Source organism: Micromonospora sp. CA-248212 (assembly GCF_050948405.1).
GTDB lineage: Bacteria > Actinomycetota > Actinomycetes > Mycobacteriales > Micromonosporaceae > Micromonospora.
Window position 1 is genome coordinate 795,422 of the sequence record NZ_CP192023.1, and the last position, 229,684, is coordinate 1,025,105.

Consider the following 229,684-nt stretch of genomic DNA (forward strand, 5'->3'; position numbering starts at 1 on the left):
CGCCCATCCCCGGGCCACCCGACGTGGCCGGGTGGTGCCCGACGAGCTGATCGCCGAGCTGGCCGCCGCCGGGCTGGCCGGGCTGGAAGCCGACCACGAGGACCACAGCCCGGCCGAACGGGCGCACGTCCGGGCGCTCGCCGCCGAGTTGGACCTCCTGGTGACCGGCTCCTCCGACTTCCACGGCACCCACAAGACCGTCCGGCTCGGCGCGTTCACCACCGGTGTCGAGGCGTACGAGCGGATCGTCGCCGCCGGGGTGACCGAGGTCGCTTCGGTCTGATCCGCGTATTTCGCCCACCGTGACGCGGCTAGGTTGCTCACGTGGATCTGAAGCTGTTCGGCGAGGTTTTCGTGACCCTGCTGGTGATCACCGACCCCCCGGGCATGATGCCGATCTTCCTGGCGCTGACCGGGCCGCTGCCCGCGCGCGACCGTAACCGGGCGGCGTGGCAGGCCGTCGCGCTCGCTCTCGGTGTGATCGTGATCTTCGCGGTGGCCGGGCAGACGTTGCTCGACTACCTGCACGTGGACCTGCCCGCCTTGCAGGCCGCCGGTGGGCTGCTGCTCGTCCTGGTCGCCCTGGAGCTGCTGACCGGCAAGGCCGACGACCCCAGCCAGCAGGTCACCTCGAACATCGCGCTGGTGCCACTGGGTACCCCGCTGCTGGCTGGACCGGGCGCCATCGTGGCGACCATGCTCTTCGTCCAGCAGGCCGACGGGTTCGGCGACTACACCGCGATCGCCGCGGCGATCCTCGCCGTCATGGTCGCCGTGTGGATCGTGCTGCGCTTCTCCGGCGGCATCGTCAAGATCCTGCGCCCCGGCGGCATCGAGGTGCTGACCCGGATCGCCGGCCTGCTCCTTGCCGCGATCGCCGTCCAGCTCATCGCCGACGCGGTGGCCGCCTTCGTCACGCACTACGTGAACATGACCTGACCGGGACAGTCCGGATGTCGGGGGTGGATGGCAGGATCGCAGGCGTGCGACGAGCCTCTTCATCCGGACGATCCGCCGCTGGCGGTCGGACCCCTCAGCAGCGTCCCGGCGGCGCCGAGCAGCTCGGCTTCGAGGGGATGCCGGAGCGGCTGTTCGTCTGCACCCCGAGCAAACTCGGTACGTACGCCGACTGCCCCCGCCGCTACCGCTACTCCTACGTCGACCGTCCCGCACCGCAGAAGGGTCCGCCCTGGGCCCACAACTCACTCGGCGCCAGCGTGCACACCGCCCTGAAGAACTGGTACGCGTTGCCCGCCGACCGACGCCGCCCCGAAGCGTTGGCCACCCTGCTCAAGGGCACCTGGGTCCGTGAGGGCTACCGCGACGACGAGCAGGAGCGGGCCGCCTACCGGCGGGCGCTGAGCTGGCTGGAGGCGTACGTCGAGACGTTGGAGCCGGACTCCGACCCGCTCGGTGTCGAGCGGGTGGTGGCGGTCAAGACCGCCGTCCTGGCCTTCAACGGCCGCACCGACCGCATCGACTCCCGGCCGGGCCCGGAGGGTCCGGAGCTGGTCATCGTCGACTACAAGACGGGCCGCACCGGGCTGGACGCCGACGACGCCCGGGGCTCGCAGGCGTTGGCCCTCTACGCGTACGCGGCCGAGCGGGTGTTCCGCCGGCCGTGCCGCCGGGTCGAGCTGCACCACCTGCCGACCGGCACGGTCGCCGGTCACGACCACACGGTCGAGTCGCTGGCCCGCCAGTTGACCCGCGCGGAGGACACGGCCCGCGACATCATGGCCGCCGAGCGGGTCGTCGCCGACGGCGGTGACGCCGACGAGGCGTTCCCGGTCGCGCCCGGGCCGCGCTGCGGCTGGTGCGACTACCGGCGGCACTGTCCCACCGGGGCGCAGACCCCGGGCAAGGAGCCGTGGGCGGCCGTGGAACGAACCGTCGAGGGCTGATCGCGTCCGTCGGCCAGCTCGACGCGGCGCACGTGGGGTCGGTCAGCCGGCCAGCGCCGCTCGGTCCGCCGCCCGTTGCTTGGCGGCCTGAACCAACGGCCCCTCCAGGTAGCGACGCGGCACCGCGCCGAGCGCCAGTCGCAGCGCGCGAACGCTGAGATCCGCCGACAACTCGGTGGTGGGCAGCCCCAACCCGCCGTACATCCGCCGGGCCCACGGGGGGAGCAGCGCGAGCGCGGTTCCGGCGATCCCGAGGTACGCCCACCGTGGCGGACCGAGGTTGAGGCCCAGCCGGGCCGGCAGGCCGAGCTTCCACGGCAGCGGCGGGGCGGTGAGGAACAGCGCCGTCTCGGCGGCTTCCCGGGTCATCCGCAGCTCCGGCCGAACGGCACGGTAGTAATCCTGGACCTCGGCGGCGGTGCCCGGCACCGTGGCCGGGTCCAGCCCGACGAGGGCGGCTGACCGACGTTGCTCGGTGTAGTAGCCGTCCACCTCGTCATCGGTGAGCGGCAGACCGGCCCGGCGGGCGGTGCTGAGGAACGACTCGACCTCGGTGACGTGCACCCAGCACAGCAGGGCCGGGTCGTCGATCCGGAACTCCTCGCCGGTGGCGGGGTCGGTGGCCCGCAGCCGGGCGTGCAGTCGACGCAGCCGCGCGCCGGCCTGCTCCGCGTCCAGGGTCGTGCCGTAGACGGTGGTCTCCACGTAGGTGGCCGTGCGGACCAGCCGTCCCCACGCGTCGGTGCGGTAGTCGCTGTTCTGCGCGACGCCGGCCATGGCGCGCGGGTGCAACGCCTGGAGGTAGAGCGAGCGCAGGCCGGCGACGATCAGGATCGGCTCCTCGTGCACCTTCCACGTGACCGAACCCGGACCGAAGAGGCCGAGGTCATCGGAGTCCACCGACCAAGCGTGCCACGGCCGGCGCGTCGGTGCCGGCCAGCCCGGCCGGCCGGGGTCCCGGCGACGGGGAGGGGTCAGCCGTCGGCGGCGCGCCGCGACTGACAGCTCGGGCAGAGACCCCAGAAGGTCACCTCCGCCTCGTCCACCTCGAAGCCGTGCGCGACGCCCGGATCCAGGCAGGGCGCGCTGCCGACCGCGCAGTCGATGTCGGCGATCTCGCCGCAGCCCCGGCAGACCACGTGGTGGTGGTTGTCGCCGACGCGTGCCTCGTACCGGGCGGGGCTGCCGGCCGGCTCGATCCGGCGGGACAACCCGGCCCTGCTCAGCGCCCCCAGCACGTCGTAGACCGCCTGGGTGGAGACGGAGTCGAGGCGTTCCCGGACCCGCCGGGTGATCTCGTCGACCTCCAGGTGGCCACCGTCGGCGAGGACATCCAGCACCGCCAGGCGCGGTCGGGTGACGCGCAGCCCCCGCGATCGCAGCAGTTCCTCACCTCTGGACACGCGCCAATGACAGCACGCGCGACCAGCGACGACAACAGTCGGCCGAGGGCGGTGGTCACGAACACAGCTCGTAAAGATCGATCCGGACACTGAACCTCGTCAGCGCCGTGCGCGTGTCTTTCGGGGGAGAGCCCGGGGACGACCAGCGGTTCGTACGTACGCTGACGACCCCGGGACCGCGATCCGCCTGGAGGTGTCGATGTTCGAGAAGATTCTGGGTCTACCGACACACGTCTTCGTCGTGCACGCGATGGTGGTCTTCGTCCCCCTGCTGGCGGTGCTGGCCATCGCGTACGTGGGGCTGCCGCGCTGGCGGCACCGACTGGACTGGGCGCTGGGCATCCTCGCCGTGGTGACGCCGGTGACCGCCTTCGTGGCCGTCGAGTCGGGTGAGGCGCTCACCGATGCCCTGGTCGCCCGTGGTTACCAGGGGCAGATCCTCGACCAGATCTTCGAGCACTCGCGCTACGGCGACATCCTCTTCCGGATCGTGGTGCCGCTGGGGATCGTGGCCATCGCGCTGCTCGTGGCGACCAGCGGACACCCCCGGGTGCCACGGCTGCCGGCCCTGGTGACGCCGGTGCTCGCGGTGGCCGCCGTCGCGCTGTCGCTCGCTGCCCTGGTCTACGTCGCTCTGACCGGTCACTCCGGTGCCGAGGCCGTCTGGGGCACCACCCTATGACCAGCGCGGACCGACGGTCGCTGCCGGCCGCCGCCCAGTGGCGCGGTGGTCAGAAGAGGATCCGCGAGCAGAGCAGGCAGACGAGGGCCACCACCACCACGGCGGCGGCGGCACCGAAACCGTAGGTGACCCGCTGCGACCGCTGCTCCGCCGCGTCCAGGGCGGCCGTGTTCTGCGGTGGCAGGCGTCGTGGCGGCGCCGGCTCCAGGTGTACGGGAGGACGCCAGCCCGCCGGAGGCGTCACGCTTGGTGGTGGCCCCGCGTACCCGTCGGTGGGTGGTGTGGCGGGCGGCGGTTGGTCCGCCGTGGGACGGTCGTCGGTCCCGGGTCGACGCCAGTAGTCGTCGGGGGTGCTGCCACCGCTGGGGGTCGTCACGCCGTCCGAGGCTACCAACGGAGCGGGCGGCCTGCGCTAGTCTTGCCGCTCGTGAGCACCGAGGATCCCGGCGCCGCGGTCGCGCGCGGCGATGACGACCGCACCGTCGACCTGAGCGACGACTTCGTGGTGCTGCCCGAGCAGACCTCGGACGACACCGACCACGGCTGGGGCGAGCGCAGCGCAGGAAACGACGACTGGCTCCTCGCCCAACGCCCTCCGCACTGGGACTGAGCCCGGGCAGGGTTGACCCCGTCCAGGGCTCAGCGGCGCAGCGCCGACGTGGCGGTCTTAGGCCGAGCGGAATCAGGACGCCGAACTGGCCGCCGCCTTGCCGCCGCCCGACCCGCCGGACGACGAGGACGACCCGGACGAGGACGACCCGGACGTCGAGGACGTCGAGGACGACGAGCCGGAGTCTCCACCCGAGGACGAGGACGAGGACGACTCGGACTTGGCCGGCTTGGCCGCGCCGCCGGCCGACGTCTCCGAGCCGGACGCGCGGGAGTCGGTGCGGTAGAAGCCTGAGCCCTTGAAGACGACGCCGACGGAGTTGAAGACCTTGCGCAGCCGCCCCTGACACGCCGGGCACTCGGTCAGCGGCTCGTCAGAGAAGGACTGCACCGCCTCGAGCTGGTGACCGCACGCGGTGCAGGCGTACTGGTACGTAGGCACGTTCTCCTCCGGTATCTGGACTCGGCCAGTTGGCACTCGACGTATTCGAGTGCCAATGGTGCGTCATTCGGGCCGGGTTCGTCCAGCGGACGTGTGGGGCGCGACACCCTGCGCCGTACCCGGGCCGTCATCAAGCGTACGCATTCCGCCGGAGGGGGTGACCACCGCGCGGACCGGACGGTCGTGCGGCTCGGTGGGCAGCGCCTCGACCAGCTCACCGTCGTGCAACGGCACCACCGTCAGGCTCGCCGTGGGCACCCGTGCCAGCGCCCGGTCGTAGGAGCCGCCGCCGCGGCCCAGCCGCCGGCCGTGGTGGTCGACGGCGAGCGCCGGCACGACCACCAGTTCCGCGCCGGAGACGGCGGCCACGCCGAGGCGGGGGCCGACCGGCTCCCGGAGGCCCCGGCCGGCGGCGGCCAGCGCGTGCGGGCCGGTGTACGGCGCCCAGTCCAGGTCGAGATCCGCGCGAAGCACCGGAAGCAGCAACTCACCCTCGGCCGGTAACGCCCCGCGCAACACCTCCGCGAGGTCGGCCCCGCCCGGCTCGGAGCCGACCGGCACGTACGCCGTCAGCCGGCGCGGGCGCAGCCGGCGTACCAGGGCGACCAGCTCGGCCTGGACGCGCCGGGCGGCTGCGGCCCGCGCCGCGTCGTCCAGGGTCCGACGGTGGGCGAGCAGCCGTATCCGGGTGTCCCGCTTCGTCACACGGGTTACTTCCGCTTCATCAGAAAAATCTGACACGCAACACTCCTGACGCAACGCCACTCCCACGGTTGCTCTGTGTCAGCATCGCAAGCAACGGAGGCGGAACTTCCGGGGGGACCGAGTGACGCTACGCGGGCGGTTGACGGCAGCCTTCCTCGTGGTGGTGCTCGGCCCGGTCCTGCTCGGTGCGTTCTTCGTCGCCTCCACCGTCACGGCCGTCGACCGCACCCGGTCCACCGAACGCCTCGCCGTGGCGGCGTCCGCGGTGCGTACCTCGGTCGACGCGCTCTGCCAGCAGCTACGTGCCGCCGCCGACGCGGTCGCCCTCACCGGTGACCCGGCCATCGTCGCCGGCCAGCTCGTCGGCCGGGGGTTGGCCGCGGCGGTGCTGGTCAGCGACGTCAGCGGGCGGGCCACGTACGTCTCGCCGGGCGCGCCGTCGACACCCTGGCGGGACTGTTCCGAGCCGGTCGCCGCGACGTCCGGTCCGGTCCGCGCGCTGGCGGCCCACGTCGACCGGCGGGACGCGGCCGGCGCCCTGCTGGGCAGTGTGGCCGCCGCGCAGCTCGTCGACCCGGCCTTCGTGGCCCGGCTGGCGGCGGTGAGCGGAGTCGCGGTCACGCTGCTCGACGGCGGCGCGAGCGCCGCCCGGTTCACCCACACCACCGAGTCCCGCGAGGTACGCGACGGGGTGCTGGCCGCCGCCGGCCACAGCACCGGCGAGCGGGTCACCGAAACCACCAAGGGCCGGTACGTGCGCCGGGTCGGACCGTCCGTGGGCCAGCCGCTGCCGCTGGTGCTGTCGGTGCCGAGCACCAGGCCGCCGGGTCTGCACATCACGCTGGCCGGCGTGGTCGCCCTGGCCGGGCTGCTCGCCGTGCTGACCGCGTGGCGGCTGGCCCGGGTGACCACCCGGCCCCTGGTGGAGCTGGCCGGCGCGGTCGACCGGGTGGCGCACGGCGACCTGACCGCCCGGGTGCCGGTGCGCGGCCGGGACGAGCTGGGTCGGCTCGCCGAGGCGTTCAACCGGATGACCCGCGAGACCGGTTCGTACGTCGCGGCGCTCACCAGCAGCCGTGACCAGCTCCGCGGGCACCTCGCGGTGCTCGGCGACACCCTGGCCAGCACCCACGATCTGCAACGCATCCTGCGGGTGATCCTGCACAGCGCCATCGCGGCCACCGGCGCGCGGGCCGGCGCGGTGCTGCTGGTGGAGACCGGTGGGGTGCTGGTGGCACAGTGCAGTGAGGGTCTGGACGGGCGCTGGCCGGCCCCCGACCCGGACGGCCCGCAGACCCTGCGGGTGCCGGTCGGCGTCGGCGTGGTCGGCGCGGTGGCCGCGACCGGCGAGCCGCAGCGGGGACGCGTGGAACCGACCGAGCCGCCGACCGGCGAGCCGCGCTGCCGCACCTACGTGGCGGTCCCCTTCGCCGCACCGGGCACGACCGGGCTCGGCAGCGGCACGACGACCATCCCGGGCGGCGAGCGGACCATCCTGGGCGGCGAGCGGACCGCCGACGATGCGGTCTCTCCGGCGGTGGCCCTCGGCGTGCTGGCGCTCTACGACCGGGTGGGCGCGGCCGAGTTCGACGACGACGACCTGGTCACCCTGCGGACCTTCGCCGGGCACGCGGCCGTCGCGGTGGAGAACGTGCGGGTGCACGAGGAGGCCCAGCGGCTCTCCCTCACCGACCCGCTCACCGGGCTGTGGAACTACCGCTACCTGCGCGAGTCGATCCGCCGGGAGGTCGAGCGGGCCAGCCGGTTCGGCCGGATGCTCAGCGTCCTCGCCCTCGACCTGGACCGCTTCAAGGACGTCAACGACACGTACGGGCACGCGGCAGGGGACACCGTGCTGGCGGAGTTCGCCCGGCGGGTACGCGGCGAGATCCGCGAGGTGGACCTGGCGTTCCGGCAGGGCGGGGAGGAGTTCGTGCTGCTCCTGCCGGAGACCGACGCCCGGGGCGCGGCGATCGTCGCGGAACGGCTGGGCGCGGCGGTACGCGAGACGCCGATCGCCGTCGAGGCGTACGCGGGGCCGATCGTGGTGACCGTGTCGGTCGGCATCGCCGTCTACCCGGACCACGGCAGCACCGGGCGGGAGGTGCTGGAGGCCGCCGACGACGCCCTCTACGTGGCCAAGGCCGCCGGTCGGGACACCTACCGCGTCGCGGAGGTCCGCCCGGACGTGCCGATGCGGGAGATCCCGGTGCCGGCCGGCGCGGTCAGCCCACCCGACGGGCTGCCGAGAGCCGGCCGGCCCGCGCGGGTCCCGCGGGAGCCGGGCGGCCACGCCCGGTCGGAGTCGGCTGCGGGCGTACCCGAAGCGAACCGTCCGGGGCCCGCGCACGCGCGGCCGGAACCGGCGGACGGCCCGGTGGACGCCGCGCGAGCCGGTCCGGACGCGGCGCGGCCGGGGCCGGGCGGCGGCGCGTCTTCTGGGCCACACCCGCCGCGGCAGAGCCGTGGCCGATAGTCTCGCGGCATGTCGGAGCACTCAGCGAACCCCTCAGCGACGGTCGCCGCAACCGGCCGTCCCCTGGCGGTCAAGGCCGTCATCCCGGCCGCCGGACTCGCCACCCGCTTCCTGCCGGCCACCAAGGCGGTTCCCAAGGAGCTGCTGCCGGTCGTCGACCGGCCGGTGCTGCAGTACATCGTCGAGGAGGCCGCCCAGGCCGGCATCGGTGACGTGTTGCTGATCACCGGTCGGGGTAAGACGTCGATGGTGGACCACTTCGACCGTCGCCCCGACCTGGAGACCAGGCTGGAGGAGAAGGGCGACGCCGAGCGGCTGGCGGCCGTGCGTCGGCCCGGTGAGCTGGCCGAGATCTACACCGTCCGGCAGCCGGAGCAGCTGGGGCTCGGGCACGCGATCGGGTACGCCGAGGCCCACGTCGGCGACCAGCCCTTCGCGGTGCTGCTCGGCGACGAGTTCGTGAAGCCGTCCGAGCCGCTGCTGCCGGCCATGCTGGAGCTGCAGGCCCGCACCGGTGGCGTGGTGCTCGCCTTCTTCGAGGTCGACCCGGCCGACACCAAGCGGTACGGCATCGCCTCGGTCGAGCCCGCCGAGTCCGACCTGACCGACATCGGCGAGGTCGTCAAGGTGACCGGCATGGTGGAGAAGCCGCAGCCGGAGGACGCGCCGAGCAACCTGGCCGTGCTGGGCCGGTACGTGCTGCCCGGCACGATCTTCGACGCGATCCGGCGGACCAAGCCGGGCAGTGGTGGCGAGATCCAGTTGACCGACGCCATGGAGCTGCTCCGCACCGAGGGCACGCCGGTGCACGCGATCGTCTACCGGGGCACCCGCTACGACACCGGCATGCCGCTGGGCTACCTCCAGACGGTCGTGCAGATCGCCGCCGAGCGCGAGGACCTCGGCAGCGAGTTCCGCTCCTGGCTGGCCGAGTTCGTCAAGGCCGACGCGGCAGGCGGATCTGGTACATGACCGCGACGGCCGACGCCGAGGCGGCCGCGAACGAGTTGACGCCGCTCGCCGACTACCTGGGCAGCGTGCTGCGCAGGTTACGCGCGCTGCCGCCACTCGACCTCGACCTCACCCAGGCGCACGGCAACGTCCTCGCCGAGGACGTCGTCGCGCCGCACGCCTTCCCGGCCTTCGACCAGGCGGCCGTGGACGGGTACGCGGCCCGCTGGGAGGACATCTCCGGAGGGGGCCGGGGCCCGAGCTACGTCCCGGCCCCCTCCGGCACGCCCGGCGGCCGGAGCATCCGGCTCAACGTGGTCGGCGACCTGGGCGCGGCGAGCTGGCGACCGGTGCGGCTCACCCCGGGCGCGTGCTTCTCGGTGGCCGCCGGGGCGCCCCTGCCGGTCGCCGCGGACGTGGTGGTCCCGGTGGAGTGGACCGACCAGGGCATGGCCGCCGTCGAGATCTTCCGCACCCCCAAGCGGGGGTACGGCGTCCGCCGCGCCGGTGAGGAGCTACCCGCCGGCACCCTGCTCGCCCGCGCCGGCACGTACGTCTCCCCGGCCCTCGTCGCCGTGTTCGCGGCCACCGGCATCGGCCACGTGGTGGTCCGGCCGAGTCCACGGGTGGTCATCGTGGCCACCGGGGACGAGCTGGTCGACGTGGGCCGGGGCAGCCAGCCCGGTCAGGTGGTGGACGCCAACTCGCACGCGCTGACCGCCGCCGCGGCCGAGGTGGGCGCGCTGGCGTACCGGGTGGGCATCTGCGACGACGACCCGGAAGGGCTGCGTGGCCTGCTGGAGGACCAGACCCTGCGGGCCGATCTGATCATCACCACCGGCGGGACCGGCACCGGCCCCGGTGACATGGTCCGGCGGATCCTGTCCCGTCGCGAGGGCGGCCGGGCCGGACCGGTGGCCTTCACCGACGTGGCGCTCTATCCCGGCACCGCTCTCGGGTTCGGCACGGTCGGCGCCGAGGAGGTGCCGGTGGTCTGCCTGCCCGGCGACCCGGGCGCCGCGCTGATCGGCTTCGAGGTGCTGGCGCGGCCGGCGATCCAACTGCTCGCCGGCGCGGAGCCGGTGTTCCGTCCCAGCGTCCGGGCACACCTGCTGGAGACCGTGTCCTCACCCGGCGGGCTGCGCGAGTTCCGGCCCGCGCACGTCGCCGAGCGACGCGGCGGCGGTTACACCGTGCAACCGCTGCGTGGAGGGCCGTTCACCCTCTCCGGCCTGGCCGAGGCGAACGGGCTCCTGGTGCTCGGCGAGCGGGTGACCAGCGCCGCCGCCGGCTCCACCGTGGACGTCCTGCTGCTGGACCGCCGTCGGTGAGATCCCCCGGACGGGATGTCGGGAGTCCACTTGCGCGCGAACCGGTCCCGCGCGGGAGACTGTGCGGGTGAGTCTCTTCGGACCGGTCCGTGCGCCCGGCTGGCCTGCGGTGCTGGTCGACGGGCCGGTGCTGTTGCGCCCGTACCGGCGCTCCGACGCGGCGGCGTGGTCACAGGTACGCCGGGCCAACCAGGCCTGGCTGGCGCCCTGGGAGTCGTCGCTGCCGGGCGGTTGGGACGAGCTGAACTCGCCGGCCGCGTTCCGGTGGGTGCACCGTGACCAGCGGCGCTCGGCCCGTGAGGGCGAGGGAATGCCGTTCGCGGTCTGCCTGCGCGAGGCCGACCGGGATCGGCTGGTCGGGCACCTCAACGTCGGCAGCATCGTGCGCCGCGCCTTCTGCTCCGGTTACGTCGGCTACTGGGTGGACGCCCGGGTGGCCGGCCAGGGTGTGATCCCGACCGCGCTCGCGCTCGCCGTCGACCACGCGTTCGGCCCCGGTGGACTCCACCGGATCGAGGTCAACATCCGGCCGGAGAACCGCCCGTCGCGGCGGGTGGTGGAGAAGCTGGGCTTCCGCGAGGAGTCGTACCACGTGCGCTACATGCACATCGACGGCGCGTGGCGCGACCACATCGGATACGCGATGACGAGCGAGGAGGTCGCCGCCGAGGGCGGTCTGCTGGCCCGCTGGCACCGGATCCGCGCGACCGCGCGGTAACGACTGTCCCACGCACGGGATCGGCGCGGCGCTGCGGTATCCCGGTCGGTTCACCGTAACCTCAAGTAACTGCAAGCTGCGGCAAGCGCTCACCGCCCGGATGATCCACGCGCTCAGGCGTGATCGGTGGAAGATCCTGCGGTCGGGGAGCGGTTGCTCCGAATTCGGTGACGGGAGGGGTGAGGGTGCCGACCTCGGTGCTCCTCGCCGTCCTCGCCGCCGCCGGCCTGCTCGCCCTGGCCCCGGCGCTGGTTCGCCGGTACGACGCCACCGAGCGGCTGGTGGCGGAGCGGGCGCAGTCGACGGCGCGGGTGCTCCAACGCCGTCGGCGGCGTCGCACTGTGCCGGGACGGCAGCCCCTCCACCCGCCGCGCTCGCTTGTCGTCACGCTCAGTGAAGATGCGACTACGGGGAAGTTGGCCGTACCGGTCTCCGCGCCCCCGGCGGCCCGTCGCTCCGGCCGGTTGCGCGCCGTGCCGCCGGCTGCGAAGCGTCCCCGCCGCCGTCCGCCGCGCCGGCAGCACACCCCCGCCGTGTACCGGCGACGCCGCGTGCTCGCCGCGCTGCTGCTGCTCAACGTCGTCGAGCTGATCGGCGTGCTGTTCGTCAGCCCTGGCTTCTGGATCGGCTTCTCGGTCACCTTCATGCTGCTGGCCGTGTACGTCGTACACCTGCGCAGGCGAGCCCTCGCCGCTCGCCGCCGGCGTCGCGCCCGGGCCCGGGAGGCGGCGTGGTTGGCCGCCCGCCAGGCCGAGGTCCGCCGCGAGCAGGCCCGTCGCGCGGCGGCCCGCCGGGAGGCGCAGCGTCGTCTGGCGGCCCAACGCGAGGTGGTACGCCGAGCCGCCATGGGCCTCGACCGCCCTGCGGACCTGCCGGCGGCGGTCAACGGCGGCTCGGTCTCGTACCGCCGCTCGGGTGGCCTGCGCGGCCGCCCCTACGAGGCCGGCCGCGGCGCGTGACCGCGCTCGCCCGGGTGCTTGGCCCGCTCTCGCGGCCCTCGTCGGACGCTTGATCGACTCGATTTCCGGGAAGGGGTGGTGTCTGAGTGTCCGGGATGCCCCGGTTTCCAGGACGTCGAGTGGATCTCGGAACGGGCCGGTGCGGCGCACCGGGGGCGGATTCGCGGTGGAGGCGGCCGACCTGTTAGCCTTGCTGCCGGCCCGCCCGGTGCAAGCCGGGTGGGACCGAAGCCGGTTCGCCGGTGGGGGGCTGTGGCGCAGACTGGTAGCGCACCTCGTTCGCATCGAGGGGGTCAGGGGTTCAAATCCCCTCAGCTCCACCAGCGGATAGCACGTCGAGGGCGGGTTCTCGGGAGACCGAGAACCCGCCCTCGACGTCTGTGGTGGCTGTCGAGTCCTGCCGTCAGCTGACGGTGATGTCGCTGCACCACATGTACGTCTGGTCCATGTGCGACGCCTTCCAGATCACGAACAGGATGTGGTTCCCGCTGCGCGAGGACGGGATCGAGACGTTGAACGAGATGTTCTGCGCCGGCGCGTAGCGGCCGGTCGTCGCGATCAGGTCCAGGTTGCCCCACCCGAGTTTCTGGGTGGCCGGGTTGAACCCCTGCTTCGAGACGTAGACCTGGAAGTAGTCAGCGCCGTGGCTGGCCTGGTCGTACATCTGGACCGTCAGGTTGCGGCTGACGGGGGTCGACTTCCAGGCTCCCGGCTGGTTGAGCGAGTCGTTCCGGGAGAGGGCGTTGCTGCAGAGCTGCCCGTCCGGGGTGCGGGCCTGGAACTGGCCGCCGAGACCGTCGCGCAGCTGGCTCATCCAGTTCCACATGGTGTCGGGGTTGGCCTGGAACGCCCGGTAGCACATCGGGTCCTGCTGCTGCATGGCCGGGTTCGTGTGCTGGTTGCCCCAGGTCTTCCAGCACTGGTAGGCGCGAGTCGCCGGGTTGATGACGGTGCCGTGTGCCTGGGCCGCGCCGACCGAGGGCAGTGCGCCGGCCACCATGGCGAACAGCAGGACCAGCGCCTGGAGGGACCGACGGACGGTTGACCGGGGTCGCCCGCCGGATTGATCGGACTTGGTTGAACGCACGGTTCATCCTCCGTTCTCGGGGGTGATCGGGTGGGAACGCTCCCAAACCCACTGTTACATCCATGTGTCTAAATATCAATGCTGATCTATCTAAAATGGGATATGAGGTGGTCAGAGTGGTCACCACCGAGCGGGGGAACGTGCTCAGAGGCCGGCTGCGGCGTCGTACCGGCGACGCTGGTCGGCCATCTCGGACTGGGTCAACGCCTCCTTGAGCGCCAACTCCTCGTACTTGTCCGGGAACATCTGCCGAAGCCGGTCGACGAACATGACATCGGCGGTCGCCTCCACCACCTGGATGCCCGGAGGGTTTGTCGACATATCCATGATCACGGGCCCGGCCAGCTTGACCGCCACGTCCCAGGGGCGCTTCTTCTCGGCGACTCCGCACAGGTGGAAGCCGTAGACCGTGCGCACGTCGGCCAGCGCGGCGGCGTCGGTCGGCTCGTACCCGTAGACGCGGACCCCGCAGATCACCGGCGGCTTACCCTCGGTGGCCACCTGCTGGGCGCCGTGGCCGGCATGGTTGTGCTGCCCCGGGTCGGCCTGTTCGAGCGTCGTCCGCATCCGGGCGGTGATCTGGGCCTGCAGGTCCGCCGGCTTCGCGTCCTGATTCGCCTGCCTGACCAGTACGACCGCACCGGCCGACACCGCCAGCAGGATCACCGCCACCCACACCAGGCGGTTGCGGTACCACCTGGCGGCACTCTCTGGGGAACTCATCATTGCCTCTCACCTCGTCGCCGGTTCCGGCGTCCTCACGGACCGGACCGGACGCCCCGGCGGGCGCGTCGGCCATCGGGGGCATGTGTCGGGGGTGCGGACGACGGGAACGGCGAGCTGTCCGTCGTCACGGAGATGGCCCGGCTGTGCGACAGGCGAGCGTCTGCCCAATCGGCGCGCTGCCGGCACTGCGCTGCTCCCGCGCTGGCCGTTTCCAGCGCGGTTGCCCCCGCGCTGCGGCGATACGAGCCATTCCAACACGTCTGGCACCACTCTGGCAACATCGACGTACATCATTGCAAAATCGGCACGGCGGTTAGGCGAACCGTTCGGTCGTCACGGTGATCAGCCCCTGCTGCCGCAGCAGGTTCGTGAGGTTCATCAGGGTCTCGCGCACCGCCGGGGCCCCGCCTTCTCGCATCAGGACCGTCACGTCGAGGCCCCAGGCGAGTGTGTGGCCGACCCGTCTCAGGTCCCAGGTGAACCGGGCGCCGCCACTGTCGTGACGCCCGTCGGCGACCGATCCGGCGGTGCCACCGCCCGTCGTGCGCCAGCGGCTTCGCAGGGCCGTCACCTGCTCCGCCCGCAGGTCCTTCGCGAACAGGACGCGGTACACGCGTCGTTCGTGAAAGCCCTCCGGCGGCGGCTGGGTCGGGCCGAGTCGCAGGGGCGTGGCCGCCGCGATCGGTTGATGGTCGCGGAAGTACGTCCGCAGCACGACCTCGGACGGGAGTTCACCGCCGCCGAGGCGTCGGTAGGCGTCTGCCGCCTCGGCGCGTCCGACGGGAACGACCCGGGCGAGTACGGCGGGGTCCGCCCGCAGACCGCGGCTCAGCGAGGCGGAACTCCACCAGCCATCGCTCGGTGTCCAACTCGCGCTGTGCAGCCCGGTGGCGCAGAGGTCGTCCTGGCAGGTGAACTCCTCGACGAGAACGCTCTCCCCGTCGTGGCCGTCCGATGCGGGCAGGACCAGGTGGTAGTCCAGCGCGCGGCCCGGACGTGGGTCGATGATCACGCGTCCGATCCTGAGGCCACGACGGATACGGGGCAAGGGCTCTCCAGCCGTCCATAGCAGACCGCAAGCCGGCAGGACCGATCACGTCGCTCATCGGACAGGCCGCAACCGTGTGACGTCTTCCGGTGTGGATCTGGCATAAGTCGATGCCCGGGAACGCCGGGCTTCACACGGGGAGAAGAGATGACGTACACCGCTCGACGCAGGATGCTCGCCGGCACCGCCGCCGGACTGCTGGCCGCCTCCCTCGGGGTCGCCCTGTCCTCGACGGCGACCGCCGCGCCCGCGAGGACCACCGCCAGCGCCTGCGCCATCAGCACACTGCCCTACCCGACGGACACCTACCGCGCCGACGCGAGCGCGATCGACCCGTCGGGCCGCTTCGTCGCCGGCACGGCCCTGCGGGTCGGTGAGAGCGACAACCAGTATCTGCTGCTGGTCTGGGACAGGCAGCGGCTCACCGAGATCGTGGCGCCGGGCAACGGACTCCACCCGGTCGACGTCAACGAGAGCGGCACCGTGATCGCCAACGGCTGGGCGGAGAGCGGCATCGGACGGCCGTGGACGTACCGCGACGGCAAGCTCCAGCAGTTGCCGGTGCCGCCGTCCACCGGCATTTTCGTCACCGCCATCAACTCCGCGGGTGACATCGTCGGCTACGGCTCCGACATCGTGCCCGGCGAGTTCAGCGCCCTGCGCTGGCCGGCCGCCCGGCCGGGGACGGTCGAGGTGCTCGACGCCCCGGTCGACGCCCAGGCGACCGGCATCACGCCGAACGGAACCGTCGTCGGTCAGGCGGGACCCTTCGGCGACTGGACCGGATGGGTCCGCCGCCCGAACGGCAAGGTCAAGCCGCTCGCGGTCGCCGGTGGTGGGTCGACGGTGGTCAACGCCGCCGCGGGCCACTGGGCGATCGGCCAGGTCTGGCTCGGCGGTGACAACCCGGCGAAGGTCCGGTGGGACCTCCGCAACGGGTCGCACGTGATCCTCGACCCGGAGGCCGGGCTCGACGACGTGAACGCCAAGGGCGTCGTGGTGGGCGGTGCCCTGGTCACCCGTGGCGCCACCTCCCGGGTCCTGCCGGGCGGCGGCAACGTCGGCGCGAGGGCCATTGCCGACACCGGCGCCATCGTCGGCTTCCGGAACGCCGACCGGGTGACCCCGGTCCGGTGGACCGGCTGCTGACCTGTCGAACGCGTGGGGCCGGTCCGATCATCGGGCCGGCCCCACCAGCACGTCAGGGCCGCCAGGAGCCGGCGGTCGCGAACCGGTGCTGGTACTCCAGCACCCCCGACGTGTCGTGCACATCGAACACCACGCTGCCGGTACGTCTGCTGCCCGCGGCCAGGTCGTTGCCGGCCGGGATCGGCTTGCCGCAGCCGGAGAAGGCACCCGTCACCGCGTTGGTCTCGGTGCCGTCGGCGGCGACCCACTGGAAGAAGAGCGGGTTCGCCGAGCCGGTGCCCTTGGTCACCGTCACCGTCACGTCCGCGATCACGAACATGCCCTCGTCGGGCTTCAGGCCGTACGTCTTGCAGGGCTTCGTGGCGGTGTGGAACTTCGTCACGGTGATCTCGACGGTGCCGCCGTTGTCGTCGATGACGAGAGTGTCCCCGACGGACATGTTCCGGGCCCTGCCGGCGGCGACGGATGGTACGGGCGAGGGCATGGCCCCGGCCGCCGGCTGCCCGGCGTCGCTGCTGACGCCGGGGGTGGGCAGCGCCTCGGTCACCTCGTTGGCGGCGTGCTTCGCACCGATGACGACGGCCACGATGCCGCCGGCGCAGAACAACAGGGCGAGCACGGCCGTCGTCACCGCGACGGCGACCACGGTCCGCTGCGACGTCGTCGTCGGCGGGACGGGTGGCGGCATCGTGAGCCGATGGCCCGGCCCGTCGCCCTGCGGGTACGCGGCGCCGGAGTACGGCGGCGGGACCGGCTCGCTGCCCGCAGTCGACCAGGGGCTGGGCGTCGCCGGCAGAACCGTCGGGTCTGCGGCGGACTGCCGCGGTGTGGCCGGGAGCAGCGGCTCCGGACTCGGCTGCTGAAGGTCCTGCGGTCCGACGGGGGGTTGGGGGTGGGTCACCGTACTCCTTGACGCCTCGTACGTGCGGTTCGGGAACGCGCCGACGCTACCTCGCGACGCCGGGCGGCCGGTCGGCACGCCGGCCCGCGTCCCACGGCCTCCGCAGGCCGCCGCGGTGACCACCATGGATGGTGGCGGTCAGCGCGGTGCGAGGACGGCAGCGGTGCGGACCAGGCCGTCGGCGACCACGAACCGGCCGTGGACCGTGCTCGGCGGGTCCGCGACCTCGGCGGCCTCCGCCGCGTCCACCCGCGTCGGCGCGATCCGAGCGGTGAACGTGCCGGCGTCCGGGTCGATCTCCAGCCGGGCGTCGTGGAAGTCCAGCCAGGACCCGACGACCGGGTGCCAGACCTTGTAGACGGTCTCCTTGGCGCTGAAGAACACGATCGGCCACCGGATGCCGGAGGGAAGTCGCGCGTAGTGCTCCTCCTCCTCGGGCAGCAGCACGAGTCGGCGTACCCCCGCATCAATCTCGCGGTGCTGCTCGGCGTCCATACCGACGGACCGCACGTCGGTGGCGCGCGCCGCGGCGGCGGCGCAGTAGCCGGCGGTGTGGGTGATGGCGCCCACCACGCCCGCCGGCCAGACGGGCGCCCGGTTGGCGGCGCTGGGCACGGCCACCGCAGGCAGGCCGAGGTCGGCCATGGCCCGGCGGGCACAGACCCGGCCGGCGGTGAAGTCCCGTCGACGGGTCTGCACCGCCTGGTCGCCGAGACACGCCTGCTCCGCGTCGAGGAGGTCGCCGGTCCAGTCGTCGGGCGCGGCGACCGCCACGGCGACCGTTGGCGGTAGGAGATCACGCACGGCGGAGCCCTACCGATGGGTAGCGAGCAGGCGTTCTCTGGACCGTCAAATTTCCGACTCCCACGACCGCAGAACGTACCGCAAAGATGTAACACCGGAGGGACGCGTCGCGCTCTCCATGATGGCTCCGGGGGGACCACCATCAAGAGCTGCCAAGTCCCGTGAGCATCTGAAGGAGCTGCGATGAGCGATGGCGCCGAACGGCCAGGGGGTCGGGCCGACGACCACGCACCGACGACCCCGGGCTGGAACTGCGGCTCCTGCGGCGACGAGTGGCCGTGCACGACGAAGCGCGACCGGCTGCTGGCGGAGTACGGGGGGGACCGCGCGATGCTCAGCGTCTACCTGGGCTCCTGTCTCGCCGCCGCCGCCGAGGATTTGCGGGCAGCGCCGGTGATGTCGTTGCAGGACCGTTTCATCGGTTGGCTGCCGCGGGGGACGCGACGAGGCTGAACCGTCGGTGGCCCCGCCCGGGGCGGGCGGGGCCACCGACGGACACGGCCGACTCAGGGTCGCCGGGGCCGCCGGGTCAGAGCGAAGCCGACCACCCCGGCCACCGCGGCGAGCACGCCGCCGATGCCGGTCCAGATCCAGCGCGAGCCGAGATCCGGCAGCCAGTCCGTCAGCGAGCCGGTCTCGTCGTCGGCCGCCGGCTCCGGCGTCGGTACGGCGTTGAGCACCGTGCCCGCCTTCGTGTTCGGCACCAGCGGTGCGGCCAGCTCGCCGTCATCGGCTGAGGCGCCCCGGTCGGTGACGACGCCGACCAGCAGGTCCACGTCGACGGGTGCGCCCAGGTCCGGCTCGGGCAGGTCGGTGACCGAGAGCCGGACCACGTACGTGCCGGGCAGCGGATCGGCCGACCACGGTTCCGCCCAGGGACGGACCTCGCGCAGCGTGCAGCCCAGCGCCACGCTGGACGCCTTGCCGTCGACCGTCGGTGTCTGTGCCCCGGCGGTGCACGCCTGCCGCCGACGCAACCCGTCGAACACGTCGATCGTCCACGTGGAGGCGCCGCTGCGGGCCTTCGGGAAGGTGACGGTGGCGTTGATCTCGTGGACCTGCCCGGCCGTCGCGGTGAACGACCAGTACAGGTGGTCCCCGACGGAGGCGTCCACGCGTACCGGCTGACCGGCGGTGATCGGCGTGGCGGTGAGGAACGAGGTGCCGGCCCGGGTCACGGCAGTGGCGCCCGGCGACGGGGTGGGGGCGGCCACGGCCGCCGCGGGCAGTAACGCGACCCCGCCGACGGTGAGCAGCGCCGCCAGCGACCGGAACAGTGCGGTACGCATCAGTTCTCCCTCCAGGTGGCGACCCACCAGCGGGTGAGCAGGCCGGCGACCAGGCCGGTGAGCAGGCCCGCAACGGTGAGCAGGGCGAGCAGGACCCAGCCACGGCCGAGATCGGGGCCGTCCGGGGCGCCGGCGGCGGCGACCACGTCGATGGTCAGCTCCACCGGCAGGCCGGGCGTGGCCGCGGTCCCCGGGCGTGCGGCGAACGAGTTGCTGACCACCAGGCAGACGGTGGTGGGCTCGACGGTCGGCGTCGGGCTCGCCTCGGCGGCGTCCTCGTCGGCGGCGTCCTCCTCGTCCGCCGTGGCCGACCAGCGCAGACCGGCGGAGAGCACGTCGGCACGGCCGCTGCCGGCGTCCGCGCCCCGCACCAGTTCCCGTCCGTCCGCCGCGGTGGCCCGCAGCAGCACCCCGTAGTCCCGGTTCACCGGCCGGTCCAGCGCCATGCTTACCGACGCGCGCAGCTCCTGACCCGGGCGTACGGGCACCCGGTAGTAGCGGTGCTCGGAGAACGACTCCCGGTCGGCGTACACCCCGGGGGCGAGCAGCGGCGCGGACCCGCAGGCGTCGGTGCCGCCGACCACTGTCGGCGCCCGGGTGTGGGTGTCGCCGGCCCGCTCGACGAGCTGCTTGATCCGGCCCGTCAGCTCGTCGGCGCTCTGCGCCGCGGTGTACGTGCCGCCGGTCGCCCCGGCGATGCACAACAACTGCCGGCGTACCTTCTCGTCGGGTGCGAGGCCGAGCGTGTCGACGACCAGGCTGGTGCCCTGCGCGGCCAGTTCCCGGGCCACCTGGCACGGGTCCGGCGGGGCGCAGGTGTCCTCCCCGTCGGTGATCAGCACGATCCGCCGGGTGGTGGCCCCGGTGCCCAGGTCCTGTGCGGCGGAGCGCAGTGCCAGCCCGACCGGGGTGAACCCGGTCGGCCGGAGTGTCGCCACCGCTGCCTTGGCCGCGGTCCGGTCTACCGGACCGACCGGCACGATCTGTTGGGTGTCCTGGCAGCCGACCTTCTTGTCCTTGCCCTTGTAGGTCGCGCCGAGCACCCGGATGCCGAGCTGGGTCTCTTCGGGCAGCGCGTCCACCACGTCGTTGAAGGCCTGCTGGGCCACCGAGATCCGGCTGCGTCCGTCGATGTCCGCTGCCCGCATCGAGCCGCTGACGTCGAGCACCAGCTCAACCCGGGGTGGCTCGGCCACCTGCTCCTCGTCGGCCGCCGCCGGGACCGGCCCGGTCAGCGCGGTGGTCGCCAACAGTCCGAGAAGGACGGCCGCCGATCGTCTGAAGTTGATCACGGCCCGCAGTGTAGTGAGATCCACTTTGGATGGCCGTCGGGGTGGTTGGTCGTTCCGGACGGCCAAAGCGCCCCTTGAGGGCGCTGGGTCCACGTCAGGTCACCCTCGGTCAACGGCCGGAGGATAGTCCTCGGCCCGGCCGGAATCGGTCGGAAATCCGACCCAAGTTGACCCGTTGTGCCGGTGGCGCGCGGTGGTTAAGCTCTTCATGCGCGCCCCAATCGCCCGCTTCCCCCGTGGCAGGCGATCGGGGCGCGCGTCTTTGTCTGGAACGTCTTTGTCTGGAACTTCTTTGTCTGGAACTTCGCAGGCAAGCATCGGGCCCGCACGCGTCACGCGTGCGGGCCCGATGTCCTTCGCGCTGTGCGGCGCGTCGCCTGCCGGTGCTTATATCCAGCGACCGTCGAGCCACATCCGGGCCAGCCAGTCCGAGTACGGGATCAGTTTGCCCACGAAGATCGGGTAGAAGTAGGCGAAGCACAGCCCCACCAGCAGCACGTACGCCCCGGCCGCGATGCTGCCCACCAACCGTCGTTCGTAGCCGGCGTCGCCGGGCACCAGGGTTTTCGTCTCACCCACGTCACCCCCGGCCGGGGCGATCAACGCGCCCAGCACGTACACCACGGCGAGTACCAGGAAGGGCAGCGCCGGGGCCGCGTAGAACGAGAACATCGTCCGGCCGTCGAGGGCGAACCAGAACCAGGGCAGCAGACCCGCGGCCACGGTGAGCAGGATCGCGCCGGCCCGCCAGTCCCGACGGGCGATGCCCAACCAGACGAGCGCCACCAGAGCGGGCAGGAACGACCACCACAGCAGCGGAGTGCCCAGCAGCAGGATCTCCGAGGCGCAGGTCGGTGCGCCGCAGGCGCCGTCCCCCGACCAGTGGAAGGCGACCGGGCGGCCGAGCAGCAGCCACTGCCACGGCCACGACTGGTACTTGTGCGGGTCGTCGAGCTGGGCGTGGAAACCGTACGCGGCGCGGTGGTACTCGTAGAGGTTGACCAGCGGGCCGATGACAGGCGTGTCGCTGAGTGACCCCGTCGGGTACGCCGACGACGTCGCCAGCCGGTAGTAGCCGTCGTCGCTCAGCAACCACCCCGACCAGGTCGCCAGGTAGGTGCCGACCATCAGCACCCCCGCCAGCACCAGCCAGGGCACCTCGTCGAGCAGGGTGTCCCGCCAGGGCCGGCGGACGCCGGCCGACCGGCGGAGCCCGACCTCCCAGAGGACCACGAAGAGGGCGAACACCGGCACGAAGTAGAGCGCGCTCCACTTGACCGCGCAGGCGCAGCCGATCAGCACCCCGGCGGCCAGCCGCCACCACGGCCACGTCCGCCAACCGGTCGACGGTCGGCCCGCACGGCCGGGCAGGCTGGGGTCGAGGCCGTCGTCAAGCGCGCGTGCCCAGCGCCGACGCCGGGCGTCCCGGTCGAGCACCAGCGCGCCGAAGGCCGCCAGCACGAAGAACAGCAGGAAGATGTCGAGCAGCGCGGCGCGGGACAGCACCAGGTGGAAACCGTCCAACGCGAGCAGCAGGCCGGCCGCGCAGCCGAGCACCGTCGAGCGGAACAGTCGCCGGCCGATGCGGACCAGCAGCAGCACCGACAGCGTGCCGATCAGGGCCGCCGAGAACCGCCAGCCGAACTCCGGCGCGGCGGTGAACAGGTGCCCGCCGACAGACACCTTCGAATCCGCGTCCTGATAGCCGAAGGCCCACTCGCCGATGCCGATCAGCCACTTGCCCAGTGGCGGATGCACCACGTACGACGGGACGTTGTCCTTATAGTTCCATTCGACGCCCCGGCTGATCAGCCCGTACGCGTCCTTGGCGTAGTACGTTTCGTCGAAGATCTTGCCCTTGGGGCTGGACAGGCCGACGAAGCGCAGGATCGCCGCGATGGCCACCACCACGGCGGTGGCCAGCCACGAGTACGGGTCCATCCGGCTGTCGACGGTGGCGAACCGGCGACGGACCGCGGCGGACGCACCTCCGCTGTCGGCAGGCGGCGTCGCCGCTTCCTGATGGGGGCTGGGCTCGCCGGAAACCTCGACCGTTCCTGCCGGCTCGACGCTCGGGCTCTGCGCTGTCGACGCACTCGTCACCCGGCGATCGTAGGCTGCCAGGGTGTCCTGTGGCGCCCGTCGTCCCTGATACCGGTATCCGCTGTCAATGAAGGAGACGATGTCGTGGGTGAAATGTCCGAAGCTGGACGCCTGATCCTGCTCGGCGCCCCGCTCGGCAACCCCGCCGACGCCTCGGTCCGGTTCCGCGAGGTGCTGGCGAGCGCCGACGTGGTGGCCGCCGAGGACACCCGCCGCCTCACCCGGCTGGCCCGCGACCTCGACATCACCGTCGGAGGCCGCATCGTCTCCTACTTCGAGGGCAACGAGGAACGGCGTACACCCGAACTCGTCGAGGTCATCCTCGGTGGGTACGCGGTGGCGCTGGTGACCGACGGCGGCATGCCGAGCGTCTCCGACCCGGGATATCGACTGGTCCGGGCCGCGCTGGACGCTGGCGCGCCGGTCACCGTCGCCCCCGGGCCCAGCGCGGTGACCACCGCCCTCGCCGTCTCCGGGCTGCCCTGCGACCGGTTCTGCTTCGAGGGGTTCCTCCCCCGGGCCGGCGGCGCCCGCCGGTCCCGCCTGCGCGCGCTCGCCGCCGAGGAGCGCACCCTCGTCTTCTTCGAGGCGCCGCACCGGATCGGCGCGGCGCTCACCGACCTGGCCTACACGTTCGGCGCGGACCGGCCGGCCGCGCTCTGCCGGGAGCTGACCAAGACGTACGAGGAGGTCCTCCGTCGTCCGCTCGGTGAGCTGGCCCGCTGGGCCGCGGAGACCGAGCCGCGCGGGGAGATCACCCTGGTGGTGGCCGGCGCGCCGGTGACCGCCGCGGAACGCCCCGACGACGAGACCCTGCGCGCCGCGGTCGCCGAGCGGGAGGCCGCCGGACGGTCCCGCCGGGACGCCATCACCGATGTCGCCACCGAGTACGCCCTACGCCGCCGCGAGGTCTACACGATCGTGCACAGCTGACCCGCCGCCGCGCTCACCAGGCGGCGGCCAGGAAGCCGAGGGTGATCAGCGTCGGGCCGGCGAGCGCAGCGGCCACCGCCCACCGGCGGTGTCGCCGGCCGGGCAGCCGGGCCGACCCGGTCCACCGGACGATGCCGGCGGCGCAGCCGAGCACCACCACCAACCCGGGCAGCCAGCGCAGGTGCCGGCTCGCGCCGGTGTCGGCGTACGCGGTGCTGCCGGCCGGTCCGGTCATCCGGGCCCGGTGCGCGGTCCCGGGAGCGCCACCCCCGGCGGGTACGCCGCTGACGCGTACGCCGTGCGCCAGGAACCGTCCCCCGTCCGCCGTGAAGATCCCCCGGCAACGCTGGGTGAGCCCACCGCCGGCACAGGAGTCGATCACCACGGTGCCGTCGCGCGCGTGCCCGACGGCGAGCCAGAACGGTCCCGCGCTGACCCAGGCGAAGAAGGCGGTGACCAGGCTCAACAGCACCAGCACGGTCAATCCGACCAGTGGGTCGGGCGGTACCGCCGTCCGTGCGGTGGCGCGACGACCCGTCGCCGGGGTGCGGGGCCCGGGAGCGGGGTCCTCCCGGACCGGGGTGCCGTCCCAGTGCACCTCCTCGATCGGCGCCCAGAAGGCGCCGCCGTCGTCCGGCGGCTCCGTCCCGTCGGAGCGGTACGCGTCCCGGCCGCGGCTCTGCTGACGGACCGGCACCCGGCGCGGCACCGCGTCCACCGGCGCCCCGGTGGTCGGCTCCACCTCGGCCGTCGCCGCCTGACCCGGTTCGACAGCGGCGGGTGTCGCGCTCCCGGCCGCCGCCGTCTCGGCGGACGAGCCGGCCGGTGGCCGCTCGGCGGATGAGCCGGCCGGTGGCCGCTCTGCGGATGAGCCGGCCGGTGGCCGCTCTGCGGATGAGCCGGCCGGTGGCCGCTCGGCGGCCGGGCCCGGCGGGTGCGGCCGGGCCGGGCTGGGCGTGGGCGCCGTCGGGCTGGGGCGCGCCGGGGTCGGCGTCGGCGGCCGGGGTGGGGCTCGGCCGTGACCCGGCACCGGCGCGTGGCGCGGGACTCGGCGCGGCGCCCGGCTGTGGCACCGGGCTCGGCGCGGGGTCCTGACGGTGGTCGGCGGCCGGGTCGGCGGCGGGCACCGGGCGGGGTTGGGGCGCGACCGCGCCGCCCCGGGACGCCTCGGACGCCCTGCCGGGCTCGTCGTCGGCCGTCGGCCCAATGGGACGCTCGTCATGGTCCCGAGCCGCTCGTCTGCCAGTCACGAGGTTCATTGCACACCGGCAGTGGGGGCCGAACGGGCAGCTGGACCGCGTGTCGGCGACAAATCGGACCAAAGGCCGAGGGGCTCAGCCCGGTCCGTCGACCCGTCACCCCCTATTGGTTCGCGGGCCCGCCGGACGGGTCACTAGGCTTGCTGCTCATGAGTCACGTTCTCGCGGCAGTGGCCTGGCCGTACGCCAACGGCCCCCGCCACATCGGCCACGTCTCCGGTTTCGGCGTTCCCTCCGACGTCTTCGCCCGGTACATGCGGATGGCCGGCCACGACGTGCTCATGGTCTCCGGCACCGACGAGCACGGCACCCCCATCCAGGTGCAGGCCGACGCCGACGGAGTCACCCCGCGCGAACTGGCCGACCGGTACAACAGGGTGATCGTGGAGGACCTGCACGGCCTCGGCCTCTCCTACGACCTGTTCACCCGCACCACCACCCGCAACCACTACGCCGTGGTGCAGGAGTTGTTCGAGGGGATGTACCGCAACGGCTACATCGTGCCCAAGACGACCATGGGCGCGATCTCGCCGTCCACCGGGCGCACCCTGCCCGACCGGTACATCGAGGGCACCTGCCCGATCTGCGGCTACGACAGCGCCCGCGGCGACCAGTGCGACAACTGCGGCAACCAGCTCGACCCGATCGACCTGATCGACCCGAAGTCGCGGATCAACGGCGAGACCCCGAAGTTCGTCGAGACCGAGCACTTCTTCCTGGACCTGCCCGCCCTGGCCGACGTGCTGCGGCAGTGGCTGGACACCCGCCAGGGGTGGCGGCCCAACGTGCTGCGGTTCTCCCGCAACCTGCTCGACGACCTCCAGCCCCGGGCGATCACCCGCGACCTGGAGTGGGGTGTGCCGATCCCGCTCGACGACTGGCGCGACCGCCCCGACAAGCGGATCTACGTCTGGTTCGACGCGGTGATCGGCTACCTGTCGGCCTCGATCGAGTGGGCCCGCCGCTCCGGCGACCCGGAGGCGTGGCGGAAGTGGTGGTCCGCCGACGGCCAGGGGAAGGACTCCCAGTCCTACTACTTCATGGGCAAGGACAACATCGTCTTCCACTCGGTGATCTGGCCGGCGCTGCTCTCCGGCTACTCCGGTGCGGGCTCCCGCGACGGTGAGCCGGGCGAGCTGGGCCGGCTGAACCTGCCCACCGAGGTGGTCTCCAGCGAGTACCTGACCATGGAGGGGCGCAAGTTCTCCTCGTCCCGCAAGGTGGTCATCTACGTCCGGGACTTCCTGGAGCGCTACGACGCCGACGCGCTGCGCTACTTCATCGCCGCCGCCGGCCCGGAGAGTAACGACACCGACTTCACCTGGGCGGAGTTCCTGCGCCGCAACAACGACGAGCTGGTCGCCGGCTGGGGCAACCTGGTCAACCGGTGCGTCTCGATGGCGGCGAAGAACTTCGGGGCCATCCCGCCGGTCGACCCGGCCGGGCTCACGGAGGCCGACGAGGCGCTGCTCGCCGTCGCCCGGACCGGCTTCGACACGGTCGGTGACCTGATTGGCCGGCACCGGCAGAAGCAGGCCATCGGTGAGGCCATGCGGGTGGTCGCCGAGGCGAACAAGTACCTCTCCGAGCAGGCGCCGTGGAAGCTCAAGGCCGAGGCCGACAAGCCCCGCCAGGGCACCATCCTGCACGTCGCCCTCCAGGTGGTCAGCGACGCCAACACGCTGCTCACCCCGTTCCTGCCGCACTCCGCGCAGAAGGTGTACGAGCTGCTCGGCGGCACCGACGTACACGCGCCGATGCCCGTCATCGAGCAGGTCGACGACCTGGACGGGGGTCCGTCGTACCCGGTGCTCACCGGGGACTACACGGTGGGCGCGCGCTGGGAGTCGGTGCCGATCGAGACCGGCCGGCCGCTGACCGCGCCGACGCCGGTGTTCCGCAAGCTCGACCCGTCGATCGTCGACGAGGAACTGGCCCGCCTGGTCGGCTGAGCGTTTGGCGGCACGCGGCGGCACGTCCGGCCGCCGCGTGTCGTCAGAGCGCGTACCGGGTGTCCATGACCTGGTCCTCGGTGACCTCGACGCCCGGCGCCCAGGTCTCGTAGACGCCCCGGTCGTGGCACTGCGCGCCGGTGTTGACCACTGCCTCCGGGTCGGGGTGGCGCAGCCGTAACCGCAGCCAGCCGGCCTCCTCGCGCAGCACCAGGCACGGCACGCCCCGCCAGGTGGCGAACCGGAGCCGGCGGGCCACCGCCTCCACCGGGTAGCGGGCCGCCCGGGTCATCGCCAGCACCCGGAAACCTCCGGGCAGGTCGGCCACCGCCTCGTACTCCGTGTCGCCGTAGCGGCCGACGAGCTGGGTGGAGCGCGGGGCGTCGCCGGTCGGCACGAACTCCTGGTCGGGGGAGAGGCCCGGGACCGCGGCCAGCAGGTGCCGCCACTGCGGGCCGACCATCCGCAACCACGCGCGCTGCTCGGCCTGGTAGCTGTAGAGCACCACCTCCATCCCCTCGGCGGTGTACGCCAGCAGCGTCGCGTTCGCCGGCATCGGCAGGTCGGCGAAGTCCCGGGTCACGAACTCCGGGATGAGCTGGCCGTTGCTCGGCGCGAAACCGGTGCCCAGCACCGAGGGGCCCACCCGGTCCCGGGAGCTGAGCGCGGTCAGGCCCCGGTGCGCCTCGCCCACCGGCACGTCGTAGTCGCCCGGGTCGGCCGCCCGCCAGCGCAGCGCGTACGCCACGTCCGATCCGTCCCGCCCGACGTCCCCGTCGGTGCGCAGCACGGCGGTCGTCGCCGGCGTGCGCAGGTGCGCCACGTCGTGCTCCCGATAGCAGAAGCCGTGCGGCAGCCAGCCCCGCACGTACCCGGCGAGCTGCCGTGCGGAGAGCATCTTCACCATCCGGGTTCCGCGCCGCACCACCGCCGAGGCGCGCACCGCGGCCACCACCGGGTCACCCGCCGCGGACGGCTGCTGGCTGAGCTGGTGTACGTGCGACCAACCGTGCTCCCGGTGCGCCGGCAGCATCAGCGGCGTCTCCGGCTCCTCGGCCGCCTCGACTGCGCCGTGCACCGCGTTCACCTCGGTGACGTGCACGAACCGATGCCACGGCAGGGCGCTGCCCGGTCGGGGCGCCCGTTCGAAGCCGGCCACCTCCTCGGCGCTGAACAGCTCGTACGCGGCGCCCCGGGCGATCTCCTCGGCGGGGTACACGTCCCCGCCGAACGCCACCCGCAGGCCGATCCGCTCGCCGGCCGCGTCGCTCGCGTGAGGTGTGACCGTCATTGCCGCGACGGTAGAGTCGCGCGGCGTAGTCGAGGTGAACGCCGGGTGGCGGGCGGATGGACGACGCCGGTGTGTGATGCTGTCGCTGATGAGCGAGCCGACTGAAACCCGCCGCGAGCGTGCCGCCCGGCGGGCCGGAGAGTTCCCGCCCGCCCCCGAGCCGCTGCCCCGGCCGGTGCTGGACAGCCACACCCACCTGGACATCACCGTCAGTGAGGCCGGCGTACCGGGCGGCGGGCCGTCCGACGACCCGGTCGCCACGGCGATCACGGTGGCCGCCAAGGTGGGCGTGGACCGGCTGGTCCAGGTGGGCGTGGACGTCGCGTCCTCGCGCTGGGGCGCGGACATCGCCGACCGGCATCGGGCCGTGCTGGCCACCGTGGCGCTGCACCCCAACGAGGCGCCCCGGCTGGCGGACCTCGACGAGGCGCTGCGGGAGATCGAGTCGTTGGCCGCCCGCGACCGGGTCCGGGGGATCGGCGAGACCGGGATGGACTTCTTCCGCACCGGCGACGAGGGGCGGGCCGCGCAGGAGGAGAGCTTCCGGGCGCACATCGCCATCGCCAAGCGGTACGGCAAGACGCTCGTCATCCACGACCGGGACGCCCACGCGGACGTGCTGCGAATTCTCGACGACGCGGGCGCACCGGAGACGGTGGTGCTGCACTGCTTCTCCGGCGACGCCGAGTTCGCCCGCGAGTGTGTGCGCCGGGGCTACCTGCTCAGCTTCGCCGGCACCGTCACCTTCGGCAGCGCCACCGCCCTGCGCGAGGCCGCCGCGCTCACACCGCTGGACCAGATCCTGGTGGAGACCGACGCCCCCTACCTCACCCCGACGCCGCACCGGGGCCGGCCGAACGCGTCGTACCTGATCCCGCTGACCGTCCGCGCCCTCGCCGCGACCACCGGCAGCGACCTGGACGAGCTGTGCACGGCCATCTCCGCCAACGGCGACCGGGCCTTCGGCCCGTGGTGAGCCTGCTCGGCCCGGCGGAGATCCGGGAACTCGCCAGCCGGCTCGGCGTCGCGCCCACCAAGAAGCTGGGCCAGAACTTCGTGCACGACCCGAACACCGTCCGGCGGATCGTCACCGCCGCCGGCCTGACGCCCGACGATGTGGCGCTGGAGGTCGGCCCCGGCCTCGGCTCGCTCACCCTGGGACTGCTGCCGGTCGCCGGGCATGTGCACGCCGTGGAGATCGATCCCACGCTCGCGGTCGCGCTACCGGAGACCGCCGCGCGGCACGCCGGAGCGGACGCCGACCGACTCACCGTGCACCGCGCCGACGCGCTGCGCGTCACCGCCGCCGAGCTGGGCGGTCCGCCGCCGACGGCGCTGGTCGCGAACCTGCCGTACAACGTCGCCGTGCCCGTGGTGCTGCACCTGCTCGCCGAGCTGCCCAGCCTGCGGCACGGTCTGGTGATGGTGCAGAAGGAGGTCGCCGACCGGCTCGTCGCCGGTCCCGGCTCCAAGGTGTACGGCATCCCGTCGGTCAAGCTCGCCTGGTACGCCGACGCCCGCAGCGCCGGGCGGGTGCCGCCGAACGTGTTCTGGCCGGTCCCCAACGTCGACTCCGGTCTGGTCGCCTTCACCTGTCACGAGCCGCCCCGACCCGACGTACCCCGGAAGCGGGTCTTCGCCGTGGTGGACGCGGCGTTCGCGCAACGCCGCAAGACCCTGCGCGCGGCGCTCGCCGGCTGGGCCGGCGGCCCGGACCGGGCCGTGGCCGCCCTCACCGCCGCCGGCGTCGACCCGGGCGCCCGCGGCGAGTCGCTGACCGTGGAGCAGTTCGCGGCCATCGCCGCGTCGGCTCCGGCCGGTACGCCGGCCGCGAAGTAGGCTGGCGCCGTGCCCGCCCAGGACGCCGAGGAGCTGATCGTGGCCAAGCCGTTCGACATCCGCCTGCGCGTGCGGGACCTCGCCCCGTGACCGAGGCCTGGCGACCGGACGACGAGGACGAGCGGCGCGGGGCCATCGGCCCGGTACGGGTGCGGGTGCCCGCGAAGGTCAACCTGCACCTCGGGGTGGGGCCGCTGCGCCGCGACGGTTACCACGAGCTGAACACCGTCTACCACGCGATCTCCATCTACGACGAGCTGACCGCCCGCCGGGGCGACACCCTCGCCCTCACGATGGAGGGCGAGGGCACCGGTGAGCTTGCCCTGGACGACTCCAACCTGGTGATCCGGGCGGCACACGCCCTGGCCGGGTACGCCGGTGTCCTGCCGCACGCCCGTCTGCACCTGCGCAAGCAGATCCCCCTCGCCGGTGGGCTGGCCGGTGGCAGCGCCGACGCGGCCGCCGCGCTGGTGGCCTGCGACACGCTCTGGGGCACCGGGTTGTCCCGCGACGAGCTGGCCGGGATCGCCGCCGACCTCGGCTCGGACGTGCCGTTTCTCGTCTACGGGGGCACCGCGCTGGGCACCGGACGCGGCGAGGCGGTCAGCCCGGTACTGGTCCGGCCGACGTCCTGGCACTGGGTGGTGGCGATCGCCGACGGCGGTCTGTCCACGCCGGCCGCGTACCGTGAGCTGGACCGGCTGCGCGATTCCGGCACCGCCAGCACGCCGCTGGGCAGCACCGACGCCCTGCTCGGCGCGCTGCGCCAGCGCGACCCCCGGGTTCTCGCCCGTACGCTCGGCAACGACCTCCAGGACGCGGCGCTCGCGATGCGCCCCGCCCTGACCGACACCCTGAAGGCCGGCGAGGCTGCCGGCGCGCTCACCGGCATCGTCTCCGGCTCGGGCCCCACCTGCGTCTTCCTCGCCACCGACGCCGCCGACGCCGAACGGATCGCCGCCGAGCTGACCAGCGCCGGCGTGTGCCGGGAGGCGCGGGTCGCACACGGCCCGGTGGCGGGCGCGCGCGTCGTCTGACGGTGCTCCCCGGCCGGCGCGGCCGGCCGGGACGTCCGCGTACCCTTGGGTCAGGCGTCCCGAGGTGCCCGCCGGCACCCGGACGCCTTGATCTTGAAGGGTGGAACGTGGCCAACATCGTCAATCTGGACCGGGTGTCCAAGGGGTACGGCGCCGCCGGGCGGCTGCTCACGGACGTCTCGCTCGGCCTGGACGACGCCGACCGGATCGGTGTGGTCGGCCTCAACGGCGCCGGCAAGTCCACCCTGCTGCGGCTCCTCACCAAGCAGGAGGACCCCGACGACGGTCGGGTCACCCACCGTCGCGACCTGCGCGTGCTCTGGCTGCCGCAGCAGCTCACCCTCGCCCCCGAGGCCACCGTCCGGGACGTGGTGCTCGGCACCGCCTGGCTGGGCGAGGGCATGGGCGCCGAGCACGAGTGGGCCGGCGACGCCGGTGTCCGCAACATCCTGGACGGCCTCGGCATGCCGCACCTCGGCCTCGACCAGCCGGTCGGCCCGATGTCCGGTGGCGAACGGCGGCGGGTGGCGCTCGCCGCGCTGCTCGTGCGCGACTCGGACCTGCTGATCCTCGACGAGCCCACCAACCACCTCGACGTCGGCGGTGTCGACTGGCTGGCCCGGCACCTGGTCGGCCGCAAGGGCGCCCTCGTCGTGGTCACCCACGACCGGTGGTTCCTGGACGCAGTCTGCACCACCACCTGGGAGGTCGCCGACCAGACCGTCCGCGCATACGAGGGTGGCTTCGCCGCCTGGACCCTCGCCCGCGTGGAGCGGGAACGCGTCGCCGCCGCCGTGGAGGCCCGCCGGCAGAACCTGCTCCGTAAGGAGATCGCCTGGCTGCGGCGTGGCCCACCCGCCCGCACCTCCAAGCCGCAGTTCCGCATCGACGCGGCCAACGCGCTGATCGCCGACGTGCCGCCGGCCCGCGACACCATGTCGTTGCAGCGCATGGCCGTCTCCCGCCTCGGAAAGCAGGTGTACGAGCTCACGGACGTCGAGCTGCACGCCGGCCCGAAGGAGATTCTGCGTGACGCCACCTGGCTGATCGGCCCCGGTGACCGGATCGCCATCCTCGGCGCCAACGGCGCCGGTAAGACCACGCTGCTGCGAATGCTCGCCGGCATCACCCGGCCCGACGGCGGCCGCCTCACCACCGGCTCCACTGTCCGCCCGGCGTTCCTGTCCCAGGAACTCGTCGAGCTGCCCGGCCACCTGCGGGTGCTCGAAGCCGTCGAGGAGGTCGCCCGGCGCGTGCAGCTCGGCGACCGTGAGGTCTCCGCCGCACAGCTCGCCGAGGTCTTCGGCTTCGACGACCGCCGGCTCTGGACGCCCGTCAGCGACCTCTCCGGCGGTGAGCGTCGCCGTCTGCAGATGCTGCGGCTGCTCGCCGGCGAGCCCAACGTGCTGCTCTTCGACGAGCCGACGAACGACCTGGACACCGACACCCTGGCCGCGCTCGAAGACCTGCTCGACTCGTGGCCGGGCACGATCATCGTGGCCAGCCACGACCGCTACCTGATCGAACGCGTCACCGACACCGCGTACGGGATGTTCGGCGACGGCCGGCTGGTGCACCTGCCCGGTGGCGTCGACGAGTACCTCGCCCGGACCGCCGAGCGGGCCGGCTCCACCCGGGCGGGCGGCACCCCGACCGCCGCGCCCACCGGCCCGGCCACGAGCGGCATGTCCGCCGCCGAGGTACGCCAGGGCCGCAAGGAGCTCACCCGCCTCGAACGGCAACTCGGCAAGCTCGACCAGCGCGAGGTGACCCTGCTCGGCCAACTCGCCGCCGACGCCACCGACTACGCCCGGGTCGCCGAGCTGGACACCCAGCTCAAGGACCTGCGCGCCGAACGGGAACGGATCGAGGAGAGCTGGATGACGTTGGCCGAGGAGTTGCCCGAGGGCTGACCTGCCCCGGGCACGCCGGCGCGGGGGCCGTGTGCGGCGTCACACCGGCACATGCGGGACAATCATCGGCGACACCTCACCCCACGGCGTTGGAGACCCAGACATGGCGCACACCCCCATCAACCACCCCGCGCGGCCGATCTACCGGGCGATCGGCGGGCTGACCGGTCTGTACCTGGTGGTCTTCGGTGTGCTCGGCATCATCGCGAGCGCCGGCAACGAGGTCCTCGCGCAGGATGACACCCGAGTCCTCGGTCAGGGCACCAACCTCGGCTTCTCGCTGCTCAGCGTGCTGCTCGGGCTCGTCGTCCTGGTCGGCGCCGCGCTCGGCCGCAACATCGACGTGGCGGTCAACCAGTGGCTCGCGTACGCCCTGATGGTGATCGGCCTCGGCGGTCTCGCGTTCATCCGTACCGACGCCAACCTCTTCAACTTCAGCGTCGTCACGGTGATGGTGCTGCTGTCGGCCTCCCTGGTGCTGCTCATGGCCGGCATGTACGGCAAGGTCGGCACGGACGAGGAGGCGGAGGCGTTCCAGAAGGCTCGGCTCGTTCTCTGAGGCTTTCTGCTCGCTTTCGTGGTTGCGGCCGTGGGTTTTCGCCGGAGCCCGAGCTGCTCCGGGCGGTCAGGCTTGATCCCTGCGCAGCTCGGGCTCCGGCGAAAACCTGACCTGGTCCAGCCATTCGGCGGACCGTTCCGGCTTCCTGGTTCTTCGGACAGCCGGGTCTGCCCTGGGTGACAATCCTCCTGAAACGGTCGAACTCAGGTGGATGGGGTCTCGGGTATGCCGCACTTTCCGGTCAACCATCCGGCACGGCCGCTCTACCGGGTGCTCTCCGGGCTGATCGGCGTGTACATCCTGGTCTTCGGCGTCTGGGGGGTGGCCGAGACGATCGGTGACCCGCTCTTCGCCCGCAGCAGCACCTGGGCCCTCGGGCTACGGACCAACCTGGCCTTCTCGCTCGCCTCGGTGGTCTTCGGAGTCGTCTTGATCATCGGGGCGTCCCGGCGCACCAACCTCGGCCACTACATGAACCTCACCGCCGGGGTGGTGTTCCTGGTGACCAGCATCCTGATGATGTCCGTGCTGCAGACCGACGCGAACTTCCTCAACTTCTCGATGTCGACCGTGATCGTGTCGATGCTGTTCGGTCTGATCCTGCTCGGCACCGGCCTCTACGACAAGGTCGGCCCGTCGGAGCACGCCGAGGCGGAGTTGGAACGCCGCAAACACCCGGTGGCAGACGCGCACCGGAGCTGAGACCGGGGTCAGTGCCGGCGGGCGGTGATCAGCGTGGGTTTCGCCTCCAGGTGCGACAACCCGTTCCACGCCATGTTGACCAGGTGCGCCGCCACCGTCTCCTTGCGCGGCTTGCGCACCTCCAGCCACCAGCGGCCGGTCAACGCGACCATGCCCACCAGCGCCTGCGAGTAGAGCTCGGCCAGCTTCGGGTCGTACCCCCGGCTCTTGAACTCGGCGCCGAGGATGTGCTCGACCTGGTGGGCGACGTCGTTCATCACGCTGCTGAAGGTGGCCGTGCCGGACATCAGCGGCGACTCGCGGACCAGCACCCGGAACCCGCTCGTCTCCTCCTCGATGTAGCCCAGCAGGGCCATCGCCGCCTGCTCCAACAACTCCCGCGGATGCCCCGCCGTCAGCGCTGTGGTGATCCGGTCCAGCAGGGCCCGGACCTCCCGGTCGACCACGACCGCGTAGAGCCCTTCCTTGCCGCCGAAGTGCTCGTAGACCACCGGCTTGGAGACCTTGGCGCGGGCCGCCACCTCCTCGATCGAGGTGGCGTCGAAACCGCGCTCGGCGAACAGCTGCCTGCCGATCGCGATCAACTGCTCCCTACGCTGCGCCGCCGACATCCGTACCCGGGAGGTGGACTTGGGTTTCGCCGCCGCGGCCGGTGCCGGCCGCCGGCCGGCCGGCTCGTCAGTCACCTCGGGCATGTCGCCGCCTCGCTGGCGCTCCGTCACGCCCTGCCGTGGAATGGTGTCTCCGCTGTGCCCGTTCACGTCGTCGCCTCACTGGCGGGCGGCCCCGACCGCCCTGCCGTGCCGTGCGACCGTACCCGGATCGGGCGCGGCCCTCGTCCGCCGAGCCGTCCGGTCCCCCCGCGTCGCTCGGTCATCCGGCCATCCTGCCAGGCGACCCGCCGTGGCACCGCCCGGTTTACTGGGGTGCGACCGGCTTCACGAGCTTGGCCGCGAGGCGTTCGGGCTTCGGCCAGCGCACCTGCGACGCCGCGCCGACCTTCTCGAAGAACCAGATCACCCGCGCCGAGATGTCCACCTGACCCCGCAGCACACCGTGCCGCGCGCTGGTCGGGTCGGCGTGGTGCAGGTTGTGCCAGCTCTCACCGAACGACAGGATCGCCAGCGGCCAGAAGTTCGACGCGCGGTCGCCCTGACGCATCGCGAACGGACGCTCGCCGTACACGTGGCAGACCGAGTTGATCGCCCAGGTGACGTGGTGCAGAAGGCCTACCCGGACCAGCCCGGCCCAGAAGAACGCGGTGAGCGCGCCCTGCCACGACCAGGTCACCAGGCCCCCGATCAGCGCCGGGCCGAGCAGCGAGATGACCACCAGCGCGGGGAAGAGCCGGTCCACCCGGCTGATGTCCCGGTCGGCGATCAGGTCCGGAGCGAAACGCTCCCGGTTGGACAGCTCGCGGCGGAACAGCCAGCCCACGTGGGCGTGGAACAGGCCCCGGGTCAGCGCCCAGACGCTCGTGCCGAAACGCCACGGCGAGTGCGGGTCACCCTCCAGATCGGAGAACGCGTGGTGCCGCCGGTGGTCGGCCACCCACTGGATGATCTCGCCCTGCACCGCCAGCGAACCCGCGACCGCCAGGGTCACCCGCAGCCACCGCTTGGCCTTGAACGAGCCGTGCGTGAAGTAGCGGTGGAAACCCACCGTGATGCCGAGCCCGGAGACCACGTACCAGACCAGGCCGATGATCACGTCCGTCCAGCCCAGCCAGCCGCCCCAGGCGACGGGCACGGCGACCAGCAGCGCGACGAAGGGGATCACGACGAACGCCCACAGGGCAGCCAGGATCCCGGAGGACTGGGTGCCGTCGGTGAGCGGTTTCGGGCCGGGGCCGGTGGTGTTGGGTTCGAGCACGGTGGTGGACATGACACCTCGCAGGGGGGACGGGGAAAAGATCACTAACCTACGCCTACGTCACCGTAACTTACGGCCCGGTAGATCGCACGAGGAACTTTCGAAGAACCGTCGCACGCCCGTACCAAACTGCTGGTCATGACCGATCTGCTCGCCGTCGAGGTGCCTCGCGTACGCCCCGTTGAACAGCTTTCCGTCGCGCGGATTTTCAACCGCCGCGGCATCGGGCGCAACCGTCTCCAACGTCTTCTGAGCGGGGGCCGCCATCGCCGCGGACGGGGGCGCGGTGCCCGAACGTCGTGGATGATCGAGGGGATCATGAGGGATATGAGTGCTGGCGTCGACGAGGTCGGGCGTTAAGGTGTAGCGGCGGGATGCGCATCCTGCCGCGTCGTCCTTCTTGACGATGCGATCGGCCGTGGTGTAATTGGCAACACCCGGGTCTTTGGTACCCGTATTTCAGGTTCGAACCCTGGCGGCCGAGCTATCCCTGAAAGTCCGCTTTGGGTTCTCCTGGGGGTAAGAGGGAACCGTGCCGGGCCTCGTGGTTAGCATGGCCGCGAGAGTGTCCGCCGTCCCGACGGGAGCCACGTCGTGCCCCAGCCCCACCTTCGTACCGTCGTCGTACTTGCCGCCGGTGAGGGCAAGCGGATGAAGTCGACGCTGCCCAAGGTGCTGCACCCCCTGCTCGGTCGTACCCTGCTGGGCCACGTGTTGAGCGCGGCAGCGCCGCTGGCCGCCGACCGGACCGTCGTCGTGGTGGGTCACGGCGCCGACCAGGTTCGTGCGCATCTCACCGAGATCGCCCCCGACGCCACGCCCGTGCTGCAGGCCGAGCAGCTCGGCACCGGGCACGCCGTGCGGATCGCGTTGGACGCCGTGCCGGAGGGCGCCGGCACGGTCGTGGTGATCAACGGAGATGTGCCGTTGCTGCGCCCGGAGACGGTGGGCGCGTTGGTGACCGCGCACGAGGAGGCCGCCGCGGCGGCCACCGTGCTGGCCGCCGAGGTGCCCGACCCGACCGGGCTGGGGCGGATCGTCCGGGACGCCGACGGCCGGCTGGAGCAGATCGTCGAGGAGCGCGACGCCGACGCGGCGCAGCGTGCGATCCGCGAGATCAACGCCGGCATCTACGCCTTCGACGCGGTCCGGCTGCGTGACGCCCTGGGCAAGCTCTCCACGGACAACGACCAGGGCGAGGAGTACCTGACCGACGTGTTCGGCCTGCTCCGCTCGGCCGGCGAGCCGGTCGCGGTGCACGTGGCCGTCGACCATGTCGAGACGCTGGGCTGCAACGACCGGGTGGAGTTGGCGTCGCTGCGCCGGCTGCTGCGCGATCGGGTCAACGAGGCGTGGATGCGTACCGGAGTGAGTCTGCTCGACCCGGTGACCACCTGGATCGACGTGACGGTGGCTCTGGACCGCGACGCGGTGGTCGACCAGAACACCCAGCTGCGCGGTGCCACGGTGGTCGGCGCGGGCGCGCTGGTCGGGCCGGACGTCACGCTGGTCGACACCATCGTCGGCGAGGGCGCGTCGGTGGTGCGCAGCCACGCGGTCGGCGCCGAGGTGGGCGCGGGCGCGAGCGTCGGGCCCTACGCGTACCTGCGGCCTGCCGCGCGCCTCGCCGACAAGGCGAAGGTCGGCACGTTCGTCGAGGTGAAGAACTCCGAGATCGGGGCGGGCTCGAAGGTGCCGCACCTGACCTACGTGGGTGACGCGACGATCGGCGAGCAGAGCAACATCGGCGCCGCGTCGGTCTTCGTGAACTACGACGGGGTCAACAAGCACCGTACGGTGATCGGCAGCCACGCCCGGACCGGCGCGGACAACATGTTCGTGGCGCCGGTCGAGGTGGGCGACGGCGCGTACACGGCGGCCGGTTCGGTGATCGTGGACGACGTGCCGCCGGGCGCGATGGGTGTCGCCCGAGCGCGGCAGCGCAACATCGAGGGCTGGGTGGTGATGCGGCGGGCCGGTACGGCGGCGGCCGAGGCCGCGCAGCGTGCCCGCGACGCGAAGGGTGCGCAGCGATCCGGCGACGCGAAGGGTGCGTCGGAGGCGACCGGGACCGCAAGTGACAGTGAGGCAATGCACGGGCGGGCCGAGACGGTGGGCGGTGCGTCCGGCGCGGGAGATACTGCAACCGAATAGTCCCCGACCCACCACCACCGGGCCGGGAACCGCCGACAAACGGGAGCAGACGGGCCCATGGGCAGCATCGTCGCCGAAAACCGCAAGAGCCTGATGCTCTTCTCCGGACGGGGTTTCCCGGAGTTGGCCAAGGAGATCGGCGAGGTGCTCGGCGTGGCACCGACGCCGGCTGACGCGTACGAGTTCGCCAACGGCGAGATCTTCGTACGGTTCAAGGATTCGGTGCGTGGTTCGGACGCCTTCGTGGTGCAGTCCGTGACGCACGGAGTGAACACCTGGGTCATGGAGACCCTGATCATGGTCGACGCGTTGAAGCGCGGTTCGGCGAAGCGGATCACCGTGGTGCTGCCGTTCTACCCGTACGCGCGGCAGGACAAGAAGCACCGTGGTCGGGAGCCGATCTCGGCTCGCCTGGTGGCGGACCTGCTGAAGACCGCCGGTGCGAACCGGATCCTCACGGTCGACCTGCACACCGCGCAGATCCAGGGCTTCTTCGACGGGCCGGTGGATCACCTCTTCGCGATGGACGTGCTCGCCGAGTACGTGGAGCACAGGTACGCGGGTCGGCCGATGACCGTGGTGGCGCCGGATTCGGGCCGGGTGCGGGTGGCCGAGCGGTGGACCGACCGGCTGGGCGGCTGCCCGTTGGCGTTCATCCACAAGACCCGTGACCCGATGAAGCCGAACCAGGTGGTGGCTAACCGGGTGGTCGGTGAGGTGGAGGGTCGGGTCTGCCTGATCGTCGACGACATGATCGACACGGGTGGGACGATCACGAAGGCGGCGGACATCCTCAAGGAGTCGGGGGCGGCGGAGATCGTGGTGGCGTCCACCCACGCGCTCCTGTCCGACCCCGCCACGGAGCGGTTGAAGAACAGCCCGATCAGCGAGGTCGTGGTGACCAACACGCTGCCGTTGCCGCCCGAGAAGCAGCTCGACAAGTTGACCGTCCTGTCGATCGCGCCGCTGCTGGCGCGGGCGATCCGCGAGGTGTTCGACGACGGCTCGGTGACCACCCTGTTCGGTGGTCTGAGCTGAACCGGGCCAGGTCCGGCGGGCAAAGCTGACAAACTGGTCGAAACGGGCTGATCCGCCAGCGGGCAACACCGCCGGCGGATCAGTCCGGCGCCGTGACCGGGGACTGCCGGAAACCTGGGAATTGGCTCGGGTAGACTGGTGCGGTTGCCACGGCGAGGGTGCCCGGCGGGCCGCTGAAGAGCGCCGCACGGAGGCACCGTCATCGACGCGGTGCTCCGGGCAGTCGTTCATGACGCATGAGCCCCAGCGAGCCCCTCGCCCCAGCACCGCCAGACGACAAGCCGCCGCAGCGAAGCATCAGGAGTTTCCCCGTGTCCGAGGTAAAGATCAGCGCCGAGCCCCGCACCGAGTTCGGCAAGGGTGGTGCCCGTCGTACCCGCCGGGCCGGCAAGGTGCCCGCCGTGCTGTACGGCCACGGCGAGAAGCCCAAGCACATCGCGCTGCCGTCGCGGGAGTTCGCCGCCGCGATCCGCAAGGGTGGTGCCAACCAGCTCTTCGCGATCGACATCACCGACGGCACCCAGGTGCTGGCGCTGCCGAAGGCGATCCAGCGTGACCCGATCAAGGACACCTTCGAGCACGTGGACCTGCTGCTGGTCCGCCGCGGCGAGAAGGTCACCGTCGAGGTCCCGGTCCAGCTGACCGGTGAGGCCGCGAAGGACACCCTGATCGTGCACGACCACGACACCCTCTCGGTGACCGCCGACGCCACCAAGGTGCCGGACCACCTGGAGGCGTCGATCGAGGGCGCCGAGGCGGGCACCACGATCACCGCCGCCGACGTCGAGCTGCCCTCCGGCGTGGAGCTGGCCGCCGACTCGGAGCTGCCGGTCGCCTCGGTGACCGCCGCGCCGACGGCGGAGCAGCTCGAGGCGACGCTGCCCGAGGTCGAGACGGCCACCGACGAGGCCGAGGCCGAGGTCGGCGAGACCACCGAGGGCTCCGAGGGCGCGGACTCCGCCCCGGCCGCCGAGGGCGACGAGAACACCGAGGCGCGTACCGAGGCCTGATCGGTTCGTACTCTGCTGGCAGGCGTCCCCGAGCTTCGGGGGCGCCTGTCGGTGTATCGGGAGTCGGCGCAGACGTTTGAGGGGCGGATCGTGACGGACGAGGCGGGACCGTGGCTGGTGGTCGGCCTGGGCAACCCGGGGCGGGAGTACGCCGGGAACCGGCACAATGTCGGGTTCATGGTGGCCGAGCTGCTGGCGGGGCGTGTCGGCGCGCGGTTCGGTCGGCACAAGCGGGCGGTGGCCGAGGTCGCCGAGGGGCGGCTGGGGTTCGGTGGTCCGAAGCTGGTGCTGGTGAAGCCACTGACGTACATGAACCTCTCCGGTGGGCCGGTGGCGGCGCTGTCGCAGTTCTACAAGGTGCCCCCGGCGCAGGTGGTCGCGGTGCACGACGAGCTGGACATCGAGTTCGGCCAGGTGCGGATCAAGTTCGGTGGCGGCGAGGGCGGGCACAACGGCCTGCGGTCGATGTCCAAGTCGTTGGGCACCAAGGACTACGTCCGGGTGCGGTTCGGGGTGGGTCGCCCGCCGGGGCGGCAGGATCCGGCGGACTACGTGCTGTCGGATTTCGGCGCGGCGGAGCGCAAGGAGCTCGATTTCCTGGTGGACCGGGCTGCCGACGTGGTGGAGTCGGTGATCGTCAAGGGCGTGGAGCCGACCCAGAACCTGTATCACGGGGGTTGAGTCGGGCGGTGCGTACCGGATTGGAAACGCCGGGCCGGTAGTCTGCGCCTTTCGGCGTGCCGTGACCGGCGACGCGGGTCGCGGCCGATCGGTGCGTGCGGGCACGGCCGCGGCGAGGCGACGGGAGCGGGCAGATGGGCAGTCCTCCGATGATCGACGGGGCGTTCGCCCGGTGGTTGGCCTCCCGGGCCGGTCAGGCGCTGCTGGACCTGCGTACGGAGTTGGGCTTCTCGGACACCGGGGCGCTGAAGTCGGCCGGGGACAAGGTGTCGCACGACCTGATCCGCACGGAGTTGGCGCGGTGGCGGCCGGGGGACGCGGTGCTCTCCGAGGAGGACGAGGGCTCGCGGTTGGCCTGGGCGGCAGAGGTGAACGCGGGAGCGGTGTCCCGGCTGACCGCGGACCGGGTCTGGATCATCGATCCGCTGGACGGCACCCGGGAGTTCGCCGAGGAGGGCCGCTCGGACTGGGCGGTGCACGTGGCGCTCTGGGCGCGGAGCGCGCCGAGCCCGCACGGGCTGGTCGCCGGTGCGGTGGGGTTGCCGGCGCAGCACCGGGTGCTGGGCACCGACTATCCGCCGGCGTACCCGCCGATGACGGTCGAGGCGGCGACCGCCGGCGAGCGCAAGATCCGGCTGGCGGCGAGTCGGAGTCGACCGCCGGTGTTCCTCACCGACCTGGCCGAGGATGTGGGCGCGCACCTGGTGCCGATGGGTTCCGCCGGGGCGAAGATCGCCGCGGTGGTGACCGGCGAGGTGGACGCGTACATCCATGCCGGCGGGCAGTACGAGTGGGACTCGGCGGCGCCGGTCGCTGTGGCGACGGCCACCGGACTGCACGCTTCCCGGATCGACGGTTCTGCGCTTCGATACAACGAGGCGGATCCGCGCCTGCCGGACCTGCTGGTCTGTCGCAAGGATCTCGCCAGCCGGTTGCTTGCAGCGCTGCAGAGGCATTCCGGGTAGCCTGAGCGCACTTCTTGACATGTCCGACCGGAAAGGTCTGGAAATCGGATGAGCGAGCGAGTGTCATGACCTCCCCCGCGGCCTACCGCGTCTCCCACCTGGACGCTCTTGAGGCGGAGAGCATCTTCGTGATGCGTGAGGTTGTCGCCGAGATGGAACGTCCGGTGCTGCTCTTCTCCGGCGGCAAGGACTCGATCGTCATGCTGCGGTTGGCGCAGAAGGCGTTCGCTCCGGCCAACATCCCCTTCCCCGTCATGCACGTCGACACCGGCCACAACTTCCCCGAGGTGCTGGAGTACCGCGATCAGCGGGTCACCGAGCTGGGGTTGCAGCTCGTGGTGGCGAGCGTGCCGGAGGCCCTCGCCAGCGGCATGGTCCGGGAGTCCGGCGACGGCATGCGCAACCGGATCCAGACGCCCGTGCTGCTCGACGCGGTGGAGAAGCACCGCTTCGACGCGCTGTTCGGCGGCGCCCGCCGGGACGAGGAGAAGGCGCGGGCCAAGGAGCGGGTGTTCAGCTTCCGCGACGAGTTCGGCCAGTGGGACCCGAAGAACCAGCGCCCGGAGCTGTGGTCGCTCTACAACGGCCGGCACCACCCGGGCGAGTCGATCCGGGTCTTTCCGCTGTCCAACTGGACCGAGCTGGACGTCTGGCACTACATCGCCAGCGAGCGCATCCCGCTGCCGTCGATCTACTACGCCCACGAGCGTGAGGTGATCGAGCGCGACGGCATGCTCTACGCGGTCAACGAGTTCTTCCGGCCGCGCGCCGGCGAGGAGCGGTTCAAGGCCCAGGTGCGGTACCGCACCGTCGGCGACGCCTCCTGCACCGCGGCGGTCCGCTCGGACGCGGACACCGTGGAGAAGGTCATCGAGGAGGTGGCGGCCACCCGGATCACCGAGCGGGGCGCGACCCGTGGTGACGACCGGGTCAGCGAGGCCGCCATGGAGGACCGTAAGCGGGAGGGCTACTTCTGATGAGCACCGAGATCGTGGCCCCGGCCGCCGGCACCGAGACCGCGCCCGAGGCGCGGGCGATGGACCTGCTGCGGTTCGCGACCGCCGGCAGCGTGGACGACGGCAAGTCGACCCTGATCGGCCGGCTGCTGTACGACACCAAGTCGCTCTTCACCGACCAGTTGGAGGCGGTGGAGGCGGTCAGCGCGGCCCGGGGCGACGAGTACACCAACCTCGCGCTGCTCACCGACGGCCTGCGCGCCGAGCGGGAACAGGGCATCACCATCGACGTGGCGTACCGCTACTTCGCCACGCCCCGGCGCAAGTTCATCATCGCGGACACTCCCGGGCACATCCAGTACACCCGGAACATGGTCACCGGCGCCTCCACGGCCGACCTGGCGTTGATCCTGGTCGACGCCCGCAAGGGCCTGGTCGAGCAGTCCCGCCGGCACGCGTTCCTCTGCTCGCTGCTGCGGGTGCCGCACCTGGTGTTGTGCGTCAACAAGATGGACCTGGTCGACTGGTCGCAGGAGGTCTACGAGCGGATCGCCGACGAGTTCACCGCGTTCGCCGCGAAGCTCGACGTACCGGACCTGACCGTGGTGCCGATCTCCGCGCTGCGGGGCGACAACATCGTGGCCCGGTCGGAGAACATGCCGTGGTACGAGGGCCCGTCGCTGCTGCACCACCTGGAGCGGGTGCACATCGCCAGTGACCGTAACCTGGTCGACGTCCGGTTCCCGGTGCAGTACGTGATCCGTCCGCAGTCGACCACGGTCACCGACTACCGCGGCTACGCCGGTCAGGTCGCGTCGGGTGTGCTCAAACCGGGCGACGAGGTGATGGTGCTGCCGTCCGGCTTCACCAGCCGGATCGCCGCCGTCGAGACCGCCGACGGGCCGGTCGCGGAGGCGTTCCCGCCCATGTCGGTGACGGTACGGCTGGCCGACGAGATCGACATCTCCCGGGGCGACATGATCTGCCGGCCGAACAACGCGCCCGCCGTCGCCCAGGACATCGAGGCGATGGTCTGCTGGATGGACGAGACGGCCCCGCTGCGGGTCGGTGGCCGGTACGCCATCAAGCACACCACCCGTTCGGCACGGGCGATCGTGCGCGGGCTGCACTACCGGTTGGACATCAACTCGCTGCACCGGGATGAGTCGGCGGACGAGCTGCGGCTCAACGAGATCGGTCGGGTCCGGCTGCGCACGACGGTGCCGCTGCTGGCCGACGAGTACCGCCGCAACCGTACGACGGGCGGCTTCGTCATCATCGACGAGACCACCAACCGCACGGTAGGCGCCGCCATGATCGTCGAAGCCGCCTAACCCTCAAACCTCCACCCCACGTCGTGTTGATCAAGAGGTTCGCGTCAGAAATCGCGCAGATTCTGACGCGAACCTCTTGATCACCGGGCTGGACGCGGGTGGTGGGGTGGGGTGGTGGGGTGGGGTGGGTGGGGTTAGGGGAGGCGGGTTGCGCCGGGGGAGGGCAGGACCGGGGTCGTGGTGGGGGCCGGGTAGTTGCGCTCGGCGTAGGCGAGCCTGACTGCGTCGGCTACCGCTTCGACTCGGTCGGTCTCGACCAGGGCGAGGACGCAGCCACCGAATCCGCCGCCCGTCATGCGCGCGCCCAACGCGCCGGCCGACAGCGCCGCCTCGACCGCCGTGTCGATCTCCGGCACGGTGATCTCGAAGTCGTCGCGCATCGAGACGTGCGAGGCGGTGAGCAGCGGGCCGATGTCCCGGACCCGGCCGGCGCGCAACAGCGCGACGGTGTCGAGCACGCGCTGGTCCTCGGTGACCACGTGCCGGACCCGGCGCCGGGTCTCGGCGTCGTCGAGCCGGGCCAGGGCGGCGTCGAGCTCGTCGACGGTCACGTCGCGCAGCGCGGGCACCCCGAGCGCCTTGGCGGCGGCCTCGCAGGAGCGGCGGCGGGCGGCGTACTCACCATCGGCGTGCCGGTGCGGCGCGCGGCTGTCGACGACCAGCACGGTCAGCCCGGCGGCGTCCAGGTCGAACGGGATGTGCTCCACGGACTCGTCGCGGCAGTCGAGGAAGAGCGCGTGCCCGGCGCGGCAGCGGATCACCGCCGACTGGTCCATGATGCCGGTCGGCGCGCCCACGTAGACGTTCTCCGCCCGCTGCGCCAGCCGGGGCTGTCGTTCGGCGGGCAGCTCCAGCCCCGCGAGGTCGAGCAGGGCGGCGAGCACGGCGGACTCGAGCGCGGCCGACGAGGAGAGCCCGGAACCCAGCGGCACGTCGGAGGCGATGGCCAGCCGGGCGCCGGGCACCGCGTGGCCGGCGTCGCGCAGCGCCCAGACCACCCCGGCCACGTACGCGCCCCAGCCGGTCACCCGGCCGGGCTCGGCCACGTCGTCCGCCTCGAAGGTGATCGTCTCGTCGGAGAGCTCGGACCAGACCGTCCAGCGTTCGTCGTCCCGCCGGTCGGCGGCGACCACGGTACGCATGGGAAGCGCGAACGGCAGCACGAACCCGTCGTTGTAGTCGGTGTGCTCGCCGATCAGGTTGACCCGACCGGGCGCGGCCCAGAGGCCGGCGGCCGAGGCGTCGTACTGGTCGGTGAAGCCGGCGGCGGCCCGCTCGGCGACGTCACCGGTGGGGCTGGTCATGGTGCCTCCTTGTTCGGCACTGCGGGGCTCGCACACCCGGCTCACTCGGCGGGCTCACGACTGCTCCAGGACGTGGGCGCGGTAGAAGGCCCAGGCGTCGCCGACCATGTCGTGCAGGGTGGGCTTGCGCGGCACCCATCCCAGCTCGTCACGGGCCAGCGCGGAGGAGGCGACCAGTTCGGCCGGGTCGCCCTCGCGGCGCGGCGCGACCTCGACCGGGAGCTGGTGGCCGGTGACCTCGCGGACCACGTCGACCACCTGGCGGTTGGTGAAGCCGTTTCCGTTGCCGAGGTTGTAGATGCGGTGCTGACCCGCGGTGGCGGCGTCCAGCGCGAGCAGGTGCGCGCGGGCGAGGTCGGCGACGTGGATGTAGTCGCGTACGCAGGTGCCGTCCACGGTCGGGTAGTCGTCGCCGAAGAGTTGGAGCTTCTCCCGCCGGCCGGCGGCGACCTCCAGGGCGATCGGGATGAGGTGCGTCTCCGGGTCGTGCCGCTCGCCGAGTGCGACGTCGCCGGCGAGGTGCGCTCCGGCCACGTTGAAGTAGCGCAGGGACACGGCGGCCAGCCCGTGCGCGTCGGCCTCGGAGGTGAGCGCCATGTCGACCGCGAGCTTGGTGGCGCCGTACGTGTTGGTGGGCGCCTTGACCGCGGTCTCCGGAATCGGCAGCTCGGTGGGGTTGCCGTAGACGGCGGCGGTGGAGGAGAAGACCATCCGGGGCACCCGGGCGGCCCGGACCGCGTTGATCAGGGCGAGCGTGCCGACCGTGTTGTTCTCCCAGTACAGCTCGGGTTTCACCATCGACTCGCCGGCGGCGATGAGGGCGGCGAAGTGCAGCACCCCGTCGAAGCCGGCGTCGGGGGTGAGGACCTGGGCGGCGTCGTGAATGGACGCCTCGACGTGCGTCGCGTCCGGAGCGAGCGCCTCGCGGTGACCGGTGCGCAGGTCGTCCAGGACGACGACCTGGTGGCCGGCGTCGAGCAGCATCCGGGTCACCACGCTGCCGATGAAGCCGGCACCCCCGGTGACGAGCAGTTTCACGTCGTTGCCTCCTGCCTGGCCCGCCGGGACGTGGCCCTTGGTGATCACCCTACGGCGGCGCTCGGGAGCGGTGTGGATCGCGCCGCACGCCATTCCATCATAATCTCTCACGTTTAAACAGAGCCGCACATCTCCGGTGCGGCGGGCACCCGGTGTCTACCATCTCTTTCATGCGGGAAGCAGCCCGTTCCGGGCTCCGGCGGCGGGTGCGGAAACGGTCCCGCCGTGACCCCGGGCCGCTCGCGCGGGCCGTCGCCCGGGTGCTGGTGCGCACCGCCGACGGCGCGACCCGCCTCGTCACCGATCTGCTCGGTACCGGCCCGGCGGCCGGCCGGGAACGCATCTCCGAGGCCGAGCTGCGGGACCTCGTGGCGGTCAACACGGTGCTCGACCCGGACGAGCGGCGGATCATCGACGAGGTGCTGGTGGCCGGGGCGAGTCTCGTCCGCGAGGTGATGATGCCCCGTACCGAGGTGGTCTTCCTGCCGGCCCGGCTGACCATCGCCGAGGCCGCCCGGCTGGTACGGGCCGAGACGCACTCGCGGTACCCGGTCACCGACGGCACCCAGGACGACGTGGTCGGGTTCGTGCACCTGCGGGACGTGCTGCTCCGTCCGGACGCCGACCCCTGCGCCACGGTGGGCGAGCTGACCCGCGAGGTCAAGCAGGTGCCGGGGAGCAAGCGGGTCCTGGCCGCGCTGACCGAGATGCGCCGGGAAGGGCACCACCTGGCGGTGGTGGTCGACGAGTACGGCGGAACCGCCGGCATCGTCACCCTGGAGGACCTGATCGAGGAACTCGTCGGAGAGATCCACGACGGGTACGGCAGGCCGCCCGACCCGAGCCACGTCGGCCTGCCGGCCGTGGTCGACGGCCGGCTCAACCTCGCCGACTTCGCCGAGCGGACCGGTGTGGCGCTCCCCGCCGGTCCGTACGAGACCGTCGGCGGGTACGTGATGGCAGTCCTGGGCCGCCTGCCGCTGACCGGCGACGAGGTGCCGGTGCCCGGCGAGCCGCCCGACGGCGGCGGGCCCGATCCGGCGGCACCGGCCGACGGTTGGCTCCTGCGCGTGCTGGCCCTGGACGGACGCCGGGTCGCCCGGCTCGCGGTGACGGCGGCCCGGATGCCGGAGCAGCGGCGCGATCCCGCCGTCAGCCATCAGCGCGAGGCGGACCGGGGCGCGGCGGGACAGCAGCGGGGCACCGCGGTCGGGCCGGGTCCACGGCCGGGGACGAGCGGGCCACGCGAGGTCAGCGCCCCGACACCGGCTGGCCGGGGCCGACGCGCCGGCCCGTCATGACGGCTCCGCATGCTTGCTGACAGAATTATCGCCATGCCCGACGTTCCCGAGCGACCCCGCGTCTTCTCCGGCATCCAGCCGACGGCCGACTCGTTCCACCTCGGCAACTACCTGGGAGCCGTGCGGCACTGGGTGGCCCTGCAGGACACCCACGACGCGTTCTACTGCGTGGTGGACCTGCACGCGATCACCGCCGGTCACGATCCGGCGGTGCTGCGCCAGCGGACCAGGGTGGCGGCCGCCCAGCTCTTCGCGGTCGGTATCGATCCGGACCGCAGCACCCTGTTCGTACAGTCGCAGGTGCCCGAGCACCCGCAGCTGGCGTGGGTGCTCGGCTGCATCACCGGTTTCGGCGAGGCCAGCCGGATGACGCAGTTCAAGGACAAGTCGCAGAAGCAGGGCAACGAGCGGGCCAGCGTCGGGCTGTTCACCTACCCGGTCCTGCAGGCCGCCGACATTCTGCTCTACCAGGCCAACGCGGTGCCGGTCGGCGAGGACCAGCGTCAGCACCTGGAACTCTCCCGCGACCTGGCCCAGCGGTTCAACTCGCTGTTCGGCGCGACGTTCACGATCCCCGCGCCGCACATCGTCAAGGACACCGCGAAGATCACCGACCTGCAGGACCCGACGGCCAAGATGTCCAAGTCGTCGTCCTCGCCGGCCGGCATCATCGACCTGCTGGAAGACCCGGCCCGCTCGGCGAAGAAGATCCGCTCCGCGGTGACCGACACCGGTCGGGAGATCGTCTTCGACGCCGAGACCAAGCCGGGCGTGTCCAACCTGTTGACCATCTACTCGGCGCTCAGCGGGCGTGGCATCGACGACCTGGTGTCCGCGTTCGCCGGTCGCGGCTACGGCGACCTCAAGAAGGAGCTGGCCGATCAGGTGGCGGAGTTCGTCCGTCCCATCCAGGAGCGCACGCGCACGTACCTCGACGACCCCGCCCAACTGGACAAGCTGCTCGCCGCCGGGGCGGAGAAGGCCCGGTCCGTGGCCGGCGCGACGCTGCGGTCCGCGTACGAGCGGGTCGGTTTCTTCCCGCCGGTGCGCGGCGAATAGCGCTGCGGGGACGGGTGGGCGAATCGGTGGCCGACGTGGCGGCACGGAGCGTGGATCGCAGCGGCGGGATGCCCCCGCCGGGCGACACCGTGCAGATCGGCATCGCGGTGGACATCCCGGAGCCGTGGGGGGCACAGCTCACCCGGCGACGGGTCGAGGCGGGTGATCCCCTCGCGGTGCCCGCGCACGTGACGCTGCTCGGCCCGACCGAGATCCCGACCGACGTGCTGCCGGGCATCGAGCGGCACCTCGCCGCCGTGGCCGCCGCGCATCTGCCGTTCACGCTGCACCTGCGGGGGACCGGCACGTTCCGGCCGGTGACGCAGGTGGTGTTCGTCGCGGTGGCCGCCGGCATCAGCGAATGCGAGTTGCTGGCCGCGGCCATCGCGGCCGCGCCGGGTCTGCACCGCCAGACCCGCTTCCCGTACCATCCGCACGTCACCGTCGCGCATGACGTCGCTCCGGAGGCGTTGGACAAGGTGTACGAGGATCTGGCCGACTTCTCCGCGATGTTCGAGGTCGACGCGTTCACCCTGTTCTCGCACAGTGGGCCGGCCCGGTGGCAGCCCCGCCGGGACTTCCGCCTCGGCGACTGACGTTCGGCGGCGCGCCGGCTGGCGAGCGGTCTTGTACTGGTTGCCGGGACGGCGGCGGGAGATCGGCGAGGATGATCGCGTGAACGTGATCGGCCGGATCGAGGCGGGCATCGACCGCTGGGTGGGTGCCGCGCGTGCCCGGTCGGGCCTGTTCGACCACGTCTGGCGTGCCGGGACGCTCTACGCCGACGTGCTGGCAGGAAGGCTCGCCGCGGCGATCGCGTACTACGGCTTCTTCGCCGTCTTCGCTCTCGCCCTGGTCGCGTACTCCGTCTTCGGCGCAATCCTGGAGGACAACGACGAGGTCAGCGAGGCGGCGACCGGGTTCCTGAAGGAGAACCTGCCGTTCCTGGACGCGCAGCAGATCGCAAACTCCAGCGGCACGGTCGGTGTGGTCGGCCTGGTCATCCTCGTGTTCACCGGGATCGGCTGGGTGGAGGCGATCCGCTCCTCGCAGCGGCTCATGTACGCGCTCAACCAGCAGCCCGGCAACCTCGTGGTCCGGCGGCTGGTCGACCTCGGGGTGATGATCGGCGTCTTCGTGCTGCTCGGTCTCTCCGTGGCGGCGGTGGACGCGTTGGAATCCCTGCTGCGCTTTCTGCTGCGCAGCACCGGGTCGGTCGGCCTGACCACCGTCAGCGCCGTCCTCAGCGTGCTGGTCAACGCGGTGCTCGCCACCGCGCTGCTGCTCGCGGTGCCCCGGCTGCGGATGAGCCGGTCCCGGCTGCGTCCGGTGGTGCTGCTGGTCGCGGTCGGCATCACGCTGCTCAACACGCTCGGGCGGTACTACGTGGTGCGCACCGAGCGGAACCCGGCGTACACCGTGGTGGCCGGTGCGGTCGGTCTGCTGCTCTACCTCTACCTGCTGAACCAACTGGTGCTGTTCGGCGCGGCGCTGCTCGCGACCAGCCGGAGTGGGCGCGTGGTAGACCTGGCGGCGGGCGCCCCCGTGGTGGATGTCGACGAGGACACCGACCCCGGCGCCCCGGGCGGTGCGGGGTGAGGGTGGAGATGTCCGACGTGCTGATCACCGTCGACCAGGACTCGCCGGTGCCGCCGTACGAGCAGGTGCGTGTGCAGCTCGCCGAGCTGATCGGCGACGGCCGGTTGCCGGTGGGCAGCCGCCTGCCCACCGTCCGGCAGCTCGCGGCCGACCTGCGACTGGCCGCGAACACGGTGGCGCGGGCCTACCGGGAGCTGGAGGCGGCTGGCCTGTTGCAGACCCGGGGACGCAACGGCACCTTCGTCGCTCCCGGGCGGAACGACGCCGTCGACCGGCTGCACCGGTTCGCCGTCGACTACGCCGCCGAGGCGCGGCGGCTCGGCGTGACCCCGGATCGTGCTGTCGCTCTCGTGCGGGCCGCCCTGGACGCCACCCGACACGACTGAGCCGACCGGTCTCTCATCGACCGCCGGACGGGCGGTAACTGAGCAGAACGGCACCGGCGCTCACGTTCGCGGACCATGATGAGCCCGTGGGCGCACTCATGACACTGGACCTGCCGGCCGACTCGCCGATGCTCGGCCTGCCGTGGATCATCACCTTCGGGCCGCTCGGTGACCTGGACGAGTGGGAGCCGGTGGTCTGCGGGCCGTACGAACGGCCACACGCGTTGGCGTTGGCCGAGGCGGTGGTGGCCGAGGAGCAGCTGATGGCCGTGGTGGAACCGCTGCTGCCGGCGCTGTCGGCCGACGAGATCCGCAGTGAGATCGCCGCCGCGCAGGTGGCCGCCGAGGACGAGGCCCGGCAGGTCGAGGGGGCCGACCTGTACGGAGACTTCGAGGACGTGATCGACGAGGAGTTGGACGCGGCGGCCGACGAGGCGGGTCACGGCGAGCCCGCCGAGCCACCGGACGAGGCCGAGGTGCGCGCCGGCTTCACCCGGATCGCGGCGCTGCTCACCGCGAAGTGACGCGGCGGGTCAGGGCCCGGGGCCGGAGCGCACCACGGGCGTCACACGAGCACCGGCGCCGCGCGGAATCCGTTCCGCGTGGCGCCGGTGCACCTCACCCCCCACCACAAGGGGTCGGCAGCCCAGTCGCCCGTTGGCGCGGGGCACGACGGACGACCAGGTCGAGATTGGCTTACCCGCTCAGCGCCGTTCGAACCAGGCGGCCGCGTCGACGGGCAACAGGTGGTCGGTGAGCGGCGCGCTCGCCACGACCGGCGTGCCGTACCCGTCGAGTGCCACGGGCGCTGCGCCGAGGTTGACGACGCAGGTCAGCACGGTGTCACCCGCGCCGCGGGAGAACGCCAACACGCCCGGCTCGGTCTGCGACCAGGTGACCTCGCCGGCGTCGGCGGCCAGCGCCGGGTGCTCGCGGCGGATGCGCAGGGCCGTCCGGTACAGCTCCAGCGTCGAGCCCGGGGCGCCGGCCTGCGTGCTGACCGACAGGGCGCGCCAGGTCGCCGGGGCGGGCAGCCAGCTCAGCTCGCTGCCGGCCGGCCCGAAGCCGTACGGCGCCAGCTCTCCACTCCACGGAATCGGCACCCGGCAGCCGTCGCGGCTCTCACCCGTACGCAGGAACGCCGGATCCTGCCGTAGCTCGTCGGGGAGGTCGAGAACCTCGGGCAGGCCCAACTCCTCACCCTGGTAGAGGTAGGCCGAGCCGGGGAGCGCGAGCATCAGCAGGCTGGCGGCACGGGCCCGGCGCAGCCCGTCGGGGCCGTCGCCGTAGCGGGTGACGTGCCGCTGCTTGTCGTGGTTGGACAGCACCCAGGTGGTGGGCGCGCCGACCACCGTCGCTTCGGCGAGGGCGGTGTCGATCACCTTGCGGAACGAGTCGGCCGACCAGGTGGCGTCGAGAAAGTCGAAGCTGAACGCCTGGTGCAGCTCGTCCGGGCCGATGTAGCGGGCCAGCCGCTCCGGCGTCTCGGCCCACGCCTCGGCGACCGCCATCCGGCCGCCCGGGTAGCTGTCCAGGATGGGCCGCCACGCGCGGTAGATCTCGTGGACCTCGTCCTGGTCGAAGTAGGGCAGGCGACCCTTGCCGAGTAGTTCGACCTGGCGTTGCCCGGTCGTCGCCGTGCTGAAGCCGACGTCCGGCAGCCCTTCGGCCTTGATCATGCCGTGGGCCACGTCGACGCGGAAGCCGTCCACGCCCCGGTCCAGCCAGAACCGCAGCACGTCCTCGAACTCGGCGCGAACCTCCGGGTGCCGCCAGTTCAGGTCCGGCTGGGCCGGGTCGAACAGGTGCAGGTACCACTGGCCGTCGGCGATCCGGGTCCAGGCGGGGCCGCCGAAGATGCTCTCCCAGTCGTTGGGGGGCAGTTCGCCGTGCGCGCCCTTGCCGTCGGCGAAGAGGTAGCGGGCCCGCTCGGGCGAGCCGGGACCGGCGGCGAGGGCGTCGACGAACCAGCGGTGCGCGCTGGACGTGTGGTTGGGCACCAGGTCGACGATGATCCGCAGGCCGAGGCTGTGCGCGTCGGTGATCATCGCGTCGAAGTCGGCGAGTGTGCCGAACATCGGGTCGACGTCCCGGTAGTCCGCGACGTCGTACCCGCCGTCGACCATCGGCGAAGTGTAGAAGGGGGTCAGCCAGAGCGCGTCCACCCCGAGGTCGCGGAGGTACGGCAGGCGTTCCCGGATGCCCGCCAGGTCGCCGACGCCGTCTCCGTTGCTGTCGGCGAAGCTGCGCACGTAGACCTGGTAGACGACCGCGGAGCGCCACCAGTCGTCGTCCGTGCGGGGCAGGGTGATGGTGGTGCTGACGGTCATTGGTGATGTTTCCCCGTCTGTCTCAGGCTCGGGCGCGGCTGTGCGAGCAATATGCCGGCCGCCTTTGCAAGAGTCAAGCAGATCTTGCGTAAGGAAACCGCACGGCGGCCGGGGCCACCGCCGTGGAGCCGCGGACGACCAACTCGGGGCGGAACAGGTATTCGGAGTGCGGGGCGCCGTGCCCGTTGATCTCGTCCACCAGGGCCCGGACCGCCGCCACCGCCATCGCGGTGACCGGTTGCCGCACGGTGGTCAGCGGCGGGTCGGTGAAGGCCATCAGCGGCGAGTCGTCGTAGCCGACCACCGAGAGGTCTCCCGGAACGGACAGGCCGCGTTGCCGGGCCGCCCGCACGGCGCCGAGCGCCATGAGGTCGGAGCCGCAGACCAGCCCGGTCACACCACGGTCGAGCAGCCGGCCGGCCGCCGCCTCGCCACCCTCCACACCGAACAGCGTCAGCTCGGCCAGCGGGCCGAGATCCGCCTCGGCGACGCCGGCCAGCCGGGTCATCGCCGCCCGCCAGCCGGCCACCCTGCGCCGCACCGGCACGAACCGGTCCGGGCCGGTGATCAGGCCGATCCGCCGGTGTCCCAGCGCGACGAGGTGGGCCACCGCCAGGTCGGCGGCCTCCCGGTCGTCGCAGGAGACGAAGGGCGCCGCGACGTCGGGGACGTACCCATTGATCATTACGACCGGCAGCGGCCGGGCGATCAGCGCCCGGTAGCGGTCGTGGTTGGCGGCGGTGTCGGCGTGCAGGCCGGAGACGAAGACGATTCCGGAGACCTGCCGGTCCAGCAGCATCTCCACGTACTCGTCCTCGGTCACGCCGCCGGCGGTCTGGGTGCAGAGCACCGGGGTGAACCCACTCTGCGCCAGTGTCGACTCGATGACCTGCGCGAACGCCGGGAAGATCGGATTGTCCAGCTCCGGCACCACCAGGCCGACCAGGCCGGCGCTGCGCTTGCGCAGTCGCGCCGGGCGCTCGTAGCCGAGTACGTCGAGGGCGGTGAGAACGGCCTGCCGGGTCTCCGGTGCCACGCCGGGGCGGTCGTTGAGCACCCGCGACACCGTGGCCTCGCTGACTTCGGCCTGCTGGGCGATGTCGGACAGTCGAGCGCGCATGGCGGCACTGTAGTCCATCGGCAAGTTCTTGCGGGGTGCTCTGCAAGCCCTTCCATTGTCTGCAACGTCTTGCTAACGTCCCCGCAACATACGAGCGCGGCGGGGCAATATCGCTGCGCCAATCAGCAAGAACTTTCAGCTTTCCACTGGCGGGGCGTCCTTCCCCCGGCGGACCCGCCATGACGACAGGAGTACCGATGCGCATCCGTACCGCGGGTGTGGTTGCCGTTCTCGGCCTGGCGCTCGCCGCCTCCGGCTGTGGTGGCGACAGCGACGAGCCGGCCACGAAGGAAACCCCCACGGCCGCCGGCGGCAAACTGGTGATCTGGGCCGACGACAAGCGGACCGCGGCGCTCAAGCCGTTCGCCGAGAAGTTCGGCCAGGAGAACGGCGTCACCGTCGAGGTGCAGGCCGTCCCGAACGAGGACCTCCAGAACAACTTCGTCACCGTGTCGAGCCAGGGCGGTGGCCCGGACGTGGTGATCGGCGCGCACGACTGGATCGGCAACCTGGTCCAGAACGGCGCCATCGATCCGGTGCAACTGCCCGCCGAGCAGAAGGCAGCCTTCAGCGAGAGCGCGGTCAAGGCCGTCACGTTCAACGGCCAGCTCTACGGCGTGCCGTACGCCCAGGAGAACCTGGCACTGATCCGCAACACCGACCTGGCCCCCGAGGCCCCGAAGACGATCGAGGACCTGGTCGCCGCCGGCAAGCAGCTCAAGGCGCAGAAGAAGGTCACCGAGACGCTCTGCCTCCAGGTCGGACAGAAGGGCGACGCGTACCACATCTACCCGCTGTACGCCTCTGCCGGCGGCTACCTCTTCGGCACCACCGCGAACGGGGACTACGACCCGAAGGACCTCGGCGTCGGCAAGCCGGAGTCGATCGCCGCGTTCAAGAAGATCGCCGCGCTCGGCGAGAAGGGCGAGGGCGTGCTGAAGCGATCCATCGCCGACACCAACGCGACCGCGACCTTCACCGGCAAGAAGTGCGCCTTCCTGGTCTCCGGGCCGTGGGCCACCGCCGACGTGAAGAAGGCCGGCATCGCGTACGACATCTCCGCCGTACCCGGCTTCGCTGGCGGCAAGGCGGCCGCTCCGTTCATCGGCGTGCAGTCCTTCTACGTGGCGGCCAAGGGCAAGAACAAGGCGCTCGCCCAGGAGTTCGTCGTCAACCACGTCGCGAAGCAGGAACTGGCGGTGGCGCTCTACCAGGCCGACCCGCGTCCGCCGGCGTTGACCGCCGCGCTGGACCAGGTCAAGGGCAGCGACCCGGACCTGGCCAAGTTCATCGAGGCCGGCAGGAACGGCCAGGTGCTCCCGGCCATCCCGGCCATGGCCGCGATCTGGGACCCGTTCGGCAAGGCGGAGGCCGCCGTCATCGGCGGCGCCGATCCGACCAGCACGGTCACCGCGGCCGGCCGGATGATCGCCGGTTCGATCAAGTAATGAGTACGCCGCTGTCCGGCCCGGGGACTGCCCAGCAGGCTCCGGGCCGGGGGCCCGTGGGCACCGGGTCCCCGCGCACGTCCCGTACCGCGCGGAACCACGCGCCGATCACCGCGGCCGGCCTCGCCGCGAAGGTGATCCTGCTCGGCCTGGTGGCCGGGATCGCGATCTGGGCGGCGTTCCCGCTCGTGGAGGCCGGACAGTGGATCGGGCTGGCGGTGCTGGCGCTGACCACCGCCGCGCTGTTCTACCTGTACGCGGGCCGCCGGCACGTCCCGGCGAAGTACCTCGTCCCGGGCACGCTCCTTTTGATCGCCTTCCAGATCGTGCCGGTCCTCTACACCGCGAGCACGGCCTTCACCAACTTCGGCGACGGCCACCGGGGCAGCAAGGAGGACGCGATCGTCGCGATCCAGAGCAGTTCGGTGCGGCAGGTCGCGGGCTCCGCCCAGTACCCGATGTCCGTCGCCACGAAGGGCGACCCCGCCACCGGCGCCCTGGTCTTCCTGGTCACCGACCCGGCGACCGACACCGTCTCCGTCGGCGACAGCGGCGGTCTGCGTCCGCTCGACCCCGGCAGGGTCACCGTCGCCCCCGGCGGGAAGGTCACCGCCGCCGACGGCTACACGGTGCTGAACGTCGGTCAGGCCAGCGCGCGCAGCAGGGACATCACCGACCTGGTGGTGCCGACCGCCGGCGGCGCGCTGCGCTCGTCCGGCCTGTCCCCGGCGTACGAGGGCAGGGCCGTGCGGGCGTACGACGCGGGCTGCGACTGCGTCCGGGACAGTGACAGCGGCAGGACCTGGACTGCGGACGGCGGAGCCGGCGCGTTCGTCGCCGCCGACGGCGAGCGCCTGGCCCAGGGGTGGAAGGTGAACGTCGGGCTGTCCAACTTCACCCGGATACTCACCGACGAGCGGATCTCCGGGCCGTTCCTCGGCACGCTGGTCTGGAACTTCGCCTTCGCGATCGGCTCCACCGGCGGCACGTTCGTCCTCGGTCTGCTGATCGCGCTCGCGCTGCACTCGCCCCGGATGCGGGGCACCAACCTCTACCGGATGTTGCTGATCCTGCCGTACGCCATGCCGTCGTTCGCGATGCTGCTGGTCTGGCGGGACATGTTCAACACCGACTTCGGGCTGATCAACAACCTGTTCGGGCTCGGCGTCGACTGGTTCGGCCAGGACTGGACGGCCCGCGCCGCGGTGATCCTGGTGCAGCTCTGGCTCGGCTACCCGTACATGTTCCTGGTGGCCACCGGCGCGCTCCAGGCCATCCCCCGGGAGTTGACCGAGGCCACCTCGGTCGACGGGGCCTCACCCTGGCAGTCCTTCCGTGCGGTCACGCTGCCGCTGCTGCTGGTCGCGCTCTCGCCGCTGCTGATCTCGTCGTTCGCGTTCAACTTCAACAACTTCAACGCGATCTACCTGACCACCGAGGGTGCGCCGTTCCCGGCGGACAACCCCGGCAACGGCGCCACCGACCTGCTGATCACCTACACGTATCGGCTGGCGTTCGGTGGGCAGGCGGCACAGTTCGGCTTCGCCGCGGCGATCTCGCTGTTCATCTTCGCCATCGTCGCCGTGGTGTCGGCCATCAGCTTCCGGCGGACCCGTCAACAGGAGGAGGTGTACGCGTGACCACGCTCATCAACCCGAGCCGCCCGACAACGCTCGACCGCCGGGTCCGAGGGCGGCGGAGCCGTTGGTTCGCCCAGGTCGGTTGGCGGCACCTGGTCGGACTGCTCGGCGTGCTGTTCAGCCTCTTCCCGCTCGTGTTCGTCGTCTCGGCGGCGCTCAACCCGCTCGGCACCCTCTCGTCCACCGAGTTGGTGCCGACCGGCGGAGTGTCGTTCGAGAACTTCGGGGACCTGTTCGCGCGTACCGCGTTCGCCCACTGGTTCCTGAATTCGCTGCTCATCGCCGGCGGCGCCTCGTTCGCCTCGGTGTTCCTCTCGGCGCTCGCGGCGTACGCCTTCTCCCGGATGCGCTTTGCGGGTCGACGGGTGGGGCTGCTGTCGTTGCTGTTGATCCAGATGTTTCCGCAGTTCCTGGCGATCGTGGCGATCTTCCTGATCTTCGGCACGATCACCGACCTGTGGCCGGCCGTCGGCTTCAACACCCCGTGGGGCCTGCTGCTGCTCTACCTGGGTGGTGCGCTGGGCGTGAACACCTGGCTGATGAAGGGCTTCTTCGACACCCTGCCCCGCGAGCTGGACGAGTCCGCCACCGTGGACGGCGCCTCGCACGCGCAGGTCTTCTTCCGGATCATGCTGCCGTTGGTGGCGCCGATCCTCGCGGTGACCGGGCTGCTCGCCTTCATCAACACCATCAACGAGTTCCTGATGGCGAGCGTCTTCCTCACCGACACGGACGCCAAGACCCTCGCGGTCGGCATGCGGGGCATGTTGCAGGGCGCCGAGCGGAACACCAACTTCGGCATCTTCGCGGCCGGCACCCTGCTCACCGCGATCCCGACCGTGCTGGTCTTCCAGTTCCTCCAGCGCTTCATCGTCTCCGGCCTCACCTCCGGAGCGGTCAAGGGATGAGCCCCTCGACGCGCCGGCCGGCCGGCCCCACTACTACAAAGTGTCGTTGATAGGGGAGGATGGGCGGCGTGGAAGCACTGCGACTCATCCTCCTCTATGTCCATCTCATCGGCTTCGCCCTGCTGCTCGGCGGTTCGATCGCCCAGTACGTCAGCGGGAAGCTGCGGATCAACCCCGCCATGCTCTGGGGCGCCGTGATCCAGTTGCTGACCGGCCTCGGGCTCTCCGCGCCCCTGCGCGGTGGCGGTGACGACGAGCCGAACCCGGCGAAACTTGTGACGAAGTTGGTGATCGCGCTGCTGATCTTCGTCATGGTCTTCTTCTCCCGTAAGCGGGACGTGGTCAACCGTGGCCACTTCCTCGCGATCGTCGGCCTGACCCTGGTGAACGCGGCGGTGGCGGTCTTTTGGCGGTAGCGTCCGAGGGGGGAACCGCACCCCGGAAACCGGACTTCCGCGACACCTGGGGGCTCGGTTAGCAGCACGAAGAGTGATCTGCCCCACGCAAGGGTTACACCCGGGTAACAGGCACTCAACAGTCGTGCACGATTGTCGGCCGGTGGGTGGGCGCGGGCGTACGCTCCCGTCCGTAACGTGGGACAGCCGGCGGCACACCCGCAGGTCGGCTGATGGGCTGCCACCGCACTAGGCGCGGTGTGCAATGGGAAGGAGACGTCTTGCGCTCGGTGCGTGGGATGCGGATCGCCTCGATCCTCGCGGCAGGTGGGCTCGTGCTCAGCGCCGCCGCGTGTGGCGAGGCTCCGGATGATGACAAGAACGCCGGCAGTGGCGCCAAGAAGTTCAGCGCCTGCATGGTGACCGACGTCGGCGGCATCGACGACAAGTCGTTCAACACCTCGGCCTGGAAGGGTCTGCAGGAGGCCAAGGCCGCCAACGACAACATCGACATCAAGTACGTCGCGTCGAAGGCCGAGGCCGACTACGAGCCCAACCTGACGCAGTACGTCAACCAGAAGTGCGACTTCATCCTGGCCGTCGGTGGCCTGATGGCCAACGCCACCTCCAAGATCGCCAAGGCGAACCCGAACCAGCAGTTCGGCATCGTCGACGCCCAGCCGGGTGACGCCAACATCTACCCGATGCAGTTCGACACCGCCCAGGCCGCGTTCCAGGCCGGTTACCTCGCCGCCGGGATGAGCAAGTCCGGCAAGGTGGGCACCTACGGCGGTCTGCCGATCCCGCCGGTGACGATCTTCATGGACGGCTTCGTCGACGGCGTGGCGTACTACAACACCACCAAGAAGAAGAACGTCCAGGCGCTGGGCTGGAACAAGGAGACCCAGAAGGGCTCCTTCACCAACGACTTCGCCAAGCAGGACGAGGGCAAGAAGGTCTCCGACGCGCTGGTCGCCCAGGGCGCGGACATCATCATGCCGGTCGCCGGCGGCTCCGGCCTCGGCACCACCGCGGCGGCCAAGGCCTCCGGCGGCAAGTACAACACCATCTGGGTGGACGTCGACGGCTGCGAGAGCACCCCGGACTGCGGCGCGATCATCACCACCGTGGTGAAGAACATCCCGGAGGCCGTCAAGGAGGCTGTGGTCAAGGCCGCCGGTGGCGAGAAGCTGCAGGCCAACCCCGGCTTCGTCGGCACCCTGGCCAACACCGGTGTCTCGATCGCCCCGTACCACGACTTCGACAGCAAGGTTCCGGCCGAGCTGAAGTCCGAGGTCGACAAGATCAAGGCGGACATCGCCGCCGGCACCATCACCGTCACCTCGAAGGCCCAGCCGACCAAGTGACGTCCGGCCGACCTCTCCGGTGAGATCATCGGAGAGGTCGGTGGGCACAGGTACGACCGATCGGCCGCTTCGGCCCCGCGGTGACCGTGGGGGTCGGAGCGGCCGATCGCGCACCGCGTCGGCCAGGCGTTCCGGCCCGTTCGACGGCAGCTAGGCTGCACCATCGCTCGCACTCCAGGAGGTTGCGCTGAGACTCGAACTGCGCGGCATCACCAAGCGGTTCGGTGATCTGGTCGCCAACGACCACATCGATCTGACGGTGGAGCCTGGAGAGATTCACGCCCTGCTCGGCGAGAACGGCGCGGGCAAGTCGACCCTGATGAACGTGCTCTACGGGCTCTACCAGCCCGACGAGGGCGAGATCCTGGTCGACGGCACGCCGCTGCGGCTGAAGGGGCCGTCCGACGCCATCGCGGCCGGGATCGGCATGGTGCACCAGCACTTCATGCTGGTGCCGGTGTTCACCGTCGCCGAGAACATCATGCTCGGTGCGGAGCAGGTCCGGGGCGGTATCGCCGGCTTCCTGGACCGGCGGCGGGCCCGGCGCGAGGTCACGGAGGTGTCCGAGCGCTACAACCTGCGGGTCGACCCCGACGCGGTGATCGAGGACCTGCCGGTCGGCATCCAGCAGCGTGTGGAGATCGTCAAGGCCCTCACCCGCGACGTCGACCTGCTCATCCTGGACGAGCCGACCGCGGTGCTCACCCCGCAGGAGACCGACGAGCTGTTGACGGTCATGCGGTCGCTCAAGGCGGCCGGCAAGTCGATCGTCTTCATCACCCACAAGCTGGGCGAGGTCAAGGCGATCGCCGACCGGATCACGGTGATCCGACGCGGGAAGACGGTCGGCGCGGCCTCCCCGGAGACCAGCCGCGACGAGCTGGCCGCGCTGATGGTGGGCCGCAGCGTGCGCCTCACGGTCGACAAGTCGCCGGCCACGCCGGGCGAGCCGGTGCTGGAGGTGGCCGGGCTGGTCGTCGACGACGACCGGCAGATCCGGGCGGTCGACGGCGTGGACCTGACCGTACGGGCGGGCGAGGTGCTCGGCGTGGCGGGCGTGCAGGGCAACGGCCAGACGGAGCTGATTGAGGCGATCATGGGTCTGCGCCCGGTGCTCGCCGGCACGGTCAGCCTGGGCGGTGACCGGATCGACGGCTGGACGCCCAAGCGGGTGCTCCGGGCCGGCGTCGGCTACGTACCCGAGGACCGCAGCGTGGACGGCCTGGTCAAGGAGTTCAGCGTCGCCGAGAACCTGGTGCTGGACATCTACGACCGGCCACCCTTCGGCAGCGGGCTCGCCCTGAAGCCCGACGCCATCGCGTCGTCGGCCCGGGAGCGGATCGAGCAGTTCGACGTCCGTACCTCATCGGCGGACGCGGCGGTGGGCACCCTCTCCGGTGGCAACCAGCAGAAGGTGATCGTGGCACGGGAGCTGTCCCGGCCGCTGAAGCTCTTCATCGCCGCCCAACCCACCCGTGGCGTGGACGTCGGGTCGATCGAGTTCATCCACAGCCAGATCATCCACGAGCGGGACATCGGCACCGCCGTCATGGTGGTGTCCAGCGAGCTGGACGAGGTGGTCGGGCTGGCCGACCGGATCGCGGTGATGTACCGGGGACGGATCATCGGCATCGTCGGCCCGGAGACCCCGCGTGAGGAGATCGGTCTGTTGATGGCCGGCATCCACCCGGACGCGGCGGGCGCGGGCACGCCGGCCGAGCCCGACGCGACCACCGCCGGCACCGCAGCCCAGCCCGGCACGGCTACCGCTGGTGGCGCGGCCGACGGGGGTCCGGCGCGCGCCGACGGCCCCGCGAGCGAGGACGAGGCATGACCAACCCCAATCCGCAGTCGGGCTCTCCGGACAAGGAGCCGGCGAGCGAGGCGCAGGCGGCGCAGAACGCCCTCTGCAACACCGAGCGGGCCGGCACGACCACGACGGAGAAGACGCCGGAGCCGAAGCCGTCCCTGGGCCGGCTCTTCCTGGACAACCTCTGGGCGGCCAACACCTTCACGGTGACCCTGTTGTCGCTGGTGCTGGCGATCGTCGTCGGCGCGGTGTTGATGGTCGTCTCCGACCCGGACGTGCTGCACACCTACACCTACATCACCGCCCGCCCCTCGGACGCGTTCAGTTCGAGCTGGACGCTGGTGAGCGAGGCGTACGCCAACCTGTTCAAGGGCTCGATCTTCGACCCCGAGGCGTTCTCCGGCTGGGTGAACGGCAGCAACGGCTGGCAGGCGGTGCTCGCGCCGATCTCCGAGACGCTGACGTACGCCGCGCCGCTGGTCTTCACCGGCCTGGCGGTGGCGCTGGCCTTCCGTGGCGGCCTGTTCAACATCGGCGCGCAGGGTCAGGCGACCGTCGGCGTCATCCTGGCCGCACTGGCCGGCTTCCTGCTGCCGCTGCCGCCCGGCCTGCACCTGCTGGTGGCGGTGCTCGCCGGCGCGCTGGGCGGGGCGATCTGGGGCTTCATCCCGGGCATCCTCAAGGCCCGCGCGGGCGCCCACGAGGTGATCAACACGATCATGCTCAACTACGTCGCCACGTACTTCCTGACCTGGCTCATCGTGCAGAACGGCGTGCAGGATCCGACCCGGACCGACGCGATCAGCAAGGCGGTGGACACCTCCGCCCAGCTGCCCCGTCTGCTCGGTGACAACCTGCGGGTGCACGCCGGCATCCTGCTCGCCGTGCTGGCCACCTGGGCGGTCGCCTGGCTGCTGAACCGGTCCACCCTCGGCTTCGAGTTGCGGGCGGTCGGCGCCAACCCGGACGCCGCGCGGACCGCCGGCATCAGCGTGACCCGGACGTACATCTTGATCATGGTTTTCTCCGGGATCCTGGCCGGTCTTGGCGGCTCGAACATGGTGCTCGGCTCGACGGCCAGCGCGTTGACGCCGCTGGTGGTGGCGCAGATCGGCTTCGACGGCATCCTGGTGGCGCTGCTCGGCCGGGTGAAGCCGTGGGGAGTGCTGCTCGCCGCGCTGCTGTTCGGTGCGCTCCAGGCCGGCGGTAACCGGATGCAGTCGTACTCCGGCATCTCGCTGGAGCTGGTGACCGTGCTTCAGGCGCTGATCGTCATCTTCATCGCCGCACCCGCCCTGGTGAAGGCGATCTTCCAGCTCCGGGCCGCACGGGCCGCCCGGTTGCAGACGAGCCTGGCGAAGGGCTGGTAACGCATGTCCACCATGGCTGTCCCCGACGTCGCGGTCGGCGTCGACGAGGGTTTCTGGACCCGGACCCGCAAGGTCGGCCTCACGCTGACGGCACTCGGCCTGCTGGCGGCGGTGCTGTTCGGTGCGCTCGCCACCGACCAGCAGGCCCGGTTCACGCTCAGCGACGACGCGGCCGGCGCCGCCTTGGAGATCAACGGCACGATCGGCGCGATCCTGTTCGGGATCATCGCGATCGCCGCCGGCGCGGCCCTGCTCGCCGGGGTGCCGAAGCGCTGGTTCCTGCCGGTGCTCGGCGTCGGGCTGGTCGCCTTCGTGCTCTCCTTCCTCTGCTGGCAGGTCTCCGCCGCGCCGACCGGGCAGAACTTCATGCCGCTGGTCAACATCATCCGGGGCACGTTCATCCTGGCCCTGCCGCTGATCTTCGGCGCGCTCGCCGGTGTGCTCTGCGAGCGGTCCGGCGTGGTCAACGTGGCCATCGAGGGGCAGTTGCTGATGGGCGCGTTCAGCGGCGCCCTGTTCGGCAGCCTCTCCGGCAACGTCTGGGTGGGCCTGGTCGCCGCCGCCATCGGTGGCGCGTTCATCTCGCTGCTGCTGGCCGTCTTCGCCATCCGCTACCTGGTGGACCAGGTCGTCATGGGCATCGTGCTGAACCTGCTCGCGGTCGGCGTCACCGGCTTCCTCTACGAGCGGCTGATGCAGACCGACGCGGAGAAGTACAACAGCGCGCCGCGCTTCAGCAACTGGGAGATCCCCCTGCTCAAGGACATCCCGGTGCTCGGGCCGGCGCTGTTCCGCGGCAACATCTTCCTCTACGTCGGCCTGCTCCTGGTGCTGGTGATCCACATCGGGCTGTTCCGGACCCGGTGGGGGCTGCGGACCCGATCGGTGGGCGAGCACCCGATCGCCGCCGACACGCTCGGGGTCAGGGTGCTGCGGGTGCGCTACCGCAACGTGCTGCTGGCCGGTGTGGTCGCCGGTATCGGCGGCGCGTCGTACACGCTGGCGCTCTACTCGTTCACCAAGAACATGATCGGCGGCAAGGGCTTCATCGCGTTGGCCGCGCTCATCTTCGGCCGGTGGAACCCGACCGGGGCGCTGCTCGCCGCGCTCTTCTTCGGCTTCGCCGACCAGCTCGCCACCTACCTGAGCGCGATCAACAGCTCGATCCCCAGCCAGTTCCTGGCCATGCTGCCCTATCTGGCGACCATCCTGGCGGTCGCCGGCCTGGTCGGTCGGGTCCGGGCGCCCGCCGCCGACGGCAAGCCGTACATCAAGGGCTGACACCCACCCTCGTTGTGTTGATCAAGAGGTTTGCGTCAGGAACATCGCCGTTCCTGACGCAAACCTCTTGATCACCGCTGCAGGGGTTGGGGGTTTTTCCGGAGAATGGTGCTATGAGCGACATTGACTGGGCGCGGTTGCGCGCTGCCGCCGTTGAGGCGATGCGGCACGCGTACGCCCCGTACTCGACCTTTCCCGTCGGCGCGGCCGCGCTGGTCGACGACGGTCGTGTGGTGGTCGGATGCAACGTGGAGAACGCCGCGTACGGAGTGACGCTCTGCGCCGAGTGCGGAGTGGTGTCCAGCCTGCACGCCACCGGTGGCGGTCGGCTCGTCGCGCTCTCCTGCGTCGACGCCACCGGCGAGCCGCTGATGCCGTGCGGCCGGTGCCGGCAACTCCTCTGGGAGAACGGCGGCCCGGAGTGCCTGATCGAGACGAAGACCCGCCCGCTGCGGATGGCCGAGCTGCTGCCGCACGCCTTCGGCGTCCAGGACCTGGAGGCGGTCACCGGTGAGACGCCGGTGCCGGTCGTCCCGGAGCGGCTGGCCGCCTGGCGCGGTCGCGGCACCGTCTTCGTGCACCCGGACATGTCCGCCGGGCAGCAGGTCTGGACGGCGTACTGGGAGCGGTCGGCCGGGGACGACGCGGGCGCCGAGACCGGTGTGCTGGAGGAGGCGCCGAGCTGGGACGATCCCGCCGAGGCGATCACCTGGGGAATGGCCCGGACGCCCCGGGTCGTCGTGGTGGACGAGACCGGCACGATCTTCTGGGCCGGCGAGGGGGAGCCGCCTCTGGAGATCCCGGTTCGTTGGGGCTGAGCTTTGGGGATTGGGCCGACCGTGCCCGGCTCCGGGCGGTCAGGCTTGATCCCTCCGCCGGGCACGGTCGGCCCCCGCCCCCCGACCTGGTCGTCGTGCGTGGGTCGGGATCTACAACGGACTAGGAAGATCTTCTGATGAGTTTTGCTGCTGTTGATGTTATTCGGGTGAAGCGGGACGGGGGTGTGCTGTCGGACGCGCAGATCGACTGGGTGATGGACGCCTACACCCGGGGGGGCGTCGCCGACGAGCAGATGTCGGCGCTGGCCATGGCCATCCTGCTCAACGGCATGACCGGCCCGGAGATCGCCCGGTGGACCGCCGCGATGATCGCCAGCGGTGAGCGGCTCGACCTCTCGGCCGTCCGGCGTCCCACCGTCGACAAGCACTCGACCGGCGGCGTCGGCGACAAGATCACCCTGCCGCTCACCCCGTTGGTGGCCGCCTGCGGAGCGGCCGTTCCGCAGCTCAGCGGGCGCGGCCTCGGGCACACCGGCGGAACGCTGGACAAGCTGGAGTCCATTCCGGGCTGGCGGGCCGCGCTGACCAACGACGAGTTCATCAGCCAGCTCGGCGAGGTCGGCGCGGTGATCTGCGCGGCGGGCGCGGGGCTGGCTCCCGCCGACCGCAAGCTGTACGCGCTGCGCGACGTGACCGGCACCGTCGAGGCGATCCCGCTGATCGCCAGCTCGATCATGAGCAAGAAGATCGCCGAGGGCACCGGCGCGCTGGTCCTCGACGTCAAGGTCGGCTCGGGCGCCTTCATGAAGTCCGTCGACCAGGCGCGCGAGCTGGCCCGCACGATGGTGGAGCTGGGTGGCGCGCACGGCGTCCGGACGGTCGCCCTGCTCACCGACATGTCGACCCCGCTCGGCCTGGCCATCGGCAACGCCGTCGAGGTGACCGAGTCGGTCGAGGTGCTGGCCGGGGGCGGCCCCGCCGACGTGGTGGAGCTGACCCTCGCGCTGGCCCGGGAGATGCTCGACGCCGCCGGCCTGCCGGACGCCGACCCGGAGGCCGCCCTGCGCGACGGGCGGGCGATGGACTCCTGGCGGGCGATGGTCCGGGCGCAGGGCGGCGACCCGGACGCGCCCATGCCGGCCGCCCCCGAGGTCGAGGTGGTCCGGGCCGACCGGGACGGATACGTGGCGGCCGTCGACGCGTACGCCATGGGGGTTGCGGCCTGGCGGCTCGGCGCGGGCCGGGCCCGCAAGGAGGATCCGGTCAGCGTGCCGGCCGGTGTGGTGTTGCACCGGCGGCCGGGCGACGCGGTGCGGGCCGGCGACCCTCTCTACGAGCTGCGCGCGGAGGATTCGACCCGAATTCCGGCGGCTCTGGCGGAGGCAAGTCGCGCGGTGCACATTGCGCCGACCGCGCCGAGCGCGGCACCGCTGGTCATCGAGCGGATCGGCTGACCGGGCCGGGGTCGGGCCGGCGTGGTGCCAGTCACCTGGGAGCGCTATTGTCGCAGGCCAAAGGCGTCGCGTGCAGACAGGAAGTTGCCCCGTGACCGTACCTGCCCCCGACCCGCGCGAGGTGCGCGAGGCGAGCCTGGACGAGCTGTCCCGGCTCGGTCTGCCGCTGCCACCGGCCCAGTTTCCGCTCGTGTGGGAGCCGGGTGACGCGATCGAGCTGCGTCCCCGGGCCGAGATCGAGGCCCGGATCGCCGTGCTGCACCTCATCCTGGCCCGCTGCTTCGGGATGCCCCCGCAGGCGGCGATGAGCTGGCTGCTCGGCTCGCACCTGGTCGAGATGGTCACCCCACCCGAGTGGCAGTTCGTGATGGGCGGCAAGGGTGACCACCGCTCGTTCGTGCTGCACCACGACGCGCTCTTCGCGCTGGCCTGGGTGCTGGGGCTGAGCAAGCAGCTCGACCCCACTCTGGCGGTGGACGATCGGCTGGTCGAGCGGCTGCCGCACATCGCCGAGGGGGAGACCTTCGGGCGCTGGCAGTCCCGCATCCTCGCCGCGCCGCAGCATCCGGCCGACGCGGCGGCCCTGCTCGACCTGCACTACTGCCTGGACTGGGCGTACCTGGAGACCGAGCGCAACGGTCGCCCCCTGCCGGGCCTGGTCGACGCCAACGCGATCGGGCAGCGGCGCTGGGCGCTGGAGTGGGCGGTGATCCTGCGCGGGCCGTACCACGACGAGCCGCCCGGTTGGGAAGAGGTCGACCTCTCGACCTGAGGTCAGCGGGGCCGGTAGGCGTCCAGCCGGACCGCCACGGACACCCGGGCGGGCTCGGGCAGCGCGGCCAGCCGTTCGGCGAGCGCGGCCGGGTCGGTGTGCCAGGCGCTCGGACCCATCCCGACCAGCGTGGCGACCTCCGGCCGGGTCAGGGTCAGTTCCGCACGGTGCACGGTCGAGTTGACCGGCGTGAAGTGGCCGCCCAGGGTGGCGGTCACCCGGTCGGCCTTGTCCGGGTCCACCCGGAGCAGGCGCAGGGCGTCCACCAACTCGGTGAGGTGCTCGTCGGCGGGCGTCACCACCAGCAGCGTGCCGGCGCGGTCGAGCACCCGGTGGAACTCCGGGCCGTTGCGCGGGGCGAACACGTTCAGCAGCACCGCCGCCGCACCGTCGGCCAGGGGCAACCGCTGCCAGGTGTCGGCGAGGGCCGCAGCCGCCCGGGGGTGCGCCCGCGCCGCGCGTCGCAGCGCCGGTTTGGCGACGTCCAGGGCCAGACCCACGGCGTCCGGCAGCGCCGCCAGCACCGCGCCGAGGTAGCGGCCCGTGCCCGCGCCGGCGTCCACCACCAGGGGGTACGCGTCAGAGCGCTCGATGCGTACCCCTGCTGTTGGCTCCTCGGAAGCGGGCGTGGCGCGAAGCCGCGCGACTGCCTCGGTCGCGGCGGCGGCGAGCGCCGTCGAGATGATGTCGTAGTGGCCAGCGGCCTGGAACTCCGCGCGTGCGGCGACCATCTCGGCGCTGTCGCCGACGTGCGGCGCCCGACCGGTGAGCAGGTTCACGTAGCCCTGACGCGCGACGTCGAAGGTGTGCCGGCGTGGGCAGCGCAGCGCACGGGCGTTGCCGGCGGCGGTCTCGGCCAGCGGTTCGCCGCAGACCGGGCAGCTCAGCCGGTCGAGGATGCGCGGGTCCACGTCAGGCCTCCGGGCCCCGGCGGGGACGGGGCGCGCGGCTCTGCGCGAGGTGGTCGACGACCCGGTGGGTGAACGCGCCGAGCGCCTCGACCTCGGCCGGGGTGAGCAGGTCGAGGAAGTGCTGCCGGACGGCGCTCACGTGGCCGGGGGCGGCGGCCTCGATGGCGTTCCGACCGGCCCGGGTGAGCACGACGATCGCGCCACGGGCGTCGTCCGGGCACTCCTGCCGGGTCACCAGGCCGCGCTGCTGCATCCGGGTCAGGTGGTGCGAGAGTCGACTGCGGGACCAGAGCATCCGGTCGGCAAGTTCGCTGAGACGCAGCCGGCCCTGCGGCGTCTCGGAGAGGTCGGAGAGCACGTCGTAGTCCGGCTCGGACAGGCCGGCGTCCTGGGTCAGCTCCCGGGCCAGTTCCAGGTCGAGCAGGCGACGCATCCGGCGGTAGCCCCGCCAGGCGCGGTCCTGGCGTTCGTCCAGCCATCGGGTCGCTTCCATGCCGCTCAGCCTAACGTCTTGGTTGACATGTCATCGAGTCGCCTCCTACGGTCGATGACATGTCAACCAAATTGTGGGACCTCTTCGGCGCCCGAGGGCGCGGCGTGCTCGTCACCCTGCGCCGCGACGGCCGACCCCAACTGTCGAACCTCGACTACCTGGCCGAACCCGGGCTGATCCGCTGCTCCACCACGGGCGACCGGGCCAAGGTGCGCAACCTGCGCCGTGACCCCCGGGCCAGCTTCCACGTGACCACGCCGGACGGCGGCGCGTACGTGGTCGCCGAGGGAACCGTGACGCTCACCGAGCCGGCATCGGCGACCGGCGACGCGGAGGTCGACGAACTGGTCGAGGTCTACCGGGGGATCCGCGGCGACCACCCGGATTGGGCGGACTACCGCGCCGCGATGGTCGCCGACGGGCGGGTGGTCCTGCGACTCGCCGTCGACCGCGTCTACGGCTGGCTCGGATGAGCGGGCTGGCGTGGCCGACCGCCGCAGGTGACTAGGGTCTGGGCATGGTCGCAACTATCCGGTACGAGGACATCGTCAAGGTCCCGAAGGCGCTGCTGCACGATCACCTCGACGGCGGGCTGCGTCCCGCGACGATCGTGGAGTTGGCGGCCGAGGCGGGGCACGAGCTGCCCACCACCGACCCCGAGGCGCTCGGACGCTGGTTCTCCGCGGCCGCCGACTCGGGGTCGCTGGAGCGCTACCTGGAGACGTTCGCGCACACCGTGGCGGTCATGCAGACCGGACCGGCGTTGCGCCGGGTGGCGCGCGAGTGCGCGCTGGACCTGGCCACCGACGGCGTCGTCTACGCCGAGGTCCGCTTCGCTCCCGAGCAGCACCTGGAGCGGGACCTGACCCTGGACGAGGTCGTCGAGGCCGTGCTGGCCGGGTTCGCCGAGGGAACCGCCCAGGCCGCCGAGGCGGGCCTGACCATCCGGGTGGGCACGCTGCTCACCGCCATGCGGCACGCGGCCCGCTCGCAGGAGATCGCCGAGCTGGCCGTGCGGCACCGGGACGCCGGCGTGGTCGGCTTCGACATCGCCGGCGCGGAGGCGGGCTTCCCGCCCACCCGCCACCTGGACGCCTTCGAATACCTCCAGCGGGAGAACTTCCACTTCACCATCCACGCCGGTGAGGCGTTCGGGCTGCCGTCGATCTGGCAGGCGATCCAGTGGTGCGGCGCGGACCGGCTCGGTCACGGCGTACGGATCGTGGACGACATCGCCCCGGACGGCACGCTCGGTCGGCTGGCCGCGTACGTCCGGGACAAGCGGATTCCCCTGGAGCTGTGCCCGTCGTCGAACGTGCAGACCGGTGCCGTGGCCTCGATCGCCGAGCACCCGATCGGTCTGCTGCGGGACCTGCGGTTCCGGGCCACCGTCAACACCGACAACCGGCTGATGAGCGGCACGTCGATGTCGCGGGAGATGTCGCTGCTGGTGGAGACGTTCGGCTACGGCTGGCGCGAGTTGCAGTGGTTCACCATCAACGCGATGAAGAGCGCCTTCATCCCGTTCGACGAGCGGCTGCGGATCATCGACGAGGTGATCAAGCCGGCGTACGCCAAGCTGCTGGCCTGATCCTCGTCAACCGTGCGGGTGGTCCTGTCGGTGGTGGGTGTGGTGGCCGGCGAGCAGGCCGGCCACCCGGCGCAGCACCTCCCGGGCCCGGGCCGCCTCGGCGCCCAACCCGGTCTGGCGGCGCAGCACCTCGGGTTCGGCCCGCAGCAGGGCCACGCCGCGCCGGACCAGCACCCGGGGCGCCTTGCGCTGCTCGGACAGGTCCCGGGCCAGTCGGCGCAGGAACGTCGCTCCGCGCGGGCGGCGCAGCGCGTACGCCCCGGCGAGCAGCCCACGGCGGCGGCACTCCTCGACGATCTCGGCGGCGAAAATCCCTTCGGCCACGAAAAGTGGCGATCCGTCGACATCAAATGGCCGGGTGGCCACCCGTCGATCCGCGCCGATCGCATAAACCGGCACATCGGCACGTCCCTCGCGGGCCAGTCGCGCAATCGTTTCGACGGCCGTGGAGGCGTCCCAGGACTGCGGCGATTCCCAATCGACCTGGCCGTTTCGTCGCGGCAACGTAGGGTCATCGCCGTCTTTGTAGAAGTCGTCAAGGCACAGCACAGGTAAGCCGGTTTGCTGCGCTATGTACGACTTTCCGGAGCCTGAGGGGCCGGCGAGCAGGACAACGCGGTGGGGATGATCCATTACCTTCAGTTACTCCGGCCAGACGGACTGCTATCAAATCGCATCAACATCTCATCACACTCTCGGCCGGTGACAACCTGGGCTTTCTTCTTGTCGAGCGGCGTGATGGAATCTCGGGGGTCCGACCCGCCGGGTCGGTCGCTGGGCGTTGCCCGGGGCAACGCGTTTCAAGCTGTAATCGCGAGGGCGGTGACGTGAGCAAACGGCCAAAGACGGCGGGCTCCTTCCTGTCGCGACTGCGCCGGCCGGCCAGTCGACTCCGGGACATGCCGATCTGGTCCAAGCTCGGTCTCATCATGATCGTGCCGACCATCGCCACGGTCGTTGTGGGCACCAGTGGTCTCGTCGACCACCTGGACACGCTCAACAATGCCAACCGGGCCGGCGACCTGGCCAATCTGTCGAGCTACTCGGGTGAGCTGGTCGACAAGCTCCAGGACGAGCGGACCTCCGCCGTCCTGCTGCTGCAGGCGACCGGGACGCAGCCGAAGGCGCAGTACCAGGAGGCCTACAACCGGGCGAACAGCCGGGTTGACCAGGCGATGTCCCCCTACCGGCAGCAGCGGGGCGACATCGAGGACCTGCCGGGCAGCCTTGAGGGCGTGCTCGGCGGCATCGACCAGAACCTCAAGGACCTGCCGGGCGTCCGCAGCCAGGTGTTCAACGGCAAGCTCAAGCTCGCCGAGGCGGTCCAGGCGTACGAGGGTCTGATCAACGACCTGCTCGCCATCCGGGACTCCGCCACCCAGCTCGCCGGCAACAACGAGCTGAGCGACCGGATGCGGGCCGCGGCGGCGGTCGCCCGGGAGAAGGAGTTCCTCTCGCTCCGGCGGGTCGTCGTGCACCGCGCGCTCGGCGTGCAGGGTGGTCAGCGGCTGACCCCGGCGCTGCGCACCGACTACATCGCCAGCGGCACCGGCCAGCAGCAGGCGCTGCAGAGCTTCAAGGCGGTGGCCAGCCCCGACGAGGCGAAGTTCCACGACCAGACGGTCGCCGGTGGTGACCGCCGCGAGGCGCAGAACTACATCGGCTGGATCGACGGCAACACGACCGGCGACATGCGCGGCGCTCCGTTCGGCCCGGACCAGTGGGAATCGGCCATGACGGCCAACGCCAAGCTGATCCGCGCCGTCGAGACGAAGCTCGACGGTGACGTGGTCGCCGAGGCCGACAACATCCGGTCGGACGTCCAGCGCCAGGTGTTCCTGGAGACCGGCCTGCTGCTCAGCATGCTGCTGCTGGCCATCCTCTTCGCGTACCTGGTCGCCCGCTCGATGGCCCGGTCCCTGCGCGAACTGCGCCAGGGCGCCCTCTCCGTCGCCCAGTACGGCCTGCCGCAGGCGGTGGCCCGACTGCGCGACCCGCAGGTCGTCGGGCAGCTCTCCCCGGTGCAGTTGGCCAACCAGATCGCCGAGCCGCTGCCGGTCCGGAGCAAGGACGAGTTCGGTCAGGTGACCGAGGCGTTCAACGCCGTCCACCTCGAAGCCGTCCGTACGGCCGCCGAGCAGGCGGCGCTGCGCGCCTCCGTCGCGACCATGTTCGTCAACCTGGCCCGTCGTTCGCAGATCCTGGTCGACCGCCTCATCGGGCACCTCGACCGGCTGGAGCGCGGCGAGGAGGACCCGGACCGACTGGCCGAGCTGTTCCAGCTCGACCACCTGGCCACCCGAATGCGGCGTAACGACGAGAACCTGCTCGTTCTCGCCGGCGCCGACTCCACCCGCGTGCAGCGCGAGCCGGCGGCGCTCATCGACGTGCTGCGCGCCGCGCAGTCCGAGGTCGAGCACTACACCCGTATCGAGTTCGGCGTCATCGACCGGGACATCGAGGTCGCCGCGCACGCGGTCAACGACCTCGTGCACCTCGTCGCCGAGCTGTTCGACAACGCCACCGCGTTCTCGCCTCCGGACTCGCAGGTCATGGTGGAGGCCCGCCGGGTCGGTGACCGCGCCTCGCTCTACGTGGAGGACCGCGGCATCGGCATCAGCCGCGAGCAGCTGCACGAGCTCAACGACAAGCTCGCGACGCCGCCCCAGGTGGACGTGGCCGTCTCCCGCATGATGGGCCTGGTCGTGGTCGCCCGCCTGGCGTCGCGGCACGGCGTGCGCGTCGAGCTGCGTCCCGGGTCCGACCGTGGCACGGTCGCCGACGTGACCATGCCCACCTCGGTGCTGGTGCCCCGGGCGCTCTCCGGCCGGGTCCAGCAGCCGCCGGCCCTGCCCGCCGCCGGCCCGCAGTCCACCCCGCCGTCGCCGGTTCTCGGCGCGCTGCCCGCGCTGGGCAACGGGTCGCGCCCCGGCGAGTCCGGCAACCAGGTCACCCTCGGCGGTCGGCCATTCGACCCGGCATCGCGCAACGGTTCCGGTACGCCCGCCAACACCGGCGCGTACCGCTCGATGCCCGCCTGGTCGGACCTGACCGGCGCGAGCGCGAGCGCGACGAACGGCGTCAACGGCGGCGACGGGTTCACCCCGCGCTCGGCCAACGGGCAGCCCATCGACCCACTGCCGCAGCGCCGGGCCGGCGACGAGCCGAACGGCGGCCAGCAGCCGACCATCCCCCGGCAGCTGCCCAGCAGCCCGGAGGCCCAGCCGTACTCCGCGCCGCCGGTCTCCGCCCAGCCGTACTCCGCCCAGCCGTACTCCGGCCCGCCGGTCTCCGCCTCGCCCGCGTCCGGTCAGCCGTACTCCGGCCAGCCGTACTCGGGTGCGCCGTACGGCGGTCCGCCGGTGTCCGCCGCGCCCGTCTCGGCCTCTCCGGCCTCCGGTCAGCCGTACTCGGCGCCGCCGGTCTCCGGCCAGTCGTTCAGCGGCTTCACCCCCCGGTCCGCCCCGCCCGCACCGGCGCCCGGCACCCCGGCGCCGCCGGCCTGGCCGCCGGTTCCCGGCGGCGAGCGGGACACGCAGACCCCGCCGGTGCCCGAGCGGCTCGCCGCCGCCCTGGACATGACGACGGAGCTGCCCCGGGTGCCGCGCCCTGGCGAGCAGCCGACCACCGCGGCCCAGCCGCCGGCTCCCGCGCCGCAGGCGTCGCCGGTCGCTGCCCCGCAGACGCCGGTATCGTCGATGCCGGCCGCGCCGGCCCAGACGTCGTCGGCCCGCCCGGCACCGCAGCAGCCGCAGGCCCAGAACCGCCAGCGGTACGCGGACGAGACGATGGAGCTGCCGATCTTCCGGGAGCTTGAGTCCGCCTGGTTCCGTACCCGCCGTCCGGGTTCGGAGGAGGCCGGTGCCGCGCCGTCGACGAACGGCGGCGACGCGACCCAACAGTTCGCCACGGTCGATGCCACCGGTCGGGCAGTCAAGACACCACCCGGAACGACAGGTAACACACCGATGGCAGACACTCCGACGGCCGGAGGAGCGCCGCGGGACAACGGGTCGACAGCGAACGGTGGCGGACGCCCCGACCTCGCCGAGGGCCTACCGAACCGCCGGCCCCAATCGCCGAGCAACGGCTGGCAGACCGCCGCCGACGACGGCTGGCGTGCCGCCTCGGCAGCGGCCAGCGCGGCGCCGGTGAACGAGACCACCACGACCGGCCTGCCCAAGCGCAAGCCGATGGCGCAGCTGGTGCCGGGCGCGGTGGAGAAGCCCGTCACCTCGGTCCAGCGGCGCTCCCCGGAGGCGGTCCGTGGCCTGCTCTCCGCCTACCATCGGGGCGTGCAGCGAGGGCGTAGCACCTCGGACAACCCGACCAGCCCGGAGGAGACTCCGGGAGGGCAGCAATCCTCGCAGTCTGGCTCAGGCTCAGCGGCCGGGAGCGGGCAGAAGGAGCAAGAAGGATGACAACTACGCAGGATCTTGGTTGGCTGCTGGCCAACTTCGCCGATCGGGTGCCGGGTGTCGCACACGCGGTCGCCGTCTCGGCGGACGGCCTGCTCCTCGCGTCGTCACGGGACCTGCCGCGGGACCGGGCAGACCAGCTCGCCGCGATCGCGTCCGGTCTGGTCAGCCTGACCCAGGGAGCGGCCCGCTGCTTCGAGGGAGGCGCGGTGCTGCAGACCGTCGTGGAGATGGACAATGGCTTCCTGTTCCTGATGTCCATCTCGGATGGTTCCTCCTTCGCCGTGCTGGCGGCCCGAAGCTCCGACGTCGGGCAGGTCGGCTACGAGATGGCGCTACTGGTCGACCGGGTGGGCGACGCCCTGACCCCGCAGCCGCGCGCGGCCGCGGGCATGCTGGGCTGACGTCTCGCCGATCGTGCGGTCGGCGCAACTGATACGACAAGGACGACGAGTTCCACCGGTGGGAGCCGGTACGGGGTGCGAAGGAGGTGAGCGGCGACATGGCCGATCGTGACGAACCGACCGGAGCGTTGGTCCGTCCATACGCCGTGACCCGTGGTCGAACCCGTCCCCGGCTCGACATCGCGCTGGAGGCGCTCGTCGAGACGACGGTGCGCGGCCGGGCCACTGCCAATGGCAGCGGCGGCCAGGGCCGCGAACACCAGTACATCGCCGCGCTGTGTGACGGACGCGTGCAATCGCTCGCCGAGATCGCGGCGCGGATGCAGCTGCCGCTCGGTGTGGCCCGGGTGCTCATCGCCGACATGGCGACGGACGGCCTGGTCGCGGTCCACGAGCCGACCATCCTGGACGACTCCGACGACGCGGTGGGCACTGAACTGCTGGAGAGGGTGCTGAGTGGACTTCGCAGGCTCTGACATGTCGCACCGCCCACCGACCCCGAGTGGGCGCGTGACGTCGGCGAAGATCGTTATCGCCGGTGGATTCGGCGTCGGTAAGACGACGCTGGTCGGCTCGGTCTCGGAGATCACGCCGCTGACCACCGAGGCCATCATGACCTCGGCCGGCGTGGGCGTCGACGATACCCGGCAGGTGCCGGGCAAGACGACGACCACGGTGGCCATGGACTTCGGCCGGATCTCGATCGACCGTGACCTGATCCTGTACCTGTTCGGTACGCCGGGTCAGACCCGATTCTGGTTCATGTGGGACGAACTGGTGCGGGGTGCGATCGGTGCGGTCGTGCTGGTGGATACCCGCCGGCTGGCCGACTGCTTCGCGGCGATCGACTTCTTCGAGCACCGGCGGCTGCCGTACCTGGTGGCCATCAACTGCTTCGACGGGATGCAGTACCACGACCCGCAGGACGTCCGGGACGCCTTGGCGATCTCGAGCGACGTGCCGGTGGTGGCCTGCGACGCCCGTAACCGGGAGTCGACGAAGCACGTGCTGATCTCGCTTGTCGAGTACGTGCTCACCATGCGTCGTACCCGCGCCGTCGCCCCGGCCTGACCGGTAGGCTTTCGCGCCCGGTGGTGGTTCCGACCGCCACCGGGCGGGCGATGCTGCCCACCCACCCACGCGCGCGACCAAGAATCCTGGAACGGCCCGCAGAGGCCCTTCCAGGATTCTGTGCGTCGCGGGCAGTGCCGCCCGTGACGGCGCGGCCCGCCGAGTTCGCTCCTGAACGCACTCCCGCCCCCAGCCATGTCGGCGGTGGGGGCGGGAGGAGGAACGGACGCTACCGAGGCGCTCAGGACTGGTAGCCGGCCGACCGGTACTCGTACTCGCGGTCGTCGTCGCGGTCCCCGTGGTCGCGGCTGAAGTCCCAACCGCCGGCGGCCTCGCGGCCCGGACGACCGCCCACCGCGAAGCCGCCGATCTCCTGACCGCGACGCCAGCCACGGAAGTAACCCGTGGTGTTCTCCGCGAGGCTCGCCGCGTCCCGCACGATCCGGAGTGGACGCTCCTCGCGCAACGGGGAGCCCGGGACCAGGTTGGCCTGCGGAACGCGCTTCGGCAGGCCGGCGTTGGTCTCGGCGCCGACCGCGGGGCGGGCGGCCTGCTCGGCGGCCTGCCATCCGGTGTCGGCGGTGGTCGACCAGTCCAGGTCGGACTCGTCGTCGCCGTGGCCCACGAACCAGGCGGACTTGGCCTGCGCGAAGATCAGCAGGTCGCCGTCACCCTCGTCGGCGACCGGCGGCGGCCGGTGCTCGACCGGGGGCGGCGGCCGGTGCTCGGCGGCCCGCTCGACCAGCGGTGCCGGACGGCCGTTGCGGTTGGCCTGCTCACGGTCGACCAGCCGCAGCGGCGGAGCGTCCAGGCGAGGCTCGCCCGAGGGTGGGTTGAGCCCTTCCCGCAGCGCCCGGTCGGCCAGCGGCGGCGGCTCGACCAGCCGCAGCATGGGAGGTTCCTGGGGTAGGTCATCGGCCAGCCAGGGTGGCGTGACCCGCCCGTCGGCCCGACCCGGGTCCGTCGGGGCTTCGACGCCCCGGTTACCGCCGTACGGGTAGGCGACCGGATTGTTCGGCGAGCTGTCGGCCGGGTCCTCCGGGTTGTTGACCAGAGGCCAGTTCGCCCGGGACCCCGGGGGGGCGGACAACTCCTGCTCCGGCCGGGGAGCGGGCACCGGGATGCTGAGGTCGGTGACGCTGAACCCACCGGTGGGTGGGTCCTGGACCGACGGCCGCTGCGGGTGGCCCTGCCGCTCGCCGTTGGTCTTCGGGCGGGGCGGGATGACCGTGCGCTGCCGCTCGGCCCGAGCGCTGTTGATGGCGGCGGTGGTCAGCGTGGGCCGGAACGGTTCGCCCGCCTCGGCCGGTGGCACCGCACCCCGCTGGGTCGGCGCGATCGGGGTGATCCCCGGTGGCGGGGGCGGAGGCGACGAGACCGGCCGGTTGGTCGGGCCGTCGATCCGGCTCGGGAGCGGCTCGGCACGACCGGGTGGCGCGGACACCGGCGGGCCGGCCACGGCGGCGGGCGCGATCGGTGCGGGCGCGACCGGTGGCGGGGTGACCGGAGCGGGTGCGACCGGTGGCGGACCGAGTGGCCGAGGCGAGGCCAGGGGAGAGCTGCCCGGGGCGGGCTCCGGCCGGCTGCGTCGGCCACCGACGGGCGTGGGCTCGGCGGGGGTCGGGGTCGGTCGGACGGAGCGCAGGCCGCTGCCCGCGCCCGTGCCGGCGAGACCGGTCAGCTCGCCGACGGCTTCGCCGCGTCGGGCGGCGGCCCGACGGCCGGGAATCGGCGCGGGGGTGCTGACGCGGGCGCTGAGCGCGCTCACCAGCGCCTCACAGCCCGCGTCGCAGGCCCGTACGGAGGCGACGGCCTGCCGGACCGTCTCGGCCACGGCAGAGGTGAGCGCCCGGTTGACGGCGGCGCGACGTGGCGTCTCCGAGATGGCGACCCGCAGCGCGGTGACCGCCTCGTTGATCTCCTCGGCGTCGGCGACCCCGTCCGCCGCGAGGTGAGCGGCGATGGCGTCCGCGGCGACGGAGACTTCGCGGCCACGGGCGATGGTGCCGCCGAGCATGCCGGGCTCGGGCAGTGCGTCCAGCACGGCCAGCGACACCGGTTCGGCCGGGTCCGGGTACGCGCGCAGCGCCGCCGGATACAGCTCCCGCAGCACCTCGCGCAGCGCCACGGCGGCGGAGTGCCGGCCGCTGGCCAGGGCGGCGTGGGCGGCGAGTACCTGCTTGTAGCCGGCGAGGTCCCGGGGAGCCGGCAGTGTGACGGCGGAGAGAGCGCCGGCCTGCAACGCGCGGGCCAGGCCGACGGCCCGGCGCTCAGCCGGGGGTGACTGCATCTCCTCCAGGGAGTCGTCGTCGGCGAAGCGCTCGGCGAAGTCGTCCACCGAGTCGTCGTCGGCGATCGCCAGGGGCCGACCCGCCGCGCTCAACAGCGAGGTGACCGTGTGGTCGTCGCTGTCGGCGGCGATGGCCGCACCGCTCGGCCCGCCCGACCGCTCCACGAGCAGCGCGACGAGCTGGGCGTAGCCGGCCGCGTCGTCGCCGATCTCGCAGACATGCAGCAGACGGCCTGCGTCGTCGACCACAGCGGACGTCAGCGTCGAACCGGCCGAGGCCGGTCGGTCAGCCGAATCCGCCGAGGCCAGACCGCAGTACACGCGCACGAGCGCCACGGCGTCGTCCTCCTCCCGGGACAGGTCTTCCTACTGCCAGCAACTGATGCTCCCCGGTACGGGTCAGTCGCGCCAGTCCACCACCGCAGAGATCTTGCCGACAATGGTGCGCCAACCCAAACTCGCGGTTTGTGCCCCGATCTTCTTCAGCCGTCGCCGGCCCATGAAGGCGCCGATGCCGCCGTTGGCCGTGGCGCGGAGCGCCTCGTCCAGGTCGTCGAGGCTGGAGCCGGCGGAGAGCATGTCCAGGACCGCAGGCAGGCGCAACGCGTACGACAGGTCGCGGGCGACCTCGCCGGCCTCGATCAGCAGGGTCGAGTCCCAGGTGTCGTGGCCGCCCCGCAGGTTCTCCACGACGAGGTCGAGTTCGTAGGTGTCCTCGTCGAGCGGCACGATGTCGGCCGGCTCCACCCGTTCGGACAATTCATTCCAGCTGTCCAGTTGGGACAGATCGTTGGGCGCGCCGGATCGGACGAAACTGACCAGCGACTCGGGGGTCTTGAACAGCAGCAGCTTGCCCCGGTGGCTGAGGAAGACCGGCACCTCCTCGTCGTCCGCCTCGTCGGTGGCGTCCTCGTCCTCGTCGGCGTCCTCGTCGGCGGTGGCGTCGGCATCACCGTCGGCGTCGGCGTCGCGGCGACGGCGCGAGGACTTCTCCTCCTCGTCGGCGTCGGCGAACTCCTCGGCCAGCTCCTCGTCCAGGATGACGACCGTCTCGTCGTCCTCCTCCTCGATGACCTGGCGGCGGGCGAGGAACGGGTCGTCCTGGTCGCGCTCGGTCACGTCGGTCGGGGTCAGCGAGCCGGCCGTCCGGTAGGCGCGCAGCGTGAAGCCGGTACCCGCTGGTAGGGCGATCTCGACCGGGTCGATCCGCAGCTCTTCCCAGAGCGACCTGTCGACCGCCGCGCGGGGGGTGTCGTCGGCCTCGTCGGCCTCGTCTGGCTCGGCCGGGCCGGTGGTGTCGTCGAGCTCGGGCTCGTCGGCGTCGGGCCGTTGGGGCGACTGGCGGGCCACGCTGACCTCCGTGTGCTTCGGGTTGCCCACCCACCGGGGTCTCCGACCGGCGAGTGACTCTGGGCACATACCCTAGTCGGCGACTCGGGAAGCCCGGAGCCCGCACCCCGGTGGCCGGCCGGGGAACGTCTCGTACCTGCGGGTGCGCGATGGTGGCGGACCGGCCGCCGGACAAGTAGCGTAGCTACACATGAAGGCCCAGTCGCTGCACGGTCACCTCGACGCCCTTCTGCTCGCCGTCCTCGAACAGGGGGCGCTGCACGGCTACGCCATCATCGAGTCCCTGCGGACACGCAGCGACGGCAGCCTCGACCTGCCCACCGGCACGATCTATCCGGCGCTGCGCAGGCTGGAGCGGGCCGGGCACGTGGCGAGCGCCTGGAGCACCGTCAACGGTCGGGAGCGGCGGACGTACCAGCTCACCGACTCCGGCCGCCGCGCGCTGGCCGGGGAGCGGGCCGGGTGGCAGGAGTTCCGGGTGACGGTCGGTCGGTTCCTCGACCCCGGCGGCGCGCCCGTCACCCCCGCCTGAGCGGCGACCGGGTCAGCGGGCGGTGGCCCGTACCCAGCTGCGCGCCGCCCGCGTCAGCGAGAAGTTTCCCGCACCCACCACCACCATGCCGACGATCATCGGCGGCCAGGTCAGCGCCGCGTCCCACAGGTCGATCGACCACACGAAGAGGGCGCCGCCGGCCGCCATGCCGAGGGCCAGCGTGCCGGTCAGACCGACGCCCACCACTCGCTGCGCCACCGCCAGGTGGGGTCGCGACGACCGTGCGCTCGCCCAGATCACCAGCAGCCCGGTCACCGCGAGCAGCAGCCCGCCGGCCCAGATCCAGTCGACCGAGGCGGACAGCAGCCGGTAGGCCGCGGGCGGCTGTGGACCGGCGCTCCAGCTCGACCCCTGCCACGTGAGGTCGCCGGCCGCCACCAGGACCCCGGCCACGGCCAGCATCCGCAGGGAGAGGCCGCGCAGGGCGGCCACCGCCAGCTCCGCCTGCCAGGAGGGCAACACCTGCGCCGGCGCGCCGAACTCGGCCACCGCCCGGCGCTGCGCCTCCGTGGTCGGCACACCCCTTTCGCGGTACGCGTCGACGGCGTCCAGCAGGTCGTGACGCGCCTCGGTCAACAGCTCCGACTTCAACCGCGCCGGGCCCTGCAACCGGGACCCCAGGTCCCGCAGGTGCTCCTCGACCAGGAAGTCGTCCGCATGCCGCATGGCACCACCCTGCCACGGGCGCGCGGGCGTCCACGTCGGGGACAACCCTGGTCCGTCCCCGAAACACGCCGCTGGTCGTCGTTCGGGCCCGCCGCAGGCCGGCCAGTTCTTATGAAACAGGCCCTGAGGGCGCGAACGCCAGGTACCCGCGCTCCGCCGCTGTCTGAAGAAGCCACTGGTCCCGGTACCAGCCGGGGACGGCGACCAACTCGGCGTGCCGGCCCCGCTGGATCACCCGACCGCCGTCGAGGACGACGATCTCGTCGAGGCCGGCCAGCCCGCTGAGCCGGTGACTGATCAGCAGGACCGAGTGCCCGGCGGGGGTGGCGGCGAGGGCGGAGGCGAGCACCGCGTCGGCGGCGGCCGGGTCCAGCCCCTCGGTGGGCTCGTCGAGCACCAGCACCGGCGGCGCGGCGAGCAGGGCCCGGGCGAGCGCGAGCCGCTGCCGCTGACCGCCGGAGAGCTGGCCGCCCTCCTCGCCGACCAGGGTGTCCCAGCCGGCCGGCTGGGCGCGGACCCAGTCCAGCAGGCCGGCGGCCGTGCTCGCCCCGGTCAGCTCGGCCTCGCTCGCGCCGGCCCGGCCGAGCAGCAGGTTCTCCCGGACGGTGGCGTGGAAGACGTACGCCTCGGCGAGCAGCCCACCCACGACCCGGGGCAACTCCTGCTCGCCGTACGCGGACAGGTCACGGTCGGCCAGGGTGACGTGCCCGGCGGTGGGGCGGACCGCACCGGTCAGCACCGCGGCCAGGGTGCTCTTGCCGGCGCCGCTCGGGCCGACGACAGCGATGCGCCGGCCGGCGGGCAGGTCCAGGCTCAGCCGGTCCAGCGCCGGCGCGGCGCCGACCCGGTACCGCACGCTCACCTCGACGAAGCGCAGGTCGTGCGGGCCGGACGGGTCCACCCCGGCGGCGGAGGGCGAGGGGCGGGCGGGGCGGCGTCGAGGAGGGCGGCGACCCGGGCCAGGCCGGGCCGCAACTGGGTCCACTGCCGGGCCGCCGAGACCAGGGCCAGCGCCACCTCCACGGCGGCGAGGGTGCCGACGGCCAGCACCCCGACGAGGACACCCCGTACGTCGGCGGCCAACGCGACCAGCACCACGGCGGCGGCGGTCAGCCCGGCGACCAGCACCCCGACCGCGTCCACCGCGAAGCCGGTGGCCGCCAACCGTCGTTCCAGGCGAGCCAGCCGACCGGCCCGCCACTCGGCGGCGCGCAGCGCGGCGTCGGTCGCCCCGAACGCGGCCAGGTCGGCGGCGCCGTGGGTGAGGTCGACGGCGTCGGTGGCCAACGCGCCACGCAGCGGCGCCACCTCGGCCGCGCTGCGTCGGGTGACCACGGTGGCCAGCGCCGGCAGCGCCACACCGGCGACGACCAGGCCGACGGCGAGCACCCCGGCGGCCGGTGCGGAGATAAGTGCCGCCCCGAGCACCGCCAGCACCCCGACCAGGGCTGCCGCCGCGCCGGGCACCAGGACCCGCAGCAGCAGATCCTGGACGGCCTCGACGTCGGAGACCAGCCGGCTCAGGACGTCCCCCGAGCGGTGTGGGGTGTGGCGACGGGCCGCGAGGGTGGCGAAGACCCGGGCCCGCACGTCGGTGATCATGCGAAGGACCGCGTCGTGCCCGGCGAGCCGTTCGGCGTACCGGAAGACACCCCGGCTGATGGCGAGGGCCCGGACCGCGACGATCGCCACCGTGAGGCGGTCCAGTGGAGGCCGGCCGGCGGCGCTCATCAGCAGCCACGTGGCGGTGGCCATGAGGGCGAGACCCGCGAACTCCGTGGCGGCGGCGAGCAGCCCGGCGCCGGCCAGGCGACCCAGGTACGGGCGGGCCAGCCGCAGCACGGCACGCTCCGCGGCGACCCGCCCGGTCGGTACGGCGTCGGCCTCCGGCGCGGGGTCCACCGGCTCTGGCACGGTGTTCATCTCCTCACCTTCGGAGTCGGCTCGGGCGTCAGCTCGGTGACCCGCCCGTCCTCGACGCGCAGGACGCGGTCGGCGTCGGCCAGCAGCGCCGGTCGGTGCGCGACCAGCAGCGCGGTCCGGCCCGCCACCAGCCGGCGGGTGGCGTCGAGCACCACCGCCTCACTGGCCGTGTCCAGCCGCGCGGTGGGCTCGTCGAGCAGCACCACCGGCGCGTCCCGCAGGAACGCCCGGGCCAGCGCCACCCGCTGCCGCTGCCCGCTGGAGAGTCCGTGGCCGCGCTCGCCGAGCAGTGTGTCCAGACCGTCGGGCAGGCCGGCGACCACGTCGTCCAGGGCCGCGTCCCGCACCGCGGTGGCGACCGTCTCTGCTCGGGTGTCCGGAGCGCCGAGCCGGATGTTGTCGGTCAGCGAGGCGGCGAACAGGTGGGCGCGCTGCGGTACCCAGGCGAGCTGTCGACGCCAGGCGTCCAGGTCGGCGGTGGCGAGGTCGATCCCGTCCACGGTGACCCGACCCTCGGTCGGCGTCACGAAGCCGAGCAGCAGACCGAGCAGCGTGCTCTTGCCGGCGCCGCTGGGCCCGATGACGGCGATCCGTTCGCCGGGCCGGATGGTCAGGGTCACGTCGCGCAGCGCGGTGGTCCGCTCGTACGCCACGGTCACGGCCTCAAGGTGGATCGCACCGCGCCCGTCGGGGACGGCCGCGCCCTCGGCGGCGCGGGGGGTGGCCGGCGCGGCGGAGACGGTGAGCGCCTCGTCCAGCGCCGTCAGCCCTTCCATGCTGGCGTGGAAGCGGCTGCCGGCCGCCCGGAGCGGCAGGTACGCCTCCGGCGTGAGCAGCAGCACCAGCAGCGCGGTGTGCAGGGCCAGCCCGCCGCCGAGCAGCCGGATGCCGACCGGCACCGCGACCAGGGCCACCGAGAGGGTGGCGACGAGTTCCAGCACCAGCGCGGAGAGGAACGCGATCCGCAGCGTCTTCATGGTGGCGACCCGGTGCCCGTCGGCCATCCGGCGCACCACCTCGGTCTGTGCCCGGGCCCGACCGAACGCCCGCAGGGTCGGCAGCCCGGCGACCATGTCCAGGAAGTGCCCGCCCAGCAGGGCGAGCCGCCGCCACTGCCGCTCGGTGGCGGCCTGCGCCTGCCAGCCCAGCAGCGCGCCGAAGACCGGGATCAGCGGCAGCGTCAACGCGATGATCAGCGCCGAGCTCCAGTCGGCGAGGACGATCCGCGCCAGCACCGCCACCGGCACCGTCACGCTGAGCACCAGCTGCGGCAGGTATCCGGTGAAGTACGCGTCCAGCGCGTCCAGCCCGCGCCCGGTGAGGGTGGCCAGCTCGCCCGCCCGCTGCCCCGCCACCCAGCCCGGCCCGTGCCGGCCCACCGCGCCGAGCAGGTCGGCCCGCAGGGTGGCCTTGACCGTGGCGGCGACCCGCGCGGACACCGTGCCCTGCGCCCAGACCAGCGCCGAACGGGCGGCGACGGCGAGCACGAAGCCCGCCAGCGCCGGCCGGTTCAGGCGCCCGTCGAAGGCGGTGGCCAGCACCGTCGCCAGGGCGGTGGCCTGCGCGACGATCAACGCGGCGGCGGCCACGCCGAGCAGCGCGAGCACGGCGAGGTCGCGCCGGGCCGCAGGGACCCGACGCAGCAGACGCGGGTCGAACGGACGGCGGTTCACCAGTACACCGGTGCCCTACCGTCGGTCCGTCCCCGGAAAACCCACCAGCACATCGCCTGGAAGCCTAGTAGGGCCGGCAGCAGCGGCAGCGCCACCCAGCCGAGCAGCCGCAACGTCGGCGCACTGGCGGCGGCGTCGGCCACCGTCAGTGAGGCGCCCGGGTCGGCCGTGGACACCAGCACGTAGGGCCAGAGGGCCGCGCCGACGAGCGCCACCGGCAGCGCCAGCGCCGCGCCGGTGGCGACCAGGGCCCACCCCGGCCGCCGCCGCGCCAGCGCCGTCCGGGCCGCCAGCAGCGCCGCCACCAGCAACACCGGCAGGAGTACGGCCACCGCCGGTCGCTGGACTGCGTCGCGTACCCGGCCGGAGAGCAGGCCGACGACGGTGGCGAGGCCGACCGCGGCGAGTGCCACCGGCATCAGCCGACGGGCCGTGCGTCCGGCCACGGCGGCGGCGTCGGATGGCAGGCGCAGCGTGAGGAACGTCGCACCGTGCACCGCGACCAGGGCGAGCATGGCCAGCCCGGCGGTGGCGGCGAACGGGGTGGCCAGGTGCGACACCCCGGCGACGTGCCCGTCGGCCTGGCGGGGTACGCCCTGCAACAGCGCGGCCAGCACCACCCCCCAACCCAGCGCGGCGAGCGCGCTCCCGACCACGATCACGCGGTCCCAGCGGGCGCGGACCCGCTCGTCGCCCGGTCGGCTACGCAGTTGCACCCCGGCGGTGACCAGGACGACCCCGACCAGCACGCCGGCGACCGCCGGATAGCAGCCGGCGAGCAGTTCACCCTCCAACACCGGGAAGGCGCCGAACAGGATGCCCACGGCGGCGACCAGCCAGACCTCGTTGCCGAGGAAGAACGGGCCGAGGGCGGTCAGTGCGGCCCGTCGCCCGGCGGGCGCGCCGCCCCGGGCGAGCAGCAGCCCGACGCCGTAGTCGTAGCCGGCGAGCACGAGGTAGCTGGCGAAGAAGAGGCCGAGCAGGGCGTACCAGGCGAGGTCCACGGGTGATCTCCTCAGGCGAGCACGGGTTCCGGCTGGGCCGGTTCGGTGGGTGGTGCCGGCGGACGGCCGAGAGCCGGGTCGGCGGCGCCGCGGCCCGCGTGCCGGGCGAGCAGCACCCAGTTGGTGACGGCGAGGGTGCCCAGCAGCAGGCTGAAGCCGATCAGCGAGGTGAGCATCACCGGCGCGCCGACCCCGGAGACGGCCTGTTCGGTAGGGAGCAGCCCGTATGCCACCCAGGGCTGGCGGCCGACCTCCCGGGCGATCCAGCCGAGGATCACCGCGACGAACGGCAGCGGCGCGCCGAGCAGGATCAGCCAGAGCGGGAAGCGCAGCCGGATCACCCAGTCGCGGAAGAGCAGCGGCAGCAGGAACCAGACGCAGCCGAGCGTGAAGCCGATCAGGATCATGAAGCCCAGCCCGACGCTGGCCAGGGCCGGTGGGGTGTAGTCGCCGGGGCCGAACCGCGTCGTCCACTCGCCGATCAGCGCCTGCGCCTCAGGACTGTTCCCGCCGAACTTGGTCGGCTGCACCGTGCCGACCGGCCCGAACTGGGCGAACCCGAAGCCCTGCACGAGGCTGATCGCCAACGCCGAGGTGACCAGGCCGATCCGCAGCGAGGTGCGAAAGAGCGCAAAGTCGGGCGTACGTCGGATCAGGTGCCACGCGCTGACCGCCGCCATCAGCATCCCGCCGACCAGGAGCGCGGCGGAGACCACGTGCCCGAACGCCATGCCGAGACTGGGATTGGTGAGCAGCGCGCCGAAGTCGGTGAGGTGGGCGATGCCGTCGCGGACCTCGTACCCGACGGGGTGTTGCAGCCAGGAGTTCGCCACCATGATCCAGAAGGCCGAGGCGTACGCGGTGAGCGCCACGCCCCAGAGCAGCGCCAGGTGGACGCCCTTGCCGAGTCGGTGCCAGCCGAAGATCCACATGCCGAGGAACGTGGACTCCAGGAAGAACGCCACGAGTGTCTCGATCGCCAGCGGGGCGCCGAAGACGTTGCCGACGTAGCGCGACAGGCCGCTCCAGTTCAGCCCGAACTGGAACTCCATCACGATGCCGGTGGCGATGCCGAGCACGTAGTTGATCACGTAGAGCTGGCCCCAGAACCGGGTCAGTCGCTCCCACTTCGGATTGCCGGTGAGCACCCAGGCGGTCTGCATGCCGACCAGCAGGGTGACGAGGCCGAGCGTGACGACCACGAACAGGAAGTGGATCGACGTGGTGGTGGCGAACTGGAGGCGAGCGAGGAGCAGCGTGTCCATGGCCGGCTCTTTCCTAGCTGTTGGCTCCCTTGTCATAGCAACCCTACACGTAGTCTAGCTACATATCCCGACGCCCGAAGGCGGTGATCAAGAGGTTCGCGTCAGAAATCGAGCGGTTCTTGACGCGAACCTCTTGATCACCGCGCCCGGGCGGGTGGGGTGGGGTGGGGGGGGGGGGGGGGGGGGTTAGGTCAGGAAGAGGGTTATGGGGAGGGAGACCAGGGTTGCGGCTACCGCGAGGGCCGTGGCGCCGAGGGCGCGGGGCGGTCGGTCGGTGACCAGGAGGCGCTGGACGCGTACGTCGAGATCGCGGTCGCCCAGGCCCAGCGCGCCGGCCGGAGTGACCCGGTGCCCGGCGGCCGCGAAGCGACGCAGCGCACCCGCCAGCGGCGCCTCAGCGTGCAGCTCGCGGGCCTTGTCGTCGGCGCGCATCTCGACCAGCAGGGCGACCCGCTCGTGCGCGTCCCGGACCCAGCCGAACCACGGCAGCGCCCGGCAGAGCGCGGTGAACGGCAGCAGCACCAGGTCGTGCCGTTCGTGGGCGTGGGCGCGTTCGTGCGAGAGCACGGCCGCCAGTTCGGCCCGGTCGAGCAGGCTCAGCGTGCCCGCACTGACCACCACCTGCGGCTTCACCCCGGGCAGGCAGTACGCGGCGGCGCTCGGATGGTCCAGGACGAGCGCCCCCGGGGCGGCCGGGTCGTCCCGGGCCACCAGGGTGAGCAGGTCCCGGTGCCGGCGCTGGGCGCGGATCGTGCCGTGGATGCTGCGGACGGTCGTGGTGACGAGCACCGCGCCGATGCCGAAGCCCACCCCGACGCCGGCGAGGTGCAGCGCCGTCACGCCGATCGGCAGGGTGCCATGGGCGAGGTCGCCGGTCAGGGCGAGCAGGGCGCTCCCGGTGGGCCGGTCGTACGCGGCCAGCCCGAGCGCCATCGGTAGCCCCATCGCGGAGAGGCCCAACGCCAACCCGACGGCCTGCCAGCAGACGATCGCCACCCGCGGACTGCGCCACGTCCAGGTGGAACGGGCCAGCACCTGCGCGGTCAGATAGCAGGCCAGCATGGTGGCGGCGAAGTGCACGGCGTAGGCCATGGCGTGCCTACCGCTCCGCTGTCTCGTCGGCCGGCCGGCGGCCCGCCGGCGGATCCACGCGGTCGGTCAGCTCGGCCTCGCTGCGGGTCGCGCCCGCCCCGGTCAGCCCGGCCTCGCTGCCGAGGGCCGCCCGGAGCACCTCGGCCTCGGTGCCGGTCACCGAGCGGGCGAAGCGCACCAGCGCCGCGTCCCGGCTGCCGCCCAGGTCGAGGGCGTCCAGCATGAGCTGGGCGATGTGCGCCTCGCGGCTGGCCGCCGGCCGGTACCGCCAGGCCCGGCCCTCCCGCTCACGCTGCACCATGCCCTTGCCGGCGAGCCGGTCGAGGACGGTCATCACCGTCGTGTACGCCAGTTCGCGGCCGTCGAGCGCGTCGGCGACCTCGCGCACGGTCACACCGTCCGACGTGCCCGGGACCACGTCCCACAGCACGTCCATCACCGCACGCTCAAGATCGCCCAACCGAGTCACAGCTCAATCCTACCCCCGGTAGTAGACCCCGCCCCCGGGCGGCCCGGACGCTGGTCACCCACCACAAGATCCCCACAAGAATGGGGATGTTGCTGCCTCCAGCGCTTCGGAAGCAGCAACATCCCCAAAGTTGCGCAGATCTTGGCCGCCTCGACCGCAGCAACCCCGCCGACCGGCAACTCAACGTCGGGCGGCACCCGCAAGCTGACCCACCCGACGGGCGTGGCCCACGTCAGGTTTTCCGGGGGGAGCCCGCCCACGCAGGGATCAAGCCTGACCGCCCGGAGTGGGCGGGCTCCCCCCGGAAAACCCCAAGGCCGAACCGCCAGATCAGACCCCCTTGGGGTGCCACACCGTCTTCGTCTCCAGCAGGGTCGTCATCCGGGTCACCCCGGGGTCGGCGGTCCAGTCGTGGTCGGCCGGGGCCGGTCGGAGCACCCGCTTCAGGTTCTCGGCCGCCTTGACCTCCAGCTCGCTGGCGAGCGACGCGTCGGTCACCCCGGTCAGGTCGATCGCGTTGACGTCCAGGTGCGCGGCCAACGTGGGCGCGGTCTCGGTGATCGCGCCGGTCAGGATGTTGACCACACCGCCGGGCAGGTCGGAGGTCGCCAGCACCTCGGCCAGCGTCACCGCCGCCAGCGGTTCGGACGGCGACGCCGCCACGACCACCGTGTTACCGGTGACGATCGCCGGGGCGATCACGCTGACCAGGCCGAGCAGCGCCGGGCGTTCCGGGGCGACCACCGCGACCACGCCGGTGGGCTCGGGCGCGGAGAGGTTGAAGTAGGGGCCGGCGACCGGGTTCGCGCCGCCGTACACCTGGGCGAGCTTGTCGGCCCAGCCGGCGTACCAGACCCAGCGGTCCACGGCGGCGTCCACCTCGTCGCCTCCGATGCCCAGCGCGACGAACTGCTCGCGGCGACCCTCCAGCATCTCGGCGGCCCGGTAGAGGATCTGACCCCGGTTGTACGCGGTCGCGCCGGCCCAGCCCTTCACGGCGGCGCGGGCGGCGACCACCGCGTCCCGGGCGTCCTTGCGGGAGGCCAGTGACACATTCGAGGACTGCACGAGATACGACCGTCCCGACTCGCTGCGCGGGAACTTCCCGCCGATGAAGAGCTTGTACGTCTTGCGTACCGCGACCCGCTCAGACATTGAGGTACCCCTCCAGCCCGTGCCGGCCGCCCTCGCGACCGTAGCCCGACTCCTTGTAGCCGCCGAACGGCGAGGTGGGGTCGAACTTGTTGAACGTGTTGGCCCAGACCACGCCGGCGCGCAGCCGGTCGGCCATCCACAGGATCCGGGAGCCCTTGTCGGTCCAGATGCCTGCCGACAGCCCGTACGGCGTGTTGTTGGCCTTCTCCACGGCCTCGGCCGGCGTGCGGAAGGTGAGCACCGACAGCACCGGCCCGAAGATCTCCTCGCGGGCGATTCGGTGGGCCTGGGTGACGCCGGTGAAGATGGTGGGCGCGAACCAGAAGCCACGGTCAGGCAGCTCGCACGGCGGCGACCAGCGCTCGGCGCCCTCGGCGGAGCCGGCGTCGGACAGCTCGCGGATCCGCTCCAGCTGGGCGGCCGAGTTGATGGCCCCGACGTCGGTGTTCTTGTCCAGCGGGTCGCCGACGCGGAGTTGGGCCATCCGCCGCTTGAGCGACTCCAGCACGCGGTCGGCGACGTTCTCCTGGACGAGCAGGCGGGAGCCGGCGCAGCAGACGTGTCCCTGGTTGAAGAAGATGCCGTTGACGATGCCCTCGACGGCCTGGTCGATGGGGGCGTCGTCGAAGACGATGTTGGCGGCCTTGCCGCCCAGCTCCAGGGTCAGCTTCTTGCGGGTGCCGGCGACCGACCGGGCGATGGCCCGGCCGACCTCGGTCGAGCCGGTGAAGGCGACCTTGTCCACGCCGGGGTGTTCGACCAGCGCGCGCCCGGTGTCGCCGGCGCCGGTGACGATGTTGACCACGCCGGCCGGCAGGTCGGCCTGCTGGCAGATCTCGGCGAACAGCAGGGCGGTCAGCGGGGTGGTCTCGGCGGGTTTGAGCACCACCGTGTTGCCCGCCGCCAGCGCCGGGGCGATCTTCCAGGCCAGCATGAGCAGCGGGAAGTTCCACGGGATGACCTGGGCGGCCACCCCGATCGGCTGCGGGTTCGGCCCGAAGCCGGCGTGACCGAGCTTGTCGGCCCAGCCCGCGTAGTAGAAGAAGTGCGCGGCGACCAGCGGCAGGTCGACGTCGCGGGATTCCTTGATCGGCTTGCCGTTGTCCAGCGACTCCAGGACGGCCAGCTCACGCGAGCGCTCCTGGATGAGCCGGGCGATCCGATACAGGTACTTGGCCCGGTCGCGGCCGGGCATCGGACCCCAAACCTTGTCGTACGCCTTACGGGCGGCCTTGACCGCACGCTCCACGTCCTCGGCGTCGGCCTCGGCGACCTCGGCCAGCACCTCCTCGGAGGCGGGGTTGATCGACTTGAAGCTGCCGCCGCTGGTCGGGTCGACGAACGTGCCGTCGATGAACAGCCCGTACGCGGGCTTGAGGTCCACCACCGAGCGGGACTCGGGGGCGGGGGCGTATTCGAACATCGGCTATCAGTCCAGGGTGAAGTAGTCGGGACCGGAGTAGGTGCCGGTCGTCAGCTTGGTGCGCTGCATCAGCAGGTCGTTGAGCAGGCTGGACGCGCCGAAGCGGAACCAGTCCGGGTCGAGCCAGTCCGGGCCGACGGTCTCGTTGACCATCACCAGGTACTTGATCGCGTCCTTGGTGGTCTTGATGCCGCCGGCCGGCTTCACGCCCACCTGTCGTCCGGTGGCCGCGCGGAAGTCGCGGACCGCCTCCAGCATGACCAGGGTCACCGGCAGCGTCGCCGCGACCGGGACCTTGCCGGTGGACGTCTTGATGAAGTCGCCGCCGGCCAGCATGGCCAGCCAGGAGGCGCGGCGCACGTTGTCGTAGGTGGCCAGCTCGCCGGTCTCCAGGATCACCTTGAGGTGGGCGTCACCGCAGGCGTCCTTGGTGGCCACGATCTCGTCGTAGACCTCCTGGTACCGCCCGGCCAGGAACGCGCCCCGGTTGATCACCATGTCGATCTCGTCGGCGCCGGCCTCGACGGCGGCCCGGACGTCGGCGAGCTTGATCTCCAGCGGCGCCTGGCCGGACGGGAACGCTGTCGCCACGCTGGCGAGGTGGACACCGGATCCGGCCAGCACCTCGGCGACGTACGGGACCATCGCCGGGTAGACGCAGACCGCGCCGACGTGTGGGCACGACAGGTCGGCCGGGTCCGGGCGCAGCGCCTTCGCGGCCAGCGCGCGCACCTTGCCGGGGGTGTCCGCGCCCTCGAGGGTGGTCAGGTCGACCATGCGGATCGCCAGGTCGATCGCCTGGGCCTTGGCGGTGGTCTTGATGGAGCGGGTGCCGAGCTGTGCCGCCCGCTGCTCCGCGCCGACCTGGTCCACGCCGGGCAGGCCGTGCAGGAAGGTCCGCAGAGCGGTCTCGGATCGTCCCAGCTCGGAGAGGTCCGACCGGGCCGACGTCGTTGTCGCCGTCATGCCGAGAAGTCTACGCACGGAACCGCGGAGTGATCTTGGTCACGGCGGCTGCGGGCGTGAGCGAGGTCGCCGGTCCGCCCGCACCCCCACCGGCACGCCGACCGGACGGGTAGGTTGAGCGATCGTGGACGTACACGTCATTGACCACCCGCTGGCCCAGTCCCGGCTGACCGCCATGCGGGACGCGCGCACCGACTCCTCGACGTTCCGGGCGGCGCTGCACGAACTGACCACCATGCTGGTGTACGAGGCGGCGCGCACCTTCCCCGTCGAGCGGTACCCGGTGCAGACCCCGGTCACCGGCACCGAGGGCACCCGGCTGGCGAACCCGCCGTTGCTGGTGCCGGTGCTGCGGGCCGGCCTGGGCATGGCGGACGCCGCGCTCGGCCTGCTGCCCGAGTCCTCGATGGGCTTCGTCGGCCTGGCCCGCGACGAGGAGACCTACGAGCCGCGCGCCTACATGGAGTCGCTGCCCCGGGACCTGGCCGGCCTGCCGGTGCTGGTGCTCGACCCGATGCTCGCCACCGGCGGCTCACTGGAGCACTCCTGTCGGCTGCTGGCCGATCGGGGCTGCACCGACATCACCGTGCTCTGCGTGCTCGCCGCGCCGGTCGGCATCGAGCGGCTGGAGCGCTCCGGCCTGCCGCTGCGCCTGGTCACCGCCTCGATCGACGAGGGCCTCAACGACAAGATGTTCATCGTCCCCGGGCTCGGCGACGCCGGCGACCGCCAGTTCGGTGGCATGCCCCGGTTCTGAGCGTGGCACCCGGTCGGTGCCGGGTCCGGCGGGTCCGCGCGCGGTGGTGCGCGGACCCGCTACCGTCTCCGGCCATGACTGGTGTTGCGCTCGCCGAGGAGCTGCTGCTCCTCGCCTACGACGACTCGACCGGCAAGGCGACCATGCCGCGGATCAGCCTGGACCTGGGCATGGCCGCCGCGGTGCTGGTCGAGCTGGCACTGGCCGGCCGGATCGCGTTCGCCGACGGGTCGTTGACCGTGATCGACGCGACGCCCACCGGCGAGCCGGTCACCGACGGGGTGCTCGCCCGGATCGCCGCCGACACCCCGCACACCCCGGCCTCGTGGGTGCAGCGCCTGCGGCACGGTCTACGCGACAAGATCCTCGGTGACCTGTGCGCCCAGGGTGTCGTCCGCGATGTCGACGAGACCGAACTGGGCTTCATCCACGTACACCGCTACCCGGTGGTGGACACCTCCGTCGAGGCGGACACCCGCCGACGGCTCGCCGACGCGCTGGCCGGCGCGGCGGCCCCGGACGAGCGGACCGCCGCCCTCGCCACCCTGGTGGTCGTGCTGCGGATGGAGTCCGCGCTGGGCGTCAGCGGCGAGGAGGCCGCCACCGCCCGCCGCCGGTTGGAGGAGATCGCCACCGGGGCGGGCTTCTCCGGCCAGGTGAGCACCGACGACTCGGTGGTCCGCCCCTCGGTCGGCCTGGTCGTCGCCGCCCTGGCCACGGCGGTCGACGCGGCGCTCGGCAAGCGCGCCTGACCGTCGGCCCGCACCCGGTCAGATGCCGAGCGCGGCAGCGACGTCGGCCCGCAGCCGCGCGATCGCCGCGCCGGCCCGGCTCCGGGCGGCGGCGACATCGCCGTCGGGCACCGGCTCCACCACTTCGAGGTACGCCTTGAGTTTGGGCTCGGTCCCCGAGGGGCGAATCACCACCCGGGCCGTCGCGGTACGCAGGATCACCACGTCCGACTCGGGCAGCAGGTCCCGGACACTGTCGACCGGCTGGTCCAGCAGCGTGCCCGGGGTGGCCGTCCGGATCCGGGCCATCGCGTCGGCGATCTCCCGCAGGTCGTCGACCCGGACGGAGAGCTGGTCGGTCTGGTGCACGCCGAACTCGGCGGCCAGCTCGTCCAGCCGGTCGGTCAGCGTCCGACCCTGCGCCTTGAGGCCGGCGGCCAGCTCGGCCACCGTCAGCGCGGCGGTGATGCCGTCCTTGTCCCGGACGTGCTCCGGGGCGACGCAGTAGCCGAGCGCCTCCTCGTAACCGAAGACCAGCGGCGCGCTTCCGCCGCCCGCCCGCACGATCCACTTGAAGCCCGTCAGCGTCTCGTCGTAGGGCAGGCCCCGCGCCGCGCACATCGCCCGCAGCAGCGACGACGAGACGATGGTGGTGGCGTACAGCCCGGTCACGCCGCGTCGCATCAGGTGGTCGGCGAGCAGCACACCCACCTCGTCGCCGCGCAGCATCCGCCAGCCCTGTCCGGCCCCGGCCGCGCGGACGACCACGGCGCAGCGGTCGGCGTCCGGGTCGTTGGCGATGGCGAGATCCGCGCCGGTGGAGTCGGCCAGCGCGATCAGCCGGTCGACGGCCCCCGGCTCCTCCGGGTTGGGGAACGAGACGGTCGGGAACGCCGGGTCGGGCTCCGCCTGGTCGGGCACCACGCCGGGGACCGGGAAACCGGCCCGCGCGAACGTCGCGGTGAGCACCGCCGCGCCCACCCCGTGCAGCGGGGTGTACGCCACGGACAGGTCCCGTGGCCCGTCCGCGTCGATCACGGCGGTGGCCCGCTCGACGTACGCGGCGACGAGGTCGTCACCGAGCACCTCGCCGGCCCGCCCCAGCGGCACCTGGGTCAGCGGGCCGACCGCCCGGATGGCGGCCTCGATGCCGGCGTCGGCCGGCGGCACGATCTGCGCCCCGGCGCCCAGCTCACCACCCAGCTCCGCGCCGAGGTAGACCTTGTAGCCGTTGTCCTGGGGTGGATTGTGGCTGGCGGTGACCATCACGCCGGCCACCGCGCCGAGTTGACGCACCGCGTACGCGAGGACCGGGGTGGGCAGCGGGCGGGGGAGCAGCAGCGCCGCCCGGCCGGCACCGGTCGCCACCTGGGCGGTGCGTTCGGCGAACTGGCGGGAGCCGTGCCGGGCGTCGTACCCGATCACCAGCGGGCCGGTGCCGCCCTGGGCCGCGAGCCACGTGACCAGGCCGGCGGCGGCCTGGGTGACCACGGCGAGGTTCATGCCGTTCGGACCGGCGCGCAGCGGACCGCGCAGGCCGGCCGTGCCGAAGGTCAGCGGGCCGGCGAACCGGTCGGCCAGCTCCGGGGCGCTCGCCGGCAGCCCGTCGAGCACCGCCGTCAGCTCGTCCCGGCTGGTCGGGTCGGGATCGTCGGCCAGCCAGCGTCGAGCTTGCTCGCGAATGTCGTCGATGTCAGTGGTGTCCGCCGCCATGCCCCTTGATAGCACGACGGCGGATCACCGCTGCCGGTTCCCTCCGGCTCAGCCGTTTCCGGTGAGCTGGAACGTCTTCACCATCTCGTCGAAGATCGGCTTGCTCTCGGCGAACGCGTCCTCGGTGGCGGAGAGGTAGAACGAGTACGACTTGCCGTCCTTGACGACCGCGCGCCACACCCCGTGGCGCATCTCGCCACCGGAGCCGCAGGTGTACTCGAATTCGACGCCCGGGCTGCCCGCCAACTGCTGCTCGGCGATGGCCACCTGCTCGTACGGCTTCTTGCAGTTGGTGCTCTTGGTGCGGAGGAAGTTCTGCGCGCTCTCCGCCCAGCGGGTGGGCGTCCCGGTCCACTTCTCGGTGAGGATCCGGATCTTGCGACCGTCGTCCTCCGGGTCGATGTAGTCGGTGTACGAGCCGCCGGTGGCCTTCTTCCAACCCTTCGGCACCATCACCTGGATGCCGCGGGCCGTGTGCTCCTGCATCTCGACGGCCGGGCCCGCCGGGGCGGACGGGGTCGGCTGCGCCTGCGGGGTGCTCGGCGCGGGGTCGTCCCCGCCCGACAGCGCCACGATGCTGATCAGCAGCAGCACGACCAGGCCGCCGGCTGCGGCGAGCTGGACCTTGCGCGGCCAGCCCTTCACCGTGGTGACGACTTGACCACCGGTCGCGCGGACCTTGTCCAGGGCACTGCCGCCGCCGGCGGCCGGGGGTGGCGTTGTCGTCCAGGGCTGGCCGGTGCCCGGAACGGACCACTGGTTGCCGCCGCCGTAGGTGCCGCCGATGCGCTGGGTGGCCTCGGGCGCCCCGTAGCCGACCGGCTGCGTCGCGTCGGGCCGGTTGCCGTAGGTGACCCGCTGGGTCGCGTCGGGGTGCGCCCCGGCGTCCACCCGCTGGGTGGCGTCCGCGCCACCGCCGTAGGTGCGCCCGGTGGCGGGGCGACCCGCGCCGGGCATCGCGCCGGTGGGGGTGTGCAGCGGGCCGGCGAGCGCGTCCGCGCTGGTCTCGTCGAGGGCTGCGGCGGCGCTCGAACCGGCCGGCTGGGGACGCTCGCCCCGGCGTAGCGCGGCCAACCGGTCGGTCAGCGACTCGTCCGGGGCGAGCATGGCCCGGCCACCGATCTGGTTGTCCGACTTCGACTCCGGCTGGGCCGGCTGGTGGACGGGGGCCGGACGCTGCTGTACCGGCACCACGGCGTACGGGTCGGTGACCGAGTGCACGGCGGTGGCGGTGCTGCCCAACGGGCCGGCGAGCAGTTCCCGCAGCATGCCCCGGGAGGTGTGTACGTCCAGCCGACGGGCCGGGTCCTTCTCCAGCAGGCCCATCAGCACCCGGGTCAGCGGGCCGCTGCGCTGCGGCGGGGCCGGCGGGTCCTCGACGACGGCGTGCATCGTCTCGATCGGGTCGCCCTTGTCGAACGGCGGACGCCCCTCGACGGCCGTGTAGAGCGTCACACCCAGCGAGAAGAGGTCGCTCGGCGGACCGAACTCCTGGCCCATGGCCCGCTCGGGTGAGATGAAGTGCGGGGAGCCGAGCACCATGCCGGGCGTGGTGAGCTGCACGTCGGTGGGCATCCGGGCCACACCGAAGTCGGTCAGCACGCAGCGGCCGTCGGAGCAGATCAGCACGTTGGCCGGCTTGACGTCGCGGTGCAGGACACCGATGGCGTGCGCGACCTCCAGCGCGCCGAGCAGCGCGATGCCGATCTTGGCGACCGCGCGGGGCGCGACCGGGCCGTCCTCGATGACCATGTCGGCGAGGCTGCGGGCGTCCAGCAGCTCCATCACGATCCACGGCCGACCGGCCTCGGTGACCACGTCGTACACCTGCACCACGGCGGGGTGCTGGATGGCGGCGGCGGCGCGGGCCTCGCGCAGCGTCCGCTCGTACATGGCGTCGCGGTCGCTGGGCGCCAGGCCCGGGGGCAGGACGACCTCCTTCACCGCCACATCGCGGCGCAGCAGGGTGTCTGTGGCACGCCACACCGTGCCCATGCCGCCGTTGCCCACCGCGGACCGCAGCGAGTACCGGTCACCGATGGTGGTGCCGGGCGCTGCTCGTCCGCTGGCGGGACTTACCTGTCCGCCGCTCCACGTCGGGATCTGAGTCACAGAAAAGCCACCGGGGGAAATCGAGGGGGGCTGGGACACAACCCCCCTATCTTGCTGGTTCCGACGCCCGATGCGAAAGCCGACGCGGCGGACGTTTACCGAAGTCGACAGATCGTGCCCGAGCGTTCACCTCCCGTCGACCGGTCGGGACGCACTGTGCGGTATCCCTCACCCGACCTTGAGCCGGGGCGACCTACCATCCGAAGGATGAGCGAACGGCGGTCAAGCGAGTCCGGTTATCCGATCAAGGGCGTCTACACGGCGGCCGACCTTCCGGAGGACCTGGACACCCGGCTGGGCGGCCCGGGCGAGTTCCCGTACACCCGGGGGGTGTACCCCACGATGTACACCTCCCGTCCGTGGACCATGCGCCAGTACGCCGGCTTCGGCACCGCCACCGAGTCCAACGCGCGGTACCACCAACTGTTGCGGGCGGGCACGACCGGTCTCTCCGTCGCCTTCGACCTGCCGACCCAGATGGGGTACGACTCGGACGACCCGATCGCGCACGGCGAGGTCGGCAAGGTCGGCGTGGCCATCGACTCCATCGAGGACATGCGGCTGCTCTTCGCCGACATCCCGTTGGACCGGGTCTCCACCTCGATGACCATCAACGCTCCCGGCTCGGTGCTGCTGCTGCTCTACCAGCTCGTCGCCCAGGAGAACGGGGTCGCCGGCTCGGCGCTCAACGGCACCATCCAGAACGACATCCTCAAGGAGTACATCGCCCGGGGGACGTACATCTTCCCGCCGAAGCCGTCGCTGCGCCTGGTGGCCGACACGTTCGCGTACTGCCGCAAGGAGGTGCCGAAGTGGAACACGATCTCCATCTCCGGCTACCACATGGCCGAGGCCGGCGCGACGCCCGCGCAGGAGATCGCGTTCACCCTGGCCAACGGCGTGGAGTACGTGCGGGCGGCGTTGGCCGCGGGGCTCGCGGTGGACGACTTCGCGCCCCGGCTCTCGTTCTTCTTCGTGGCCCGCACCACGCTGTTGGAGGAGGTGGCGAAGTTCCGCGCCGCCCGGCGGATCTGGGCCCGGCTCATGCGTGACGACTTCGGCGCCCGGGATCCGAAGTCGATGATGCTGCGTTTCCACACCCAGACCGCCGGTGTGCAGCTCACCGCCCAGCAGCCGGAGGTGAACCTGGTCCGGGTCGCGGTGCAGGGCCTGGCCGCGGTCCTCGGCGGCACGCAGTCGCTGCACACCAACAGCTTCGACGAGGCGATCGCGCTGCCCACCGAGAAGGCGGCCCGGCTCGCGCTGCGCACCCAGCAGGTGCTGGCGTACGAGACGGACCTGACCGCGACAGTCGACCCGTTCGCCGGCTCGTACGTGGTGGAGGCGATGACCGCCGAGATCGAGGCCGCCGCCGTGGAGTTGATGGAGCGGGTGGCCGACCACGGCTCGGCGGTCGACGCGATCGAGGCCGGGTTCCAGAAGCGGGAGATCGAGCAGTCCGCGTACCGGATCGCCCAGGAGATTGACTCCAGCGAGCGGGTGGTGGTGGGGCTCAACCGGTTCACGGTCGACGAGGAGGAGCCGTACGAGCCGTTGCGGGTCGACCCGACGATCGAGGCGGCGCAGGCCGAGCGGTTGGCCCGGCTGCGCGCCGGCCGGGACGCCGACGCGGTGACGCGGGCGCTGGCCGACCTGCGGGCCGCCGCCGAGGGTTCGGACAACGTGCTGTACCCGATGCGGGAGGCGCTGCGGGCCCGGGCCACGGTGGGCGAGGTCTGCGGCACGCTGCGCGAGGTGTGGGGGCAGTACCGGCCCACGGACCGGTTCTGACGCGACCGGCCCGGTTCTGACGCGACCGCCCTCGGGTGTGTCCGCCCGGCTCCGGGGGTACGGCAACAGGTGGGCCGGAACGCACACGGTGTGCGGTCGGCGTCGGCGAGATTATGTGAGCGTCCTTGTCCGGCCCGTTGCGGAGCGTGGTCGTCTTATTGTCGGAGTGTCAGTTCATCACCCCGACTAATGCGACAATTCGCAGCGTAGGTCCAGGGGTGGTATCGCGACTCCCGGACACTCCGCTTGGTTACGCGTTGTAGGAGGTGAGGGGGCGGATGGCGGCGTTCGAACGCGATCTACCTGCGGTCCCGCACCTCGACGAGCGCGCTCAGCAGGGCATACGTGACGCTACGCGGTCTGATCATCACCGTAACGAGGTTGCGCAGCGTCACCGTCGGAGGTCTAGGCTGTCTGCTGTCCCCGATGATCCATCCATCTCTAGTGATCGAGAATTCGACGTGACGAGTGCGTTGACGCTGCCGACCGGCGGCCAGCTGGCGTCGTCCTGGCTGGAGACCCCGCCGGGGGCCCAGCCCCTGCCCCGCGACCTGGACCACCTGCTCGCCCTACGGGTACCCGGGCTCATCGCCACGCGCCGTCACCTTCACTCGCACCCCGAGTTGTCCGGTACGGAGTTCGAGACGGCGGCCCTGATCGCCCGGGAACTCTCGCTCGCGGGCCTGAACCCCCGGCTGCTGCCCAAGGGCAACGGCGTGATCTGTGACGTCAACGGTCGTCCGGACGGCCCGGTCATCGCGCTGCGCGCCGACATCGACGCCCTGCCGCTCGACGATCCCAAGGACGTGCCGTACCGCTCCACCGTCGAGGGCGTCTGCCACGCCTGCGGCCACGACGTGCACACCTCGATCCTGCTCGGCGTCGGCATGCTGCTGGCCCAGCTCGCCGACCTCGGCGAGCTGGACGGCCGGGTCCGGCTCATCTTCCAGCCGGCCGAGGAGATCCTGCCCTGCGGCTCGTTGGAGGTCATCGAGGCCGGCGGCCTGGACGACGTGGTGCAGATCTTCGCGCTGCACTGCGACCCGAACCTGCCGGTGGGCCAGGTGGGCCTGCGCGTCGGCCCGATCACGGCGGCCGCCGACAACGTCACCGTCCGGCTCTCCGGGCCGGGCGGGCACACCGCCCGTCCGCACCTGACCGTCGACCTGGTGGACGCGCTCGGCCGGCTGGTCACCGAGGTCCCGGCCCTGGTCAGCCGTCGGGTGCCGGCCAACAGCGGGCTGCTGCTGGTGTTCGGCCACGCCTCGGCCGGCACCCGTTACAACGTCATTCCCTCCGAGGCGTGCGCCTCGGGCACCCTGCGGGTGATGGACCGGGACACCTGGGAGCAGGCTCCCAAGATCGTGGCTCAGGTGGTGCGGGACGTGATCGCCCCCACCGGCGCGACCGTCGACCTGGAGTACCTGCGCGGCCGACCGCCGGTCAGCAACGACTCGCGGGCCATCCAGGTGCTGACCGCCGCCACCAGCGCGGCGCTGGGCCCGGACGGCGTCGCCGAGACGCCGCAGAGCATGGGCGGCGAGGACTTCTCCTGGTACCTGGAGTACGTCCCCGGCGCCCTCGCCCGCCTCGGCGTGGGCCGGATCGGCCCCAACGTCGACCTGCACCGCGCGTCCTTCGACGTGGACGAGCGGGCCATCCCGGCCGGCGTACGCGTCATGGCGCAGACCGCGCTGCGGGCACTGGCGGCGGCGCGCTGACCTCGGCGACCTGTGCCGGCGACCGGCGTCGCCGGCGCAGCGCCAGCAGCAGGACCGCCAGGGGTACGCCGACCGCCACCAGCCATGGCAGCAGCGCGCCCAGAACGGTGAGCAGGACGGTCATCGAGGTGACGAACGCCTCCCAGCCGCCCTTGAGCCCGACCAGAAAGCCGGTCTCGGCCTTCTCCTCGCTGGCCTTCGCCGCCGGCCCGGCCAGCGACACCGTGATCGTGGACAGCGCCGTCAGGTCGGCCAGCCGACGCTTCTTGGCCTCCAGCGAGGCCAGGTCCGCCTCCCGGCGACCCAGCTCGTTCTCCAGGGACACCAGGTCGGAGATCGAGTTGGCGCGGGCGAGCAGCCGTCGCGCGCTCTCCACGCGCGCCCGCTGCGTGATGATCCGGGCCTCCAGGTCGACGGTCTCCTCCGTGACGTCCTGGGTGTTGATCTCGCGGCTCTGCTGTCGACCGAGCTTCGCGACCTCCTCCACCACCGCGCCGAACTTGGCGGCGGGTACCCGCAACTCCAACTCGGCCACCGCGTCGGCCTCGGCGCTGCGGCGCTGGTCCCCGCCGACGAAACCACCCGCCCGGGTGACCACCGCGCTTACCTCGCGGGCCGCCGCGTCCACATCGGTCACCTGCACCCGCATCGATCCGGTGTAGATGATCGCCCGCTGGTCGACCCGCAGATCCGGAGCGCCGGCCCCGGCGGTCCCCGCTGCCTGCGCGCCGCTGCCCTTGTCGAGCGCGGCCTGGGGGGCCTCGGCCGCCGTACCCGCCGAATCCGCTGATCCGCTGTCGCCGGCGCTGCACCCCACGAGGGCCAGCGCCGCCACAAGTGTTCCCGCCGCCAGGAGTGCCCACCGGCGTCGCCCTGTCCGTCCGTCCATCCCCGCTCCCATCGTCGTCAGCTTCAGTGGCGATAGTTCGGACGCGACGCGTCCACCCGCTGGTTCCGGCAGACTGCGCTGAGGACATCACGATTCGATAAGTCGAGGAGTCACGATGCGGCTCACCAAGTACGCCCACTCCTGTGTCCGGGTGGAACACGACGGCGGAGTGCTCGTGGTCGATCCCGGAGTGTTCAGCGATCCCGCGACCGCGCTCGACGGAGCGGACGCGGTGCTCGTCACCCACGAGCACCCGGACCACCTCGACCCGGCCGCGGTGCGCCTCCAGCTCGACCGGCGGCCGTTCCCGATCTACGGGCCCGGCGCGCTCGCCGACACCCTGGGCGACGCGGCGGAGGCGCTGTGCCCCGTCGAGCCCGGCGAGTCGTTCACCGCCGCCGGGGTCGCGGTCCGCGCGTACGGGGGACGCCACGCGGTCATCCACGCCGACATCCCGGTGGTCGACAACATCGGTTACCTGATCAACGACGTGGTCTACCACCCCGGCGACTCGCTCGTCGTACCGCAGGAGACGCCTGTCGACACGCTCCTCGCGCCGATCCACGCACCCTGGTCGAAGTTCTCCGAGGTGCTCGACTTCATCCGGGCGGTCGCCCCGCGCCGCGCGTACGCCGTGCACGACGCCCTGCTCAACCACAACGGGTTGGGCGTGCTCAACCGGCAGTACGCGGCGCTGTCCGGCACCGAGTACCAGCGTCTGGAGCCCGGCACCCGGGTGGACGTCTGACGCGATGCCCGGCCCCTCCACGGAGTTGGTGCGGCAGCTCTACCGCACCCCACCGGACCGGTTCGTGGCGGCCCGGGACGCCGCGGTGGCCGAGGCCCGGCGAGCCGGGGACACGACCACCGCCCGGCAACTGGCCCGGCTGCGTCGTCCCACCGTCGCCGCCTGGCTGGTCAACCTGCTCGCCATCGAACGACCCGAGCTGGTGGACGACCTGGTCGGTCTCGCCGACGCGCTACGGGCAGCCCAGCGGGAGCTGCGCGGTCCCCGACTGCGGGAGTTGTCGGCCCAGCGCCGTGCGGTGGTCGCGGCCCTGGTCGCCGAGGTCCGTACGCTCGCCGCGGCGGAGCCCGAGGCGCCACCGGCCGGCCGGCTGCCGCTGGCCGAGGTGGAGGCGACCCTGAACGCCGCGCTCTCCGACGCCGACGTCGCCGAGCAGGTACGCGCGGGGCGTCTGCTCCGCTCGGCCACCTACGCCGGCTTCGGCGAGGTGCCCCGACCGCAGTTGCGACTGGTCACCGGCGACGAGGAGGAGCCGCCGGCTCGACGGCCGGGCGCCCAGCGCGAGGGCCCGGAGCCGAACCGCCGTACCGACCGGGCCGGGGAGCGTGCCGCGCAGGCCGAGCGGGCGGCGCAGCGAACGGCTCGGGCCGAGCGGGCCCGCCGCCGTCGGGCCCTGGACCGCGAGTTGGACCGTGCCCGCGCCGACCAACAGCGGGCCGAGGACGAGCTGGCCGAGGCGGTCGGGCAGGAGCGCGACGGGGTTGCCGTACTCGATGGGATCGAGACGGAGCTGGCCGAGTTGGAACGTCGGCGCGCGGTGGCGGAACAGGACCTGAGCCGGGCGAAGCTGGCCCGGCGTGCGGCCGAACGGGCGGTGACCGTGGCCCGCCGCCGGGCGGGCGAGGTCGAGGCGGCCGTCGAGGCGTTGGTGGCCGAAGAGGGGGATGCGGACGCGGGCGGCGGGGCGGCAGACTGACATCGATGGACGACGACGAGTGGGTGGGCCGTCTGCGGGCGGCCGTCCCCGAGCCGCGAGCGCGGGTGGCGTCCGGATGACGCCGGAGCAGCTCGCCGCCGCCAGCAAACCCGCCGTCCTCGACCTCGGCGACGGGTTCAGCAGGTGTCCGAGCACGCTGCGTCGGGCTCGGTTGCTCGGCATCTCCGGCTGGGCCTTCTACATCAGCGGTCGGGCCGGGGCGCTCGGCGACGTACGCGCGGAGACGGCCGCCGCGGCGATCGGCTTCGTCGCGCCGGACGCCGTCGCGGACGGCTGGGACGCCGCCGCCCGGGTCCTGCCGCCGGTCGAGGTGGCCGCCGCGAGTCTCGCCGAGTGCTGCCGGTGGGGGACGGAGATGCTGGGCGTGCTCTCCGGGATCGAGCGCCTGGCCGACCTCGTCGAGCGGGCGGTCGCCGCCGCCGACACCAGCGGCATGCCGCTCTTCGCCGCGTGGCGGGCCATGCCGCTGCCGGACCACTCTCCCGGCGCCCGGAGCGCGGCCGGGCTGCGGCTGCTGCGTGAACACTTCACGGGCGCCTACCTGCTGGCGGTGCGGGCCGCCGGCATGACCCCGCTGGAGGCGGTGCTGGCCGGGCCGGAGGGCGAGGCCGGCGCGGTGGCGTGCGGCTGGCCGCCGCCGTACCCCGCGGTCGGGCCGTTGGTGCGTCGGCGGCTGTGGGCGGAGGCGGTGACCAACCGGCTGGCCGCGCCGGCGTTCGCGGCGCTCGGCCCGGCCGACGGCACCGAGCTGGTGGAGCTGCTGCACCACACCCGCGCCGGCCTGGGGTGAACGCCCCGGCCAACGCCGATGTCAGAAGCGATGGAAGTGTAGAACATCTGGTTCTACACTTGTTCGTATGGAGCGCATCGGTGTTCGCGAACTCAACCAGAACACGAGTCAGGTGTTGGCGCGAGTAAGTGGAGGTGAGACGGTCGAGATCACCGATCGCGGTCACCCGATCGCCCGACTCGTACCCGTCAGCGACGACAGGTCGATGCTGGCCAAGCTGGTAGCGGCCGGGCGGGCCGTCGCCCCTACCGGCGGCGGTCCGATGCCGCTTCCGCCAAAGCTGGGTGACGAGGCGGTCGATGTGGCCGCCGACCTCAGCGCCATGCGTGACGAGGAGCGCTGGTGATCTATCTCGATTCCGCCGCCGTCGTTAAGCTGGTCAGGCAGGAGGCGTGCAGCGCCGACCTCGTCTCCTGGCTCAACACCCACCCCGACGTGCCATTGGTGTCCTCCGCCCTCGTCGAGGTGGAGGTGCCCAGGGCCCTGCGCCGATCCGCTCCGCAAGCGTTGATCGGGGTGCCCGCAGCCGTCGGACGGCTCTTTCGATTGGAGATAGACAGTACGATCCGCGCCACCGCGGCCGCGTTCGCCGAACCCGTGCTCCGCAGTCTCGATGCCATCCACCTGGCCACCGCCCAGGTCCTGACCAACGAGTCCGGCACCGCACTCGTCGCCTTCGTCACCTACGATCGCCGACTGCTCGACTGCGCCAAGGAAGCAGGGTTGCCCGTCGCGAGCCCCGGCCAGAACTGATCGACTGGTCGGCCAACGCCGCCGCCACGGAAAATGGGCGGCGCTCCGGGCCGACGGCTGCCAGGATCTCCTGCCGTGACCCTTCCCGCCGGCTGGACCACGCGCCGGCCCACCCTCGACGACGTGCCGGCGATCCTCGCGGTGGTGCACGCCGCCGACACCTTCGCCATCGGCCATCCCGACTTCGACGCCGAGGATGTCGAGCAGGCGCTGACCGCGCCCCACTTCGACCCGAGCCGGGACTCCTGGCTGGCGCTCGACCCGGACGACACCGTCGTCGCCTGGGCGACGGTGGACAACCCGACCGGGGTCGGCCGGGAGTTCGTGGAGGTCTACGTCGACCCCGAGCGGGCCGCCACCCTCCGTGCGCCGCTGCTCGCCCGCCAGCTCGACCGGGTCGCCGAGCGCGCCGCGGAGCGGGGGCTGCCGGCGCTCACCGCCCGCTGCGCGGTGTTCGCCCCGGAGCGCGACTGGGACCGGGACCTGCGGGCCGCGGGTTTCACCCTGGCCAAGCGGTACGTGCGGATGCGCCGCACGTTGGCCGACCTGCCCGCCGAGCCCGCCACCCCGCCCGGTGTGACGGTGCGGCCGGTCCGCTCCGACGACGAGGCCGAGCTGCGGGAGTTCCACCGGATCCACGAGGCCGCCTTCGGCGACACCCCGGACCACGAGCCGCTGTCGTACGAGCGGTGGCGGGCCCGCATCGGTGACGTGACCGCCTGGGACGAGTGGTTCGTCGCCGAGGTCGACGGGGTGCTCGCCGGCGCGTTGCAATCCTCGGACCAGGCGCTCGACCAGCAGGAGGGCTGGGTGAAGAGTCTGTCGGTGCTGCCCGCGTACCGCCGCAGGGGTGTCGGTGCGGCGCTGCTGCGCCGCGCGTTCGCCCGCTACGCCGACAAGGGCCGGCAGTTCGCCGGCCTCGGCGTGGACCTCACCAACCCGACGGCCCCGGTGTCGCTCTACCGCTCGGTGGGCCTGCGGGAGACCGGGTGGACCGACATGTACGAGCGGGTCGTCCCGGCCGCCGGTGTGTGATTGACGACCCCGGCCGGGCCCGACGGGCGTCCGGATCGGCGCCGGTTGCAGACTGGGGGCGTGGGATGCGCGCTACGGGGACGCGGTGCCGGTAGGGCGGGACCGCAGCTCGGTGACGTAGTCGTCCGGCGCGCCCGCCTTCTCGGCGGCGTTCGCGATCTCGGACAGGTACCACGACGTCGGCAGGCCGCCCTCGTACCCGTCGAACACGTAGATCCACGCCGTGACGTCGCCGTCGAGGGTGGAGACCCGTACGTGCAGCTTGCGGTAGGTGCCGGCGGTCACGCCCTCGATCTCGTCGAGCTGCGCGGCGTCGTACGGGTGGATGTCGTAGATCGCCACGAACACCCGGTCGCCGGGGGACTCGACGACGGTGCTCACCGCGCCCTCCCAGCCGATCACGTCCTCCCCGGCGAAGGTCAGCCGCCACCCCTCCAGCCAGCCGGTGCCGACCATCGGGGAGTGCGGGCAGTAGGCCCGCATCCGGGACGGATCGAGGTTTGAGCCGTAGGCGGCGTGATGACCCACGGCGATGACGATAGCCCGGCGGATGGGTGGGGGAGAATACGACTGTGCGTGTCGGATGCGCTCGGGAGAAGAAAGTCACTGTGAGCACCAACGAAGGGCGAACGTGGTGAGCGCGAGGAGTGCAGCGCGGCGGAGCCCCGCAGTCGCGAGCGAAAGGATGGCGCTGTGAGCCGGATCGTGATCATCGGCGGTGGGCCGGCCGGGTACGAGGCGGCACTGGTCGCCGCCCAACTGGACGCCGATGTCACCGTGGTCGAGGCCGACGGCGCGGGTGGGGCCTGTGTGCTCTCCGACTGCGTACCGTCGAAGACCTTCATCGCCAGCTCCCAGGTGGTCACCGGCTACCGGGACACCGAGGAGTTCGGGGTGCACTCGGACGGCCTGGAGGCGGTGACCGTCGACGCGCAGGCCGTGCACGCGCGGGTGAAGCGGCTGGCGTTGGCGCAGTCCGCCGACATCCACGCCAAGCTGCTCAAGGCGGGTGTCACCTTCGTGGCCGGCACCGCCCGCCTCGGCGAGGACGCGCTCGGGCACACCCACCGCGTCATCGTCACGCCCGCGGACGGCGGCGAGGAGTACCCGATCGACGCCTCCACCGTGCTGGTCGCCACCGGCTCGACGCCCCGGCAGTTGCCCACCGCCGTACCGGACGGCGAGCGCATCCTGACCTGGCGTCAGGTGTACGACCTGTCGGACCTGCCGGAGCACCTGATCGTGGTCGGCTCGGGTGTGACCGGCGCCGAGTTCGCCAGCGCGTACCTCGCGATGGGGGTGGAGGTCACCCTGGTCTCCAGCCGCGACCGGGTGATGCCGCACGAGGACGCCGACGCGGCGTCGGCCATCGAGCGGGTGTTCCGTAACCGGGGCATGAACATCCTCAACAACTCCCGGGCCGACGCGGTGCGGCGAACCGCCGACGGGGTCGAGGTGGAGCTGTCCGACGGGCGCAGGGTCACCGGTTCGCACGCTCTCATCGCGGTCGGCTCGATCCCGAACACCGCCGACCTAGGCCTGGCCGAGTACGGCGTGGAGCTGGGCCGGGGCGGTTACGTCACGGTCGACCGGGTCTCCCGGACGAACGTGCCCGGCATCTACGCCGCCGGTGACTGCACCGGCGTGCTGCTGCTGGCGAGTGTGGCCGCCATGCAGGGTCGGATCGCCATGTGGCACGCCCTCGGCGAGGCCGTCCGCCCGCTGCGGCTGCGGACCGTCGCCGCGAACGTCTTCACCGACCCGGAGTTGGCCACCGTCGGCGTCTCGCAGGACGAGGTCGACGCGGGCAAGGTGCCGGCCCGGCAGGTGATGCTGCCGCTGTCCGGCAACGCCCGGGCCAAGATGGACGACCTGTCCGACGGCTTCGTGAAGTTGTTCTGCCGCCCGGCGAGCGGTCAGGTGATCGGCGGCGTGGTGGTCGCCCCGAAGGCCAGCGAGCTGATCCTGCCCATCACCATGGCCGTGGAGAACAATCTGACGGTCAACGAGCTGGCCCAGACGATCACCATCTACCCCAGCCTCTCCGGCTCCATCACCGAGTCCGCCCGCCAGCTAATGCTCCACGAACTGGAGTAAGCGCCCGCGCCCCATCCTCGTCGATCATGGACTTGTGGTGGCCGTTATGCGGCGTCACACCCCTTTCGTGGGGCACCACAACTCCATGATCGACGGGTGCACGCCGGACCTGGGTCACCGCGACCGTCGCCAGGAGCGCTACCTCGGTGAGGATCAGGAGGCGTTCGGCCAGGCCGATGAGCAGGCGGTCGCCGGGGTAGGCGGACCAGACCATCGCGGCCGACAGGGCCAGGCTGAGCACGACCAGGGCGCGTAGCGTCCTGGCGGTGGGCGTCAGGTCGGGGCGACGCGCGAGCAGCCAACCGCCGACGGGGAGAGCCAGGAAGGCGACCACCGACGCGTACCGGTGCACGTAGGCGGATGCGGTCATGGCGGTGCCCGGCTCGTTCGTCGGCACCACGGCGGCCAGCAGCAGCCCCGCGACCCAGGCGACGAGCAGCAGTTCGGCCGCTCGGCCGGGCGGCGGGCCGGTACGACGCAGCCCGTACATCACCGCCGCGGTGGCGAGCGCCAGCACCACCATGGCGACGTCGATGACACCGCCCCGGTCGGAGACGGCGAAGTCGCTGATGGTCAGCGCCCACGGGTTGAGGTCGTCGTTGACTTCCAGGTGGCCGATCACGGTGAGCAGCGCCGCCACGGCGATCCCGCCGAGGGCCAGCAGGCCGGTACTCCGGGTTTCAGGCATGCCTCAGCCTGTCGCCGCGAACACCCCAGCCAGATCCGGGACCGCCACCGACTTGGCCCCCAAAACCCACCCCTAGAGGCCGGTCCGCCCTCGCCCCCGCCCCCGCCCCCGCCCCAGCGCTCGCCCTCGCGATCTTGCACTTTCGGCTGCCGTTATGCGGTTATCCGCCACAATTGCCGCGACCGAAAGTGCAAGATCGCGGAGAGTGGAGAGTGGAGAGCGTGCACTCAGTCGACGGGGCCTTCGGCGGCGGCGCGGGCGTGCCGGGCGCTGACCAGGGTCATCGCCCAGCCGGCCGCCGCGAAACCGGCCGCCGCGGCGACGGCGATGATGGCCAGCCGCCAGGCCGACTCGGTGAGCGCGGTGCCGCCCAGGTGTCCGATCAACGCGCCGTAACTGGCCCAGCCCAACGCGGCGATCATCTCGTAGAGCGCGAACAGCCGGTACGGGTAGCGGCTGCGGCCGGCCGAGAAGCAGGCCGCCATCCGTCCGCCCGGCACGAACCGGCAGAGCAGGATGACCAGCGGGCCGGGTTGTCGGAGGCCCTGGGTGACCCGGCTGGCGACGCGGCGGGCGCGGCTGAGCTCCGCGTGCCGGGGTGCCCGCCGGTCCGGGGCGAGCCGGCCGAGCAGGTAGCAGGCCAGATCACCGGCGAACACGCCGAGCGCGCCCACGGCGATGGTGACCGGCAGGCTGAGGCGGCCGTACACGGTCAGCGCGCCACTGGTGATCATGACGATCTGGGTGGGGATGACGGGTACGAAGGCGTCGGCGACGAGGAGCCCGAGCAGCACCAGGTACGCCCACGTCGGCGACGCGACGTCAGTCAGTAGTTCGGGCACGCCTGCCACCTCGCCGGATGCGGCCGATTGGGTGTCTTGAGCCTGACGGCATGGCCGGCGTCACGGTGGAGGGGCCCGGGGCGTCGTGACCGCCGACACCACAGGGCCACCCTGTTCCAACGAGGCAGGCGTCCCGCTGGTGACGGTCCCAGCGCGGCCTGAGGTGGTCGCCGGATCGGCGTGCGTCGGCGTACCGTGGTCGGCGCGGCCCAGCACGCCGGGTCCCCCGTTCCTGACGATGCGGGCCGCTCAGGGCCGCCGGCGGGTCCCGCGCCGGCGGCCCGTCCCTCTTCCCGCCGCCGCAAATCCGGGTGCGTCCCCGACCGCCCGACGGGTAGCGTCGCGGCATGCGCAGCGCGAAACTGACGACGACGCCGGGTGTCCCCGGCGTGCCGCGCTGACGTAACCACCGTCGACCAGGCCCGGGGCGATCCGCCCCCGAGGGCCGTTCGGCGTTCGGTGTCCAGGTCGCCTCCGGGTCGTACCCGATCCAGGAGCCCGACATGATCGACCACCGTAGGCTCGGCCGTGAGCTGGACCTGTTCGTCTCCGACCCGCTGGCCGGCGCCGGCCTGCCCATCTGGTTGCCGGCCGGCGCCGCCGCCCGGCACGCCGTCGAGGAGTACGTCCGGGAGTTGGAGCGCCGCTCCGGCCACCGGCACGTCTACTCGCCGCCGCTCGGTAAGCGGGAACTCTTCGAGCTCTCCGGCCATCTCGGCTACTTCGCCGACGACATGTTCCCGCCGCTGCGACTGAGCGCCGACGACGAGTTCGTGCTCCGGCCGGCGCTCTGCCCGCACCACGCGTTGGTGTTCCGCGCCCGGGGCCGCTCCTACCGGGAGTTGCCGCTGCGCGTCGCGGAGCTGGGCGGGATGTACCGCGCGGAGCGTTCCGGGGTGCTCGGCGGTCTGTCCCGGGTACGCGCCATCTCCCTCAACGACGCGCACATCTTCTGCGCTCCCGAGCAGGTCGGCGCGGAGGTCACCGAGATCCTCGGGCTGATCCGCGCCGCGCACGCCGCGCTCGGCGTACGCCCGGCGGGGTTCCGGCTGTCGCTGCGCGGACCGGGCGGGAAGTACGTCGGCGACGACGCGCAGTGGGCCCGCGCCGAGGACCTGCTGCGGGGCGCGCTGGCGGGGGTGGAGTACGTCGAGGCGCCGGGCGAGGCCGCCTTCTACGGGCCGAAGATCGACATTCAGATCGTCGACGCGGCGGGCCGGGAGTCGACCATCTCCACCATCCAGGTCGACTTCGACAAGCCGGAGCGGTTCGACCTGTCGTACACCGACTCGGACGGCGGCCGGCGTCGGCCGGTGATGCTGCACCGCAGCCTGGTCGGCAGCATGGAACGGCTGTTCGCGTACCTCATCGAGGCGCACGAGGGCGCGTTCCCGGCCTGGTACGCGCCCGTCCAGTTGGTGGTGCTGCCGGTGGACGACCGGCAGGCCGACGCGGCTGCCGACCTGGCCCGCCGGGCCGTCGACGCCGGGCTGCGGGTCGAGGTCGACGCCGCCGGCTCGCTGGGCGCCCGGGTCCGGGACGCGGCCCGCCGCCGCGTCCCGTACCTCGGGGTCCTGGGTGCCTCCGAGGCCGCCGCCGGCGCGCTCGCCCTCCGGCTGCGCGACGGCCGTGCCCTGGCCCCGATGCCGGCCGACGCCGCGCTCGCCCTGATCGGCGGGCAGGTCGCCGCCCGCGCGGCCGACCTGCTCCCGCCGGGCTGACCCGCCCGCCGATCCGGTTGTGTGCACGACCGGCCGCCCTCAGACCGACGCCGGTTGAGCGGCGGTGGCCGGCTCCTCGTCGACCGCCGCGCCGGTGAACTGCGAGCGGTAGAGCCGGTGGTACGCGCCGTGCGCGGCGAGCAACTGCTCGTGGGTGCCCTGCTCGACGATGCGACCCTCCTCCATCATCAGGATCAGGTCGGCATCCCGGATGGTGGAGAGCCGGTGCGCGATGACGAAGCTCGTCCGGTCCGAGCGCAGCGCCGCCATCGCCCGCTGGAGCAGCACCTCGGTACGGGTGTCCACCGAGCTGGTGGCCTCGTCCAGGATGAGCAGGGACGGCTCGGCGAGGAACGCCCGGGCGATGGTGATGAGCTGCTTCTCGCCGGCGCTGACGTTGCTGCCCTCCTCGTCGATGACCGTGTCGTAGCCGTCGGGCAGGCTGCGCACGAACCGGTCCACGAAGGTGGCTCGGGCCGCGGCGACGATCTCCTCCTCGGTGGCGTCGGGTCGGCCGTAGGCGATGTTGTCGCGGATGGTGCCGCCGAACAGCCAGGTGTCCTGGAGCACCATGCCGATCCGGCCACGCAGGTCGTCGCGGCGCAGCGTGGTGACGTCCACCCCGTCGAGCGTGATCCGGCCGGCGTCCAGCTCGTAGAAGCGCATGATCAGGTTGACCAGGGTGGTCTTGCCGGCGCCGGTCGGGCCGACGATCGCCACCGTGTGCCCCGGCTCGGCCACCAGCGACAGGTCGTCGATCAGCGGCTTGTCCGGCGCGTACCGGAACGAGACGTGCTCGAACTCGACCCGGCCGTGCGGGTCGACGACCCGGGCCGGCTGGGCCGGGTCGGGACTCTGCTCGTCGGCGTCGAGCACGGCGAAGACCCGCTCGGCCGACGCCACCCCGGACTGGAGCAGGTTGGCCATCGAGGCGAGTTGGGTGAGCGGCTGGGTGAACTGGCGGGAGTACTGGATGAACGCCTGCACGTCACCGAGGCTCATCGCCCCGGAGGCCACCCGCAGACCGCCGACCACGGCGATCGCCACGTAGCTCAGGTTTCCGATGAACATCATCGACGGCATGATGATCCCGGAGATGAACTGTGCGCCGAAGCTCGCCCGGAACAGTTCCTCGTTCTTCGCGTGGAAGGCGGCCTCCACCTCGCGCTGCCGGCCGAAGACCTTCACCAGCTCGTGCCCGGTGTACGCCTCCTCGATCTGGCCGTTCAACGCGCCGGTGTGCGTCCACTGCGCGATGAACTGCTTCTGCGACCGCTTGGCGATGCGTTGGGTGACCAGCACCGACAGGGGCACCGCGACGAGTGCCACCAGGGCCAGCAGCGGCGAGATCCAGAACATCACGGCCAGCACGCCGATCACGGTCAGCAGCGAGGTGAGTAGCTGACTGAGGGTCTGCTGGAGGCTGGTGGAGATGTTGTCGATGTCGTTCGTGACCCGGCTGAGCAGCTCGCCACGGGGCTGCCGGTCGAAGTAGGGCAGTGGCAGTCGGTTGAGCTTCTCCTCCACCTCGGCGCGCAGCCGCAGCACCGTGCGCTGGACCACCCCGTTGAGCAGCCAGCCCTGCCACCACGCCAGCACGCTCGACGCCAGGTAGAGCCCGAGCGCCAACAGCAGCACCCGGCCCAGCGCGTCGAAGTCGATGCCCACCCCGGGCACCACGTCCATCCGGGACAGCATGTCGGCGAAGCTCTCGTTGCCGCTGGCCCGCGCCGCGGCGACGGCCTGGTCGGCGGTGGTGCCCGCCGGCAGTTGCCGACCGATCACCCCGCTGAAGATGAGATCGGTGGCGTGGCCCAGGATCTTCGGACCGGCCACGCTGAAACCGACGCTCACCACGGCCAGGGTGATGATCGCGCCCAGGTGCAGCCGGTGCGGGCGCAGCCGGCCGAGCAACCGTCGCGCCGACGGTCCGAAGTTCATCGACTTCTCGGCGGGCATTCCCGCGCTCATCCAGGGCGGGCCGCCGCCTGGTCGGCCCGCCGGCAGCCGCTTCGGCGTCTGCCCGTCGCCGCCGGGCTGCTGCGTGGCTCCGCCGCCGGGCTGCTCGGCGTCGCCGGTTGGCGTCCGCGGGTCGCCGGCCGGCTTCTGACTGGGTACGGCCGCGGCGCGCGGCTCGTTCCGCTCGCTCACGCCGCCACCTCCGCCGTCTGCTGGGAGGCCACGATCTCGGCGTACGTCGGGCAGGTCTCCAACAACTGGGCATGTCGTCCCACTCCGACGACCCCTCCGTTCTCGAGCACGATGATCTGGTCGGCGTCGACGATGGTGGACACCCGTTGGGCCACGATCACCACCGCCGACTGCGCGGTGATCGGCCGTAGCGCCGCCCGCAGCCGGGCGTCGGTGCCGAGGTCGAGCGCGGAGAACGAGTCGTCGAACAGGTAGATCTCCGGCTGCCGGACCAGTGCCCGGGCGATGGCCAGGCGTTGGCGCTGCCCGCCGGAGACGGTGCTGCCGCCCTGTGCGATCGGCGCGTCCAGCCCGCCGGGCATCTGGGCCACGAAGTCCCGGGCCTGGGCGATCTCCAACGCCGCCCACAGCTCCTCGTCGGTGGCGTCCGGGTTGCCGTAGCGCAGGTTGCTGGCGACCGTGCCGGTGAACAGGTACGGCCGCTGCGGCACCAACCCGATGCGTCGCCACAGCTCGTCGGGTTCCAACTCGCGTACGTCGACCCCGTCGACCAGCACCGCGCCGTCGGTCACGTCGACCAGGCGCGGGACGAGCGACAGCAGGGTCGTCTTGCCGGCGCCGGTGCTGCCGATGATCGCCGTCGTGGTGCCGGCGGTGGCGCGGAAGGAGATGTCCCGCAGCACCGGCTCGACCGCCCCGGGGTACTGGAACCGCACCCCGCGCAGCTCCAACTCGGCCCGGCTGGGCAGCTCGGTGACCGGGGTGGCGGCGGGGACCACCGAGGAGTCGGTGTCCAGCACCTCGACGATGCGTTCGGCGCAGACGGCTGCCCGGGGCACCATCATCAGCATGAAGGTGGCCATCATGACGGCCATCAGGATCTGCATCAGGTACGCCAGGAAGGCGGTGAGCGCGCCGATCTGGATCGCGCCGGAGTCGACCCGCTGCGCGCCGAACCAGAGCACCGCCACGCTGGACACGTTGAGCACCAGCATGACCACCGGGAAGATCAACGCCAACAACCGTCCGGTACGCAGGGCGGTGGCGGTCAGGTCGGCGTTGGCGACACCGAAGCGCTCCGTCTCGTACGGCTCGCGGACGAACGCGCGGACCACCCGGATGCCGGTGATCTGCTCGCGCAGCACCCGGTTGACCGTGTCGATCCGGGTCTGCATCAGCCGGAAGCCCGGCACCATCCGGCGGATGATCGCGCTCAGCGCGACGGCCAGCACCGGCACGCTGACCAGCATCAGCCAGGACAGCCCGATGTCCTCGCGCAGCGCCATGACCACCCCACCGACGCTCATGATCGGTGCGGCGACCAGCATGGTGCAGCTCATCAGTACGAGCATCTGCACCTGTTGGACGTCGTTGGTGTTGCGGGTGATCAGCGACGGCGCCCCGAACCGGGCCACCTCGCGGGCGGAGAAGCTGTTGACGTGCGAGAACAGCCGGGCGCGGACGTCCCGGCCGAAGCCCATGGCGACCTGCGCGCCCAGGTAGACGGCCGCGATCGAGCAGACGATCTGGATCAGACTGACCAGCAGCATCCAGCCGCCGGTGTGCACGATGTAGCCGGTGTCGCCCCGGGCCACGCCCTTGTCGATGATGTCGGCGTTGAGGCTGGGCAGGTAGAGCGAGGCCATGGTGCCCACGAACTGGAGCAGCACCACCGCCACTAGCGGTCTGGAGTACGGGCGCAGTTGGCCGCGTAACAGTCGGATCAGCACGACGTTTCCTCCGCGTCGGTGGGTCGTCCGGTCATCTGCGGGTCGTGGCCGCTGCCGATGACTTCGAGTAGGAACTCCCGGATCACCTGGGCCTTCGCCGGGTCGGCGTCGACCGAGGTGAGCGGGCGTCCGGAGTGCATGAGAGCGCCGAGCGCGGCCACCCGTTCCCGGCCGGCGGGGGTGATGGCGAGTCGGATGCTGCGCCGGTCGCTGTCGTCGCGCTGGCGCTCGACCAGGCCGTCGCGTTCGAGGGTGTCGACGATGCCGGTCAGTGTTGCCGGGCGGACGAACCCCTTCTCGGCGACCTGGCGGTGGGGCAGCTCGCCGTGCCGGGCGAGCGTCATCAGGGTGATCATGCCGGCCTGGGTGAGGCCGTGTTCCTCGGCGAGGAAGCGGTTCCAGCGCTGCCCGACGAGGTGCCCGGCCACGACCAGTAGTCGTCCCAGCGGCACATCCTGGAGGGTGATGAGTTCCACGAGAGCAGATTAGCCCCCTGATAGTCAGGGGCCAAACGAAATAGCCGCGGCGGTGGCGACGAACACGAGTTGCAGGATCGCGCGCTGACCCAGTGGGGTGACCGGGCGTCCGGCGAGGGTCAGCCTCCGGCGTGCGGCCGAGGCGTTCGCCGGGAACATCGCGAGCAGGAGCAGGCCGAGCCCGGCCGCGGCGAGGCGGGCGGTCGTCGGGATCAGCAGCCCGACCGCCCCGACCAGCTCCAGTGCGCCGGTGAGGGTGACCAGCAGGTCCGGCCGGGGTAGTCGGGGCGGAACCATCGCGATCAGGTCGGCGCGGCGTCGGCCCACGAAGTGCGCAACGCCGGTCAGCACGAACATCAGGGCCAGTCCGACCCGCAGCGCGGGATGCCAGCCGTCGAGCGCGGAGACGCCGGCCAGGCCGGCCAGGCGGGCCAGTGCGCTGCCGGCGATCAGGACGATCAGGGGTGCCATCGGAGTCCTCCTCGGGGAAACTTGTCGGTGACAAGATTGCGGTGGTCGGTGGCATCTTGTCAATGGCAAGATTAGGATTCGGGCATGACCGAGACGCGTCCGTACCACCACGGCGACCTTCGCCGCGCCCTGCTCGCCGCGGCGCTGCAGGCGATCGAGGAGGTCGGACCCGCCGCGCTGAGCCTGCGCGACCTGGCTCGTCGGGCCGGTGTCTCGCACGCCGCGCCCGCGCACCACTTCGGTGACAAGGCGGGGCTACTCACCGTTCTCGCCACGGAGGGCTTCGACCGGTTGGCGCAGGCGCTGGTCGCCGCCGGCGACGACCTGCTGACGGCCGGCGTCGCGTACGTGGACTTCGCGGTGTCGCACCGCGCCTACTTCGAGGTGATGTTCCGGCCCGAGCTGCACCGGGTCGACGACCCCGAGCTGACCGCCGCCCGCGAGCGGGCCGGCGCGGCACTCCGCGCGGGGGTGGCCGCCCGTGGCGCATCCGGCGACACCGGCCTGGACTCGCTCGCCGCCTGGTCCATCGCCCATGGATTCGCCACTCTGTGGCTGGCCGGCGCACTACCGGACCGCGTAGGTGGCAGCCCCGGCAACGCAGCCCGCGAAGTCCTGGGCCGCCTAACTAGGTAGACACGCGGCAGCATCCCGCGTCGCGAAGCGGCGTGGGGTGGGTCGTGGTGTAGCGGTGGCTGACGGCGAGGTCGAGAGTGACGCGGCAGAGCCGTGTGCGGAGTTGGGGCGGGCACCGATTCGGGTAGGCCCGTTTCGTGTTGAACCTTCGTCGTGGATGCCCCGTTGGGGAGCTGGACAGCGGTCATCCACGCGAGAGGACCAGAAGCATGCCCCGACGACGCGAATCCGCCCCCGCTTATACGCCGATGGCCTACCAGCAGATCATCGACGACCCGGGCCTCGCCGATCCCAGCCTCGTGCTGGACTGGGCACACAAGTCAGGTCGACTCGCCCGCGGCTCCGATCACATCGCCAAGTTGAGCCGGGGAGTGTTGGGGGAATTTGCCCGGTCGCACGGGCTCCCCGCCGGCTACTTCACACTTGAGTCAGATGGCGCGACATATTTTCTGGGAAAGCATCCTGATCTTGCCCCCGGCGGTGCCGACCCGAGGTCCGTGGCAGCTCGGCGAATTGACCCGCCCGCCCGCTGGGGGCGAGTGTTCGTACCGGCGGCCTATCAGGCGGTTATCGACAACCCGAGCATCGCCGATCCCAGCCTCGTGCTGGACTGGGCACACAGGTTAGGTCGACTTGCGCGTAGCTCCGATCACCTCGGTCAGTTGAGCCGGGCAGTGTTGGGGGAATTTGCCGAGTCGCACGGGCTCCCCGCCGGCTACTACACACTTGAGTGGGATGGCGCGAAGTATTTCCTGGGGAAGCATCCTGATCTTGCCCCCGGCGGTGCCGACCCGAGGTCCGCGGCAGCTCAGCGAATTGACCCGCCCGCCCGCTGGGGGCGAGTGTTCACCCCGGCGGCCTATCAGGCGGTCATCGACAACCCGGGCATCGCCGATCCCCGCATCGTGGTGGCCTGGACGCATGCGACAGACCGAATGGCACCTACCGCCACCAGCCTCGCTGTTATGGGCCCGGGAGTGTTGGATGACTTTGCCCGGTCGCACGGGCTTCCCGCCGGCTATTACACGTCTGAGCAGCTTGGCGCGAAATATTTCCTGGCGAACCATCCTGATCTTGCCCCCGGCGGTGCCGACCCGAGGGCCGCGGCAGCTCAGCGAATCGACCCGCCCGCCGGCTGGCCCCCGCGACTGTTCGTACCGGTGGCCTACCAGGAGGTCATCGACAACCCCGCCATCGTCGATCACTCACTCATCGCGGCCTGGGCTGGCGCCACCGGCCGACTCGCCAATCCCAACGCCAGGCTTCTGAGCCTGGCGGTGGTGAACGATTTCACCGATGCCCACGGACTGCCCAGACGTTCGTTCATCCTGAACGTATACGGCAACAGCTCCGTCCTGCAGCCGAACCCCGACCGCTTGCCCGCCGTGGGCGACCCGGAGATCGCGGCACCCGGCAGGATCCCACTGCCCCAGGGATGGCGACCGAGGGTACCCGTCGAGGCGCACCAGAACGAACAGGTCATCGACCCGCCACAGCGGCTGCCCGCCCCAGGCAGCCCCGCCCGTTCCTACTCGACGCCCTCCGGGCCGTACACCCACGACGCAGCACCCCCGTACTACGCCGTCGCACCCGCACCAGGGTCAGAGCCGATGTCCCAGAACACCAACCTTTATTCGGTAGCGGCTCAATCATCATTCACACCCCAGGACCCCTACTCGTACCCCTCGCCCGAGGTCAGTCAGTACCCGGCTCAATACGACACGAGCGCGTCCTACGGCGTCAACCAGCCGACCCTTTACGCGCCCAATTACGGGTCCACCTATGCGCCCTCTTACGAGTCCGCCTACGCGCCCACCTATGCGCCCTCTTACGAGTCCAACTACACCCAATACGCCGACAGCGCAGGTCCCGCCTTCAACCCCGCCGGCCCGAGCTACGCCCCCACCGCCGCCACGCCGGCCATCCAGTACGGCAACAGCAATGTCGACCAGCGAGCCATCAGCTACACAACGGCACGGATGGACTCCATGAGCATCACCAGCGCCAGCTGGCACCCCGACGCGGCACGCATTTCCTCATCAGGAGCCCCGACGCACCGCCAGGCCGATTACAGCGTCACCGAAAGCAGATCACCAACTCCTGAACAGCGCCCCAGAAAACAGTGCAAACGCGCTTGACCGTCGAGCCCGGCCATGCCGATCTTGGGGGCAGCCCCGTTGACCCCAAGTGGCGTGTCGTGGCAATGACGTCATGAGCCGCGCGAGCGCGGACCGGTGGGTTCTTACCAGCTGGTGGGGAGGGGCATTCCTTCGGTGTAGCCGGCGGCGCTCTGGACGCCGACTATCGCTCGCTCGTGGAACTGCGTCAGGTTGCGGGCACCGGCGTAGGTGAAGGCGCTGCGTACCCCGGCGATGATCTCGTCGATCAGATCCTCGACGCCGGGGCGGTGCGGATCCAGGTACATCCGGGCCGAGGAGATGCCCTCCTCGAACACGGCCTTGCGAGCCCGGTCGTACGGGCTGTCGTCGGCCGTACGGGCGCTGACCGCCCGCGCCGAGGCCATCCCGAAGCTCTCCTTGTACCGCCGCCCGTCCGGTTCGGTGTAGAGGTCACCGGGGGACTCGTAGGTGCCAGCGAACCAGGAGCCGATCATCACGTTCGACGCGCCGGCGGCGAGCGCGAGCGCCACGTCGCGGGGGTGACGTACACCGCCGTCGGCCCAGACGTGCCGGCCCAGCTGCCGGGCGGCCGTCGAGCAGTCGAGGACGGCGGAGAACTGCGGCCGGCCCACGCCGGTCATCATCCGGGTGGTGCACATCGCGCCCGGGCCGACACCGACCTTGATGATGTCCGCGCCGGCCTCGACCAGGTCGCGTACGCCCTCGGCGGTGACCACGTTGCCGGCCGCCACCGGTACGCCCGGGTCCAGCTTGCGGACCGCCTGCAACGCCGAGATCATCCGGGCCTGGTGGCCGTGCGCGGTGTCCACGACCAGCGTGTCCACCCCGGCTTCGAGTAGCGCGGCGGCCTTGCCGGTGACGTCCCCGTTGATGCCGACCGCCGCCGCGATGCGCAGCCGACCCCGGTCGTCGACGGCCGGCGTGTAGAGGGTGGCTCGCAGTGCGCCCTGTCGGGTGAGCACCCCGACCAGCCGGCCGTGAGCGTCCACCACCGGAGCGAGCCGACGCCGGCCGGCGGAGAGCCTGTCGAAGCCGGTACGCGGGTCCGCGTCGGCCGGCACGGTGTGCAGCTCGGTCGACATGACGTGTCGCAGCTGGGCGAACCGGTCCACTCCCACGGTGTCCGCCTCGGTGACCACGCCCACCGGCCGGCCGCCGTCGTCGACCACGATCACCGCGCCGTGCGACCTCTTGGGCAGCAGGTGGATCGCGTCGCCGACGGTCTCGGTAGGGCCCAGGGTGATGGGCGTGTCGTAGACCAGGTGCCGCTGCTTGACCCAGGAGACGACGTTCGCCACGACCTCGATGGGGATGTCCTGCGGGATCACCGTGATCGCGCCCCGACGGGCTACCGTCTCGGCCATCCGCCGGCCGGCGACCGCCGTCATGTTCGACACCACCAGCGGGATGGTGGTGCCCGTGCCGTCGCCGGTGGACAGGTCCACGTCTAGGCGGGAGCCGAGGTCGGAGCGGGCCGGCGCCATGAAGACGTCGGTGTAGGTCAGGTCGTGCGCGGGGGCCGCGCCGGAAAGAAACCGCACCCGGCCATCATTCCCGCCCATGGCCGCCCGCGCCCACCTCGGTGCGGCAAACCACCCCCACCGAGCCCCGCCCGCCCGGACAAACGTAAGGAAGGGCCCCTTCTTATACACGAGGCGATAACAAGGTGCCCTTCCTTTCAGGAGATGGTGCAGATGGGCGCGCCCGCCGTGATCACGGCACCGACCTCGGCGGCGAGTCCGCTGACCGTACCCGCCTTATGGGCGTGCAACGGCTGCTCCATTTTCATCGCCTCCAGCACCACCACCAGGTCGCCCTCGGCCACCGTGTCGCCGTCGGCGACCGCGATCTTGACGATGGTGCCCTGCATCGGGGAGGTGAGCGCGTCGCCGCCGACCGGTACGCCGGCCTTGGCGCCACCCCCGCGCCGGGTCGGCTTGCGGGAGGCGGTTGAGGCTGTGGTCGTACTCCCGCCGAAGCCGGCGGGGAGGCTGACCTCGATGCGCTTGCCGCCGACCTCGACCACGACGGTGTCGCGTTCCGCCGGCGCGTCGGCGGTGCCGGCGGCGGCGGCGAACGGCGGCACGGTGTTGTGGAACTCGGTCTCGATCCACCGGGTGTGCACGGTGAACGGCTCGGCGGTGAACGCCTCGTCCCGCACGACGAGCCGGTGGAACGGCAGCGCGGTGGCCATGCCGTCGACGACCATCTCGTCGAGGGCGCGGCGGGCGCGCTCCAGCGCCTCGGTGCGCGTCTCACCGACGATGATCACCTTGGCGAGCAGCGAGTCGAAGTTGCCGCCGATCACGTCGCCGGCCGAGATGCCGGTGTCGACCCGCACGCCCGGGCCGCTGGGCAGGCGCAGCGCCGTGACCGTGCCGGGCGCGGGGAGGAAGTTGCGGCCCGGGTCCTCGCCGTTGATCCGGAACTCGATGGCGTGTCCGCGCGGCGTCGGGTCCTCGGTGATCCGCAGCGTCTCGCCGTCGGCGATCCGGAACTGCTCGCGGACCAGGTCGATGCCGGCGGTCTCCTCGGTGACCGGGTGCTCGACCTGGAGTCGCGTGTTGACCTCCAGGAAGGAGATGGTGCCGTCCTTGCCGACCAGGTATTCCACGGTGCCGGCGCCGTGGTAGCCGGCCTCGCGGCAGATCGCCTTGGCGCTGGAGTGGATCTGGGCGCGCTGGGCGTCGGTGAGGAACGGCGCGGGAGCCTCCTCCACGAGCTTCTGGTGCCGGCGCTGCAACGAGCAGTCCCGGGTGCCCACCACGATCACGTTGCCGTGCTGGTCGGCGAGGACCTGCGCCTCGACGTGGCGGGGCTGGTCCAGGTAGCGCTCGACGAAGCACTCGCCCCGACCGAACGCCGCGACGGCCTCGCGGGTGGCCGACTCGAAGAGCTGCGGGATCTCCTCCATGGTGCGGGCGACCTTGAGGCCCCGACCGCCGCCGCCGAAGGCCGCCTTGATGGCGACCGGCAGGCCGTGGTCGACGGCGAACGCCATCACCTCGTCCGGGCTGCCCACCGGGTCCGGGGTGCCGGGGACCAACGGCGCGCCGGCACGCTGGGCGATGTGCCGGGCGGTCACCTTGTCGCCCAGGTCGCGGATCGCCTGCGGGGTCGGACCGATCCAGGTCAGCCCGGCGTCGATGACGGCCTGGGCGAAATCGGCGTTCTCACTGAGGAAGCCGTAGCCCGGGTGCACGGCGTCGGCGTCGGCCCGGTCGGCGACCTCGAGCAGCTTGTCGATGCGCAGGTACGTGTCGGTCGCGCTGTCTCCGCCGAGCGCGTACGCCTCGTCCGCGAGCGTGGCGTGCAGGGCGTCGCGGTCGGAGTCCGCGTACACGGCGACGCTGCCCAGGCCGGCGTCACGACAGGCGCGGATGACCCGGACGGCGATCTCGCCGCGGTTGGCGATCAGTACCTTGCGCACCTTCGTGGCTCCTCCCGGCAGGTTACTGACGGGGAGTGTATCGGCCGCCCCGGGCGGCCCCTAACGATCGCTCAGTGTGGGATGGGGCACTGGTTTAGTCAAACTTGGCTATTACGCTTGTCTGGTGTCTGCGACTCGGATGATGATCCTCGGCCTGGTGCGGTGGATGCAGCCCGTGCACGGTTACGACGTGCGCCGCGAGCTGCTGAGCTGGAGCGCCGACAAGTGGGCGAACGTGCAGCCCGGCTCGATCTACCACGCGCTGCGCAAGCTCACCGAGGAGGGGCTGTTGCGGGCCGTCGCCACCGAGCAGGTCGGCGCCCGTCCGGCGCGTACGACCTACGAGGTCACCCCGAAGGGGGACGACGAGTTCGAGACCCTGCTGCGCAACTTCTGGTGGAACTTCACCGAACCCGTCGACCCCTTCACCGCGGCCTTCTCGTTCCTGCCCGCGATGCCCCGGTCCGAGGCGGCGGCGGCGCTGCGCAACCGGGCCAACCTGCTGCGGGCCGGCATGGAGTCGATGCGCGCCTCGCTTCAGTCGGACTGGGTGCGTAACACCAAGCCGGTGCACGTCAGTTGGATGTTCGAGCTGTGGTCGGCGCGGGCGGAGGCGGAGCTCAGCTGGTGTGAGCGCATCGCGGAGCGGATCGAGTCCGGTGTGTCGTACCTGCCTGCTGAACTGGCGAACGCCGAGGGTTGGTCGGGCCCGCGGGAGGGCGAGGAGCGGTTCAATCGCGACGCGAAATAATCAACGTTGACTACAAGCGCTATATCGCGTTAGCCTGCTGTCGGCACAGCGGGGGAGTGCGCCGTCCGGCGTCGTCCCACTCGACGGCCGGCCCACCGGTCCGACCGACACATGACGGCCGGCGCGGCCGGCCCGACCGACCAGGAGCAGAAATGATCGAGACCAGGGGGCTGCGGAAGTCGTTCCGCTCCCGCGCGGGTCGAGAGACGAAGACGGTGGACGCCGTGCGCGGCGTCAACCTCGAGGTCGCCGAGGGCGAGATCTTCGGCTTCCTCGGCCCGAACGGCGCCGGCAAGACCACCACGCTGCGGATGCTCGCCACGCTGATCGAGCCCGACGGCGGCGAGGCCACCATCGCCGGGGCGGACCTCCGCAAGGACCCGGCGGAGGTCCGCCGCCGGATCGGGTACGTGCCGCAGGGCGGCAGCACCTGGGACGAGTCGACCGCCCGCGAGGAGCTGGTCCTGCACGCCCGGATGTACGGCATCGGCAAGGCCGACGCGCAGCAGCGCGCCGTCCGCGCCCTGGAGGCTTTCCAGCTCACCGAGTACGCCGACCGCAAGTGCAAGACCTACTCCGGTGGCCAGCGTCGACGGGTCGAGATCGCGCTCGGCATCATCCACGAGCCGAAGATCGTCTTCCTGGACGAGCCGACCACCGGCCTCGACCCGCAGAGCCGCGCCCACATGTGGGACGAGATCCGGCGACTGCGCAGCGACGGGATGACCGTCTTCATCACCACGCACTACCTGGACGAGGCCGACGCACTCTGCGACCGCATCGCGATCATGGACAACGGCGAGGTCGTCGCCGAGGGCACACCGGCCGAACTCAAGCGGGAGATCTCCGGCGACGTGGTGCTCGTCGGCCTCGACGTGGCCGCCACCCCGCAGGCGGCGAAGGCGCTGGACGGCGAGCCGTACGTCAACAAGCTGGAGACCGTCGACGAGGGTGGCCTGCGCCTCTACGTCGACGAGGGCGCCACCGCCATTCCCCAGGTGCTACGCCGCCTCGACCAGGCCGGGCTCGAGCTGCGCTCGATCGAGCTGCATCGGCCCAGCCTGGACGACGTCTTCCTGACCAAGACCGGCCGCTCGCTGCGCGAGTCCTGACCCCCGGAGAGACGACTCATGAAATTCGCCCGCGACACGTGGCTGATCTTCCAGCGGCAGATCCAGCTCCTGCTGCGCAACCCGGTCTGGGTCTTCGTCGGCGTGTTCCAGCCGGTGATGTACCTGCTGCTCTTCGCCCCCCTGCTCAAGCCGGCCCTGAACGCGCCCACCCAGGCCGCCGCCTACAAGATCTTCGTACCCGGCCTGCTGGTGCTGCTGGCCATCTTCGGCGGCCTGTTCCAGGGCTTCGGCCTGATCGCCGAACTGCGCGCCGGCGTCATCGAACGCTCCCGGGTCACCCCGATCAGCCGCCTGGCACTGCTGCTCGGGCGCTCGCTGCGCGACGTGGTCTCACTCGTCGTGCAGGCCGTCATCATCACCCTGCTGGCGCTCCTGTTCGACCTGCGGGTCTTCATCGGTGACCTCCTGCTGGCGTACCTGATGCTCGCCCTCATCGCGCTCATGACCTCGGCCGTCTCCTACGGCGTCGCGCTCAAGGTCAAGAGCGAGGACGCGCTGGCCCCGCTGATGAACACCGTGGCGCAGCCGGTGCTGCTGCTCTCCGGCATCCTGCTGCCGCTGACCTTCGCTCCCGGCTGGTTGCAGGGCATCGCCGACTGGAACCCGTTCTCCTGGGCGGTCGACGGCACCCGGGCGCTGTTCGCCGGCGACCTGGGCAGCGACAAGGTCTGGCAGGGCCTGACCATCACCGCGGTCCTCGCCGCGCTGGGCGTCTTCTGGGCCGCCCGCCAGTTCGCCCGCAGCGTCCGCTGATGCTCGCCCCGGGGCCGGCCTGGCCCCGGGGCGAGCCCGACTTGATCGACTCGGGTTCCTGGAAGTTGGGGTGTCTTACCGCCGGGGATGCCGCGATTTCCAAGAACCCGAGTGGTTCAGAGCGCCGCTCAGCGCACCCGGGCGAGGGTGAGGCCGTCGGCGATGGGCAGCATCACCGGGTCGACCCGTACGTCGGCCAGCACCTCGTCGTTGAACGCCGCGATCGCCCGGTCGTTGACATCCTGCGGCGCGATCACCCGCCCGCCGCGCAGCACGTTGTCGACGGCGATCACCCCGCCCGGCCGCATTCGCGGCACCAGCTCGGCCCAGTAGACCGGATACCCGGTCTTGTCGGCGTCGATGAACGCGAAGTCCAGGTGGCGCTCCTGCGGCAGCTCCCGCAGCGTGTCGCCGGCCGGGCCGATCCGCAGGTCGATGCGGTCCTGCACCCCGGCGCGGGACCAGTAACGCCGGGCGATCCCGGTGTACTCCTCGGAGATGTCGAAGCAGGTCAGCCGCCCTCCCTCGGGCAACCCCCGGGCGATGGCCAGCGCCGACAGGCCGGTGAACGTGCCGACCTCGACGGCCTGCCGTACGTCGAGCAGCCGGGTCAGGAACGTCAGGAACGCGGCCTGCTCCGGTGCTACCTGCATGCTGGCGTGCTCCGGCAGCAGCGAGCGGGTCTCCTCGGCCAGATCTCGAATGATCTCGTCCGGCGGTGCGCCGTGCGCAACCAGGTAGGCGTGCAACTCGTCGGTGAGCGGGATCGACTTCGTGGTCATGAATGGACGTTACCGAGCGGCTCGACCGTTTGGCCGCCCGGCGCGACCTTTGTCCACAGGTCCGTGATCTCCAGACCGAGTTCCGCCAGGAGCCGACGCAGCAACGGCATCGACAACCCGACGACGGTCCCCGGGTCACCCTCGATCCGCTCCACGAACGGCCCACCCAACCCGTCGATCGTGAACGCGCCCGCCACCGCCAACGGTTCGCCCGTGGCGACGTACGCGGCGATCTCGTCGTCACTGATGTCGGCAAAGTGGACGACTGTCGAGGCGACCGCCTCCGCCCGCCGCCCGGCGACACTGTCGATCAGGCAGTGTCCGCTGTGCAGGACCCCACTGCGCCCCCGCATCCGCAACCAACGACGGGTCGCGTCCGCCGCGTCGGCCGGCTTGCCAAGAATCTCCCCGTCGAACTCGAGCACCGAGTCACACCCGATGACCAGGGTGCGCTGACGGGCTGTGTCCGTGCTGGTGCTGTTGGCGGCGTCCGTGCTGGCGCTGGTGCTGTTGGTGGTGTCTTTGGCGTTGGTGGTTGAGCTGTTCGCCGTGGCGGTCGGATTCAGCCGGGCGAGCACCGCCTCGGCCTTGAGTCGGGCCAACTCGAGGCAGAGATCCTCAGCGCGATCGGTCACCACCAGGGATTCGTCCACCCCACTGACCAGCACGTCCGGGTCGATGCCGGCGGCCCGAAGCGACTTTCGGCGAGCAGGACTGGCAGAGGCCAGCACGAGGCGGAGCGGCAGAGTGTCAGACACCGGCCCGACGTTACCGGCCCGCCACGCCCGACACCCGTTCCTGGCCCTCAGCGCCGCGCCGCGTCCTTGATCGACTCCCGATCGCCGATATCGCGCCATCAAGGACGCCCGCCGCCGTGATCCACTCGGCTTCCAGCAAACCGCGGCATCCCAAGCCACCAGACACCCCAACCTCAAGGAACCCGAGTCGATCGAGGCGCCGGGCACGCCTAGCGGCTGATTCTGGGCGGCGGATCATCACCGCGCCGCCGACGCCGTGCCACGACGGCCCACCCAACCCCAACGGCGACGATCACGCCAAGGGTGGCAAGGCCCCGAACCGCCGAGCCGTCATCCTCGTCCGGCCGAGCATCGGCCGCCGTGGTCGGGCCACCGCCGGCGGGCGCGCTCACCGATTCAAAACCTAGCGGGGGTACGTCTGCCGTTAGCGCCGCGACAAGATCGATAACGCCGTACCCGTACTCGTCGTCCCGGCCAGGCGGGCCTTTGTCGATGGCCGTTGCCGTAAGCCGGTGGGCCACTTCCTGCGCCGGCAGGTAGGGATACTTCGACCTGATCAACGCCGCCGCCCCGGCCACAATCGCCGTTGCGTCAGAGGTGCCGGTGCCCTTGCGATACTTGCCGTCGACGCTCGTGCTGTAAATGTCAACCGCCGGCGCCACTACATCGACTTCTGGTCCGCCGACCGAAAAGCTGGCAGAATGCCCCTGTTGATCCACGCCCCCAACAGCGATAACTCCTGGATAAGCCGCAGGATAACCGATAACCGTGTCGCGAGGTTTGTTGCCTGCCCCGGCCACAATTACTACGTCTGCCTGTATCGCTGCCGCGACGGCGCGTCGAAGCTTGGAATTCGGCCCCGCTGCGGAGGAGATACTGATTATATCGGCTCCTTCGCTGACAGCGAATTCAATCCCGGCAGCCAGGCTGTCGCTATCGCCATCTTCGTTGCTGCGACTTGTTCGGATCGGCAAAATTTTAGCCTCGGGAGCAATCCCAAGGGCGCCCGTGTTATTAGATAGGCCGTGCGCAGCCACCAAGCCGGCCATTCCAGTGCCGTGGCCGGTTTCGTCTTCCCGGCCATCGCCGTCGGCAACAACATCGGCTCCCGCTAATAGATTGCCCTGCAGATCCGGATGGGGTTCGATTCCTGTATCCGGTATAGCCACGATCACATTTCTGCCACGGCTGACCGTGTGTGCCTCAGTGACCTTGAGAAAGGTTAGATGCCACTGGTCGCCACGTATGCGGTCCGAGCCTCCGAGCGTCAGTATCTCAGCGTGATTCAACGCGTATAAGGGTGCTGCGAGTAGGCCTAGAGCAGCTATTGCCGTCCCAAAACTATGGAGAGTCAACGACCGAAACCAATAGCAGGACCGGGATCGATGGGACCCTTCTCGTCGGGTGGTCGAACAACCGGTGCGACCCCCTCAGCGGTTTTCCATGGATTATCTGGATCCCAGTCACTCACCTGTTCATCGGTCTTGACGGGTGTGGCGGGCCGCAGCGTTGAGTAACTGCTTGGGGTGCCGCCGGCACCACCGTTGCCAGTGCTGATGCTAAATGGTGTTACCCCGTTTGAGGCGCCTGTGCCGCGCCCGCCGCCCGGACGAGAGCCAGCACCACCTGTCGGCCCGGTTCCGGCACCCCCTCCACCGATCACTCCACCAACTGGGTTGATCCTTCGTGGCGAGGCGGCATTGGTTCCGGGCTGCCCGATTCCGGCTCCAGGCATTCCCCCGATCAGGCCCCCGGGTGGCATTGGGTGAGGCTGTATTGACGGATTTCCCCTCAACCCTGCTCCGGCGTCCAAGCGGTTATTCGTTCTTGGTGACGAGGGGGCGCCAGAGGTTGGACCGTGTGTAGGGATAATGGGCGGCATCGGGGTTGCTCCGATGCTAGGTGTTGAGTTAATTGATGGTAATACCGTCAGGCTGGTCGGCGGGGCTGGACTTGAAGGGCCAGGGACAATGGTGCCGCCTATCCCGCCAAGTACAGGTCCGATGCCAGAGGTCGAGGCTTTCCCGGCAGGGCCCCCGGCAGTGGAGCCCGGGCTGGGAATGGGTGACGGTGGAGGTGGAACCGGCACTATCGGAGGAATGACTGGAGCGGCGGAGGGTCCGCCATACACATCTGCGTCGCTATGGTCAATGACCGGATTAATCCTAGGGCTGGGTGGGGGTTTTTGGAGGGTGGCTTGGGCTTGTTGTAGTTCGCCACTGAGGTTGAACATCATTGCCCGCGCCTGCACGTTCAGCCGTTCCAGGTCGCTATCTGTCACGGGCGCGTCCACGACCCGATTGCCCATGACCGCCTTGGGGTCGGCGGCGGTGGCCTCGTACGCCCGCTTCTGTTGGAGCTTTGTCGCGTACTCCTCGTGGAGCTTGCGCAGCTCGGCGCGGGTGGTGCCGATGGCCTGGGTGGCGGCGGACAGCGCGGTGTAGTTGGCGGCGGCGGCGTCGTGGGTGTGTCGCACCTTGGCGATCAGGTCGTCGAGTTGGGCGAGGTACGTGCCGGAGGCGGCGCTGGTTTCGGGGGGCCATGCCTCGGCGAGGCCCCGCCGGTACTCCTGAAGTCGGCCGAGGTGGATCTGGGCGAGGTCGCAGACCTTGCGCCAGCCGGCGACCTGTTTCCAGTGGTTGGTGGTGTCGTGGTCCTGGAGGCACGCCCACATGCTGTTGAGGTCCATCAGGTGCCAGTCGGTCTGGCTTGAGGTGCGGCCGCCACCACGCTCGATCACGGGAGGACCACCGGCCTTTCGCTGTCGGGGCCGGTGGGGTCGCTCAGCGTCGGCGTCCGGCTGCCGGGCAGGACGGTTCCCGGGTCGGCGAGGGCGTGTTGGACGTCCACGGCGCGGGCGGCGGAGAAGGCGTCGCTGTCGGCGTACTGGGTGGCGACGCGGTCGGCGACGGCGGCAAGGTGGCCGGTGGCGCCGCGGACGGCGTACACCATGTCGGTCGTGGCCTGCTGCGTCTCGTGGTGGGCGTGCAGGAAGGTGACCAGTTCGACGAACGCGTCGCAGGGGTTGGGCACCTTCGCGGACATGTCTTCGGCGATGTACGGCAGGTGGGGCGCGTAGTTGCTCTCGACCTCGGCGGCGAGCCGGTCGGCGAACTCGCGGAGTTGACGGATGTCGGCCTCGATGCCGCCGTAGCCGTGCAGCCAGGGCGCCGGTTGGTCCTCTTCGGGGATCATCGACCCTCCCTGTCCGTCACCGCACCGTTTCCCTCAGTGAGGTTAACGGCTACGCGCCATCCTGGCAGCCCCCGGAATGGGAACCGGGGTCAGCGAGGCAGACCGGAGGCCCGCCAGGTGTCGGGGCGGGCGGGCCGGCCGCTGCGCGCCCAGGCGGACGTGGCCGTCGGCGCGGGTGCGGTAGCCGGTCGGGACCGCACGATGATCGCCCCGACCAGGGCGGCCAATTCCTCGGCGGTGGGCACGCCGCGGACGACCCGGAACAGCGGCTCTTCGGCAGGCATGCCGCCAGGGTACGCGGCCCGAAGTCACGTCACACGCACAGTGGCGTGCCGGCGGTGTGACCGTCGGCGGGTCCGGGTACCGTCTCAGCGATGTCGAACGCGCTTCCCCAACTCGTCGCTGACCGATACCGGCTTCTGTCGCCGCTCGGCCAGGGTGGCATGGGTCGGGTGTGGAAGGCGCGCGACGAGGTGTTGCACCGGGACGTCGCCATCAAGGAGTTGGTGCCGCCGCCCGGCCTCACCGACGAGGAACGCCGCGAGATGCGGGAGCGGTCGCTGCGCGAGGCGCGGGCCATCGCCCGGCTCAACCACGTCAACGTGGTACGCATCTTCGACGTCCTGCGGACCGACGGCGACCCGTGGATCGTCATGGAGTACGTGGCGTCGAGGTCGTTGCAGGACACCCTCGCCGAGGACGGGCCGGTGTCGGTGGCCCGCACGATCGAGATCGGCCTGGGCGTGCTGGGCGCGCTGAACGCGGCGCACAAGGCGGGCGTCATGCACCGCGACGTCAAGCCGGGCAACGTGCTGCTGGGCGAGGACGGCCGGGTGGTGTTGACCGATTTCGGCCTCGCCACGATCCCCGGTGACCCGAACGTCACCCGTACCGGCATGGTGCTCGGTTCGCCCGCGTACATCTCGCCGGAGCGGGCCCGGGAGGGCACCGCCGGCCCAGAGGCCGACCTGTGGTCGCTGGGCGCGACGCTCTACGCGGCGGTGGAGGGCAAGTCGCCGTACGCGCGGCCGTCCGCGATCGCCACGCTCGCCGCGCTGGCCACCGAGCCGATGCCGCCGCCGAAGAACGCCGGCCCGCTCAAGGCGGTGCTCACCGGGCTGCTCCAGAAGGACCCGAACGAGCGGATCACCGCGGAGGTGGCCGAGCGGCTGCTGCGCCGCGCCGGGGGCAAGCGGGCGCGCGGGATCTCACTGCTCGATGGCGTACGCCGGCCGGGGCCGAACGGTCCACGGGAGCCGCGCCCGCCGCTCGTACCGGCACCACGGCCGGCCGAGGAGGTCGCCGATCGTTCGGTGTCGCCACCGGCTCCGCGTACCCCGCCGCCGGTAGCCGCCGCCGCGGCCGGGCCGGCGGTGGCCGACGCGACGCCGACGGAGGTCGTGCCGGCCGGCGCGGACGCCGAGCCGACGGCAACGGTGCCGGCCGAACCGACGGCGAAGATCGACCGCCCGTCCGAGGCTGAGCCGACCGCGACGGTGCCGGCCGCCGACGACAAACCCGATGACGGTACGACGGCAGGCGACGACGAGCCGACGGCCGTCGACGGTCCGCCGGTGGCGCCGGAGCAGCGCAAGCCCTCGACGCCCACGTCGGTGATGCCGCCGGTGGGTCCGGCCGGGCGCGCGGCGGTGCCGGTGTTCGACGGTACGAAGTCGAACAACACGCGCCGGAACGTGCTGATCGGTGCGCTGGTGGCCCTGCTGCTGGTCGGCCTCGTGGTGATCGTGCCCATGCTGACCAACGGCGACGACACCGAGAGCCCGCAGGCCGGCCCGACGACCGGGGCGGCCGCGACGTCGGCGCCAGCGCAGTCCTCCGCTCCGGCGGCGCCTCCGCCCACCACGGGCGCACCGAGTGCGACGCCCTCGGCCACGCCGTCGGCCGACCCGAACGCGCTGCCGGCCGGCTGGAAGCTGTACGAGGGGCCGACCTTCTCCATCCCGCTCCCACCCGGCTGGAGCGGCGGTCAGACCGGCTCGGACACGGCCATCTTCAACCAGTCCGGCGGGCCCGGCAAGATGCTGGTCCAGTGGACTCCCACCCCGCTGAAGGACGCGGTCGCCGACTGGAAGGAAAAGGAACCGTACCGCCGGAATCTGGTCACCAACTACCAGTTGGTGGGCAGCATCAAGGCCTGCGACTGGTACCGGACCTGCGCCGACTGGGAGTGGCTGGAGACCCGGAACAACACCCGCGTCCACGTGCGCAACCGGGGCTTCGTAACCGCCAGCAACCGGGGTTACGCCATCCGGTGGGAGATCGCGGAGAAGGACTGGCAGGCCAACCTCGCCAACTTCGACCAGATCGTCAAGGGCTTCAAGCCCGACCGGGTCAACTGACCGGCGTTCCGCACCTGCACGAACCTCTCTCGCATGTTCTTGCGTCGTTCGGGGTATCTGATCTCCAACGACGGAGGGAGGTGCGACATGGGTTACCGATACAGGAACGCCCGGCCCCGGCTGGCACTGTGGATGCTCGTCGCACTCGGGGATGTGGCACTGCTGCTGATCAGCGTTGGGCTTCCGGTACTCGTCGCGCTGTTCGGCGTCGTCGCCATCGCCGTTGGTGCGGTGGGCGTCCGGCGGCTCAGCCGGCGGGATGCGGTCGTCCGCGAGGACGCTCCGGTGATGGTGCCGGCGATGAGCCGACGGCGGGCCTGACCCGTAACCGGTGGTGTGGCGGCAGCCGGACCGATTGTGCACCGTGAGGTGATAGTCGATCCCGCTGCCGCCAACCGCCCGATCAGGTGTTGTTCGCGAGGGCGATGAGGCGGCTCCGGTCGCCGTTCCAGTAGTTGCGGTCCACGTTGCCGCTGATCCCGGAGACGGCGCCGCTGCTGGTGTACTGCCAGAAGCTCCACACCGGCGCACCGGCCGGCAGGGCGCCGGGGGTGCTCGACCAGCGGGCGAGCCAGAGCGGGTGGTTGGCCCACGGGCCGGTCCAGCTGCCGGTGCACTGGTTCCACCAGCTCGTGGTGGTGTAGATGACCGCGTACCGGCCGGTGCGCGAGCGGTAGGTGTTCAGGAAGTCCTGCACCCAGTTGCGCATCCCGGTGGTGCTGAGCCCGTAGCAGTAGCCGCCGCTGTACGGGTTCGCCTCGATGTCCAGCGCGGCCGGCAGGGTGCGGCTGTCCGCCGACCACGCGCCACCGTTGGAGGCCAGGTAGTTGGCCTGGGTCGAGCCGGCGGAGATGTTGGGCCGGGCGAAGTGGTACGCCCCGCGGATCACCCCGGCGTTGTAGGCGTTGACGTAGTTCGCGTTGAAGGCGGAGTCCTTGACGCTGGTGCCCTCGGTCGCCTTGATGAAGGCGAACTCGATGCCCGCGTTCCGGACGCTGGTCCAGTTGATGCTGCCCTGGTAGTGGGACACGTCGACGCCGGCGGTGGTGGCCGCCGCCGCTGGGCCGGCGGTCGCGACCAGGGTCGCCGCCGCGGTGGCGAGGACGGTGAGGCCGGCGGCGAGCGCGCGGCGCAGCGATGATCGGGTACGGGCCATGAGTGCCTCCAGGGACGCCGGTCTATTGACGCCCATCTTTGGAGTTAAGTGCCCTTGATCGCAATAGCTGTAGAGAAAACTTTCATCGATGGGCTGCGATCGTCCGGTGGCGGGAGTCGAACGGATCAGCGCAGCGTGGCCGGGTCGAGCTGCCAGCGGAACGGCTTCGTGATGCTCAACGTCTCGCCGGCCTTGGCGACCTGATCCTCGATGTAGTGCTCGCCGTCGAGCCGGTACAGACGCAGCGAATGACCGTCACCGTCCTGCTCGACCAGCAGGTACCAGGGGATTCGCGCGATCGCGTAGAGCTGCATCTTGACCAGGCGGTCAGCGGCAGCGTTGCCCGGCGAGACGATCTCGCCGACGAGGGTCACCCGCTCGGCGTCCAGAAAGGCGCCGTCGTCGTCGATGTCGGTCACGACGAGATCCGGAATGACGACCCGGTCGACGTCGAGCCGGACGTTGATCGCCTCATAGACCAACAGACCGCCAGGATCAGCCCGACGTGGTGTCCCAGGGGTTCCGCGCTCATCGGCCCGCACCTCCCGCTTCACTCGCCACCCGATCAGTCTCACAGGATACGAGCCGGTGCCTCGGCAGCGACCCGGAACGCCGCCGGTAGGCTCGCGCCCCATGATGTCGATCGACGGACTGGGCGAGATGTGGGACACGCTGTTCGGCGCGCAGCCGGACCCGCCCCCGTTGCTGGTGTTGATCACCGCGGCCGTCGCGCTGGTGGTGGTGTCCACCCGGCTGCCCTGGCGGATCGCTCGCAACGCCATCACCATCGCCCACGAGGGCGGGCACGCGCTCGTCGCTCTGCTCACCGGTCGCAAGCTGCGTGGCATCCGGCTGCACTCGGACACGTCCGGGCTGACGCTCTCCGCCGGTCGGCCCACCGGACCGGGCATGATCCTGACACTGCTCGCCGGGTACGTCGCCCCGCCGCTGATCGGGTTGGCCGGCGCGTGGCTGCTCGGCGGTAACCGGATCACCCTCCTGCTCTGGGTCGCGGTGGTGCTGCTGCTCGCCATGCTGGTCATGATCCGAAACGCGTTCGGTGTGGTGTCGCTGCTGGTCACCGGGGCGCTGGTGTTCGCCGTCTCCTGGTACGCGACGCCGCAGGTGCAGGCCGCGTTCGCGTACACCGGGGTGTGGTTCCTGCTGCTCGGCGGGGTGCGGCCGGTGGTGGAGCTGCAACGCCTGCGCGCGCGTGGCCGGATGCCCGCCTCCGACGCCGACCAGCTCGCCGGGCTGACCCCGTTCCCGGCATTCTTCTGGGTCACGTTCTTCGCCCTGGTCAACCTGGTCGCCCTAATAGCCGGCGCCCTGCTGCTAGCTGGCCCCATCCTCACCGACGCCGGCCTAACCCTCTGACACCGGCCCCGTCCCCGGCCCCCTCCCCGGCCCTCTCCCCGTCGATCATGGAGTTGTGGTGGGCCACCAAAGCCGCAATCCTTATGCATTCGGGCACCATGACTCCATGATCGACGGGGTGCCGCGGGGCGGCGGGCAGAATGGGCCCATGCGATACGTGATCATCGGGGCGGGCGCGGTTGGCGGGACCATCGGCGTACGGCTGGCGCAGGCCGACCGGGACGTGACCCTGGTGGCCCGAGGCGCGCACCTGGACGCGATCCGGGAGCGCGGCCTGACGCTGCGGCAGCCCGACGGCGACGTGACCGCCCGGCTCGCCGCCATCGACGGCCCGGGTGACCGGCTGCTGCCCGCCGACACGGTGCTGGTGCTGACCGTCAAGTCGCAGGACACCGAGGCGGCGCTGGCGACGTGGGTGGACGCTCCCGTCGCCGGCGGCGGGACGGCCGGCGAGCGACTGCCGCTGGTCACCGCGCAGAACGGGGTGGCGAACGAGCGGGCCGCCCTGCGGCTCTTCGCCGACGTGCATCCGGTCTGCGTCTGGCTGCCGGCCACCCACCTGGATCCGGGCGTGGTGGTGGCGAACGGACATCCGCACCCCGGGATGCTCCACATCGGCCGCTATCCGGGCGGCGCCGACGACACCGACCGGGCGATCGCCGCCGACCTGACCGCCGCCGGTTTCGTCGCGCCGGTCCGCGAGGACGTACTGAGCTGGAAGTACGGCAAGCTGCTCAGCAACCTCGGCAACGGCCTTCAGGCGCTGCTCGGGGAGGACATCCCGGACGCCCTCGTCGAACGGGTACGCGCCGAGGGCGTCGCCGCGCTCGCCGCCGCCCGCATCCCGCACACCTCCCCGGCCCAGGAGCGGGCCGAGCGCGGCGACCTGGTCCAGCAGCGCCCGGTCGGGGGCGCCGACCGGTCCGGCGGCTCCACCTGGCAGAGCCTCGCCCGGGGCACCGGCTCGACCGAGGTCGACCACCTCAACGGGGAGATCGCGCTACTCGGCCGGCTGCACGGCGTACCGACGCCAGCGAACGTGGCTGTGCAGCGGGCGGTACGGCGGGCCAGCCGGGAGAGGATCGCGGCCGGCGCGTTCCCGCTCGCCGAGCTGGAGAAGATGATCGCCTGAACCGGGCAACCGGAGGCCCCGCACGGCGCGTGTTCCCTGCGACCGACACGGGGAGGTAACGGGTGCCGGACGTCGACGGGTTCGACGAGTTCTACCGGGGGAGCCGACAAAGGCTGCTCGGTTTCGTCTACGCCCTCACCGGCGACCGGGTCGAGGCCCAGGACGCGGTGCAGGAGGCGTACATCCGGGCCTGGCAGCGGTGGTCGACGATCAGCGGGTACGACGACCCGGAGGCGTGGGTACGGGTGGTGGCCAGCCGCATCGCCGTCAGCCGGTGGCGCAGCCTGCGTAGTCGCGCCCGCGCGTACCTGCGGCACGGGGCGACCGAGACCGTCCCCGGGCCGGGCACCGACACCGTCGAGGTGGTCGCCGCCCTGCGCCGGCTGCCCGAGGAGCAGCGCGTCGCCATTGCCCTGTACTACCTGGTCGGCATGCCGGTCGCCGAGGTGGCGCGGGAGACCGCTGCCCCGGTCGGCACCGTCAAGGCCCGTCTCTCCCGGGGGCGTACCGCGCTCGCCGGCCTGCTCGCCGTCTCTGACCTGGAGGAGGCCACCGATGCGTGACGACCCGACGTTCGTCGAACAGATCCAGCGGGAGCTGCGGGACGTGCGCTGGCCTGCCCCGGAGGAGATCCGCGGCAGAGCCCGTCGCCGCAGCCAGCGCAGGATCGTGGTGGCCGGCGTCGTACTGGCTCTCGCCGGGGTCTCTGCCGTGGCGGTCGCCGCCCCGAGGACGTCTCCGCCGCCGTCCCCGCCGGCCGCCGCCCCCTCCGCCTCGCCGACCCGGCACGAGATCACTACCGACGCCCTGCTGCAGCCGGCCGACCTGTCCCAGCAGGTCGAGGTGCAGCTCAGCCAATCGGGGCTGGGCGAGCCGGTCCTGCTGGATCCCATGCTCGGCGCCTGCCGGACGAGCCAGGGGCGCTCCGATGGCTGGGAGTTTTCCATCGTGTCCCGCTCACAGACGTTGGTGCCCAGACGCGCCGCGCCGATCCTCACCCAATCGGATGGCCTGATCACGCAGGATCTGTTCCGGCTGACCCCGGACGCGGCCATCCAGCTTCTCGCCACGCTGGACGACGTGGTCGCCCCGTGCGCCGAGTGGACCAGCGTTGGCGAGTACAAGGTGGGTGGCGCAACGGGCAGCGGGACGGCGACGCACCGTTGGGCGGTGGTCCAGCGGGGTTTCGCCGGCGACGGGGCCGCGCTGCTGCGGCACACCGGTACGCAGCCCGTCGACCAGAAGACGGGCGAGCCGATCGGTTCGGCGCACCGCCCGGACACCACCGCCGTGGTTCGGGTCGGTGACCTGATCACCGTGCTCAGACTGGGGCAGGCCGGCACCGAGCTGGATCTGCGCCGCCTGGCGGAGGTCGCCGCTCGCCGGATGTGCGCCGCCGCCAACCCGGCCTGCTGACTGCCGGCCGCGCGGCGAAGATCCGCACAACGTCGGCGATGTTGCTGCCTCCCGCCGCCGGGAAGCAGCAGTTTCCCCGAAGTTGCGCGGATCAAGCGCGACCACGCCGGAGCACGCCGGAGCGCGACGACGCCAGAGCGCGACCGGGCGCCAGGGTCAGAGCGGGATGTTGCCGTGCTTCTTCGGGGGCAGGGTTTCCCGCTTCGTGCGCAGGACGCGCAGCGCCCGGACGATCTGCGTACGCGTCTCGTGCGGCGCGATCACCGAGTCGACGTACCCGCGCTCGGCCGCCACGTACGGGTTGGCCAGGGTGTCCTCGTACTCGGCGATCTTCTGGGCCCGGACCGCCGCCGGGTCCTCGGCGCCGGCCAGCTCGGAGCGGTAGAGGATGTTCACCGCTCCCTGCGCGCCCATCACGGCGATCTGCGCGGTCGGCCACGCGAAGTTCAGGTCCGCGCCGAGGTGCTTCGAGCCCATCACGTCGTACGCCCCGCCGTAGGCCTTGCGGGTGATCACGGTGACCTTGGGGACGGTCGCCTCGGCGTACGCGTAGATGAGCTTGGCGCCCCGGCGGATGATGCCGTCCCACTCCTGGCCGGTCCCGGGCAGGAACCCGGGCACGTCGACGAAGGTCAGCACCGGGATGTTGAACGCGTCGCAGGTGCGCACGAACCGGGCTGCCTTCTCGGAGGCGGCGATGTCCAGGGTGCCGGCGAAGTGCATCGGCTGGTTGGCGACCACGCCGACCGGGCGGCCCTCCACCCGGCCGTAGCCGATGACGATGTTCTGCGCGTAGAGCGGCTGGACCTCGAGGAACTCCCCGTCGTCCAGGACGTGCTCGATGACGGTGTGGATGTCGTACGGCTGGTTGGCCGAGTCCGGGATGAGCGTGTCCAGCTCACGGTCCTCGTCGGTGACGTCGAGATCCGCGTCAACGGAGAAGACGACCGGCTCGTCGAGGTTGTTCGACGGCAGGTACGACAGCAGCGCCTTGACGTAGTCGACCGCGTCGTCCTCGTCGTTGGCGAGGTAGTGCGCGTTGCCGCTGCGGGTGTTGTGCGTACGGGCCCCGCCCAGCTCCTCCATCCCGACGTCCTCGCCGGTGACCGTCTTGATCACGTCGGGGCCGGTGATGAACATGTGGGAGGTCTGGTCGACCATGACGGTGAAGTCGGTGACCGCCGGGGAGTAGACCGCGCCGCCGGCGCAGGGCCCCATCACCAGCGAGATCTGCGGGATGACGCCGGACGCCCGCACGTTCCGGAAGAAGATCTCCCCGTACCGGCCGAGCGACACCACGCCCTCCTGGATGCGGGCGCCGCCGGAGTCGTTGATGCCGATCACCGGGCAACCGATCTTCATGGCGAGGTCCATCACCTTGACGATCTTCTCGCCGAAGACCTCGCCGAGCGAGCCGCCGAAGACGGTGAAGTCCTGGGCGAAGACGCACACCTGCCGGCCGTCGACCGTGCCGTAGCCGGTCACCACGCCGTCGCCGTACGGGCGGTTGCGCTCCAGCCCGAAGGCCGTGGACCGGTGCCGGGCCAGCCCGTCCAGCTCAACGAAGGAACCCTCGTCGAGCAGCATGTCGATCCGCTCGCGGGCGGTCTTCTTGCCCCGGGCGTGCTGCTTCTCGACCGCGCGCGCCGACCCGGCGTGCACCGCCTCGTCGACCCGGCGCTCCAGGTCCGCCAGCTTGCCGGCAGTGCTGTGGATGTTGGTCCCGGTCTCGGTAGTCACCCAGGGAATATAACGATGGTTCAGGTGGGAGCGTCTGTGCAGTACGCCTCAACGCCGGCACCGCTCGCCGCCGTAGGCTGACGGGATGCCGGGCTCCCCGTACACCGATCTGGACCGACCGCCGCTGTCGGCGGCCCGGCTGCGGCGCGCGCTGGTCGCGCCGAACGGACCGTGGGCCCGCCTGGAGCTGCACGCCGAGACGGGCTCCACGAACGCGGACGTGTCCGAGGCCGCCGCCACGGGCGAGCCGGAGGGGCTGGTCGTGGTCGCGGAGCGGCAGACCGCCGGGCGGGGTCGGCGCGGCCGGGTCTGGCAGTCGCCGCCGCGCGCGGGCATCGCCACCAGCGTCCTGCTGCGGCCCGGCGAGGCCGTGCCGGACCGCGACTGGGCGGCGGTTCCACCCACGGGGTACGGCTGGCTGCCGCTTCTCGCGGGCGTCGCGCTGGTCGAGGCGGTGGCCCGGCTGGCCGAGCTGGACGCCGCTCTGAAGTGGCCCAACGATCTGCTGATCGGCGACGCGAAGTGTGCCGGTGTGCTGGCCGAGGCGGTGCCGGGGCGCTCGCCGGCCCAACCGCCCGCCATCGTCCTCGGCATCGGCCTCAACGTGACCCTGCGGGCCGACGAACTGCCGGTGAACCCGACCGGGTTGCCGGCCACCTCGCTGCAACTGGCCGGCGCGGCGGCCACCGACCGGGATCCGCTGCTCCGGGCGCTGCTGCGCTCGGTGGCGGACTGGTACGACCGCTGGCGCACCGCCGGCGGGGACGCCGAGGCGAGCGGCCTGCGCGACGCCTACCTGGCGTCCTGCGCGACGATCGGTCGCGAGGTACGGGTCCTGCTGCCCAACGGCGAGACCCAAACCGGCACCGCATCCGGCATCGACGCTGACGGCCAACTCCAACTAACCACCCCCACCGGAACCCGATCCATCGCCGCCGGAGACGTCCTCCACCTGCGCTAGCCCTCCCTGCGCGGCGATCTTGCACTTTCTGTCGTGGCGTACCGGGCTCAAGGCCGCGTAACGGCGACCGAAAGTGCAAGATCGCGGAAGCTCGGGTGGGGCCGCGTGGCGGATGTCGCCGAGTGGCCTTCGGGGATTACGGTCGGCGCGTCAAAGAAAAGGCGTTGGAGGTTGTCGTGGCGTTCCCCGAAGACGTGCTCACGAAGGACGAGCACGTCGTGCTGCACCTACACCCGCACTGGAAGGCTCTGGTCCGGCCGATCCTGGTGCTGGTCCTCGCCATCGCCGCCGTGGTGGTCGGCGTGCTCCTGCTGCCCGAGAGTTCCGGCGGTTCGATCGCGTTGGCCGTGATCGGCGCGATCGGCCTGGTCGCGGTCCTCTGGCTCGGTCTGTGGCCGTTCCTGGTCTGGCGTACCACCCATTACCTGTTCACCAACGAGCGCGTGCTGTTGCAGCAGGGTGTGTTCTCCCGGGACCGGCGGGACCTCCCGCTCACCCGGATCAACGACCACTCGATGAACCAGCACTTCTTCGAGCGGATGCTCGGCTGCGGCACCCTCACCATCGAGTCCGCCGGCGAACGCGGCCAGTCGGTGCTCAAGGACGTACCGGGGGTCGGCCGGGTGCAGACCACCCTCTACGAGCTGGTCGAGGCGCAGCACGACAAGCACTCGCTGGGCGACGGGGAGATGCGCGACATCCTCGCCGACATGCGCGAGGGCAAGCCGTTGCGCGACACCACGAGCTGAGCCGATCGGCGCTGACCACTCCGGCCCGAGGACGGGTCGGAGTGGTCAGGTGTGCTGACCTGCCCCGGCCGCCGCCGGCCCTGCCGCAGCCTGTTCCGCCGCAGCCGGCTCTACTCCAGCCGGCTCTGCCCCAGCCTGTTCTGGCGGAGCGGGAGCCGGATCGGTCGAGGACGGCCCGGCCTCGGGGTCTGTCTCGACCGGCCGTAGCGCGAACCAGCCACGGAAGCGGGTCCGCAGCACCTCCTGCTCGGGCTGGTTGTCCGGGCCGAGGCGGAGCATGGTGCCGGTGAGGATGACGGTGCCGAGCCCCGCGCGAGCGTCCGAGGGGCGGGCGCCCATCACGTCGACCCGGACGGCGAGACGGTCACCGGCCCGGACCGGGGCGAGCCACCGCAACTCCTCCAGGCCGGGGGAGGCGTCCGCCGCCGCGCGGGACAGCAGGTGATCGACGTACGCCCGCATGAACAGGCTGACCGTGTAGAAGCCGCTGGCGATCACCCCGCCGTACCGACTGGCCTCGGCCAGCTCCTGGTCGACGTGGTACCACTGCGGGTCGAAGCGTCGGGCGAAGGCCCGCATCTCGTCGCCGTCCACGGTCACCGTCCCGAGGTCGACGGTGAGCCCCGGAACGAGGTCCTCGAAGAACAGCTCGGCGGCCGCTCCGGTGCCGGAGCGGGGGGCGGGAGCCGTCACCGGCGGGGTGCGCGACGCGTGCCGGCGTGCAGCTCCGCGGCGAGTTCCGCGTCCAGGTCGGCGGTCATCGGCCGCCCCTGCACGGGAGCGGCGCCGGTCGGGCCGGGTGTCGGGCCGGGCCGGTCGGCGGACTGCGCCTCTTCCAGCTCGGAGACCGATTCGGCCAGCTCGGCGACCGGGTCCATCTCGGCCATGGTGTCCCACTCGTCACGCGGGATGTCGTGCCAGGTGGGCTCGGTCTTCGTGGCGTCCGCGGCCGGTGCGACGGGCTGGAAGACGAAGGTGCGGTACGACCAGAACCGGAACAGGGTGCCCAGCAGGACACCGGCGGTCTTCGCCACGTTCAGCGCCAGCAGGCCGTGTACGCCGAGGCCGTACTTGGCTGCGGCCACCGCGCCCAGTTCGATGAGCAGGCCGGCACCGTTGAACAGGAAGAACAGGACGTACTCCCGGCGAAGCGCCGATTTCGGGCGATCCCGGTACGTCCAGTGACGATTCATCAGGTACGACGTGATCGTCGCGACGAGGGTCGCGATCACGTTCGCCTTCAACTGACCGTTGACGAAAACGGTAAGTGCAAGGACATTGAACACGGCGTAATTGATGACGGTGTTCACACCGCCGACGATGCCGAATTTGAGCGCCTCGTGGATGAACTTCTGCCAGCGCTCAGGCAGCAGACGGACAAGACGCATGCGAAACACCTTAGGGCAGTCGGTGAAGCCGGCGATCACCGGCCGGACGAGGTGGGCGGCAGGTCACGCCCCGTGATCCCGGTCGTGCTCCACCTGCGGAACGACCGGTGTTCCCGCTTCGACGAAGACGAACCGCCGGTAGGACCAGAATCGGAACAGCGTCCCGAGGCCGGTGCCCACGACGAAGCTGGCGATGTTGTCGGCGAGCTGCGTCTGGAACACCGCCGGCCAGATGCTGCCGAGCCCGTACCGGCTGATCGCGAGGCAGCCCACCGCGATCCCCAGGCCGACAGCGTTGAAGAAGAAGAACAGCGCGTACTCCCGCGCCGGGTTGCTGCGTTGGCGGTGCCGCCAGGTCCAGAAGCGGTTGCCCAGGAAGGCGAAGGTCGCAGCGATCACGGTCGAGATCGTCTTCGCCGTCACCTGCTCCATGCCGCGCGCGGTCGTCAGGTAGTTGAAGAGCGCGAAGTCGACGAGGAAGGCAATCCCGCCCACCGTGGCGAACTTGCTCAACTCGCGCACGAGGTGACCGAAACGGTCGAGCAGTGCGCGGACCAGACCCGGTCGGGTCTGCCGGGGGCCCGGTTGCTCCCCGGTCATCGTGGCGGCCACGGGGCGAGCCTACCGGCTGTGGACGTGTCGGCGGGGGAGCAACGGCGAGGGGGACATCGTCGCCTATGGCGGCCCTGTCAGTCGGTGTGCCGCCGTTGAACGCAGCGTAACCAGAAGGGAGGACTGACGCGGCTCGGAACGGGAATCCGCGAACCGGTCGGCAGGGTGGGTTGACGGCCCGACCGCAACACGCGTCGACCGGGGGTGCACAACAAGATTTGCGTGAAACTGCGCAGGAAAGCGGGTATCAGATCGTGATGCCGCAGCGTGGCCGTACCTTGTGCAGTTCTTCACAACCAGTCCCACTGACTCGGAAGGCTGCCCGGTTTACGCTGAGCCCAATCCCAGGTTTCCACGAAGGCGGCGCTTCGCGTCGCTGAGACTCGTGCATCCCATAGATCGGTCAGCGTCGACCACAAGGAGATGTGTCATGGTTGCTCCGGCTGTAGTGCGGGGTATCGATCAGGCCCCGACGTCCCATCCGAAACTGCTTGCCTGGGTCCGTGAGGTCGCGGAACTGACCACCCCCGACCGGGTCGTGTGGGTGGACGGGTCCGACGAGGAGTGGCGCCGCCTCACCGATGAGCTGGTCGAGGCCGGCACCCTCATCCGGTTGAACCCGGAGAAGAAGCCGAACTCGTTCTACGCGCGCACCGACCCGTCCGACGTCGCGCGGGTCGAGGAGCGCACCTACATCTGCTCTGTCGACGAGGCGGACGCCGGCCCCACCAACAACTGGATGGCGCCGGCCGAGATGAAGCGGACGATGACCGAGCTGTACCGCGGCTCGATGCGCGGTCGCACCATGTACGTCATCCCGTTCGTGATGGGCCCGGTCGAGGCCGAGAGCCCGATGTTCGGTGTCGAGATCACCGACAGCCCGTACGTGGTGGCGTCGATGCGCATCATGACCCGGATGGGCGCGGCGATCCTCGAGGCGATGGGCGACGACGCGGACTTCGTGCACGCGCTGCACTCGATCGGCGCCCCGCTCGCTCCGGGCCAGCAGGACGTGCCGTGGCCCTGCAACGAGACCAAGTACATCTCGCACTTCCCGGAGACCCGCGAGATCTGGTCGTACGGCTCCGGGTACGGCGGCAACTCGCTGCTCGGCAAGAAGTGCTACTCGCTGCGTATCGCCAGCGTGATGGGCCGGGACGAGGGCTGGCTCGCCGAGCACATGCTCATCCTCAAGATCACCTCGCCGGAGGGCAAGGTCCACCACATCGCCGGGGCCTTCCCGTCCGCCTGCGGCAAGACCAACCTGGCTATGGTGGAGCCGACCATCCCGGGCTGGAAGGTCGAGACCATCGGCGACGACATCGCCTGGATGCGGTTCGGCCCGGACGGCCGGCTCTACGCGGTGAACCCGGAGTACGGCCTCTTCGGCGTCGCGCCCGGCACCGACTGGAAGACCAACGCCAACGCCATGCGCACGCTGGACCGCGGCAACTCGGTCTTCACCAACGTGGGCCTCACCGACGACGGGGACGTCTGGTGGGAGGGCATGGGGGAGCCCCCGGCGCACCTGATCGACTGGAAGGGCAACGACTGGACGCCGGAGAGCGACAGCCTCTCCTCGCACGCGAACAGCCGGTTCTGCACCCCGATCACGCAGTGCCCCATCCTCGCCGACGAGTACTTCGACCCGAACGGCGTACCGATCGACGCGATCCTCTTCGGTGGCCGCCGCAAGGACACCATTCCGCTGGTGACCGAGGCTCGCGACTGGGTGCACGGCGTCTACATGGGCGCGACGCTCTCGTCCGAGACGACGGCCGCCGCGTCCGGCGCGGTGGGTGTGGTCCGCCGCGACCCGATGGCCATGCTGCCCTTCATCGGCTACCACGCGGGCGACTACTTCCGGCACTGGATCGAGATGGGCAAGGGCGCCGACGGCGACGAGGCCAAGCTGCCGAAGATCTACTACGTCAACTGGTTCCGCAAGGATCCGGACGGCTCGTTCCTGTGGCCGGGCTTCGGCGAGAACTCCCGGGTGCTCAAGTGGATCGTCGAGCGGATCGAGGGCACGGCCGACGCGGTCGAGACCCCGGTGGGCATGGTCCCGGCGCAGGACGCGCTCGACGTCGAGGGACTGGACATGACCCCGGAGGACGTCCGGATCGCGCTGAAGGTCGACCCGGACGAGTGGCGCAACGAGCTGCCGATGATCACCGAGTGGTTCGAGAAGTTCGGTGACAAGCTGCCCGGCGTGCTGTGGGCCGAATTGGACGCGCTGCGCGCCCGACTGGACGCGGTACAGCCCCAGCGCCAGGTGTGAACATCGCCCGCCGCGGGCAACAACGGATCCCATGAGGACGGCCGCCGAGACCGAGGTCCGGCGGCCGTCCGCCGTCCGCGCGCTCACCCTCCTGCTCGCGACGACAGCGGCGGCCACCGTCGTGGTCGAGCTGCTCAACTGGTGGTACGCCCCGGAGCAGGGCTTCGGTCTGGCCGTACGCACCGGCTGGGCCATGCTGCGCTCGTTCGGCTTTCTGCTGCTGATCGGGCACGTGCGCAGGGGCCGGACGGTGGCCCGCCCGTTCGGGTTGATCCTCGCGGTCACCACGATCTTCGCCGTTGGCCGGCTGATCGTGCCCCGGCAGGGAGTGCCGCCGCTGCCGGGACTGCTCGGCTTCGCCGCGCTCAGCGCGCTGTGTGTGGCGGTGGTCTGGCTGCTCTACCGCTCGTCGGCGCTCGCCGGGCACCTGGTTCGGCACCGGCCCCGACTGGTCATCGACAAGACCGGCATCTCGTGGCGGGAGACGCCGCCGCGTCGGCCGCAGGCGAGCGCGTGGTTGTTGACCAGCCGCGTGGCGGCGTTCACCTACAGCCCGCTGATGCTGGTGCCGGCGCTGGTGGCCGGGGGTGCCATCCTGGACAATCGCCTCTCCGCCGTGCCGGCCGTGCTGTTCTGGTTCGGCGCCGGCATCGCGGCCAGCTACGCCGTGCTGTTCTGCACCGCGTTCCTGATGCGCGGCAAGGACTGGGCGCGGGGCCTGCTGATCGTCGTCACGCTGGGCGTACTCGCGGTGGACCTGCCGCTGTGCTGGTGGCTGCTGGGCCTGGACGGCCTGATCCGCGACGGCGCCCCGCTGGTGGCCGCCGCGGCCCTGGCCCTCTACGGCCTACGCCGGGCGGCGCGGGCATCCGACGCGGCCATCCCCGCCTGAGAGCCTGCGCGCGTGCCGGCGATGCGGTCGGTGGGGCTGGCCGGTCGGTGGGGCTGGCCGGTCGGGCTGGCGGGGTTGGTGCGAGCCCTGTCGAGTTGCCCCAAATATGGGCCGCCGGCGGCGCTCGCTTAGCCCTGGCGGCAGCGCGCCGTCGAGCCATCGGAGGCGCGGGGCTGGCGGGGTTGGTGTGAGCCCTGTCGAGTTGCCCCGGATATGGGTCGCCGGCGGTGCGGCTTAGCCTCGGCGGCAGCGCGCCGTCGAGCCATCGGAGCCCCTGCCCCATCTATGGGGCAGCTCGACAGGCAGCGCAGTAGACGGCACGGGTGCCGGAGCCGATCCGCCGGTCCACGCGTCGGCGGGCAGGCGGCAGAGCGGCAGCCGCGTGGGCGGGCGGCAGCGGTGTGTGGCGGGCGGCAGCAGTGTGGGCGGGCGGCAGCAGTGTGGGCGGGCGGCGGCCGTCTGGGTGGCAGCGGGCGGCTGGGCGGGCGGCAGCGGTGCAGCAGAGCGGCAGCCGTGTGGGCGGGCGCCAGAGCGGCAGCCGTGTGGGCGGGCGGCAGAGCGGCAGCCGTGTGGGCGGGCGGCAGAGCGGCGGCCGTGTGGGCGGGCGGTCAGGGGGCAGGATGACGGGTGACGTCGGTCACCGTGGCCGGTGTCGACGGCCCAGGTGATCGCCGGGCGGGACGGGTACGAGCCGTGCCGCCCCGGTCGGAGGGAGGCGCGCGGTGAGCGACGAGTTCGACGTGGTGGTGGTCGGTGCCGGGCCGGCCGGGGCGGCCGCCGCCCTGACGGCCCGCCGGGCGGGTGCCAGCGTGTTGCTGCTGGACCGTGCCGATTTTCCTCGGGACAAGGCGTGCGGCGACGGGATCGCTGCGCACTCGGTGGACGTCCTCAACGAGTTGGGCGTGACCGAGGCGGTGGCCGGGTACGCCCCGCTGCCCGCGCTGCGGATGGTCGCTCCGGGCGGCCAGGCGGTGGCTCGGGCGCTGCCCCGGCCGGCGTACACCGTGCCCCGGGAGGTCTTCGACGCGCGGCTGGTGGCCGCGGCGGTGGCCGCCGGCGCGCAGTTGCGTCGGCACAGCGTCCGCCGGGTCCAGCCGCGTGGCGACCGGGTGGTGCTCGACGGAGAGCTGTCCGGCCGGGTGGTGGTGGGCGCGGACGGCGCCGGGTCGGTGGTGCGCCGGGCCCTCGGCCACCCCGTCAACCCCGACCGGCACCTCGCGCTGGCCATCCGTGGGTACGCGCCCGCGCTGCCCGGCCCACCCGAGCAGCTCATCGTGACCTCCAAGGCGCGCTGGCCGGCGTACGCCTGGTCGTTTCCGATCGGCGACGGGCGGGCGAACGTCGGGTACGGGGAGGTGCTGCGCGGCGAGCCGCTGAGCCGCGCCTACCTGCTGGATCGACTGGCCGCGCTGCTGCCCGGCACCGACCTGTCGACGGTGACCGCGTTGCGCGCCCACCACCTGCCGCTGTCCACGCACCGGCCGGCGCCGGGTCGGGACCGCACCCTGCTGGCCGGCGACGCCCTGTCGCTGATCAATCCGTTCACCGGGGAGGGCATCTTCTACGCGCTGCTCTCCGGAGCGTTGGCCGGGGCCGCTGCGGCTCGGGAACCGGAGGCGGCGGCCCGCCGCTACGCTGCGGGTCTGCGTCGTCGCCTCGGCACACACCTGCGCCACAGCTCGGTGGCCGCCTGGTTGGCGCGGCGGCGACGAGTGGTCGACGCCGCGGTCCGGGCGGCCCGTCGGGACGACCGGGTGTTCGACGACGTGGTCGAGTTGGGGCTTGGCGACGGGCGGCTCACCGCCCGTACGCTGGGCATGATCGGCATCGAACTGTCCGGCGGGGATCGCCCTCCGAAGGGGTGATCCGGCGGGCGGGTCGCTACGCTGCTAGGTGATGACGCTGCGGAACCTTATCTACTCCGTGTACGAGCGCCGGCTCACCGCGAAGCTCGCGGGCAAGCCGGTGCCCCGGCACGTCGGGGTGATGTGCGACGGCAACCGCCGGTGGGCCCGCGAGATGGGCTACGTCGACCCGAACGACGGGCACCGGGTCGGCGCGGCGAAGATCAAGCATGTCCTCGGGTGGTGTGACCAGGCCGGTATCGGCCACGTCACGCTCTACCTGCTCGCCACCGACAACCTGCGCCGCCCTGCCAGCGAACTGGACCCGCTGCTGCAGATCATCGAGGACCTGGTGGTGGAGCTGGCGGAGGAGGGCAACCCCTGGCGGCTGCGCATCGTCGGCGCGCTCGACCTGCTGCCCGCCCAGACCGCCGCGGCGCTCAAGGGCGCCGAGGAGCGTACCCGGGACCGCAGCGGCGGCGCGGAGGTCAACATCGCGGTCGGCTACGGCGGCCGGCGGGAGATCACCGATGCCGTCCGCTCGCTGCTGCTGGAGCACGCCGCATCCGGCGGCACCCTCGAGGAGTTGGCCGAGGTGCTGGACGTCGAGCACATCGCCGAACACCTCTATACCCGTGGCCAGCCCGACCCCGACCTGGTCATCCGTACGAGTGGGGAGCAGCGACTGTCCGGGTTCATGCTGTGGCAGTCCGCGCACTCGGAGTTCTACTTCTGCGAGCTGAACTGGCCGGATTTCCGGCACATCGACTTCCTGCGGGCGCTGCGCTCGTACGCCACCCGCCAGCGCCGCTACGGCGCTTGACGGCCTCAGGGGAGCTGGTCCAGGGCCCGGGTCAGGAAGTCCCCCAGCGCGGCCGGTGACTCGATGGTCAGGTCGGCCGCGTCGGCCACCTCCTGGCCGGTCTCCGGGTTGGCCACGGCCACACAGACACCGAAGAAGTCCGGGTCGCCCTCGGCGCGGGCGCGTAGCGCCGCGAACGCCTTGATGTCGGAGACGTCGTCGCCGAAGTACCAGGCGCCGCTGGCGCTCTGGACCACCTCGCCGATCACCATCCCCTTGTCCCGGTCGACCGGTGGCTTGAGCTCCAGCACCATCCGACCGGCCTGCACCCGCAGCCCCAGGCGGTCGGCCTGCGCCTGACCCCACTGCTGCACCGTCGCACCGAGCTGCGGGGCCGTACGCCAGTGCAGCGCGACGGAGAGCCGCTTGAACTCGACGAGGGCGCCGGGTGGCAGCTCCTCGCGCGCCAGGTCGGCCAACTCGGCCATGGTGGGCACCCAGGGCAGGGCGGTGGGCTCGGTGACGGTCTCACCACCGGAGTGGCTGTGCTCCAGGCCGTAGAGGCCGTACAGGTCCACGCCGCTCAGCTCACCGAGGCGGTCGCGGAGGAACTCGACGGGCCGCGCGGAGACGATCGCGATCCGCCGCACCACCGGGGCCAGCGCCTCGATCGCGGCGAGCGCGTTCGGCGCGGGACGGACCGCCGTCGGATCGTCGTCGACGGGCGCGAGGGTGCCGTCGAAGTCGAAGAAGAGCACGGTCCCACCGGCCCGGCCGGCGGTTATCTGCCAAGCCTGGTCGGCGTTCAACGGGGTCCTCGGCTGGTGGTTGCCCAGATTCAACGGCGGCACGCGCGTCAGCGTACCCCGGCGTTGGAGGCTCATTCCTGGCCGAGCGGACCCACCCGGCGGCGCTCGGTCAGCGTTCGGCGGCTCCTCGTCCACGGCGTCCGAACGGCACCACCGCCGCCTCCTGTCCGTGGCTGAGCAGGTAGCCCTCCACGAACCCGGTGTTTCGATCCCCGGTGTGGGTCTCGATTTCGTTGAGGCGTGCCACCAGGAACTCGGTGAGCGCGCTGAGCCGGTCGTTGAGCCGCTCGTGCAGTTCCGCGACGACGGCCAGGATGACCGCCGTACCGGCGCTGGTGAGCGCGAGAAGGTTGACGAGCAGCGGCAGCTGCCCACCGTTGACCGCGAGGGTCACCACGTTGCCGGTCGCCCACAGTGTCATCGACACCGTGGCGACCACGACTCCCCACCACTTCAGGGTCATGGACAGACCCCTCCTTCTGTCCCGCAGGGCTAGGTTCGGCCTTGTCCCGTCCCCCCGCCGATGACGAGCCCAAGCAGTACGAATAGGGACGCTAGCGTGCCCGTTCCTGCCCCGGAGCGAAACGAATGAACCTGACCAGGCGTTCTTTCGCCATCTGAGGAACTACCCGGCTTGATTGCCTCTATTTCGGACATCGACCGGCAGCGTTGGGCGGTATGCGAGGTATCTAATGGTTTCGCGGATGTGGAACTTCTCCGCGTCCGACACGTTCGGGTCGACCAGGCGGCGCAGCAGGGCCTCCACGTCCGGGTCCATCGGAGGGGCCGGCTGTCCGGCGCGCGGGCCGCTGGCGGTGCGGTCCCAACCCAGCGCGGCGAAGGCGGCGGCGGGGTTCAGCCCCAGGCCCTCGCAGAAGGCGACCACCCGTTCGGCCTCGGGGTCGCTGGCCCAGTCGCCACGGACCCACCGGTTGATGGTCTGCCGGGAGACGCCGGTACGCCGGGACACCTCGGTGCCGCTCCAGGCGCGCGTGGCCCGCGCCTCGTCGAGGGCGCGCCGAACGAAGGTGGCGAAGGCGATTTTTCGCGCGTTGGCCGTCTCGGTCACCCCGTGACGGTACGACCAGCCGTCAGCGGATGTTTGCCCAGGCACGCTGCTGTCACGCGGACGTGACGGCACTCTCGGATTCGTAACCAACGATCCAGCGCCGCTTTCGAGGGGTGTCACCCGGGCAGAATAGATGCCCGTCGTGGCGAATGTAAGGGGACGAAAAGCTGATACTGTCACGCTCATGGGACAATCTACGGTGTGTCACGTGCATGAGACGACTGGTGCTCACATGCGTCACGCCCCCGGTGCCGAGGGGGTGTGGTGACCGAGCTCGCCACCCGAGCCCAGGCCTTCGGGCTGATCGCCGAGGGAGTGGCAGCGGGGCTGAGTGCCCCGTGGCGCCTCTACCTTGCCCGAGGTTGCCGATACCTGTCGCTGAGCGTCGGCGACCGCACCGAGTGGAACGCCTGGCGTACCCACCTCGGCTGCCCCGAGTTGAGCGTCCGGGTCTACGACGCCGGCGGGGAGATCCGTCGATCCTCGGTCGCCGAGGTCGTGCTGGACGGCTGTCGGATCACCGTCGAGCTGGTCGAGGAGGTCAGCACCGACGACCTGGACCGGCTGCTGGTCGCGGACCCCACGGCCGACCCCACCACGGTCGAGCCGGAGGAGCGATGAGCCGGCGTCCGGGCCGGGCGGGGGGCGCCCGATGAGCCCGTTCCTCGTGGTCTTCCTCGTCCTGGTGCTCGGTGCCACCAGCTACGCCGCCGGTCGCCTGCACGGCCAGCTCAGCTACCGCATCGGCTATCGCTTCGGTTACCGCCAGGGTTACTTCGACGGGGACCGGGGCGCCTGGAACCGCCGCCGTCGCGACGCCCAGGCGGCGATCGCCTCCGCGTTGTCGGTCTCCTCCCCGGGGGCCGTCCGCTCCGCCGGCACGGTCGTCCGCCCCGACGCGGTGACCCGCCCCGGCACCACCTACACCGGCTCGTCGTTCACCGCGCCGGCTGCCCCGATCACCGGGCGGCACCCGACCGGCACGCTCGTTCGACGAACCGGCTGAGCCGGCTGGCGGGTCGCCTCCGAGCGTCCCGCCGACCGGCACGCGGGAACGCGGTGCGTCGTCCGCGGCGGACACGCACCGTCGGGGCCACGTCAGACCGGTGGCGGCGGCCCCGCCGGCCGGGATGCGCGCAGGGGGCATGCATCCCGGCCGGCTCGCCGCGCCCGGCCGCCACGGTGCCGCACGTCGCGCGTCGTCCCGCGCCGGCTCGTCGGTCCGGCGCTGTTCACACGGCCGTCTCCAGAGATCCACGATCGCCCCTAGCCGGGACGGTCCTGCGCCGCTAGCGTCTAGGCATGGCGCGGGGTTCTCCCGAGCCAGCCGGTCCACCCGGATCTGCGACCTCGCGCACGGGGTTCCGCATCCGACCCCTCCGGGCACCGGACGAGGCGGAAAACGGGTGGCCGGGTGCCCATCCGTCGGAGCAGGCCTGTGACGACTCGCCGTACCACCGCCGGTGCCGACCAGACCCCGGCCGCGACTGCCACGACCCGCCGCGCCGCCCGGAGCCGCCGTGCGGCGGACGCCGCGCCGGCCGAGAACAAGGAGCCCCGACCAGCGGGGCAGGCCTTCGTTCTCGACACCTCCGTGCTGCTGTCCGACCCGGCGGCGTTCCACCGCTTCGCCGAGCACGAGGTGGTGCTGCCACTGGTGGTCATCACCGAGTTGGAGGGCAAGCGGCACCATCCGGAGCTGGGCTGGTTCGCCCGGCAGTCGTTGCGGATGCTCGACGAACTGCGCATCCGGCACGGCCGCCTCGACCGACCGGTACCCGCCAACGACGCGGGCGGGACGCTGCGGGTGGAGCTGAACCACACCGACGACGGCGTACTGCCCCCCGGGTTCCGCACCGAGAGCAACGACGCCCGGATCCTGTCGGTGGCGCTCAACCTCGCCGCCGAGGGGCGGGACGTCACGCTGGTCAGCAAGGACATGCCGCTGCGGGTCAAGGCCGCCTCGGTGGGTCTGCGCGCCGACGAGTACCGCCACGGTCAGGCCAGCGACCCGACCTGGACCGGCATGTCGGAGATGGAGCTGGGCGAGGAGCAGATCGGCCAGTTGTACGCGGGCGAGACGCTCGACCTGGACGAGGCGGCCGGGCTGCCCTGCCACACCGGGCTGGTGCTGCACTCGGCGCGCGGCTCGGCGCTCGGGCGGGTGCTGCCCGACAAGTCGGTCCGCCTGGTCCGGGGCGACCGTGAGGCGTTCGGGCTGCACGGCCGCTCGGCCGAGCAGCGAATCGCCCTCGACCTGCTGCTCGACGAGACGATCGGGATCGTCTCGCTGGGCGGCCGGGCCGGCACCGGCAAGTCGGCGTTGGCGCTCTGCGCCGGCCTGGAGGCCGTGATGGAGCGTCGCCGGCACAAGAAGGTGATCGTCTTCCGCCCGCTCTACGCCGTCGGTGGTCAGGAGCTGGGCTATCTGCCCGGGTCGGAGTCGGAGAAGATGTCGCCCTGGGCGCAGGCGGTCTTCGACACGCTCGGCGCGGTCGTGCACGAGAACGTGCTGGAGGAGGTCACCTCGCGGGGCATCCTCGAGGTGCTGCCGCTGACCCACATCCGGGGGCGCAGCCTGCACGACGCCTACGTGATCGTGGACGAGGCCCAGTCGTTGGAGCGCGGGGTGCTGCTCACCGTGCTGTCCCGGATCGGGCAGGGGTCCCGGGTGGTGCTCACCCACGACGTGGCCCAGCGGGACAATCTGCGGGTCGGCCGGCACGACGGTGTGACCGCGGTGATCGAGGCGTTGAAGGGCCATCCGCTCTTCGCCCACGTCACGCTCAGCCGTTCGGAGCGGTCGCCGATCGCCGCCATGGTGACCGATCTTCTCGAGGACATCCCGCAGTGATGGGGGTTTTGTAGCATTTCGTCCCTATTCTAAGTGTGGCGCAGATCACAAACGGCGCGGTCGGTTTCCCATGTGCCTCACTGTGCGCGATGGTGTCCCACGAGCGCCCACGCACCACAGGCATCGTCGGTGATCGCTCGCCCGAGGTCAGGGCGGCATCAGTGGCGATCGGTGCGTCGGCGCGACCGGCTCACCGGTCGGGGCGCTCACGGCACGGCTGAGGGCTGACGTGGCCCGGCGCCGCGCCGTGTCCTTGCCCCCGACGAAGGGACCACTTCGTGAGTCGGCTGTGGAGCCGGTTGGGTGCCCGTACGGCCGCTGTCGCGTTGCTCTCCGTGGGCGTCGCCGGTGGCTTCTACCTGGGCGAAGACCGGGAAACTCAGCAGCAGGGCCTGACCGCGCAGGTCGGCGTCGAGGTCGACCGCGTCGACTTCGCCTACCAGCGCGAGCGCCAGGCCAGCCACCAGGTCGCGTTCGCGCGGCAGCGGGCCGCCGAGTACCAGGCCAAGCTGCGGGCGGCCCAGGCGGCCAAGGAGGCCGCTGAGCGGGCCCGCAGGGCCGAGGCCGCCGCCGCGTCGCGCAAGCGCGAGCGGGAAGAGGCGGAGAAGGCCGCCAAGCCGTACGACGGGCCGATCCCGGCCTCCTGCGCCGAGTACAGCGGCAACCGCAAGATCGGTTGTGCGCTGATGCTCGAGAAGGGCTTCGGCATCGCCGAGTTCCCCTGCCTCGAGAAGCTCTGGACCAAGGAGAGCGGCTGGAACCACAAGGCCGCCAACCCCATCGGCGCGTACGGCATTCCGCAGTCACTGCCGGGCAGCAAGATGGGCACGGTCGCCGACGACTGGCGCACCAACCCGGCCACCCAGATCATCTGGGGCCTGGGCTACATCAAGGGCAAGTACAAGACGCCCTGTGGCGCCTGGACCTACTTCCAGAACAACAACCACTACTGACGACGTACGACGGCGGGGCGGGTGGGCGACCACCCGCCCCGCCGTCGCGCGTAACCCCGGTCAGGACGTGAGTGGCGGTCGGCCCCTTTTGCTGATAGCAGTTGGGGGGTGAGCCTGCATCCGCCAAGCGGCGACCCGTTCCGGTTCGGCACCGAGGCGTTCTACGCCGCCCTCGGCCGGGCCTTCGTCGCCATGTGCGCGGTGGTCCCGTTCCTCTTCCTCATCGAGGCGATCGACCAGGGGCTCGCGTTCGGCCTGGACGCGACCGCCGGCATCATCCCGCACCGCATCGACGGCCTCGACGGTGTCTTCTTCTCGCCGTTCCTGCACCACGGCTTCGACCACCTCTACAGCAACAGCATCCCGCTGATCCTGCTGGGCACCTTCGTGCTGGCCGCCGGCGCCCGGCGGTTCCTGTGGTCGACCCTGGTCATCATCCTGGTCTCCGGCCTCGGGGTCTGGTTCACCGGCTCACCCAACTCGGTGGTGGTCGGCGCGAGCGGGGTGATCTTCGGCTACCTGGGCATCCTGCTCACCCGCGGCATCGTCGAGCGCAGTTGGTGGAACTTCGCCGTCTTCCTGCTCGTCGGCCTGCTCTACGGCTGGCAGCTCGTCGGCATCCTCCCCACCGACGAGCGGATCTCCTGGCAGGGGCACCTGTTCGGGTTGCTCGGCGGCGTGGTGGCCGCGATCCTGTTCCGCCGCCGCCGACCCACGGTGGACGGTCCGGACTACTCGGGATCCACCCTCAGCCTGCCCTGACCTGCTTGTCGGCGCGCCCCTGGGACATGCTTGCCCGACCGCCGCGCCCCGCCTACCGTCGAGATCAGCACGCGTTGATCCGCGAGCGGAAAGCGACGGTACGCCATGCGCGAGGTCGATGTCGCCGTGATCGGAGCCGGTCCCGCCGGCCTCTTCGCCGCGTACTACGCCGGGTTCCGGGGCCTGTCCGTGGCGGTGATCGACGCCCTTCCGGAGCCGGGCGGCCAGGTCACCGCCATGTACCCGGAGAAGCTGATCCTCGACGTGGCCGGCTTCCCCGCCGTCAAGGGTCGTGACCTGGTCGCCAACCTGGTCGCCCAGGCGGCGCCCTTCGCTCCGCGGTACCTGCTCGGCACGAGGGCCGAGAAGCTGTCGTACACCGATGACCGGCCGGTGCTCGGCCTGGCCGGCGGTGAGCAGCTCGGCTGCGGCGCGGTCGTGGTCACCGGCGGGCTCGGCAGCTTCAGCCCACGGCCGCTGCCCTGCGCCGACGGCGCCCCCGGTGCCGGCATCGTCTACTTCGTGACCGACCCGGCCGAGCTGACCGACCGGGACGTGCTCATCGTCGGCGGCGGCGACTCGGCCTTCGACTGGGCGCTGGCCCTGCAACCGCTGGCCCGCTCGGTGACCCTCGTGCACCGTCGGGAGAAGTTCCGGGCGCACGCCTCGACGGTCGCCCGGGTGCTGTCGCTGCCGGTGCGGGTGATCGTGAACGCCGAGGTCACCCGCCTGATCGGGGACGCTGAGGTGACTGGCGCCGAGGTGACCGTGCGCGGCGGCGCGGCCGAGACCCTGCCGGTGGACACGGTTGTCGCCGCCCTCGGCTTCACCGCCGACCTTGGCCCCCTCGCCGAATGGGGGCTCCGGCTCGACCGCCGGCACATCGTGGTGGACAGCGCGATGGCGACGAACCTGCCGAGGGTCTTCGCGGCCGGCGACATCACCGAGTACCCGGGCAAGGTGCGCCTGATCGCCACCGGCTTCGGCGAGGCCGCCACGGCCGTCAACAACGCGGCGGTCGCCATCGACCCGAGCGCGCACCTGTTCCCCGGGCACTCCTCCGACGTGGGCTGACGGTCGGTATCGCACACTGACCGGTTCGTGTCCGGTTCGAGACGGGTCGAATGGACCCTGAGGGAATGACGGGGACCGGGAAGGCACGTGATGGCGCACCCACGACGCTGGCCTGGCTCTGCCACCCGACGACTCTGCTCGCGCTCGTCCTCCTGGTCCTCAACGACCGGCTGTGGAAGGCGGCGTATCCGGGCCTGGTGACGGGCAAGCTGAGCGACGTGGCGGGCCTGGTGCTCGCTCCGCCGCTGGTCGCGGTGCTGCTCACGCTGCTGGCGCCGCGGCTGCCGGCCCGCAGGGCCGCGCTGGTCGGCCTGGTCGCGGTGGGCGCCGGATTCGCGGTGGTCAAATCCAGTGGGTACGCCGCTGAGCTGGCCTCCTCGGCCTGGACCGCACTGGCGGGACCGTCACTGGTCCGGGCCGACCGGACCGACCTGTTCACGCTGCCGGCACTCGGCCTGGCGTGGTGGAGCTGGACGCGGGCGCGGAGGCGACCCGTGCGGCACCGGACGGCCCGGCTGGTCCGGTTGCTGGTGGTCCTGCCACCGGCGGTGTTGGCGGTGGCCGCCACCAGTGCGGCCTGGTTTCCGTACGCGCTGGGTACGACGATGCTTGACGGCCGTCCGGCGATCTCGGTCGGCGAGGGCTCCGAAGACGCGTCGTTCTGGCCGGACGACCCCGCCGACGGCCAGTGGGCGGTCAGCAACGACGGGGCGGTGACCTGGCGCAACGCCACCGTTGACGAGACGGGACGGCTGAACAGCCAGGACTCCCCGCGTCAGCGGGCGTGTGCGCCGGAAGACCCACGGCGCTGCTACCGGGTGATACCGGGGCACCTTCGGGTGGAGCAGAGCGACGACGCCGGCGTGACCTGGCAGGTTGCCTGGGAGGTGCCGGACCCGCGGCGCGACGCGTTGGCCCAGCGCTATCCGGCCCCCGGCGACGCCCGCCGTCACTTCTCCTCCCGGGAACTGGTCGTCTATCCACACCTGGGCGGCGGCCACGAGGTGCTGGTCGCGAACGGTCGGGACGGCTTCCTGCGTCGCCTGTCGGACGGCGGGTGGCGGCGCGCCGGGTTCCTCGGTGAGCAGCCGTCCGCGACTGGTCCGCCCGAACTGCCCCCGCTGCGCGACGGCGGGCGGGTCCAACGCGGGGTCGACGTCTGGCTCGCGTTCGGGCTCGCGTTGCTGCTCGGCTGCGTGGTCACCGTATTCGCCGGTCATCTGGCGATCCGACGTGGCGGCGGCGGTCGCGGGTGGGGGATCGCGGGTGCCGTCACGATCGTGCTGGCCGGACTCGTGCTGGATGCCAGCTGGCCCCGGGTCGACGCGACGAGCGTCGTGGTCACGGTGCTGTTCCTGGTCGTGCCGTTGGGCGCGCTGGCGGCGGGCGCGCTGCTTCTCGTCGCGTGGCTCAACTTTGCTCCGGGACACTGGGTCGGGTTGGCCGTGGGTGACCTGCTGCTCACCGTGATCCTGGCCTCGCTACCGCTGGCCGGCTGGGTGAACGGCACACTCGGGCAGACCTGGGTGGCCGTCGCGCTGGCCGGGCTGGCCACCGTGCCGGGCCTGCTGCTGGCGGTCCGGCTCGCGAGGCTGGCCGACCCGGCCCGCGAAGAGAACCGGCGCGACTCGCCGCCCTACCCGCCCTACCGGGTTGCGCCTTGATCCACTCGGGTTCTTGAACATCGGGGCGTCGGAGGCGGTGGGACAGCGCGGTTTCGATGAACCAGAGTGGATCGAGCTGCCAACGGTCACGGCTGGGCGGCGGGTGGGGCCAGGGCGGTTATCAGCACGGCCACCAACGTCAGTGCCGCCCCGAGCAGGCTGTTCACGCTGGGGTGCGAGGCCGCTGTGGGCAGCACCAGATCCAGCAGTACGGCCCCCACGATCTGGCCGGCGATGGTGGCCAGGCCGAGCAGCAGCACACCTGTCGTCCGCACGATCGCGGCGGCGATCGCGATGAACACGATGCCGATCGGGCCGCCCAGGTAGAGCCACGGTTCGTTCGGCGCGTGACCGGTCGGCCAGCCGCGTACGGCGATGTCGACCGCGAACGCGACCAGCAGGGTTGCCGTGCCCACGGCGAAGTTCACCAGCGTGGCGGTCAACGCGCTGTCGGCCGCCCCCCGGACCTGCCCGTTCACCGCCTGCTGCCAGGCGATGCCCACCCCGGCCAGCAGGGGCAGCAGCGCCAGCGCCAGCCCGCCCGGATCGCCGAGCCGGTCACCGACCGCCAGGACGACCGCGAGCACCGTGAGCACCGCGCCGGCCAGGCGCTGTCGGGTGACCGGCTGCCGACCGGTCGGGCCGATGCCGGCGCGGTCGACGGCGAGGCTGCTACCGGACTGGCCGGCCACCACCGCCACGGTGAAGACCGCCACCCCCAGCGAGCCGATGGTGAGCCCCTGCGTGGCCACCAGCAACGCCCCGCACATTCCCCCGAGGCACTGCCACGGGCGCAGCGTGCCGGCCGTGAGGGCCCGCCGTACGGCGAGCAGCCCTCGCCGCCCGCCAGGGGTTGCCGGCACCAGCACCAGCAGCACCACCAGGCCCAGCCCGAAGGAGACCACCGCGGCGGCGAAACCATCGGCCAGGCGTACGCCCAGCTCGCCGTTGATCCGAGACTGCGCCGCCACCGCGACCCCGGCGACCGACGCCAGCGCGACACCGATGATCCGGCGGGTGGCTGGCAGGGTCGGCGGAGCCGCGGTGCCGGTGCCGCTCACTCCTGTTCGGCTAGCGGGCGACCGTCGAAGTCGACCGCGGAGTAGAGCGCCAGCTTCTCCAGCCGGTGGTACGAGTCGATGACCCGGATGGTGCCGCTCTTCGAGCGCATGACGATCGACTGGGTGTACGCGCCGCCGGCCCGGTACCGCACCCCGCGCAGCAGGTCACCGGAGGTGACACCGGTCGCCACGAAGAAGCAGTTGTCCCCGGTGACCAGGTCGTCGGTGCCGAGCACCCGGTCCAGGTCGTGCCCGGCGGCGAGGGCCTTCTCCCGCTCCTCGGCGTCGCGCGGCCACAGCTTGGCCTGCATGGCGCCACCCATGCACTTGAGCGCGCAGGCCGAGATGATGCCCTCCGGGGTGCCGCCGATGCCCATGAGCACGTCGACGTCCGACTCGCCGCGGGCCGCCAGGATGGAACCGGCGATGTCGCCGTCGGAGATGAACCTGATGCCCGCGCCGGTCCGGCGGATCTGGGTGACCAGGTCTTCGTGGCGGCTGCGGTCCAGCACGCAGACGGTCACCTCGGAGACGTCGGTGCCCTTGATCTTGGCGATCCGGCGCAGGTTCTCGCTGACCCCGGCGTTGATGTCGATCACGTCGACGTACGCGGGACCGACCGCGAGCTTCTCCATGTAGAAGACCGCGCTGGGGTCGAACATCGCGCCTCGCTCCGAGACGGCGAGCACCGCGAGGGCGTTCGGCATGCCCTTGCTCATCAGCGTGGTGCCGTCCACCGGGTCGACCGCGACGTCCACCTCCGGGCCGGTGCCGTCGCCGACGTGTTCGCCGTTGAAGAGCATCGGGGCGTTGTCCTTCTCGCCCTCGCCGATCACCACGACGCCGCGCATCTGGATCGAGTTGATCAGTTTGCGCATGGCGTCGACAGCGGCGCCGTCGCCGCCCTCCTTGTCACCCCGGCCGACCCAGCGGCCGGCGGCCATCGCCGCGGCCTCGGTGACCCGGACCAGGTCGAGGGCCAGGTTGCGGTCGAGATCCTGTGGGATCCGGGTCCTGGTGTTCGTCATGACGGCTGCTCCTCCTCGCGACGGTGCGGGGACGGCCGGCGGCGAAGTGGCGTCGCTGCCGGCTTTGTCGCTGATCCTCACACGATGGCCGACCGAGCGCGGGTGCGGGGCGGTGATGGGCCGGATACCGCCGGTCGGGCGGCTGCGAAGATGGCAGGGTGGAACCCGCACAGCCTGCTGACCGCGTACCCGCCGACCAGACGCCGCCCGACGGCCAGCCGCCGGCCGACCTCCCGGACGCCCCCGGCGCCGGGCCCGCCGCGACGGGCCCGGTGGATCCGACGGCACCGACCACCGGCGAGCCGGCCCTGGTCGCCGACGAGGCGACCCCCGTGGCCGAGCCGGCCCACGTCGGACCGGGGCCGGCGGCCCGGCCGTCGCCGCCCCGGGCGGCCGCGACGGCGGGCAAGTCCGAGCGGTCACCCAAGGACATGGCGATCTCGCTGCTGGTGCTGCTCGTCCCGATCGCCCTGCTGCTGGCGTTCTACCGGGGTTTCCTGGGCGGCGACGAGGCCACCACCGTCGACCCCGCCCCGGCGATCGAACAGGCGCGGTCCGCGAACGCGGTCCCGGTGAGCGAGCCGCACGGGCTCGGCTCCGGATGGCGTACGGTCAGCGCCCGCTACCAGAGCGTCGAGGGTGGCGCGACGCTGCGGATCGGCTACCTGACGCCGGAGGGCAGGGGTGTGCAGCTCGTGCAGAGCAGCGTGCCGGCCGAGCGGCTGCTGCCGGCCGAGCTGACCGACCAGGGGCAGCCACAGGGGCCGACCGAGTTGAGTGGGCGCACGTGGCAGCGGTACACGGCCCGGGGGAACCAGCAGGCGCTGGCCCTGCTGGAGCCGACCCGCACGGTGCTCGTGATCGGTGACGCGCGGGACAACGAACTGCGGGAGTTGGCCGGCGCGCTGGGCTGAGGAGTCCACAGTCGAGGAGGCGCACGCCGAGGGGGCCGGTCCGGTACGCTCCCTCGGCTCGGTCCGGCCCGCACGCGGTGGCCGGACCATGTCCCCTTTTGTGAAGTGAGAACTCAGTGAACATTCGACGGTGGAGCTTCGGCTTCCTCGCCGCCACCCTGCTCGTCCCCGGCCTGGCCGCGTGCAAGTCCGACGCTGCCGAGCCGGCCGCCGCCCCGAGCGCGTCCGCTCCGGCCGTACCGGCCGACCCGAAGGAGGCGCTGCTCGCCTCCACGAAGGAGATGGCCAAGGGCGACTTCACGTTCACCATTGCGGGCGCCGACCTGACCGGCGGTGGCCTGGTGCACAAGCCCAGCAACAGCGCGCAGTTGACCATGAAGATGGGCGACGCCTCCCAGGACGTGTCGATGGAGATGGACCTCATCTACATCGACTCGGAGAGCTGGGTGAAGATGGAGCTCGGCGGCGAAATGGCGGCCATGGTCCCCGAGCTGGCGAAGAACAAGGGCAAGTACCAGCACCTCGACAAGACCAAGGCCAAGGAGATCAAGGACTTCCAGCTCGACCCGGAGACGTTCGACCCGGTCGACAGCGAGACCCTGGTCAAGGGCGTGACCGAGGTGCAGAAGACCGGCGAGGGCAGCTACGCCGGCAAGATCGACATCAGCGCCTCCGCGGAGTCGGTCGCCCTCGACGAGGACGTGGTCAAGGCGCTCGGCGCGCAGGCCAAGTCGCTGCCGTTCACCGCCAAGCTGGACCCGCAGGGTCGCCTCACCGAGCTGGTCATCTCGGTGCCGGCCGCCGGCGAGACCGCCGCGCACGACATCAAGATCGGATACGCGGGCTACGGCGCCGGGACCGGCGCCCAGAAGCCGCCGGCGGACAAGGTGGTCGAAGCCCCGGCGGAGACGTACGAGATGTTCAAGTAAGCCGCACGGCGGGCCGGGGCGACCAGAGGTCACCCCGGCCCGCTCTGTTCGGCACCGGTTGCCCGCAAACAACCGGACAACAAGGGTGATTGTCCGACGCGTCGACAGGGAACAAGAAGAGAGCGATCCGGGCGCGCCGCTCGGCCCGGATTGTGCGACGTGGCCGAAGGGCTGCCGCGTCGCCCGGTTTCCGGCGCCGACCAGGTAGTCGGGTGACCCCCTTGGGAGACACGTATGACTGTTCGACGACTGGGTGCCGGCCTGGTAGCCGCCGCCCTGTTCACGCCCGCCCTGGCCGCCTGCGCCGGTGGCACGACCGGCACGGCCGGGTCAACCGCGTCCCCGACGGTGAGCGCGTCCGGGGCGCCGAGCCAGTCCGGCGGTGCGCCGGTGTCCGGCGACGCCAAGCAGGCCCTGCTCGACTCCACCAAGGCGATCAGCGACGGCAACTTCCGGTTCACCCTCTCCGGCGCCGGGTCCACGGCTGAGGGGCAGGTGCACCAGCCGAGTCAGAGCGCCGCTCTGAAGTTCGCCATCGGTGGCCCCTCCTCTGACCTGGCCATGAAGCTCGACGTGATCCACGCCAAGCCGGACAGCTGGGTGAAGCTGGAACTGACCGGCCCCACCGCCGACAGCCTGCCCGCCATCAAGCAGCTCAACCTCGGTAAGTACCAGCACCTCGACCAGGCCCGCGTCAAGGGCAACAAGAACCTCGGCTTCGACTTCGACAAGGTCGACCCGGCCGGCAGCGCGGTGCTGACCCAGGGCATCACCGAGGTCCGCAGCACCGGCACCGGCACGTACGCCGGCACCATCGACGTCACCAAGGCCGCCGAGGCGGGCTCGCTGAACGCCGCCACGATCGCCGCGCTGGGCACCCAGGCGAAGACGGTCCCGTTCACCGCGAAGGTCGACCCGCAGGGCCGGCTGAGCGAGCTGGCGCTGCAACTCCCGGCCTCCGGCCAGACCACGGCCCAGGAGATCAAGATGACGTACTCCGACTACGGCTCCGCCACCCCGGCGCAGAAGCCGCCGGCGGACCAGGTCGTCGAAGCGCCCGCCGAGCTGTACAGCCTGTTCAACTGACCGTCGTACGGGTGGGGTGGCTCCGGCCATCCCACCCGACGGTCAGGCGGACGGTTCCTGACGGGCGGCGTCGATTCGCGCCCGCGCACCGTCCAGCCAGCGCTGGCAGATCACCGCCAGCGCCTCGCCGCGCTCCCACAGCGCCAGCGACTCCTCCAGGGACGTGCCGCCGGCCTCCAGCCGCTCGACCACCGAGGCCAGTTCGGCGCGGGCCTGCTCGTAGCTGAGCCGCTCGTCCGGCCCGGCCTTCGTGTCGTCAGTCATCGCGTCCATCTCAGCACACCCCGGTCGGTGTCACTTCGTCGCCACGTCCCCGCCGACCGTCGCGGCCAGCTCGCCCTCGGCGAGGCGTACCCGGAGCGGGTCGCCCTTGCCGACCTCGGCCGCCGCCCGGACGACGTGCCCGTCGGCGCGCTGCACGATCGCGTACCCCCGGTCGAGCGTCGCGGCGGGGGAGAGGGCGCGCAGTCGGGCCAGGGTGTGCCGCAGGTCGTCGTCGGCGGCCGCGACCCGGTGGTCCAGGCAGCGCCCGGCGCGTTGACGCAGTGCGGCCAGCTCGGTCGCACGGTGCTCCACCATCACCTGCGGCCGGGCCAGCACCGGCCGGGAGCGCAGGCTGTCGAGGCGGTGCGACTCCCGGTCGACCAGGTTGCGCACCGCCCGCTGGAGCCGGTGCCGGGCCTGACCGATGAGGCGTACCTCCTCGGTGAGGTCGGGGACCACCCGCTTGGCCGCGTCGGTCGGGGTGGAGGCCCGCAGGTCGGCGACGTAGTCGATCAGCGGCGTGTCCGTCTCGTGGCCGATCGCGCTGACCACCGGGGTACGACAGCCGAAGACGGCCCGGCACAGTGCCTCGTCGGAGAAGGGCAGCAGGTCCTCGATGCCGCCACCACCCCGGGCGATGATGATCACATCGATGCTCGGGTCCGCGTCCAGGACCTTGAGCGCGTCCACGATCTGCGGCACGGCGGACGGGCCCTGCACCGCCACGTTGACCGTCCGGAACTCCACGGCGGGCCAGCGCCGGCGCGCGTTGGTCAGCACGTCCCGCTCGGCGGCGGACGCCCGGCCGGTGATCAGACCGATCCGGCCGGGAAGGAACGGCAGCCGACGCTTGCGGGCCCGGTCGAACAGTCCTTCGGCGGCGAGCAGCTTCTTGAGCTTCTCCAGCCGGGCCAGCAGCTCACCGAGACCCACCTGGCGGATCTCGTCGGCCCGCAGGCTCAACGTGCCCCGGGCGGCGTAGAACTCCGGCTTGGCGTGCAGCACCACCCGGGCACCCTCGCGCAGCTCCGGCGCGCCGGCGTCGAGCACGTCACGGTTGGTGGTGACGGTCAGGCTCAGGTCGGCGGACGGGTCACGCAGGGTCAGGAAGACGGTGGTGGCCCCGGGACGGCGGCTGATCTGCGCCACCTGCCCGTCCACCCACACCCAGCCCAGCTTGGCGATCCACGCCCCGACCTTCTGCGAGACAACCCGAACCGGCCACGGTTCCTCCGCGCTGCTCCGGCCCTCGCCGCCCCCACCACCCACCCCACCCACACCACTCACCCCACTCACCCCCCAACCCTACGGAGGCCCTCGGTGATCAAGAAGTTTGCGTCGGATCCGGGCGCGTTTCTGACGCGAACCTCTTGATCACCGGGATTTGGGCCCGGGTGCGGGGGGACCAGCGGCACGTACGATGGGGGGGTGACTGATCTCCGGACTGGTAAGCGCGTGCTTTTGGCCAAGCCTCGTGGCTACTGCGCGGGTGTGGACCGTGCGGTGCAGACCGTCGAGGAGGCACTGAAGCTGTACGGCGCCCCGATCTACGTCCGCAAGCAGATCGTGCACAACAAGCACGTCGTGCAGACCCTGGAGTCCCAGGGCGCGATCTTCGTGGAGGAGAACGAGGAGGTGCCGGAGGGCTCGACCGTCATCTTCTCCGCGCACGGCGTGGCGCCCGAGGTCTACGAGCAGGCGCGGGAGCGTTCGCTGAAGGCCATCGACGCGACCTGCCCACTGGTCACCAAGGTGCACCAGGAGGCGAAGCGGTTCGCCGCCGAGGACTACGACATCCTGCTGATCGGCCACGAGGGGCACGAGGAGGTCGTCGGCACCGCCGGTGAGGCGCCCGCGCACATCCAGCTCGTGGACGGCCCGGACGGCGTCGACAAGGTCACCGTGCGGAACCCGGAGAAGGTGGTCTGGCTCTCCCAGACCACGCTCTCGGTGGACGAGACCCTGGAGACGGTCGCCCGGCTCAAGCAGCGGCTGCCACTGCTCCAGTCCCCGCCCAGCGACGACATCTGCTATGCCACCTCCAACCGGCAGCACGTGGTCAAGGAGATCGCACCGGAGTGCGACGTGGTGATCGTCGTCGGCTCGACGAACTCGTCCAACTCGGTCCGCCTGGTCGAGGTCGCCCTGGACGCCGGCGCGCGCGCCGGTCACCTCATCGACTTCGCCCACGAGATCGACGACGCCTGGCTGGCCGACGCCCGCACGGTCGGCGTGTCCTCCGGCGCGAGCGTCCCCGAGGACCTGGTCCGCGATGTGCTGGCACATCTGGCCGAGCGCGGCTTCGCCGACGTCGAAGAGATCACCACCGCCAACGAACGGCTCACCTTCTCGCTTCCGCAGGAGCTGAAGCGGGACATGAAGGCCGCCGCGGCCCGCGGCTGACACGATCCAGCGCCAGCGCGGCGGAACGCCGGGCCCGTCCCGTACGTCGAAGACGGCATGAGGACATTTCGGCTCGTCGTCCCCGCTCTGGTCGTCTGCGCGGCGCTGAGCGCCTGCGGTGAAACCGGCGGTCCCGCCACCCCCGGCGGACCGTCGGCGACGACCGGGCAGCCCGCCTCCGCGTCGCCGAGCACTCCCGCGTCGCCGAGCACCCCCGAGTCGCCCAGCACCCCCGCCCCGCCGATCAAGTCGCCGGGCGGGCCCACCGTCCCGCCGCCGGTCGGCGCCACCGAGCTCACCGGCACGATCACCGCCGGAGTGGAGCCGAACTGCGTGCTCCTCGACGGGTACCTGCTGGTGGGCGGGCCCCGGGATGTGCTGACCGCCGGTGCCCGGGTGACCGTCACCGGCCGGGTGGAGAAGGGCACGATGACCACCTGCCAGCAGGGCATCCCGTTCGTCGTCGAGAGCGCCAACCGGCGTTAGGGAAACGGCCCCCCGTCAGCGGTCGGCGTCGTTGAGCAGCTCCGGAGCCTGCGGCTGGCGCGGGGTCAGCTCGACCTGGGCGGGGGCCGCCAGCTCCTCGTCCGAGACGCCCAGCTCGGCGAGCTTGCGGGCGCTGACCAGCACCCGCGCCTCCAGCGAGCCGACCGCCCGGTTGTACGCGGTCACCGCGCCGGTCAGCGACGATCCGAGCTTGCCCACGTGGTCGCCGAGGGTGGCGAGCCGGCCGTACAGCTCCCGGGCGAGGGTGTGCACCGCCACCGCGTTGCGGGCCAGCGCCTCCTGCCGCCACGAGTAGGCCACCGTGCGCAGCAGCGCGACCAGGGTGGCCGGCGTGGCCAGCACGACGTTGCGGGCGAACGCGTGCTCCAGCAGCGTCGGATCGCGTTGGAGGGCGACGTCGAGGAACGGGTCGGCCGGGACGAACAGCACCACGAACTCGGGCGAGCTGTCGAACGCCGACCAGTACGACTTGGCGGCCAGGGCGTCGACGTGCCCGCGCAGGTGTCGGGCGTGCGCGTCGAGGTAGGTGTCCCGGCCGCGCTCGTCGCGGGCCTCCATGGCCGTCAGGTACGCGTCGAAGGGCGCCTTCGCGTCCACCACCACGGACCGGCCGCCGTGCAGGCGTACCACCAGATCCGGGCGGACGACCTGATCGTCGGTGGCGGCGGTCACCTGCTCGGAGAAGTCGCAGTGCTCCAGCATGCCGGCCGCCTCGACGATCCGGCGCAGTTGGTGCTCGCCCCAGCGGCCCCGCACCTGTGGCGCGCGCAGCGCGGCCACCAGTTGCTTGGTCTCGGTGCGCAGCTCACCGGAGACCACGTTCATCGAGCGGACCTGCTCGCGCAGCTCGGCGTACGCGTCGACGCGGTCGTGTTCCAGCTCGGCCACCCGCTGCTCGTAGCGGCGCAGGCTGTCGTGCAGCGGCGCCACGGCCCGGGCCACCGCCTCCTGGGACTGCGCCGTCGCCTCGTAGCTCAACGCCCGCATGGACTGCTCCAGCCGCCCCTCGCCCTCGCGGGTGGCCGTCAGGGTGGCGTCCAGCCGGGCGATGTCGGCCGCCGACCGGGACCGGGCCGCGTACCAACCCACCGCCCCGCCGGCACCGAGGCAGACGACCACCACCAGCAACGTCGAGACGTCCATCACCGGAGCTTGCCAGACGGGTGCGACGTGACACCCGGGGGTACGTTCGTTGACATGGAAGCTCTGCTGTGCCTGGTGGTCGTCGTCGCCGCCGTGGTGGGTGCCGGCCTGCTCGCCTACTCCCGGTCCAATGCTCAGCGGCGTGTCGCGCTCGGCGACGCCCGCGCCGAGGCGCAACGGTGGTACGAGCGCCTCGGCGGCCAGTTGATGACCCTGCAGGGTGAGGAGCCCGCCGTCCGGCAGGCGCTCGCCGACGCGGGGGAGCGCTACAACGCGGCCGGCTCGCAGTTGGAGCAGGCGCGGACGCCGAACCAGTTCGCGCTCGCCCGGGAGACCGCGCTGGAGGGGTTGGCGTACATCCGGGCGGCGCGGACGGCGCTGGGCATCGACCCCGGCCCCGAGGTGCCGGCGCTGGCCGCCGCGCGGGGCGTCGGGCAGCTCACCAAGGAGCGCGAGGTCGACGTGCAGGGCCAGACCTTCCGGGCGGGCCCGCAGCCCGGTCGGGACACGCCCTACTACTACCCGGGTGGGCGGTACCAGGGTCGGCCGGTGCCGGCCGGTTGGTACTCGACGCCGTGGTGGAAGACCGCGCTGGGCGCGGGCGCCGGCGTGCTCGGCGGCATGCTGATCGCCGACGCGCTGTTCTCGCCGGCCTTCGCCGATCCGGGGTACGGCTACGACCAGGGCTACCAGGAGGGCTTCGGCGACGGCGCCGACTACGCCGACGACCAGGGCGGCGACGCTGGTGACCAGGGCGGCGACTACGGCGACCAGGGCGGCGACTTCGGTGGTGGCGACCAGGCGGGTGACTTCGGCGGCGGCGACTATGCCGGTGGTGACTTCGGCGGCGGCGGTTTCGGTGGCGGCGACTTCGGTGGTGGTGGCGATTTCGGCGGCGGCGACTTCGGCGGTGGTGACTGGTGACGGGCGCGGAGCGCTGAGCGACATACGAAACGGGCCCCGGTCGACTCGACCGGGGCCCGTTGCCGTGCTGTCTGGTCAGCCGGTGTTGCGCATGCCGGCGGCGATGCCGTTCACGGTGGTGAGCAGCGCCCGTTCCAGGGCCGTGCCGTCGCTGGGAGCGCGTCGACCACCCGGTGCGGTGGCGACCGCCCGGCCCGCCGCGCCGGACTCCCGGTACTGGCGCAGCAGCGCCACCTGGAGGTGGTGCAGCGGCTCCAGGTAGGTGTCGCGCACGGCCAGGGTGCGCTGGAGCACCGGGGAGTTCTCCAGCAGGGCCGGCGAGGCGGTGACGGCCAACACCTCGCGCTTGGTCAGCTCGTACTCCTGCTCGATCTTCTCGAAGATCGGGTGCAGCTTCTTCGGCACCAGCGTCTCGACGTACCGACGGGCGATGCTCAGGTCGGTCTTGGTCAGCATCATCTCGACGTTCGACAGGAACGTGCGGAAGAAATGCCAGTTGCGGTGCATCTCGGCCAGCACGTCCGCCAACCCGGCCTCGCGGGCGGCGGCCAGGCCGGAGCCGACGCCGAACCAGCCCGGCACGATCTGTCGGGTCTGCGTCCACCCGAACACCCACGGGATGGCCCGCAGCCCGGACAGGCCGGCGCCGGTGTTGGGACGCTTCGCCGGCCGGGAGCCGATGTTCAGCGCGCCGAGCAGTTCGGTGGGGGTGGACGCCCAGAAGTACGCCGGCAGGTCCGGGTCCTCGACGAGCGACCGGTACGACCGGAAGGCCGACTCGGACACCACGTCCATCGTCGCGTCCCAGCGTTCCAGCATCTCGGCCGGCTGCCGGGGCGCGGTGTGCAGCAGCGTCGCCTGGAGCACCGCGGCGAGCGTCAGCTCCAGGTTCTCCCGGGCCAGCGACGGCAGCGTGTACTTGTCGGAGATGACCTCGCCCTGCTCGGTCACCTTGATCGCGCCGTCCAGCGTGCCGTACGGCTGGGCCAGGATCGCCTCGTGGGTGGGGCCACCGCCGCGCCCGACCGTACCGCCGCGACCGTGGAAGAGCCGCAGGTGTACGCCGTGCCGGGCGGCCACGTCACGCAGCGCCCGCTGGGCCCGGTGGATCGACCACTGGCTGGTGGTGATCCCCGCCTCCTTGTTGGAGTCGGAGTAGCCGAGCATGACCTCCTGCACGTCGCCACGGGCCGCGACCAGCGCCCGGTACGCGGGCAGTGACAGCAGCTCGTCGAGGATCTCGCCGCCGGCGTTCAGCTCGGCCGGGGTCTCCAACAGCGGCACGAAACCGATGCGGGCCCGGCCGCTGTGCACGTCGACCAGCCCGGCCTCGCGGGCGAGCACCACGGCGGCCAGCACGTCGTCGACGCCCAGGGTCATCGAGATGATGTACGACTCGATGACCTCCGCGCCGAACCGGTCCTGCGCCTCGCGGATCGTGCTGAACACGTCGAACGTCTTGCGGGCCGACTCGGTCAGCGGGGTGTCCAGGGTGGACAGCGGTCGCCGGCCGGTCAGCTCGTCGGCGAGCAGCTTGGTGCGCTCCAACCGGCTCAACGCCGGGTAGTCCGGCACCTCGCCGACCGCCTCGTAGAGCTGGGTGAGCACCTCGTGGTGCTTCTCGGCGTGCTCCCGGACGTCCATGGTCGCCAGGTGCAGGCCGAACGCGGACACCGTCCGGATGGTGGAGGCCAGCCGGCCGACGGCCGTGAGCTGCCCCGAGTTGCGGGCCAGCGACGCGCGCAGCAGGTCCAGGTCGGCGATCAGCTCGGCCGAGCCCCGGTAGTCCCGACCCGGCACGTGGGCCGTGCCCTGGCGCAGCCGCTGCCGGGTGTTGGCCAGCTTGGCCTTCACGCAGCGCGCCTTGAGCCGGTAGGGCTCCTCGGCGTTGACCCGGCGGAACCGGGCCGCCACCTCGGGTAGCGCGTCGAGGTCGGCGGCGAGGCTGGCGGAGAGGTCGAGCGACACCCCGCGCAGCCGGCGCGAGACCGAAACCTCGTTGATCAGGTGGTCCATCGCCTTCTCGGTGGCGGCGATGCCGTGCTCGTGCTGGATGGTCAGCACCTCGCGGGTGACCGCCGGGGTGACGAACGGGTTGCCGTCGCGGTCGCCGCCGATCCAGGTGCCGAAGCTCAGTGGGCGGGCCGTCGGCGACGTCTCCACGCCGAGGGTCCGCAGGGTGTCAGCCAGGTCGTCGAGCACCTGCGGCGCGGCCTCGGCGTACAGGTCCCGCAGGTAGTAGATGGCGTTGCGGGCCTCGTCGGTCGGGTCCGGCCGGTCCAGCCGCAGCTCGTCGGTCTGCCACATGAGGTCCAGCAGCTCGGCCAGCCGGCGGTTGGCCGGGCCCTCGTCGCTCGCGCCGTAGAGGATCGCGTTGGCGGTCTCGGTGTCCAACTCGTCGGCGATGGCCCGCAGCTTCGACAGGATCGAGCGGCGGGCCGCCTCGGTGGGGTGGGCGGTGAAGACCGGCCGGACCGCCAGCCGGCGGGCGACGGCGGCGATCTCCTCGGCCGGCACGCCGCGCTCGGCGATCATCTTGGCTGCCTGGTCGAGCCAGCCGCCCTGCACGGCGCGGCGGCGGCGCAGGTCCCGTGCGCGGTGCACCTGCTCGGTGATGTTGGCCAGGTGGAAGTAGGTGGAGAAGGCGCGGGCCAGCTTGGTCCCGGTGGTCACGTCGAGCCCGCCGAGCCGCTGGGCGGCGGCCGGGACGTCGGAGCGTACCTGGGCGCGGATCTCCTCGACGAGGTCGAGGAGCGGGCGGCCCTCCTGGCGGGCCAGGGTCTGGCCGAGGAGGGTGCCGAGCCGGCGGATGTCGGCGCGCAGCGCGGCGTCCGGGCCGTCGTGGTCGTGCTGGTCGGTCACGATGCGCTCCTTACGTGAGTACGAAGGACAGCGCTGTCCGACTCCCTGGATGGTATCCGCGTCTGGCCCTCCGGCAGGAGGGGCTCCGGGCGCGCCGCGTCGTGAGACGGAACACCCCGGAGATCACCTCAGGGTCTTGCGCGGGTGCCTGCCCGGCCTCCCCGCACCACGGTCGCGGCGAGCAGGGCCGCCAGGGCGACCACCGCCCACAGCGCCAGCCCGGTCAGGGGCCAGCCGATCGACCGTCGGTCGAAGTACACCGCCGACTTGACCAGATCGGTGGCGAGTCCGGGCACGTTCCACCGGTGCATGCCGCGCAGCCAGGTGGGCAGGAACTCCGGGGCGTAGATGCCGCCGGAACCCGGATTGCCGAGCACCACCAGCAGCAGGATCACCAGTCCGGTGCCGAGTACGCCCAACCAGCCCTGCACGGCGGCGGCCACCATCGCGGCGGCGAAGGCGGCGAGCATGCCGGTGCCGGCGACGGCCGGCAGGTCGTGGTGCCAGACGTCCAGCACCGGGCCGACGATCACCGCGCCGGCGATGCCGAGCACGACGCTGTAGACGGCGAGCGCGCCGATCCGTACGCCCGCGCGGCGCAGGGTGCGCGGCGTGGTGCCGACGGAGATGCCGAGCGCGGTCGAGGCCAGGTACCCGCCGAGGACGCACCCGATCGCCAGGTAGAACGGGACCAGACCGCGCGGGTCGGTGTCGGCGACCGGCACCTCGTCGGCCACCCGCAGTGGCATCCGGGCCTGTTCGGCGGCGGCGGTGAGGACCTGCACGACGACCTCGGTGGCGGCCGGCGCGCTGGCGCTGGCGGTGGTCAGGACGAACCCGCCGTCGGGGGTGGAGCCGAGTACCCCGTACACCTCGCGGCTGGTCAGACCGTCGTCGGCGGCGCCCGGGTCGGCGTACTCGATGGCCTTGATCGTGTTGGTCCGGTCGCGAACGGCGGTCAGGACCGTTCGTGCGGCCTGGTCGCCGCTCGCCACGCCGACCGGCACGTCGCGGGGGTGGGGTTGGTGCAGGGCGCCGACGTACGCGGCGATGAACGCGACGGCCAGCGCCAGGGTGCCGAGCAGCAGTCCGGCGGTACGAGGGATCTGGTCGCGTATCCGGACCTCCGGCGACTCGTCCACCAGGCCAGCCTAGGGTGCGGTTTGTCCTGCTTGGGGCTTTTCCGCCGGTGGGCGTCCGATCCTGACCGCCATCCGGCGCAGACGAGCAATTTTCTTCAAGACCTGTTCAAGGTGTCACGGCGACGATGGTTCTCGTCGGTCCGGAGGTCCCCTGCCCAGGGTGGCCGACCCGGAGCCCGCGGGCCTGTTCGGGGAGGCCCGAAGCCCGGTGCGGACCCGCGCCCAGGGAGGTGCCGTACGCCCCCAGGTACGGCACCTCCACCGCGTCCGGTGTCAGGCGGTGACGCTCGGGTCCGACCCGGCGGGGGCGAGCAGTCGACGCAGGCGCGCGGGTGGATGACCCACCTGCTCGCGGACCACCCGGGTCAGGTGCGCCTGGTCGGCGAAGCCGTACTCGGTGGCGAGCGCGCCCAGCGGACGGCCGTCGGGCTCGGCGAGGGTGTCCAGTACGGCGCGCACCCGAAGGCGGTTGCGGTAGGCGGTCAGGCTGCTGCCGGTCACCCGCTGGAACACCCGGCTGAGGTGGTGCGGTGAGCTGCCCACCTCCCGGGCCACCTCGCCCAGGCCGAGGGTGAAGCCGGAGTGGGCCAGCACCTCGCGCGCCCGGTCGGCGAGCCGCCGGTGCGCGGCCAGCGTCGCCGGCCGTCGGCGGACGGCCCGCTCGACCTCGGCGTCCACCTCGTCGGCGGCGAGGTCGCTGTGGTGCAGCAGGCGGGCCAGGAACCGCTGGAGCCGTTCGGCCATCTCGAACCGGTCGAGCCCGCGCCGGAACTCGGCCACCAGCAGCCGGTGCGCCAGGTCCAGCGTGGCGTCCGAGGTGCCCGCCCAACCGCTCCGGTCCATCCAGCGCTGGGCGTCCGGCCGGTCCGCCAGCACCGACGGATCGATCTCCAGGCAGGTGTACGAGTCGCCGCAGCCGAACGGATGCGCCACGGCCATGTCGTCCCCGGGCCGGGTGAGCAGCACCGAGGTGGCGTCGGAGAGCTCGACCCGCCCGTTGAGCCGACGCCGGTACGCCCCGGACCGGCCCAGCATGATCTTGTGACGGTCCTGGGTGACGGTCTCCGTCCACCCGTGGTTCTCGACGATGCAGCGCACCTGGTAGATCAGCATCCCGTCCGGGTGCCCGAGCACCCGCCAACGGGCCGGGGTGGTGTGCCGACGCGGATCACTACCGAATCCCTCAGCGGGCACAGCTTCCCCCGACTCCCGACCTGCTCGGCACCGCACGGCGTTCCGTGACCGTCACGGCCTCAGCTCTTGACCACAGCTCTCGACCACGGCTCTCGGCCCTAGCTCTCGACCTCAGCTCTCGACCACGGCGAAGGCGCGGACCGGGAAGGTGCCCATCCCGGCCACCATCGGCGGCGCCGCGGTGAACCGGAACCCGGTCGGCGGCAGCGCGCCCAGGCCGGTCAGGTGCTCCACGACCGGGATGCCGGCGGCGAGCAGGACGCTGTGCGCGGGGCGTACGCCGTTCGCCGCCGGGCTCATGTCGTCGATGTTGATCGAGTCGATGCCGACCAGGGCCGCGCCCGCGTCGGCCAGTGCCCGCGCGCCGTCCTCGCTCAGGTACGGCGCCTCCGGCGCGGCGTACCGCTCGGCGCCGAAGTGCGCGTCCCACCCGGTGTGCAGCAGCACCGCACGCCCGGCCACCTCGTACGGTGCCAGCAGCAGCCGATCCACGGCTCGGGTGTCGGCCGGTACCCGGACCACCACCCCGGGCAGGTCGGCGAGGCGGTCCAACGACACCCCGGTCAGATCCTCGCGACCGGCCCAGCGGTGGGCGGGGGTGTCCACGTACGTGCCGGTGTTGGCGATCATGTCGATCCGGGCCACGTGGAACTCGGTGCCCGGCGCGTACCGCTCCCGGGACGCCGCGTACGTCAGCCAGTCGGTGACCCGCGGACCCGGCCACCCGGGCAGGGTGGTCATCCCGTCGCTGATGACGTGGCTCAACTCCACCAGCCGGCGACCGCCGCCGGTCGGGGCGACGGCGCGGCCACCCTTGTGCGGTTCCTCGATGATCGTTTTCGCGCTGATCCGGACCTCGGCGACCATGAGCAGCCCGAGATGCCGGACGAAGAGCGCGGCCAGATCGTCATCGGTGATCTCCGGCCCAGGGATGTCCAGCCGGAACCCCTCGGTCCGCAGCCCGCCTCCGTTGGCGAAGCTGACCTCCGCGTCGAACTGCGCCCGCCACTGCTCACCCATCCCCGCACTCGACCACGGCGTCCCGCCCCGGTCAAGATCCGCGCGGACTCGCGCTGTACGCATCGGCTCGCGCTGTACGCATCGGCTCGCGCTGTAGCGCATGCGCACGCGGCAAGTCTGCGGGCGCGGGGCAAGATCGCGGGCGCCGGGCAAGATCCGCGCAACTTCCCCGTTATTGCTGTCTCCGACGCGTCTGAAGCAGCAGTATCCCCGAAGTTGTGAGGATCTTGGGCGCGGGGCGCGGGGCGCGGGGCGCGGGGCGCGGGGCGCGGGGCGCGGGGCGCGAGGCGCGAGGCGCGAGGCGCGGGGCACGAGGCGGAGCGGGGCGCGGGGCGGAGCGGGGCACGAGGGCACGGGGCACGAGGGCGCGAGGGCGGGCGACGCGAGGGCGTGGGACCTGGGCGGAACGGGGTGGGTGTCGGTGGACGGGGATAGGCTTGTGGGGTGCGCACCCCCCGTCCGACTGGGCGAGGGGCCCGCCGTCGTGTGCGTCGACTCCCCTGGAAGGACTCCCTTGCTCACCGGTCTGTTCTCCGCCGCCCTGGCCGACCCCGGGCTGGCCCGGGCGCGTGACCTGGCGCGCTCCGGTGCCGCCCAGGTCGATGGCCTCGACATCACCGCTCCTGCCGCGCTGCGCCCGTTCGCCGTCGCGGCCGTCGCCGCGGACACCGGCGGGGCCGGGCGACCCGTGCTGGCCGTGACCGCCACCACCCGCGAGGCCGACGACCTGGCCGCCGCGCTCGGCGGGCTGCTGCCGCCGGAGCAGGTGGTGGTCTTCCCCTCCTGGGAGACGCTGCCGCACGAACGGCTCTCCCCCCGATCGGACACGGTGGGCCGACGGCTGGCCGTGCTGCGCCGCCTCGCGCACCCCGAGTCGGCCGACGCGCACGGCCGGACGGGTCCCCTGCGGGTGGTGGTCGCCCCGGTCCGGTCGCTGCTGCAACCGCAGCTCAAGGGCCTCGGTGACCTGGAACCGGTGCAGCTCGCGGCCGGCGAGGAAGCGGACCTTGAGGTGGTCGCCCGCCGACTCACCGACATGGCGTACGCCCGGGTCGACCTGGTCACCAAACGCGGCGAGTTCGCGGTGCGCGGCGGCATCCTGGACGTGTTCCCGCCCACCGACGAGCACCCGTCCCGGGTCGAGTTCTGGGGCGACGAGGTGGAGGAGATCCGCACCTTCGCGGTCGCCGACCAGCGCACCATCGAGCAGGTGCCGCTGCTGTGGGCGCCGCCCTGTCGGGAGCTGCTGCTGACCCCAACAGTGCGCGAGCGGGCCGCCGCGCTCGCCGAGCAGCACCCCGAGCTGGCCGAGATCCTGGACAAGCTGGCCGAGGGTATCCCGGTGGAGGGGATGGAGTCGCTGGCCCCGGTGCTGGTCGGCCCCGACTCGCTGGAGCTGCTGCTGGACGCGATGCCGGCCGGCACCCACGTCCTGCTGTGCGACCCGGAGCGCATTCGCACGAGGGCGCACGATCTGGTGCGTACCTCTGAGGAGTTTTTGCAGGCCTCCTGGGCCGCCGCCGCGGTCGGCGGCCAGGCCCCGGTGGACGTCGGCGCCGCCGCCTTCCGCACCCTGGCCGAGGTACGCGCCACCGCCGGCACGCTCCGCCAGCCCTGGTGGACGCTGTCCCCGTTCGGATTGGTCGAGGCGGAGACCGCCGAGGCGCGGCAGCCCTGGGAGGACGCGCCCGAGCAGGCCAGCGTCACCCCGGACGACGCCATCGCGGTGACCCTCGCCGCCCAGCCCGCCCCGCTCTACCACGGCGAGACCGCGCGGGTCGTCGACGACCTCAAGCGCTGGGCCGGCGAGGGCTGGTCGATCGCGCTGGTCTTTGAGGGGCACGGCCCCGCCCAGCGTGCCGTGGAGGTCCTGCGCGACGCGGGCCTGGGCGCGCGGCTCACCGAGGAGGTGCCCACCGCACCCGCCCCCGGCGACCTGGTCGTCACCTGTGGCGCGCTGACCAGCGGATTCGTCGACGAGGCGTCCCGTTTCGTGCTGCTGACCGGTAACGACGTGACCGGTGGCCGGGGCACCTCGACGCGGGACATGCGCAAGATGCCGAGCCGCCGGCGCAACACGATCGACCCGCTGGAGCTCAAGGCCGGCGACTACGTGGTGCACGAGCAGCACGGCATCGGTCGGTACGTCGAGCTGGTGCAGCGCACCGTCAACGGCGCCAGCAGGGAATACCTGGTCATCGAGTACGCGGCCAGCAAGCGCGGCCAGCCCGGCGACCGGCTGTTCGTCCCCACCGACCAGCTCGACCAGCTCTCCCGTTACGTGGGCGGTGAGCAGCCGGCCCTGCACAAGATGGGCGGCTCGGACTGGCAGAAGTCCAAGGCCCGTGCCCGCAAGGCGGTCCGGGAGATCGCCGCGCAGCTCATCCAGCTCTACGCCGCTCGCAAGGCGTCCAAGGGCCACTCGTTCGGCCCGGACACCCCGTGGCAGCGCGAGTTGGAGGACGCCTTCCCGTGGCAGGAGACGCCCGACCAGCTCGCCGCGATCGACGAGGTCAAGCGGGACATGGAGCAGACCGTCCCGATGGACCGGTTGATCTGTGGCGACGTCGGCTACGGCAAGACCGAGATCGCGGTGCGGGCGGCGTTCAAGGCCGTGCAGGACGGTAAGCAGGTGGCGGTGCTCGTGCCGACGACCCTGCTGGTGCAGCAGCACTACAACACGTTCGCCGAGCGGATGAGCCAGTTCCCGGTGCAGATCCGGCAGCTGTCGAGGTTCCAGACCGCCAAGGAGACCGAGCGGACGCTGGAGATGGTCGCCGACGGCACCGTCGACATCGTCATCGGCACGCACCGGCTCCTGCAGACGGCGACGCGGTTCAAGCAGCTCGGGCTGGTGATCGTCGACGAGGAGCAGCGTTTCGGTGTCGAGCACAAGGAGCACCTGAAGACGCTGCGCGCCTCGGTGGACGTGCTCAGCATGTCGGCCACCCCGATCCCGCGCACCCTGGAGATGGCGATCACCGGCATCCGGGAGATGTCCACCATCGCCACCCCGCCGGAGGAGCGGCACCCGGTGCTCACCTTCGTGGGCGCGCAGGACGACCGGCAGGTCGCCGCGTCCATCCACCGCGAGCTGCTGCGCGACGGGCAGGTCTTCTACCTGCACAACCGGGTCGAGTCGATCGACCGGGCGGCGCGGCGGCTGCGCGAGCTGGTGCCCGAGGCGCGGGTGGCCGTGGCGCACGGGCAGATGGGCGAGGAGGCCCTGGAGAAGGTCATGGTCGGCTTCTGGGAGAAGGAGTTCGACGTCCTGGTCTGCACGACCATCGTGGAGTCGGGCATCGACATCCCGAACGCCAACACCCTGATCGTCGAGCGGGCCGACCTGCTCGGGCTGGCCCAGCTGCACCAGATCCGGGGTCGGGTCGGCCGGGGCCGGGAGCGGGCGTACGCGTACTTCCTCTACCCGCCGGAGAAGCCGCTCACCGAGCACGCCCACGAGCGGCTGGCCACCATCGCGCAGCACACCGAGCTGGGCGCCGGCATGTACGTCGCGATGAAGGACCTGGAGATCCGGGGTGCCGGCAACCTGCTCGGCGGTGAGCAGTCCGGGCACATCGAGGGCGTCGGCTTCGACCTGTACGTGCGGATGGTCGGCGAGGCGGTCTCCGCGTTCAAGGGCGAGCGCCAGGAGGAGGAGACCGACGTCAAGATCGACCTGCCGGTCGACGCGCACCTGCCGCACGACTACGTGGGCGTGGAACGCCTGCGCCTGGAGATGTACCGCAAGCTCGCCGAGGCGCGCGACGAGGACCGCCTGCGCGAGGTCGTCGCCGAGATGACCGACCGGTACGGCGAGCCGCCCGCCCCCGTGCAGAACCTGGTGGCGGTGGCCCGGTTCCGCCTGCTGGCCCGCCGGTACGGCCTGTCCGACGTGACCATGCAGGGCAAGCACATCCGGTTCGGGCCGCTGCCGCTGCCGGACTCGAAGCAGATGCGGCTCAAGCGCTACCACCCGGACGCGGTCTACAAGCAGGCCACCGACCAGGTCAGCGTGCCCCGGCCGAGCACCCGTCGGATCGGTGGCGAACCGCTGCGCGACCAGGCGTTGCTCGAATGGTGTGCGCAACTGCTCGCCGACGTCCTGGGCGCCCCCGCGCCGCTCGCCGCCGCGCCCGCGTGACGGTCCCGTACGCGGGCGAGGCGCGTACGCGAGCCGGGTTGTGGCCGCGACGTCGGCGCGGTGAGGTGGGGGCCGTCACAGCGTGGGAGAGGGCATGAGAGAGTGACCGGTATGCGTGCTCGCCGTGTGATCGTCGCCGCCAGCGTCGCGGCCCTGGCTGCCCTCTCCCTCGCTGCCTGCGGCAGATCCGCGCCGAGCGTCGCCGCCTATGTCGGTGACACCACCTACTCGGTGGACCGGGTCGACACCCTCTTCGCGGAGGCGCAGGCGAAGTACGAGACGAACGCCCGAGCGGCGTTCGCGCAGCAGAACGGCCCGTCGGCAACTCCCTCGCCCGATCAGCTGCGTTTCAAGGCGACCCGGCAGGACATGCTCAACCTGCTCGTCGGCCTCGACCTCGCCAAGCGAGTGGTCGCGGAGAAGAACATCACGGTCAAGGACCAGATCAAGGCCGACGAGTTGGGTCAGAGCCTCCAGGTCCCCGGCTCCGAGTACGCGAAGCTCGCGGCCGACTGGTACAACCACTTCTCCGCCCTGCAGGCGGGTCTGCCGCCGGCCGAGTTGACCGACGACGAGCGTTCGGCAATCTACGACGCTCTGGTGAAGAGCGGGGTCGCTTCCGCCGGTTGGTCCGTCGAGGAGCAGCGCGAGCGGTTCGGGGCACCGGAGATCGCTCCGCAGGTGAACGCGGTGGTGGCGCTCAGCACGGCCTTCAAGGAAGAGGTCAAGCGGGAGGACGTCACCGTCAATCCGCGCTACTCGTCGTTGGAGATTCCGGCCCTGTTCCAGGTGCCGAACCAGGGCACTGCTCTGTACGACCTGCCCTACCTGGACCGGGCCAGCAGCACGGTCACCGACGTCTCCACCCCGGACGTGTCGCCGTCGCCGTCGAGCCCCAACCCGGACGCCGAGGGTACGGCCAGCTGAGCATGACGGCACGGATCGTCCTGCTGGTCACCTCGCCCCGGCTGCCGGCCGGCCTGCTGACCTCGGCGGCCTGGGACGTCGTACGCCAGCATCCGGTGCTGACCGGCGCGGAGAGCGAGTTGACCACGGCCGTGCGGCAGGCGGGCGCCGAGGTGACCGTCGTGGCCGGCCCGGCCACGCAGGCGTTGCTGGACATGGTCGCGGCGCACGGTACGGCGGTCTGGCTGGCCGGACCGGCCGGGGACGAGTCGTTGGCAAGGGAGTTGGGTCTGCGGCTGGCCCGGGAGCCGGGGCTCGCCGAGATGGAGCTGATGTACGGCTCGTGGGATCCGCCGGGGGCACGGCTGCTCGACGCGGTGGCCGTGCTGGACCGGCTGGCCTCGCCGGGCGGTGACCCGTGGAAGCGGGCGCAGACGCACCGTAGCCTCGCGGGTTACCTGCTGGAGGAGAGCTACGAGGCGTACGACGCGATCAGCGCCGACGACACCGACGCGCTCCGCGAGGAGTTGGGCGACGTGCTGCTCCAGGTGGTGCTGCACGCGCGGCTCGCCGAGGAGCTGCCCGAGGGTGAGCGGTGGAACATCGACGACGTGGCCGGTGGCCTGGTCGACAAGATGATCCGGCGCAATCCGCACGTCTTCGCCGGTGCGGAGGCGGGCACGCTGGAGGAGATCACCGCCAACTGGGAGCGGATCAAGCGGGTCGAGAAGGCGCGCGACTCGGTGTTGGACGGCGTGGCGTTCAGCCAACCCGCCCTGTCCCTGGCCGCGCAGATCCTCGACCGCGCCGCCCGCGCCAACCTGACCGTCGAAACCCCGTCCCCCGACACGGGGCTGGACGAGGAGGAGCGCCTAGGCGCCACCCTCCTGACCCTGGTCTCAGAAGCCCGCAGGGCCAACCTCGACCCAGAGGCAGCCCTGCGCCGCGCGACCCTGACCCACGCCGAATCCATCCGCGCCGCCGAACGAGGTTGATCAAGAGGTTCGCGTCAGGATCCGGCTCGTATCTGACGCGAACCTCTTGATCAACACGGCTGGGTGCGGGGTGGTCGGTAGGGTTGTCCGGTGGAAGCGTTTGGGGTACTGGCTGAGCGGGTTGTCGAGGCATTGCTGGAGGCGCGGCCGGGGGTTGCCACCTCGGCTGGCGATCATCGGTTCGACGATCGGCTTCCTGACCTGTCCGCCGACGCGTTAGCCGCCGACCGGGTGATGCTCACCGACGCGGCGAACGCACTCTCCGAACTGGACCCGGACGCGCTCGACGTCGACGAGCAGGTCGACCACGCGCTGCTCACCTCCTTCGTCGACCGGGAGCTGTTCGAGCTCACCGAGATCCGGTCGCACGAGTGGGACCCCCTGTTCCACAACCCCGGCCCGCTGCTGCACCCCCTGCTGGCCCGCCCGTACGCCCCGGCCGAGGTGCGCCTGACCCAGCTCGTCGGTCGGCTCGCCGCCGTACCGGATGCCCTCGCCACCGCACGCGCGACGCTGCGGGACATGCCGCGGATCCACGCGGAGACGGCGGTCGGGCAGTTCACCGGCACGGCCGCGCTCATCCGTGACGAGCTACCGGGCCTGATCGCGCAGGTGCCGGGCGGCTTCGAGCGGGTCGAGTCGGCGGCGACCGCCGCGATCGCCGCGCTGGACGAGTTCGTCGCCTGGCTGCGGGTCCGGTTGGCCGCCGACGCCGGGCCCGGCCGCGACCCGCGCCTGGGCCGCCGCCGCTGGGAGGCGCGGCTCTGGCACACCCTCGACACCGAGCTGGGGGCCGCCGAGATCCAGCGCCGGGCCTGGGCCAACCTGGACCGGGTCACCGAGGAGATCCGCGCGGCGGCCGTCGAGCTGGTCGGTGGTCCGGCCGACGACGAGACGGTACGCCGGGCGCTGGACCTGTTGGCCGCCGAGCACCCGGACGACTCGACGATCGTCGAGCTGGCCGGTGTGACCCTGGACGAGGCGACCGATTTCGTCCGGCTGCACGACCTGGTCACCCTGGTCGACGACCGGTGCGTGATCCAGGAGATGCCGGAGTTCGCGCGGGGCGTCGCGGTGGCGTACTGCGACTCGCCCGGCCCGTTGGAGACCGCGGCGGTGCCGACGTTCTACTGCATCGCGCCCACCCCGGCGGACTGGTCGGCGCAGCGTGTCGACTCCTTCTACCGCGAGTACAACGATCACATGGTTCGTAACCTGACCGTGCACGAGGCGATGCCCGGCCACTTCCTCCAGCTCGCCCACGCCCGGCGGCACGTCGGCGGCACGCGGGTGCGGGCGTTGGCCCGCTCCGGCCCGTTCGTCGAAGGCTGGGCCGTGTACGCCGAGGAGCTGATGGCCGGTCTCGGCTTCGGCGGTCTGCCGGTGCGGATGCAGCAGCTCAAGATGCAGCTCCGCATGACCATCAACGCGCTGCTCGACCAGTTGGTGCACGCCGAGGAGCTGCCCGAGGCCGAGGCCATGGCGTTGATGACCGGTCGTGGCTTCCAGGAGGAGGGGGAGGCCGCCGGCAAGTGGCGCCGGTCCCTGCTCACCTCGACGCAGCTCTCCACGTACTTCGTCGGGTACAGCGAGGTGGCCGAGATCGCCGCCGCCCGCCCGGAGGGGGTGTCGGCGCGCGACTGGCACGACGCGATGCTCGCCCACGACTGCCCGCCGCCGCGCCACCTGCGCGCCCTGCTCGGCGTCTGACGCCCGCCGGGCCGTCGGACGGTCACCCGTCGCGCCGGCACAGCCAGCAGGAGCCGGGGGTACGACGTCAGGAGCCGCCGGGGCGGTTGTCGACGACGCCTGCTCCGGCGGGCGGGTCGAACGCGTCCTTCTCGACCGACTCGGAGTAGTCGCTCAACGCCAGCTCCATTGGTTTGCCGTCGACCGAGCCGAGGAAGCTGCCGAGCACACCCTCGGTGGTCACGCAGGCGCTGAAGTCGCCGTCCGAGCGCTGTACCTCGACGCAGGCGGCGTGGTGCCCGGCGACGGTGGTGTCGCTCTGCTTGATCACCGCCTGCGGGTCGAGGGCGGCGGCGGTCAGCAGGCCGACCACCACGGGCGGGGTGACGAGACCCTGCTGGTTCGCCTCGTCGAACAGGGCCACGGTGGGCTTGCTGCCGGGGGTGGGTGGCGGAACGAGCGTGCACGCCATCCGACCGCCGGTCGCTGTGCAGCGGGTGACGGCGTCGGGGGTGACGGTGAGCCGCCCACCCGGGTAGGTGTAGGCGGAGCGGGCCGGGTCCTGCGCCTGGACGATCGCGGCGGTCTGGCCGCCGGGCAGTTGGTAGTCGGCCGTGTAGGTCAACTCCAGTGCCCGGTCGAGGCGTGCGGCGAGGTCGTTGACGAGATCCGAGCGACCCATGGCGCTGCCGGCGTCCTCGAATGTCTGACAGCCGGTGACCGTGAGCGACGCGATGACCGACACGGCGAGCATGCGGAGGGTGGTCGTGGCGGCGGGCATGGCGACCAGCCTGGTGGATCTAGTCCGCGCAGCGCAAACCCGTTGCCGGTTGACGCCCGGAAATACGGGAATGTCCGTCACTGCGGGGCGACTCGGGTGTGCGGGCGACGCCGTGCCCGATCTCGTCGCCCGATACGCTGCGTTCAACACCTGCCTCAGCCGCACCGTCGCGGCCCACCCACGGACCGGATCACAACAACGAGGAGCGACTCAGTGGCAACCATCGAGGGAATCGTCGCGCGGGAGATTCTCGACTCGCGGGGCAACCCGACGGTCGAGGTCGAGATCGGCCTGGACGACGGCACGGTGGCCCGCGCCGCGGTGCCCTCCGGCGCCTCCACCGGCGCGTTCGAGGCGATCGAGCTGCGCGACGGTGACGCCGACCGTTACCAGGGCAAGGGCGTGGAGAAGGCGGTCTCCAACGTCGAAGACAAGATCGTCGACCAGCTCATCGGCTACGAGGCCAGCGAGCAGCGGCTCATCGACCAGAAGATGCTCGACATCGACGGCACCGACAGCAAGTCGGAGCTGGGCGCGAACGCCATCCTCGGGGTCTCCCTCGCGGTGGCGAAGGCCGCCGCCAGCAGCGCCGAGCTGAGCCTCTTCCGCTACCTGGGCGGCCCGAACGCGCACCTGCTGCCGGTGCCGATGATGAACATCCTCAACGGTGGCGCGCACGCCGACTCCAACGTCGACGTCCAGGAGTTCATGATCGCGCCGATCGGCGCGCCCACCTTCCGCGAGGCGCTGCGCTCCGGCGCGGAGGTCTACCACGCGCTGAAGTCGGTGCTCAAGAAGAAGGGCCTGTCGACCGGGCTCGGTGACGAGGGTGGCTTCGCGCCGAACCTGCCCACCAACGCGGCTGCCCTGGACCTGATCGCCGAGGCGGTCGAGAAGGCCGGCTACCGGCTCGGCACCGACATCGTGTTCGCGCTCGACGTGGCGGCCACCGAGTTCTTCGAGAACGGCACCTACACCTTCGAGGGCGCCGCGAAGTCCGCCGAGGACATGAGCACCTACTACACCAAGCTCGCCGACGAGTACCCGATCGTGTCGATCGAGGACCCGCTGGCCGAGGACGACTGGTCCGGCTGGCAGACGCTGACCGCGTCGATCGGCGACCGGGTGCAGATCGTCGGTGACGACCTGTTCGTGACCAACCCGCAGCGCATCGCCCGTGGCATCGCGGAGAAGGCCGCCAACGCCGTCCTCGTGAAGGTCAACCAGATCGGTTCGCTGACCGAGACCCTGGACGCGGTGGACCTGGCCCACCGGGCCGGCTTCAAGTGCATGATGAGCCACCGCTCCGGCGAGACCGAGGACACCACCATCGCCGACCTGGCGGTCGCCACCGGCTGTGGTCAGATCAAGACCGGCGCTCCGGCCCGCTCGGACCGGGTCGCCAAGTACAACCAGCTGCTCCGGATCGAGGAGGAGCTGGCCGACGCGGCGCGCTACGCGGGCGCGGGTGCTTTCCCGCGTTACCGTTCGGCCTGAGTGGGGTTGCCGGGAGGCCCCAGGTGGGGCCTCCCGGCGCACGTACGCGACAGACGTAGCCTCGGGGGAGGGGTGTGACGATGCAGCGCCGCACACCGGGTGGTCAACGGCCCGCCCGCCGACCGGGTCAGGCTGGCCGGCCGGGTGCCGGGCGGGCCGCCCGCGGGTCGCTCCGGGACGCCGGCGTACGCGCCGAAACACGCGGCGCCGCCGGTCGCGCCCCGGGCACGGTCCGGGGCGCCGAGGGCGGACGCTCCGCGAGTCGTCCGGCCGCCGCCCGGCGTACCGCCGCCGGTGGCGGTGCCGTCAAGCGGCTCGCCGCACCCCATCCCCGTCGCTTCACCGGGCGGGCCACCGTCCTGTTCGCGGTGCTGATCGCGCTCGCCCTGGCGTACACCTACCCGGTGCGGGTCTACCTCGACCAGCAGGCCGACATCGAACGGATGGAGGCCGCGCAGACGGCGCAGGAGAAGGAGATCGCCCGACTCGCCGCCGAGGCCGCCAAGTGGCAGGACGACGAGTTCATCGAGACCAAGGCCCGGGAGCGGTTCTTCATGGGCCGGCCGGGCGAGAAGATGATGGTGGTCATGAACGACGCCGAGGGCGCGGCCCGCGACGCCGGCAAGCCGGCCGGTTCGGGTGCCCCGGCCGGGCCTTCGACCTGGTACGACACCCTCTGGTCGAGCGTACGCGCGGCGGACAGTCAGCAGCCGGGCAAGTGATCCACCGACCAGTACACCAGGAGAGACGAGCACCGTGACTGTCGTACCCCCGTCGGAGCCGGCGGCGGATTCCGTACCCCTGCCGCAGCGGGAACCGGCGACCGAGGCCGACCTGGCCGCGGTGGCCGCGCAGCTCGGCCGCCCGCCCCGGGGCACCCGGGCGGTGGCCCACCGCTGCCCGTGCGGCCTGCCCGACGTGGTGGAGACGACGCCCCGCCTCGCCGACGGCACCCCGTTCCCGACGTTGTTCTACCTGACCTGCCCCCGGGCCACCGCGGCGTGCAGCCGGCTGGAGTCGGCGGGGCTGATGCGGGAGATGGCCGACCGGTTGGCGACCGATCCGGAGCTGGCCGCCCACTACCGGGCGGCGCACGAGGACTACCTCGCCCGCCGGAACGCGATCGGTGAGGTGCCGGAGATCGCCGGCATCTCGGCCGGTGGGATGCCGGGCCGGGTGAAGTGCCTGCACGTGCACCTCGGCCACGCCCTGGGCGCCGGCCCCGGCGTGAACCCGTTCGGCGACGAGACGTTGGCGCTGGTCGAGCCCTGGTGGACGGCGGGGCCGTGCGTGGACGTCCCCGACAGCGAATGACCACCCAGGCCGAGGGGCAGATCCTGCTGCGGCGTGCCCGCACCGGGGACGTGCGGGGCATCCGTCGACTGGTCGACACGTACACCAACGACCGGCGGCTGCTGAGCAAGGCCACCGTGACCCTGTACGAGCACGTGCAGGAGTTCCGGGTCGCGGTCCGGGCCGACGACGGCGTCGTGGTGGGCTGCGGGGCGCTGCACGTGATGTGGGAGGACCTGGCCGAGATCCGTACGGTGGCCGTGGATCCGTCCTGTCGAGGTCAGCACATCGGGCACCGGCTGGTCGGCGAGCTGATCGCCGCGGCCCGGGAGCTGGGTGTGGCACGGATCTTCGTGCTGACCTTCGAGACCCAGTTCTTCGGCTCGTTCGGTTTCCGCGAGATCGACGGCGCGCCGGTGCCGCAGCCGGTCTACGAGCAGCTGCTGCGCTCGTACGACGAGGGTGTCGCGGAATTCCTGGACCTGGAGCGGGTCAAGCCCAACACGTTGGGCAACACCCGGATGCTGCTGCGGTTGTAGTCACCGTTCGACGTCGAGCTGTCGGGCGCCGACCGCTCGGTTGAGCGTGATGCCGGTGCGTCATCAAGATGACCCAGAGGCATCACGCTCATCGGAGACTGGCCTCCCGGCGTCGGTGGCGGGCTGTCGTAGGGTTGCCGGGTGACGACGCGTGTGGCGGCCATCGACTGCGGGACCAACTCGATCCGACTGCTGGTCGCCGACCTGCCGGAGGAGTCGGCCGGGCCGCAGGCCCCGCTGACCGACGTGACCCGGCGGATGGAGATCGTCCGGCTGGGTCAGGGGGTGGACCGGACCGGCCGGCTCGCCCCGGAGGCGATCGAGCGGACCCGGGTGGCGCTCGCGTCGTACGCCGCCGACATCGAGAAGTTGGGCGCCCAGCGGGTGCGCATGTGCGCGACCTCCGCCTCGCGGGACGCTGCCAACGCCGCCGACTTCACCGAGATGGTGCGGCAGACCCTCGGCGTCGCGCCCGAGGTGGTGAGCGGCGACGAGGAGGCCCGGCTGTCGTTCACGGGGGCGGTGCGCGGGCTGCCGGCCGACGCCGAGGAGCCGTTCCTCGTCGTCGACATCGGCGGCGGCTCGACCGAGTTCGTGGTCGGTGACCGGGCCGGTGTGCGGTCGGCGATCTCGGTGGACATCGGCTGCGTCCGGATGACCGAACGGCACCTGGCGGGTGACCCGCCGACGCCGGAGCAGGTCGCGGCGGCGGAGGCCGACGTCGCCGCCGTCGTGGACCGGGCGCTCGCGGCGGTGCCCGGCCGCGAGGCGGCCACCCTCATCGGCCTCGCCGGTTCGGTCACCACCGTGGTCGCCATCGCTCAGAACCTTCAGGAGTACGACCCGGAGCGCATCCACCACGCCCGGGTGTCGTACGAGGCGGTGGCGCGGGTGACTGCGGACCTGCTGGAGCGGACCAGCGCGCAGCGGCTGGAGATCCCGGTGATGCATCCGGGACGGGCCGACGTGATCGGTGCGGGGGCGCTGGTGCTGCGCGTGATCATGGAGCGGGCCGGCATGCCCTCGGTGGTGGCGTCCGAGCACGACATCCTCGACGGCATCGCCTGGAGCCTCCAACCCGTCTGATGCTGATCGACACCCACACATCGGCGAGTCGTTGACGCTACTTCGCATTGCACACTAGTGTGCAATGCGTGGACACCACACAATTGTTGAAGGGCGTGCTCGATCTGGCCGTCCTGGCCGTCCTGCGCGAAGAGGACGGTTACGGCTACGACATCCTGCGCCGGCTCCGCGAGGCCGGCCTGGAGGAAATCGGCGACGCCTCGGTCTACGGCACGCTGCGCCGTCTCTTCGCCGCCGGCCTGCTCACCACCTACGTCGTGCCGAGCGAGACCGGGCCGCACCGCAAGTACTACTCGCTCAACGCCGCCGGGCGTGACCAGTTGACCCGCTCCGGCAAGCTCTGGCGCTCGTTCGCCACCACCATGGACACGCTGCTCGACGATCGGGGGCTGGCGGCATGACCGTCATGGAGCAGGAGATCACCGACTACGTGGCGCGGGTCCGGGCCGCCCTGGCCGACCTGCCGCCGGATCGCCGCACCGAGCTGACCGAGGACCTCGCCGACCACCTCACGGAGGTCGCCGCCGAGGCCGAGGGCACCCTCGTCGAGCGGCTGGGCGAGCCGGAGGCGTACGCCGCCGAGCTGCGCGCCGCTGCCGGCGTCGGTGTCGGCGGCGGTCGCAACCTGGACCACCGGGTCGCCACCGCCGTGGTCCGGGTCCGCAGCCGGCTGCGCGCGCTCGACTCCCGGCTCGGCCCACCCCTGGGGTACGCGACGGCGAGCGAATTCCTCCGTCTGCTGCGCCCCGCCTGGTGGGTGCTGCGCGGCTACCTGGCGGCCATGCTGCTCACCGTGATCAGCACCGGCGGCAGCTTCGGGGTGCTGCCCCGCTTCGGTGGGGAGTTGCTCGCCGGTCTGATCATGCTGGTGGGCTTCGTGCTCGCCTCGATCTGGCTCGGCCGCCGTTCGGCCCAGCTCAACCGCTGGCCGCGCTCGGCGGTGCAGGTCGGCAGCGCGGTGCTCGTCGTCTTCGCGCTCTCCGCTCTTATGCAGGCCGAGGACCGTATGCGGTACGGCGACTACGGCATCGATCCGACGTCGATCAACGACCCGTACAGCCAGGTGCGGGACGTCTTCGTCTACGACAGCGAGGGTCGGCTGGTGGAGAACGCCCGGCTCTTCGACCAGAACGGCAATCCGATCCGGCTGGGCTACCCGGACTGTGAAGGCCGCGTCGACGAGTACGGCAACCCGCTGCTGCGGCCGTACCCGTACTGCCCGGACCGGCCGCCGTTCGGGCCCCGGGGTCCGCGACTGCCCGAGGCGCCGACCAGCACGCCGTCGGCCAGCGAGTCACCCACCGGCACGCCGACCCCGACCGTGACGCCGGCAAGCCCGAGCGCAGCGCCGGCAAGCCCGAGCGCAGCGCCGGCAAGCTCGAGCGCGACGCCGAGTGACGAGCCGACCCCGACCCCGACGAGCTGAGGGGCGATGTGAACCAGATCATGCACGCGATGCTGGGAAATAGCTGAACGGACGAGGCGAGCGGGACGGCACCGGAAATCAATGATCGTTACGGTGTCGTCTGCTCATTCATCCCTCGGAAGGAACCCCCGTGTCAGAGCAGGTCGCACCGCCCCCCGCGTCCGACGCAGCGCCGGCCCAGCCGGCCGCCGAGACGCCGGCCCAGCCGGCCGTCGGCACGCCGGCCCAGCCGGCCGTCGAGACGCCGCCGCCGGCCGAGCCGGAGGGTAAGTCCGGCGGTAAGAAGGCGCTCGGCATCATCGGCGCGATCGTCATCTTCCTCGTCATCGCCGGCCTGAAGTTCGGCCTCGGCACGGCCATCGGCAACTTCGTGAACAAGGACGAGACCGCTGACGCGAAGGCCGGCGACTGCATCGCCGAGCTGCCCGAGATCAAGGGGGACAAGGAGGAGAAGGTCGACGGCGCCAAGGTCGTCGAGTGCACCTCCACCGACGCCGCGTACAACGTGGTCGGTCGGCTCGACGGGCAGACCGAGACCCAGGCCAAGTCCGAGACCACCTGCAACGAGTTCTTCAAGGAAGGCCAGGAGGGGTACGTCTTCTACAGCATCGAGTCGGGCAAGAAGGGCTACGTGCTCTGCCTGACCAAGAAGGCCTGATAACACGCCTGAAGCACCGATGACGGCGGCGGGGAACATTCCCCGCCGCCGTCGGCGTACCCGCAGTCAACGCCCGGCGAACGGGAGGTAAATGCCACTGTTCCGACGTCTTCCCGGCCGGGGTCACGGCGTGGCAGGCTACCGGCACGTAGGACCACTGGGCGACCAGCCAACGATGACTGACCGCTAGGAGGACGGCCGATGGGCGACATGGTGAGCTACCGCAGCAACGGGGGCACGAGCGAGGGGTATCTCGCGATACCCGCGAGCGGCACGGCCAGCCCGGCCGTCATCGTCCTGCAGGAGTCGTGGGGCCTGGTCCCGCACATCCGGTCGGTCGCGGACCGGTTCGCCGAGGCCGGCTTCGTCGCCCTCGTCCCGAACTTCCGGCACGACACGGAGACCAACCAGGCGGTCGAGGCGCAGCACGAGTTGGCGACGCGAGTGGCCGAGGCGGCGAAGGACGTCGCGGACGCCGCCGACTACCTCGCCGGGCGTCCCGAGGTCACCGGCAAGGTCGGCGCGGTCGGGTTCGGCGCCGGTGGCAGCCTGGCTCTCAAGTCGGCGACCCGCTCCGAGCGGATCGTGGCCACCGCGGGCTTCTATCCCGCCCTGTCGGGGGAGTCGATGCGTTCCGACTGGGTCGACTACGCCGGCAAGGCGGCCATCGTCCACTGCTCCGATCAGGACGGCACCTCCACCGACGAGGGTGTGCAGGCCGTTCGTCGCGCCGTCGAGGAGGCCGGCGGCACCTGCCAGCTCTACGACTACCCGGGCACCTCGCACGGGTTCTTCGACGACGACCGGCCGGAGGCGTTCGACCAGCGCGCCGCCTCCAGCGCGTGGGCGCGCACCCTCGAACTCTTCCGGGCCAAGCTTGGCTGAGTCCCGTACCCCCGATCAGGTCGTCGCCCGTGCCGCGCGGGCGGCGGACCTGGCCGATCTCGACGCCGCGGTCAGCGACTGTTTCGCCTGCCCCCGGCTGGTCGGGTGGCGGGAGGAGGTGGCCCGCACCCGGCGGGCGGCCTTCCGCGACCAGGAGTACTGGGGTCGGCCGGTGCCCGGATTCGGGCCCGGCGACGCGCGCATCGCCATCCTGGGCCTCGCGCCCGCCGCGCACGGCGGCAACCGCACGGGCCGGATCTTCACCGGCGACCGCTCGGGCGACGTGCTCTTCGCGGCCCTGCACCGGGCCGGCCTGGCCAACCAGCCGACCAGCGTCGCCGCCGACGACGGGCTCACCCTGCGGGACACCCGGATCTTCTCGGCCGTCCGCTGCGCGCCGCCGGACAACAAGCCCACCCCGGACGAACGGGACACCTGCGCGCCCTGGCTGCACCGTGAGGTCACGCTGATCCGACCCACCCTGCGCGTCGTGGTCGCGCTGGGCGCGTTCGCCTGGGCCGCGTGGTGGCCGGTGCTCCGCCACGTGTACGGGCAGCGCCCGCCCAGCCCGCGACCGGCGTTCGGCCATGGGGCACACTGGTCCGGCGCGGCCGTGCCGGAGTTGCTCGGTTGCTACCACGTCAGCCAGCAGAACACCTTCACCGGGCGGCTGACACCGGGGATGTTGGACGACGTCTTCGGCCGGGCCAAGCAGCTGGCCGAAGTGGACTGAGGACGCGTGGGGTGGTGGCGATGACGACCGGAACACGCCCGCCCGCGCCGTCGCCGCCCGCCGGATCGGGTGTGGTCCGCCCGGTGCTCGGCCTGCTGCGCCGTTGGTGGCCGGTGGGTGTGGTGGCGGCCCTGCTCGCGGCGGCCGCGCTCGCGTCCGCCCACTCGTCGATCGGCGCGAGCCGGATCCCGCCGGCCGCCTCGAACGTGCCGTGGGTACCGGAATACCCGACGGACGTGCCGTCGCCGTCGATCCCCGTCGAACCGAGGGACGCCGGCGAGGCCACCCAGGCGCACATCCCGCAGTGGATCGCGACTGTGGCGATGGCCCTGCTCGGGCTGGCGATCCTCGCGGTGCTCGGCTACCTGACCTGGATCCTGCTGCGTGGCGCGCTGCGTCGTACCTCGCGGGTCCTACCGGCGCAGCGGGCCCGGCGTACGGCCGAGGGCACGGCCCGCGAGGTGGTCGCCGCCCTGGACGCCGGCCTGGTGGAGCTGGACGACCAGTCCACCGATCCGCGGGTCGCGGTCATCGCCTGCTGGGTACGTCTGGAGGAGGCCGCCTCCGCCGCCGGTGTGCCCCGGCATCTCGGCGACACACCGACCGACCTGGTCACCCGGTTGCTGCGGGGCGACGAGTCGACAGGTGTCCCGGCGATCGTCAGCGCCGACGTGCTGGCCGAGTTCGCGCACGTCTACCGCGAGGCCCGGTACGCCACGCGTGAGGTCGGCGCGGGCACCCGCGACCAGGCCCGTGCCGCGCTGCGGCGGTTGCGTGGCGAACTCACCATCGTGACGACTGGCCCGCCCGAGGTGCCGGCATGAGTGGCAGCGCCAGCATCGACGACCTGCTCACCTTCGAGGAGGAGCGGCCGAGGCACGACGACGGGCGGTCCGGTGGCCGGGCCGGGCGGGTGTTCCGGGCCCTTCTCGGCAACGCGGCCCTGGTCGCCGTCCTCGTCGTCGGTCTGCGGGCGGTCGGCCTGCAGATCTCCCTGGCGATCCTGATCGCCGGGGTGTTCGCCGTGTCCGCGGTACGCCGGGTCGCCGCCGCGCTCGCACCGCCACCCGCGGCGAGGTCCCGCACCCGGCTCGCCCAGGACGACGACGGCACCTGGAACTGGGGTGCCCGGGACGCGCTGCGCGCCGCGATCAACGGCTGGGAACTGCCGCTGGACTGGTCCACCACGCGACCCGAACGCTTCACCGGGGTGATCCTGCCCCGGCTCGCGGAACTGGCCGACGAGCGGCTTCGCCTGAAGCACTCCGTGACCCGTGAGTCGGATCCGGTCCGCGCCCGCGCCCTGCTGGGCGACCGGCTGTGGACGTTCCTGGAAACCCCGCCCCGACGCCCCCCGTCGCCGCGCGATCTCGCGGTGATCGTCGCCGAACTGGAGAAGATCTGATGAACGACGTGGACCGGAGCATGCCCGCCACCGAGGTCGGTCGCCTGGCGCGGGCCGTCCTGGACGCGGTCGGCACCGTCGTGGTCGGCAAGCGCGACGCGTTGGAACTGGTCCTCGCCGGCATCCTGGCGGGTGGGCACGTGCTCCTGGAGGATCTGCCCGGCCTCGGCAAGACGCTGACCGCGCGCTCCTTCGCGCAGGCGCTCGGGCTGGACTTCCGCCGCCTCCAGTTCACCCCCGACCTGCTCCCCGCCGACGTCACCGGCTCCTTCCTCTACGACCAGCGCAACGGCGACTTCACCTTCCGGGCCGGGCCGGTCTTCACCAACCTGCTCCTCGCCGACGAGATCAACCGGACGCCGCCGAAGACCCAGTCCGCGCTGCTCGAGGCCATGCAGGAGAAGCAGGTCTCGGTCGAGGGCGTCACGTACAAACTGGACGAGCCGTTCCACGTGCTGGCGACCGCCAACCCCATCGAGTACGAGGGCACCTATCCGCTGCCCGAGGCGCAGCTCGACCGGTTCCTGCTGCGGGTCTCCTTCGGCTACCCCCACCAGGAGGAGGAGTGGGAGGTGCTGCGCCGTCGGATGGGCCGCCGCCGCGAGGAGGCGGACATCAAACCGGTGGTGGACGCCGCCACCCTGCGGGCCATGCAGGCCGCCCTGGAGGACGTGGTGGTGGAGGACTCGATCGGCCGGTACATCGTGGCGCTCACGGCGGCCACCCGGGAACACCCGTCGGTGCTGGTCGGCGCCTCGCCGCGTGGCTCGTTGGCGTTGCTGCTGCTGTCCCGGGTACGCGCGGTGTTCGACGGCCGGGACTACGTGGTGCCGGAGGACGTCAAGGCGGTCGCCGCCCCCGCGCTCGCCCACCGGATCACCCTGCGCCCCGAGATGTGGCTGCGCCGCGTCGACCCGGCGTTCGTGGTCGGAGAGGTGTTGGAGGGGACGCCGGCTCCGGCCAGCGGCGCCCTGCCCAGCTACGCCGCCGGCGGGCCCCGGCACTGATGACCGGTCCGACCGCGTCCGCGCCGCGATCCACCGAGCCGGAGTCGAGCGCCGGCTGGGCGCCCACCCCCGCGCTCGGCCGCGCCGTGCTGCTCGCCGGCCTGTTGCTGGTGGCGGGGGTGCTGCTGGGACGGGTCGACCTCGTCGTGCTGGCGGCGCCGCTCGCGCTGGGTACCGCGTACGCGCTGCGTCGCCGGCCCACCGCGCTGCCGCAGGTCTGGATCACCAGTGCCGAGGACGGACCGCTGGTCGAGGGCGGTGAGGTGGCGGCGGCGGTGAGTGTCGGCAACCCGGACACGGTCGACTACGACCTTGTGGTGGTTCGGTCGCGGGTCTCGCCGTGGCTGCGGATCGCCCGTGCCGGTTTCGCCGGTGTCGAACCCGTCGCCGCGCCGCCAGCCACCGCCACCTCGCCCGCCCCCGGCCGGGGACGCTCGGCCGCCGACCGGCCGTTCGTGACCTCGGTGCCCAGCGGCGCGGCGGTGGACCTGGAACTGGCCGGGCGGGCTCTGCGGTGGGGTCGGCACCCCGTCGGCCCGGCCGGGGCGCGGGTCGCCGCGGCGGGTGGCCTGCTGGTGTCCCGGGCGGTGATCACCGAACCGGTCGGGGTACGGGTCTACCCGCGTACCGAGCCGTTCGAGGCGGTGGAGGCGATGCCCCGCGCCGCCGGTCTGGTGGGCGCGCACCACTCCCGCCGTCCCGGAGAGGGCGGTGAGCTGGCCGGAGTGCGGGTCTTCGCCCCGGGCGACCGACTCCGCCGCGTCGACTGGCGGGTGTCGCTGCGCGCCCGGCAGTTGCACGTCGCGGCGACGCTGTCCGACCGCGACGCCGAGGTGGTGGTACTGCTCGACCTGCTCGCCGAGGCGGGCCGTTCCGGCGGTGTGGACGGCGCCGCGTCCGTACTGGACACCACCGTGCGGGCCACCGCCGCGATCGCCGAGCACTACCTGCACCGGGGCGACCGGGTGTCGCTGCTCGAGTACGGGCCGGGCGCCCGCCGACTGCGCCCCGGCGCCGGCCGCCGGCAGTACCTGACGGTGCTGGAATGGCTGCTCGACGTACGCGCCGAGGCGGCCCAGCACGAGCCATACGACCAGGTCTTCGGTCCGCAGTTGCTCTCCTCGGACGCGTTGGTGGTGGTCCTCACCCCGCTGCTGGACGAGCGGTCGGCGCAGATGCTGGCACGGCTGGCGCGCGCCGGCCGCTTCGTGGTGGCGGTCGACACGTTGCCGGCCGACCTGACTCCGCCGAAGGACCGGGGGTGGGCCGAGGTGGCGTACCGCCTGTGGCGACTGGACCGGGAGACGATGATCGGGCAACTCCGGGAGCACGGTGTGCCCGTGGTGCGCTGGGCCGGCGCGGGCAGCCTGGACCAGGTGTTGCGGGACGTGGCCCGGCTGGCGACGGCCCCAAGGGTGGGTGCCCGGTGAGCGCGAGGAGTGAGCCGGGTTTGCGAGCCCCGCAGTCGCGAACGACAGGAGCACGGTGAGCGCGAGGAGTGAGCCGGGTTTGCGAGCCCCGCAGTCGCGAACGACAGGAGCACGGTGAGCGCGAGGAGTGAGCCGGGTTTGCGAGCCCCGCAGTCGCGAACGACAGGAGCATGGTGAACGCGATCGGGGAGCGGGTTCGGGCCGCTCAGGACGCCGTGACCCGGATCAGCGCCATACCGCTGCTGGTACGGGTCGCCATCTTCGTCACGACGCTGGCCGGTTTCGCGGTGGCGTTTCCCGGCGAGGTGTTGACCGGTCGGCCGCTGCTGTTCCTGGCGGTCGCCGCGCTACTGCCGGCCGTGGGTCCGCGCCGGTTGTGGCCGACGTTCGCGGCGCTGGTGATGGCGGGTGGCTGGCTGCTCGCGACCGACGGGTACGGCCGGCCGGTGGCGTTGTGGCGGTTGCTCGCCGTCGCCGCGCTGCTGTACCTGGGGCACTCCCTGTGCGCGCTGGCGGCACTGCTGCCGTACGACGGGGTGGTGGACTCCGGACTGATCAGCCGGTGGTTGTCGCGGGTGGCCGCGGTGCTCCTGGGTACGGCCGTGCTGGGGGTGCTGCTGTTGCGGGTGGCGGGTCTTGGTGGCGAGACCGGTCACCAGTGGGTCACCGTGCTCGGGCTGCTGGTGGCGGTGGGTGTCGCCGCGTTGCTGGGTTGGCTGCTGCGGCGTAGGTGAACCGGTGTTGCAACAGGGTTACGCAGGTCACAGGGGTTGTGTTCCGTCACAGATGGGGGGCGCGAGCGGGATTACCTGAGCAGGGCGGGGAAAGATAGATGACGTGAATCCGAAGCGGATCCTTGTGGTGGGTGCCGGGCACGTCGGTCTCTACGCCGCCCTGCGCCTGTCGAAGAAGCTCAGCTCCCGTGAGGCTGAGGTCATCGTCGTGGACCCCCAGCCCCACATGACCTATCAGCCGTTCCTCCCCGAGGCCGCGGCGGGGAACATCTCCCCCCGGCACGCCGTGGTGCCGCTGCGCCGCGAGCTGCGCCGGTGCACGGTGGTGGCGGGGACCGTGACGCGTGTCGAGCACGACCGCAAGGTGGCGACCGTGCAGCCGATCGCCGGCCCGGCCCGGGAGATCGCGTACGACCACGTGATCGTGGCCCCGGGGTCGGTGTCCCGGACGCTGCCGATTCCGGGCCTGCACGAGCAGGGCATCGGGTTCAAGACCATCGGCGAGGCGATCTACCTCCGCAACCACGTGCTGGACCGGCTGGACATCGCGGCCGCGACCCCGGACGCGGAGGTCCGCCGTTCGGCGTTGACCTTCACGTTCGTCGGCGGTGGGTACGCCGGCATCGAGGCGCTCGCCGAGATGGAGGACATGGCCCGGGACGCCCTGCGCTACTACCCGGAGCTGAAGCCGGAGGACATGCGCTGGGTGCTCGTCGAGGCGACCCAGCGGGTGCTCCCCGAGGTCGACCGGGACATGGGCGCCTACACGGTGCAGCAGCTCACGAAGCGCAACATGGACATCCGGCTGGACACCCGCCTGGAGTCCTGTGTCGACGGGGTCGTGAAGCTCTCCGACGGGGACAGCTTCCGGTCCGACACGATCGTGTGGACGGCGGGCGTGAAGCCGTCGCCGATGCTGGACGCGACGGACTTCCCGCGCGACGATCGTCGGCGGGTCACCTGCATCCCCACCCTGCAGGTGGTCGACGGTGACCGGGTGATCGAGGGCGCGTGGAGCGCGGGTGACTGCGCCGCCGTGCCGGACCTGACCAAGGAGCCGGGCAACTTCTGCTCGCCGAGCGCGCAGCACGCGGTGCGTCAGGCGGCGCGGATGGCCGACAACATCGTCGCGGTGATCCGGGGTCGCGAGCCGGTCGACTACAAGCACAAGCACGCCGGCAGCGTGGCCAGCCTCGGCCTGCACAAGGGCGTCGCCCAGGTGTACGGCATCAAGATGACGGGTTGGCCGGCCTGGTTCATGCACCGGACGTACCACATGAGCCGGATCCCCTCGTTCAACCGTAAGGTCCGGGTCGTGGTGGACTGGTCGCTGGCGTTCTTCCTCAAGCGTGAGGTGGTCGCGCTGGGCCAGTTGCACGACCCGCGCGAGGAGTTCGTCGAGGCGTCCCAGCCGGTCGGCGCTCCGCGCGTCTGACTTAGCTGTAAGGAAGGGCACCTTCTTATCGTTTCCGGTATAGAAGGGGGCCCTTCCTTTCACCCGGCCGGCATCGGCTCACCTCGGCGGCGTCGGCGCACTGCGGCGGCGTCAGACTCGCCAGATCCAGGCGTCGGCGATGCGGGTGGCGGGGCCGTATAACTGTTCCAGGGTTGCCCGTAGGCTGTCGGCGTGCGGGGCGTCATCGGTCAGTGCCACGCAGGATGCGCCCCAGAAGTCCGCGTCCTTCGCGGCCTGCCGGCGCTGCTCGTCACCGATGGCCGGTTGGTCGCCGCGGCGGGCGACGTCGGCCAGCAGGGCCGAGGTGGGCTGCTTGAAGGTGCCCATGGCGGCGGTGCCACCGCGCCCGTAGGGGCCGATGAAGAACCCCTCGGGCAGGCCGAAGCCGGCGTTGGCGGCGGCCGCCCAGCGCATCGACCACGGCTCCTTGGGGGTGGGCAGCGGCACCGGGACCAGCACACCACCGGGCTCGACGCACTGCCGCCAGTGTCCGCCGGTGACGAACTCCGGCAGGGCGGGCCGCCCGGCGGTCGGCAGCGGGGTCGGGAAGATCGGCAGGAGAGCCGCGACGACGGCGAGCGGCACCAGCCGACGCGCCCGCCCGGTGCTGGCCAGTGCCCGGTCGACGGCGAGGGCCAGCACCGTCGCGACGATCGGCAGCAGTGCCAGCCCGAACCGCATCGGCAACGCGCCGTCCACCACCGGCAGGCCGGAAAGCAGGGCGTACGGGCCGGGCAGCGCGGTGCGGGTGCCGCCGAGCACCACCTCCGGGCCGAGCGAGAGGGCGCCCATCACGAGGGCCGCCGCCACACACGCCAGGATCAGCCGGCGTCGCCCGGCCCAGATCGCGCAGACGGCGGTGACGAGCAGCAGCGGCCAGCCGAGGAAGGTGTTGTACTCGGCCGGCCCGGTGGTGAGTCGCGACGCCTCGTCGCTGCCGGCCACCGACAGCGGTGAGACCGCCCACCAGCTGCTCAGGTCGGCCGAGAAGTAGGCCGGGCTGAACATCCCGTCGGCGACACCCTGCGGCCCGGCGAACTGGAACCACAGCGGGTAGCCGAGCACCAGCATCGCCAGACCGGCGGCGATCGCCAGTCCGCCAGCGAACCCGGGCAGCGCTCTCCGGGCGAGGTTCCGGTCCGCGAGGGCGTAGGCGATCGCCATCACCAGCAGCGTGACGGCGCTGAGGAAGAGCACCTCCTCGCCGATGAAGACCTGTGCGGTCACGGCGACCGCCAGCCCGGCTGCGGAGCTGATCATCTGCCGTCGGTCCGGGCCGGTGGGCCGACCACGACCCTCGCCGGGGTCAGACGCCCGCAGCAGCCGTACCACCAGCCAGACGATCACCGGCACCAGCCACTGCGCCGTCATGTGCAGGTGGCTGTTGGTCTGCGAGACCATGCCGGGGCCGAAGCCGCACAGACCGCCGCCGAGCGCGGCGGCGAGCCGGCGGACGCGCATCGTCCGGTGGAACAGCAGGTACCAGGCGAGGGCGGTGCCGGCCAGGTTGGCGGCGGCGAGCAGCGCGAAGGAGGTGGGCGCACCGAACAGCAGGGTGACCGGGGCGCAGAGCACACCGAGCGCGATGATCGTGGTGTTGGCCATCAGGTTGACGCCGTCCGGGGCGTTGAGCCGGTCGGTGAGCAGGTGGAAGTCACCGAGCAGCGCTCGTGCGTCGACGGCCAGGAACCATTCGTAGAGCGTCTGGTCCTCGGGGTTGAGCGCCAACATGCGCCCGCCCGGGTCGGGCCACAGCCCGTGGGTCAGCCAGCCGGCCAGCGCCACCCACACGAGGGCGACCAGTAGATCCGTCCGGTGGCGGCGGGCGGCCGTGCGCAGCCGTCCGGCCCGGCTCGCGCGCTCTGCCGGATCGGCGAGGCGGACCGCCTGGTCAGGGGCGGCGTCGGGGGCCGTGGGGGCTGCGCTGCTCACGGCATCGACCCTAATGTGGCCAAGCCGGCGGGGTACGCCGGGTCGCCGCCGACCGGCTACGGTGACACTGCACCGTGCGTGTCGACGCGCGGGTGCCACCCGCCCGGGTGGTGGAACGGCAGACACGGCCGCCTTAAAAGCGGCTGCCGAAAGGCGTGCGGGTTCGACCCCCGCCCCGGGCACCATCCGGCACGGCCTCGCGTTCCCATTCGTGATCACCAGGAGTGGGTCGGGCAGTTTACTCTTGGTGGGCACGTTCACGTGCAAACGACCCCCTGAGGGAGGCCAGACAGTGAAGACCTCGAACCCGGTGCTCGCCCGGCTCGGCCAGGCGGCCGAGCGGGAGCGCTCCGCCGGGTACGCACCGACCGGGCCGTACGGACAGCCCGGCATTCCGCAGCAGTACCCGTCCCAGACCGGCTACCCGGCCGCACCGCCCACCGTGGCGCCCATGACCGTCGACGACGTGGTCGTCAAGACGGTCGCCCTGCTCGGCATCCTCGGCGTCACCGCTGCGGCCGCCTGGGTGCTCGTGCCCGACTCGCTCCTCGGCGCCGCCTGGATCGGCGCGGCGGTGGTCGGCCTGGTGCTGGGCTTGATCATCTCGTTCTCCCGGATGGCCAACCCGGCGCTGGTCATCGCGTACGCGGTGGTCGAGGGCGTCTTCGTCGGCATGGTCAGCAAGGCGTTCGAGACCTTCTACGACGGCATCGTGCTTCAGGCCGCCGTGGCGAGCTTCGGCATCTTCTTCGTGATGACGATGGTCTACAAGGCGAAGATCATCCGGGCCACCCCGATGTTCGTGAAGATCGTGTCGACGGCCATCATCGGCCTCGCCGCGGTGATGCTGATCAACCTGGTGCTGGCGCTGTTCGGCGTCAACACCGGGCTGCGGGACGGCAGCCCGCTCGCGATCGGCTTCAGCCTCGTCTGCATCGTGGTCGCGTCGCTGAGCTTCGTGCTCAGCTTCAAGGAGATCGAGGACGGCGTCCGGATGGGCCTGCCCCAGCGCTACTCCTGGGTGGCCGCGTTCGGCATCCTGGTCAGCCTGGTCTGGCTCTACATCGAGATCCTGCGCCTGCTGAGCTACTTCCAGGGCGACGACTGACCTCGTCCGCACCGCTGACCGGCGCCCGCTCCCGCTTCCCGTGGGGGCGGGCGCCGTCGTCCGCGCCGTTTCGCCGCCACCGCCGGGCCGTCCGGGGGAGAGTGAATCTCCTGGGGTACGGGCGAAGGAGGCGACGGTGCGCAGCGACAACCCGGTGCTCAACCGGCTGGACGAGACCGGCCGGTTGGAGTCCCGGGTGGTCAGCTCCCGCGACGTCGAGCCGATGACGGTCGACGACGTCGTGGTGCGTACCGTCGGATTGCTCCTGCTCACCGGCGCGACCGCCGCGGTGTCCTGGGCGGTGGTGCCCGACGCGGTGTGGTTGGGCGCGGCCCTGGCCGGCACCGCCCTGGCCTCGATCGTGCTGGTCCTGGTCATCTCGCTGCGGGGGATCACCAATCCGGTGCCGATCATCGGCTACGCGCTGCTCCAGGGGCTGCTGCTCGGGGTGGCCAGCCGGGCCTTCGAACAGGTCTACCCGGGGATCGTCGTGCAGGCGGTGGCCGGCACCTTCGGTGTGTTCCTCGGCATGGCCGCGCTGTACCGGGCCCGGGTGATCCGCGCGACCCCCCGACTGGCCCGGCTGGTGATCGGCACGCTGCTCGGCATCGCCGTGCTGAGCGTGGTCAACCTCGTGTCGTACCTGATCTCCGGCCGGTCGGGGTTGGCGGTCTACAGCGTCAGCGGGGAGGTCGGCTGGCTGCCGTACGCCTTCTCGGTGGTGGCGATCATCGCGGGCGCGTTCAGCTTCATCCTCGACTTCGACCTGGTCGAGCGGTCGGTGCGCGACGGCCGACCGCGCCGGTACGCGTGGCTGAGCGCGTTCGGTCTGCTGACCGGCCTGGTGTTCCTCTACTGGCAGTTGCTGCGGTTGCTCAGCTACCTGCGCCGCTGATCGACTCGCTTTACCGAATGTCGGGGTGTCCGGGGCGCGGGGATGCCCCGGTTTCCAGAAAGTCGAGTTGATCTCGGCTGCTCCGGCCGGTTGTGCGGCGTGGGTCGACCGTAGACTCGGCGCGGTGAGCGTAGCGGAGTTGGAGCAGGCCGTGCGGTTGCTGGTCGGCCAGGTCGGGCACTGGGAACAGCCGCGCTGGGCCGCGACCGCGACCACCGGCAACGTGCCCCGCGCCGACCTGGTGCACCGTCTGGTGCAGGAGGTCGCCAACCTCGCGGCCGACGCCGAGGGGCAACCACGGCGAACCGTGCCCCGGCTCGACAACGACCTGGCCCTGCCCGACCAACTGCGGGTGGTGACGGCCGACCTGCTCGCCGCCGGGGCCGACGCCGAGGTGCTGACGCGGGCCGCCGCCGAGGTGACGGCGACCCGCAACGCGCTGTGAGTAGCGGCGCGCCCGGTGCCGCGCGCCCGGCGACCCAATGCGGCTCGCCGGCTGCCCCCGGGCAGCCCGCAGCCGGGCGCCCGGCGCGCTCAATCCGTCAGCTGAGCCGCTCGAGCACCATGGCCATGCCCTGGCCGCCACCGACGCACATGGTCTCCAGACCGATCGTCTTGTCGTGCCATTCGAGGGCGTTGAGCAGGGTGCCGGTGATTCGGGCGCCGGTCATGCCGAACGGGTGCCCGACGGCGATCGCGCCGCCCATCACGTTCAGCTTCTCCTCCGGGATGCCCAACTGGCGGTAGGAGGGGATGACCTGAGCGGCGAACGCCTCGTTGATCTCGACCAGGTCGACGTCGTCGATGGTCATGCCCGCCCGGCGCAGCGCCTGCCGGGACGCCTCAACCGGCCCGAGGCCCATGATCTCCGGCGACAGCGCGGTGACGCCGGTGGAGACGATCCGGGCCAGCGGGGTCACGCCCAGCTCCTCGGCCCGCTGGGCGCTCATCACCACGACGGCGGCGGCCCCGTCGTTGAGGGGACAGCAGTTGCCCGCGGTGATCCGGCCGTCGGGGCGGAACACCGGCTTCAGCCCGGCGACCGCGTCGAGGGTGACGCCGGGTCGGGGACCGTCGTCGGTGCTCACCACAGTGCCGTCCGGCGTGGTGACCGGGGTGATCTCCCGGGCCCAGAAGCCGTCCGCGATGGCCTTCTCGGCGAGGTTCTGGCTGCGTACCCCGAACTCGTCCATGTCGGCGCGGGTCACGTCGTACACCTGGGCCAGGTTTTCCGCGGTCTGCCCCATGGTCAGGTAGATGTCCGGCAGGTCGCCGCTGTCGCGCGGGTCGGTCCACACCTCGGCACCGCCCTGGGCGCGGCGCTTCGAGCGCTCGGCCGCGGACGCGAAGCGCGGGTTCTCCCAGCCGCCGCCGACCAGCGCCTGCGCCTCCGGCGGCAGACCGTCGGAGCTGCCGCGCGCGTACCGGGAGACCATCTCGACCCCGGCGGAGACGAACACGTCGCCCTCGCCGGCGCGGATCGCGTGCAGGGCCATCCGGGTGGTCTGCAACGACGAGGCGCAGTAGCGGGTCAGCGTCGCGCCGGGCACGGTGTCCAGGCCGAGCAGGGTGGCCACCACCCGGGCCATGTTGAAGCCCTGTTCACCGCCGGGCAGGCCGCACCCGAGGTAGATGTCGTCGATGGTGCTCGCGTCGAGCTGGGGGATCTTGTCCAGGGCGGCCCGGACGATGGTCGCGGCGAGGTCGTCGGAGCGGACATCGCGCAGGGACCCCTTGTGGGCCCGGCCGATGGGGGAGCGGGCGGTAGCGACGATGACGGCATCGCGGGGCGACTCAATCGGCATGGGCCAACGTTAACCCGCCGGTAACATGGCGCGGAAGAAGCGAGGGCGGCGGGAAATGTCACCCTCGCCGGGCGTGCGTCACCGCCGGGAGGCGACCGCCGCGGCGGCCACGACGGCCGGTAGCAGGGCGTGCGCCCACACCCGGTAGCCGTCGGCCGACGGGTGGAAACCGTCGTGGCACAGCGTGCCCGCGTCGGCTCGGAACACCGGACCGGTCTCGGTGGCCAGGTCGACCACCGTCCCGCCCGCCTCCAGCGCCGCCGTGGTCTGCGCGCGGGCCATCCGCCGACCGGACCAGCCGACGAGCTGACGCAGCGGCGGCGCGATGGCGCGTACGGCCCCGAGGTCGGGGCAGGTGCCCACCACCACCTCGACGCGTGCCTCCCGCAGCCGGTGCACCGCCGCCCCCAGGTACGCGGACGCGTCGCCGGGCCGGCGCAGCCCGGTGGCGTCGTTCGCGCCGATCAGGATCAGCGCCACGTCGGGTCGCTCGCCGAGCAGGGCCCGGGCGACCTGGGTGGTCAGGTCGGTGGAGCGGGACCCCGAGACGCCGACGCTGGACAGGTGCACCCGACGGCCGGACGGCCCCTCGGCGAGGAGGTTGGCCAACTGCCCGCCGATGGTGTCCTCGAGGCGGTCGACGCCGACACCCAGTGCCGACGAGTCACCGAGCAGCACCAGGCGCAGCGGTGCGGCTTCGGCCCGGCCGATCGTGGCGCGCAGCGCCAGCCCCAGCTCCGGCTGGGCGTAGCGCCGGTGGCGCGCGACGAACGCTTCGCCGGCCAGGACGGCGGCGCCGCCCACCGTGCCGGCCAGCAGCGAGAGCGCCGCCGCCCGACCCAGCCGGCCGGGGAAGCCGGCGGTCACGTCCCGCTCGCTGCGCTCGTTCATGCCAGTCCCTCCACTGTCGAGGTGTCCGCGGAGCCTGCCTGCGGCACCGCGTGCACACCGAAGAACGCCCGGCGACGCAGCTGCGCCCACCGGCCGGCCGGCCCTCGGTCGCGGCCCCGGACCTGGGCGCCGCTGACCTCGGTGCCGGCGTGCCGGGCCGCCTCCTGCGCGGCCTCTGGCAGCGACCGTACGCCCTCGCCCCGCGCCGGTGTAACCCGTCGTTCGTGCCCCGCACCGAGCGCGGACAACATCGTCGGCAGCAGGGCGGCGGCGGCCATGGCGTACCCCTCGGCGGAGGGGTGGAACCGGTCCCAGGCGAACATCCGCAGCGGCTCGGCCGCGAACCGCGGGCCGAGCAGGTCGCCCAGGGACACCGTCCAACCGCCCGCCTCGACCACGGCCACCGTCTGCGCAGCGGCGAGCTGGCGACTCCACCGGTGCGCCAGCCAGCGCAGCGGTGGCTGGATCGGCCGGATCGCGCCGAGGTCGGGGCAGGTGCCGACGACCACCTCGCAGCCGGCGGCGCGCAGCGAGCGGACCGCCTCGACCAGGTAACGCACGGCCAGGCCGCGCGGGGTGCGGTTGGTGATGTCATTGCCGCCGATGAGGATCACCGCGATGTCCGGGGAGCAGTCGAGCGCCGCCTCCACCTGGTGACGTAGGGCCGCGGAGATGGCCCCGACCACCGCGAACCGGCGCAGCAGCACCGGCCGGTGCAGCCGCCGGGAGAGGCCGGTGGCGAGCAGCGCTCCGGGTGTCTCCCGGCGGCGGTGGACCCCGTAGCCGGCCGCCGACGAGTCACCGAGCACGACCATGGTGAGCGCGGGGCCGGGGAACTTCGCGCCGTACATCCCGTCGCAGCGCGGCGGGGGCGCCTCGGCCATCGGAATGGTGCGCCGGGCCTGGCGGGCCTGGCCGAGCAGCACGCCGCCGGTCGCCATCGCGGCCGCCGCGGTGGCGCCCGTGCCGATCGCCGCCAGTCGGGCGATCCGCCAGGCCTGCCGCCGGCGCGGACCAACGGGTACGACAGAACCAGCCACCCCCATATGGCGACATTATCGCGCCGGCCCGACACACCGCTGTCGTCGTCACGGCTCGCGGATGCCTGGAAACCGACGCGACGGGGTACCTGTCCGGTGGAGGCCGGCCGACTTGCGCCGACCCGCCACGCTGATCCGGCGGAGAGGAGCGCGACGATGGGGAAGACACTGAAGCGCAGCGCGGCGTTCGCGGCCCTGGCGCGGGCACTGATGGCGGGGGCGCGGGGCGGACCGTCGCTGGGGGCCCGGCTGGCGGCGCTGCCCCGGATGATCCGGGCCACCACCAGGGGCGAGTACGACGGTGGCCTCCGGCTGGCCCTCATGACGGCGGCCACGGCGTACATCGTCTCGCCCATCGACTTCCTGCCCGAGATCCCGCTGGCGATCTTCGGGCTGGCCGACGACGCCGTCATGGTCACCTGGCTGGCGGGCAGCGTGCTCTCCGAGACCGACCGCTTCCTGGAGTGGGAGGCCCGGCGCAGCTCGGTCATCCCCGGGGGTCTGGTGCACTGACGGCACGTACGCTGGGCGGCGAGGATACGTCTGCCCGGCCGCCGTCGCCGGCGCCGCAACGAAGGGCACACCGTGCAGTACTACGACAACGTCGTCGACATGATCGGCAACACTCCGCTGGTCCGCCTGCGGAGCGTCACCGAGGGCATCCAGGCCACCGTGCTCGCCAAGGTGGAGTACGTCAACCCGGGCGGCTCGGTGAAGGACCGCATCGCGCTGCGCATGGTCGAGGACGCCGAGGCGGCCGGTCTGCTCAAGCCCGGCGGCACCATCGTCGAGCCGACCAGCGGCAACACCGGCGTCGGGTTGGCCCTGGTGGCGCAGCTCAAGGGCTACCGGTGCGTCTTCGTCTGCCCCGACAAGGTCAGCCAGGACAAGCAGGACGTGCTGCGGGCGTACGGCGCCGAGGTGGTGGTCTGCCCGACGGCGGTCGCCCCGGAGGACCCGCGCTCGTACTACAACGTCTCGGACCGACTGACCCGCGAGATTCCCGGCGCGTGGAAGCCCGACCAGTACAGCAACCCGGCGAACCCGCGCTCGCACTACGAGACCACCGGCCCGGAGCTGTGGAAGCAGACCGAGGGCGGGCTCACCCACTTCGTGGCGGGCGTCGGCACCGGCGGCACGATCTCCGGCATCGGCCGGTACCTCAAGGAGGCCTCCGACGGCCGGGTGAAGATCGTGGGCGCCGACCCGGAGGGTTCGGTCTACTCCGGCGGCACCGGCCGGCCGTACCTGGTGGAGGGCGTCGGCGAGGACTTCTGGCCCGAGACGTACGACCGGGGCGTCGCCGATGAGATCATCGAGGTGTCCGACAAGGCGTCGTTCGAGATGACCCGGCGGCTGGCCCGCGAGGAGGGGCTGCTGGTCGGCGGCTCCTGCGGGATGGCAGTGGTGGCCGCGCTGGAGGTGGCGCGCAGGGCTGCCCCGGACGACGTCGTGGTGGTGCTGCTGCCCGATGGCGGCCGGGGCTACCTTTCGAAGATCTTCAACGACTCGTGGATGGCCCGGTACGGCTTCCTCGACAACTCCGGCGCCGAGCCCACTGTGGCCGACGCGCTGGCCAGCAAGCCGGGCGGGCTGCCCGAGTTGGTGCACGTGCACCCGACCGAGACGGTCCGCGACGCGATCGACTACATGCGTGAGTACGGTGTCTCGCAGTTGCCGGTGCTCAAGGCCGAGCCGCCCGTCGTGACCGGCGAGGTCGCCGGCTCGATCGCCGAGCGGGACCTGCTCGACGCGCTGTTCACCGGCCAGGCTCACCTGCACGACACCATCGAGCGGCACATGGGTGACCCGCTGCCGATGATCGGTGGCGGCCAGCCGGTCAGCGAGGCCGTGGGCCTGCTGGAGAAGTCCGACGCCGCCCTGGTCCTGGTCGACGGCAAGCCCAAGGGCGTCCTGACCCGCCAGGACCTCCTGTCCCACCTGGGCGCCCACTAACCGCCCACCCCACCCACCCACCCACCGCACCCACCCCACCCCACCGCGTCGATCATGGACTTGTGGTGGTGAGCAAAGGGGGCATCAATGCCTAAATTGCCCACCACAAGTCCATGATCGACGGGGGAGGTGGGGGCCGGGGGAGGTGGGGCCGGGGAGGGGAGGGGGAGGGGTTAGAGGGCGCGGGTGTAGCGGAGTTGGGTTGTGGGGGCCGTGCCCATCTTCTCTTCGCGTTCGGCCCCGGTCGGGGTCCAGCCGCCGCGCTCATAGAACGCGCGGGCGTGGGCGTTCTCCCGCAGCACCCAGAGCACCGCGCGACGCCAACCGCGGTCACGCATGGCGTCGAGCGCGTCCACCATCAACGCGCGGCCGGTGCCCCGCCCCTGCTCGGCCGGGTCCAGGTGGATCGCGTTGAGCAGCCCGGTCGTCGGATCGTCCTCGTCGTCCGGCCCCAGGTAGCTGAACCCGACGAGCCCGCCGACGCGTTCCGCCACGATCAGCCGGTGGGTGTCACGCTCCCAGCTCCACCGCTCGACCCAGTACCGTCCCATCGCCTCCCCGGTCGGTTTGGCCAGCGCCTCGGCCGGCAGGAACGAGGAGTACGCGGCGACCCGGGACCGTTGGTGCAGGGCACCGACCCCCATCAGGTCGTGATCGGTGGCGGGGCGGAGCGTGACAGTCACCCGGCCGAGGCTACCCGGCGCGGCGGGACCTGCACGGTGGTCAGATCCTCGGCGACAACCAGATCGCCGTCGAAGTGCGCGCGAGCCTCGTCATGGAACCGGCGCGGGTCGGGATAGCGCTGGGAGAAGTGCGTCAGCACCAGCGTGCGTACCCCCGACTCGGTCGCCACCCGCGCGGCCTGGGCCGCGGTCAGGTGGCCGACCTCGGCGGCCAGCGCGGCCTCCGACTCCAGGAACGTCGACTCGATGACCAGCAGGTCGGCGTGCTCGGCCAGGGCGTACACGCCGTCGCAGAGGCCGGTGTCCATCACGAAGGCGAATCGCTGCCCCGGTCGGGGCTCGCTCACCTCGTCCCGGGTGACGCGACGCCCGTCGAGGTCCAGGTGGCCGACGCGGATCAGCTCGCCGACGGCCGGGCCGGCGATGCCGTACGCGGCCAGCTTCTCCGGCAGCATCCGGCAGCCGTCCGGCTCGACGAGCCGATAGCCGTACGTCTCGATGGGGTGTCGCAGCCGGCGGGCCTCCAGCGTCCCGCAGCGCAGGGCGATCCGCTGCCCGTCGGTCTCGATCGGCGTTACCGCCAGCTCGGCGCTCTCGTAGAAGGAGGTGGCGTGCCGCAGCCGGGCGAAGTACTCGGCGCCGCCGGCCGGGAAGTGCACGGCGACCGGGTGCGGGACCCGGTCCAGTGAGAGCCGCTGGATCGTGCCGGGCAGACCGAGGCAGTGGTCGCCGTGGAAGTGCGTGACGCAGATCCGGGTCAGGTCGCTGGCGGTGACGGTGGTGTGCAGGAGTTGGCGCTGACTGCCCTCGCCCGGGTCGAAGAGGATCACCTCGTCGTCCCAGCGCAGCACGTAACCGTTGTGGTTGCGCTGCCGGGTGGGGGTCTGGCTGGCCGTCCCGAGAATCACCAGCTCGCGCATCGACACGCTGATCTCCCACCGAGATGAAGCGACCCCCGGGGCGCTCCACGCTGTCGCGTGGGCCGGCTGGACTAAGCCGGCACCCCGGGGGTCGGGTGGCTGTCGTGGTTTTCGCCGCACCGCTGCCACACGGTCTCGACGGTCGTACTGGTTGCCCGCCTCGCGGCGGACGATCACTGTCGAGGACAGCGGCTAGCGGACAGCCACCTCACGAGTCCGATTGCTATACAAGTCTGGACCACCTCCTTTCACGTGTACGGCCACGTTATCGAGTTCCCGCCGGGCTCGGCAACGGATTTCGATCACAGGGCCAAACGGGAATGCCCGGCCGCCTCGTCGGCAGCCGGGCATCGCGTTCACGCAGGTGGGTCAGCCGGCGGTACGGGCCACGCCGACCGGGCAGCTCAGGCCGTTCGGGCCGTGGTTGCAGTACCCGTTCGGGTTCTTGGTCGGCGCCAGGTACTGCTGGTGGTAGTCCTCGGCGAAGAAGTAGCTGCCGAGCGGGGCGATCTCGGTGGTGATCTCACCCTTGCCGGCCCGGGTCACGATCGGCTGGAAGGCGTCCCGCGACGACTCCGCGATGGCCCGCTGCTCGTCGGTGGTCGTGTAGATCGCCGACCGGTACTGGGTGCCCACGTCGTTGCCCTGGCGCATGCCCTGGGTCGGGTCGTGGTTCTCCCAGAAGACCTTCAGCAGGTCCTCGTACGTGATCTTGCTGGGGTCGTACACCACCTGGACGACCTCGGCGTGCCCGGTGCGGCCGGAACACGTCTCCTCGTACGTCGGGTTGGTGGTGAAGCCGCCCGCGTAGCCGGCGGAGGTCGTGTACACGCCGGGCAGCGTCCAGAACAGCCGCTCGGCGCCCCAGAAGCAGCCCATGCCGAAGACGGCCACCTGGAGGCCCTCCGGGAACGGACCCTTCAGCGGGGTGCCCAGAACCTCGTGGCGGTCGGCGACCGGCATCGAGATCGGGCGGCCCGGCAGGGCCTGCTCGGGCGTGATCATCTCGGCGTTCATACGGCGCAGGAACACGGTGGGACTCCTCTCATGCGTCTCCCAGCGTGTAACACCGGTGGGTTCTGCTTCCTTACCCGCGCCACTGTGACTCAGGCCCCGCCGTCGAGGGCGGTGGCGATCCGGTCGGCGTAGGTCTGTGCCTCGGCGTCGTCGCTGTACCGGGTGCGCGGCCAGAAGAAGCCACGCAGCCCGTCACCCTTGGTGCGGGGGACCACGTGGGTGTGCAGATGGGGGACGGACTGGGACACCCGGTTGTTCATCGCCACGAACGTCCCACCGGCCCCCAGGCCGGCCTCCACCGCCACGGCCAGCCGCTGGACCAGCGCGAAGTAACCGGGTAGCAGGTCGGCCGGCAATTCGGCCAGGGTCACCAGGTGCGTCCGGGGCACCACCAGCACGTGCCCCGCGAAGACCGGGCGGGTGTCCAGGAACGCCACCCCGTCCGGCTCGTCGGCGACCCGGAACGCCGGAACGTCACCCGACACGATCCCGCAGAACACGCACCCGTCCATCGCGCCAGGCTATAGCGCCGATCTGCGCTGACCTGCCCCCCACGTACGCATCGACTGTGGTACTCATTTACGGGTCTGGATCAAGAACATGGGGGGGACGCACGTGCACAGCAAGAGAGGCACGACCCTGGCACTGGCCGTACTGGCCGCCGGGTTGCTCACCGCCGGTCTCCCGGGCCCCGCCCAGGCCGCACCCGCGCCGACGGCCACCCCGCTGTCGTTGCCGGCGGTGGCCGACGTGGTCTCGGCCGGTGACCGGGTCTTCGTCAGCGGCGGGCCGTCCTCGACCGACGTCGTGGTGGCCAGCGCGACGGGTGCGGTCGTGGGCACCCTGTCCGGCCTGCCCGGTCCGACCGACCTGTTGCTCAGCGCCGACCGGCAGACCCTCTACGTGGCGCTGCCGACCGCTAATGCCATCGCCGCCTTCGACACCGGCACGCTCGTCGAGTCGGCCCGGTACGACACCGGCGCGGGCGAGTGCCCGTCGTCGCTGGCGCTGACCGGGCGGTACCTGTGGTTCGGGTACGGCTGCGGAGGCTGGGACGGCAACATCGGCCGGATCGACCTGGGCCGCCAGCCGGCGCGGGTGACCACGGGTCTGGACACCGGTAGCGGCTTCTACGGCGCTCCGCTGCTGACCGCCGCCAGCCAGAACCGTTCGGTGCTGTTGGCCGGGCAGCCCGGCCTGAGCCCCGCGTCGGTATACACGTACACGATCGGCACCGGTGGTGCGCTGAGCGCGCCGGGCACCAACGAGTTCATGGCGATTGGCAGCAACCTGCGCGACATCGCCCTCGACCCGACCGGCGCGACCGTGTTCACCGCGTCCGGCGCCCCGTACGAGGTGCAGGCGTTCCCGTTCGCCGACATCACCACCCCGTCGGCGACCTTCCGCACCGGCGCGTACCCCAATGCGGTCGAGGTCTCGCGCGACGGCACCCGGATCGCTGGCGGCGCGGACGCCTCCTACGACCCGGACGTGTTCGTCTTCTCCACGGGCGGCACCGAGCTGGCCCACTTCGAGCTGGGCGACGAGCTCAGCCCCGGCGCGCTGGCCTGGGCCCCGAACGGCGCCCGGCTCTACGCGGTCTCCTACGACTGGACCGGAAACCACCCGGTCACCCTGCACGTCCTGCCCGTCCCGGCCGCCTGAGGGCCGTTCCCGACGCTGAACCGGAGCGTGGGGTCGGACCGGATGGGTCCGGCCCCCGCCCGGGGCGCGGGTTCCGTGCCGGGTCGCCGGGACGGGGCACTAGCCTCACCAGAATGAGTCACGGCTTCGAGACGCTCGCCATTCACGCCGGTCAGGACCCCGAGGCCCGGACCGGCGCGGTGATCCCGCCGATCTACCAGACCAGCACGTACGCCCAGGACGCCGTCGGCGCGCCTCGGCTCGGCTACGAGTACAGCCGCTCCGGCAACCCGACCCGCGACGCCCTCCAGGAGTGCCTGGCCGCGTTGGAGAGCGGGCCGGTGGGTCTCGCCTTCGCCAGTGGCCTGGCCGCCGAGGACACCCTGCTGCGGGCGGTGTGCCAGCCGGGCGACCACGTGATCATTCCGGACGACGCGTACGGCGGCACCTACCGGCTCTTCGCCCGGGTGGCCCAGCGCTGGGGGCTGGAGTTCACGCCGGCCAAGGTCTCCGACCCGGCCGCGGTCCGGGCCGCCGTGCAGCCCGGACGGACGAAGATCATCTGGGTGGAGACGCCGACGAACCCGCTGCTCGGCATCGCCGACATCGCCGTCCTGGCCGGTGTGGCGCACGACGCCGGCGCGCTGCTGGTGGTCGACAACACCTTCGCCTCGCCGTACCTTCAGCAGCCGATCGCCTTCGGCGCGGACGTGGTGGTGCACTCCACCACCAAGTACATCGGCGGGCACTCCGACGTGGTCGGTGGCGCGCTCGTCGTCGCCGACGCCGCGCTCGGCGAGGAGCTGCGCTACCACCAGAACGCGATGGGCGCGATCAACGGCCCGTTCGACGCGTGGCTCACCCTGCGCGGCATCAAGACCCTCGGGGTACGCATGGACCGGCACTGCGACAACGCCGAGCGCCTCGCCGCCTACCTCGACGGGCACGCCAAGGTGTCCGAGGTGATCTACCCCGGGCTGCCTTCGCACCCTGGTCACGAGGTGGCGGCCAAGCAGATGCGCCGGTTCGGCGGCATGATCTCGTTCCGGGCCGCCGGCGGCGAGGACCACGCCGTCGAGATCTGCAACCGGGCCAAGCTCTTCGTGCTCGCCGAGTCGCTGGGCGGCGTCGAATCGCTGATCGAACACCCGGGTCGGATGACACATGCAAGTGCTGCCGGCTCGCCGCTTGAAGTTCCCGGCGATCTCGTGCGACTGTCTGTCGGCATCGAGACGGTCGACGACCTGCTCGCCGATCTGGAGCAGGCGCTGGGCTGACCGCTGGGGAGGACGGCCGTGCAGGACATCATGGCGACCTGGGTCGGGGCGACCGCCAAGCAGATCGCCCGGGGCGTACGGCGGGGTGACGTCTCGGCCACCCAGGTCGTTGCCGACCACCTCGAGTACATCGCCTCGGCCGACCGCGAACTGGCCGCGTTCCGCGCCGTTCGCGGCGGCGAGGCGATCACCGAGGCGGAGAAGGTCGACGAGCAGGAGGACCTGGCCAACCTCCCCCTGGCCGGGGTGCCGGTGGCCGTCAAGGAGAACACCCCGGTCGCGGGCCTGCCCACCTGGAACGGGTCGGCCGCCGCGCGGACCGAGGTCGCGGAGGCCGACCACGAGGTCGTCCGGCGGCTGCGGGGCGCCGGCGCGGTGATCCTCGGGGTCACCCGGATGCCGGAGCTGGGACTCTGGGCGCTCACCGACGACGACAGCGCGGTGACGCGCAACCCGTGGGACAGCACGCGTACCCCCGGCGGTTCCTCGGGCGGCGCGGCCGCCGCGGTCGCCGCCGGCCTGGTGCCGATCGCGCACGGCAACGACGGCCTCGGCTCGATCCGCATCCCGGCGGCCTGCTGCGGCCTGGTCGGCCTCAAACCCGGCCGCGGTGTGGTGCCCTGCCAGCTCGGCGCGGACGACTGGTTCGGTCTCACCGAGCACGGGATGCTTGCCAGCACGGTCGCCGACGCCGCCGTCGGCTTCTCGGTGCTCGCCGGCCGACGCCCGGAGAAGCTGGTCCCGCCGCAACGGCTGCGCGTCGGTGTCTCGCTGCGCTCTCCGGTACGCGGAGTCTCGCCGGACGCGCCCAACCGGGACGCGGTGGCCGCGGCCGGCCGGCTGCTCGCCGCCGCCGGCCACGACACCGTGCCGGCCGATCCGGTCTACCCCACGGCCCTGGGCCTGCAGGGCCTCGCCACCTGGTTCGCCGCGGCAGCCGCCGACGTCCGGGCCGCCGGGCTGGACCGGCGCGGTCTGCAACGCCGTACCCGGCGGCACGTCGCGCTGGGCGAGTGGGCACAGCGGCGCGGCTACGTCCGGGAGGCCGACCGGGTCGCCTGGCGGCAGCGGTCCGTCGACTTCTTCACCGACCACTCCGTCGACCTGCTGCTCACGCCCGCCCTGGCGAGCGCGCCGCCGGAGGCCGGCCGCTGGTCGGAGCGGTCCTGGCGGGCGAACCTGTCGGCCAACATCAGGTACGCCCCGTACGCCGCGCCGTGGAACGTCGCCGGCCTGCCGGCGATCGTCGTACCGGTGGGACGCCGCCCGGACGGCCTGCCGGTCGCCGTGCAGATCGTCGGTCCGCCCGGCTCGGAGCTGCTGCTGCTCGGTGTGGCCGGTCAGTTCGAGATGACCGCCCCGTGGGTGCGCCACGCGCCCGGCTATCCCCTCGTCGGAACGGGGTCGCCGGCCAGCGCATGATCGTCTAGCGTGTGCGCGCACCATCGCGCGAACCACGGGGGACACCAATGCGCTGCCAGACCTGCGGAGACGCCACGTCCTCCGAGCACAACGAATGCCCGCGTTGCTACACGCCGCTCGGCCAGCCGGCGGTCACGCCGGGGCTGCCGACCTACCGCGTACGGGGGATCGGGCTGGCGGCCAGCGTCGCGGTCGGCGCGACCGCCGTGCTCTACCTGGTGGTGGCGCTGTCCCCGCTGATCGGGATGGCGCTGGCCCGGCGGGCCATGGCCGACGACGACCCGGACCTGCTCCTCGGTGTGGTGATCATCAACGTCCTGGTGGCGCTGACCATGGCCGTCGTCTACCTCACCGCCGCCGTCCTGGTGATCATCTGGACCTGGCGGGCGCGCAAGAACACCGACGCCTTCCCCGGCGCACTGCCCACCCTCGGAGCGGGCTGGGCGATCGCCGGCTGGCTGGTGCCGTTCGCGAACTTCGTGGTGCCGGCCCGGGTCGTGGCGAACATCGCTCGGGACAGCCTCTGGCGGCGGTTCACGCCCACCCTCGTGAGCGTCTGGTGGTGCTCCTGGCTGGTGTTCAGCATCGGCGAGCGGCTGAGCAGCCGCCTCGACGACAGGGCGTACGCGAAGCTGCCGGAGACCCCGTTCAACGACGCCGGCTACCAGGCGTACGTCGACCACTACCGGGACTCGTTGCTTCGCAACGCCCTGCCGGCGCTGGGCTGCGCGGTCGCGGCGGTGACGCTGATCCTGCTGATCCACCGGATCTCCGCCGCCCAGGAGGCCCGGATCGCCCGCGCCGCCCCGGCGTGGCCGACCGCCCCGGTCTGGCCAGCACAAGCCTGGCCGCCGGCCCCGGTCACGTCGGCAGGCCAGCCCGCCCCGGCGGCCCCGGCGGCCGTGGCGCCCTCGGCGGCCGTGGCGCCCTCGGCGGCCGTGGCGTCCCCGGCGGCCGTGGCGCCCTCGGAGACGCCGGGGGCCGCGCCCAGGTCGTGATCCACTCCAGATCGCCGATGTGGCGCTGTCCGGGCGACCCGACAGCCCCACGTCGGCGATCTGGAGTGGATCAACGCGGGGGCGGCCCGCAAGTCGGGCGATCGGGGCGTCCGAGGACCGTCGACGCGGGTGGTCGCGTCGCGTACCCCGGTGTCGCCGCCGAGGCCGCCGGGCCCGGATGGCACGATCGGGGCATGACGGAACTGGTCGGCCTCGACGACGTACGGGCTGCGCGGAAACTGCTCGCCGACGTCGTCCGGACCACCCCGCTGGAGCCCTCCCGGCCGCTGAGCGCGGCACTGGGCGGGCCGACGTGGCTCAAGTGCGAGAACGTGCAGCGCGCCGGCTCGTACAAGGTGCGCGGCGCGTACGTGCGGATCTCCCGGCTGTCGGCGGCGGAGCGTGCGCGTGGCGTGGTCGCGGCGAGCGCCGGTAACCACGCCCAGGGCGTCGCGCTCGCCGCCGGGTTGGTCGGCACGCACGCGACGGTCTTCATGCCGGTCAACGCGCCGCTGCCGAAGGTCGCCGCCACCAAGGGGTACGGCGCGCAGGTCGAGCTGGCCGGCAACACCGTCGACGAGTCGCTGGTGGCCGCACAGACGTACGCCGAGCGGACCGGTGCGGTGCTCATCCACCCGTTCGACCACCGGGACGTGATCGCCGGGCAGGGCACGGTGGCGTTGGAGATCCTCGAACAGTGTCCCGACGTGCGGACGATCATCACGGGCGTGGGCGGCGGCGGCCTGATCTCGGGCATGGCGGTGGCCGCCAAGGCGCTCCGCCCGGACGTACGCATCATCGGGGTGCAGGCGGCGGGCGCGGCGGCCTTCCCGCCCTCCCTGGTGGCCGGAGAGCCGGTCCGGCTGCCGGCGTTCGCCACCATCGCGGACGGCATCGCGGTCGGACGGCCGGGGGAGATCACCTTCAACCATGTCCGCAAGCTCGTCGACGAGATCGTCACGGTCTCCGAGGAGGACATCTCGCGGGCCCTGCTGATGCTGCTGGAGCGGGGCAAGCAGGTCGTCGAACCGGCCGGGGCGGTCGGCGTGGCCGCGCTCCTGGCCGGCGTGGTGGAGGTGGAGACGCCGGTGGTGGCGGTCCTCTCCGGCGGCAACATCGACCCCCTGCTGATGATGCGGGTGATCGAGCACGGTCTCGCCGCGGCCGGCCGCTACCTGCGGGTGACCGTGCGCTGTTCGGATCGGCCCGGGCAGCTCGCGTCACTGCTCAGTCAGATCGCCGAGCACCGGGCCAACGTGGTGGACGTGGAACACCAGCGGGCCAACCCGCACCTCGGCCTCGGCGAGGTGGAGGTGGCGCTGTCGGTGGAGACCCGTGGTGTGGAGCACTCCGACACGTTGATCAGCGCGCTGCGGGCCAGTGGCTATCAGGTGGTGTTCGCCGCCGAGGCGTGACAGGCGGTGCCACGCCCCGGCGGCGTTACACCGTAGGGGAGCTGCCGCTCAGCCGGAGAACGGCTCGAAGCTGACCACGGTCACCTTGATGTCGGCGCCACTCGGTGCCGTGTAGGTGCAGGTCTGCCCGGCGCGACCACCCAGGATCGCCTTACCCAGGGCCGACTCGGGGCTGTAGACCGTCAGGTCGGTGGTGGCGGCGATCTCCCGCGAGCCGAGCAGGAAGGTCTCGGTGTCGTCGGTGTCGTCGTCGAAGTAGATCGTCACCACCATGCCGGGTGACACCGCGTCGGCCGTCGGCGCGGCGCCGACCTTGGCGGTGCGCAGCAGCTCCTGCAGGTAGCGGATGCGACCCTCAGCCTTGCCCTGCTCCTCACGGGCGGCGTGGTAGCCGCCGTTCTCCCGCAGGTCGCCCTCTTCGCGGCGGGCGTTGATCTCGGCCGCGATCGCCGGCCGGTTGGCGATGTGCTCGTCGAGCTCGGCCTGGAGGCGGTCGTACGCGTCCTGGGACAGCCAGGTGGCGGGCGCCTCGTTGCCAGTGGACACAGGCGTTCTCCTTGGTTGTGCGTGGCTGGCTGACAGGTGAACTACCAAGTTACCAGTGCGGTACGACACAGCGTGTCGGCGATCACCGCTGGTGTCCGGATCCGGCACCCGCGCTCGATGCCGGGCGACGGCCGTTACCGGGTGATGTCTCCGCAGTTCAGGACGGCGCTCGGCAGCGCAGCACCTCGCCGATGAACGGTCGGGCGCTGGTGTTCAGCCGGTGCCGGGCGCCGACGTGCCGCTCACCCGGGCCGGCGGTCACCGTGACCTCGTCGCGGCCCACCTCGACGCCGGCGCGGTCCCGGGCGCGCAGGACGCAGACGGCCGAGCCGCCCTCCGGCACACGTACCCGGAAGTCGACCACCACCTGGTTGTCCGTGATGTCGGTGTACGTGATCACCTGGGCGTCGTAGACCGGGTCGCCGTACTGCCGGTAGAGCCGCAGTGAGATCAGGCTCAGCCCCACCACCAGCACCAGGAGCACCAGGGCGGCCAGCAGCGTACGACGCCGGCCTCCGCCGGGTGCCCGGCGTCGGCCGTAGCGCCCGGCCGGGAAGACCGGCGCGCCCGGTGAAATTGTGGCGTGCGTCTCGGTCACCGGCGGGTATCTCCTGGCGTTGTTGTCGGCGGCATCGGCAAGAATGGCAGGAGTCCATCCTCCCAGCCCGGCCGAATGCCAGGAACGGCAGGTCGGGTCCCGCAGGTGCCGACCGGCGGCGGGGCGGGGGAGGTTCCTGGCAGGTCAGCCGGTCGAGCCCGGTCGGGTCCACCGGCCGACACAGACGAGGAGCGCCGTAAGTTGGCAGAGCAGCTGCGTCTCATGGCCGTCCACGCGCACCCGGACGACGAGTCGAGCAAGGGTGCGGCGACGATGGCGAAGTACGTCGCCCAGGGGGTCGACGTGCTGGTGGTGACGTGCACCGGCGGTGAGCGCGGCAGCGTGCTCAATCCCAAGCTCGACCGGCCCGACGTCTGGGCCAACATCGCGGACATCCGGCGGGCCGAGATGGACGCCGCGCGGGCGATCCTCGGCGTCGACCAGGCCTGGCTCGGGTTCGTCGACAGCGGCCTGCCCGAGGGCGACCCGCTGCCGCCGCTCCCCGAGGGCTGCTTCGCCCTCCAGGAGGTCGAGGTGGCCGCCGGCCCGCTGGTCCGGCTGATGCGGGAGTTCCGTCCGCACGTGGTGACCACGTACGACGAGGAGGGTGGCTACCCCCACCCCGACCACATCATGTGCCACAAGGTGAGCGTGGCCGCCTTCGAGGCCGCCGGTGATGCGGAGCGCTACCCCGAGCTGGGCGCCCCCTGGCAGCCGCTGAAGCTCTACTACGACATCGGCTTCTCCAAGGCCAAGATCATGGCGCTGCACGAGGCGGTGCTGGCCACGGGCGCCGAGTCGCCGTACGAGGACTGGCTCAAGCGCTGGGACGAGCGTCCGGACAAGGGCCCACGGATCACCACCCGGGTCGACTGCGCCGAATACTTCCCCGTGCGGGACGACGCGTTGCGCGCCCACGCCACCCAGGTCGACCCGGACGGCTTCTGGTTCCACGTGCCCATGGAGATGCAGCAGCAGGCCTGGCCGACGGAGGATTTCGAGCTGGTACGCACCATGGTGGAGAGCCCGCTGCCCGAGTCCGACCTCTTCGCCGGAGTGCGGGAGACGGCGCACGCGCGCTGATCCCGGCCAGGGCTACCCTGGTAGGCAATCGCACATCGGAGGACGACCATGCTGACCGCTGCCCAGGTGCTCGCGGAGAACAACTTCGGGGACACCCGCACGGGTGGTCTGGCCGGCCCGATGGGCCTCCTCCTCATCCTGCTGCTGGCTACCGCCACCATCCTGCTGATCCGCAACATGAACGCCCGACTGCGGCGTCTGCCCGACCGGTTCCCGCAGCCGGGGCCGGCGGTCGATCCGACCAGGGCCGACGCTTCAGTCGTCGATCCGACAGACGGGACCGGCGCGCATGATTCATCCACGCACGCTCCCAATGGGCACCAGCAGCAGCGGAACGGGTAGTCCGCGCGTGATTCACGCCGAACCGGGTGGCGGACCCCTGTTGCGACCACCCGGTTTGGCTTAGCCTTCCGCCGGGGGACCAAAAGTCCCCGAGACGTGCGCGGGAGGGGGCGCCGATGGCCAGCACAGCACCGGCTGCCCGCCGTACCGTTGGTCGGTCGGCTGACGGGGAAGGTCGATGACCTCCGCTCCGGCCGGCGACCCGTTCGACCGGCTCGGGGTGCACGGCATGCCGGTCCGGCTGCGCGTGCTGACGGTCGCGGTGACGCTGACCGCGCTGGTCGCCGCCGTGGTCGGGTTGACGCTTCCGTCCGGGCTGCCGGCCGACGACCCGCTGGGTGGTCCGGCCCGCTTCGGCATCGCGGTCGGTGTCCTGGCCCTGGCCCAACTCGCCCGGCTCCGGTTCCGCGGGACCGCCGGCATGGTCAGCATCACCTGGGGTGAAGCGGCCCTGATCGTCTGCCTCTATCTCGCTCCGGCCGGCTGGCTGCCGTCGGCCACGCTGATCGGCGCCGGGCTGGCCTGGACGGGGTTGTCCCTGCACAGCGACCGCCGCCCGCCGCTGGAGATCGTCCGGATCGCCGCGTCGCTGGCCGCCGCGTCGGCGCTGGCCGTGTCCGTCACCACCGCGTTGGGGCACCCCCTGCTCACCCCGCCCACTCCGGTGCTGGCGCTTGCCGTGATCGCCGGGTCGGTGACGTACCTGATGGTGACGGGTTGGCTCGGCGCGGTGAGCCTGAGCCTGCGGCACGGGCTGCCGATCGGGCCGCCGCTGCTGACCGCGCTGCGCGGCAAGTTGCTGATGTTCGTCGGCAACGTGGCGGTCGGCCTGGTCGTGATCGCGCTGCTGGAGCTGGACCCGCGCTGGTTGCTGCTGCTCCCGCCGCTGCTCTGGCTGCTGCAACAGACCTACCGTTACCGCCTGCGGGCGGACCAGGAACGTCGGACGTGGCGCGCCTTCGCCGAGGCCACCGCCGCTCTCAACCAGCTCGACGAGCGGGGCGTCGCCAGCGCGGCGGTGACGGGCGCGCTGGCGCTGTTCAACGCCGAGTTGGTCGATGTCGAGGTGGCCCGGCCCGACGGCAGGTGGCGTCGCTACCGGGGGGACGCCGGGGGCCAGTTGCTCGACCGGGAGGTCGGCCCGCCCGACAAGTCGGAGCCCGACGAGTACGAGTTGGTCCGCCCCCTGTCGGTGGGCGCCGTGCCGGTCGGTCGGCTCCGGGTCCGGTTCCCCCGCTCCGCCCCGCCCACGACCCGCGAACGGGACGCGGTGGCCGCGTTCGGTGACGCGCTCGCCGCCGCGCTGCACGACGCCGCGACCCACCGCGAACTGCGCCTGGTCACCGCCCGATCGTCGTACGAGGCGGTGCACGACGCGCTCACCGGGCTGGCGAACCGTACGGCCATGCTCGGCAAGGGCGACCAGTCGTTGCGGCAGCTCGCACACGACCACCCGGTGGCCCTGCTGCTGTTGGACATCAACCAGTTCAAAGAGGTCAACGACACCCTCGGACACGCGGCCGGCGACCAGTTGCTGCGGCTGACGGCCAATCGGCTCAGCGCGTTGGCCCGCCCGGGTGACCTGCTCGGCCGGCTCGGCGGCGACGAGTTCGCGCTGCTGCTCACCTCGGTTCCCGTGCTGGGTGACCGGGCCGCGCCGATGGCACACGCGCTGCGTCAGGCTCGTGAGATCGCCGAGCGGCTGGCCGCGCCGACCGAGGTGGCCGGGGTGCGGATGTCCATCGAGGTCTCGGTGGGCGTGGTCGTGGCCGACGCCGGCACCGCCGATCTGACCGAGCTGCTGCGCCGCGCGGACATCGCCATGTACCAGGCCAAGGAGGGTGGCGGCAGCGTTGCCGCCTACGACAGCACCCGGGACGCGGCCAGCACCGACCAGCTCGCCCTGCTCGCCGAACTGCGCGAGGCGCTGAAGGTCGACGACCAGTTGGTGTTGGCGTTGCAGCCGGCGGTCGACCTGGCGACCGGCGCTCCCACCGGGGTGGAGGCGCTGATCCGCTGGCAGCACCCCCGGCGCGGCTGGCTGGGCCCGGCCGACTTCATCCGCCCGGTGGAGAACAGCGAACAGCTCGGCACGTTCACCCGGTACGTGCTCGACAAGGCGCTCGGGGTGGCCGCCGGGTGGGCCCGCGAGGGGCTGGACGTCCCGATCTCGGTCAACCTGTCCGCGCGTAGCCTGCTCGACCCCCGCCTCCCGGCGGAGATCGGCGACGCGCTGCGCCGCCACCAGGTGCCACCCCGCCGACTGGTCCTGGAGATCACCGAGACGGTGGTGATGAGCGAGCTGGAGATCATCGACGAGGTGCTCGCCAACCTCCGGTCGATGGGCGTACAGCTCGCGGTGGACGACTTCGGCACCGGCTTCTCCTCGTTGACGTTCCTGACCCGGATCGCCGTGGACGAGTTGAAGGTGGACCGCTCCTTCGTGATCCGGATGGCCGACTCGCCGGAGGCCGCGGCGATCGTCCGGACCACCGTCGGGCTCGCCCACGAGTTGGGGCTGCGGGTGGTCGCGGAGGGCGTGGAGACGGCCGAACAGCGGCTGGCCCTGGCCGAGCTGGGCTGCACGTCCGCGCAGGGCTACCACTTCTTCAAGCCGATGCCGGCCGACAAGATCGGTGCGGTGCTGGGCACGCTGCGCGACTCGGCCGAGTCGAACGTCTTCCGGCTGCGCGCCGACGGCGCCTCCTGACCGCTCGGCGCTCCCGTCAAGCGGGTCGCCGCAGCAACTCCCACATGACCGGCACCGGCAGCGCCGGATGGGCGCAGGCCGCCCGGAGCACGTCCCGTTCGACGTCGCCTCGGGCCAGCTCCGCCAATGCCTCCGGTCGGGTGTTCCGGTGCTCGGCGATGGCGAGCCGGGTGACGTGGTCGGCACCGTCGAGCAGCCGGGCCAGCAGCTCGCCCGACGCGCTCCAGTTCTCTGCCAGAAGATGGGGCTTGACGGGCAGCCGGCTCAGCACGTCGGGCGGGGTCCGCGAGTTGCTCGCGAGCGCCGCACCGATGCCCCGGACGGGCGTCTCGGCGAGTCGGCGCAGGATCTCGGGATGCCCACAGTGCCGGGCGAGCCAGCGGCGGACCATGGGGTTGCGGTCCTGGGCCAGTTGAGCGGCGGTCTCCTCCGACAGCGACCAGTTGGCGGCGGCGGCAGCGCGTACGCGTGCTGATCGGGACCCCGCGCACTGCGTCAGGAGGGTCTGGAGCGCTTCCTTCGCGTCTTCAACCGGCCACGGCCTCGGACCGGGCTCGCAACCCGACTTCCACCTGCCGAGCAGGTCCTGGAGTTGCTCGACGGAGAGCCGGTCGGCAACTGCCTCCAACCGCTCCAGGTTGGGCAGCGGCCGGAAGCTGTCCTTCGTGAATCGTTCGACAGCCGTACGGGCCACCGTCTCGTCGACATCGCGGGTCAGCGTCGTCAGGGTCTCCGTCGACGTGGCGGAGTGCAGCGCGACCGCTCGGCGGACCTCGGGATCGCTGTCCCGGGCGAGAACCGCCAGCAGGGGGCTGGAGACGTGCTCCGACCAGGTCAGCGCGCGACGGACGGCGACGACCGGGTCCTCGGACAGCGCCACCATCGCCGCTACGGACAGGCGTCCCCACTGGGCGGCCGTCGCGCGGGCCTCCGGGTCGGGGCTGGCGGCCAACTCCTCGCCCAGCCAGTCTCCGGCCTGTTCGATGGCTTCCGCCCGGATGGCGGGGACCTCGTCGTGCGCCAGGATCTCGGCGATCTCGGCTGAGAACTCGCGTTGGCCGATCCCATCGCGTACGGCCGGGTCGGGGTCGCGGGCCAGCTTGGCCTGGATTTCCGGGCTGACATTGGTGAGGAAGGCGATACTTCGTCGCACCTGGGGGTGGGGATCGTCGGCGAGCGCGGCCACGGTCTCCGGTGGGCACGCCTTCAGCCAGGGGACCTCGGACCGCAGCCGGTGGTCGGACGAGGCGCGGAAGGCCGCGATCGCGTCGGGCGGGAAGTCGCCCTCGAAAAGGAGGCGTTGCAACAGATGCGGGTCGCCGGTCTCGACCGTCACCGCCACCAGCGCCGCGACGACGTCAGGAATCTCCTGCGCCAGCGGCGAGTTCCCTTGCAGGCGCTCGGCGAGGACGAGCCGTGGCAGCCGACCGCCGTCCCGAACCAGGGCGAGCAGGACGTCGGTCGGGGCGGCCGGGTTCATCGCGAGTCCGGCGAGCCGGTTCTGGTCGCGGGTGTTGTCCGGGCCGGGCAGTTCGAGCCGCCAGCGCGCCCCCTCGCAGCAGCCCGTCCGGATGACCGTGGGCTCCGCCCAATTCCCCGTCTCGGACATCCGAGCACCATAGCGACACCGCAGCCGAACCGCGCTCCCTCTCTCTGTGCGAGGCTGGAACGGTGAATCGACTCGCCGACGCGACCTCCCCGTACCTGCTCCAGCACGCCGACAACCCGGTCGACTGGTGGCCCTGGTGCGACGAGGCGTTCGCCGAGGCGAAACGACGCGACGTGCCGGTGCTCATCTCGGTGGGCTACGCGGCCTGCCACTGGTGCCACGTCATGGCGCACGAGTCGTTCGAGAACGAGCAGGTCGGTGCGCTCTTGAACGACAACTTCGTGTCGATCAAGGTGGACCGCGAGGAGCGCCCCGACGTCGACGCCGTCTACATGACCGCCACCCAGGCGATGACCGGTCAGGGCGGCTGGCCGATGACGGTCTTCGCCACCCCGGACGGCACCCCGTTCTTCTGCGGCACCTACTTCCCGCGCGCCAACTTCACCCGCCTGCTCCAGTCGGTCACCACCGCCTGGCGGGACCAGCGGGACGAGGTGCTGCGCCAGGGCGCCGCCGTGGTCGAGGCGATCGGTGGCGCGCAGGCCGTGGGCGGCCCCACCGCGCCGCTGGACGGCCCACTGCTCGACGCCGCGGCCGGCAACCTGGCGGGTGAGTACGACGAGACGAACGGCGGGTTCGGGGGCGCCCCGAAGTTTCCACCGCACATGAACCTGCTCTTCCTGCTGCGCCACCACCAGCGCACCGGCGACCCGCGCAGCCTGGAGATCGTGCGGCACACCGCCGAGGCGATGGCCCGGGGCGGCATCTACGACCAGCTCGCCGGCGGTTTCGCCCGGTACTCGGTGGACGCGCACTGGACGGTGCCGCACTTCGAGAAGATGCTCTACGACAATGCGCTGCTGCTGCGCGTCTACACGCAGCTCTGGCGGCTGACCGGCGATCCGTTGGCGCGTCGGGTCGCCCGGGACACCGCCCGGTTCCTCGCCGACGAGCTGCACCGTCCGGGGGAGGGGTTCGCGTCCGCGCTGGACGCCGACACCGACGGCGTCGAGGGGCTCACCTACGCCTGGACGCCCGCGCAGCTCGTCGAGGCGCTGGGCGAGGACGATGGCCGCTTCGCCGCCGACCTGTTCGCGGTCACCGAGGACGGCACCTTTGAACACGGCACGAGCGTGCTCAAGCTCGCTCGGGACGTGGACGACGCCGCGCCCGAGGTCCGTACCCGCTGGCAGGGGGTGGTCGGGCAACTGCTCGCGGCCCGCGACATCCGGCCCCAGCCGGCCCGCGACGACAAGGTGGTGGCCGCGTGGAACGGCCTGGCGATCACCGCGATCGTCGAGTTCCTCCAGGTAGCCGCGCTGGCCCTGGAGAAGCGGGACGAGGGCGCCAACCTGTTGGAGGGCGTCACCATCGTCGCCGACGGCGCGATGCGGGACGCCGCCGAGCACCTGGCCAGCGTGCACGTCGTCGACGGCCGGCTGCGCCGGGTCTCCCGCGACGGCAGGGTCGGCGATCCGGCCGGGGTGCTGGAGGACTACGGCTGCGTGGCCGAGGCGTTCTGCGCCCTGCACCAGCTCACCGGCGAGGGGCGCTGGCTGACCCTGGCCGGCCAGCTGCTGGACAACGCCCTGGAACGCTTCGCCGCTCCCGGCGGCGCCTACTACGACACGGCCGACGACGCCGAGCGGTTGGTCGCCCGGCCTGCCGATCCGACCGACAACGCCACCCCGTCGGGGCGGTCGGCGCTGGTCGCCGGGCTGGTCGCGTACGCCGCGCTGACCGGACAGACCCGCTACCGCGAGGCCGCCGAGGCCGCGCTCGCCACCGTTGCGCCGATCGTCGGGCGGCACGCCCGCTTCGGCGGGTACGCGGCCACGGTCGGCGAGGCGCTGCTGTCCGGTCCGTACGAGATCGCGGTGGTGACCCACGATCCGGCCGGCGATCCGCTGGTGGCCGCCGCCCACCGGTACGCCCCGCCCGGAGCGGTGGTGGTCGCCGGCCTCCCGGACCAGCCCGGAGTGCCGTTGCTCGCCGACCGGCCGTTGGTCGACGGGCGGTCCGCCGCTTACGTCTGCCGGGGTTTCGTCTGCCAGCGGCCGGTCACCTCCGTCGACGAGCTGGTCGCCGAGCTGGGCTGAGTCGGGCACCGGTAGGCTGGCCGCGCTATGGATTCCCGTACCGGTCTGCCTGTTGTCGGCATGGTGGGTGGCGGCCAGTTGGCCCGGATGACCCATCAGGCCGCGATCGCCCTCGGCCAGTCACTGCGTGTGCTCGCGAGCGCCCCCGACGACGGCGCGGCGCTGGTCGCCGCCGACGTCCAGTACGGGGACCACACCGACCTGGCCGCCCTGCGCACCTTCGCCAAGGGCTGCGACGTGGTCACCTTCGACCACGAGCACGTGCCCAACGAGCACATCCGCACGCTGGCGGCCGAAGGGGTGACCCTGTACCCGCCGGCGGACGCGCTGCTGCACGCCCAGGACAAGCAGGTCATGCGGGAACGCCTCACCGAGCTGGGTGCGCCCAACCCGGTCTGGCGGCCGGTCGGCGACCCCGCCGACCTGGTCGGGTTCGGCGAGCAGGTCGGCTGGCCGGTGGTGCTCAAGGCGGCTCGGGGCGGCTACGACGGTCGGGGCGTCTGGATGGTGGACGACGCCACCCAGGCCGCCGAGCTGGCCGCGACACTGCTCGCGGGTGGCACCCGGCTGATCGTCGAGGAGCGGGTGCCGCTGCGCCGCGAACTCGCCGTGCAGGTGGCCCGCTCGCCGTTCGGCCAGGTGGCCGCGTACCCGGTGGTCGAGACGGTCCAGCGGGACGGCATCAACGTCGAGGTGCTGGCCCCGGCGCCCGGTCTCGACGAGGAGCTGGCAGTCTCCGCCCAGCAGCTCGCCATCGACCTGGCCACCGCGCTCGGTGTGGTCGGGCTGCTCGCCGTGGAACTCTTCGAGGTGCGCGACGACGCCGGTCGACCCGCGATCGTGGTCAACGAGCTGGCGATGCGTCCGCACAACTCGGGGCACTGGACCATCGAGGGTGCCCGGACCTCGCAGTTCGAGCAGCACGTGCGGGCGGTGCTGGACTACCCGATGGGCGACACCGCGCTGACCGCGCCGGTCGTCGTGTCGGCGAACGTCCTCGGCGGCGAACCGGACGGGATGTCGGTCGACGAGCGGCTGCACCACCTCTTCGCCGCCGAGCCGGGGGCGAAGGTGCACCTCTACGGCAAGCAGGTACGCCCCGGTCGCAAGATCGGGCACGTCACCGTGCTCGGTGACGACCTGGACGACGTACGGGCACGGGCGGCGCGGGCCGTGCGTTGGCTCCAGGTGGGGCACGAGTGACCCGGGTGGCCGCGAACCAAGGAGGACTCCGGTGACCACGGTTGGGCTGATCATGGGCAGCGACTCGGACTGGCCGACCATGCGGGCCGCCGCCGAGGTGCTCGACGACTTCGAGGTGTCGTACGAGGTGCGGGTCATCTCGGCACACCGGACCCCGGTCGCGATGATCGATTACGGGCGTGAGGCGGCCGACCGAGGGCTGAAGGTGATCATCGCCGGTGCCGGTGGCGCCGCCGCGCTGCCGGGCATGGTCGCCTCGGTGACCCCGTTGCCGGTGATCGGCGTGCCGGTGCCGCTGAAGCACCTCGACGGCATGGACTCGCTGCTGTCCATCGTGCAGATGCCGGCGGGGATTCCGGTGGCCACCGTGTCGATCGGCAACGCCCGCAACGCCGGCCTGCTGGCCGTTCGGATCCTCGGCGCGTCCGACGAGACGCTGCGCACCCGGATGGCCACCTACCAGCAGGACCTGGAGAACCTCATCAAGACCAGGGACGCGGCCCTCCAGGCCACCCTGCCCTAACCCGCACACCCCGCGCCCCGCACCCAACCACCTCCGCGATCTTGCACTTTCGGTGGTCGCTAAGCGGCATTTGCCCAACTTTGCGGCGACAGAAAGTGCAAGATCGCGGAGAGGCCACCGACGAACCCGGCACGCTCACCGTGCCCACTCACGCACGCCGCCGTGACCCTCCGGTTTCACCTCATGCCGCGTAGCGCGGTCTGGAGGCGTTCCTGGGCGCGACGACGGCGTTCGTTGCTGGCCCCGAGGACGAGCAGCAGGATGCCCACGGGGATCAGCACCAGCCACGGGCCCAGGCTGAACAGCGCGTGGATGGCGGCGATCGCGGTGACCGACGCGCCGACGATCACCGGTGCCTGCTGCCGGCTGGACGAGCCGAAGATCAGCACCGCCACCGCACCGAGCAGCAGCAGCATCTGCCGCAGCGTGCTGGACTCGGTGGCGAGCACGATCGCCAGGGTCGGCAGGAATGCGGCGACCAGCGCCGGCCCGTACGCCACCCAGCTGCTCAGATCCGGGCGATGGCGCAGTTCCAGCACGCCGACCAGCAGGGCCAGCGCGGCGAACGGCAGCGTGTACGCCTCGGGCAGCGCCACGTCGGCGACGCGCATGAGGATCCACCAGGCGGTTATCTCGCAGAACACCACCGCCCAGAAGAGGATCCGGCGCTCCACGGGCCGCCGGCCGGGCCGGGTCGCCGCCACTCCGAGGACGGCGCCCCAGGCGGCCAGCAGGGCGGCGATGTGTCGTGGCGAGTCGAAGGCGAGCGCCAGCGCGATCAGGGCCGCGGCGTACCCGGTCCACTGCACGGTGGCCGCCTCGCGCTGTGCCTCGGGGCGGCGCAGCTGGGGCAGGGTCGCCGCGAGCACCTGGAGGACCGCGCCGACGGCGAGCACCCCGAACGCGGACCAGACCGGGGCCAGCCCGGCGATCAGGCCGGCGGTGAGCACGAAGAGCTGAGCCATGACCGAGGCGAACAGCCAGCCGAGGATCCGGGCGCGCTGGGTGGTGCCGAACAGGGCCGCCACCACGCCCACGCCCACCGCGCCGCCGAGGGTGAACAGGGTCAGTTGCTCCTCGGCCAGGCTGCCGGCCAGGCCGGCGCCACCGGCGGCCAGACCGATGACGAACACGAGCACCCGGGCCAGCCGCAACGAACGGGCCGGCTCGACGAGCGGCGGTGGCGGGGTCAGGGCGAGACCGAGCATGGAGATGGTGAACACGGACAGCGCGGCGAGCGTGCTCGCCGGCCACCTGCTGCCCAGCGCGATGGGCGCGATCAACAGCGTGACGGCCGCGCCGGGGAGCACCACCGGTACGGCACGGGACCGCCGTCCGCCGCTGAAACCGGTGGCGGCCAGGGCCGCCGTCGCGGTGAGCAGCAGCGCGGTCAGCACGTGGGTCGGATTGACCAGGTCCGGCGGTGGGGTGAGCAGTTCCGGCGGCGGACCCTGCCAGATCCGGTTCAACGTGCGCTGCGGCTCGACCAGGGCGAAGACCAGCGCGGGCGCGATCGAGACGAGGGCCAGGGCGGTCGGCAGGGCGGCGGCCGCGAGCGCGCCGGCCGAGGGGCTGACCCGCCACCGCCGCCGATCCGGGTCGTCCGGCAGCCGGCGCAGCGCGCCGTCGAGCAGCACCGCCCAGCGTCGGACCGGCTGGGCGGCGGCGGTGGGCGGTACGGTCGCCGCACGGATCAGCTCGGCGAGGACACCGAGCAGCGCGGCGGCGGCCGCGTAGACCCCGACGGGCAGGCCGGTCGGGATGGCGGCGAGGGCGCTGATGCTCGCCCCGCCGACCACGGCCACACTGACCCAGGGCAGGTACTGCGGCACGTACCGGCGTACGGCGGCCACACCGGCCAGACCGAGGCTCGACGCGGCCAGCGCGGCGGTCAGCACCACCTGCGCCGAGTGCTGGAACTCGACGGCCAGCGCCGCCACCGCGCCCGGCAACGCCAGCAGCGCGGCACCGGCCGCCGCGCCGCCGATCTGCGCCAGGTGCGGCGGCATGCCCTCGGTCTCCAGGTCGGTCACCTGGGGCCGGGCGAGGACGCGGGCCAGCGTGGCGACGACGACACCGATCAGCGCGATGCTGCCCAGCGCGAGCGCGGTGGTCCACGGGCGGACCAGACCGGCGCCGGCCCCGTGCAGCGCGACCACCCCGGCCACGGTGGCCCGGGACAGCCCGGCCCGGGGCTCCTCGGTGGCTACCGCCGCCATCCCGAAGACGGTGGCGACCATGGCCCCGACCAGCACCGGCGACCACCAGGGCAGGTCGAACGCGGCCGGCGCGCCGATGGTGGCGAGCACCACGGCCACGCCGGACGCGTCCCAGCGCCAGGGCGGTGGCAGCAGGACGCCGGCGGCGACGGCCAGCAGCAGCAGCGCGATCGGCGCCTGCCAGGTCGAGCCGCCGGTCGGTGCCGCCGGCCAGTTGCTCAGGTCGCCGTTCCAGATCGGTCCGGGCGTGGCCAGCACGCCCACGCCGCCGCGCAGCGCCGTCCAACCGGCGAGCACCCCGATGAGTACTCCGCCGACGGCGATGCCGAGGATCGGGCCGCGTCGCCACTCCTCGGGCATGGCGCGGGCGGCCACGGCGACGACCAGGACCAGGCCGGCGGCCACCGCCAACTGCCCACCCGGGGCGAGGACCGCCGCGATCCGCACCATCGTGGCGATCAGTGCGGTGGTCACCGCCGCGGCGGCCAGGTCCGAGCCGTCCAGGGTGAGGTCGGAGCGGCGGCCGGCGTCGATCGAGGGGGCCAGGAAGAGCAGCACCGCGGCGATCAGCAGGAGCGCCCCGACCCACGCGTCGGCGACGGTGGCGCCGGGCGCGCCGAAGGCGGCGGCGGTGACGACGAGCGCGCCCATCCCGGTGCCGACCGACAGGGGCACCGGGATGCGCCGCTGGGAGACCTGCACCATCGCGGCGTACCCGAGGGTCACGCAGACGGCCAGGAAGCTCGCCGCGAGCACCGGGACGGTCGCC

212 protein-coding genes, 3 tRNA genes and 5 pseudogenes (2 of these 220 cut by a window edge) are annotated in these 229,684 nt (G+C 72.0%); 135 read left to right on the plus strand and 85 right to left on the minus strand.

The genetic code is table 11. The features are described 5' to 3' along the window. The 3 genes in view from ACQP03_RS03740 to ACQP03_RS03750 are tightly spaced (at most 44 nt apart) and all read left to right on the plus strand, a layout consistent with a single transcriptional unit that may run on beyond the window. Positions 1-283, plus strand: the end of a protein-coding gene (locus ACQP03_RS03740) for a PHP domain-containing protein (protein ID WP_357124468.1). The gene continues 590 nt to the left of window position 1, outside the view; only the last 283 of its 873 coding nucleotides appear in the window; its start codon lies beyond the left edge, outside the window; its stop codon occupies positions 281-283. Between the two features lie 41 nt (positions 284-324). Beyond that, positions 325-939 (plus strand): MarC family protein, encoded by a 615-nt coding sequence (locus ACQP03_RS03745; protein ID WP_355048999.1) that lies wholly within the window; start codon positions 325-327, stop codon positions 937-939. A gap of 44 nt (positions 940-983) precedes the next feature. Then, positions 984-1,904, plus strand: coding sequence for a RecB family exonuclease (locus tag ACQP03_RS03750; protein ID WP_396831804.1), 921 nt, complete (start codon positions 984-986; stop codon positions 1,902-1,904). Between the two features lie 42 nt (positions 1,905-1,946). Here the strand turns inward: ACQP03_RS03750 and ACQP03_RS03755 are convergent, their stop codons facing one another. Together ACQP03_RS03755 and ACQP03_RS03760 are read right to left on the minus strand one after the other, a co-directional pair. Next, a complete protein-coding gene (locus tag ACQP03_RS03755; protein WP_357124471.1) occupies positions 1,947-2,804 on the minus strand; it encodes an oxygenase MpaB family protein in 858 nt (285 codons plus the stop codon). Positions 2,805-2,878: 74 nt separating this feature from the next. After that, positions 2,879-3,307, minus strand: coding sequence for a Fur family transcriptional regulator (locus tag ACQP03_RS03760; RefSeq protein ID WP_355048996.1), 429 nt, complete (start codon positions 3,305-3,307; stop codon positions 2,879-2,881). A gap of 199 nt (positions 3,308-3,506) precedes the next feature. Between ACQP03_RS03760 and ACQP03_RS03765 the strand changes: the two genes are divergently transcribed. Further along, entirely contained in the window at positions 3,507-3,989 is a 483-nt protein-coding gene (locus tag ACQP03_RS03765) for a DUF2231 domain-containing protein (protein WP_357171858.1), read from the plus strand. A 49-nt stretch (positions 3,990-4,038) separates the two neighbouring features. On the opposite strand, the gene ACQP03_RS03770 is transcribed toward ACQP03_RS03765, so the two are convergent. Continuing rightward, positions 4,039-4,365 (minus strand): hypothetical protein, encoded by a 327-nt coding sequence (locus ACQP03_RS03770; RefSeq protein WP_363660070.1) that lies wholly within the window; start codon positions 4,363-4,365, stop codon positions 4,039-4,041. A 51-nt stretch (positions 4,366-4,416) separates the two neighbouring features. On the opposite strand from ACQP03_RS03770, the gene ACQP03_RS03775 reads away from it, so the two are divergent. Next, positions 4,417-4,599 (plus strand): hypothetical protein, encoded by a 183-nt coding sequence (locus ACQP03_RS03775; RefSeq protein ID WP_357124483.1) that lies wholly within the window; start codon positions 4,417-4,419, stop codon positions 4,597-4,599. 72 nt (positions 4,600-4,671) lie between these two features. Here the strand turns inward: ACQP03_RS03775 and ACQP03_RS03780 are convergent, their stop codons facing one another. Next, positions 4,672-5,040 carry an FmdB family zinc ribbon protein gene (locus tag ACQP03_RS03780; protein WP_357171857.1) on the minus strand — a complete coding sequence of 123 codons (369 nt, stop codon included), beginning with the start codon at positions 5,038-5,040 and terminating at the stop codon, positions 4,672-4,674. Positions 5,041-5,103: 63 nt separating this feature from the next. Then, a complete protein-coding gene (locus ACQP03_RS03785; protein WP_357124489.1) occupies positions 5,104-5,781 on the minus strand; it encodes a 5-formyltetrahydrofolate cyclo-ligase in 678 nt (225 codons plus the stop codon). 85 nt (positions 5,782-5,866) lie between these two features. Here ACQP03_RS03785 and ACQP03_RS03790 point away from each other — a divergent pair, with 85 nt between their 5' ends. The 6 genes from ACQP03_RS03790 to ACQP03_RS03815 all read left to right on the plus strand — a co-directional run bounded on the left by ACQP03_RS03790 (position 5,867) and on the right by ACQP03_RS03815 (position 12,503). Beyond that, on the plus strand, positions 5,867-8,221 hold the full coding sequence (locus tag ACQP03_RS03790) for a diguanylate cyclase (protein ID WP_357171855.1): 2,355 nt from the start codon (positions 5,867-5,869) through the stop codon (positions 8,219-8,221). 9 nt (positions 8,222-8,230) lie between these two features. After that, positions 8,231-9,193, plus strand: coding sequence for a UTP--glucose-1-phosphate uridylyltransferase (locus ACQP03_RS03795; RefSeq protein WP_357171854.1), 963 nt, complete (start codon positions 8,231-8,233; stop codon positions 9,191-9,193). Next, positions 9,190-10,503 carry a molybdopterin molybdotransferase MoeA gene (locus ACQP03_RS03800; RefSeq protein WP_357124498.1) on the plus strand — a complete coding sequence of 438 codons (1,314 nt, stop codon included), beginning with the start codon at positions 9,190-9,192 and terminating at the stop codon, positions 10,501-10,503. Before ACQP03_RS03795 ends, ACQP03_RS03800 begins: the two co-directional genes overlap by 4 nt. A gap of 67 nt (positions 10,504-10,570) precedes the next feature. Continuing rightward, positions 10,571-11,221 (plus strand): GNAT family N-acetyltransferase, encoded by a 651-nt coding sequence (locus ACQP03_RS03805; protein WP_355048988.1) that lies wholly within the window; start codon positions 10,571-10,573, stop codon positions 11,219-11,221. 179 nt (positions 11,222-11,400) lie between these two features. Further along, the gene (sepX, locus tag ACQP03_RS03810; protein ID WP_357396413.1) at positions 11,401-12,180 is read left to right on the plus strand and encodes a divisome protein SepX/GlpR; all 780 of its coding nucleotides are present in this window, start codon (positions 11,401-11,403) and stop codon (positions 12,178-12,180) included. Positions 12,181-12,426: 246 nt separating this feature from the next. Then, positions 12,427-12,503, plus strand: a tRNA-Ala gene (locus tag ACQP03_RS03815). 80 nt (positions 12,504-12,583) lie between these two features. Here the strand turns inward: ACQP03_RS03815 and ACQP03_RS03820 are convergent. The 3 genes from ACQP03_RS03820 to ACQP03_RS03830 all read right to left on the minus strand — a co-directional run bounded on the left by ACQP03_RS03820 (position 12,584) and on the right by ACQP03_RS03830 (position 15,005). Continuing rightward, positions 12,584-13,267, minus strand: a complete 684-nt coding sequence (locus ACQP03_RS03820) for a lytic polysaccharide monooxygenase auxiliary activity family 9 protein (RefSeq protein WP_357124504.1) — start codon at positions 13,265-13,267, stop codon at positions 12,584-12,586. Positions 13,268-13,411: 144 nt separating this feature from the next. Then, positions 13,412-13,990, minus strand: coding sequence for a hypothetical protein (locus ACQP03_RS03825; RefSeq protein ID WP_357396411.1), 579 nt, complete (start codon positions 13,988-13,990; stop codon positions 13,412-13,414). 316 nt (positions 13,991-14,306) lie between these two features. Continuing rightward, positions 14,307-15,005: a hypothetical protein gene (locus ACQP03_RS03830; RefSeq protein ID WP_357396409.1), complete on the minus strand. Its 699-nt coding sequence runs from the start codon at positions 15,003-15,005 to the stop codon at positions 14,307-14,309. 183 nt (positions 15,006-15,188) lie between these two features. Between ACQP03_RS03830 and ACQP03_RS03835 the strand changes: the two genes are divergently transcribed. Continuing rightward, on the plus strand, positions 15,189-16,190 hold the full coding sequence (locus ACQP03_RS03835) for a hypothetical protein (protein WP_357396407.1): 1,002 nt from the start codon (positions 15,189-15,191) through the stop codon (positions 16,188-16,190). A 52-nt stretch (positions 16,191-16,242) separates the two neighbouring features. Here ACQP03_RS03835 and ACQP03_RS03840 read toward each other — a convergent pair whose 3' ends face one another. Next, positions 16,243-17,091 carry a DUF4352 domain-containing protein gene (locus ACQP03_RS03840; RefSeq protein WP_357124516.1) on the minus strand — a complete coding sequence of 283 codons (849 nt, stop codon included), beginning with the start codon at positions 17,089-17,091 and terminating at the stop codon, positions 16,243-16,245. 138 nt (positions 17,092-17,229) lie between these two features. Continuing rightward, entirely contained in the window at positions 17,230-17,895 is a 666-nt protein-coding gene (locus tag ACQP03_RS03845; protein ID WP_357396405.1) for a 4'-phosphopantetheinyl transferase family protein, read from the minus strand. Between the two features lie 183 nt (positions 17,896-18,078). On the opposite strand from ACQP03_RS03845, the gene ACQP03_RS03850 reads away from it, so the two are divergent. Beyond that, positions 18,079-18,348 (plus strand): hypothetical protein, encoded by a 270-nt coding sequence (locus ACQP03_RS03850; protein WP_357124522.1) that lies wholly within the window; start codon positions 18,079-18,081, stop codon positions 18,346-18,348. A gap of 53 nt (positions 18,349-18,401) precedes the next feature. On the opposite strand, the gene ACQP03_RS03855 is transcribed toward ACQP03_RS03850, so the two are convergent. From ACQP03_RS03855 to ACQP03_RS03865, 3 genes are all read right to left on the minus strand, one after another. Then, a complete protein-coding gene (locus ACQP03_RS03855) occupies positions 18,402-19,184 on the minus strand; it encodes a peptidase (RefSeq protein ID WP_357171849.1) in 783 nt (260 codons plus the stop codon). Beyond that, positions 19,184-20,476 (minus strand): VWA domain-containing protein, encoded by a 1,293-nt coding sequence (locus tag ACQP03_RS03860; RefSeq protein ID WP_357124528.1) that lies wholly within the window; start codon positions 20,474-20,476, stop codon positions 19,184-19,186. The genes ACQP03_RS03855 and ACQP03_RS03860 overlap by 1 nt, the downstream gene beginning before the upstream one ends. A 387-nt stretch (positions 20,477-20,863) precedes the next feature. Continuing rightward, entirely contained in the window at positions 20,864-22,417 is a 1,554-nt protein-coding gene (locus tag ACQP03_RS03865) for a dolichyl-phosphate-mannose--protein mannosyltransferase (protein ID WP_357124704.1), read from the minus strand. 255 nt (positions 22,418-22,672) lie between these two features. Between ACQP03_RS03865 and rsmI the strand changes: the two genes are divergently transcribed. Then, a complete protein-coding gene (gene rsmI / locus ACQP03_RS03870) occupies positions 22,673-23,512 on the plus strand; it encodes a 16S rRNA (cytidine(1402)-2'-O)-methyltransferase (RefSeq protein WP_396831793.1) in 840 nt (279 codons plus the stop codon). A 13-nt stretch (positions 23,513-23,525) separates the two neighbouring features. Here rsmI and ACQP03_RS03875 read toward each other — a convergent pair whose 3' ends face one another. Next, positions 23,526-24,254 carry a hypothetical protein gene (locus ACQP03_RS03875; protein ID WP_433460293.1) on the minus strand — a complete coding sequence of 243 codons (729 nt, stop codon included), beginning with the start codon at positions 24,252-24,254 and terminating at the stop codon, positions 23,526-23,528. 98 nt (positions 24,255-24,352) lie between these two features. Between ACQP03_RS03875 and ACQP03_RS03880 the strand changes: the two genes are divergently transcribed. Then, the gene (locus ACQP03_RS03880; RefSeq protein WP_433460295.1) at positions 24,353-24,607 is read left to right on the plus strand and encodes a hypothetical protein; all 255 of its coding nucleotides are present in this window, start codon (positions 24,353-24,355) and stop codon (positions 24,605-24,607) included. Between the two features lie 313 nt (positions 24,608-24,920). Continuing rightward, positions 24,921-26,723: a methionine--tRNA ligase gene (metG, locus tag ACQP03_RS03885; RefSeq protein WP_357124537.1), complete on the plus strand. Its 1,803-nt coding sequence runs from the start codon at positions 24,921-24,923 to the stop codon at positions 26,721-26,723. Positions 26,724-26,766: 43 nt separating this feature from the next. Here metG and ACQP03_RS03890 read toward each other — a convergent pair whose 3' ends face one another. Then, complete coding sequence (locus ACQP03_RS03890; protein ID WP_357124540.1) at positions 26,767-28,014, minus strand: hypothetical protein; 1,248 nt, start codon at positions 28,012-28,014, stop codon at positions 26,767-26,769. A 76-nt stretch (positions 28,015-28,090) separates the two neighbouring features. Between ACQP03_RS03890 and ACQP03_RS03895 the strand changes: the two genes are divergently transcribed. The 6 genes from ACQP03_RS03895 to ACQP03_RS03920 all read left to right on the plus strand — a co-directional run bounded on the left by ACQP03_RS03895 (position 28,091) and on the right by ACQP03_RS03920 (position 34,064). Next, positions 28,091-28,990, plus strand: a complete 900-nt coding sequence (locus ACQP03_RS03895; protein ID WP_357396394.1) for a TatD family hydrolase — start codon at positions 28,091-28,093, stop codon at positions 28,988-28,990. Beyond that, entirely contained in the window at positions 28,984-29,853 is an 870-nt protein-coding gene (gene rsmA, locus ACQP03_RS03900; RefSeq protein ID WP_363660071.1) for a 16S rRNA (adenine(1518)-N(6)/adenine(1519)-N(6))-dimethyltransferase RsmA, read from the plus strand. The genes ACQP03_RS03895 and rsmA overlap by 7 nt, the downstream gene beginning before the upstream one ends. An 86-nt stretch (positions 29,854-29,939) precedes the next feature. After that, entirely contained in the window at positions 29,940-30,890 is a 951-nt protein-coding gene (locus ACQP03_RS03905) for a 4-(cytidine 5'-diphospho)-2-C-methyl-D-erythritol kinase (protein ID WP_357396388.1), read from the plus strand. A gap of 107 nt (positions 30,891-30,997) precedes the next feature. Next, complete coding sequence (locus tag ACQP03_RS03910; protein WP_357124553.1) at positions 30,998-32,803, plus strand: ABC-F family ATP-binding cassette domain-containing protein; 1,806 nt, start codon at positions 30,998-31,000, stop codon at positions 32,801-32,803. Between the two features lie 103 nt (positions 32,804-32,906). After that, positions 32,907-33,362, plus strand: coding sequence for a DUF4383 domain-containing protein (locus ACQP03_RS03915; RefSeq protein WP_357124556.1), 456 nt, complete (start codon positions 32,907-32,909; stop codon positions 33,360-33,362). A 225-nt stretch (positions 33,363-33,587) separates the two neighbouring features. Beyond that, the gene (locus tag ACQP03_RS03920) at positions 33,588-34,064 is read left to right on the plus strand and encodes a DUF4383 domain-containing protein (protein ID WP_357124559.1); all 477 of its coding nucleotides are present in this window, start codon (positions 33,588-33,590) and stop codon (positions 34,062-34,064) included. A gap of 8 nt (positions 34,065-34,072) precedes the next feature. Here ACQP03_RS03920 and ACQP03_RS03925 read toward each other — a convergent pair whose 3' ends face one another. Continuing rightward, on the minus strand, positions 34,073-34,759 hold the full coding sequence (locus ACQP03_RS03925; RefSeq protein ID WP_357124562.1) for a TetR/AcrR family transcriptional regulator: 687 nt from the start codon (positions 34,757-34,759) through the stop codon (positions 34,073-34,075). A 223-nt stretch (positions 34,760-34,982) separates the two neighbouring features. After that, positions 34,983-35,948 carry an acyl-CoA desaturase gene (locus ACQP03_RS03930; protein WP_357124565.1) on the minus strand — a complete coding sequence of 322 codons (966 nt, stop codon included), beginning with the start codon at positions 35,946-35,948 and terminating at the stop codon, positions 34,983-34,985. Positions 35,949-36,074: 126 nt separating this feature from the next. Here ACQP03_RS03930 and ACQP03_RS03935 point away from each other — a divergent pair, with 126 nt between their 5' ends. The 9 genes from ACQP03_RS03935 to ACQP03_RS03975 all read left to right on the plus strand — a co-directional run bounded on the left by ACQP03_RS03935 (position 36,075) and on the right by ACQP03_RS03975 (position 44,074). Further along, positions 36,075-36,296, plus strand: coding sequence for a hypothetical protein (locus ACQP03_RS03935; protein ID WP_357171845.1), 222 nt, complete (start codon positions 36,075-36,077; stop codon positions 36,294-36,296). Positions 36,297-36,348: 52 nt separating this feature from the next. After that, a tRNA-Gln gene (locus ACQP03_RS03940) sits at positions 36,349-36,420 on the plus strand. Between the two features lie 167 nt (positions 36,421-36,587). Beyond that, positions 36,588-38,090: a bifunctional UDP-N-acetylglucosamine diphosphorylase/glucosamine-1-phosphate N-acetyltransferase GlmU gene (gene glmU / locus ACQP03_RS03945; RefSeq protein WP_433461129.1), complete on the plus strand. Its 1,503-nt coding sequence runs from the start codon at positions 36,588-36,590 to the stop codon at positions 38,088-38,090. A 57-nt stretch (positions 38,091-38,147) separates the two neighbouring features. Next, positions 38,148-39,128 (plus strand): ribose-phosphate diphosphokinase, encoded by a 981-nt coding sequence (locus tag ACQP03_RS03950; protein ID WP_355048964.1) that lies wholly within the window; start codon positions 38,148-38,150, stop codon positions 39,126-39,128. A 311-nt stretch (positions 39,129-39,439) separates the two neighbouring features. After that, positions 39,440-40,138 (plus strand): 50S ribosomal protein L25/general stress protein Ctc, encoded by a 699-nt coding sequence (locus ACQP03_RS03955; protein WP_357124575.1) that lies wholly within the window; start codon positions 39,440-39,442, stop codon positions 40,136-40,138. A 90-nt stretch (positions 40,139-40,228) separates the two neighbouring features. Then, complete coding sequence (gene pth, locus ACQP03_RS03960; RefSeq protein WP_357124578.1) at positions 40,229-40,819, plus strand: aminoacyl-tRNA hydrolase; 591 nt, start codon at positions 40,229-40,231, stop codon at positions 40,817-40,819. A gap of 134 nt (positions 40,820-40,953) precedes the next feature. Then, positions 40,954-41,784 carry an inositol monophosphatase family protein gene (locus tag ACQP03_RS03965; protein WP_357124581.1) on the plus strand — a complete coding sequence of 277 codons (831 nt, stop codon included), beginning with the start codon at positions 40,954-40,956 and terminating at the stop codon, positions 41,782-41,784. Positions 41,785-41,849: 65 nt separating this feature from the next. After that, positions 41,850-42,761, plus strand: coding sequence for a sulfate adenylyltransferase subunit CysD (gene cysD / locus ACQP03_RS03970; protein WP_357124584.1), 912 nt, complete (start codon positions 41,850-41,852; stop codon positions 42,759-42,761). Next, a complete protein-coding gene (locus tag ACQP03_RS03975) occupies positions 42,761-44,074 on the plus strand; it encodes a sulfate adenylyltransferase subunit 1 (protein WP_357124588.1) in 1,314 nt (437 codons plus the stop codon). The genes cysD and ACQP03_RS03975 overlap by 1 nt, the downstream gene beginning before the upstream one ends. Positions 44,075-44,208: 134 nt before the next feature. Here the strand turns inward: ACQP03_RS03975 and galK are convergent, their stop codons facing one another. Further along, the gene (gene galK / locus ACQP03_RS03980) at positions 44,209-45,378 is read right to left on the minus strand and encodes a galactokinase (protein WP_433460302.1); all 1,170 of its coding nucleotides are present in this window, start codon (positions 45,376-45,378) and stop codon (positions 44,209-44,211) included. Between the two features lie 54 nt (positions 45,379-45,432). Beyond that, on the minus strand, positions 45,433-46,416 hold the full coding sequence (gene galE, locus ACQP03_RS03985; protein WP_357124594.1) for a UDP-glucose 4-epimerase GalE: 984 nt from the start codon (positions 46,414-46,416) through the stop codon (positions 45,433-45,435). 170 nt (positions 46,417-46,586) lie between these two features. Between galE and ACQP03_RS03990 the strand changes: the two are divergent. The 6 genes and pseudogenes from ACQP03_RS03990 to ACQP03_RS04015 all read left to right on the plus strand — a co-directional run. Then, a pseudogene (locus tag ACQP03_RS03990) lies at positions 46,587-47,561 on the plus strand (hemolysin family protein); the annotation flags it as partial. Between the two features lie 189 nt (positions 47,562-47,750). Beyond that, positions 47,751-48,776, plus strand: coding sequence for a tryptophan--tRNA ligase (gene trpS, locus ACQP03_RS03995; RefSeq protein WP_357124600.1), 1,026 nt, complete (start codon positions 47,751-47,753; stop codon positions 48,774-48,776). A 68-nt stretch (positions 48,777-48,844) separates the two neighbouring features. Continuing rightward, on the plus strand, positions 48,845-49,372 hold the full coding sequence (locus tag ACQP03_RS04000; protein ID WP_357124707.1) for a 2'-5' RNA ligase family protein: 528 nt from the start codon (positions 48,845-48,847) through the stop codon (positions 49,370-49,372). 79 nt (positions 49,373-49,451) lie between these two features. After that, positions 49,452-50,375, plus strand: a complete 924-nt coding sequence (locus tag ACQP03_RS04005; protein WP_357124603.1) for a YhjD/YihY/BrkB family envelope integrity protein — start codon at positions 49,452-49,454, stop codon at positions 50,373-50,375. An 8-nt stretch (positions 50,376-50,383) separates the two neighbouring features. Then, entirely contained in the window at positions 50,384-50,761 is a 378-nt protein-coding gene (locus ACQP03_RS04010; protein ID WP_357398673.1) for a GntR family transcriptional regulator, read from the plus strand. Positions 50,762-50,847: 86 nt separating this feature from the next. Beyond that, entirely contained in the window at positions 50,848-51,285 is a 438-nt protein-coding gene (locus tag ACQP03_RS04015) for a hypothetical protein (protein WP_089017805.1), read from the plus strand. A 180-nt stretch (positions 51,286-51,465) separates the two neighbouring features. On the opposite strand, the gene ACQP03_RS04020 is transcribed toward ACQP03_RS04015, so the two are convergent. Then, positions 51,466-53,091, minus strand: coding sequence for a glycoside hydrolase family 13 protein (locus ACQP03_RS04020; protein ID WP_363661272.1), 1,626 nt, complete (start codon positions 53,089-53,091; stop codon positions 51,466-51,468). Positions 53,092-53,164: 73 nt separating this feature from the next. Beyond that, a complete protein-coding gene (locus tag ACQP03_RS04025) occupies positions 53,165-54,229 on the minus strand; it encodes a LacI family DNA-binding transcriptional regulator (RefSeq protein WP_357124613.1) in 1,065 nt (354 codons plus the stop codon). Between the two features lie 179 nt (positions 54,230-54,408). Between ACQP03_RS04025 and ACQP03_RS04030 the strand changes: the two genes are divergently transcribed. The 11 genes from ACQP03_RS04030 (at position 54,409) to ACQP03_RS04080 (ending at position 67,435) form a co-directional block, all read left to right on the plus strand. Beyond that, on the plus strand, positions 54,409-55,659 hold the full coding sequence (locus tag ACQP03_RS04030; RefSeq protein WP_363661273.1) for a sugar ABC transporter substrate-binding protein: 1,251 nt from the start codon (positions 54,409-54,411) through the stop codon (positions 55,657-55,659). After that, positions 55,659-57,299: an ABC transporter permease subunit gene (locus ACQP03_RS04035; RefSeq protein WP_433460307.1), complete on the plus strand. Its 1,641-nt coding sequence runs from the start codon at positions 55,659-55,661 to the stop codon at positions 57,297-57,299. The genes ACQP03_RS04030 and ACQP03_RS04035 overlap by 1 nt, the downstream gene beginning before the upstream one ends. Further along, a complete protein-coding gene (locus ACQP03_RS04040; RefSeq protein ID WP_433460309.1) occupies positions 57,296-58,207 on the plus strand; it encodes a sugar ABC transporter permease in 912 nt (303 codons plus the stop codon). The genes ACQP03_RS04035 and ACQP03_RS04040 overlap by 4 nt, the downstream gene beginning before the upstream one ends. Before the next feature lie 68 nt (positions 58,208-58,275). Then, complete coding sequence (locus tag ACQP03_RS04045) at positions 58,276-58,623, plus strand: hypothetical protein (protein ID WP_355048948.1); 348 nt, start codon at positions 58,276-58,278, stop codon at positions 58,621-58,623. 278 nt (positions 58,624-58,901) lie between these two features. Continuing rightward, on the plus strand, positions 58,902-59,969 hold the full coding sequence (locus ACQP03_RS04050) for a BMP family lipoprotein (protein WP_357124713.1): 1,068 nt from the start codon (positions 58,902-58,904) through the stop codon (positions 59,967-59,969). 259 nt (positions 59,970-60,228) lie between these two features. Continuing rightward, the gene (locus ACQP03_RS04055) at positions 60,229-61,803 is read left to right on the plus strand and encodes an ABC transporter ATP-binding protein (protein ID WP_433460312.1); all 1,575 of its coding nucleotides are present in this window, start codon (positions 60,229-60,231) and stop codon (positions 61,801-61,803) included. Then, a complete protein-coding gene (locus tag ACQP03_RS04060; protein ID WP_357398670.1) occupies positions 61,800-63,149 on the plus strand; it encodes an ABC transporter permease in 1,350 nt (449 codons plus the stop codon). The genes ACQP03_RS04055 and ACQP03_RS04060 overlap by 4 nt, the downstream gene beginning before the upstream one ends. 3 nt (positions 63,150-63,152) lie before the next feature. Then, positions 63,153-64,430, plus strand: a complete 1,278-nt coding sequence (locus tag ACQP03_RS04065; RefSeq protein WP_357171841.1) for an ABC transporter permease — start codon at positions 63,153-63,155, stop codon at positions 64,428-64,430. 113 nt (positions 64,431-64,543) lie between these two features. After that, positions 64,544-65,248: a cytidine deaminase gene (locus tag ACQP03_RS04070; RefSeq protein WP_357171840.1), complete on the plus strand. Its 705-nt coding sequence runs from the start codon at positions 64,544-64,546 to the stop codon at positions 65,246-65,248. A gap of 134 nt (positions 65,249-65,382) precedes the next feature. After that, entirely contained in the window at positions 65,383-66,663 is a 1,281-nt protein-coding gene (locus tag ACQP03_RS04075) for a thymidine phosphorylase (RefSeq protein ID WP_357397250.1), read from the plus strand. 91 nt (positions 66,664-66,754) lie between these two features. Beyond that, on the plus strand, positions 66,755-67,435 hold the full coding sequence (locus tag ACQP03_RS04080) for a DUF4272 domain-containing protein (RefSeq protein WP_357130398.1): 681 nt from the start codon (positions 66,755-66,757) through the stop codon (positions 67,433-67,435). A 2-nt stretch (positions 67,436-67,437) separates the two neighbouring features. Here ACQP03_RS04080 and ACQP03_RS04085 read toward each other — a convergent pair whose 3' ends face one another. Both ACQP03_RS04085 and ACQP03_RS04090 read right to left on the minus strand, forming a co-directional pair. Next, positions 67,438-68,346 carry a putative RNA methyltransferase gene (locus ACQP03_RS04085; protein WP_357397243.1) on the minus strand — a complete coding sequence of 303 codons (909 nt, stop codon included), beginning with the start codon at positions 68,344-68,346 and terminating at the stop codon, positions 67,438-67,440. A gap of 1 nt (position 68,347) precedes the next feature. Next, positions 68,348-68,839: a MarR family winged helix-turn-helix transcriptional regulator gene (locus tag ACQP03_RS04090; protein ID WP_357130392.1), complete on the minus strand. Its 492-nt coding sequence runs from the start codon at positions 68,837-68,839 to the stop codon at positions 68,348-68,350. A 59-nt stretch (positions 68,840-68,898) separates the two neighbouring features. On the opposite strand from ACQP03_RS04090, the gene ACQP03_RS04095 reads away from it, so the two are divergent. Both ACQP03_RS04095 and ACQP03_RS04100 read left to right on the plus strand, forming a co-directional pair. Continuing rightward, positions 68,899-69,312, plus strand: coding sequence for a PPOX class F420-dependent oxidoreductase (locus ACQP03_RS04095; RefSeq protein WP_357397239.1), 414 nt, complete (start codon positions 68,899-68,901; stop codon positions 69,310-69,312). A 44-nt stretch (positions 69,313-69,356) separates the two neighbouring features. Further along, positions 69,357-70,430 (plus strand): adenosine deaminase, encoded by a 1,074-nt coding sequence (locus ACQP03_RS04100; RefSeq protein WP_357130386.1) that lies wholly within the window; start codon positions 69,357-69,359, stop codon positions 70,428-70,430. Positions 70,431-70,436: 6 nt separating this feature from the next. Here the strand turns inward: ACQP03_RS04100 and ACQP03_RS04105 are convergent, their stop codons facing one another. Next, positions 70,437-70,754 (minus strand): hypothetical protein, encoded by a 318-nt coding sequence (locus ACQP03_RS04105; RefSeq protein ID WP_355048938.1) that lies wholly within the window; start codon positions 70,752-70,754, stop codon positions 70,437-70,439. A gap of 503 nt (positions 70,755-71,257) precedes the next feature. On the opposite strand from ACQP03_RS04105, the gene ACQP03_RS04110 reads away from it, so the two are divergent. The 4 genes from ACQP03_RS04110 (at position 71,258) to ACQP03_RS04125 (ending at position 76,323) form a co-directional block, all read left to right on the plus strand. After that, entirely contained in the window at positions 71,258-74,851 is a 3,594-nt protein-coding gene (locus ACQP03_RS04110; RefSeq protein WP_357397235.1) for a sensor histidine kinase, read from the plus strand. Beyond that, positions 74,848-75,252 carry a roadblock/LC7 domain-containing protein gene (locus tag ACQP03_RS04115; RefSeq protein WP_007455462.1) on the plus strand — a complete coding sequence of 135 codons (405 nt, stop codon included), beginning with the start codon at positions 74,848-74,850 and terminating at the stop codon, positions 75,250-75,252. Before ACQP03_RS04110 ends, ACQP03_RS04115 begins: the two co-directional genes overlap by 4 nt. Before the next feature lie 98 nt (positions 75,253-75,350). Beyond that, on the plus strand, positions 75,351-75,728 hold the full coding sequence (locus ACQP03_RS04120; RefSeq protein WP_357130437.1) for a DUF742 domain-containing protein: 378 nt from the start codon (positions 75,351-75,353) through the stop codon (positions 75,726-75,728). Position 75,729: 1 nt separating this feature from the next. Continuing rightward, positions 75,730-76,323 carry a GTP-binding protein gene (locus ACQP03_RS04125; protein ID WP_334628720.1) on the plus strand — a complete coding sequence of 198 codons (594 nt, stop codon included), beginning with the start codon at positions 75,730-75,732 and terminating at the stop codon, positions 76,321-76,323. Positions 76,324-76,564: 241 nt separating this feature from the next. On the opposite strand, the gene ACQP03_RS04130 is transcribed toward ACQP03_RS04125, so the two are convergent. Together ACQP03_RS04130 and ACQP03_RS04135 are read right to left on the minus strand one after the other, a co-directional pair. Further along, a complete protein-coding gene (locus ACQP03_RS04130; protein WP_357130434.1) occupies positions 76,565-78,973 on the minus strand; it encodes a transposase in 2,409 nt (802 codons plus the stop codon). Between the two features lie 39 nt (positions 78,974-79,012). Then, positions 79,013-79,993 carry a DNA primase gene (locus ACQP03_RS04135; RefSeq protein ID WP_357171837.1) on the minus strand — a complete coding sequence of 327 codons (981 nt, stop codon included), beginning with the start codon at positions 79,991-79,993 and terminating at the stop codon, positions 79,013-79,015. A gap of 160 nt (positions 79,994-80,153) precedes the next feature. On the opposite strand from ACQP03_RS04135, the gene ACQP03_RS04140 reads away from it, so the two are divergent. Next, a complete protein-coding gene (locus ACQP03_RS04140; RefSeq protein ID WP_357130377.1) occupies positions 80,154-80,495 on the plus strand; it encodes a PadR family transcriptional regulator in 342 nt (113 codons plus the stop codon). 12 nt (positions 80,496-80,507) lie between these two features. Here ACQP03_RS04140 and ACQP03_RS04145 read toward each other — a convergent pair whose 3' ends face one another. The 10 genes and pseudogenes from ACQP03_RS04145 to deoC all read right to left on the minus strand — a co-directional run bounded on the left by ACQP03_RS04145 (position 80,508) and on the right by deoC (position 92,152). Beyond that, on the minus strand, positions 80,508-81,182 hold the full coding sequence (locus ACQP03_RS04145) for a permease prefix domain 1-containing protein (protein WP_357171836.1): 675 nt from the start codon (positions 81,180-81,182) through the stop codon (positions 80,508-80,510). A 109-nt stretch (positions 81,183-81,291) separates the two neighbouring features. Further along, positions 81,292-83,105: pseudogene (gene cydC, locus ACQP03_RS04150) on the minus strand (thiol reductant ABC exporter subunit CydC). After that, positions 83,102-84,778: a thiol reductant ABC exporter subunit CydD gene (cydD, locus tag ACQP03_RS04155; RefSeq protein WP_357171834.1), complete on the minus strand. Its 1,677-nt coding sequence runs from the start codon at positions 84,776-84,778 to the stop codon at positions 83,102-83,104. Before cydD ends, cydC begins: the two are co-directional and overlap by 4 nt. Continuing rightward, positions 84,775-85,782, minus strand: a complete 1,008-nt coding sequence (locus ACQP03_RS04160; RefSeq protein ID WP_357397226.1) for a cytochrome d ubiquinol oxidase subunit II — start codon at positions 85,780-85,782, stop codon at positions 84,775-84,777. Before ACQP03_RS04160 ends, cydD begins: the two co-directional genes overlap by 4 nt. A gap of 11 nt (positions 85,783-85,793) precedes the next feature. Then, on the minus strand, positions 85,794-87,047 hold the full coding sequence (locus ACQP03_RS04165) for a cytochrome ubiquinol oxidase subunit I (protein WP_357397224.1): 1,254 nt from the start codon (positions 87,045-87,047) through the stop codon (positions 85,794-85,796). A gap of 186 nt (positions 87,048-87,233) precedes the next feature. Further along, the gene (locus ACQP03_RS04170; RefSeq protein ID WP_357130355.1) at positions 87,234-88,139 is read right to left on the minus strand and encodes a M56 family metallopeptidase; all 906 of its coding nucleotides are present in this window, start codon (positions 88,137-88,139) and stop codon (positions 87,234-87,236) included. A 7-nt stretch (positions 88,140-88,146) separates the two neighbouring features. Continuing rightward, complete coding sequence (locus tag ACQP03_RS04175) at positions 88,147-88,608, minus strand: BlaI/MecI/CopY family transcriptional regulator (protein ID WP_357130352.1); 462 nt, start codon at positions 88,606-88,608, stop codon at positions 88,147-88,149. A gap of 330 nt (positions 88,609-88,938) precedes the next feature. Continuing rightward, positions 88,939-89,763, minus strand: a complete 825-nt coding sequence (locus ACQP03_RS04180) for an aldehyde dehydrogenase family protein (protein ID WP_357175041.1) — start codon at positions 89,761-89,763, stop codon at positions 88,939-88,941. After that, complete coding sequence (locus ACQP03_RS04185; RefSeq protein WP_357130346.1) at positions 89,756-91,186, minus strand: aldehyde dehydrogenase family protein; 1,431 nt, start codon at positions 91,184-91,186, stop codon at positions 89,756-89,758. The genes ACQP03_RS04180 and ACQP03_RS04185 overlap by 8 nt, the downstream gene beginning before the upstream one ends. Before the next feature lie 6 nt (positions 91,187-91,192). Continuing rightward, entirely contained in the window at positions 91,193-92,152 is a 960-nt protein-coding gene (deoC, locus tag ACQP03_RS04190; RefSeq protein WP_357130343.1) for a deoxyribose-phosphate aldolase, read from the minus strand. Between the two features lie 124 nt (positions 92,153-92,276). Between deoC and upp the strand changes: the two genes are divergently transcribed. Next, positions 92,277-92,909 (plus strand): uracil phosphoribosyltransferase, encoded by a 633-nt coding sequence (gene upp, locus ACQP03_RS04195; RefSeq protein WP_357130340.1) that lies wholly within the window; start codon positions 92,277-92,279, stop codon positions 92,907-92,909. A 74-nt stretch (positions 92,910-92,983) separates the two neighbouring features. Continuing rightward, positions 92,984-93,661: a GOLPH3/VPS74 family protein gene (locus ACQP03_RS04200; protein WP_357130337.1), complete on the plus strand. Its 678-nt coding sequence runs from the start codon at positions 92,984-92,986 to the stop codon at positions 93,659-93,661. An 18-nt stretch (positions 93,662-93,679) separates the two neighbouring features. Here the strand turns inward: ACQP03_RS04200 and ACQP03_RS04205 are convergent, their stop codons facing one another. Together ACQP03_RS04205 and ACQP03_RS04210 are read right to left on the minus strand one after the other, a co-directional pair. Then, positions 93,680-95,353, minus strand: a complete 1,674-nt coding sequence (locus tag ACQP03_RS04205; RefSeq protein WP_357130334.1) for a phospho-sugar mutase — start codon at positions 95,351-95,353, stop codon at positions 93,680-93,682. Positions 95,354-95,401: 48 nt separating this feature from the next. Next, positions 95,402-97,465, minus strand: coding sequence for a protein kinase domain-containing protein (locus ACQP03_RS04210; RefSeq protein WP_357130332.1), 2,064 nt, complete (start codon positions 97,463-97,465; stop codon positions 95,402-95,404). A gap of 207 nt (positions 97,466-97,672) precedes the next feature. Between ACQP03_RS04210 and ACQP03_RS04215 the strand changes: the two genes are divergently transcribed. Then, positions 97,673-99,256: an acyl-CoA mutase large subunit family protein gene (locus ACQP03_RS04215; protein WP_357130329.1), complete on the plus strand. Its 1,584-nt coding sequence runs from the start codon at positions 97,673-97,675 to the stop codon at positions 99,254-99,256. Positions 99,257-99,717: 461 nt separating this feature from the next. After that, positions 99,718-100,977 (plus strand): amidohydrolase, encoded by a 1,260-nt coding sequence (locus ACQP03_RS04220; RefSeq protein ID WP_357130326.1) that lies wholly within the window; start codon positions 99,718-99,720, stop codon positions 100,975-100,977. Here the strand turns inward: ACQP03_RS04220 and ACQP03_RS04225 are convergent. Beyond that, positions 100,934-101,887 (minus strand): DUF4349 domain-containing protein, encoded by a 954-nt coding sequence (locus tag ACQP03_RS04225; RefSeq protein WP_357397245.1) that lies wholly within the window; start codon positions 101,885-101,887, stop codon positions 100,934-100,936. The two genes, ACQP03_RS04220 and ACQP03_RS04225, sit on opposite strands and share 44 nt — an antisense overlap. 94 nt (positions 101,888-101,981) lie before the next feature. Between ACQP03_RS04225 and ACQP03_RS04230 the strand changes: the two genes are divergently transcribed. The 6 genes from ACQP03_RS04230 to ACQP03_RS04255 all read left to right on the plus strand — a co-directional run bounded on the left by ACQP03_RS04230 (position 101,982) and on the right by ACQP03_RS04255 (position 106,189). Further along, on the plus strand, positions 101,982-102,614 hold the full coding sequence (locus ACQP03_RS04230; RefSeq protein WP_357397213.1) for an MBL fold metallo-hydrolase: 633 nt from the start codon (positions 101,982-101,984) through the stop codon (positions 102,612-102,614). A 4-nt stretch (positions 102,615-102,618) separates the two neighbouring features. Beyond that, a complete protein-coding gene (locus tag ACQP03_RS04235) occupies positions 102,619-103,590 on the plus strand; it encodes a hypothetical protein (RefSeq protein WP_357175033.1) in 972 nt (323 codons plus the stop codon). A gap of 76 nt (positions 103,591-103,666) precedes the next feature. Beyond that, a complete protein-coding gene (locus tag ACQP03_RS04240) occupies positions 103,667-104,401 on the plus strand; it encodes an SCO6745 family protein (RefSeq protein WP_357175030.1) in 735 nt (244 codons plus the stop codon). Positions 104,402-104,468: 67 nt separating this feature from the next. Continuing rightward, a complete protein-coding gene (locus tag ACQP03_RS04245) occupies positions 104,469-104,747 on the plus strand; it encodes a type II toxin-antitoxin system Phd/YefM family antitoxin (RefSeq protein WP_357130315.1) in 279 nt (92 codons plus the stop codon). After that, the gene (locus ACQP03_RS04250) at positions 104,744-105,154 is read left to right on the plus strand and encodes a type II toxin-antitoxin system VapC family toxin (protein ID WP_357130312.1); all 411 of its coding nucleotides are present in this window, start codon (positions 104,744-104,746) and stop codon (positions 105,152-105,154) included. Before ACQP03_RS04245 ends, ACQP03_RS04250 begins: the two co-directional genes overlap by 4 nt. A gap of 75 nt (positions 105,155-105,229) precedes the next feature. Further along, positions 105,230-106,189 carry a GNAT family N-acetyltransferase gene (locus tag ACQP03_RS04255; protein WP_357130309.1) on the plus strand — a complete coding sequence of 320 codons (960 nt, stop codon included), beginning with the start codon at positions 105,230-105,232 and terminating at the stop codon, positions 106,187-106,189. Between the two features lie 72 nt (positions 106,190-106,261). On the opposite strand, the gene ACQP03_RS04260 is transcribed toward ACQP03_RS04255, so the two are convergent. Beyond that, positions 106,262-106,717 (minus strand): gamma-glutamylcyclotransferase, encoded by a 456-nt coding sequence (locus tag ACQP03_RS04260; protein WP_357175024.1) that lies wholly within the window; start codon positions 106,715-106,717, stop codon positions 106,262-106,264. A gap of 165 nt (positions 106,718-106,882) precedes the next feature. Here ACQP03_RS04260 and ACQP03_RS04265 point away from each other — a divergent pair, with 165 nt between their 5' ends. Beyond that, a complete protein-coding gene (locus ACQP03_RS04265) occupies positions 106,883-108,286 on the plus strand; it encodes an NAD(P)H-quinone dehydrogenase (RefSeq protein WP_357397210.1) in 1,404 nt (467 codons plus the stop codon). Here the strand turns inward: ACQP03_RS04265 and ACQP03_RS04270 are convergent. Both ACQP03_RS04270 and ACQP03_RS04275 read right to left on the minus strand, forming a co-directional pair. After that, a complete protein-coding gene (locus tag ACQP03_RS04270) occupies positions 108,243-108,974 on the minus strand; it encodes a DUF998 domain-containing protein (protein WP_357397208.1) in 732 nt (243 codons plus the stop codon). The genes ACQP03_RS04265 and ACQP03_RS04270 overlap by 44 nt on opposite strands. A gap of 227 nt (positions 108,975-109,201) precedes the next feature. Further along, positions 109,202-109,816 (minus strand): DedA family protein, encoded by a 615-nt coding sequence (locus ACQP03_RS04275; protein WP_433460327.1) that lies wholly within the window; start codon positions 109,814-109,816, stop codon positions 109,202-109,204. 503 nt (positions 109,817-110,319) lie between these two features. On the opposite strand from ACQP03_RS04275, the gene thrS reads away from it, so the two are divergent. Beyond that, positions 110,320-111,537 carry a threonine--tRNA ligase gene (gene thrS, locus ACQP03_RS04280; protein WP_357395850.1) on the plus strand — a complete coding sequence of 406 codons (1,218 nt, stop codon included), beginning with the start codon at positions 110,320-110,322 and terminating at the stop codon, positions 111,535-111,537. A gap of 39 nt (positions 111,538-111,576) precedes the next feature. On the opposite strand, the gene ACQP03_RS04285 is transcribed toward thrS, so the two are convergent. From ACQP03_RS04285 to ACQP03_RS04300, 4 genes are all read right to left on the minus strand, one after another. Further along, a complete protein-coding gene (locus tag ACQP03_RS04285) occupies positions 111,577-113,508 on the minus strand; it encodes an ABC transporter ATP-binding protein (RefSeq protein ID WP_433461130.1) in 1,932 nt (643 codons plus the stop codon). A 176-nt stretch (positions 113,509-113,684) separates the two neighbouring features. Next, positions 113,685-115,418, minus strand: a complete 1,734-nt coding sequence (locus ACQP03_RS04290) for an ABC transporter ATP-binding protein (protein ID WP_357130291.1) — start codon at positions 115,416-115,418, stop codon at positions 113,685-113,687. Continuing rightward, on the minus strand, positions 115,412-115,894 hold the full coding sequence (locus ACQP03_RS04295; RefSeq protein WP_357130288.1) for a MarR family winged helix-turn-helix transcriptional regulator: 483 nt from the start codon (positions 115,892-115,894) through the stop codon (positions 115,412-115,414). Before ACQP03_RS04295 ends, ACQP03_RS04290 begins: the two co-directional genes overlap by 7 nt. A 24-nt stretch (positions 115,895-115,918) precedes the next feature. After that, on the minus strand, positions 115,919-116,365 hold the full coding sequence (locus tag ACQP03_RS04300) for a DoxX family membrane protein (protein WP_357130285.1): 447 nt from the start codon (positions 116,363-116,365) through the stop codon (positions 115,919-115,921). Between the two features lie 84 nt (positions 116,366-116,449). Here ACQP03_RS04300 and ACQP03_RS04305 point away from each other — a divergent pair, with 84 nt between their 5' ends. Continuing rightward, on the plus strand, positions 116,450-117,001 hold the full coding sequence (locus ACQP03_RS04305) for a TetR/AcrR family transcriptional regulator (RefSeq protein WP_357395859.1): 552 nt from the start codon (positions 116,450-116,452) through the stop codon (positions 116,999-117,001). 248 nt (positions 117,002-117,249) lie between these two features. Further along, a complete protein-coding gene (locus tag ACQP03_RS04310; protein ID WP_433460331.1) occupies positions 117,250-119,139 on the plus strand; it encodes a hypothetical protein in 1,890 nt (629 codons plus the stop codon). Between the two features lie 104 nt (positions 119,140-119,243). On the opposite strand, the gene ACQP03_RS04315 is transcribed toward ACQP03_RS04310, so the two are convergent. Beyond that, positions 119,244-120,683, minus strand: coding sequence for a GuaB1 family IMP dehydrogenase-related protein (locus ACQP03_RS04315; protein WP_357175013.1), 1,440 nt, complete (start codon positions 120,681-120,683; stop codon positions 119,244-119,246). Positions 120,684-120,820: 137 nt separating this feature from the next. Next, the gene (locus ACQP03_RS04320; protein ID WP_357395871.1) at positions 120,821-122,572 is read right to left on the minus strand and encodes an acetyl/propionyl/methylcrotonyl-CoA carboxylase subunit alpha; all 1,752 of its coding nucleotides are present in this window, start codon (positions 122,570-122,572) and stop codon (positions 120,821-120,823) included. 139 nt (positions 122,573-122,711) lie between these two features. Between ACQP03_RS04320 and ACQP03_RS04325 the strand changes: the two genes are divergently transcribed. The 3 genes from ACQP03_RS04325 (at position 122,712) to ACQP03_RS04335 (ending at position 125,209) form a co-directional block, all read left to right on the plus strand. Next, the gene (locus ACQP03_RS04325) at positions 122,712-123,323 is read left to right on the plus strand and encodes a PadR family transcriptional regulator (RefSeq protein ID WP_357395952.1); all 612 of its coding nucleotides are present in this window, start codon (positions 122,712-122,714) and stop codon (positions 123,321-123,323) included. Positions 123,324-123,475: 152 nt separating this feature from the next. Next, positions 123,476-124,435, plus strand: coding sequence for an ATP-binding cassette domain-containing protein (locus tag ACQP03_RS04330; protein ID WP_357130270.1), 960 nt, complete (start codon positions 123,476-123,478; stop codon positions 124,433-124,435). Between the two features lie 18 nt (positions 124,436-124,453). Next, positions 124,454-125,209, plus strand: a complete 756-nt coding sequence (locus ACQP03_RS04335) for an ABC transporter permease (protein WP_355048901.1) — start codon at positions 124,454-124,456, stop codon at positions 125,207-125,209. A gap of 128 nt (positions 125,210-125,337) precedes the next feature. Here ACQP03_RS04335 and ACQP03_RS04340 read toward each other — a convergent pair whose 3' ends face one another. The 3 genes from ACQP03_RS04340 to mycP form a co-directional block, all read right to left on the minus strand. Then, positions 125,338-125,991, minus strand: a complete 654-nt coding sequence (locus ACQP03_RS04340) for an O-methyltransferase (RefSeq protein ID WP_357130267.1) — start codon at positions 125,989-125,991, stop codon at positions 125,338-125,340. Next, positions 125,988-126,749, minus strand: coding sequence for a Maf family protein (locus ACQP03_RS04345; RefSeq protein WP_357395880.1), 762 nt, complete (start codon positions 126,747-126,749; stop codon positions 125,988-125,990). Before ACQP03_RS04345 ends, ACQP03_RS04340 begins: the two co-directional genes overlap by 4 nt. A gap of 209 nt (positions 126,750-126,958) precedes the next feature. Then, positions 126,959-127,924, minus strand: a complete 966-nt coding sequence (gene mycP / locus ACQP03_RS04350) for a type VII secretion-associated serine protease mycosin (protein ID WP_433461131.1) — start codon at positions 127,922-127,924, stop codon at positions 126,959-126,961. Positions 127,925-129,055: 1,131 nt separating this feature from the next. Here mycP and ACQP03_RS04355 point away from each other — a divergent pair. Then, positions 129,056-129,193, plus strand: coding sequence for a hypothetical protein (locus tag ACQP03_RS04355; protein WP_357130258.1), 138 nt, complete (start codon positions 129,056-129,058; stop codon positions 129,191-129,193). Positions 129,194-129,485: 292 nt separating this feature from the next. On the opposite strand, the gene ACQP03_RS04360 is transcribed toward ACQP03_RS04355, so the two are convergent. Further along, positions 129,486-129,944: a hypothetical protein gene (locus ACQP03_RS04360; protein ID WP_355048897.1), complete on the minus strand. Its 459-nt coding sequence runs from the start codon at positions 129,942-129,944 to the stop codon at positions 129,486-129,488. Between the two features lie 89 nt (positions 129,945-130,033). After that, on the minus strand, positions 130,034-130,228 hold the full coding sequence (locus ACQP03_RS04365) for an acyl-CoA carboxylase subunit epsilon (protein WP_357130254.1): 195 nt from the start codon (positions 130,226-130,228) through the stop codon (positions 130,034-130,036). 90 nt (positions 130,229-130,318) lie between these two features. Between ACQP03_RS04365 and ACQP03_RS04370 the strand changes: the two genes are divergently transcribed. Further along, entirely contained in the window at positions 130,319-132,304 is a 1,986-nt protein-coding gene (locus tag ACQP03_RS04370; protein ID WP_357395888.1) for a serine/threonine-protein kinase, read from the plus strand. A gap of 87 nt (positions 132,305-132,391) precedes the next feature. Continuing rightward, a complete protein-coding gene (locus tag ACQP03_RS04375) occupies positions 132,392-132,625 on the plus strand; it encodes a hypothetical protein (RefSeq protein ID WP_141907885.1) in 234 nt (77 codons plus the stop codon). Between the two features lie 82 nt (positions 132,626-132,707). Here ACQP03_RS04375 and ACQP03_RS04380 read toward each other — a convergent pair whose 3' ends face one another. Then, on the minus strand, positions 132,708-133,460 hold the full coding sequence (locus ACQP03_RS04380; RefSeq protein WP_357130422.1) for a GH25 family lysozyme: 753 nt from the start codon (positions 133,458-133,460) through the stop codon (positions 132,708-132,710). A gap of 125 nt (positions 133,461-133,585) precedes the next feature. Further along, the gene (locus ACQP03_RS04385) at positions 133,586-133,942 is read right to left on the minus strand and encodes a Uma2 family endonuclease (protein ID WP_357395894.1); all 357 of its coding nucleotides are present in this window, start codon (positions 133,940-133,942) and stop codon (positions 133,586-133,588) included. Between the two features lie 151 nt (positions 133,943-134,093). Here ACQP03_RS04385 and ACQP03_RS04390 point away from each other — a divergent pair, with 151 nt between their 5' ends. The 4 genes from ACQP03_RS04390 (at position 134,094) to ACQP03_RS04405 (ending at position 137,385) form a co-directional block, all read left to right on the plus strand. Then, positions 134,094-134,837: a M50 family metallopeptidase gene (locus ACQP03_RS04390; RefSeq protein WP_357130244.1), complete on the plus strand. Its 744-nt coding sequence runs from the start codon at positions 134,094-134,096 to the stop codon at positions 134,835-134,837. A 148-nt stretch (positions 134,838-134,985) separates the two neighbouring features. Continuing rightward, complete coding sequence (locus tag ACQP03_RS04395) at positions 134,986-135,969, plus strand: ketopantoate reductase family protein (protein ID WP_357395897.1); 984 nt, start codon at positions 134,986-134,988, stop codon at positions 135,967-135,969. A 62-nt stretch (positions 135,970-136,031) separates the two neighbouring features. After that, positions 136,032-136,532: a SigE family RNA polymerase sigma factor gene (locus tag ACQP03_RS04400; protein WP_357130238.1), complete on the plus strand. Its 501-nt coding sequence runs from the start codon at positions 136,032-136,034 to the stop codon at positions 136,530-136,532. Further along, entirely contained in the window at positions 136,525-137,385 is an 861-nt protein-coding gene (locus tag ACQP03_RS04405; RefSeq protein ID WP_357395900.1) for a hypothetical protein, read from the plus strand. Before ACQP03_RS04400 ends, ACQP03_RS04405 begins: the two co-directional genes overlap by 8 nt. Positions 137,386-137,541: 156 nt before the next feature. Here the strand turns inward: ACQP03_RS04405 and ACQP03_RS04410 are convergent, their stop codons facing one another. Further along, complete coding sequence (locus tag ACQP03_RS04410) at positions 137,542-139,125, minus strand: acyl-CoA carboxylase subunit beta (protein ID WP_357130232.1); 1,584 nt, start codon at positions 139,123-139,125, stop codon at positions 137,542-137,544. A gap of 85 nt (positions 139,126-139,210) precedes the next feature. Between ACQP03_RS04410 and ACQP03_RS04415 the strand changes: the two genes are divergently transcribed. Continuing rightward, entirely contained in the window at positions 139,211-140,086 is an 876-nt protein-coding gene (locus tag ACQP03_RS04415) for a biotin--[acetyl-CoA-carboxylase] ligase (protein ID WP_357395904.1), read from the plus strand. Between the two features lie 176 nt (positions 140,087-140,262). Next, complete coding sequence (locus ACQP03_RS04420) at positions 140,263-140,835, plus strand: PH domain-containing protein (protein WP_357130226.1); 573 nt, start codon at positions 140,263-140,265, stop codon at positions 140,833-140,835. Positions 140,836-140,880: 45 nt separating this feature from the next. On the opposite strand, the gene ACQP03_RS04425 is transcribed toward ACQP03_RS04420, so the two are convergent. The 3 genes from ACQP03_RS04425 to ACQP03_RS04435 all read right to left on the minus strand — a co-directional run bounded on the left by ACQP03_RS04425 (position 140,881) and on the right by ACQP03_RS04435 (position 142,823). Next, complete coding sequence (locus tag ACQP03_RS04425) at positions 140,881-141,528, minus strand: MaoC/PaaZ C-terminal domain-containing protein (RefSeq protein ID WP_357130223.1); 648 nt, start codon at positions 141,526-141,528, stop codon at positions 140,881-140,883. Beyond that, a complete protein-coding gene (locus tag ACQP03_RS04430) occupies positions 141,525-142,223 on the minus strand; it encodes a GtrA family protein (RefSeq protein ID WP_357130419.1) in 699 nt (232 codons plus the stop codon). Before ACQP03_RS04430 ends, ACQP03_RS04425 begins: the two co-directional genes overlap by 4 nt. Positions 142,224-142,286: 63 nt before the next feature. After that, positions 142,287-142,823 carry a GtrA family protein gene (locus tag ACQP03_RS04435; protein WP_396832117.1) on the minus strand — a complete coding sequence of 179 codons (537 nt, stop codon included), beginning with the start codon at positions 142,821-142,823 and terminating at the stop codon, positions 142,287-142,289. A 442-nt stretch (positions 142,824-143,265) separates the two neighbouring features. Between ACQP03_RS04435 and ACQP03_RS04440 the strand changes: the two genes are divergently transcribed. The 4 genes from ACQP03_RS04440 to ACQP03_RS04455 all read left to right on the plus strand — a co-directional run bounded on the left by ACQP03_RS04440 (position 143,266) and on the right by ACQP03_RS04455 (position 148,675). After that, positions 143,266-145,116: a phosphoenolpyruvate carboxykinase (GTP) gene (locus ACQP03_RS04440; RefSeq protein WP_357130217.1), complete on the plus strand. Its 1,851-nt coding sequence runs from the start codon at positions 143,266-143,268 to the stop codon at positions 145,114-145,116. Between the two features lie 31 nt (positions 145,117-145,147). Then, complete coding sequence (locus ACQP03_RS04445; RefSeq protein ID WP_357395908.1) at positions 145,148-146,008, plus strand: hypothetical protein; 861 nt, start codon at positions 145,148-145,150, stop codon at positions 146,006-146,008. A gap of 722 nt (positions 146,009-146,730) precedes the next feature. Next, a complete protein-coding gene (locus ACQP03_RS04450; RefSeq protein WP_357130211.1) occupies positions 146,731-147,873 on the plus strand; it encodes an NAD(P)/FAD-dependent oxidoreductase in 1,143 nt (380 codons plus the stop codon). A gap of 31 nt (positions 147,874-147,904) precedes the next feature. Further along, on the plus strand, positions 147,905-148,675 hold the full coding sequence (locus tag ACQP03_RS04455; protein ID WP_357130208.1) for an isoprenyl transferase: 771 nt from the start codon (positions 147,905-147,907) through the stop codon (positions 148,673-148,675). A gap of 5 nt (positions 148,676-148,680) precedes the next feature. On the opposite strand, the gene otsB is transcribed toward ACQP03_RS04455, so the two are convergent. From otsB to ACQP03_RS04470, 3 genes are all read right to left on the minus strand, one after another. Continuing rightward, a complete protein-coding gene (otsB, locus tag ACQP03_RS04460) occupies positions 148,681-149,505 on the minus strand; it encodes a trehalose-phosphatase (RefSeq protein WP_357174995.1) in 825 nt (274 codons plus the stop codon). A gap of 67 nt (positions 149,506-149,572) precedes the next feature. After that, a complete protein-coding gene (locus ACQP03_RS04465) occupies positions 149,573-149,926 on the minus strand; it encodes a hypothetical protein (protein ID WP_357130202.1) in 354 nt (117 codons plus the stop codon). 162 nt (positions 149,927-150,088) lie between these two features. Beyond that, positions 150,089-150,532 (minus strand): XRE family transcriptional regulator, encoded by a 444-nt coding sequence (locus tag ACQP03_RS04470; protein ID WP_266248891.1) that lies wholly within the window; start codon positions 150,530-150,532, stop codon positions 150,089-150,091. 264 nt (positions 150,533-150,796) lie between these two features. On the opposite strand from ACQP03_RS04470, the gene ACQP03_RS04475 reads away from it, so the two are divergent. From ACQP03_RS04475 to ACQP03_RS04505, 7 genes are all read left to right on the plus strand, one after another. Next, a complete protein-coding gene (locus ACQP03_RS04475) occupies positions 150,797-151,153 on the plus strand; it encodes a hypothetical protein (protein WP_355048876.1) in 357 nt (118 codons plus the stop codon). A gap of 31 nt (positions 151,154-151,184) precedes the next feature. After that, positions 151,185-151,538: a hypothetical protein gene (locus tag ACQP03_RS04480; protein WP_357130198.1), complete on the plus strand. Its 354-nt coding sequence runs from the start codon at positions 151,185-151,187 to the stop codon at positions 151,536-151,538. A 432-nt stretch (positions 151,539-151,970) separates the two neighbouring features. Next, positions 151,971-153,386 carry a PhoH family protein gene (locus tag ACQP03_RS04485; RefSeq protein WP_357130195.1) on the plus strand — a complete coding sequence of 472 codons (1,416 nt, stop codon included), beginning with the start codon at positions 151,971-151,973 and terminating at the stop codon, positions 153,384-153,386. 278 nt (positions 153,387-153,664) lie between these two features. Then, positions 153,665-154,339 (plus strand): lytic transglycosylase domain-containing protein, encoded by a 675-nt coding sequence (locus tag ACQP03_RS04490; RefSeq protein ID WP_357130192.1) that lies wholly within the window; start codon positions 153,665-153,667, stop codon positions 154,337-154,339. A 108-nt stretch (positions 154,340-154,447) separates the two neighbouring features. Continuing rightward, positions 154,448-155,101 carry a rhomboid family intramembrane serine protease gene (locus ACQP03_RS04495; RefSeq protein WP_357130188.1) on the plus strand — a complete coding sequence of 218 codons (654 nt, stop codon included), beginning with the start codon at positions 154,448-154,450 and terminating at the stop codon, positions 155,099-155,101. A 105-nt stretch (positions 155,102-155,206) separates the two neighbouring features. Then, on the plus strand, positions 155,207-156,175 hold the full coding sequence (locus tag ACQP03_RS04500) for an NAD(P)/FAD-dependent oxidoreductase (protein WP_357130186.1): 969 nt from the start codon (positions 155,207-155,209) through the stop codon (positions 156,173-156,175). 65 nt (positions 156,176-156,240) lie between these two features. Continuing rightward, complete coding sequence (locus ACQP03_RS04505) at positions 156,241-157,839, plus strand: hypothetical protein (RefSeq protein WP_357395928.1); 1,599 nt, start codon at positions 156,241-156,243, stop codon at positions 157,837-157,839. Between the two features lie 86 nt (positions 157,840-157,925). Here ACQP03_RS04505 and ACQP03_RS04510 read toward each other — a convergent pair whose 3' ends face one another. After that, positions 157,926-158,900 (minus strand): DMT family transporter, encoded by a 975-nt coding sequence (locus tag ACQP03_RS04510; RefSeq protein ID WP_357130180.1) that lies wholly within the window; start codon positions 158,898-158,900, stop codon positions 157,926-157,928. Continuing rightward, positions 158,897-159,928: a class II fructose-bisphosphatase gene (gene glpX, locus ACQP03_RS04515; RefSeq protein WP_357130177.1), complete on the minus strand. Its 1,032-nt coding sequence runs from the start codon at positions 159,926-159,928 to the stop codon at positions 158,897-158,899. Before glpX ends, ACQP03_RS04510 begins: the two co-directional genes overlap by 4 nt. 158 nt (positions 159,929-160,086) lie before the next feature. On the opposite strand from glpX, the gene ACQP03_RS04520 reads away from it, so the two are divergent. The 3 genes from ACQP03_RS04520 (at position 160,087) to ACQP03_RS04530 (ending at position 162,857) form a co-directional block, all read left to right on the plus strand. Further along, positions 160,087-160,842: a DUF4245 domain-containing protein gene (locus ACQP03_RS04520; protein ID WP_357130174.1), complete on the plus strand. Its 756-nt coding sequence runs from the start codon at positions 160,087-160,089 to the stop codon at positions 160,840-160,842. 116 nt (positions 160,843-160,958) lie between these two features. Continuing rightward, on the plus strand, positions 160,959-161,771 hold the full coding sequence (locus ACQP03_RS04525) for a hypothetical protein (RefSeq protein ID WP_355048866.1): 813 nt from the start codon (positions 160,959-160,961) through the stop codon (positions 161,769-161,771). A 234-nt stretch (positions 161,772-162,005) separates the two neighbouring features. Continuing rightward, positions 162,006-162,857, plus strand: coding sequence for a hypothetical protein (locus ACQP03_RS04530; RefSeq protein WP_357130170.1), 852 nt, complete (start codon positions 162,006-162,008; stop codon positions 162,855-162,857). A 42-nt stretch (positions 162,858-162,899) separates the two neighbouring features. On the opposite strand, the gene ACQP03_RS04535 is transcribed toward ACQP03_RS04530, so the two are convergent. Both ACQP03_RS04535 and xseA read right to left on the minus strand, forming a co-directional pair. Further along, complete coding sequence (locus tag ACQP03_RS04535; protein ID WP_355048864.1) at positions 162,900-163,121, minus strand: exodeoxyribonuclease VII small subunit; 222 nt, start codon at positions 163,119-163,121, stop codon at positions 162,900-162,902. Between the two features lie 30 nt (positions 163,122-163,151). Beyond that, the gene (xseA, locus tag ACQP03_RS04540) at positions 163,152-164,417 is read right to left on the minus strand and encodes an exodeoxyribonuclease VII large subunit (RefSeq protein WP_357395935.1); all 1,266 of its coding nucleotides are present in this window, start codon (positions 164,415-164,417) and stop codon (positions 163,152-163,154) included. Between the two features lie 132 nt (positions 164,418-164,549). Between xseA and ACQP03_RS04545 the strand changes: the two genes are divergently transcribed. Both ACQP03_RS04545 and ACQP03_RS04550 read left to right on the plus strand, forming a co-directional pair. Further along, entirely contained in the window at positions 164,550-165,524 is a 975-nt protein-coding gene (locus ACQP03_RS04545; protein WP_357395938.1) for a 4-hydroxy-3-methylbut-2-enyl diphosphate reductase, read from the plus strand. Positions 165,525-165,581: 57 nt separating this feature from the next. Further along, positions 165,582-166,010 carry a hypothetical protein gene (locus ACQP03_RS04550; protein WP_357395941.1) on the plus strand — a complete coding sequence of 143 codons (429 nt, stop codon included), beginning with the start codon at positions 165,582-165,584 and terminating at the stop codon, positions 166,008-166,010. Positions 166,011-166,025: 15 nt separating this feature from the next. Here ACQP03_RS04550 and ACQP03_RS04555 read toward each other — a convergent pair whose 3' ends face one another. Then, positions 166,026-167,174 (minus strand): DNA recombination protein RmuC, encoded by a 1,149-nt coding sequence (locus ACQP03_RS04555; RefSeq protein ID WP_357174986.1) that lies wholly within the window; start codon positions 167,172-167,174, stop codon positions 166,026-166,028. 54 nt (positions 167,175-167,228) lie between these two features. Here ACQP03_RS04555 and ACQP03_RS04560 point away from each other — a divergent pair, with 54 nt between their 5' ends. Then, positions 167,229-168,098 carry a hypothetical protein gene (locus ACQP03_RS04560; protein ID WP_357174984.1) on the plus strand — a complete coding sequence of 290 codons (870 nt, stop codon included), beginning with the start codon at positions 167,229-167,231 and terminating at the stop codon, positions 168,096-168,098. 75 nt (positions 168,099-168,173) lie between these two features. Here ACQP03_RS04560 and ppc read toward each other — a convergent pair whose 3' ends face one another. The 4 genes from ppc to ACQP03_RS04580 all read right to left on the minus strand — a co-directional run bounded on the left by ppc (position 168,174) and on the right by ACQP03_RS04580 (position 174,316). Continuing rightward, positions 168,174-170,960, minus strand: a complete 2,787-nt coding sequence (gene ppc, locus ACQP03_RS04565) for a phosphoenolpyruvate carboxylase (RefSeq protein ID WP_357130155.1) — start codon at positions 170,958-170,960, stop codon at positions 168,174-168,176. Positions 170,961-171,088: 128 nt separating this feature from the next. Next, positions 171,089-172,102, minus strand: coding sequence for a hypothetical protein (locus tag ACQP03_RS04570; RefSeq protein WP_357395944.1), 1,014 nt, complete (start codon positions 172,100-172,102; stop codon positions 171,089-171,091). Between the two features lie 273 nt (positions 172,103-172,375). Then, positions 172,376-173,296, minus strand: a complete 921-nt coding sequence (locus tag ACQP03_RS04575) for a helix-turn-helix domain-containing protein (RefSeq protein ID WP_357395946.1) — start codon at positions 173,294-173,296, stop codon at positions 172,376-172,378. Positions 173,297-173,407: 111 nt separating this feature from the next. After that, positions 173,408-174,316 (minus strand): cyclase family protein, encoded by a 909-nt coding sequence (locus ACQP03_RS04580; RefSeq protein WP_357130147.1) that lies wholly within the window; start codon positions 174,314-174,316, stop codon positions 173,408-173,410. 514 nt (positions 174,317-174,830) lie between these two features. Here ACQP03_RS04580 and mfd point away from each other — a divergent pair. The 4 genes from mfd (at position 174,831) to ACQP03_RS04600 (ending at position 182,071) form a co-directional block, all read left to right on the plus strand. Beyond that, positions 174,831-178,460 (plus strand): transcription-repair coupling factor, encoded by a 3,630-nt coding sequence (gene mfd / locus ACQP03_RS04585; protein WP_357397552.1) that lies wholly within the window; start codon positions 174,831-174,833, stop codon positions 178,458-178,460. 111 nt (positions 178,461-178,571) lie between these two features. After that, positions 178,572-179,387 carry a hypothetical protein gene (locus ACQP03_RS04590; protein ID WP_357130141.1) on the plus strand — a complete coding sequence of 272 codons (816 nt, stop codon included), beginning with the start codon at positions 178,572-178,574 and terminating at the stop codon, positions 179,385-179,387. 2 nt (positions 179,388-179,389) lie between these two features. After that, a complete protein-coding gene (locus ACQP03_RS04595) occupies positions 179,390-180,361 on the plus strand; it encodes a nucleoside triphosphate pyrophosphohydrolase (protein WP_357397549.1) in 972 nt (323 codons plus the stop codon). Between the two features lie 90 nt (positions 180,362-180,451). After that, entirely contained in the window at positions 180,452-182,071 is a 1,620-nt protein-coding gene (locus ACQP03_RS04600; RefSeq protein WP_357397547.1) for a DUF885 domain-containing protein, read from the plus strand. Positions 182,072-182,138: 67 nt separating this feature from the next. Here the strand turns inward: ACQP03_RS04600 and ACQP03_RS04605 are convergent, their stop codons facing one another. Next, on the minus strand, positions 182,139-182,831 hold the full coding sequence (locus ACQP03_RS04605) for a hypothetical protein (RefSeq protein ID WP_357130132.1): 693 nt from the start codon (positions 182,829-182,831) through the stop codon (positions 182,139-182,141). A 213-nt stretch (positions 182,832-183,044) separates the two neighbouring features. Between ACQP03_RS04605 and eno the strand changes: the two genes are divergently transcribed. From eno to ACQP03_RS04640, 7 genes and pseudogenes are all read left to right on the plus strand, one after another. Further along, entirely contained in the window at positions 183,045-184,328 is a 1,284-nt protein-coding gene (eno, locus tag ACQP03_RS04610) for a phosphopyruvate hydratase (RefSeq protein WP_355048850.1), read from the plus strand. An 80-nt stretch (positions 184,329-184,408) separates the two neighbouring features. Beyond that, on the plus strand, positions 184,409-185,050 hold the full coding sequence (locus ACQP03_RS04615) for an FtsB family cell division protein (protein ID WP_357174961.1): 642 nt from the start codon (positions 184,409-184,411) through the stop codon (positions 185,048-185,050). A gap of 34 nt (positions 185,051-185,084) precedes the next feature. Continuing rightward, positions 185,085-185,642 carry a DUF501 domain-containing protein gene (locus tag ACQP03_RS04620; RefSeq protein ID WP_357174958.1) on the plus strand — a complete coding sequence of 186 codons (558 nt, stop codon included), beginning with the start codon at positions 185,085-185,087 and terminating at the stop codon, positions 185,640-185,642. Beyond that, a complete protein-coding gene (locus ACQP03_RS04625; RefSeq protein WP_357130123.1) occupies positions 185,639-186,160 on the plus strand; it encodes an amino-acid N-acetyltransferase in 522 nt (173 codons plus the stop codon). Before ACQP03_RS04620 ends, ACQP03_RS04625 begins: the two co-directional genes overlap by 4 nt. 153 nt (positions 186,161-186,313) lie before the next feature. Then, positions 186,314-187,246: a Ppx/GppA phosphatase family protein gene (locus ACQP03_RS04630; protein ID WP_357130413.1), complete on the plus strand. Its 933-nt coding sequence runs from the start codon at positions 186,314-186,316 to the stop codon at positions 187,244-187,246. Positions 187,247-187,314: 68 nt separating this feature from the next. Next, the gene (locus tag ACQP03_RS04635) at positions 187,315-187,647 is read left to right on the plus strand and encodes a PadR family transcriptional regulator (protein ID WP_007455685.1); all 333 of its coding nucleotides are present in this window, start codon (positions 187,315-187,317) and stop codon (positions 187,645-187,647) included. 5 nt (positions 187,648-187,652) lie between these two features. Continuing rightward, positions 187,653-187,769, plus strand: a pseudogene (locus tag ACQP03_RS04640) (HAAS signaling domain-containing protein); the annotation flags it as partial. A 771-nt stretch (positions 187,770-188,540) separates the two neighbouring features. Here ACQP03_RS04640 and ACQP03_RS04645 read toward each other — a convergent pair. After that, positions 188,541-188,597 (minus strand): annotated as a pseudogene (locus tag ACQP03_RS04645) (hypothetical protein); the annotation flags it as partial. A 205-nt stretch (positions 188,598-188,802) separates the two neighbouring features. On the opposite strand from ACQP03_RS04645, the gene ACQP03_RS04650 reads away from it, so the two are divergent. The 9 genes from ACQP03_RS04650 (at position 188,803) to ACQP03_RS04690 (ending at position 196,959) form a co-directional block, all read left to right on the plus strand. After that, positions 188,803-189,330 (plus strand): LppU/SCO3897 family protein, encoded by a 528-nt coding sequence (locus ACQP03_RS04650; protein WP_357130117.1) that lies wholly within the window; start codon positions 188,803-188,805, stop codon positions 189,328-189,330. Positions 189,331-189,531: 201 nt separating this feature from the next. After that, complete coding sequence (locus tag ACQP03_RS04655; RefSeq protein WP_357174952.1) at positions 189,532-190,215, plus strand: dienelactone hydrolase family protein; 684 nt, start codon at positions 189,532-189,534, stop codon at positions 190,213-190,215. Beyond that, the gene (locus ACQP03_RS04660) at positions 190,208-190,948 is read left to right on the plus strand and encodes a uracil-DNA glycosylase (protein WP_357130111.1); all 741 of its coding nucleotides are present in this window, start codon (positions 190,208-190,210) and stop codon (positions 190,946-190,948) included. Before ACQP03_RS04655 ends, ACQP03_RS04660 begins: the two co-directional genes overlap by 8 nt. Positions 190,949-190,968: 20 nt before the next feature. After that, positions 190,969-191,772 carry a DUF4129 domain-containing protein gene (locus tag ACQP03_RS04665; RefSeq protein WP_357130108.1) on the plus strand — a complete coding sequence of 268 codons (804 nt, stop codon included), beginning with the start codon at positions 190,969-190,971 and terminating at the stop codon, positions 191,770-191,772. Next, positions 191,769-192,353 (plus strand): hypothetical protein, encoded by a 585-nt coding sequence (locus ACQP03_RS04670; RefSeq protein WP_357130105.1) that lies wholly within the window; start codon positions 191,769-191,771, stop codon positions 192,351-192,353. Before ACQP03_RS04665 ends, ACQP03_RS04670 begins: the two co-directional genes overlap by 4 nt. Further along, on the plus strand, positions 192,353-193,360 hold the full coding sequence (locus ACQP03_RS04675) for an AAA family ATPase (RefSeq protein WP_355048839.1): 1,008 nt from the start codon (positions 192,353-192,355) through the stop codon (positions 193,358-193,360). Before ACQP03_RS04670 ends, ACQP03_RS04675 begins: the two co-directional genes overlap by 1 nt. Continuing rightward, complete coding sequence (locus tag ACQP03_RS04680; protein ID WP_357130102.1) at positions 193,360-194,790, plus strand: DUF58 domain-containing protein; 1,431 nt, start codon at positions 193,360-193,362, stop codon at positions 194,788-194,790. Before ACQP03_RS04675 ends, ACQP03_RS04680 begins: the two co-directional genes overlap by 1 nt. A gap of 173 nt (positions 194,791-194,963) precedes the next feature. Next, positions 194,964-195,524, plus strand: a complete 561-nt coding sequence (locus ACQP03_RS04685; protein WP_357130410.1) for a hypothetical protein — start codon at positions 194,964-194,966, stop codon at positions 195,522-195,524. A 103-nt stretch (positions 195,525-195,627) separates the two neighbouring features. Then, the gene (locus ACQP03_RS04690; protein WP_357130099.1) at positions 195,628-196,959 is read left to right on the plus strand and encodes an NAD(P)/FAD-dependent oxidoreductase; all 1,332 of its coding nucleotides are present in this window, start codon (positions 195,628-195,630) and stop codon (positions 196,957-196,959) included. A 111-nt stretch (positions 196,960-197,070) separates the two neighbouring features. Here ACQP03_RS04690 and ACQP03_RS04695 read toward each other — a convergent pair whose 3' ends face one another. After that, positions 197,071-198,912 carry a hypothetical protein gene (locus ACQP03_RS04695; protein WP_363660155.1) on the minus strand — a complete coding sequence of 614 codons (1,842 nt, stop codon included), beginning with the start codon at positions 198,910-198,912 and terminating at the stop codon, positions 197,071-197,073. 101 nt (positions 198,913-199,013) lie between these two features. On the opposite strand from ACQP03_RS04695, the gene ACQP03_RS04700 reads away from it, so the two are divergent. The 4 genes from ACQP03_RS04700 to ACQP03_RS04715 all read left to right on the plus strand — a co-directional run bounded on the left by ACQP03_RS04700 (position 199,014) and on the right by ACQP03_RS04715 (position 201,360). Then, positions 199,014-199,097 (plus strand) — tRNA-Leu (locus ACQP03_RS04700). Positions 199,098-199,204: 107 nt separating this feature from the next. Further along, complete coding sequence (locus ACQP03_RS04705) at positions 199,205-200,020, plus strand: Bax inhibitor-1/YccA family protein (RefSeq protein ID WP_357130093.1); 816 nt, start codon at positions 199,205-199,207, stop codon at positions 200,018-200,020. Positions 200,021-200,156: 136 nt separating this feature from the next. Beyond that, positions 200,157-200,915, plus strand: a complete 759-nt coding sequence (locus ACQP03_RS04710; RefSeq protein WP_357174946.1) for a Bax inhibitor-1/YccA family protein — start codon at positions 200,157-200,159, stop codon at positions 200,913-200,915. Between the two features lie 124 nt (positions 200,916-201,039). Then, entirely contained in the window at positions 201,040-201,360 is a 321-nt protein-coding gene (locus ACQP03_RS04715) for a hypothetical protein (RefSeq protein ID WP_357130087.1), read from the plus strand. 97 nt (positions 201,361-201,457) lie between these two features. Here the strand turns inward: ACQP03_RS04715 and ACQP03_RS04720 are convergent, their stop codons facing one another. The 3 genes from ACQP03_RS04720 to ACQP03_RS04730 all read right to left on the minus strand — a co-directional run bounded on the left by ACQP03_RS04720 (position 201,458) and on the right by ACQP03_RS04730 (position 204,657). Beyond that, positions 201,458-202,720, minus strand: coding sequence for an acetyl-CoA C-acetyltransferase (locus ACQP03_RS04720; protein ID WP_357174943.1), 1,263 nt, complete (start codon positions 202,718-202,720; stop codon positions 201,458-201,460). Positions 202,721-202,798: 78 nt separating this feature from the next. Further along, positions 202,799-203,587: an SGNH/GDSL hydrolase family protein gene (locus tag ACQP03_RS04725; RefSeq protein WP_433461132.1), complete on the minus strand. Its 789-nt coding sequence runs from the start codon at positions 203,585-203,587 to the stop codon at positions 202,799-202,801. A gap of 20 nt (positions 203,588-203,607) precedes the next feature. After that, complete coding sequence (locus ACQP03_RS04730) at positions 203,608-204,657, minus strand: SGNH/GDSL hydrolase family protein (RefSeq protein WP_357130078.1); 1,050 nt, start codon at positions 204,655-204,657, stop codon at positions 203,608-203,610. A gap of 150 nt (positions 204,658-204,807) precedes the next feature. On the opposite strand from ACQP03_RS04730, the gene ACQP03_RS04735 reads away from it, so the two are divergent. Beyond that, positions 204,808-205,164: a YkvA family protein gene (locus ACQP03_RS04735; RefSeq protein ID WP_355048830.1), complete on the plus strand. Its 357-nt coding sequence runs from the start codon at positions 204,808-204,810 to the stop codon at positions 205,162-205,164. Between the two features lie 72 nt (positions 205,165-205,236). After that, positions 205,237-206,607 (plus strand): cystathionine beta-synthase, encoded by a 1,371-nt coding sequence (locus ACQP03_RS04740; protein ID WP_357130075.1) that lies wholly within the window; start codon positions 205,237-205,239, stop codon positions 206,605-206,607. 173 nt (positions 206,608-206,780) lie between these two features. Here the strand turns inward: ACQP03_RS04740 and ACQP03_RS04745 are convergent, their stop codons facing one another. The 4 genes from ACQP03_RS04745 to ACQP03_RS04760 form a co-directional block, all read right to left on the minus strand. Further along, entirely contained in the window at positions 206,781-207,290 is a 510-nt protein-coding gene (locus tag ACQP03_RS04745) for a GNAT family N-acetyltransferase (protein WP_357397661.1), read from the minus strand. Further along, a complete protein-coding gene (locus ACQP03_RS04750; protein WP_357174934.1) occupies positions 207,287-208,216 on the minus strand; it encodes a ribonuclease Z in 930 nt (309 codons plus the stop codon). Before ACQP03_RS04750 ends, ACQP03_RS04745 begins: the two co-directional genes overlap by 4 nt. Before the next feature lie 363 nt (positions 208,217-208,579). Beyond that, complete coding sequence (msrA, locus tag ACQP03_RS04755) at positions 208,580-209,242, minus strand: peptide-methionine (S)-S-oxide reductase MsrA (RefSeq protein ID WP_357130066.1); 663 nt, start codon at positions 209,240-209,242, stop codon at positions 208,580-208,582. A gap of 74 nt (positions 209,243-209,316) precedes the next feature. Then, the gene (locus ACQP03_RS04760) at positions 209,317-209,739 is read right to left on the minus strand and encodes an HIT family protein (protein ID WP_357130063.1); all 423 of its coding nucleotides are present in this window, start codon (positions 209,737-209,739) and stop codon (positions 209,317-209,319) included. 103 nt (positions 209,740-209,842) lie between these two features. Here ACQP03_RS04760 and ACQP03_RS04765 point away from each other — a divergent pair, with 103 nt between their 5' ends. The 5 genes from ACQP03_RS04765 (at position 209,843) to ilvA (ending at position 215,983) form a co-directional block, all read left to right on the plus strand. Next, complete coding sequence (locus ACQP03_RS04765; RefSeq protein ID WP_357397666.1) at positions 209,843-210,892, plus strand: YncE family protein; 1,050 nt, start codon at positions 209,843-209,845, stop codon at positions 210,890-210,892. A gap of 113 nt (positions 210,893-211,005) precedes the next feature. After that, entirely contained in the window at positions 211,006-212,148 is a 1,143-nt protein-coding gene (locus ACQP03_RS04770; protein WP_357130057.1) for a cystathionine gamma-synthase, read from the plus strand. A gap of 30 nt (positions 212,149-212,178) precedes the next feature. Next, entirely contained in the window at positions 212,179-213,570 is a 1,392-nt protein-coding gene (locus ACQP03_RS04775) for an amidase (RefSeq protein ID WP_357130407.1), read from the plus strand. 47 nt (positions 213,571-213,617) lie between these two features. Continuing rightward, a complete protein-coding gene (locus tag ACQP03_RS04780; protein ID WP_357397669.1) occupies positions 213,618-214,568 on the plus strand; it encodes a DUF4328 domain-containing protein in 951 nt (316 codons plus the stop codon). Positions 214,569-214,762: 194 nt separating this feature from the next. Then, positions 214,763-215,983: a threonine ammonia-lyase gene (gene ilvA, locus ACQP03_RS04785; protein WP_357174925.1), complete on the plus strand. Its 1,221-nt coding sequence runs from the start codon at positions 214,763-214,765 to the stop codon at positions 215,981-215,983. Between the two features lie 48 nt (positions 215,984-216,031). Here ilvA and greA read toward each other — a convergent pair whose 3' ends face one another. Both greA and ACQP03_RS04795 read right to left on the minus strand, forming a co-directional pair. Further along, positions 216,032-216,529, minus strand: a complete 498-nt coding sequence (gene greA / locus ACQP03_RS04790; RefSeq protein ID WP_355048818.1) for a transcription elongation factor GreA — start codon at positions 216,527-216,529, stop codon at positions 216,032-216,034. A gap of 157 nt (positions 216,530-216,686) precedes the next feature. Then, the gene (locus ACQP03_RS04795) at positions 216,687-217,127 is read right to left on the minus strand and encodes a DUF4307 domain-containing protein (protein WP_357130047.1); all 441 of its coding nucleotides are present in this window, start codon (positions 217,125-217,127) and stop codon (positions 216,687-216,689) included. 201 nt (positions 217,128-217,328) lie between these two features. Between ACQP03_RS04795 and mca the strand changes: the two genes are divergently transcribed. The 3 genes from mca to ACQP03_RS04810 all read left to right on the plus strand — a co-directional run bounded on the left by mca (position 217,329) and on the right by ACQP03_RS04810 (position 221,262). After that, on the plus strand, positions 217,329-218,210 hold the full coding sequence (gene mca, locus ACQP03_RS04800; protein WP_357130044.1) for a mycothiol conjugate amidase Mca: 882 nt from the start codon (positions 217,329-217,331) through the stop codon (positions 218,208-218,210). A 48-nt stretch (positions 218,211-218,258) separates the two neighbouring features. Continuing rightward, positions 218,259-218,552 carry a hypothetical protein gene (locus ACQP03_RS04805; protein WP_357130041.1) on the plus strand — a complete coding sequence of 98 codons (294 nt, stop codon included), beginning with the start codon at positions 218,259-218,261 and terminating at the stop codon, positions 218,550-218,552. 178 nt (positions 218,553-218,730) lie between these two features. Next, positions 218,731-221,262: a putative bifunctional diguanylate cyclase/phosphodiesterase gene (locus tag ACQP03_RS04810; RefSeq protein WP_433460362.1), complete on the plus strand. Its 2,532-nt coding sequence runs from the start codon at positions 218,731-218,733 to the stop codon at positions 221,260-221,262. A gap of 16 nt (positions 221,263-221,278) precedes the next feature. Here the strand turns inward: ACQP03_RS04810 and ACQP03_RS04815 are convergent, their stop codons facing one another. Beyond that, on the minus strand, positions 221,279-222,871 hold the full coding sequence (locus ACQP03_RS04815) for a hypothetical protein (protein WP_357397674.1): 1,593 nt from the start codon (positions 222,869-222,871) through the stop codon (positions 221,279-221,281). A gap of 62 nt (positions 222,872-222,933) precedes the next feature. Between ACQP03_RS04815 and ACQP03_RS04820 the strand changes: the two genes are divergently transcribed. Genes ACQP03_RS04820 through purE form a run of 3 tightly spaced genes read left to right on the plus strand, consistent with a single transcriptional unit; the run spans position 222,934 to position 226,696 of the window. Continuing rightward, positions 222,934-224,970: a thioredoxin domain-containing protein gene (locus ACQP03_RS04820; protein WP_357397676.1), complete on the plus strand. Its 2,037-nt coding sequence runs from the start codon at positions 222,934-222,936 to the stop codon at positions 224,968-224,970. Between the two features lie 27 nt (positions 224,971-224,997). Then, positions 224,998-226,173, plus strand: a complete 1,176-nt coding sequence (locus tag ACQP03_RS04825; RefSeq protein WP_357130032.1) for a 5-(carboxyamino)imidazole ribonucleotide synthase — start codon at positions 224,998-225,000, stop codon at positions 226,171-226,173. A 31-nt stretch (positions 226,174-226,204) separates the two neighbouring features. Continuing rightward, positions 226,205-226,696: a 5-(carboxyamino)imidazole ribonucleotide mutase gene (purE, locus tag ACQP03_RS04830; protein ID WP_357397678.1), complete on the plus strand. Its 492-nt coding sequence runs from the start codon at positions 226,205-226,207 to the stop codon at positions 226,694-226,696. A 176-nt stretch (positions 226,697-226,872) separates the two neighbouring features. Here purE and ACQP03_RS04835 read toward each other — a convergent pair. Continuing rightward, a pseudogene (locus ACQP03_RS04835) lies at positions 226,873-229,684 on the minus strand (SCO7613 C-terminal domain-containing membrane protein) (it continues 2,097 nt past the right edge of the window).

Coding starts and splice junctions, on each gene's coding strand:
- ACQP03_RS03765 (WP_357171858.1), top strand. CDS start 3,507: ATGTTCGAGAAGATTCTGGGTCTACCGACACACGTCTTCGTCGTGCAC.
- ACQP03_RS03795 (WP_357171854.1), top strand. CDS start 8,231: ATGTCGGAGCACTCAGCGAACCCCTCAGCGACGGTCGCCGCAACCGGC.
- ACQP03_RS03800 (WP_357124498.1), top strand. CDS start 9,190: ATGACCGCGACGGCCGACGCCGAGGCGGCCGCGAACGAGTTGACGCCG.
- ACQP03_RS03825 (WP_357396411.1), bottom strand. CDS start 13,990: ATGAGTTCCCCAGAGAGTGCCGCCAGGTGGTACCGCAACCGCCTGGTG.
- ACQP03_RS03835 (WP_357396407.1), top strand. CDS start 15,189: ATGACGTACACCGCTCGACGCAGGATGCTCGCCGGCACCGCCGCCGGA.
- ACQP03_RS03850 (WP_357124522.1), top strand. CDS start 18,079: ATGAGCGATGGCGCCGAACGGCCAGGGGGTCGGGCCGACGACCACGCA.
- ACQP03_RS03855 (WP_357171849.1), bottom strand. CDS start 19,184: ATGCGTACCGCACTGTTCCGGTCGCTGGCGGCGCTGCTCACCGTCGGC.
- ACQP03_RS03865 (WP_357124704.1), bottom strand. CDS start 22,417: ATGGACCCGTACTCGTGGCTGGCCACCGCCGTGGTGGTGGCCATCGCG.
- rsmI (WP_396831793.1), top strand. CDS start 22,673: ATGTCCGAAGCTGGACGCCTGATCCTGCTCGGCGCCCCGCTCGGCAAC.
- ACQP03_RS03880 (WP_433460295.1), top strand. CDS start 24,353: ATGAGCCGGCCGGTGGCCGCTCTGCGGATGAGCCGGCCGGTGGCCGCT.
- metG (WP_357124537.1), top strand. CDS start 24,921: ATGAGTCACGTTCTCGCGGCAGTGGCCTGGCCGTACGCCAACGGCCCC.
- ACQP03_RS03890 (WP_357124540.1), bottom strand. CDS start 28,014: ATGACGGTCACACCTCACGCGAGCGACGCGGCCGGCGAGCGGATCGGC.
- ACQP03_RS03895 (WP_357396394.1), top strand. CDS start 28,091: ATGCTGTCGCTGATGAGCGAGCCGACTGAAACCCGCCGCGAGCGTGCC.
- ACQP03_RS03915 (WP_357124556.1), top strand. CDS start 32,907: ATGGCGCACACCCCCATCAACCACCCCGCGCGGCCGATCTACCGGGCG.
- ACQP03_RS03920 (WP_357124559.1), top strand. CDS start 33,588: ATGCCGCACTTTCCGGTCAACCATCCGGCACGGCCGCTCTACCGGGTG.
- ACQP03_RS03925 (WP_357124562.1), bottom strand. CDS start 34,759: ATGCCCGAGGTGACTGACGAGCCGGCCGGCCGGCGGCCGGCACCGGCC.
- ACQP03_RS03930 (WP_357124565.1), bottom strand. CDS start 35,948: ATGTCCACCACCGTGCTCGAACCCAACACCACCGGCCCCGGCCCGAAA.
- ACQP03_RS03935 (WP_357171845.1), top strand. CDS start 36,075: ATGACCGATCTGCTCGCCGTCGAGGTGCCTCGCGTACGCCCCGTTGAA.
- glmU (WP_433461129.1), top strand. CDS start 36,588: ATGAAGTCGACGCTGCCCAAGGTGCTGCACCCCCTGCTCGGTCGTACC.
- ACQP03_RS03950 (WP_355048964.1), top strand. CDS start 38,148: ATGGGCAGCATCGTCGCCGAAAACCGCAAGAGCCTGATGCTCTTCTCC.
- ACQP03_RS03965 (WP_357124581.1), top strand. CDS start 40,954: ATGGGCAGTCCTCCGATGATCGACGGGGCGTTCGCCCGGTGGTTGGCC.
- cysD (WP_357124584.1), top strand. CDS start 41,850: ATGACCTCCCCCGCGGCCTACCGCGTCTCCCACCTGGACGCTCTTGAG.
- ACQP03_RS03975 (WP_357124588.1), top strand. CDS start 42,761: ATGAGCACCGAGATCGTGGCCCCGGCCGCCGGCACCGAGACCGCGCCC.
- galK (WP_433460302.1), bottom strand. CDS start 45,378: ATGACCAGCCCCACCGGTGACGTCGCCGAGCGGGCCGCCGCCGGCTTC.
- trpS (WP_357124600.1), top strand. CDS start 47,751: ATGCCCGACGTTCCCGAGCGACCCCGCGTCTTCTCCGGCATCCAGCCG.
- ACQP03_RS04000 (WP_357124707.1), top strand. CDS start 48,845: ATGCCCCCGCCGGGCGACACCGTGCAGATCGGCATCGCGGTGGACATC.
- ACQP03_RS04010 (WP_357398673.1), top strand. CDS start 50,384: ATGTCCGACGTGCTGATCACCGTCGACCAGGACTCGCCGGTGCCGCCG.
- ACQP03_RS04020 (WP_363661272.1), bottom strand. CDS start 53,091: ATGACCGTCAGCACCACCATCACCCTGCCCCGCACGGACGACGACTGG.
- ACQP03_RS04025 (WP_357124613.1), bottom strand. CDS start 54,229: ATGGACTACAGTGCCGCCATGCGCGCTCGACTGTCCGACATCGCCCAG.
- ACQP03_RS04030 (WP_363661273.1), top strand. CDS start 54,409: ATGCGCATCCGTACCGCGGGTGTGGTTGCCGTTCTCGGCCTGGCGCTC.
- ACQP03_RS04035 (WP_433460307.1), top strand. CDS start 55,659: ATGAGTACGCCGCTGTCCGGCCCGGGGACTGCCCAGCAGGCTCCGGGC.
- ACQP03_RS04050 (WP_357124713.1), top strand. CDS start 58,902: ATGCGGATCGCCTCGATCCTCGCGGCAGGTGGGCTCGTGCTCAGCGCC.
- ACQP03_RS04060 (WP_357398670.1), top strand. CDS start 61,800: ATGACCAACCCCAATCCGCAGTCGGGCTCTCCGGACAAGGAGCCGGCG.
- ACQP03_RS04065 (WP_357171841.1), top strand. CDS start 63,153: ATGTCCACCATGGCTGTCCCCGACGTCGCGGTCGGCGTCGACGAGGGT.
- ACQP03_RS04070 (WP_357171840.1), top strand. CDS start 64,544: ATGAGCGACATTGACTGGGCGCGGTTGCGCGCTGCCGCCGTTGAGGCG.
- ACQP03_RS04090 (WP_357130392.1), bottom strand. CDS start 68,839: ATGGAAGCGACCCGATGGCTGGACGAACGCCAGGACCGCGCCTGGCGG.
- ACQP03_RS04095 (WP_357397239.1), top strand. CDS start 68,899: ATGTCAACCAAATTGTGGGACCTCTTCGGCGCCCGAGGGCGCGGCGTG.
- ACQP03_RS04100 (WP_357130386.1), top strand. CDS start 69,357: ATGGTCGCAACTATCCGGTACGAGGACATCGTCAAGGTCCCGAAGGCG.
- ACQP03_RS04115 (WP_007455462.1), top strand. CDS start 74,848: ATGACAACTACGCAGGATCTTGGTTGGCTGCTGGCCAACTTCGCCGAT.
- ACQP03_RS04120 (WP_357130437.1), top strand. CDS start 75,351: ATGGCCGATCGTGACGAACCGACCGGAGCGTTGGTCCGTCCATACGCC.
- ACQP03_RS04125 (WP_334628720.1), top strand. CDS start 75,730: ATGTCGCACCGCCCACCGACCCCGAGTGGGCGCGTGACGTCGGCGAAG.
- ACQP03_RS04140 (WP_357130377.1), top strand. CDS start 80,154: ATGAAGGCCCAGTCGCTGCACGGTCACCTCGACGCCCTTCTGCTCGCC.
- ACQP03_RS04145 (WP_357171836.1), bottom strand. CDS start 81,182: ATGCGGCATGCGGACGACTTCCTGGTCGAGGAGCACCTGCGGGACCTG.
- ACQP03_RS04165 (WP_357397224.1), bottom strand. CDS start 87,047: ATGGACACGCTGCTCCTCGCTCGCCTCCAGTTCGCCACCACCACGTCG.
- ACQP03_RS04170 (WP_357130355.1), bottom strand. CDS start 88,139: ATGGCCTACGCCGTGCACTTCGCCGCCACCATGCTGGCCTGCTATCTG.
- ACQP03_RS04180 (WP_357175041.1), bottom strand. CDS start 89,763: ATGTCTGAGCGGGTCGCGGTACGCAAGACGTACAAGCTCTTCATCGGC.
- ACQP03_RS04185 (WP_357130346.1), bottom strand. CDS start 91,186: ATGTTCGAATACGCCCCCGCCCCCGAGTCCCGCTCGGTGGTGGACCTC.
- deoC (WP_357130343.1), bottom strand. CDS start 92,152: ATGACGGCGACAACGACGTCGGCCCGGTCGGACCTCTCCGAGCTGGGA.
- ACQP03_RS04200 (WP_357130337.1), top strand. CDS start 92,984: ATGACTGGTGTTGCGCTCGCCGAGGAGCTGCTGCTCCTCGCCTACGAC.
- ACQP03_RS04205 (WP_357130334.1), bottom strand. CDS start 95,353: ATGGCGGCGGACACCACTGACATCGACGACATTCGCGAGCAAGCTCGA.
- ACQP03_RS04215 (WP_357130329.1), top strand. CDS start 97,673: ATGAGCGAACGGCGGTCAAGCGAGTCCGGTTATCCGATCAAGGGCGTC.
- ACQP03_RS04230 (WP_357397213.1), top strand. CDS start 101,982: ATGCGGCTCACCAAGTACGCCCACTCCTGTGTCCGGGTGGAACACGAC.
- ACQP03_RS04235 (WP_357175033.1), top strand. CDS start 102,619: ATGCCCGGCCCCTCCACGGAGTTGGTGCGGCAGCTCTACCGCACCCCA.
- ACQP03_RS04240 (WP_357175030.1), top strand. CDS start 103,667: ATGACGCCGGAGCAGCTCGCCGCCGCCAGCAAACCCGCCGTCCTCGAC.
- ACQP03_RS04245 (WP_357130315.1), top strand. CDS start 104,469: ATGGAGCGCATCGGTGTTCGCGAACTCAACCAGAACACGAGTCAGGTG.
- ACQP03_RS04270 (WP_357397208.1), bottom strand. CDS start 108,974: ATGCCTGAAACCCGGAGTACCGGCCTGCTGGCCCTCGGCGGGATCGCC.
- thrS (WP_357395850.1), top strand. CDS start 110,320: ATGATCGACCACCGTAGGCTCGGCCGTGAGCTGGACCTGTTCGTCTCC.
- ACQP03_RS04285 (WP_433461130.1), bottom strand. CDS start 113,508: ATGAGCGCGGGAATGCCCGCCGAGAAGTCGATGAACTTCGGACCGTCG.
- ACQP03_RS04300 (WP_357130285.1), bottom strand. CDS start 116,365: ATGGCACCCCTGATCGTCCTGATCGCCGGCAGCGCACTGGCCCGCCTG.
- ACQP03_RS04305 (WP_357395859.1), top strand. CDS start 116,450: ATGACCGAGACGCGTCCGTACCACCACGGCGACCTTCGCCGCGCCCTG.
- ACQP03_RS04310 (WP_433460331.1), top strand. CDS start 117,250: ATGGCCTACCAGCAGATCATCGACGACCCGGGCCTCGCCGATCCCAGC.
- ACQP03_RS04325 (WP_357395952.1), top strand. CDS start 122,712: ATGATGATCCTCGGCCTGGTGCGGTGGATGCAGCCCGTGCACGGTTAC.
- ACQP03_RS04330 (WP_357130270.1), top strand. CDS start 123,476: ATGATCGAGACCAGGGGGCTGCGGAAGTCGTTCCGCTCCCGCGCGGGT.
- ACQP03_RS04335 (WP_355048901.1), top strand. CDS start 124,454: ATGAAATTCGCCCGCGACACGTGGCTGATCTTCCAGCGGCAGATCCAG.
- ACQP03_RS04340 (WP_357130267.1), bottom strand. CDS start 125,991: ATGACCACGAAGTCGATCCCGCTCACCGACGAGTTGCACGCCTACCTG.
- ACQP03_RS04355 (WP_357130258.1), top strand. CDS start 129,056: ATGACCGCCTTGGGGTCGGCGGCGGTGGCCTCGTACGCCCGCTTCTGT.
- ACQP03_RS04360 (WP_355048897.1), bottom strand. CDS start 129,944: ATGATCCCCGAAGAGGACCAACCGGCGCCCTGGCTGCACGGCTACGGC.
- ACQP03_RS04365 (WP_357130254.1), bottom strand. CDS start 130,228: ATGCCTGCCGAAGAGCCGCTGTTCCGGGTCGTCCGCGGCGTGCCCACC.
- ACQP03_RS04370 (WP_357395888.1), top strand. CDS start 130,319: ATGTCGAACGCGCTTCCCCAACTCGTCGCTGACCGATACCGGCTTCTG.
- ACQP03_RS04375 (WP_141907885.1), top strand. CDS start 132,392: ATGGGTTACCGATACAGGAACGCCCGGCCCCGGCTGGCACTGTGGATG.
- ACQP03_RS04380 (WP_357130422.1), bottom strand. CDS start 133,460: ATGGCCCGTACCCGATCATCGCTGCGCCGCGCGCTCGCCGCCGGCCTC.
- ACQP03_RS04390 (WP_357130244.1), top strand. CDS start 134,094: ATGATGTCGATCGACGGACTGGGCGAGATGTGGGACACGCTGTTCGGC.
- ACQP03_RS04395 (WP_357395897.1), top strand. CDS start 134,986: ATGCGATACGTGATCATCGGGGCGGGCGCGGTTGGCGGGACCATCGGC.
- ACQP03_RS04405 (WP_357395900.1), top strand. CDS start 136,525: ATGCGTGACGACCCGACGTTCGTCGAACAGATCCAGCGGGAGCTGCGG.
- ACQP03_RS04415 (WP_357395904.1), top strand. CDS start 139,211: ATGCCGGGCTCCCCGTACACCGATCTGGACCGACCGCCGCTGTCGGCG.
- ACQP03_RS04430 (WP_357130419.1), bottom strand. CDS start 142,223: ATGCGTCTTGTCCGTCTGCTGCCTGAGCGCTGGCAGAAGTTCATCCAC.
- ACQP03_RS04435 (WP_396832117.1), bottom strand. CDS start 142,823: ATGACCGGGGAGCAACCGGGCCCCCGGCAGACCCGACCGGGTCTGGTC.
- ACQP03_RS04440 (WP_357130217.1), top strand. CDS start 143,266: ATGGTTGCTCCGGCTGTAGTGCGGGGTATCGATCAGGCCCCGACGTCC.
- ACQP03_RS04445 (WP_357395908.1), top strand. CDS start 145,148: ATGAGGACGGCCGCCGAGACCGAGGTCCGGCGGCCGTCCGCCGTCCGC.
- ACQP03_RS04455 (WP_357130208.1), top strand. CDS start 147,905: ATGACGCTGCGGAACCTTATCTACTCCGTGTACGAGCGCCGGCTCACC.
- ACQP03_RS04465 (WP_357130202.1), bottom strand. CDS start 149,926: ATGACCCTGAAGTGGTGGGGAGTCGTGGTCGCCACGGTGTCGATGACA.
- ACQP03_RS04480 (WP_357130198.1), top strand. CDS start 151,185: ATGAGCCCGTTCCTCGTGGTCTTCCTCGTCCTGGTGCTCGGTGCCACC.
- ACQP03_RS04500 (WP_357130186.1), top strand. CDS start 155,207: ATGCGCGAGGTCGATGTCGCCGTGATCGGAGCCGGTCCCGCCGGCCTC.
- ACQP03_RS04505 (WP_357395928.1), top strand. CDS start 156,241: ATGACGGGGACCGGGAAGGCACGTGATGGCGCACCCACGACGCTGGCC.
- glpX (WP_357130177.1), bottom strand. CDS start 159,928: ATGACGAACACCAGGACCCGGATCCCACAGGATCTCGACCGCAACCTG.
- ACQP03_RS04530 (WP_357130170.1), top strand. CDS start 162,006: ATGACTGTTCGACGACTGGGTGCCGGCCTGGTAGCCGCCGCCCTGTTC.
- ACQP03_RS04535 (WP_355048864.1), bottom strand. CDS start 163,121: ATGACTGACGACACGAAGGCCGGGCCGGACGAGCGGCTCAGCTACGAG.
- ACQP03_RS04550 (WP_357395941.1), top strand. CDS start 165,582: ATGAGGACATTTCGGCTCGTCGTCCCCGCTCTGGTCGTCTGCGCGGCG.
- ACQP03_RS04555 (WP_357174986.1), bottom strand. CDS start 167,174: ATGGACGTCTCGACGTTGCTGGTGGTGGTCGTCTGCCTCGGTGCCGGC.
- ACQP03_RS04560 (WP_357174984.1), top strand. CDS start 167,229: ATGGAAGCTCTGCTGTGCCTGGTGGTCGTCGTCGCCGCCGTGGTGGGT.
- ACQP03_RS04580 (WP_357130147.1), bottom strand. CDS start 174,316: ATGGGTGAGCAGTGGCGGGCGCAGTTCGACGCGGAGGTCAGCTTCGCC.
- ACQP03_RS04590 (WP_357130141.1), top strand. CDS start 178,572: ATGCGTGCTCGCCGTGTGATCGTCGCCGCCAGCGTCGCGGCCCTGGCT.
- ACQP03_RS04595 (WP_357397549.1), top strand. CDS start 179,390: ATGACGGCACGGATCGTCCTGCTGGTCACCTCGCCCCGGCTGCCGGCC.
- ACQP03_RS04605 (WP_357130132.1), bottom strand. CDS start 182,831: ATGCCCGCCGCCACGACCACCCTCCGCATGCTCGCCGTGTCGGTCATC.
- ACQP03_RS04615 (WP_357174961.1), top strand. CDS start 184,409: ATGCAGCGCCGCACACCGGGTGGTCAACGGCCCGCCCGCCGACCGGGT.
- ACQP03_RS04625 (WP_357130123.1), top strand. CDS start 185,639: ATGACCACCCAGGCCGAGGGGCAGATCCTGCTGCGGCGTGCCCGCACC.
- ACQP03_RS04655 (WP_357174952.1), top strand. CDS start 189,532: ATGGGCGACATGGTGAGCTACCGCAGCAACGGGGGCACGAGCGAGGGG.
- ACQP03_RS04665 (WP_357130108.1), top strand. CDS start 190,969: ATGACGACCGGAACACGCCCGCCCGCGCCGTCGCCGCCCGCCGGATCG.
- ACQP03_RS04670 (WP_357130105.1), top strand. CDS start 191,769: ATGAGTGGCAGCGCCAGCATCGACGACCTGCTCACCTTCGAGGAGGAG.
- ACQP03_RS04675 (WP_355048839.1), top strand. CDS start 192,353: ATGAACGACGTGGACCGGAGCATGCCCGCCACCGAGGTCGGTCGCCTG.
- ACQP03_RS04680 (WP_357130102.1), top strand. CDS start 193,360: ATGACCGGTCCGACCGCGTCCGCGCCGCGATCCACCGAGCCGGAGTCG.
- ACQP03_RS04720 (WP_357174943.1), bottom strand. CDS start 202,720: ATGCCGATTGAGTCGCCCCGCGATGCCGTCATCGTCGCTACCGCCCGC.
- ACQP03_RS04730 (WP_357130078.1), bottom strand. CDS start 204,657: ATGGGGGTGGCTGGTTCTGTCGTACCCGTTGGTCCGCGCCGGCGGCAG.
- ACQP03_RS04735 (WP_355048830.1), top strand. CDS start 204,808: ATGGGGAAGACACTGAAGCGCAGCGCGGCGTTCGCGGCCCTGGCGCGG.
- ACQP03_RS04760 (WP_357130063.1), bottom strand. CDS start 209,739: ATGGACGGGTGCGTGTTCTGCGGGATCGTGTCGGGTGACGTTCCGGCG.
- ACQP03_RS04770 (WP_357130057.1), top strand. CDS start 211,006: ATGAGTCACGGCTTCGAGACGCTCGCCATTCACGCCGGTCAGGACCCC.
- ACQP03_RS04775 (WP_357130407.1), top strand. CDS start 212,179: ATGGCGACCTGGGTCGGGGCGACCGCCAAGCAGATCGCCCGGGGCGTA.
- ACQP03_RS04780 (WP_357397669.1), top strand. CDS start 213,618: ATGCGCTGCCAGACCTGCGGAGACGCCACGTCCTCCGAGCACAACGAA.
- ilvA (WP_357174925.1), top strand. CDS start 214,763: ATGACGGAACTGGTCGGCCTCGACGACGTACGGGCTGCGCGGAAACTG.
- ACQP03_RS04805 (WP_357130041.1), top strand. CDS start 218,259: ATGCTGACCGCTGCCCAGGTGCTCGCGGAGAACAACTTCGGGGACACC.
- ACQP03_RS04810 (WP_433460362.1), top strand. CDS start 218,731: ATGACCTCCGCTCCGGCCGGCGACCCGTTCGACCGGCTCGGGGTGCAC.
- ACQP03_RS04815 (WP_357397674.1), bottom strand. CDS start 222,871: ATGTCCGAGACGGGGAATTGGGCGGAGCCCACGGTCATCCGGACGGGC.
- ACQP03_RS04825 (WP_357130032.1), top strand. CDS start 224,998: ATGGATTCCCGTACCGGTCTGCCTGTTGTCGGCATGGTGGGTGGCGGC.